Annotated in this window: 218 protein-coding genes, 2 tRNA genes and 1 pseudogene (1 of these 221 running past the window's edge); 81 read left to right on the top strand and 140 right to left on the bottom strand. The window is 54.7% G+C overall.

Annotation, left to right across the window (positions count from 1 at the left end):
• Positions 1 to 19 precede the first annotated feature (19 nt).
• Both VHE34_RS22860 and VHE34_RS22855 read left to right on the top strand, forming a co-directional pair.
• The gene (locus VHE34_RS22860) at positions 20 to 514 is read left to right on the top strand and encodes a DUF3347 domain-containing protein (RefSeq protein WP_325592242.1); all 495 of its coding nucleotides are present in this window, start codon (positions 20 to 22) and stop codon (positions 512 to 514) included.
• A 7-nt stretch (positions 515 to 521) separates the two neighbouring features.
• Complete coding sequence (locus VHE34_RS22855; protein WP_325592240.1) at positions 522 to 2,720, top strand: multicopper oxidase domain-containing protein; 2,199 nt, start codon at positions 522 to 524, stop codon at positions 2,718 to 2,720.
• Here VHE34_RS22855 and VHE34_RS22850 read toward each other — a convergent pair.
• A complete protein-coding gene (locus VHE34_RS22850; protein WP_325592239.1) occupies positions 2,710 to 3,105 on the bottom strand; it encodes a VOC family protein in 396 nt (131 codons plus the stop codon). The genes VHE34_RS22855 and VHE34_RS22850 overlap by 11 nt on opposite strands.
• Positions 3,106 to 3,223: 118 nt before the next feature.
• On the opposite strand from VHE34_RS22850, the gene VHE34_RS22845 reads away from it, so the two are divergent.
• A complete protein-coding gene (locus VHE34_RS22845) occupies positions 3,224 to 3,748 on the top strand; it encodes a DinB family protein (protein WP_325592237.1) in 525 nt (174 codons plus the stop codon).
• A 40-nt stretch (positions 3,749 to 3,788) separates the two neighbouring features.
• On the opposite strand, the gene VHE34_RS22840 is transcribed toward VHE34_RS22845, so the two are convergent.
• Positions 3,789 to 4,949 (bottom strand): exodeoxyribonuclease VII large subunit, encoded by a 1,161-nt coding sequence (locus VHE34_RS22840; protein WP_325592235.1) that lies wholly within the window; start codon positions 4,947 to 4,949, stop codon positions 3,789 to 3,791.
• A gap of 231 nt (positions 4,950 to 5,180) precedes the next feature.
• Here VHE34_RS22840 and VHE34_RS22835 point away from each other — a divergent pair, with 231 nt between their 5' ends.
• From VHE34_RS22835 to VHE34_RS22820, 4 genes are all read left to right on the top strand, one after another.
• Positions 5,181 to 5,921, top strand: coding sequence for an SDR family oxidoreductase (locus VHE34_RS22835; RefSeq protein ID WP_325592233.1), 741 nt, complete (start codon positions 5,181 to 5,183; stop codon positions 5,919 to 5,921).
• Between the two features lie 37 nt (positions 5,922 to 5,958).
• A complete protein-coding gene (locus VHE34_RS22830) occupies positions 5,959 to 6,711 on the top strand; it encodes an SDR family oxidoreductase (protein ID WP_325592231.1) in 753 nt (250 codons plus the stop codon).
• 61 nt (positions 6,712 to 6,772) lie between these two features.
• A complete protein-coding gene (locus VHE34_RS22825) occupies positions 6,773 to 7,936 on the top strand; it encodes a DUF5009 domain-containing protein (RefSeq protein WP_325592229.1) in 1,164 nt (387 codons plus the stop codon).
• Positions 7,937 to 7,975: 39 nt separating this feature from the next.
• On the top strand, positions 7,976 to 8,734 hold the full coding sequence (locus VHE34_RS22820) for an MBL fold metallo-hydrolase (protein ID WP_325592227.1): 759 nt from the start codon (positions 7,976 to 7,978) through the stop codon (positions 8,732 to 8,734).
• 280 nt (positions 8,735 to 9,014) lie between these two features.
• Here VHE34_RS22820 and VHE34_RS22815 read toward each other — a convergent pair whose 3' ends face one another.
• A complete protein-coding gene (locus VHE34_RS22815) occupies positions 9,015 to 9,620 on the bottom strand; it encodes a response regulator transcription factor (RefSeq protein ID WP_325592225.1) in 606 nt (201 codons plus the stop codon).
• 231 nt (positions 9,621 to 9,851) lie between these two features.
• On the opposite strand from VHE34_RS22815, the gene VHE34_RS22810 reads away from it, so the two are divergent.
• Positions 9,852 to 11,171 carry a HAMP domain-containing sensor histidine kinase gene (locus VHE34_RS22810; protein ID WP_325592224.1) on the top strand — a complete coding sequence of 440 codons (1,320 nt, stop codon included), beginning with the start codon at positions 9,852 to 9,854 and terminating at the stop codon, positions 11,169 to 11,171.
• Here the strand turns inward: VHE34_RS22810 and VHE34_RS22805 are convergent.
• From VHE34_RS22805 to VHE34_RS22795, 3 genes are all read right to left on the bottom strand, one after another.
• A complete protein-coding gene (locus VHE34_RS22805) occupies positions 11,151 to 12,368 on the bottom strand; it encodes a terpene synthase family protein (RefSeq protein WP_325592220.1) in 1,218 nt (405 codons plus the stop codon). The genes VHE34_RS22810 and VHE34_RS22805 overlap by 21 nt on opposite strands.
• Positions 12,369 to 12,434: 66 nt before the next feature.
• A complete protein-coding gene (locus tag VHE34_RS22800) occupies positions 12,435 to 12,797 on the bottom strand; it encodes a nuclear transport factor 2 family protein (protein ID WP_325592218.1) in 363 nt (120 codons plus the stop codon).
• A 27-nt stretch (positions 12,798 to 12,824) separates the two neighbouring features.
• On the bottom strand, positions 12,825 to 13,886 hold the full coding sequence (locus VHE34_RS22795; RefSeq protein ID WP_325592217.1) for an AI-2E family transporter: 1,062 nt from the start codon (positions 13,884 to 13,886) through the stop codon (positions 12,825 to 12,827).
• Positions 13,887 to 14,116: 230 nt separating this feature from the next.
• Between VHE34_RS22795 and VHE34_RS22790 the strand changes: the two genes are divergently transcribed.
• On the top strand, positions 14,117 to 15,769 hold the full coding sequence (locus tag VHE34_RS22790; protein ID WP_325592215.1) for a L,D-transpeptidase family protein: 1,653 nt from the start codon (positions 14,117 to 14,119) through the stop codon (positions 15,767 to 15,769).
• Here VHE34_RS22790 and VHE34_RS22785 read toward each other — a convergent pair.
• A complete protein-coding gene (locus VHE34_RS22785) occupies positions 15,766 to 16,506 on the bottom strand; it encodes a murein L,D-transpeptidase catalytic domain family protein (RefSeq protein ID WP_325593077.1) in 741 nt (246 codons plus the stop codon). The genes VHE34_RS22790 and VHE34_RS22785 overlap by 4 nt on opposite strands.
• Before the next feature lie 294 nt (positions 16,507 to 16,800).
• Here VHE34_RS22785 and VHE34_RS22780 point away from each other — a divergent pair, with 294 nt between their 5' ends.
• The 3 genes from VHE34_RS22780 to VHE34_RS22770 all read left to right on the top strand — a co-directional run bounded on the left by VHE34_RS22780 (position 16,801) and on the right by VHE34_RS22770 (position 18,478).
• Positions 16,801 to 17,004, top strand: coding sequence for a CsbD family protein (locus tag VHE34_RS22780; protein ID WP_325592213.1), 204 nt, complete (start codon positions 16,801 to 16,803; stop codon positions 17,002 to 17,004).
• Between the two features lie 177 nt (positions 17,005 to 17,181).
• Entirely contained in the window at positions 17,182 to 17,634 is a 453-nt protein-coding gene (locus VHE34_RS22775) for a carboxymuconolactone decarboxylase family protein (RefSeq protein WP_325592211.1), read from the top strand.
• 10 nt (positions 17,635 to 17,644) lie between these two features.
• Positions 17,645 to 18,478 carry a sigma-70 family RNA polymerase sigma factor gene (locus VHE34_RS22770; RefSeq protein ID WP_325592209.1) on the top strand — a complete coding sequence of 278 codons (834 nt, stop codon included), beginning with the start codon at positions 17,645 to 17,647 and terminating at the stop codon, positions 18,476 to 18,478.
• Between the two features lie 52 nt (positions 18,479 to 18,530).
• Here VHE34_RS22770 and VHE34_RS22765 read toward each other — a convergent pair whose 3' ends face one another.
• The 3 genes from VHE34_RS22765 to VHE34_RS22755 form a co-directional block, all read right to left on the bottom strand.
• Positions 18,531 to 18,746, bottom strand: a complete 216-nt coding sequence (locus VHE34_RS22765) for a hypothetical protein (protein WP_325592207.1) — start codon at positions 18,744 to 18,746, stop codon at positions 18,531 to 18,533.
• A gap of 43 nt (positions 18,747 to 18,789) precedes the next feature.
• Positions 18,790 to 19,350, bottom strand: coding sequence for a CPBP family intramembrane glutamic endopeptidase (locus VHE34_RS22760; RefSeq protein ID WP_325592205.1), 561 nt, complete (start codon positions 19,348 to 19,350; stop codon positions 18,790 to 18,792).
• A 373-nt stretch (positions 19,351 to 19,723) separates the two neighbouring features.
• Positions 19,724 to 20,077 carry a helix-turn-helix domain-containing protein gene (locus VHE34_RS22755; RefSeq protein WP_325592203.1) on the bottom strand — a complete coding sequence of 118 codons (354 nt, stop codon included), beginning with the start codon at positions 20,075 to 20,077 and terminating at the stop codon, positions 19,724 to 19,726.
• A gap of 75 nt (positions 20,078 to 20,152) precedes the next feature.
• Between VHE34_RS22755 and VHE34_RS22750 the strand changes: the two genes are divergently transcribed.
• The 4 genes from VHE34_RS22750 to VHE34_RS22735 all read left to right on the top strand — a co-directional run bounded on the left by VHE34_RS22750 (position 20,153) and on the right by VHE34_RS22735 (position 23,476).
• A complete protein-coding gene (locus VHE34_RS22750) occupies positions 20,153 to 21,037 on the top strand; it encodes an NAD(P)H-binding protein (protein ID WP_325592201.1) in 885 nt (294 codons plus the stop codon).
• Between the two features lie 54 nt (positions 21,038 to 21,091).
• The gene (locus VHE34_RS22745; protein WP_325592199.1) at positions 21,092 to 21,742 is read left to right on the top strand and encodes a DUF6624 domain-containing protein; all 651 of its coding nucleotides are present in this window, start codon (positions 21,092 to 21,094) and stop codon (positions 21,740 to 21,742) included.
• Positions 21,743 to 21,843: 101 nt separating this feature from the next.
• Positions 21,844 to 22,134: a metalloregulator ArsR/SmtB family transcription factor gene (locus VHE34_RS22740; RefSeq protein ID WP_325592197.1), complete on the top strand. Its 291-nt coding sequence runs from the start codon at positions 21,844 to 21,846 to the stop codon at positions 22,132 to 22,134.
• 67 nt (positions 22,135 to 22,201) lie between these two features.
• Positions 22,202 to 23,476 carry an MFS transporter gene (locus tag VHE34_RS22735; RefSeq protein ID WP_325592195.1) on the top strand — a complete coding sequence of 425 codons (1,275 nt, stop codon included), beginning with the start codon at positions 22,202 to 22,204 and terminating at the stop codon, positions 23,474 to 23,476.
• On the opposite strand, the gene VHE34_RS22730 is transcribed toward VHE34_RS22735, so the two are convergent.
• The 5 genes from VHE34_RS22730 to VHE34_RS22715 form a co-directional block, all read right to left on the bottom strand.
• Entirely contained in the window at positions 23,433 to 23,660 is a 228-nt protein-coding gene (locus tag VHE34_RS22730) for a hypothetical protein (RefSeq protein ID WP_325592193.1), read from the bottom strand. The two genes, VHE34_RS22735 and VHE34_RS22730, sit on opposite strands and share 44 nt — an antisense overlap.
• A 121-nt stretch (positions 23,661 to 23,781) precedes the next feature.
• Positions 23,782 to 24,630: an NAD(P)-dependent oxidoreductase gene (locus VHE34_RS22725; protein ID WP_325592192.1), complete on the bottom strand. Its 849-nt coding sequence runs from the start codon at positions 24,628 to 24,630 to the stop codon at positions 23,782 to 23,784.
• An 18-nt stretch (positions 24,631 to 24,648) separates the two neighbouring features.
• Positions 24,649 to 24,906: a hypothetical protein gene (locus tag VHE34_RS22720; protein WP_325592190.1), complete on the bottom strand. Its 258-nt coding sequence runs from the start codon at positions 24,904 to 24,906 to the stop codon at positions 24,649 to 24,651.
• Positions 24,907 to 25,112: 206 nt separating this feature from the next.
• Positions 25,113 to 25,418: a T9SS type A sorting domain-containing protein gene (locus tag VHE34_RS31210; protein WP_414709920.1), complete on the bottom strand. Its 306-nt coding sequence runs from the start codon at positions 25,416 to 25,418 to the stop codon at positions 25,113 to 25,115.
• Positions 25,415 to 25,585 (bottom strand): hypothetical protein, encoded by a 171-nt coding sequence (locus VHE34_RS22715; RefSeq protein ID WP_325592188.1) that lies wholly within the window; start codon positions 25,583 to 25,585, stop codon positions 25,415 to 25,417. Before VHE34_RS22715 ends, VHE34_RS31210 begins: the two co-directional genes overlap by 4 nt.
• Before the next feature lie 58 nt (positions 25,586 to 25,643).
• Between VHE34_RS22715 and VHE34_RS22710 the strand changes: the two genes are divergently transcribed.
• Positions 25,644 to 26,381 (top strand): LuxR C-terminal-related transcriptional regulator, encoded by a 738-nt coding sequence (locus VHE34_RS22710; protein WP_325592187.1) that lies wholly within the window; start codon positions 25,644 to 25,646, stop codon positions 26,379 to 26,381.
• Positions 26,382 to 26,655: 274 nt separating this feature from the next.
• On the opposite strand, the gene VHE34_RS22705 is transcribed toward VHE34_RS22710, so the two are convergent.
• From VHE34_RS22705 to VHE34_RS22675, 7 genes are all read right to left on the bottom strand, one after another.
• Positions 26,656 to 29,862 (bottom strand): efflux RND transporter permease subunit, encoded by a 3,207-nt coding sequence (locus VHE34_RS22705; protein WP_325592185.1) that lies wholly within the window; start codon positions 29,860 to 29,862, stop codon positions 26,656 to 26,658.
• Positions 29,863 to 29,903: 41 nt separating this feature from the next.
• The gene (locus tag VHE34_RS22700; protein WP_325592183.1) at positions 29,904 to 31,004 is read right to left on the bottom strand and encodes an efflux RND transporter periplasmic adaptor subunit; all 1,101 of its coding nucleotides are present in this window, start codon (positions 31,002 to 31,004) and stop codon (positions 29,904 to 29,906) included.
• A 22-nt stretch (positions 31,005 to 31,026) separates the two neighbouring features.
• Positions 31,027 to 32,346, bottom strand: coding sequence for a TolC family protein (locus VHE34_RS22695; RefSeq protein WP_325592181.1), 1,320 nt, complete (start codon positions 32,344 to 32,346; stop codon positions 31,027 to 31,029).
• 104 nt (positions 32,347 to 32,450) lie between these two features.
• A complete protein-coding gene (locus VHE34_RS22690) occupies positions 32,451 to 33,089 on the bottom strand; it encodes a Crp/Fnr family transcriptional regulator (RefSeq protein ID WP_325592179.1) in 639 nt (212 codons plus the stop codon).
• A 31-nt stretch (positions 33,090 to 33,120) separates the two neighbouring features.
• On the bottom strand, positions 33,121 to 33,627 hold the full coding sequence (locus VHE34_RS22685) for a DinB family protein (protein ID WP_325592178.1): 507 nt from the start codon (positions 33,625 to 33,627) through the stop codon (positions 33,121 to 33,123).
• Positions 33,628 to 33,662: 35 nt separating this feature from the next.
• Positions 33,663 to 34,307 carry a DNA-3-methyladenine glycosylase 2 family protein gene (locus VHE34_RS22680; RefSeq protein ID WP_325592175.1) on the bottom strand — a complete coding sequence of 215 codons (645 nt, stop codon included), beginning with the start codon at positions 34,305 to 34,307 and terminating at the stop codon, positions 33,663 to 33,665.
• Between the two features lie 140 nt (positions 34,308 to 34,447).
• Positions 34,448 to 34,518 (bottom strand) — tRNA-Cys (locus VHE34_RS22675).
• A 68-nt stretch (positions 34,519 to 34,586) separates the two neighbouring features.
• Here VHE34_RS22675 and VHE34_RS22670 point away from each other — a divergent pair.
• The 3 genes and pseudogenes from VHE34_RS22670 to VHE34_RS22660 all read left to right on the top strand — a co-directional run.
• Positions 34,587 to 35,744 (top strand): M20 family metallopeptidase, encoded by a 1,158-nt coding sequence (locus tag VHE34_RS22670; protein ID WP_325592173.1) that lies wholly within the window; start codon positions 34,587 to 34,589, stop codon positions 35,742 to 35,744.
• An 88-nt stretch (positions 35,745 to 35,832) separates the two neighbouring features.
• Positions 35,833 to 36,858 (top strand): TonB-dependent siderophore receptor, encoded by a 1,026-nt coding sequence (locus VHE34_RS22665; protein ID WP_325592171.1) that lies wholly within the window; start codon positions 35,833 to 35,835, stop codon positions 36,856 to 36,858.
• Positions 36,859 to 36,937: 79 nt separating this feature from the next.
• Positions 36,938 to 37,999: pseudogene (locus VHE34_RS22660) on the top strand (PepSY-associated TM helix domain-containing protein); the annotation flags it as partial.
• A gap of 14 nt (positions 38,000 to 38,013) precedes the next feature.
• On the opposite strand, the gene VHE34_RS22655 reads toward VHE34_RS22660, so the two are convergent.
• From VHE34_RS22655 to VHE34_RS22640, 4 genes are all read right to left on the bottom strand, one after another.
• A complete protein-coding gene (locus VHE34_RS22655) occupies positions 38,014 to 38,625 on the bottom strand; it encodes a hypothetical protein (RefSeq protein ID WP_325592169.1) in 612 nt (203 codons plus the stop codon).
• Positions 38,612 to 39,148, bottom strand: a complete 537-nt coding sequence (locus VHE34_RS22650) for an NADPH-dependent FMN reductase (RefSeq protein WP_325592167.1) — start codon at positions 39,146 to 39,148, stop codon at positions 38,612 to 38,614. Before VHE34_RS22650 ends, VHE34_RS22655 begins: the two co-directional genes overlap by 14 nt.
• A gap of 62 nt (positions 39,149 to 39,210) precedes the next feature.
• On the bottom strand, positions 39,211 to 39,810 hold the full coding sequence (locus VHE34_RS22645; RefSeq protein ID WP_325592165.1) for an HD domain-containing protein: 600 nt from the start codon (positions 39,808 to 39,810) through the stop codon (positions 39,211 to 39,213).
• Positions 39,811 to 39,945: 135 nt separating this feature from the next.
• Positions 39,946 to 42,414 (bottom strand): ABC transporter permease, encoded by a 2,469-nt coding sequence (locus tag VHE34_RS22640; protein WP_325592163.1) that lies wholly within the window; start codon positions 42,412 to 42,414, stop codon positions 39,946 to 39,948.
• 135 nt (positions 42,415 to 42,549) lie between these two features.
• Here VHE34_RS22640 and VHE34_RS22635 point away from each other — a divergent pair, with 135 nt between their 5' ends.
• Positions 42,550 to 45,033, top strand: coding sequence for a TonB-dependent receptor domain-containing protein (locus tag VHE34_RS22635; RefSeq protein ID WP_325592160.1), 2,484 nt, complete (start codon positions 42,550 to 42,552; stop codon positions 45,031 to 45,033).
• A gap of 18 nt (positions 45,034 to 45,051) precedes the next feature.
• Here VHE34_RS22635 and VHE34_RS22630 read toward each other — a convergent pair whose 3' ends face one another.
• Positions 45,052 to 46,131: a M56 family metallopeptidase gene (locus VHE34_RS22630; protein WP_325592158.1), complete on the bottom strand. Its 1,080-nt coding sequence runs from the start codon at positions 46,129 to 46,131 to the stop codon at positions 45,052 to 45,054.
• On the bottom strand, positions 46,128 to 46,523 hold the full coding sequence (locus tag VHE34_RS22625; protein WP_325592156.1) for a BlaI/MecI/CopY family transcriptional regulator: 396 nt from the start codon (positions 46,521 to 46,523) through the stop codon (positions 46,128 to 46,130). Before VHE34_RS22625 ends, VHE34_RS22630 begins: the two co-directional genes overlap by 4 nt.
• Positions 46,524 to 46,675: 152 nt before the next feature.
• Here VHE34_RS22625 and VHE34_RS22620 point away from each other — a divergent pair, with 152 nt between their 5' ends.
• Positions 46,676 to 47,740, top strand: a complete 1,065-nt coding sequence (locus VHE34_RS22620) for a zinc-dependent alcohol dehydrogenase family protein (RefSeq protein ID WP_325592154.1) — start codon at positions 46,676 to 46,678, stop codon at positions 47,738 to 47,740.
• Here the strand turns inward: VHE34_RS22620 and VHE34_RS22615 are convergent, their stop codons facing one another.
• A complete protein-coding gene (locus tag VHE34_RS22615) occupies positions 47,741 to 50,209 on the bottom strand; it encodes an FtsX-like permease family protein (protein WP_325592152.1) in 2,469 nt (822 codons plus the stop codon).
• Between the two features lie 227 nt (positions 50,210 to 50,436).
• Between VHE34_RS22615 and VHE34_RS22610 the strand changes: the two genes are divergently transcribed.
• Positions 50,437 to 50,778 (top strand): response regulator, encoded by a 342-nt coding sequence (locus VHE34_RS22610; RefSeq protein WP_325592150.1) that lies wholly within the window; start codon positions 50,437 to 50,439, stop codon positions 50,776 to 50,778.
• A 47-nt stretch (positions 50,779 to 50,825) separates the two neighbouring features.
• Here VHE34_RS22610 and VHE34_RS22605 read toward each other — a convergent pair whose 3' ends face one another.
• From VHE34_RS22605 to VHE34_RS22580, 6 genes are all read right to left on the bottom strand, one after another.
• A complete protein-coding gene (locus VHE34_RS22605; protein WP_325592148.1) occupies positions 50,826 to 51,731 on the bottom strand; it encodes a HAMP domain-containing sensor histidine kinase in 906 nt (301 codons plus the stop codon).
• 12 nt (positions 51,732 to 51,743) lie between these two features.
• A complete protein-coding gene (locus VHE34_RS22600) occupies positions 51,744 to 52,427 on the bottom strand; it encodes a response regulator transcription factor (protein ID WP_325592146.1) in 684 nt (227 codons plus the stop codon).
• Between the two features lie 53 nt (positions 52,428 to 52,480).
• The gene (locus tag VHE34_RS22595) at positions 52,481 to 52,852 is read right to left on the bottom strand and encodes a response regulator (RefSeq protein ID WP_325592144.1); all 372 of its coding nucleotides are present in this window, start codon (positions 52,850 to 52,852) and stop codon (positions 52,481 to 52,483) included.
• Between the two features lie 36 nt (positions 52,853 to 52,888).
• Complete coding sequence (locus VHE34_RS22590) at positions 52,889 to 53,161, bottom strand: hypothetical protein (RefSeq protein ID WP_325592142.1); 273 nt, start codon at positions 53,159 to 53,161, stop codon at positions 52,889 to 52,891.
• A 371-nt stretch (positions 53,162 to 53,532) separates the two neighbouring features.
• The gene (locus VHE34_RS22585) at positions 53,533 to 54,279 is read right to left on the bottom strand and encodes a LytTR family DNA-binding domain-containing protein (RefSeq protein ID WP_325592140.1); all 747 of its coding nucleotides are present in this window, start codon (positions 54,277 to 54,279) and stop codon (positions 53,533 to 53,535) included.
• Between the two features lie 15 nt (positions 54,280 to 54,294).
• Complete coding sequence (locus VHE34_RS22580; protein WP_325592138.1) at positions 54,295 to 57,192, bottom strand: sensor histidine kinase; 2,898 nt, start codon at positions 57,190 to 57,192, stop codon at positions 54,295 to 54,297.
• A 464-nt stretch (positions 57,193 to 57,656) separates the two neighbouring features.
• Between VHE34_RS22580 and VHE34_RS22575 the strand changes: the two genes are divergently transcribed.
• The 4 genes from VHE34_RS22575 (at position 57,657) to VHE34_RS22560 (ending at position 60,636) form a co-directional block, all read left to right on the top strand.
• Positions 57,657 to 58,088, top strand: a complete 432-nt coding sequence (locus tag VHE34_RS22575; protein ID WP_325592136.1) for a PepSY-like domain-containing protein — start codon at positions 57,657 to 57,659, stop codon at positions 58,086 to 58,088.
• A gap of 66 nt (positions 58,089 to 58,154) precedes the next feature.
• Positions 58,155 to 58,808 (top strand): hypothetical protein, encoded by a 654-nt coding sequence (locus VHE34_RS22570; RefSeq protein WP_325592134.1) that lies wholly within the window; start codon positions 58,155 to 58,157, stop codon positions 58,806 to 58,808.
• 140 nt (positions 58,809 to 58,948) lie between these two features.
• Complete coding sequence (locus tag VHE34_RS22565; protein WP_325592132.1) at positions 58,949 to 59,719, top strand: SDR family oxidoreductase; 771 nt, start codon at positions 58,949 to 58,951, stop codon at positions 59,717 to 59,719.
• A 44-nt stretch (positions 59,720 to 59,763) separates the two neighbouring features.
• Positions 59,764 to 60,636, top strand: coding sequence for an RNA polymerase sigma factor (locus VHE34_RS22560; protein ID WP_325592130.1), 873 nt, complete (start codon positions 59,764 to 59,766; stop codon positions 60,634 to 60,636).
• A 76-nt stretch (positions 60,637 to 60,712) separates the two neighbouring features.
• Here VHE34_RS22560 and VHE34_RS22555 read toward each other — a convergent pair whose 3' ends face one another.
• Both VHE34_RS22555 and VHE34_RS22550 read right to left on the bottom strand, forming a co-directional pair.
• Positions 60,713 to 61,294, bottom strand: a complete 582-nt coding sequence (locus VHE34_RS22555) for a TIGR00730 family Rossman fold protein (protein ID WP_325592128.1) — start codon at positions 61,292 to 61,294, stop codon at positions 60,713 to 60,715.
• 424 nt (positions 61,295 to 61,718) lie between these two features.
• Positions 61,719 to 62,309, bottom strand: a complete 591-nt coding sequence (locus tag VHE34_RS22550; protein WP_325592126.1) for a Crp/Fnr family transcriptional regulator — start codon at positions 62,307 to 62,309, stop codon at positions 61,719 to 61,721.
• 79 nt (positions 62,310 to 62,388) lie between these two features.
• On the opposite strand from VHE34_RS22550, the gene VHE34_RS22545 reads away from it, so the two are divergent.
• Positions 62,389 to 63,153, top strand: coding sequence for a hypothetical protein (locus VHE34_RS22545; protein ID WP_325592124.1), 765 nt, complete (start codon positions 62,389 to 62,391; stop codon positions 63,151 to 63,153).
• Positions 63,154 to 63,197: 44 nt separating this feature from the next.
• Here VHE34_RS22545 and VHE34_RS22540 read toward each other — a convergent pair whose 3' ends face one another.
• Entirely contained in the window at positions 63,198 to 64,490 is a 1,293-nt protein-coding gene (locus VHE34_RS22540) for a sugar MFS transporter (RefSeq protein ID WP_325592122.1), read from the bottom strand.
• Between the two features lie 125 nt (positions 64,491 to 64,615).
• On the opposite strand from VHE34_RS22540, the gene VHE34_RS22535 reads away from it, so the two are divergent.
• Entirely contained in the window at positions 64,616 to 65,449 is an 834-nt protein-coding gene (locus VHE34_RS22535) for a hypothetical protein (RefSeq protein ID WP_325592120.1), read from the top strand.
• Positions 65,450 to 65,464: 15 nt separating this feature from the next.
• Here VHE34_RS22535 and VHE34_RS22530 read toward each other — a convergent pair whose 3' ends face one another.
• From VHE34_RS22530 to VHE34_RS22490, 9 genes are all read right to left on the bottom strand, one after another.
• Positions 65,465 to 65,629: a DUF1328 family protein gene (locus VHE34_RS22530; RefSeq protein ID WP_325592118.1), complete on the bottom strand. Its 165-nt coding sequence runs from the start codon at positions 65,627 to 65,629 to the stop codon at positions 65,465 to 65,467.
• 29 nt (positions 65,630 to 65,658) lie between these two features.
• Positions 65,659 to 66,129, bottom strand: coding sequence for a hypothetical protein (locus VHE34_RS22525; protein WP_325592116.1), 471 nt, complete (start codon positions 66,127 to 66,129; stop codon positions 65,659 to 65,661).
• Positions 66,130 to 66,146: 17 nt separating this feature from the next.
• Positions 66,147 to 68,366, bottom strand: coding sequence for a peptidase domain-containing ABC transporter (locus tag VHE34_RS22520; RefSeq protein WP_325592114.1), 2,220 nt, complete (start codon positions 68,364 to 68,366; stop codon positions 66,147 to 66,149).
• A gap of 11 nt (positions 68,367 to 68,377) precedes the next feature.
• Positions 68,378 to 69,463, bottom strand: a complete 1,086-nt coding sequence (locus VHE34_RS22515; protein WP_325592112.1) for a glycosyltransferase family 4 protein — start codon at positions 69,461 to 69,463, stop codon at positions 68,378 to 68,380.
• On the bottom strand, positions 69,460 to 70,494 hold the full coding sequence (locus tag VHE34_RS22510; protein ID WP_325592110.1) for a glycosyltransferase family 61 protein: 1,035 nt from the start codon (positions 70,492 to 70,494) through the stop codon (positions 69,460 to 69,462). The genes VHE34_RS22515 and VHE34_RS22510 overlap by 4 nt, the downstream gene beginning before the upstream one ends.
• Before the next feature lie 51 nt (positions 70,495 to 70,545).
• Positions 70,546 to 70,737 carry a hypothetical protein gene (locus tag VHE34_RS22505; RefSeq protein WP_325592108.1) on the bottom strand — a complete coding sequence of 64 codons (192 nt, stop codon included), beginning with the start codon at positions 70,735 to 70,737 and terminating at the stop codon, positions 70,546 to 70,548.
• A 20-nt stretch (positions 70,738 to 70,757) separates the two neighbouring features.
• Positions 70,758 to 71,618, bottom strand: coding sequence for a DUF6625 family protein (locus VHE34_RS22500; protein WP_325592106.1), 861 nt, complete (start codon positions 71,616 to 71,618; stop codon positions 70,758 to 70,760).
• A gap of 10 nt (positions 71,619 to 71,628) precedes the next feature.
• A complete protein-coding gene (locus tag VHE34_RS22495; RefSeq protein ID WP_325592104.1) occupies positions 71,629 to 71,853 on the bottom strand; it encodes a hypothetical protein in 225 nt (74 codons plus the stop codon).
• 80 nt (positions 71,854 to 71,933) lie between these two features.
• Positions 71,934 to 73,541 (bottom strand): vitamin K epoxide reductase family protein, encoded by a 1,608-nt coding sequence (locus tag VHE34_RS22490; RefSeq protein WP_325592102.1) that lies wholly within the window; start codon positions 73,539 to 73,541, stop codon positions 71,934 to 71,936.
• Between the two features lie 149 nt (positions 73,542 to 73,690).
• Here VHE34_RS22490 and VHE34_RS22485 point away from each other — a divergent pair, with 149 nt between their 5' ends.
• Together VHE34_RS22485 and VHE34_RS22480 are read left to right on the top strand one after the other, a co-directional pair.
• Complete coding sequence (locus tag VHE34_RS22485; RefSeq protein ID WP_325592100.1) at positions 73,691 to 73,912, top strand: helix-turn-helix transcriptional regulator; 222 nt, start codon at positions 73,691 to 73,693, stop codon at positions 73,910 to 73,912.
• A gap of 8 nt (positions 73,913 to 73,920) precedes the next feature.
• A complete protein-coding gene (locus VHE34_RS22480) occupies positions 73,921 to 74,436 on the top strand; it encodes a hypothetical protein (protein ID WP_325592098.1) in 516 nt (171 codons plus the stop codon).
• A gap of 37 nt (positions 74,437 to 74,473) precedes the next feature.
• On the opposite strand, the gene VHE34_RS22475 is transcribed toward VHE34_RS22480, so the two are convergent.
• From VHE34_RS22475 to VHE34_RS22450, 6 genes are read right to left on the bottom strand one after another with little or no spacing between them, the layout of a single operon-like run.
• Positions 74,474 to 75,382, bottom strand: a complete 909-nt coding sequence (locus tag VHE34_RS22475) for an ABC transporter ATP-binding protein (RefSeq protein WP_325592096.1) — start codon at positions 75,380 to 75,382, stop codon at positions 74,474 to 74,476.
• 10 nt (positions 75,383 to 75,392) lie between these two features.
• Complete coding sequence (locus VHE34_RS22470; protein WP_325592094.1) at positions 75,393 to 76,715, bottom strand: TolC family protein; 1,323 nt, start codon at positions 76,713 to 76,715, stop codon at positions 75,393 to 75,395.
• 2 nt (positions 76,716 to 76,717) lie between these two features.
• The gene (locus VHE34_RS22465) at positions 76,718 to 77,839 is read right to left on the bottom strand and encodes an ABC transporter permease (RefSeq protein ID WP_325592092.1); all 1,122 of its coding nucleotides are present in this window, start codon (positions 77,837 to 77,839) and stop codon (positions 76,718 to 76,720) included.
• Entirely contained in the window at positions 77,836 to 78,942 is a 1,107-nt protein-coding gene (locus VHE34_RS22460; RefSeq protein ID WP_325592090.1) for an ABC transporter permease, read from the bottom strand. The genes VHE34_RS22465 and VHE34_RS22460 overlap by 4 nt, the downstream gene beginning before the upstream one ends.
• A 2-nt stretch (positions 78,943 to 78,944) precedes the next feature.
• Positions 78,945 to 79,688 carry an ABC transporter ATP-binding protein gene (locus VHE34_RS22455; protein WP_325592088.1) on the bottom strand — a complete coding sequence of 248 codons (744 nt, stop codon included), beginning with the start codon at positions 79,686 to 79,688 and terminating at the stop codon, positions 78,945 to 78,947.
• Positions 79,670 to 80,620 (bottom strand): HlyD family secretion protein, encoded by a 951-nt coding sequence (locus tag VHE34_RS22450; RefSeq protein WP_325592086.1) that lies wholly within the window; start codon positions 80,618 to 80,620, stop codon positions 79,670 to 79,672. Before VHE34_RS22450 ends, VHE34_RS22455 begins: the two co-directional genes overlap by 19 nt.
• 239 nt (positions 80,621 to 80,859) lie before the next feature.
• Between VHE34_RS22450 and VHE34_RS22445 the strand changes: the two genes are divergently transcribed.
• The 4 genes from VHE34_RS22445 (at position 80,860) to VHE34_RS22430 (ending at position 86,362) form a co-directional block, all read left to right on the top strand.
• On the top strand, positions 80,860 to 81,696 hold the full coding sequence (locus VHE34_RS22445; protein ID WP_325592085.1) for a hypothetical protein: 837 nt from the start codon (positions 80,860 to 80,862) through the stop codon (positions 81,694 to 81,696).
• A 467-nt stretch (positions 81,697 to 82,163) separates the two neighbouring features.
• Positions 82,164 to 82,301, top strand: a complete 138-nt coding sequence (locus tag VHE34_RS22440) for a hypothetical protein (RefSeq protein ID WP_325592083.1) — start codon at positions 82,164 to 82,166, stop codon at positions 82,299 to 82,301.
• A gap of 20 nt (positions 82,302 to 82,321) precedes the next feature.
• Entirely contained in the window at positions 82,322 to 84,016 is a 1,695-nt protein-coding gene (gene tnpC / locus VHE34_RS22435) for an IS66 family transposase (RefSeq protein ID WP_325592081.1), read from the top strand.
• A gap of 1,113 nt (positions 84,017 to 85,129) precedes the next feature.
• Positions 85,130 to 86,362 carry an IS256 family transposase gene (locus tag VHE34_RS22430; RefSeq protein WP_325593075.1) on the top strand — a complete coding sequence of 411 codons (1,233 nt, stop codon included), beginning with the start codon at positions 85,130 to 85,132 and terminating at the stop codon, positions 86,360 to 86,362.
• A gap of 453 nt (positions 86,363 to 86,815) precedes the next feature.
• On the opposite strand, the gene VHE34_RS22425 is transcribed toward VHE34_RS22430, so the two are convergent.
• The 14 genes from VHE34_RS22425 to VHE34_RS22360 form a co-directional block, all read right to left on the bottom strand.
• On the bottom strand, positions 86,816 to 87,424 hold the full coding sequence (locus tag VHE34_RS22425) for a hypothetical protein (RefSeq protein WP_325592079.1): 609 nt from the start codon (positions 87,422 to 87,424) through the stop codon (positions 86,816 to 86,818).
• A gap of 93 nt (positions 87,425 to 87,517) precedes the next feature.
• Positions 87,518 to 87,793, bottom strand: coding sequence for a hypothetical protein (locus tag VHE34_RS22420; RefSeq protein ID WP_325592077.1), 276 nt, complete (start codon positions 87,791 to 87,793; stop codon positions 87,518 to 87,520).
• The gene (locus VHE34_RS22415) at positions 87,790 to 88,614 is read right to left on the bottom strand and encodes a DUF4138 domain-containing protein (RefSeq protein WP_325592075.1); all 825 of its coding nucleotides are present in this window, start codon (positions 88,612 to 88,614) and stop codon (positions 87,790 to 87,792) included. Before VHE34_RS22415 ends, VHE34_RS22420 begins: the two co-directional genes overlap by 4 nt.
• Before the next feature lie 11 nt (positions 88,615 to 88,625).
• Complete coding sequence (gene traM, locus VHE34_RS22410; RefSeq protein ID WP_325592073.1) at positions 88,626 to 89,915, bottom strand: conjugative transposon protein TraM; 1,290 nt, start codon at positions 89,913 to 89,915, stop codon at positions 88,626 to 88,628.
• A gap of 5 nt (positions 89,916 to 89,920) precedes the next feature.
• Entirely contained in the window at positions 89,921 to 90,340 is a 420-nt protein-coding gene (locus VHE34_RS22405; RefSeq protein ID WP_325592071.1) for a hypothetical protein, read from the bottom strand.
• Positions 90,330 to 90,959: a conjugative transposon protein TraK gene (gene traK, locus VHE34_RS22400; protein ID WP_325592069.1), complete on the bottom strand. Its 630-nt coding sequence runs from the start codon at positions 90,957 to 90,959 to the stop codon at positions 90,330 to 90,332. The genes VHE34_RS22405 and traK overlap by 11 nt, the downstream gene beginning before the upstream one ends.
• 12 nt (positions 90,960 to 90,971) lie before the next feature.
• Entirely contained in the window at positions 90,972 to 92,000 is a 1,029-nt protein-coding gene (traJ, locus tag VHE34_RS22395) for a conjugative transposon protein TraJ (RefSeq protein WP_325592067.1), read from the bottom strand.
• Between the two features lie 10 nt (positions 92,001 to 92,010).
• Positions 92,011 to 92,637 (bottom strand): TerB family tellurite resistance protein, encoded by a 627-nt coding sequence (locus VHE34_RS22390; RefSeq protein WP_325592065.1) that lies wholly within the window; start codon positions 92,635 to 92,637, stop codon positions 92,011 to 92,013.
• Positions 92,634 to 93,218, bottom strand: a complete 585-nt coding sequence (locus tag VHE34_RS22385; protein WP_325592063.1) for a hypothetical protein — start codon at positions 93,216 to 93,218, stop codon at positions 92,634 to 92,636. The genes VHE34_RS22390 and VHE34_RS22385 overlap by 4 nt, the downstream gene beginning before the upstream one ends.
• On the bottom strand, positions 93,215 to 96,349 hold the full coding sequence (locus tag VHE34_RS22380) for a TraG family conjugative transposon ATPase (RefSeq protein WP_325592061.1): 3,135 nt from the start codon (positions 96,347 to 96,349) through the stop codon (positions 93,215 to 93,217). Before VHE34_RS22380 ends, VHE34_RS22385 begins: the two co-directional genes overlap by 4 nt.
• Positions 96,350 to 96,368: 19 nt before the next feature.
• Positions 96,369 to 96,686, bottom strand: a complete 318-nt coding sequence (locus VHE34_RS22375; RefSeq protein ID WP_325592059.1) for a DUF4133 domain-containing protein — start codon at positions 96,684 to 96,686, stop codon at positions 96,369 to 96,371.
• Positions 96,683 to 97,363 (bottom strand): DUF4134 domain-containing protein, encoded by a 681-nt coding sequence (locus tag VHE34_RS22370; protein WP_325592056.1) that lies wholly within the window; start codon positions 97,361 to 97,363, stop codon positions 96,683 to 96,685. The genes VHE34_RS22375 and VHE34_RS22370 overlap by 4 nt, the downstream gene beginning before the upstream one ends.
• Positions 97,364 to 97,447: 84 nt before the next feature.
• Positions 97,448 to 98,266 carry an RteC domain-containing protein gene (locus VHE34_RS22365; protein WP_325592054.1) on the bottom strand — a complete coding sequence of 273 codons (819 nt, stop codon included), beginning with the start codon at positions 98,264 to 98,266 and terminating at the stop codon, positions 97,448 to 97,450.
• Positions 98,267 to 98,387: 121 nt separating this feature from the next.
• Positions 98,388 to 98,984 carry a Crp/Fnr family transcriptional regulator gene (locus tag VHE34_RS22360; RefSeq protein ID WP_325592051.1) on the bottom strand — a complete coding sequence of 199 codons (597 nt, stop codon included), beginning with the start codon at positions 98,982 to 98,984 and terminating at the stop codon, positions 98,388 to 98,390.
• Positions 98,985 to 99,105: 121 nt separating this feature from the next.
• On the opposite strand from VHE34_RS22360, the gene VHE34_RS22355 reads away from it, so the two are divergent.
• The 5 genes from VHE34_RS22355 to VHE34_RS22335 all read left to right on the top strand — a co-directional run bounded on the left by VHE34_RS22355 (position 99,106) and on the right by VHE34_RS22335 (position 104,473).
• On the top strand, positions 99,106 to 99,450 hold the full coding sequence (locus tag VHE34_RS22355) for a hypothetical protein (RefSeq protein ID WP_325592049.1): 345 nt from the start codon (positions 99,106 to 99,108) through the stop codon (positions 99,448 to 99,450).
• A complete protein-coding gene (locus VHE34_RS22350; protein WP_325592046.1) occupies positions 99,435 to 100,613 on the top strand; it encodes a relaxase/mobilization nuclease domain-containing protein in 1,179 nt (392 codons plus the stop codon). Before VHE34_RS22355 ends, VHE34_RS22350 begins: the two co-directional genes overlap by 16 nt.
• Before the next feature lie 10 nt (positions 100,614 to 100,623).
• Entirely contained in the window at positions 100,624 to 102,648 is a 2,025-nt protein-coding gene (locus tag VHE34_RS22345; RefSeq protein WP_325592044.1) for a YWFCY domain-containing protein, read from the top strand.
• 180 nt (positions 102,649 to 102,828) lie between these two features.
• Entirely contained in the window at positions 102,829 to 103,539 is a 711-nt protein-coding gene (locus tag VHE34_RS22340; protein ID WP_325592042.1) for a hypothetical protein, read from the top strand.
• Positions 103,540 to 103,603: 64 nt separating this feature from the next.
• Positions 103,604 to 104,473, top strand: a complete 870-nt coding sequence (locus tag VHE34_RS22335) for a hypothetical protein (protein WP_325592040.1) — start codon at positions 103,604 to 103,606, stop codon at positions 104,471 to 104,473.
• A gap of 963 nt (positions 104,474 to 105,436) precedes the next feature.
• On the opposite strand, the gene VHE34_RS22330 is transcribed toward VHE34_RS22335, so the two are convergent.
• Positions 105,437 to 105,676 (bottom strand): hypothetical protein, encoded by a 240-nt coding sequence (locus VHE34_RS22330; RefSeq protein ID WP_325592037.1) that lies wholly within the window; start codon positions 105,674 to 105,676, stop codon positions 105,437 to 105,439.
• A gap of 20 nt (positions 105,677 to 105,696) precedes the next feature.
• The gene (locus tag VHE34_RS31205) at positions 105,697 to 105,843 is read right to left on the bottom strand and encodes a hypothetical protein (protein ID WP_414709919.1); all 147 of its coding nucleotides are present in this window, start codon (positions 105,841 to 105,843) and stop codon (positions 105,697 to 105,699) included.
• A gap of 372 nt (positions 105,844 to 106,215) precedes the next feature.
• Here VHE34_RS31205 and VHE34_RS22325 point away from each other — a divergent pair, with 372 nt between their 5' ends.
• The 5 genes from VHE34_RS22325 (at position 106,216) to VHE34_RS22305 (ending at position 111,388) form a co-directional block, all read left to right on the top strand.
• Positions 106,216 to 107,466, top strand: a complete 1,251-nt coding sequence (locus tag VHE34_RS22325) for an SIR2 family protein (protein WP_325592035.1) — start codon at positions 106,216 to 106,218, stop codon at positions 107,464 to 107,466.
• Positions 107,466 to 109,166, top strand: a complete 1,701-nt coding sequence (locus VHE34_RS22320; RefSeq protein WP_325592032.1) for an ATP-binding protein — start codon at positions 107,466 to 107,468, stop codon at positions 109,164 to 109,166. The genes VHE34_RS22325 and VHE34_RS22320 overlap by 1 nt, the downstream gene beginning before the upstream one ends.
• Positions 109,167 to 109,560: 394 nt before the next feature.
• Positions 109,561 to 109,782: a helix-turn-helix transcriptional regulator gene (locus tag VHE34_RS22315; protein WP_325592030.1), complete on the top strand. Its 222-nt coding sequence runs from the start codon at positions 109,561 to 109,563 to the stop codon at positions 109,780 to 109,782.
• A gap of 272 nt (positions 109,783 to 110,054) precedes the next feature.
• A complete protein-coding gene (locus VHE34_RS22310; protein ID WP_325592027.1) occupies positions 110,055 to 110,717 on the top strand; it encodes a PP2C family protein-serine/threonine phosphatase in 663 nt (220 codons plus the stop codon).
• A complete protein-coding gene (locus tag VHE34_RS22305) occupies positions 110,714 to 111,388 on the top strand; it encodes a hypothetical protein (protein WP_325592025.1) in 675 nt (224 codons plus the stop codon). The genes VHE34_RS22310 and VHE34_RS22305 overlap by 4 nt, the downstream gene beginning before the upstream one ends.
• Here VHE34_RS22305 and VHE34_RS22300 read toward each other — a convergent pair.
• From VHE34_RS22300 to VHE34_RS22290, 3 genes are all read right to left on the bottom strand, one after another.
• Positions 111,365 to 112,549, bottom strand: a complete 1,185-nt coding sequence (locus tag VHE34_RS22300) for a hypothetical protein (protein WP_325592023.1) — start codon at positions 112,547 to 112,549, stop codon at positions 111,365 to 111,367. The genes VHE34_RS22305 and VHE34_RS22300 overlap by 24 nt on opposite strands.
• 2 nt (positions 112,550 to 112,551) lie before the next feature.
• Complete coding sequence (locus VHE34_RS22295; RefSeq protein WP_325592021.1) at positions 112,552 to 113,340, bottom strand: serine/threonine protein kinase; 789 nt, start codon at positions 113,338 to 113,340, stop codon at positions 112,552 to 112,554.
• A gap of 328 nt (positions 113,341 to 113,668) precedes the next feature.
• The gene (locus tag VHE34_RS22290; protein ID WP_325592019.1) at positions 113,669 to 114,277 is read right to left on the bottom strand and encodes a phage integrase SAM-like domain-containing protein; all 609 of its coding nucleotides are present in this window, start codon (positions 114,275 to 114,277) and stop codon (positions 113,669 to 113,671) included.
• 409 nt (positions 114,278 to 114,686) lie between these two features.
• Here VHE34_RS22290 and VHE34_RS22285 point away from each other — a divergent pair, with 409 nt between their 5' ends.
• Positions 114,687 to 116,345 (top strand): ABC1 kinase family protein, encoded by a 1,659-nt coding sequence (locus tag VHE34_RS22285; protein ID WP_325592017.1) that lies wholly within the window; start codon positions 114,687 to 114,689, stop codon positions 116,343 to 116,345.
• 273 nt (positions 116,346 to 116,618) lie between these two features.
• Complete coding sequence (locus VHE34_RS22280; RefSeq protein ID WP_325592015.1) at positions 116,619 to 117,146, top strand: hypothetical protein; 528 nt, start codon at positions 116,619 to 116,621, stop codon at positions 117,144 to 117,146.
• A 369-nt stretch (positions 117,147 to 117,515) separates the two neighbouring features.
• On the opposite strand, the gene VHE34_RS22275 is transcribed toward VHE34_RS22280, so the two are convergent.
• Positions 117,516 to 117,908 carry a hypothetical protein gene (locus tag VHE34_RS22275; RefSeq protein ID WP_325592013.1) on the bottom strand — a complete coding sequence of 131 codons (393 nt, stop codon included), beginning with the start codon at positions 117,906 to 117,908 and terminating at the stop codon, positions 117,516 to 117,518.
• An 87-nt stretch (positions 117,909 to 117,995) separates the two neighbouring features.
• On the opposite strand from VHE34_RS22275, the gene VHE34_RS22270 reads away from it, so the two are divergent.
• Both VHE34_RS22270 and VHE34_RS22265 read left to right on the top strand, forming a co-directional pair.
• Positions 117,996 to 119,033, top strand: a complete 1,038-nt coding sequence (locus VHE34_RS22270) for a hypothetical protein (RefSeq protein ID WP_325592010.1) — start codon at positions 117,996 to 117,998, stop codon at positions 119,031 to 119,033.
• A 17-nt stretch (positions 119,034 to 119,050) separates the two neighbouring features.
• Positions 119,051 to 119,554 (top strand): cupin domain-containing protein, encoded by a 504-nt coding sequence (locus VHE34_RS22265; RefSeq protein WP_325592008.1) that lies wholly within the window; start codon positions 119,051 to 119,053, stop codon positions 119,552 to 119,554.
• Here VHE34_RS22265 and VHE34_RS22260 read toward each other — a convergent pair.
• From VHE34_RS22260 to VHE34_RS22250, 3 genes are read right to left on the bottom strand one after another with little or no spacing between them, the layout of a single operon-like run.
• Positions 119,532 to 120,848, bottom strand: coding sequence for a metal-dependent hydrolase family protein (locus VHE34_RS22260; RefSeq protein WP_325592006.1), 1,317 nt, complete (start codon positions 120,846 to 120,848; stop codon positions 119,532 to 119,534). The two genes, VHE34_RS22265 and VHE34_RS22260, sit on opposite strands and share 23 nt — an antisense overlap.
• Complete coding sequence (locus VHE34_RS22255; RefSeq protein WP_325592004.1) at positions 120,838 to 122,295, bottom strand: APC family permease; 1,458 nt, start codon at positions 122,293 to 122,295, stop codon at positions 120,838 to 120,840. The genes VHE34_RS22260 and VHE34_RS22255 overlap by 11 nt, the downstream gene beginning before the upstream one ends.
• Before the next feature lie 11 nt (positions 122,296 to 122,306).
• Complete coding sequence (locus VHE34_RS22250) at positions 122,307 to 123,392, bottom strand: aromatic ring-hydroxylating oxygenase subunit alpha (RefSeq protein WP_325592002.1); 1,086 nt, start codon at positions 123,390 to 123,392, stop codon at positions 122,307 to 122,309.
• Between the two features lie 38 nt (positions 123,393 to 123,430).
• Between VHE34_RS22250 and VHE34_RS22245 the strand changes: the two genes are divergently transcribed.
• Both VHE34_RS22245 and VHE34_RS22240 read left to right on the top strand, forming a co-directional pair.
• A complete protein-coding gene (locus tag VHE34_RS22245) occupies positions 123,431 to 123,919 on the top strand; it encodes a GAF domain-containing protein (protein ID WP_325592000.1) in 489 nt (162 codons plus the stop codon).
• A gap of 38 nt (positions 123,920 to 123,957) precedes the next feature.
• Complete coding sequence (locus VHE34_RS22240) at positions 123,958 to 124,752, top strand: polysaccharide deacetylase family protein (protein WP_325591998.1); 795 nt, start codon at positions 123,958 to 123,960, stop codon at positions 124,750 to 124,752.
• Here VHE34_RS22240 and VHE34_RS22235 read toward each other — a convergent pair.
• The 18 genes from VHE34_RS22235 to VHE34_RS22150 form a co-directional block, all read right to left on the bottom strand.
• Complete coding sequence (locus VHE34_RS22235) at positions 124,733 to 125,599, bottom strand: hypothetical protein (RefSeq protein ID WP_325591996.1); 867 nt, start codon at positions 125,597 to 125,599, stop codon at positions 124,733 to 124,735. The genes VHE34_RS22240 and VHE34_RS22235 overlap by 20 nt on opposite strands.
• Positions 125,600 to 125,700: 101 nt before the next feature.
• The gene (locus tag VHE34_RS22230; RefSeq protein ID WP_325591994.1) at positions 125,701 to 126,876 is read right to left on the bottom strand and encodes an ROK family protein; all 1,176 of its coding nucleotides are present in this window, start codon (positions 126,874 to 126,876) and stop codon (positions 125,701 to 125,703) included.
• A gap of 177 nt (positions 126,877 to 127,053) precedes the next feature.
• Complete coding sequence (locus VHE34_RS22225; protein WP_325591992.1) at positions 127,054 to 128,337, bottom strand: multiheme c-type cytochrome; 1,284 nt, start codon at positions 128,335 to 128,337, stop codon at positions 127,054 to 127,056.
• On the bottom strand, positions 128,298 to 129,593 hold the full coding sequence (locus VHE34_RS22220) for a vanadium-dependent haloperoxidase (protein WP_325591990.1): 1,296 nt from the start codon (positions 129,591 to 129,593) through the stop codon (positions 128,298 to 128,300). The genes VHE34_RS22225 and VHE34_RS22220 overlap by 40 nt, the downstream gene beginning before the upstream one ends.
• The gene (locus VHE34_RS22215) at positions 129,590 to 132,940 is read right to left on the bottom strand and encodes a VCBS repeat-containing protein (RefSeq protein WP_325591988.1); all 3,351 of its coding nucleotides are present in this window, start codon (positions 132,938 to 132,940) and stop codon (positions 129,590 to 129,592) included. The genes VHE34_RS22220 and VHE34_RS22215 overlap by 4 nt, the downstream gene beginning before the upstream one ends.
• The gene (locus tag VHE34_RS22210) at positions 132,937 to 134,265 is read right to left on the bottom strand and encodes a cytochrome c (RefSeq protein ID WP_325591986.1); all 1,329 of its coding nucleotides are present in this window, start codon (positions 134,263 to 134,265) and stop codon (positions 132,937 to 132,939) included. The genes VHE34_RS22215 and VHE34_RS22210 overlap by 4 nt, the downstream gene beginning before the upstream one ends.
• 1 nt (position 134,266) lies before the next feature.
• A complete protein-coding gene (locus tag VHE34_RS22205) occupies positions 134,267 to 134,773 on the bottom strand; it encodes a redoxin domain-containing protein (protein WP_325591984.1) in 507 nt (168 codons plus the stop codon).
• Between the two features lie 77 nt (positions 134,774 to 134,850).
• Positions 134,851 to 136,467, bottom strand: coding sequence for a SusD/RagB family nutrient-binding outer membrane lipoprotein (locus VHE34_RS22200; RefSeq protein ID WP_325591982.1), 1,617 nt, complete (start codon positions 136,465 to 136,467; stop codon positions 134,851 to 134,853).
• Between the two features lie 26 nt (positions 136,468 to 136,493).
• Positions 136,494 to 139,844, bottom strand: a complete 3,351-nt coding sequence (locus tag VHE34_RS22195; RefSeq protein WP_325591980.1) for a SusC/RagA family TonB-linked outer membrane protein — start codon at positions 139,842 to 139,844, stop codon at positions 136,494 to 136,496.
• A gap of 18 nt (positions 139,845 to 139,862) precedes the next feature.
• Positions 139,863 to 141,077: an ROK family protein gene (locus tag VHE34_RS22190; protein ID WP_325591978.1), complete on the bottom strand. Its 1,215-nt coding sequence runs from the start codon at positions 141,075 to 141,077 to the stop codon at positions 139,863 to 139,865.
• A 279-nt stretch (positions 141,078 to 141,356) separates the two neighbouring features.
• Complete coding sequence (locus tag VHE34_RS22185) at positions 141,357 to 142,712, bottom strand: GH1 family beta-glucosidase (RefSeq protein WP_325591976.1); 1,356 nt, start codon at positions 142,710 to 142,712, stop codon at positions 141,357 to 141,359.
• Between the two features lie 68 nt (positions 142,713 to 142,780).
• Positions 142,781 to 143,503: a hypothetical protein gene (locus tag VHE34_RS22180; RefSeq protein ID WP_325591974.1), complete on the bottom strand. Its 723-nt coding sequence runs from the start codon at positions 143,501 to 143,503 to the stop codon at positions 142,781 to 142,783.
• Positions 143,504 to 143,522: 19 nt separating this feature from the next.
• Positions 143,523 to 144,413, bottom strand: coding sequence for a tRNA (adenosine(37)-N6)-dimethylallyltransferase MiaA (miaA, locus tag VHE34_RS22175; RefSeq protein WP_325591972.1), 891 nt, complete (start codon positions 144,411 to 144,413; stop codon positions 143,523 to 143,525).
• Positions 144,414 to 144,418: 5 nt separating this feature from the next.
• Entirely contained in the window at positions 144,419 to 144,994 is a 576-nt protein-coding gene (locus tag VHE34_RS22170) for an IS1096 element passenger TnpR family protein (RefSeq protein WP_325591970.1), read from the bottom strand.
• 37 nt (positions 144,995 to 145,031) lie between these two features.
• The gene (locus VHE34_RS22165) at positions 145,032 to 146,450 is read right to left on the bottom strand and encodes a CCA tRNA nucleotidyltransferase (protein WP_325591968.1); all 1,419 of its coding nucleotides are present in this window, start codon (positions 146,448 to 146,450) and stop codon (positions 145,032 to 145,034) included.
• A 73-nt stretch (positions 146,451 to 146,523) separates the two neighbouring features.
• Positions 146,524 to 147,528, bottom strand: a complete 1,005-nt coding sequence (locus VHE34_RS22160) for a glycosyltransferase family 9 protein (RefSeq protein WP_325591966.1) — start codon at positions 147,526 to 147,528, stop codon at positions 146,524 to 146,526.
• A 63-nt stretch (positions 147,529 to 147,591) separates the two neighbouring features.
• Positions 147,592 to 148,299, bottom strand: a complete 708-nt coding sequence (locus tag VHE34_RS22155) for a hypothetical protein (protein ID WP_325591964.1) — start codon at positions 148,297 to 148,299, stop codon at positions 147,592 to 147,594.
• An 85-nt stretch (positions 148,300 to 148,384) separates the two neighbouring features.
• Positions 148,385 to 148,954: an L-threonylcarbamoyladenylate synthase gene (locus VHE34_RS22150; RefSeq protein WP_325591961.1), complete on the bottom strand. Its 570-nt coding sequence runs from the start codon at positions 148,952 to 148,954 to the stop codon at positions 148,385 to 148,387.
• Between the two features lie 68 nt (positions 148,955 to 149,022).
• Between VHE34_RS22150 and VHE34_RS22145 the strand changes: the two genes are divergently transcribed.
• Both VHE34_RS22145 and VHE34_RS22140 read left to right on the top strand, forming a co-directional pair.
• Positions 149,023 to 149,865: a 2,3,4,5-tetrahydropyridine-2,6-dicarboxylate N-succinyltransferase gene (locus tag VHE34_RS22145; RefSeq protein ID WP_325591959.1), complete on the top strand. Its 843-nt coding sequence runs from the start codon at positions 149,023 to 149,025 to the stop codon at positions 149,863 to 149,865.
• Between the two features lie 8 nt (positions 149,866 to 149,873).
• Positions 149,874 to 150,914 (top strand): DMT family transporter, encoded by a 1,041-nt coding sequence (locus VHE34_RS22140; protein ID WP_325591957.1) that lies wholly within the window; start codon positions 149,874 to 149,876, stop codon positions 150,912 to 150,914.
• Positions 150,915 to 150,942: 28 nt separating this feature from the next.
• On the opposite strand, the gene VHE34_RS22135 is transcribed toward VHE34_RS22140, so the two are convergent.
• The 3 genes from VHE34_RS22135 to VHE34_RS22125 form a co-directional block, all read right to left on the bottom strand.
• The gene (locus tag VHE34_RS22135; protein WP_325591954.1) at positions 150,943 to 151,782 is read right to left on the bottom strand and encodes a hypothetical protein; all 840 of its coding nucleotides are present in this window, start codon (positions 151,780 to 151,782) and stop codon (positions 150,943 to 150,945) included.
• 96 nt (positions 151,783 to 151,878) lie between these two features.
• Positions 151,879 to 152,307 carry an EthD family reductase gene (locus VHE34_RS22130; RefSeq protein WP_325591952.1) on the bottom strand — a complete coding sequence of 143 codons (429 nt, stop codon included), beginning with the start codon at positions 152,305 to 152,307 and terminating at the stop codon, positions 151,879 to 151,881.
• 54 nt (positions 152,308 to 152,361) lie between these two features.
• Positions 152,362 to 153,684 (bottom strand): DEAD/DEAH box helicase, encoded by a 1,323-nt coding sequence (locus tag VHE34_RS22125; protein WP_325591950.1) that lies wholly within the window; start codon positions 153,682 to 153,684, stop codon positions 152,362 to 152,364.
• A gap of 122 nt (positions 153,685 to 153,806) precedes the next feature.
• Here VHE34_RS22125 and VHE34_RS22120 point away from each other — a divergent pair.
• A tRNA-Leu gene (locus VHE34_RS22120) sits at positions 153,807 to 153,888 on the top strand.
• Between the two features lie 202 nt (positions 153,889 to 154,090).
• Here the strand turns inward: VHE34_RS22120 and VHE34_RS22115 are convergent.
• The 4 genes from VHE34_RS22115 to VHE34_RS22100 form a co-directional block, all read right to left on the bottom strand.
• Positions 154,091 to 154,606 carry an alpha-ketoglutarate-dependent dioxygenase AlkB gene (locus VHE34_RS22115; RefSeq protein ID WP_325591948.1) on the bottom strand — a complete coding sequence of 172 codons (516 nt, stop codon included), beginning with the start codon at positions 154,604 to 154,606 and terminating at the stop codon, positions 154,091 to 154,093.
• A 6-nt stretch (positions 154,607 to 154,612) separates the two neighbouring features.
• Entirely contained in the window at positions 154,613 to 155,029 is a 417-nt protein-coding gene (locus VHE34_RS22110) for a putative toxin-antitoxin system toxin component, PIN family (RefSeq protein ID WP_325591945.1), read from the bottom strand.
• Positions 155,029 to 155,241 carry a hypothetical protein gene (locus VHE34_RS22105; protein ID WP_325591943.1) on the bottom strand — a complete coding sequence of 71 codons (213 nt, stop codon included), beginning with the start codon at positions 155,239 to 155,241 and terminating at the stop codon, positions 155,029 to 155,031. Before VHE34_RS22105 ends, VHE34_RS22110 begins: the two co-directional genes overlap by 1 nt.
• A 757-nt stretch (positions 155,242 to 155,998) precedes the next feature.
• Complete coding sequence (locus tag VHE34_RS22100) at positions 155,999 to 157,159, bottom strand: ATP-binding protein (RefSeq protein ID WP_325591940.1); 1,161 nt, start codon at positions 157,157 to 157,159, stop codon at positions 155,999 to 156,001.
• Between the two features lie 393 nt (positions 157,160 to 157,552).
• Here VHE34_RS22100 and VHE34_RS31200 point away from each other — a divergent pair, with 393 nt between their 5' ends.
• Complete coding sequence (locus VHE34_RS31200; protein ID WP_414709918.1) at positions 157,553 to 157,954, top strand: helix-turn-helix transcriptional regulator; 402 nt, start codon at positions 157,553 to 157,555, stop codon at positions 157,952 to 157,954.
• On the opposite strand, the gene VHE34_RS22095 is transcribed toward VHE34_RS31200, so the two are convergent.
• On the bottom strand, positions 157,908 to 158,684 hold the full coding sequence (locus VHE34_RS22095; protein WP_325591938.1) for an HAD-IIA family hydrolase: 777 nt from the start codon (positions 158,682 to 158,684) through the stop codon (positions 157,908 to 157,910). The two genes, VHE34_RS31200 and VHE34_RS22095, sit on opposite strands and share 47 nt — an antisense overlap.
• A 289-nt stretch (positions 158,685 to 158,973) precedes the next feature.
• On the opposite strand from VHE34_RS22095, the gene dinB reads away from it, so the two are divergent.
• From dinB to VHE34_RS22070, 5 genes are all read left to right on the top strand, one after another.
• Positions 158,974 to 160,083, top strand: coding sequence for a DNA polymerase IV (gene dinB / locus VHE34_RS22090; RefSeq protein WP_325591936.1), 1,110 nt, complete (start codon positions 158,974 to 158,976; stop codon positions 160,081 to 160,083).
• Between the two features lie 198 nt (positions 160,084 to 160,281).
• Positions 160,282 to 160,509, top strand: a complete 228-nt coding sequence (locus tag VHE34_RS22085; RefSeq protein WP_325591934.1) for a hypothetical protein — start codon at positions 160,282 to 160,284, stop codon at positions 160,507 to 160,509.
• Positions 160,510 to 160,512: 3 nt separating this feature from the next.
• The gene (locus VHE34_RS22080; protein WP_325591931.1) at positions 160,513 to 161,508 is read left to right on the top strand and encodes an AraC family transcriptional regulator; all 996 of its coding nucleotides are present in this window, start codon (positions 160,513 to 160,515) and stop codon (positions 161,506 to 161,508) included.
• 86 nt (positions 161,509 to 161,594) lie between these two features.
• Positions 161,595 to 162,593 (top strand): L-histidine N(alpha)-methyltransferase, encoded by a 999-nt coding sequence (locus VHE34_RS22075; RefSeq protein WP_325591929.1) that lies wholly within the window; start codon positions 161,595 to 161,597, stop codon positions 162,591 to 162,593.
• Between the two features lie 58 nt (positions 162,594 to 162,651).
• Positions 162,652 to 163,566: an NADP-dependent oxidoreductase gene (locus VHE34_RS22070; protein ID WP_325591927.1), complete on the top strand. Its 915-nt coding sequence runs from the start codon at positions 162,652 to 162,654 to the stop codon at positions 163,564 to 163,566.
• Between the two features lie 70 nt (positions 163,567 to 163,636).
• Here the strand turns inward: VHE34_RS22070 and VHE34_RS22065 are convergent, their stop codons facing one another.
• The 7 genes from VHE34_RS22065 to VHE34_RS22035 form a co-directional block, all read right to left on the bottom strand.
• Complete coding sequence (locus VHE34_RS22065) at positions 163,637 to 163,912, bottom strand: hypothetical protein (RefSeq protein WP_325591925.1); 276 nt, start codon at positions 163,910 to 163,912, stop codon at positions 163,637 to 163,639.
• An 11-nt stretch (positions 163,913 to 163,923) separates the two neighbouring features.
• Positions 163,924 to 165,081 carry an RNA polymerase sigma factor gene (locus VHE34_RS22060; protein ID WP_325591923.1) on the bottom strand — a complete coding sequence of 386 codons (1,158 nt, stop codon included), beginning with the start codon at positions 165,079 to 165,081 and terminating at the stop codon, positions 163,924 to 163,926.
• Between the two features lie 40 nt (positions 165,082 to 165,121).
• Entirely contained in the window at positions 165,122 to 165,505 is a 384-nt protein-coding gene (locus tag VHE34_RS22055) for a YciI family protein (RefSeq protein WP_325591921.1), read from the bottom strand.
• Between the two features lie 11 nt (positions 165,506 to 165,516).
• Complete coding sequence (locus VHE34_RS22050; protein ID WP_325591919.1) at positions 165,517 to 165,930, bottom strand: hypothetical protein; 414 nt, start codon at positions 165,928 to 165,930, stop codon at positions 165,517 to 165,519.
• A gap of 93 nt (positions 165,931 to 166,023) precedes the next feature.
• Complete coding sequence (locus VHE34_RS22045) at positions 166,024 to 166,896, bottom strand: helix-turn-helix domain-containing protein (protein ID WP_325591917.1); 873 nt, start codon at positions 166,894 to 166,896, stop codon at positions 166,024 to 166,026.
• Between the two features lie 5 nt (positions 166,897 to 166,901).
• Positions 166,902 to 167,315, bottom strand: coding sequence for a nuclear transport factor 2 family protein (locus tag VHE34_RS22040; protein WP_325591915.1), 414 nt, complete (start codon positions 167,313 to 167,315; stop codon positions 166,902 to 166,904).
• 74 nt (positions 167,316 to 167,389) lie between these two features.
• Complete coding sequence (locus VHE34_RS22035) at positions 167,390 to 167,926, bottom strand: carboxymuconolactone decarboxylase family protein (protein WP_325591913.1); 537 nt, start codon at positions 167,924 to 167,926, stop codon at positions 167,390 to 167,392.
• 172 nt (positions 167,927 to 168,098) lie between these two features.
• Between VHE34_RS22035 and VHE34_RS22030 the strand changes: the two genes are divergently transcribed.
• Entirely contained in the window at positions 168,099 to 170,108 is a 2,010-nt protein-coding gene (locus VHE34_RS22030; RefSeq protein ID WP_325591911.1) for an FAD-dependent oxidoreductase, read from the top strand.
• A gap of 36 nt (positions 170,109 to 170,144) precedes the next feature.
• On the opposite strand, the gene VHE34_RS22025 is transcribed toward VHE34_RS22030, so the two are convergent.
• The 6 genes from VHE34_RS22025 to VHE34_RS22000 form a co-directional block, all read right to left on the bottom strand.
• Positions 170,145 to 170,708, bottom strand: coding sequence for a group 1 truncated hemoglobin (locus VHE34_RS22025; RefSeq protein WP_325591909.1), 564 nt, complete (start codon positions 170,706 to 170,708; stop codon positions 170,145 to 170,147).
• Between the two features lie 12 nt (positions 170,709 to 170,720).
• Positions 170,721 to 171,104, bottom strand: coding sequence for a hypothetical protein (locus VHE34_RS22020; RefSeq protein ID WP_325591907.1), 384 nt, complete (start codon positions 171,102 to 171,104; stop codon positions 170,721 to 170,723).
• An 11-nt stretch (positions 171,105 to 171,115) separates the two neighbouring features.
• The gene (locus VHE34_RS22015; protein ID WP_325591905.1) at positions 171,116 to 171,259 is read right to left on the bottom strand and encodes a hypothetical protein; all 144 of its coding nucleotides are present in this window, start codon (positions 171,257 to 171,259) and stop codon (positions 171,116 to 171,118) included.
• Positions 171,260 to 171,324: 65 nt separating this feature from the next.
• Entirely contained in the window at positions 171,325 to 172,038 is a 714-nt protein-coding gene (locus tag VHE34_RS22010; protein WP_325591903.1) for an anti-sigma factor, read from the bottom strand.
• Position 172,039: 1 nt separating this feature from the next.
• On the bottom strand, positions 172,040 to 172,582 hold the full coding sequence (locus tag VHE34_RS22005) for an RNA polymerase sigma factor (RefSeq protein ID WP_325591901.1): 543 nt from the start codon (positions 172,580 to 172,582) through the stop codon (positions 172,040 to 172,042).
• A 99-nt stretch (positions 172,583 to 172,681) separates the two neighbouring features.
• Complete coding sequence (locus VHE34_RS22000; RefSeq protein ID WP_325591898.1) at positions 172,682 to 173,770, bottom strand: DUF2911 domain-containing protein; 1,089 nt, start codon at positions 173,768 to 173,770, stop codon at positions 172,682 to 172,684.
• Between the two features lie 111 nt (positions 173,771 to 173,881).
• On the opposite strand from VHE34_RS22000, the gene VHE34_RS21995 reads away from it, so the two are divergent.
• Complete coding sequence (locus tag VHE34_RS21995; protein WP_325591895.1) at positions 173,882 to 174,799, top strand: hydroxypyruvate isomerase family protein; 918 nt, start codon at positions 173,882 to 173,884, stop codon at positions 174,797 to 174,799.
• Here the strand turns inward: VHE34_RS21995 and VHE34_RS21990 are convergent.
• From VHE34_RS21990 to VHE34_RS21980, 3 genes are read right to left on the bottom strand one after another with little or no spacing between them, the layout of a single operon-like run.
• Entirely contained in the window at positions 174,796 to 176,151 is a 1,356-nt protein-coding gene (locus VHE34_RS21990) for a Gfo/Idh/MocA family oxidoreductase (protein WP_325591893.1), read from the bottom strand. The two genes, VHE34_RS21995 and VHE34_RS21990, sit on opposite strands and share 4 nt — an antisense overlap.
• A 30-nt stretch (positions 176,152 to 176,181) precedes the next feature.
• On the bottom strand, positions 176,182 to 177,048 hold the full coding sequence (locus tag VHE34_RS21985; RefSeq protein WP_325591891.1) for a formylglycine-generating enzyme family protein: 867 nt from the start codon (positions 177,046 to 177,048) through the stop codon (positions 176,182 to 176,184).
• Entirely contained in the window at positions 177,017 to 177,961 is a 945-nt protein-coding gene (locus VHE34_RS21980; RefSeq protein ID WP_325591889.1) for an FAD:protein FMN transferase, read from the bottom strand. The genes VHE34_RS21985 and VHE34_RS21980 overlap by 32 nt, the downstream gene beginning before the upstream one ends.
• Positions 177,962 to 178,191: 230 nt before the next feature.
• Between VHE34_RS21980 and VHE34_RS21975 the strand changes: the two genes are divergently transcribed.
• The gene (locus tag VHE34_RS21975; protein ID WP_325591887.1) at positions 178,192 to 179,238 is read left to right on the top strand and encodes a glutamine synthetase beta-grasp domain-containing protein; all 1,047 of its coding nucleotides are present in this window, start codon (positions 178,192 to 178,194) and stop codon (positions 179,236 to 179,238) included.
• A gap of 81 nt (positions 179,239 to 179,319) precedes the next feature.
• Here VHE34_RS21975 and VHE34_RS21970 read toward each other — a convergent pair whose 3' ends face one another.
• Both VHE34_RS21970 and VHE34_RS21965 read right to left on the bottom strand, forming a co-directional pair.
• Positions 179,320 to 179,730, bottom strand: a complete 411-nt coding sequence (locus tag VHE34_RS21970) for a response regulator (protein WP_325591885.1) — start codon at positions 179,728 to 179,730, stop codon at positions 179,320 to 179,322.
• A gap of 118 nt (positions 179,731 to 179,848) precedes the next feature.
• Positions 179,849 to 181,057 carry a PQQ-dependent sugar dehydrogenase gene (locus VHE34_RS21965; protein WP_325591883.1) on the bottom strand — a complete coding sequence of 403 codons (1,209 nt, stop codon included), beginning with the start codon at positions 181,055 to 181,057 and terminating at the stop codon, positions 179,849 to 179,851.
• A 137-nt stretch (positions 181,058 to 181,194) separates the two neighbouring features.
• Between VHE34_RS21965 and VHE34_RS21960 the strand changes: the two genes are divergently transcribed.
• Positions 181,195 to 181,479, top strand: coding sequence for a hypothetical protein (locus VHE34_RS21960; RefSeq protein ID WP_325591880.1), 285 nt, complete (start codon positions 181,195 to 181,197; stop codon positions 181,477 to 181,479).
• Here VHE34_RS21960 and VHE34_RS21955 read toward each other — a convergent pair.
• The 9 genes from VHE34_RS21955 to VHE34_RS21915 form a co-directional block, all read right to left on the bottom strand.
• Complete coding sequence (locus VHE34_RS21955; protein WP_325591878.1) at positions 181,474 to 183,147, bottom strand: GMC family oxidoreductase; 1,674 nt, start codon at positions 183,145 to 183,147, stop codon at positions 181,474 to 181,476. The two genes, VHE34_RS21960 and VHE34_RS21955, sit on opposite strands and share 6 nt — an antisense overlap.
• Before the next feature lie 90 nt (positions 183,148 to 183,237).
• Complete coding sequence (locus VHE34_RS21950; protein ID WP_325591876.1) at positions 183,238 to 183,726, bottom strand: GNAT family N-acetyltransferase; 489 nt, start codon at positions 183,724 to 183,726, stop codon at positions 183,238 to 183,240.
• 52 nt (positions 183,727 to 183,778) lie between these two features.
• Positions 183,779 to 186,895: an error-prone DNA polymerase gene (locus tag VHE34_RS21945; RefSeq protein WP_325591875.1), complete on the bottom strand. Its 3,117-nt coding sequence runs from the start codon at positions 186,893 to 186,895 to the stop codon at positions 183,779 to 183,781.
• A gap of 20 nt (positions 186,896 to 186,915) precedes the next feature.
• Positions 186,916 to 188,454 (bottom strand): DNA polymerase Y family protein, encoded by a 1,539-nt coding sequence (locus VHE34_RS21940; protein ID WP_325591873.1) that lies wholly within the window; start codon positions 188,452 to 188,454, stop codon positions 186,916 to 186,918.
• Positions 188,372 to 189,142: an Error-prone repair protein ImuA gene (locus VHE34_RS21935; protein WP_325591871.1), complete on the bottom strand. Its 771-nt coding sequence runs from the start codon at positions 189,140 to 189,142 to the stop codon at positions 188,372 to 188,374. The genes VHE34_RS21940 and VHE34_RS21935 overlap by 83 nt, the downstream gene beginning before the upstream one ends.
• 368 nt (positions 189,143 to 189,510) lie before the next feature.
• Positions 189,511 to 190,098, bottom strand: coding sequence for a GNAT family N-acetyltransferase (locus VHE34_RS21930; protein ID WP_325591869.1), 588 nt, complete (start codon positions 190,096 to 190,098; stop codon positions 189,511 to 189,513).
• On the bottom strand, positions 190,095 to 192,278 hold the full coding sequence (locus VHE34_RS21925) for an alpha-galactosidase (protein WP_325591867.1): 2,184 nt from the start codon (positions 192,276 to 192,278) through the stop codon (positions 190,095 to 190,097). Before VHE34_RS21925 ends, VHE34_RS21930 begins: the two co-directional genes overlap by 4 nt.
• Before the next feature lie 28 nt (positions 192,279 to 192,306).
• Positions 192,307 to 192,525, bottom strand: a complete 219-nt coding sequence (locus VHE34_RS21920) for a hypothetical protein (RefSeq protein WP_325591865.1) — start codon at positions 192,523 to 192,525, stop codon at positions 192,307 to 192,309.
• Between the two features lie 38 nt (positions 192,526 to 192,563).
• Positions 192,564 to 193,421, bottom strand: a complete 858-nt coding sequence (locus VHE34_RS21915) for a hypothetical protein (protein ID WP_325591863.1) — start codon at positions 193,419 to 193,421, stop codon at positions 192,564 to 192,566.
• Positions 193,422 to 193,486: 65 nt separating this feature from the next.
• Here VHE34_RS21915 and VHE34_RS21910 point away from each other — a divergent pair, with 65 nt between their 5' ends.
• The 4 genes from VHE34_RS21910 (at position 193,487) to VHE34_RS21895 (ending at position 198,685) form a co-directional block, all read left to right on the top strand.
• Positions 193,487 to 194,914 carry an L-serine ammonia-lyase gene (locus tag VHE34_RS21910; protein ID WP_325591862.1) on the top strand — a complete coding sequence of 476 codons (1,428 nt, stop codon included), beginning with the start codon at positions 193,487 to 193,489 and terminating at the stop codon, positions 194,912 to 194,914.
• Positions 194,868 to 195,296, top strand: a complete 429-nt coding sequence (locus VHE34_RS21905; protein ID WP_325591860.1) for an energy transducer TonB — start codon at positions 194,868 to 194,870, stop codon at positions 195,294 to 195,296. Before VHE34_RS21910 ends, VHE34_RS21905 begins: the two co-directional genes overlap by 47 nt.
• A gap of 89 nt (positions 195,297 to 195,385) precedes the next feature.
• Positions 195,386 to 196,222: an alpha/beta fold hydrolase gene (locus VHE34_RS21900; protein WP_325591859.1), complete on the top strand. Its 837-nt coding sequence runs from the start codon at positions 195,386 to 195,388 to the stop codon at positions 196,220 to 196,222.
• A gap of 72 nt (positions 196,223 to 196,294) precedes the next feature.
• Positions 196,295 to 198,685 (top strand): ABC transporter permease, encoded by a 2,391-nt coding sequence (locus VHE34_RS21895; protein ID WP_325591857.1) that lies wholly within the window; start codon positions 196,295 to 196,297, stop codon positions 198,683 to 198,685.
• Between the two features lie 348 nt (positions 198,686 to 199,033).
• Here the strand turns inward: VHE34_RS21895 and mqnE are convergent, their stop codons facing one another.
• On the bottom strand, positions 199,034 to 200,209 hold the full coding sequence (mqnE, locus tag VHE34_RS21890; protein ID WP_325591855.1) for an aminofutalosine synthase MqnE: 1,176 nt from the start codon (positions 200,207 to 200,209) through the stop codon (positions 199,034 to 199,036).
• Positions 200,210 to 200,293: 84 nt separating this feature from the next.
• Here mqnE and VHE34_RS21885 point away from each other — a divergent pair, with 84 nt between their 5' ends.
• From VHE34_RS21885 to VHE34_RS21875, 3 genes are read left to right on the top strand one after another with little or no spacing between them, the layout of a single operon-like run.
• Positions 200,294 to 201,544, top strand: a complete 1,251-nt coding sequence (locus VHE34_RS21885) for a nucleoside permease (RefSeq protein WP_325591854.1) — start codon at positions 200,294 to 200,296, stop codon at positions 201,542 to 201,544.
• 5 nt (positions 201,545 to 201,549) lie between these two features.
• Positions 201,550 to 202,530: a hypothetical protein gene (locus VHE34_RS21880; RefSeq protein ID WP_325591852.1), complete on the top strand. Its 981-nt coding sequence runs from the start codon at positions 201,550 to 201,552 to the stop codon at positions 202,528 to 202,530.
• Positions 202,531 to 202,551: 21 nt separating this feature from the next.
• On the top strand, positions 202,552 to 203,331 hold the full coding sequence (locus VHE34_RS21875) for a hypothetical protein (RefSeq protein WP_325591850.1): 780 nt from the start codon (positions 202,552 to 202,554) through the stop codon (positions 203,329 to 203,331).
• A 45-nt stretch (positions 203,332 to 203,376) separates the two neighbouring features.
• Here the strand turns inward: VHE34_RS21875 and VHE34_RS21870 are convergent, their stop codons facing one another.
• The 4 genes from VHE34_RS21870 to dnaE form a co-directional block, all read right to left on the bottom strand.
• Positions 203,377 to 204,408, bottom strand: a complete 1,032-nt coding sequence (locus VHE34_RS21870) for a hypothetical protein (protein ID WP_325591848.1) — start codon at positions 204,406 to 204,408, stop codon at positions 203,377 to 203,379.
• Between the two features lie 17 nt (positions 204,409 to 204,425).
• Positions 204,426 to 204,740 carry a hypothetical protein gene (locus VHE34_RS21865; protein ID WP_325591846.1) on the bottom strand — a complete coding sequence of 105 codons (315 nt, stop codon included), beginning with the start codon at positions 204,738 to 204,740 and terminating at the stop codon, positions 204,426 to 204,428.
• 117 nt (positions 204,741 to 204,857) lie between these two features.
• Positions 204,858 to 205,175 (bottom strand): thioredoxin, encoded by a 318-nt coding sequence (gene trxA, locus VHE34_RS21860; protein ID WP_325591844.1) that lies wholly within the window; start codon positions 205,173 to 205,175, stop codon positions 204,858 to 204,860.
• Positions 205,176 to 205,295: 120 nt separating this feature from the next.
• Positions 205,296 to 208,934 (bottom strand): DNA polymerase III subunit alpha, encoded by a 3,639-nt coding sequence (dnaE, locus tag VHE34_RS21855; protein ID WP_325591842.1) that lies wholly within the window; start codon positions 208,932 to 208,934, stop codon positions 205,296 to 205,298.
• A 434-nt stretch (positions 208,935 to 209,368) separates the two neighbouring features.
• Here dnaE and VHE34_RS21850 point away from each other — a divergent pair, with 434 nt between their 5' ends.
• The 3 genes from VHE34_RS21850 (at position 209,369) to VHE34_RS21840 (ending at position 213,411) form a co-directional block, all read left to right on the top strand.
• Positions 209,369 to 210,109 carry a C40 family peptidase gene (locus tag VHE34_RS21850; protein ID WP_325591839.1) on the top strand — a complete coding sequence of 247 codons (741 nt, stop codon included), beginning with the start codon at positions 209,369 to 209,371 and terminating at the stop codon, positions 210,107 to 210,109.
• Between the two features lie 12 nt (positions 210,110 to 210,121).
• On the top strand, positions 210,122 to 210,919 hold the full coding sequence (locus VHE34_RS21845; RefSeq protein WP_325591838.1) for an MOSC domain-containing protein: 798 nt from the start codon (positions 210,122 to 210,124) through the stop codon (positions 210,917 to 210,919).
• Between the two features lie 98 nt (positions 210,920 to 211,017).
• Entirely contained in the window at positions 211,018 to 213,411 is a 2,394-nt protein-coding gene (locus VHE34_RS21840; protein WP_325591837.1) for an ABC transporter permease, read from the top strand.
• Positions 213,412 to 213,445: 34 nt separating this feature from the next.
• Here the strand turns inward: VHE34_RS21840 and VHE34_RS21835 are convergent, their stop codons facing one another.
• On the bottom strand, positions 213,446 to 215,239 hold the full coding sequence (locus tag VHE34_RS21835) for a M1 family metallopeptidase (RefSeq protein WP_325591835.1): 1,794 nt from the start codon (positions 215,237 to 215,239) through the stop codon (positions 213,446 to 213,448).
• A gap of 23 nt (positions 215,240 to 215,262) precedes the next feature.
• On the opposite strand from VHE34_RS21835, the gene VHE34_RS21830 reads away from it, so the two are divergent.
• Positions 215,263 to 216,900: an ABC transporter substrate-binding protein gene (locus tag VHE34_RS21830; RefSeq protein WP_325591834.1), complete on the top strand. Its 1,638-nt coding sequence runs from the start codon at positions 215,263 to 215,265 to the stop codon at positions 216,898 to 216,900.
• Between the two features lie 120 nt (positions 216,901 to 217,020).
• Complete coding sequence (locus VHE34_RS21825) at positions 217,021 to 219,492, top strand: ABC transporter permease (protein ID WP_325591833.1); 2,472 nt, start codon at positions 217,021 to 217,023, stop codon at positions 219,490 to 219,492.
• Positions 219,493 to 219,525: 33 nt separating this feature from the next.
• Here the strand turns inward: VHE34_RS21825 and VHE34_RS21820 are convergent, their stop codons facing one another.
• From VHE34_RS21820 to msrA, 3 genes are all read right to left on the bottom strand, one after another.
• Positions 219,526 to 220,131, bottom strand: coding sequence for a hypothetical protein (locus VHE34_RS21820; RefSeq protein WP_325591831.1), 606 nt, complete (start codon positions 220,129 to 220,131; stop codon positions 219,526 to 219,528).
• An 89-nt stretch (positions 220,132 to 220,220) separates the two neighbouring features.
• Positions 220,221 to 222,635 (bottom strand): ABC transporter permease, encoded by a 2,415-nt coding sequence (locus VHE34_RS21815; protein WP_325591830.1) that lies wholly within the window; start codon positions 222,633 to 222,635, stop codon positions 220,221 to 220,223.
• A 26-nt stretch (positions 222,636 to 222,661) separates the two neighbouring features.
• Entirely contained in the window at positions 222,662 to 223,246 is a 585-nt protein-coding gene (gene msrA, locus VHE34_RS21810) for a peptide-methionine (S)-S-oxide reductase MsrA (protein WP_325591828.1), read from the bottom strand.
• An 82-nt stretch (positions 223,247 to 223,328) separates the two neighbouring features.
• Between msrA and VHE34_RS21805 the strand changes: the two genes are divergently transcribed.
• The 3 genes from VHE34_RS21805 to VHE34_RS21795 are packed head-to-tail and all read left to right on the top strand — an operon-like array spanning position 223,329 to position 225,616.
• Positions 223,329 to 223,766, top strand: a complete 438-nt coding sequence (locus tag VHE34_RS21805) for a MarR family winged helix-turn-helix transcriptional regulator (RefSeq protein WP_325591826.1) — start codon at positions 223,329 to 223,331, stop codon at positions 223,764 to 223,766.
• Positions 223,767 to 223,769: 3 nt separating this feature from the next.
• Entirely contained in the window at positions 223,770 to 225,059 is a 1,290-nt protein-coding gene (locus tag VHE34_RS21800) for an MFS transporter (protein ID WP_325591825.1), read from the top strand.
• A complete protein-coding gene (locus VHE34_RS21795; RefSeq protein ID WP_325591823.1) occupies positions 225,035 to 225,616 on the top strand; it encodes an isochorismatase family cysteine hydrolase in 582 nt (193 codons plus the stop codon). Before VHE34_RS21800 ends, VHE34_RS21795 begins: the two co-directional genes overlap by 25 nt.
• Positions 225,617 to 225,618: 2 nt before the next feature.
• On the opposite strand, the gene VHE34_RS21790 is transcribed toward VHE34_RS21795, so the two are convergent.
• On the bottom strand, positions 225,619 to 226,377 hold the full coding sequence (locus VHE34_RS21790; RefSeq protein ID WP_325591822.1) for a hypothetical protein: 759 nt from the start codon (positions 226,375 to 226,377) through the stop codon (positions 225,619 to 225,621).
• Positions 226,378 to 226,453: 76 nt separating this feature from the next.
• Here VHE34_RS21790 and VHE34_RS21785 point away from each other — a divergent pair, with 76 nt between their 5' ends.
• Positions 226,454 to 228,571, top strand: coding sequence for an endonuclease MutS2 (locus VHE34_RS21785; protein ID WP_325591821.1), 2,118 nt, complete (start codon positions 226,454 to 226,456; stop codon positions 228,569 to 228,571).
• Between the two features lie 48 nt (positions 228,572 to 228,619).
• Entirely contained in the window at positions 228,620 to 229,096 is a 477-nt protein-coding gene (locus VHE34_RS21780) for a hypothetical protein (protein WP_325591819.1), read from the top strand.
• A 63-nt stretch (positions 229,097 to 229,159) separates the two neighbouring features.
• On the opposite strand, the gene VHE34_RS21775 is transcribed toward VHE34_RS21780, so the two are convergent.
• On the bottom strand, positions 229,160 to 229,240 hold the final stretch of the coding sequence (locus tag VHE34_RS21775; RefSeq protein ID WP_325591818.1) for an ABC transporter permease. 2,307 nt of this gene lie beyond the right edge of the window; 81 of the gene's 2,388 nt are visible here — the last part of the coding sequence; its start codon lies off the right edge, out of view — the gene reads right to left on this strand; the stop codon is at positions 229,160 to 229,162.

Below are 229,240 nucleotides of genomic sequence, written 5' to 3'. Positions count from 1 at the left end.
TCATTCAATCCATCAAATTATGAAGCACATTATAGCCGTCATCGGCGTCCTCGCAGTGACCTCGCTCTTTGCCCATCTCAATGCCCAAAATATCGTTTTAGGCCCGGTTCTTACCGACTATTATAGCGTCAAGGACGCCCTCGTCGGCAGCGACGCAAAGGCCGCCGCCGAAAAAGCCGGGACCCTCGTCAGGGACATCGACGGCGTCGACATGCACGCCATTCCCGCAAAAGACCATATGGCCTTTATGTCCCTCAAGGACAAGCTGGCCTTCGACGCCCGGCATATTTCCGAATCCACCGACCTGGCGCACCAGCGCGAGCATTTCGCCAGCCTTTCGGCCAATATGGCCAGCCTTGCCAAAAAGGCCAGGCTTTCGGAGCAGCCTGTCTACCAGGAGTACTGTCCCATGAAAAAGTCTTCGTGGCTCAGCAACGACAGCAGTATCAAAAACCCCTATTACGGCAGCAGCATGCTTACCTGCGGGAAGGTAACCGGCACTCTCAAACCCTAAGCTCCGCATGAAATATTGGATCCTTTGCCTCCTGGCGATAGGTGGGTTGTCCGCGCGCGCCCAGATGCGTGACATGCCGATGGCTGCCGGCCGGCGCATGCGTACGCGCGAGCCTTTCCGGCAGATAGACCCTGCGCGGCCGCATACCATCATCTACCATCTTTATATCACCGATTCGACGGTGAACTATACCGGCCGCCGCCAGCCTGCAATCGCCGTCAATGGGTCCCTGCCGGGACCGACCCTGGAGTTCACGGAAGGCGACACCGCCGAGGTCCATATCCATAACAAAACGATGATGGCCACCTCCGTTCACTGGCATGGCCTCATCGTCCCGAACCGCTACGATGGCGTACCTTATCTCACTTCGGCGCCCATCGGGCCGATGAAGACCTATACGGCGGTGTTCCCCATTGTTCAGAACGGCACCTACTGGTATCATTCCCATACGATGCTGCAGGAGCAGATCGGGCTTTATGGGGCGATCGTCATCCATAAACGGCAGTGGACGGAAGAAAAGGAACAAGTCGTCCTCCTGAGTGATTGGACCGACGAGGCACCCTATGAGGTACAACGAAGCCTTCACTATGCGACCGACTGGTACGCCATCCGCAAGGGCAGCGTGCAGGACTATGCGGCCGCGATAAAGGCCGGCCGCGCGCATACAAAGCTTGTCAACGAATGGAAGCGGATGCTGGCCATGGACGTCAGCGATGTCGCCTACGACAAATTCCTGGTCAACGGCAAGCCTGAAGAGACCCAGGCTCACTATACACCGGGCGACAAGGTTCGGCTCCGGATCATCAACGGCAGCTCGTCCACCTATTTCTGGCTTCAATGGGCCGGGGGCAAGATCACCGTCGTCGCCACTGACGGCCAGGATGTGGAACCGGTTGAGGTCGACAGATTGATCGTGGGCGTCTCCGAAACCTACGATGTCGTGGTCACGCTTCCGGCTGACAGCAGCTATGCCTTCCGTGCCACCTCCGAGGACCGCACCGGCTCTGCCACCCTGTGGTTAGGGCAAGGACCCAAAAGATCGCTTCCGCCCCTGAAAAAGCTCGATTACTTCGAAGGCATGCAGATGATGAACGGAATGATGAACGCCAGCGGCGGAATGAAAAAGGGAATGGAAATGAAAATGTCCAACCAGGCTATGGACATGAACGCCGTGATGTACCCCGGCGACCCCGGCACGCCCCTCAATTACGGCATGCTCCGCGCCACAACCAATACCACCCTTCCCGGCGGCGCCCCGGTAAAAGAATATCATTTCAATCTCACGGGCAACATGAACCGCTACACCTGGACCATCAACAATAAAGCCGTCTCCGAGACCGACAAGATACTCATCCGCCACGGGGACAATGTCCGCGTCATCCTGTACAACGGCACGATGATGCGTCATCCCATGCATTTGCACGGTCATTTCTTCCGCGTTCTCAACGGGCAGGGTGGTTATTCACCGCTAAAGAATGTCGTCGATATCCTGCCCATGGAGACAGACACCCTCGAATTCGCGGCCAATTCGGACAGCGGCGGCGACTGGTATTTCCACTGTCATATCCTCTATCATATGATGAGCGGGATGGGCCGCATCTTTCATTATGAGGACTCGCCCCCCAATCCCGAGGTACCCGATGCCGGGAAAGCGATAAAGAAGGTCTATGCCGACGATCGCGAGATCCGCCCTATGGCCCGTGCCGGCCTCGAAAGCAATGGAAGCGACGGCGAAGTCCAACTGTCCAACACCCGTTATCGTTTTCAATCCGAATGGCGCATCGGGACCGATTCGCGCAAAGGCTATGAGACCGAAAGCCATATCGGCCGCTACCTGGGCCAAATGCAATACTGGCTGCCGTACGCCGGCTGGGACTTCCGCTATCGCAGCCACTATACCCTGGAAAAGAACCTCTTCGGTCAGGCCGACACAAAAGACCATCGCAATGTTCTCTGCGCAGGTGTCCAATACACGCTGCCTCTTTTCCTTGTTGCCGATGCCCGCGTCGACAGCCGTGGCAAGTTTCGCTTGCAGCTGGGCCGTGAGGACGTCCCGGTCACCAGCCGTCTGCGGTTTAATTTTATGGTCAATACCGACAGGGAGTATATGGCCGGGTTCCGCTATATTATCACCAAATATATCGGTCTCTCGACCCACTATGACAGCGATATGGGCTGGGGTGGGGGGCTCACATTCAATTATTAGGTTGGATCATATCCCATAAATTCCCATACAGATCCGCAAACACCAGCACCGTGCCGTAGGGCATCCTTGCGGGCTCGCGAACGATCGTCACGCCGGCGGCGATCAACCGCGCGTGATCGCGGGCGATATCATCTGTGTGCAAAAAGAGAAAGACCCGGCCGCCTGTCTGATCGCCTACGCGGCTTAGCTGGGCTTCGCCCGAGGCTTTCGCCAGGAGCAGCTTGCAACCGGCCGCATCGGCGGATGGCGCCACGACCACCCACCGCTTCGTCTCGCTCAGGGGCGTGTCCTCGATCAGCACGAATCCCAATTTATCGACATAAAAATCGATTGCTTCATCATAATCCCTGACGACAAGCGACAGCTGAGCGATCATGCGGTGCATAAAAAGTATTTGAACGCTAAAACTACCGCATTTGTCGCGAATTACCTTTTTATTGTCGGGATCACCCCTCGCACCGGACAGGAAGAAATCCCAATTTTACAAAAGAAAAACAACGATCATGGATACCAGCAAACAAGCACTTGCCCTACAGGCAAAAGAAACCGGCGCCGCCCTCCTCCAGCTCCTCGCTGCTTTTAACGACGAGCATTTGAATACCCAGCCCTCCTACGGTGGGTGGACGGCAGGCCAGGTCGCCGAACACCTTCTCCTCTCCGGCGGTGTTGTCGAAACCATCGCGGGCCACACCGCCCCCACCACCGATCGCCGGCCCGACGCGCACTGTCCCATCATCGCGAGCATCTTTCTCGACTTCAGCACAACGTTGCCGTCCCCGGATTTTATCATTCCCGCCGGCGGCTATTATGACAAACAGGAACTCCTCGGCAAAACAAAGGTCGTGTGGGATAAGATAGGGGAGGGGATACGGCTGCTCGATCTTTCCGTTACCTGCACTGACTTCGAATTCCCGACGATCGGCTATCTCACCCGACTCGAGATGCTGTGGTTCTATGTATGGCATACCCAGCGCCATCTCCACCAATTGAAAAAGATACAGCATGCCGTTGCTGCCGTTCCTGCGTGAACAGGGCCGCGTGCCGTATCCCCGGGGCGCACCGCCGCTCTCACCGGCACCCCCGGCCAACAACCGCGCAAACCACTGCAACGAGGGCAAGGATCACCCAGTATACCAGTTGCCGCCTGCGCCCGGCTATCCGAAGCTTTTCCACCTGGCCGCGCGCGTTGGCTGCCTCGCCGCGGGCGTTGGCCGCTTCTCCCCGCGCCGTATTCAACTGCCCGATCAGCAACTCCAGCTCCCGCTGCTGTAACCCTACCCGCTGCCCGTTCACTTCTTCCAATCCCCGGATCTTCTCTTCCAGTACCTGCACCTGCTTATCGTACTGCGCGCCTAACTGCGTTGTGATGGATTCCACCAGCCGCGCCCTGGAATGCTGCAGTTCCGCCACCGTATCGTTGTATACCCGGTGCAGATACTGCCCCAGCGCCGTGGGCGTGATAAAAGCCTTGTCCGCCACCTTCTGCACGAGCGTCACGTCCTCTTTGTGACCAATCGCCGTCACAAACAACGGTTCCAACTCCAAACAACAGGCCGCCAGATCGGGACTGTTGAACACCTCCATATTCTCCCCGCCGCCGCGCGACAATACCAACACGTCATTCTTCGACCGATCGTTGTACCGTTGCAGCGCCTGCACGATCTCCGCCTCCGCCGATAAATTGATCCGTTCGTAGGACAGATCATAAAATCCGATCGCCTCCTCCAGCGCATGGGTGATATCGCTGTCGATGATCGCCGTCTTCCCGATCAGCACCCGTACCCGTACGCTTGCATCATCAATAATACGCCGCTTCAAAAACCCGTCCACGTCCCCAAAGCCCATTGCCGCCTTTTTCTGCAATACCTCCACCGCCCGGATCTCCCGCTCCGAATACGTATTCACCGTCTGCTGCACCAGTTGCGTCATGACTGCATGCACCTCGATCCTTCCGCCGTTGAGCACCACCCGCTTGGTGATATACCCATGGAACTCGATCGTCTTATTCGGAACAAGCCCGTTTCGCAGCAACGCCGGCACAACCAGCGTCAGCACCGCATCCGTCGTCTCGTCCTTTAACGTATCATAAAAATAGCCGGCATAGGTAACCCCTCTGCCGGCCACATAAATGCCTTTCAGCAAAATGATCTTCTTGGTCGCCGCAGGCGCAAGAACACTGTTGAACAGATGCAGCAGGGAAGCCGGAGTATAAGAAATGTCCTCGGACACGCCATCCATTTTCCTGCTAAAATACTAATTTTATTGGAAGTGATCCGCTAATTTTTTTAACACCCGCTGCTAATCCGCCCGCCGGATCACCTTCAGGAGGATAGCGATGATCGCGATGACCAGCAGGACGTGAACCTGATACTACGAATTATATATCTTTTGCTATAAAACCCGTCTTTTTGGAGGCTCCTGCCCGTCATAGCTTTGTCTCAACAAACAAAACAAACAAGTATGAGCACGTTAAGCCAAAAAGTAGTATTGATCACCGGCGCTTCCGGTGGTATCGGGGCTGAAATTTCCCGCCAGGTAGCAAGGGCGGGAGGCAAGGTCGTCGTTCATTACGCGGGCCGGAAGGAACCCGCAGATCAGTTAGTGGAAGAGATAAAGGCGCTTGGCAGCGAAGCGATCGCCATCCAGGCGGATGTTCGCAGCTCGGCGGAGGTAAAACAACTGTTTGCCACGGCCCTCGCCAAATTTGGGCGCATCGATGCCGTCGTCAACAACGCCGGGATCATGATCAACAAATTCATAAAGGACTTCACCGATGAAGAATTCATCAACCAGGTGAACATCAACTTCACGGGCGCCTTCTTCGTCCTGCGGGAAGCCATGACGAAAGTGGCAGACAACGGCGTCATCCTCAACATCTCGACCAGCGTCAACCGTATTCCGATCCCCACCTATGGCCCTTATGGCGGTATCAAATCCGGCATCGAGCATCTGACCAAGGTAGCCGCCAAGGAAGCCGGCCGCGGTATCCGTGTCAACGCCGTATCCCCCGGCCCCGTCATGACCGAGCTGTATACAAAGGGGAAGGCTCCGGAAACGATCAAGGCCCAGGCGGCGCTCAGCCCGTTCAACCGAATCGGCGAGCCCGGCGATATCGCTCCCGTCGTCGTCTTTTTGCTCACCGATGAGGCCCGCTGGGTCAGCGGCCAGGTGATCCCCGTCAATGGCGACATGGTTTCCTAACTATTCAACACTCACTAACAGTCAAAATCACCCGATCATGAATTCATTAAAAGGTAAAGTAGCCCTTATCACCGGATCTGCCCGCGGACTTGGTAAAGCCATTGCGGAACGTTATGCCGCCCTTGGCGCGGATATCGTCCTCAACTATGCCCGCGACAAGGCCGCCGCGGATGAGACCCTTGCCAATATAAAAGCCATGGGCGTAAAGGTCATCGCCGTACAGGGCGACGTCAGCAAGGTCGCCGAGATCGAAAAGCTCTTCAACGAAGCTCTCGCCGCCTTCGGAAAGGTCGACATCATCGTCGCCAATGCCGGCGTCGAGATGGTGGAAACCCCGGTGACCGAATTCACGGAAGAACAGTTCGATCGCGTCTTCACCATCAACGCCAAAGGTTCCTACTTTACAATGCAGCAGGCCGCCAAACACGTCACGGACAACGGCCGCATCATCTACATCGCCTCCAGCACGACGTCCTTTCCCGTCACGGGCATGGCGGTGTATGGCGGCAGCAAGACGACGCCCCGCTATCTTGTCGACGTGTTGTCCAAAGAGATCGGGCATCGCGGCGTCACCGTCAATTCTATTATTCCGTTTGCGGTCGACCATGCGGGGATCTTTGTCGATCCGGCAGCGTACCCGCGGTTACGCAAACAGCTGCTCGACAGCTGCCCCATGGGCCGGCTTGCCGAGGTCGGGGACGTGGCCAATGCGGCGGAATTCTTTGCCAGCGGGCTTTCGTCCTTTGTTTCCGGCCAGCATCTGCTGGTCAATGGCGGGGCGACCAACTAGCCTTAAAAAAAAGAGGCGCTCTATTTTTGGTTCGGGAGGGCCTCTTTTTTACCTTCAACCGATGAACCCACCGCAGCGCTACTATTCCCTCGACGTCTTCCGCGGCGCCACCGTCGCCTTCATGATCCTCGTCAACAACCAGGCCGGCGCGGCCTACACGCCCCTCGACCATGCTCCCTGGCATGGCCTGACCCCCACGGACCTGGTTTTTCCGTTCTTCCTTTTCGCCGTCGGCAACGCCCTCGCGTTTGTTATGCCGCGCTTCGAAGAAAAGGGTAACGCCTACTTCCTGAAAAAGGTCTTCCGCCGCACCCTGCTCATCTTCCTCATCAACGTCCTGCTCAACTGGTTTCCCTTTATTCGTTGGGAACATGACCACATCGTTTTCAGGACCTGGACGTACACTGCCGACAACGGCACTCTCGTCGGGGTCCGCATCATGGGCGTGCTGGCGCGCATCGCCCTGGCCTATTGCGGCGCCGCCCTTATCGTTTATTACGCCAAATTGCGCGGCGCCTTCTTTATCAGCGGGTGCCTGCTCATTGCTTACTGGGCCCTTTGCCTCTTCCTCGGCGACCCTGCCGATCCGTATAGCCTCAGCGGTTATTTCGGCACCGCCGTCGACAAGGCCATCTTCGGGCCCGAACATATGTACCATGGCGAAGGAGTGGCCTTCGACCCCGAAGGTCTCACCAGTACGATGGCCGCTATCGTGTCCGTCATCCTCGGCTATTTCGCCGGTACCTATATCCGGCTAAAGGGGAAGAGCTACGAGATGCTCTCCCATCTCCTGGTCGCCGCCTTCCTTCTCCTGCTGGCGGGCTACTGTTGGGGCAGCGTCTTTCCGGTGAATAAAAAGATCTGGACCAGCAGTTATACCCTCGTCGCCGCCGGTTGGGCGCTGGCGACCCTATCCCTGCTGATCTACTTCATAGAATTCAGGGAGTCTACCGGGTCCTGGAGCAAATTCTTCGATGTCTTTGGCAAGAACCCCCTTTTCATCTTTATCCTCAGCGGAGCCCTGCCCCGGCTGCAACGCCTGATCCGGATCGACGATGACGGTAAGACGGTGGATCCCCTGGCCTGGTTCTATAACCATTGCTGCAAGCCGCTGGACCTGGGGCATGAAGAGAATGCCTCGCTTCTGTATGCGGTGACTCTCATCGTTATTTACTGGCTCATCGGCCGCATCCTCGACAAGCAAAAGATTTACATCAAGGTCTAGGGCACATTGCGTACTTTTATGCCCTTAAAAAATGCATTTATGAAATCCATTATTTTTGCATCCGCCCTGTCTGTCCTTGTCCTGCAAAATGCCAATGCCCAACGGGTAAGCCCCGACGAAGTCGCCACTTCCCGGGGAACGCTGACCATCCAACCGCTGGTACATGCCAGCTTCGTCCTTGGTCTGAAAGATCTCACCATCTATGTCGATCCTACCGGCGGCGCAAAGAACTACAGCGGTATCAGGCAACCCGATGTCATCCTGGTCACCGATATTCACGGCGATCACTTCGACCCGGCCACGCTTTCAGCCGTCCGCACTGCGAATACCGTCATCATCGCGCCGAAGGCCGTTGCCGATAAGATGCCCGGGGACCTGAAAGCAAAGGTCGTTATCATGAATAATGGAGACAAGAAGACCGAGTCCGGCGTGGGCATCACTGCCATCCCCATGTACAATCTTCCCGAAAGCCCCACGGCGATGCACACCAAGGGCAGGGGCAACGGCTATGTCCTGACCATCGGCGGCAAGAATCTCTACATCTCCGGCGACACGCAGGGCATTCCCGAAATGCGCGCCCTCAAAAACATCGATATCGCCTTCGTTTGTATGAACCTTCCCTATACGATGACCGTTGACGAAGCTGCCGACGCCGTTCTTGCCTTCAAGCCAAAAACGGTGTATCCTTATCACTACCGTGGAAAGGACGGCCTTAGTGACGTCAATGCGTTTAAGACAAAGGTCGAGGCCGGGGATAAGAATATTAAGGTGGTGCAGAAGAACTGGTATCCCGGGTAAACATAAATGAAGAGGCCGTCTGCTTTTGGTGGCAGACGGCCTCTAATTTTTTCCGGCAGGGCCTCAACTTGTGGTCTTCATAAGCCGGATGCTTTTCGATGGATATTGGATATAAACTTTGGTTTTGCTTAACGACTCAAAGATGCGGGGTTTTTGAGGTAATTCATAATATCCAACACGCTATTCCTCAATAGTTCTCTATAGACTTAGCCGCCAGCCCGGGGAAACCCTTACACATCGTAGAAAGACCATATAGGGAGATCGTATTTTTACGATCCGATCAATTCACATTGTGGATACTTGCCAACTCCATCAGTTCGATCACATTGCTCGTCCTCGTGCGCTCGAAGATGCGGGACTTTAAGGTCGATACCGTGCTGACGCTCAGATTCAACGTATCGGCGATTTGCGTCGTTTTCCACCCCTTCAACAGGTAATGCAGCACATCCATCTCCCTGGCCGGCATTCCCGAAAAGGGTAGGGTTTCCTCCTCTTTTACATGCAATGGGACCGGTCGCTGATTGGTGAGGAATTGCCCCATGAGCCGCAGCGTCTCCACCTCATTGGCCTCCTTGGAAACAAAATACCGGATGCGGAACGGCATCAGTGCGCGCTCATAGACTGCTATCGGCTGCATCGAAAAGATCAGGATCTCCAGGTCGGGATACAAATTCCTGATCGCCGGGATCACCTCCAACGTACTGCCATCGCTCAGAAAGATATCCAGGATCAGGTGGGTGTAGGTCTTCGACTGCAACTCTTTCATCAGTTGGTTGCAGGTCCATACTTCCTGTATCCAATCCTTGCCGATATGACACTCTACCAGCAACTTAAGCCCCTTCCGGGTCATACTATGATCGTCGGCTATCAGCAGTTTGTTGGGCATTGTCCTTGTTACTACATACTACCGCCGTAAATCCGATCTAACTATCCGTCCCAAAAGCAATGCATTGATTATCAATAAAAATCCCCGCACTTTCGTGCAGGGATGCGCTAATCAGATGCATTAGCCATTTAAACCTTATCCTATTGAAAGCAAAATAGTGGCATTTTCCAGTTTACTTTGTAGAGATATTTCGACAAAAACCGATTTTTTATTCTGTACTTTTTACGAAATATGCTATCCAGAGTCTGGCGAACACTGAAGTATGCGGGCGCAAAAGGCTTTTCCGAATCCGACATCCACCGCTCGATCTGTATCGGTGTGAACACGATGTGCGTCTCGATCTTCCTGCTCAATCTCGTTGCAGGCCTTCTCTTCTTTTTGCTGACGGGGAAGCTTGTCATCCTCATCGGCGCTTACGCCGAAGCCTTCCTCATGCTGGGCATTGTCGCCCTCAACTATAAGCAGAACTATGTTCCCGCGAACATCCTCTTTTACTTCGTGATCAATCTTGCGACCTTTTATTTCGGTTCCATTCTCGGCGAGCATGCACAGCCGCAGTTGATGTTCCTTTTCATCCTCGGGCTCATCTTTTTTGTATTCGACAGCCTTCTGAGCCGCGTCGTTTGTGTGTGCATCACGCTTCTCCTGCTGACCCTTCTCGAGATCGAATTCCGGCATCCCTTTATCACCCCGATAGCCTTCAGCCCCGGCATCGGACTGCTGACGAGGATTGTCGTCTATGGGGTCATCATCTCGCTGGTGCTGCTCATCTTTTATCTCTACAAAAAGAATGTCCTTCGGTTCCACTCCCGTTCCCGCGAGGCCGAAGCCTCCCGTGACGCGGGCGAGAACCTGCATCATCTCAAGAATAATTTCTTCCAGCATATTTCCCACGATATCCGCGGGGCCTACTTTGGGGTGGGCAGTATCTGCGCGGTCGTCCACGAGAAGGTGACGACGGGCCAGCCTGTGACCCCGCAGGTGGCGGAAAGTCTTTTGCTGGCCTCGCAGAATTACAAATACATGCTCAATCACTTCCTTGAATTCTCGAAATTCAAGATGGGCACGGTCGACGAGATCGAGGACGACTGGATCGATGTCGCTGCCGAGGTGGGGCATATCGTCAAGCTCAATCAATATCTTGCGCTGGAGAAGGATATCCGCGTGGATTTCCATGTCGACGGCTCGTTCCCTTCGAAGTTGTTGACCGATCGCCTGAAGGTCAGCCGTATCTTCTATAACATTTTTGTCAATTCCCTGAAGTTCTCTCCCGCCGGTTCCGCTGTCCGGGTCTGTCTCGGTCTCGATGAGGAGACCTGGGTGTTGAAGGTAATCGATGAGGGCAAAGGCTTCCACCCCGACCAGCTGGCGCGTATCTTCGAGCCTTACGCCACGAGCAAGTCGCCCGAGAACCCCGAAGGCATCGGCCTCGGACTCTATATCACCAATTATTTGACCCGGCTGCTCGGCGGGGTGATCGAGATCCATTCGATACCCGGCGCCGGCGCCACCGTCGAGCTTCGCTTTCCTCTAGACGGCAACCGGGCCTGATAGAGAGGTCTCTTTCCAGATCGATCGCGGCCGTTTGTACCGTTGGGTATCTACCTGCCATAGCCAGCAGGTCTGTACGCATTTCCGGATACCTTCCATGTAACGCAGCAGTCCCGCGCGCAGATCGGGTGTGGCATCCTCGTGCCGGCCCCCGGACTCTGGCGCAAGCACCGGTCCCGCCGGCAGCCGCTCAATCTTCGCCAAAAGATTCGCTGCACCCCGCGCATAATCCGCCAACAGATTCCGCACGATGGCCGTCCCCACCGACATCGCTTCGCGCAGCTCCATCCGGAAATTGTTCAGCACGATGATGGCCAGCAGATTGGAGTCGCTCCGGTTGTCGATGACCTCCTTCTCGAAGGAAAACAGATCGTTCATCAAGGCTCCGATCAGCGACACTGTCGTCCCCAGCTCGCGAAGTTCTCCCGCCAGACCGATCTGCTGAAGCAGCGGCCAGTCGAGGTAATTTCCCTGGCTGTATTCCACCATCGAGACGGTGTGCGGCATTCCCGAGATATCGGCGCGGATGGCGATATACTCTTCGATCCTGGGGATGGTCCCGAGCGAGAGGCAGTCGTAAGACTTGTGCGCCACCGACAGATGTTTCAGATAGAGTGCGAGGAAGGGTTCGAACCAGGAGGCGGGGGAACTGTTTGCCAGCTCGGTCAGCACCTCGAGGTGGGCACGCTCCGCCGGAGTAGCCGGCCCGGCGGCTTGATCCGCAGCCGCCACCGTTTTGGCCGGCCCCCCGGCGGAAGGCATGGTCGTCGGCCAGTCCGTCCGCTCCGTCAGCCGCGCCCGGATCTCGTTCAGCCGTTGCCGCTCCCCGGAGGTCGACCGGTACTCCCGGCCCATCGTGTCGTTCAGATAAAAATCCACCGCATAATTCCGTGCGATCAGCAGGATCTTCTCCGGCGTCGCATCGGGAAAGAGATACAACGCGCAGGTGAGGTAATGTTCCGCATTGGGGAGCAGGATACCGGCCGACCGGCCAAAGCCGATACTGCTTCGCACCAGTTCAGCCGTCTGCGGATGCGGACGGTAGTCCTGGCAGTAAGATTCGAGGCGGAGTTCGTCGGAATTAAAGGATCCAAGAAGGGAAACGCAGGAGTGAGATTCGAGGAGGCGGGTGTATTCTCGTTGAATACGGTCCATGGCAGCATAAATGGCCGCCTGGACGGGTTGTTCAGGTGTCATAATAGATAAGGTTTATTAGCTTGTAAGATAGGAAAAAAAAGCCGCTCGGGGAGCGGCCATAGTCGTTCAATTCGCCAGCAGGGGTCTCGGGTCGAACAGGACTCTCAAAGAGGCGATCTTCCCCTGTCTCAGCTTGTACCAGCTGCAACAAAAGATCTCTTTTTTGTCCCCAATCCGCAGGTTGCTCAATACGCATACGTCAAGCCCCCTGGCAAAGGATTGGAGGACGGAATAGTTCATGTTCATCCCGGGCAGGTCGGCAAAATAGGCGTCGGCGCCGTCCCGTCTGCCCAGAACGCCTTCAAAGGTGAAATTGTCCCATACGAACTCCCTGGCCGTGGCAAAGTCCTTCTCATTGATGGCGCTTAAGAGGTCAAGCACCAGCTGCTCCGCGTCCCGCCTGATCTCGATGTCTGATATATTGGTCATATGCTCCGTTTTATTCAAAGTCCGCAATTATTTTGCCCACGGCCGTTTCCACCTCCCATGGGTCGGTCTCGTCCGCCCAAGCAGGAATCCGAAGGACTGCAGGAATTCCACCTCATCGCATACGATCTTCAGGATGGCCAGGCAGGGGATCGCCACGATCATCCCCGGGATGCCCCAGAGCAGGTCCCCGGCAATCAGCACCACGATGGTGAACAGGGGGCTCAGGTTCACCTGCTCGCGCATGACCAGCGGCGCGACGATGTAGAATTGCGAGGCCTGTATCGTTGCATAGCTGACCAGCACCCAAACGACCATGTGCATGCCGCCCCCTTGCGACAGGGCCATGATGCAGGTCAGCGTCGTCCCGGTGATACTGCCTACAAATGGGATGATCTCCAGCAGGCCGCAGAGGATGGCAAAGAAGACGGCATACCTGACGCCGATGACCGAAAAGGCGACAGAATAGAGGGTACAGAGATAAAGGATGACGATCATCATTCCGAAGATATAGTCCTGTGCCACCTTCACGCTTCGCGTGAGGATCGTCCGGACCTTCTGTTCGTTCTCCGGCTTTACCAGCCGGAGGAAAAACTCTTTGACATGTCCGCGCATGGAAAGCAGCATGACCATATATACGACGGTGAGGATGAGATGCATCACGACGGCAACGATACTCCCCACCACGGTGGTCGTCATTTTCCCCGCGTCTGCGCTGCCGATCAGCGACCACATTCCCTTCGTTCCCCGGACATTGACTCCCCACTGGTCTCTGAGGAAGCCCCTGGCCTGCGCGATCACTTCGCCGATGTTCTGCTGTAGACTGTCATCCGCTGCAAACCGGTGGATATACCAGTTAACCAATAGCACAACCCCTGCGACCAACCCAGCGAAAAGGACGCCGGAGATCAGTGCCGTGAGGAGCCTGGGCACGCCCCGCCGCTCCAGCCAATCGCAGAGGCGCATAAAAACCAGGGCGAGCATTCCCGCCACCGCGAGGGGCATGAACACCAGCCGGGCGATGTATAAGAGTATCGCAGTCAGCAGGATGGCAAGCAGGACCGCGCAATAGTATACCCAGAACCTATTCATTAAGCCATCCCTATCAAATTCCTGTGCCAGCACTCCCCAGGTGGGGAACAATATTCCCGGTATTCGGCTTTCCACGCCCGGGGACCGGACTGGCAATGATTTTGTACCCGGATAGGGTATGAGATATATTCTTTACATCATTGCCACCGTAGAAATTCTTGCATGTATAGCCTGTTTCTATCTTTCGCAGCCTGCATAGTACGGAAGGTCTGTCCTGCAAACAAAAACCGATGAAAAAGATCGTACCCATCTTATTCTTTTTCGCAGGATTCCTTTTCTCCTGCCAGAGCAAACCGAAAGCCCCTCCGGCGGCCGCCCCGGCCGGGGATTCGGGCGTGCCCGGTCCCACGCCGGCCAATCCCCTTGAGAGCGACACCCTCATCGCCCGTAATACCGGCATCGATTCGGCCCATGCCTATAGTGATCTGTATCTGGACACCGCCGAATTGGACCAGTTCATTTCCCTGCAACACCTGAACGACACGCTCGCCCTCGAACTCCACAACTTCTACAACGCCCGCAATTTTCAATATGCCTGGTTCGATCAGGACGGCCTTTCCGAACAGGCCCTGGCCTTCTCCTCGCTCTATCAGTACAGCAAGGATAGCAGCACCGGCCGCAAATGGCTGGACCGGGAACTGGATATTCTGCAGGCCGGCGACACCAGCGGGCAGAAGCTAAATGCCATCGATCCCACCCTGCAACGAACCGAACTGCTCATGACCTGGCGCTTCATGAACTTCCTAAACGATCGTTATCCCGACAAGCGGCAACGACATGCCGCCTATCTTCAGCTTGTCCCGATGGAGAAAAGGGATCCCGTCGAAATGGCCCGGGCCGACATTTCCCAAAGCGGCAGCGGCGTAGCAGGCCCGGGATACCAGGCCCTGGTCCAACGCCTGAAACAATTCCTCGACTGGCAGGAAAAAGGGGGGTGGGGGAGGCTGCCCAAAACTCATAAGGGCTATCGCCCGGGCGAAAGAGGCAGTTTCATTGCGGCAGTAAAAAAGCGCTTACAGTTGACCGGTGAGCTGGCCGCCACCGACACCACCGATGTATTCGATAAGGATTTGGCGGTGGCTGTAAAGGCCTATCAGCGAACTCATGGCCTCAATCCCGATGGGCATATCGGCCCCGAGGTCATAGCATCGCTCAATGTTCCCGTCGAGGCTCGGATAAGACAGATGCTTGTGAACCTCGAACGCATGCGCTGGCAACCGGCCGATTCCACTCGCCGTATCCTCATCGTCAACATCCCCGAATTCCGGTTGCGGGTCCTCGACGGAGGGCGCGCTGCACTGACCATGAACGTCGTCGTTGGAAAAGAGGGCCACAGCACGGTGCTGTTCTCCGGCCGGCTGAACCGGATCATCTTTAATCCGTATTGGAATATCCCGCGCTCCATCGTAAGGAAGGAGATTGTTCCGGCCATGGAAAAGAATAAAGACTATCTCGAAGCACACGATATGGAGGAGACCGGAGAGGAGGACGGCCTTCCGGTGATCCGGCAGCGGCCCGGCGAGAAGAACGAGCTCGGGCGCATCAAGTTCCTCTTCCCCAACAGCTTCAATATCTATCTCCACGACACTCCCCATAAAGATCTCTTCAACCGTACCCGGCGGGCTTATAGTCACGGCTGCATCCGCGTTGCCGATGCGCGCGGGCTGGCGGAATATCTCCTACAGGATATGCCCGATTGGTCAAAAGAAAAGATCGACGAGGTCATTGCCGAAGACAGAGAAAGAGGGGTAGCGCTCAAAGACCCCATACCCGTATTGATCGTGTATTATACCGCCTGGGTGGATGAAGAGGGCAACCTGCAGTTCCGGGAGGATATCTATGGACATGACAGCGCCGTGGCGCAACACCTGTTCCTGCGCTAGGATGAGAAACGGGCGCCGCGGTGCGTAAACCGCTTATTCGGCGCATAGAGGAACAAACAGCTACCGCCTTTGATCTCATCGATGATCGGCTGATTCAGCGCTTCGGGAATGGCCGGACACCCTTCGCTGCGTCCCAGGTAGCCGCATTCCTGGACATGTTCTTCGCTGACATAGTCGGCAGGATGCATGATGATCCGCCGGGAAGAAGCATGATCGTTCCATCCCCGCTCCAACCCTTCCAGTTGCAGCGAGTATCCATGTGCTCCGATGAAGGCATCGCCGGTGAGGTAAAAGCCCAGGCTGCTCATGTAGCTGTTGATCCGGTTGGAGAAGCGCGTCGCCATCAGCGTTCCGGAATTCCGGCCATGCGCGACAAGGGTGTTGAACAAAAGGCGGCCGTTCAGCATGTCGATGACAAAAAGCCGCTTCTGGCTCGAAGGCAGCGAAAAATCGACGATCGACAGCACATCCGCATTGCGGACCACTCCCGTTAGCTGAAGGGATAAAAAGCCCAGCACGGCCTTGTGAAAAGCCTCGCGCGAAAGGGAAAGCCCCTGCAGGTCGAGATTGTCGTACAGGAGATCGAACCGGGCCGAATCGGCCAGCGAAACACCGGTCGTTACATTTTCGATATGATGAGGGATGGAAGCTGTAGGTGCGGGGACAGGGGGGGAATTCTTAAGCGAAGTGAAGCTAAATAACAATAATGCGACAACACCGATACACAATGCTTTCATCACAGGAAGAATTTTAAATTCCTGCAAAGATACCGGCAGGGGTCCGCAAAGGATCACTTAAGCGCTTCTTTATAAAAATTTTAACGCTCATCCGTATCACATCAGAAACCATACCACCGCGCCGTCGGGGGCTGCCCGGCTTACATTCAGGTGGTTAGCGGATACCACAGCTGGGGCGGGTTTTGCACAACGAAAGACCGATCCGGCCAAAATTCAACGGAGCGTCTGCATGGCAAAGGATTTGGGGCATCGTTGATGAGGCCTCAATTATTTAAACACAAAAAAATTGTTGATATGGAACATGGAAATTCAAGCAGCAACTTAAAATTCAAGGGTAACTGGAACGAACTAAAAGGAAAGGTCAAGCAGAAATACGCCAACCTCACCGACAACGATCTGATGTATGAGGAAGGAAAGGAAGACGAACTGCTCGGCCGCCTTCAACAGAAAACCGGAAAAACCAAACAGGAGCTGAAAAATTGGATCGATACCCTATAATAAAGAGGGCCGCGCTGCGGCCCTCTTTATTTCGACCCTTCTTTTTTGCCACGGCTGTTCCCCATAGTGGCTATTCCGGGCCAGTGAATAAACCGGGACCATCGGGACAAAAATATTGAAAAGATGTTGTCACGTTCCGCAGCACCCCCGGGTCTTGTAAATAAAAACAGCAAGACTATGGAACAAAGAATCTCTTTTCAGGATGTCCCCAAGGGATATATGGATGCGCTGCTTGGCCTCGGTAAATACCTTTACAAATCCAGTATCGACGTTAAACTATTGGATCTCATCGCGTATCGCGTCTCCCAAATAAACGGCTGCGCCTATTGCCTCGATATGCATCACAAGGACTCCACCTACCATGGCGAGACCGAACAGCGGCTCCACAGCCTTCCCGCCTGGCGCGAATGTCCTTACTATTCGGAGGCCGAACGTGCCGCGCTGGCGGTAGCCGAAGGTCTTACCACGGAAGCGAATGTCGACGACGCCGAATTTGCCGAACTGGAAAAATACTTTACGAAGGAACAGATTGCCGATCTTGCCTTTGCGATCTCCGCGACGGGCGTCTGGAACAGGCTCAACAAAGCCTTCCGGACTATTCCCGGAGGGTACCAGGTGAATCACGGCTAAAGATCGAAATATGACCAATTATCAAGATATCCTTTTCCCCTATGCATACAATATCCTGGGCTCGGCTGAAGACGCCAGGGACGCGATACAGGACGTTCTCGCCAACTATTACGCCGCGCCGCGGGATGGTATCAATAATGAAAAGGCCTACCTGGTAAAAAGCGTCATCAACAGGGCCATCAATAAAAAACAGCGCCGGAAGCTTGTTCCCCAACCCGAGGAATGGCTTCCGGAGCCGGTGGCCACAGAGTCTGCCGACGCCGATGTCTATCTGAAGGACATTTTGTCTTATTCCCTGCTCGTCCTGCTCGAGCGGCTTAACGCAAAAGAGCGCGCCGTCTTTATCCTGCGCGAGAGCTTCGACTACGATCACCGGGAGATCGCCGGGATCCTCTCGATCTCGGAAGAGAACGCCCGGAAGCTTCTCAGCCGTGCGAAGACAAAGCTCTTCAAGCCCGGCGGCGAAGCCCCCCGCAATCCCGTCCATGACGCGCATGCCAACACCCTGCTCCAAAATTATATCGACGCGATCCGCAACCGTAACCTGCCCCGCCTCGAGGCCCTCCTCAACGAGGACATTGCCTTCTACGCCGACGGCGGAAGGATCAACGTATTCCGTAAGGTCTGCACCGGCGCCGCGGCCGTGGCCGAACTCCTCATCTATGTCTATCACACCTATCAGGGTTCGTCCACGATCAAACCAACCCTTCTCAATCACCAACCGGCCTTCCTCTTTTATAACAAGGATCATCTTGTTTCCTGCGTTGTCTTCGACATCGCCGGGGATCATATTGTCCGCATTAACGCGATCGTCGACCCGGAGAAGCTGAAGAACTTGACTTGACATCACAATTTGTGACATCAAATCTTTGCCGCTATCACCGGATCCCGCCGGCCTACTCATCGTCGCCAGTAGCTTCGGTGCCCTCAAAGGCCCCGGCCGAACCATTGTGCCGGTCGGCCTCGATATCATCCTCGTTGATCACCTGTGCGCTCTTCTCTTCTTCCATTATTTTAGGAGGTTCAGGCTGAGCAAGAACCACCTCGGAGTGCTGCACCGGCGGTGTCCCCGCATACTGGGCGGCCGTTTTTGGTGTTTTTTGCTTTTTCATACCAATAGAGGTCAAAAATCCGTGCCAAACCCCGGCCAGCCGGTCATGTGGGGAATGATTTCCTCTGCCGCCGCAACAACAGCTCTGTCAACAGTAGGGCTCCCGCGAATAAAGCTCCTTCGACCAGCAGGCCGGGCCATGCCGGCGGCGTACCGTGGTTGGCGGCTCCGGCCGAAAAGGACCGCTGTAGAACATTGATCGCGAAGTGAAGTCCCACCGGCACGGCGATGCCCCGCCATCGGGTCGCCGCAAGCGAGAAGACGAAGCTCCAGATAAAGGGGCCCGTCATCACGACCCAAATGTTCCATCCATAGGCGAGGTGAAATAAGGCAAAGGCGAGCGCAACGATCCATTGGGTAACTCTTATTCCGAATGCCTGCTGGAGCCGGATCAGCGGATAGGCCCTGAAGCCCACCTCTTCGGCAACAGACAGGAGCAGCAGGATGAACAGTCCTTCGATGGATTCCCGGTCGAAGGGGTGAAAGACGGGCCGGCCGCCCAGGCAAACCGCGGTCACACCGAGGATGACGCCAAACAACGAGATCCCGAGCCCGATGCCAAGGAAGAACCTGCGCAGGGTGCCTTTCTGCCAAATCAGACCCACATCGGCGAATGAGCGCTTCTCAATCCGTAAAACGACCGCGGTGGTGATGAATGGCGATCTCCCTTTATACGGTAATTTTATATCGTATCTGGAAATAATCCAATAATTCCCTATTTTCGCCCCCCACCTCAACCACATTACCCCCTCTCTATTTCGTTGGAACGATCAAACGACCGCTGATGCGGGACCGGGAATGGATCAACCGCCGTTGCTAACACCTGTTAAAAGCAAGCAGACCTCCATTCCAATACATCATCCGTCCCTGGTTACGCGTAAAGACCAACGTTAGCCCGCCTGAGTCATATTCCCGGTCCCCACGGCGGTGGTAGCGCCCACCGCGCGCTCGAGCGCTGTATCGGCCCCTACAAACCCACTATTGCGCTCTTCTGGCGAGCCCCCAGTCGGCCATCGCATTCAGGATAGGCGTCAGCGTTATTCCGTCCGCCGACAGACGGTATTCCACATGGGGCGGAACTACAGGCTTCACCTCCCGGACTACAAGCCCGTCCGTCTCCAACTGCCGCAAATGCTGGATCAACATTTTCTCCGTAATTCCGGGGACGGCCTTCTTTATCTGCCCGTATCGTTTCATACCATTCATTAATTGATAGAGGATCAAGGGCTTCCATTTGCCCCCGATCTTTTCGAGCGTATAAGTGACCGGGCATGCAGTTAATGCCAGTTGCCTGTTCAGCTGTTGGGTAGAGCTTTCTTTGATCGCTGTCATGATACTTACTTTGGGGTAGGTACTATCGAAATATATAGTAAAGGTATAGCTTTGCCTCAGCAAAACAAAACAAGTATGAAATACATTCTTCTGGGGTCCCTGGGACATATCACCAAACCCCTCGCTCAGCAACTGATAGCAAAAGGTCATCAAGTGACGATCGTCAGCAGCCAGGCTGCAAAGGCAGCGGAGATCACTTCGCTTGGCGCCACACCCGCCATCGGCTCGGTCGAAGACATCGACTTTCTCTCTGCCACCTTTAAAGGCGCGGACGCCGCTTATCTCATGATCCCGCCCAAGCTCGATGCAAATCCCTGGAAGGAGTGGATCGGCGGGGTAGGCCGGAAATACGCCCAGGCGGTGAAAGCTTCGGGGATGAAGAAGCTGGTCTTTCTCAGCAGCATCGGGGCCGATAAACCCGACGGCGTGGGGCCGGTATCCGGCATCCATCTCGCGGAGGAAGCCCTCAAGACCCTCAGCGGGGTAGACGTCCTCTTCCTGCGCCCCGCATACTTCTATTTCAATCTCTTTGCGGTCATAGGGCTGATCAAACAGGCCGGGATCTATGGCAACAACTTTGGTCCCGACCGGAAGATAGTCATGGTTCATCCCCGGGATATCGCTGCTGTGGCGGCGGAAGAATTGCTCCATCTCTCCTTTAAAGGCGTTAGCGTACGGTATATCGCGGGGGACGAGCGCAACAGCAGGGACATCGCTGCCGTCCTTGGCGCCGCCATCGGTAAGCCCGAGTTGCCCTATGTTCCCTTCAGTGATGAAGACACGGAAAAGGGGATGATCGCCGCCGGTCTCCCCGAAGAGGTGGCAAAGAACTATACCGAAATGGGGGTCGCGGCCCGCACGGGGATCATGTTCGAGGATTATCAGAAGCACCGGCCGGCCCTGTCGCCGACGCAGTTGGAGGATTTTGCAAAGGAATTCGCGGCGGTTTATAACAGTTGATAAAAAACGGCCGGCTCCATACGAGCCGGCCGTAACTTTAGGGAAAGAACCTCCATGAGAAAAATTCTTCTCCTGCCGTTTATATTCTTACCGGTCATTCTTTTCGCACAGGGCCAACACACGCTTATGGATACCCTCCGGGCGCAGTTGGAGATCGTCTTCAAGGCCGACCAACAATACCGGCTGCCCCTGGAGGGAATGGCAAAAAAATATGGCTGGAACTCCCACCAGGTAGACAGCCTCTATGAAGGCATGTCTATCCGGGACTCGATCGATCTGGGCATCGTCACCCATATCCTCGACACCTATGGATGGATCGGCACCGATAGCATCGGACCCTCGGGCAGCACTACTCTCTGGGTCGTCATCCAGCACGCTGATCCCGATGTCCAGAAAAAATACCTGCCCATGATGCGCACCGCCGTCGCGCAGGGTAGGGCCCATGCCAACGAACTCGCCTACCTGGAAGATCGGGTAGCCCTCGAAGAAGGCAGAAAACAAACCTATGGCACTCAATTCCAGCTGAATAAGAAGACCAATAAATATATTATCGCGCCCATCGAAGACGAACCCAATGTCGACCGGCGCCGCGCTGCTATCGGCCTCGAGCCGCTGGAGGATTATGCCCGCGACGCCGGCATCGCCTACAAACTACCGGCCTCACCTCCCGCGAAGCCCGCCCAGGGACCCGATAAGAATCCCTGACCGAACGTCGGTGGTTAATGCTATTAATCTGATAATCAATGCAAAATAAAATGTCGGATAAATGACGTTGTCATATCGAAGTTTGTCGATACATTTGCTGCGTGAATTCAAAACTAGATACCAAACGATTGGAGCGCATGTGTAAAGCCCTCGGCGACCCGTATCGCATCAAGATGTTGGAGTACATCCGGCAGAACGCCGATTGGACCCAGTGTACGGCGATCACGGAAAGCTTTAACCTCGCCCAGTCTACCGTATCCCATCACCTGAAACAATTGGTCGACGTCGATCTTCTTCAGTCCGAAAAGGAGGGCCGATGCACCAAGTACCGTATCAATGACGAAGCTTTTGCGGACTATGTCGAGTATCTCAAATGCTTCCAAAAGGCGTGACCTTTTTTTTCGAATAACCAATCGATATATTTCGCTTTATCGAATAATTAAATTAAAAATTAAGATAATGAGACTGATAAAAGAAAAGAACCGTGGGATCGCAACCGTCTTATCGTTCGCGCTTATCCCACTGACCGGACTGGCTACGGATGTTTATCTCCCTTCTCTCCCTTCCATGGCGGCCGATCTGCATGTCAGCGCCGGCGCCATCCAAAGCAGCCTGCTGGTGTTCCTGATCAGCGCGGGCCTGAGCCAACTGTTCGTGGGAAGTATCCTCGATAGCTTTGGCCGCTACAGGATCACCATCGGCGCCCTGCTGCTCTTCTCCCTTGCCAGCTTTGTGATCGCCAACACCGATAGCATCGCTGTATTGTTCGCGATGCGGGCGGTTCACGGGATCACGGTCGCCATCATCGTCGTGTCCAAACGTGCTTATTTCCTGGATACTTTCGATGGTGAAAAATTAAAGAACTACACCAGCCTCTTCTCGATCGTCTGGGCCACGGCGCCGATCGTCGCTCCATTCGTCGGAGGTTATTTACAGACGGCCTTCGGCTGGCATGGCAGCTTTTACTTCCTGGGTTTTTATACGCTTACTGTGCTGGCTCTCGACCTGGTCTTCGGCGGCGAATCGCTGAAACGGTTCAGTCCTTTCCGGCCTGCCGCCATCCTTAACACCTATGGCAGTATGCTTCGGACGAAAGACTACGGCATGGCGCTGGCCATCATCGGCCTCAGCTACAGCCTGCTCATGATCTATGGCATGACCTCGCCGTTCATTATCGAGCATATCTATCACTATAGCCCCATCATCACCGGCTACAGTTCCCTGCTCTCCGGCGTGGCCCTGATGGCCGGCGGTATCATCTCCAAATCCATTATCCACAAACCGCTGGACAGGAAGGTCCCTGTCGCCATGGGCGTGCAGATGCTCGTGGCCGCGGGCATGATCGCCGTGTCGACCCTTTACCTGTCGAATATCTATACCCTGCTCGTCTTTGTGATGTTGCTGAACGTCGGTGCGGGCTTTATCTTCAATAACCTGTTCTCCTATGCCCTCGGCCGTTTCCATGGTCATGGCGGTATCGTGAGCGGTCTTACCGGCGGGACTCTCTTTGTCATCACCTCCATCTTCAGTTATGGCAGCGTAAATGTGTTCTCGATCAGGAATCAGCCGGCCCTGGCGGTCGCCTACCTCGTCTTCGTGCTGCTCGGCGTGATCGCTTTCATGCTGTTCCAGCGGTATCGCTACCGCGGCACCGCAACCCTCGCCGGTAACGAACACGCAGCGGCCGTAACTACCGCTGCCCCGGTTGTTGCCGAAGCAATGTATACTCACTAGGATCGATATCCACCAGCGCATAGTGGTGGATCGCATCGATCTTCATTTCATCGAGGATCGACACCGCGTTCTTGTAGGAAGCGTCCTTTGAAGGTTTCAGGATGACTTGAAAGAATGTGCTGTCGGTCCTTCTTTTTTTATCCAGCAGCACCGTTCGGATCCCGTGGAAATCACTTTCCTGCATGTTGGTTGGATCATCCCCTTCCGGACCCCACGGCCTTTTTTATGGCCGCCGGCGGAGACATCGAGTTGTGCCATAAGTATTGCTTTCCGCTAAGACGCTCCGCCGGCCCCTTTCCATAATCTTATTTGGGCACCGAGTCTTTGGCGATGACCGTCCAGTCATCACCTCCATGCCCCTGCGCAATATATTCGTCCATCTTCCCGGCAATTGCCGGAATGATGGTCAGACTTCCTTTGTCGGCCGCCTCGATCATCAGTCGTGCGTCTTTTCTCGCCATGCTCAACTCCCAGGAAGGGCTGTTGTAACTGCCCGAGGTCATCCGTTTCAGCCGTGCCGGCACCATGCCTGCGGGATTCCAGGTCTCGAATAATTTATAGACTTCGTCCATCGTCACATCGGTGCTTTTTGCGAAGGCAAGCGTGTCCGCGAGGCCGCCGGTAAGGGTGATCAGGAACAGGTTGCCGAGCAGCTTCATCGAGGCCGCTTTTCCGGTCTCCGGCCCGAAATTCAGCACCTTGCCCGTCATCTTGGCCAGGGCAGGCTCTACCCGCGCTACGACGGCCGGGTCGCCCGACACCAGCATCGTCCCCGTGCTCTCCAGGGCGTTGGGCGGGCCCATGAATACCGGGGCATGCACATAGGTAAATCCTTTCTTTGCCCAGGCCTTTGTCCGATCGATCGCGCCCTGCGCCGAAGTGGTGGTATGATCGATGATCGTCGCACCCGCCTTCAGGCCGGGTTCAGCCATCGCCAGCACCTCGTCGACCGAGGCGTCATCTTTTAGGGTGAGATGGATGGTATCCGCGCCTTTTACCGCATCCGCTACCGCGCCAAACGCTTTCGCGCCATATTGTTCCAATGCCGTCGCCTTTGCAGGCGTCCGGTTCCATACCTGCACTTTTTCCCCTTTATTGATCATGGCCCTGACAAAATTGGACCCCAGCAAGCCCATGCCCAGAAATGCTATCATATACTTTTTTGGGTAAAGTTAGGCAAAAGCCCGCATCGCCGCGATCAGCCAATCGCTGAGGCGTTCGCCGGCTGCCAGGACGAGTTCATAGGGACGGTGCCGATCGATGATCCATTTGCCGCGGTCGCAGAAAAAATTGCCGAAGAAGGTTCCGTTCAATACTACCGCATAGCTTTTGGGAAGGCCGTCCTCATGGCGTTCTTTGGACGGCTCGGCCCAGCCGGCGTAGGCGATGCCCAGATGGGAAAATTGAAGCGGTATGGAGGATTTGATCATAATGGCTTTTTGGACTTTCTAATCCAAAAAGCGTTCCATTGGCTCATTCCCTTGCTTTAAGCAGAGCGCATCCTGCAAAATGGGGAACCTATGCCCCAAAAAAGAAATCGCCCTTTGTCTCTAACCATAATTGCCGCTCAAAAAAATGCCTGGACACCGAAAGAAAAGGCGCCAGGCATGTGTTATAGAGGCGAGGGTAAAAATTCTTATTTCGTTTTGATGACTTTTTTGATCGTCGAATTCCCACTTTTATCGGTAATTCTTAAAAAGTATATCCCTGGAGGATAGTTGCCGATATCGATGCGGCTTCCGCTGCCAACATCGGAGAATTGCCGTAGGAGCACCCCCGACGGGTTGAAGAGCGAGACAGCCGTCATTGGGTCCCCGGTGTCATCAGTTATACATATATTATCCCTTGCCGGGATGGGCAAAACGGTGATAGTGTGCACTGATTCGAACGTCACAGTTTTTACGTCGCTGTAGACAGGCTTGCTGTCGTAATCGGATGTCATTTTGATTCGGTAATAGCCGATGCCATTGGCGGGTTCTTGTAATCATAAGTGAAGCTGCCGGGACCATTGTAATCTGCGGAGACCCCGATCGTATCGAGGCTCTGCCACGTATAGCCGTCGCGGCTGAATTGGACATCGAAGTCACAATGCGCGGCTGGTTGTGTCATGTTCCAGTTCAACTTTACGCCCGCGTTGTTTTTTGTCGCGGAAAAATCCTGAAAGTTGTTGGACAAGACAAGACAAACCAGATCATCCGTCGAACAAAGCCGTACGCCATCGAGGATGGCCTGGCTGCTGGGATATACCGCACCGGCCGGCAGCCCTCCGGGATTACCCACAGGCGCCTGGAGATTGGACATCCATGCAGGAGCCGCCGTCGCAACCACATCTTCGAGTGCTCCCGGCCCTGTAAAAGTGATCGGAACATCGACTGTCGCCGCCCCGGAGGTCGGCGCCGAAAAAGTCATCCTGAAGTCGCATACGATGCTGGCGGAGTACGGGTACGATGAAAGAAACCCCATACCTATGGTGCTGGAATACCGGATACAGCATGCCGACGGGGAATGGATATGGATACGGGATACCAAATATTTCATCTCTTTTGGTGAGAAGGGCATCGATAAGATCGTGGGGAAGTTCGAACGAATAGGCCCCGCACAGCTTACAGATGCCTACCTTAGGAAGTGGTTTGAAGACAACAGGTCGTGCACCCGACTGCTGGATTTTGCGCTGGCCAACAAAGTTGCGTCCTCAACCATTTCCCCCAAAACGCCCAGATTGACGAATCGTGAGAAGGAGATACTGCGCCTTATCGGAGACGGTTTTTCGACGAAGATGATCGCCGACAAGCGCAACATCAGCATAAACACAGTTGAGACGCATCGCCGGCGCCTGCTGGCCAAGCTGGAAGTAAGTAACTCAATGCAACTGATCAAGGAAGCCTCCAGAATAATCGGGCTATAGCAGGACCGCTTTGAACACCTGCCGACGTCCCAACAGACGGAGTCCGTGTGCTCTGTGCACCGACATGTTTGCGGATCGGTCGAACGAATGAAGTCGGGATGTCCCCGCGCCGACCAATGATGTAATTGACAAGGAGGCTGCCCCCTTCATACTCCGACCCAGGAAATATCGGAGTACGGTGCACCTGCGGGGGAGCCTCCTTGTCGTACTGAAATAAGCTACCTGGCCAAAGCCGGTCATTCTTCCGGCGCCCTGGTCCCGGCTTTTGCCGGGGCTATTCTACTTGCCTTAGTTTGAGCTTATTGGAACGGGTTAACAGCCGGAAGCAGAGCAGCGGAACTACCAGCAATGTCAGGAACGTGGACGTGATCGTTCCTCCCATCAGCGAAATGGCCAGTCCCTGGAAAATGGGATCAAACAAAATGATCACCGAACCCAACACAACCGCGCCTGCCGTCAATAAGATAGGCGTGGTTCTTACCGCCCCTGCTTCTACGATCGCCTCCTTTAGCGAAAGCCCTTCTTCCAATCGCATGTTCAGGAAATCAACGAGTAAGATCGAATTTCTGACCATTACGCCTGCCAGCGCAATAAAGCCGACCAGGGAAGGAGCCGTAAAATATGCGCCCAGGATCCAGTGGCCAAATACAATTCCGATAAGGGACAGTGGAATGGCAGCGAGCATTATCAACGGCGTTACGAAATTCTGGAACCATCCTACAATAAGCAAATAGATGAAAAATACCGCAACGCCAAAGGCGATCCCCAGGTCACGAAATGCATCAAACGTGATCTGCCATTCTCCGTCCCATTTCACTGTATAATTGTCTTCATTGCCTGGCTGGTGGGTGTATTCCTCGCTGATTGTATAGCCCGCTGGAAGTTGCATCTTCTTTATGCTGTCTGAGATTTGCGTGATAGCGTAAATAGGGCTCTCCGACTGCCCGGCCATGTCGGCGGTGACATATACGACCCGTTTTTGATCTTTTCGGTAGATACTCTTTTCCTTTACTCTTCTGGTAACCGTTACCAGGTCGCCCACCGATATCGTATTTCCCTGTTGACCGACTACCTTCAGACTCCTGAGCTCTTCAAGATTTGACTTGGCGGCATCGCTCAACTGTAACTTGATATTCTCCTGGCTGAATGAAGCGGGCTGGTGCAGTGTTCCCGCCACCTCGCCCGACATGGCCGCATTCAAGTTGGCTACAATCTGACCGGGTGAAACGCCGTAGCGCATCGCCTTGTCTTTGTTTATCTCAAAATGATATTCGCTCTGATCGTCTTCCACGTACCAGTCGATATCCACCACGTCTTTCGTTGCGTGGAAAAGCCGTTTTACCTTCTGAGCGACATCCAACTGTCCAGTATAGTCAGGACCGTAAACCTCCGCCACCAAGGTGGACAGTACCGGAGGACCGGGCGGAAGTTCAACCAGTTTTGCGTTGGCATTGTACTTCCGGGCAATGGATTGGACAGCATCCCTCATTCTTTTGACGATTGCATGGCTTTGTTCTCGTCTGTCTTTCTTATCCGTTAGATTCACCTGGACATCGGCAACATTGTCACCTCTACGTATATCGTAATGACGGATCAAACCATTGAAGCTGATGGGCGCCGCGGTTCCTGCGTAAACCTGGTAATTCCGCACCATCGGTTCATCGGAAACATAAGCAGCTATTTCTTTTGCCGCCGCCAGCGTTTTCTCCAGCGTGGTTCCTTCGGGCATGTCGACGACGACCTGAAATTCGTTCTTATTGTCGAATGGAAGCATCTTCATTACCACAGCCTTTGTATAAAACATTGCCATTGAAGCCAATAAGGCAACCACGGTGCCCAGCATAAAAACCCAGCGCTTCCACCGTTTTTCCAGCAGGGGACCAATTAACGAACGGTATAGCCTAAAGGTCCTGGTTTGCTCCACCGGTTTTGCAACCTCGTGCATTCCCTTTTTTCGGAGGAAGATGCATCCAAGATATGGCGTCAACGTCAGCGCCACCAGCAGGGAGCACAACATGGCAATTGAGGCGCCGACGGGCATTGGTCCCATGTATGGTCCCATTAGCCCCGTTACGAAAGCCATTGGTAATACTGCGGCTATAACCGTGAACGTTGCAAGAATGGTCGGGTTACCGACTTCATTGATGGCAAAAATTGCCGCGTCTTTAAAGGACAGGCGCCTTGCCATAAAATGCCGGTGCATGTTTTCCGCGATGATGATGGAATCGTCCACCACGATCCCGGTGATGAACACCAGTGCAAAAAGGGTGATACGGTTCAGCGTATAGTGCATCAGGTAATAGGCAAACAAGGTCAATGCAAATGTCACCGGGACAGAAAGAAATACGACCAGACCGCCCCTCCACCCCATCGCCAGCATAACAAACAAGGTTACGGCTACAATAGAAATGAATAGATGGAACAATAACCCCGATACCTTTTCCGATGCGGTTTCCCCATAGTTGCGGGTAACCGTCACCTGAAGGTCCGAAGGCAAAAGGTGCTTTTTGAGATGATCGATTTTGGCGAGGATCTCATCGGAAAGCTGCATGGCGTCTGCGCCCTTCTTTTTGGCGATGGTTATCGTAATGGCAGGGTATGTTGCGCCAAACTTCTTCTGTAATGCCGGATCGGCCTTGCCGTATCCGAATTGCACGTACTGGTCGGGCGTTTCAAGCCCTTCCGATACTTTGCCTAACTGCCTGAGGTAGACCGGCTGACCGCCGTTTGTACCGACAATGACATTCGCGACGTCTTCGGCGGTAGTTAAGAAATTCCCGGTTTCCACCGAAAAAGCAGTATCATTCTTTAATAGCGTCCCAGAAAGCAGTTGACTGTTATTTGCCTGCAGATGGTTAGCCACCGCCAGGAAATCGAGATGATTTTCCGCCATTTTTGTCTTATCCAGCACCACTTTCACCTCGCGACTCCGTCCACCGATGATATTGATCGAGGCTACGTCGTTGATCTTCTTAATTTCGGTGGTCAGCGCTTCACCCAACTGTTTCAATTCATAATCGCTATGCTTATCGCTCCAGAGCGTCAATCCAAGAACGGGCACGTCATCGATGGCACGGGCCTTTATCAGAGGCATCGTAACTCCAAGCGGCATCTTATCCATATTTTTCAACAGCTCGTCATACAGCTTCACCATGGATCGCTCGACATCCTGCCCTACATAAAACTGTACGATCAGCATGGCGCGTCCCTGCATGGAAGTTGAATACACATGTTCGACCCCTTTCACATTTGAGACGATCTTTTCCAACGGGGCGGTCAATTTTGTTTCTACCTCCTTCGGTTCAGCGCCCGGGAAACCAACAAATATATCTGCTACCGGAACATCTATCTGAGGCTCTTCTTCCTTTGGAATCAGCACAGTGCTGAATCCTCCGATGACCAAAAAGGCAATCATCAGCAGGATGGTCAGCTTTGAACTGATAAATGCCTGCGCTATTTTTCCGGACAATCCTTGTTTCATAAACTTGTTTGAGTAATTCAATTATTTTGGTTGGCTGGACCTCATGGGGTACTTTCTTTCAATACTACCGGTGTTCCATTGAATAACCTGCCCTCCGCCGAACGGATGAATTTCTCATCTTTGGCAAGGCCGGAAATGACTTCTACTTTATCGCCATAGGTTCTTCCCAGTCGAAGCCATCTAAGCGAGGCGGTGTTTTGCGCGCTGACGGTGTAAAGGCCGGTAAGGTCGTCACGGCTCACAAGAGACGTCAGCGGGACTAAAACCACCCCGTCTTCGGATGGATGCATTGTTTTCCGTTGAATCCGGACGTTGACATACATTCCTGCATAGAGTCCTGTTTCGGCGTAGCCCGGAATACTGATCTTGACGGTATATTGTCCGCCGGTGAATTGGGAGGAGGGATTGAGCTGGATGACCTTTCCAGGGAAGGTCTTTCCGGTCGATTCGACCTGTACGGTAGCGGAATCGTCCAGATGAACGTTGCTGATATCGGATTCCGAAACAGTTGCAGATACCTGCAGAACGCCGGTCTTCTCGACCGTAAGGATTGGCGATCCGGGGTTGGCGATGCTTCCCACCTCGGCCATTTTCTGCGTTACGACGCCCGAAAATGGCGCTGTCAAACGGGCATAGGAAAGAGAGGCCTTTACTTCGCTGGACATTTGTTTGGCTGCATCGAGGCGCGCTTTGGCGGAATTCAATTGCAGCGCCGCCATGTCTGCCTCTTTGGCAGTTGCGCTTTGTTGTTGGTATAATTTGCTGAAACGGACATAATCCTTCTGTGCGGTTTCGTAGGCTGCCTGCGCTTCGTCGATCATGGCCAATGTTTGGGCGTTTTTAGCCCGGATATCCTCATCGCCAATGGTGGCTAGTAATTCGCCCTCCCTGACTTTGTCTCCCACTTTCACATTAATACTGGTGATACGACCCATCACCCTTGTGCTTATATTGGTCGTCACTACCGCCTCTATGTGTCCACTGGCCAGGATTTGATCCCGTCCACCGAAGGCGGCTGTTGCCACCGTGACGGGTACGGGTTTTTCGCCGATTTCGCTCGTTTGCCCTTTTCCACCCGAACAAGAGGTGAGGGCCGCAGTCGCAATGAAGAGAGCCGGAGCCCATAATTTTCCTGTAAGCATATTGATCAATTTGAAAATGGAGTTAATATGTTTTTGTAGTCAAGAATCGTAAGTAGACGGTTGCCAGATTATAATTAAACACCGCTTCCACCGCTGAAAGTTGCTGTTGCGAAAGCTGCGTATGCGCCATAAGTACATCATTTGTCGTCACCAATCCCTGCGCGTATCGGTTTTGCAAAACGCGAAGCGCTTCCGATGCCTGGGCAATTCCCATTTGTTGCTGCCGGAGAGAGAAAACGGCATCCGACAATTGACGTTTGGCATGAGCGAGCTGCGCCTCCGCCTCAGTTTTTGCCTTGTCTAATTGCCTGGCCAGTTTGTCTTTTTCGAGGCTTTGTTGCGCGATCATATTTTTTGTGCCGTTCCCGTTGAAAAGCTTCCAGGATAAATTTATGCCGATGATATAAGAGTTGGAATTGAAACTCAAAAAGGCCTTGTCATTCTGTTGAAATGATCCAAAGGCGTTCAACCTGGGCAGATAGCTGTTTTTAGCGGAACTTATCATTTTGTCATACGCTTCTATCCCTTTTTCCAATGCCCTGAAATCCGGGCGGTCGTCGGTAATTTTCAGGCTATTGATGGGCGGCGCCAATTCCTGCTTGATGGGATCGGTTGTGTAAACCGTTCCTATCGGTTTACCCATCAGTATGCTGAGATGGTCGGACGCATCACGGATGTTGGAGCGGGAATTGTTCAATTGGGTCTCCGCACTCGTTACATGCAGCTCCGCGTTCAACAAGTCCGATCTCTGTATCAGGCCCTGTTCGAAGTAATGCTTGGAAGTTTGATAGATTGCTTTTGATGTGGCATGCGCTTCCTGTAAGACTTTGTCCACATCATATAGCATTTGTAATTGCAAATAGGCCTTTTCCGATTCAAAGGAAAGATATTCCGCAGTCCGTCGGGAGATGAACCGATACATTTCGATCTGTTTTCCGGCGGCCTTTCGCTCATTGATCCTGTCAAGGTTCACGAGCGGTTGCAGGAACTCGATCTTCGCGGAAAAATCGGTTGCCGGCGAAGGGTTATTCAGCAGCTTTGGATTGAAGTCCGCGGCGTCGATTAACCGTTGTTGCAACTTGAATCCGAACGCATTCAATGAGTTATCCGTTGCGACTGCCGCATACGACACCTCCACCTGGGGTAGAAATATTGCATCGGTCCGGCGAAATTTCGCTCTGGCAATCTGTTCATCCAGTTGCGACAACTTAGTCTCGTCGTTGTTTAAAGCAGAGGCGGAGATGGCTTCCTGCAGACTTAGATGCCGGCTGGAATCCTGCGATCTCGATGCATGGCTAATAAAAAAAACAATACATAGCGGTAGTAATCTCTTTTTCTTCATGCTTCTCAATTGAGGCGCAAAAATACCCTTGCGCCGCTTGCGGCGACCGTGACAAAAGTCACGGTCGCGTAATCGTCAGAGAAGAAAAAGGGAAATGAAACCTATCACATATCCAGGTTGATGATCTCTATAAATTGCTTTTTCAGCATCTTGATCATGCCCCTTTCGGCAAGTTTCCTCATTAGTCTTGAGATGACCTCGCGGGAGGTATTCAACTCCCTTGCTATTTCGGCTTTGTTGATGAGAAGCAAATTCTTTTTATGAATTTCCCGTTCGCGTCGCAGGTAATGAAGCAATTTAGCATCCATGTTTCGGAATGCCGTATGGTCGAACGTTGCGAGTAATTTTTCAAAGTCCTTTCTATAGGATTGGATCACAAATTCGTACCAGGTTTTATATTGTTGCATCCAGGGGTTAAGGTTTTCAGGCGGCAGCGCTACAATAGTAGTATCCTTTACAACCTTGCCCATAACTCCACTTTTTTCGGGACGGCCTGTATGAATCATCGAGAAAACGCAACCCTGGCCCGGCTCCAGGTAGTACATAAAATATTCATTGCCTTCTTCGTCCTCGCGATACACCTTTATCAGCCCTTCAACAATCAGCAATATGGACTTAAAATATTGCCCGGTTTTGACGATCTTTTCGCCCTCTGGCAATCTTTTGACGACGGCGTTGGCTTCGATGCTTTTCAGGAGTGCACTTTCAAAAGAAGGAAATGAATCTCGAATTTCGTTATACATATTGGCAAGATAAGCAATACTTTCGAAACTCTCATTGACATAGCTGTTTCACGATGGCAAGATGATGCTCATCATGCTCGGCCACGAAATACGCCAGGTCGATCACCCGCATGGGCTGTTTCAGCCGGGGATGCAGGCTCGTTCGTTGCATATCCAGCGCGTCGATGCGGTCGAGCAGCTCAATCGTTTGCCGGCGTTCCGCGACAAAGCGCGCCAGCAGTTCGTCGATGGGTTCCGCGTTGAACCCCGCCTCCGACGTGGCGGTATTGTTCAGGTCCGCGACCGTCAATGCCAGTTTCTGCTCGAGGATATCCAGGAATCGCGTGCGCCATAAAGGCTCCATGATGAACAAGTGGCCGGCCTGCTCCTTGATGGACCACTTGCCCTCGGGCTTGTCCACCAACGTCTCTTCCCGGACTCCTCTGACGGCCTGCTGCAGGCGCTCCGGCGCGCCGGCAAGCTGGTCGTAGATGGCCTTATACCGTTCGGCGCCGAAGCTGAGGTCGAATGACCGGTCGAACCATTTCGTTGCTCCCATCTGCAAAATATTTTATCGAATATACGACAGCCCTTTCAGACCGGGCCGCCGCCCTTCCGTACGGGCGATGACAGGTAAAAATGCCACAGCAACATCGCCGCGATGGTCCGGTACGGCTTCCACCGGTCGATCACCGGCAACAATTGATCCCGATGCGTCTCCCGCGCAAAACTCTTCAGCCGCTTCAGCGCATTCACCGCTGCCAGGTCGCCCAGCGGAAAGATGTCGGCCCGCTGCAGCACGAAGATGAGGTAGACATCCACCGTCCAGTTGCCGATGCCCTTCAGGGCAGTCAGCCGGGCCCGCACCTCGTTATCGGGAAGGGCTTCCAGCGTCAAAAGATCCAAGTCCCCGCTGATCAACTCTGCCGCCAGGTGTTTTACATAGGCCATCTTCTGGCGGCTGAAATAGCAGGCCCGCCATTCCTCGTCGCTCAACGCCAGCCCCGCCTCCGGCGTCACCTCACCCACCATCTCCTTCAGTTTGTTCAACGCCGCCAATGCCGAAGCCAGCGACACCTGCTGCTCCAGGATGATGTGCACCAGCGTTTCGAATGTATTGGGCCGGTTCCACATCGGCGGATAGCCATGCGCGCCGATGATCCGCGCCAGGTCGGCGTCCTTTTCGGAAAGTGTGTCGCAAAGCGATTGAAAATTATCCCGGGAAAAGGTAATGGACATAAATGGAAAGATACGAACAAACAGGTTCTTGCCACAAAGGTCCCCCGGAGACAGGCGCCGGCAACAAGCAAAAAAAGAGGGCGCATAGAAATGCACCCTCGTCTAACGATTGCTTGCCATATGAAAGATGTGTAACTCTGAGGTCGCGGGCGGATTCGAACCGCCGTAAAAGGTTTTGCAGACCCGTGCCTGGCCACTCGGCCACACGACCGTACTGCAATATTAGGGTGAAAATATTAGTCCACAAAAATAGTAGACTAATATTTTTTAAATTGCTCCATGGATACCTCACTATTCGAGCAGCTCGTCTCTATCCGCCGTCATCTGCACCAGCACCCCGAACTCAGCTTCACCGAGTTCAAAACAGCCGAATTCGTCGAGCAGCAGCTGACCGGGCTGGCGATCCCCCACCAACGCATAGCCCTCACCGGCGTGATCGGGACCCTCGAAAAAGGGGATGGTCCAACCATTATTCTCCGGGCCGACATGGACGCCCTGCCCATCACGGAAGACTCCGGCGTCGCATTCCCGTCAAAACGGGACGGGGTCATGCACGCCTGCGGTCACGATATCCACACCACGATGCTCCTCGGCGCCGCACATCTGCTCCATACAAAAGAATTCAACGGCACTGTCAAATTCGTCTTCCAACCCGCTGAAGAGGGACCCATGCGCAGTCCAGAACCGGGCAAATCCGGCGCGCAGCTGATCATGGAGAGCGGGCAATTGAAAGGGGATGCCGTCCTGGGACTGCACGTCGATCCCCTGTTGCCGGTCGGCACGCTGTCCTATCGCAATGGAGAAGCCCTCGCCAACGTCGGGAATTTCAGCATCCGCATCACCGGCAAAGGGGGCCATCCCGGTTTTATGAAAGAGGTCATCGATCCGATCGCCATTGCCGCCAGACTCATCACCGCCGCCCATGCGCTTGTGGGTCCGCAGCCCGAGGTTCCCGTTTCGGTGATGGCCATCACTTATGTCTCCACCGAAACCAACCCCAGCTTCAACGTCATTCCCAACCAGGTGCTGCTGCAGGGATCGCTGCGGGCCAATCGCATCGCCGATTACAACGATATCATCGGCCGTCTGAACGCCCTGCACCGGCAGCTCGAAGCCGAATACGGTTGCACCATCGAACTCGATTTCAGCGCCTACTATCCGAGCCTGCTGAATGATGAGACGATCCACAAAAAGCTTGCTCCCGTCCATCAACGGATATTCGGCGACGCCAACCTCACCGAGGGCCTGGCCTATCTCGTAGGCGAGGACTTCTCCTTCTATTCCCGCGCCATCCCGGGGCAATTCTACTTCCTCGGGGCAAAGACGGATCAAAACGACCGCTACTTCCTGCATCATCCCAAGGTTACGTTCAACGAGGATTGTATAAAATACGGTTCGAGTTTCCTGGCCGAGAGCGCCCTCCGTTTAATGCATTGAACCGCTTCGCGCACATTTCCCGCTTTCGTAAACGATCTTCCCGATAGCGGGGGGCACCGTCATACGCCATAGGTACCTTGCAGGTGAAATGAAAAGACTGCACCTACTCATCGCTGTAACCATACTGATCAAATACGCCATGGCTCAACCCCCAAAAGACACGGCCGGACGACCAACCGACTCCTTCCGGCGCCTCGACGACATTACGATCATCAGCGGCTATAACAAGTTCAATAAAAAGGAGACCGAAGACGTCGCCCGCCTGCCCCTCAGGAACCTCGAGAATCCGCAGGTCTATACCATTGTCACCAAAGAGATCATGGCTGAACAGCTTGTCGCCGGCTACGCCGACATCTTCAAGAACATTCCCGGCACCGGCGTTCCCATCCTGTACAACCAGGGACGGACGAGCATGCTCTCCCGTGGTTTCCAGACCGACAACCTGATCCGCAACAGCGTTTCGGGATTTGTCTATACCAATATCGACCCGGCGAACCTGGAAAGGGTAGAGGCGATAAAAGGCCCTTCCGGAACGCTCTTCAACAGCACCATGATCTCTTTTGGCGGACTCTTCAACCGGGTCACCAAACGGCCTATCGAGGCTGCTCGCACCGAGATCGGCTACTCCGCCGGCTCGTTCGACCTCAACCGGCTCACCATCGATTGGAATAAGCCGCTGGACGAGGGTAAGACCAGCCTGCTGCGAATCAACGGTGCGATCGGCGCCAGGCAGAGCTTCCAGGATGCGGGCTTTTCGCGCAACGTCATGCTGGCCCCCAGTTTCATCTACAAAGCCAACGACCGGCTCTCCTTCCTCCTCGATGTCGAGGCCACGATGTTCACCGCCACGTCTCCTACCCGGTTCGCGCCGGCGGCAACGGGAAACATCACCAACGTCAAGGCCCTCGGCATCGATTACAAACGGTCTTTTACCAACAACACCCTTGCTTACACCACCCAGCAGCTGAACGTCTTTGGGCAGATCAATTACCGGTTGTCGCCCGATTGGCGTTCGCAGACCAACTACACCCGGACCTATTCCGCCACCCGCGGATATGTGACGCAACTGATCGGTAAGACCGACAGCACTCTGCAGCAAAGCGCCCAGATCTGACCAATGAAAAATATTGGTCCTTCCGGCTCGCACCCCAGGACCCGATGAATGTAATAGCCGATATAACCTTTAGATTCTGATGATGATCAACAAACCCGCCATCCGCACTCTCCATCGCTGGCCCGGCCTTGTCTCCGGGGTCCTTATCGTCATCGTCGCCCTCACGGGATCGGTCCTCACCTTCGAAGAAGAAGGCCGCGACCGGCTATGGCATGACTATTATCACATCGCAAATCCCGGCGCCGAACGGCTCCCGATCGCGCGGCTGGTGGACACTTTTGCCGTTTATTATCCGAAAGTAAAGATCAACAGCATCCGCTTCAAAGAGAACCCCGATGCGGCCTTTGTCTTTTTTACAAAGGAGCGGTATGTCTTTATGGATCCCTACAGGTCCAGGATCATCGGAAGCGTGCCGCTGAACCGGGAGTTCTTTACGGTGGTCCGAAACCTCCATACCGAGCTGCTCTTAGGGTCTGTGGGGAAAGCGATCGTTCATTTCAATACATTGTTCTTCTTCTTTATCCTGCTCAGCGGCCTCGTTCTCTGGTGGCCGAAGAAGTGGCGGTTCGTGAAGAAGGCCGTTGTCATCGGCGCTGCCGGCGGCAACGCCAAACGGCTCAATTTCGATCTTCACCGGGTCCTTGGGTTCTATGCGCTGCCCATCCTGTTGGTCATCTCCTTTACCGGCCTGTTCATGGCATTCGACGCGACGAAGCAGTTGGTTTCCTTCGTCACTCATAGTCCTATTCCGGAAAAGGAGGATGCTCTCGTTGTTCGTAAACCCGCCGATAAGGCAAAAAGGCAATTTACAATTGACCAGGCCTACGCCTACGCGCAAACTACCTATCCCGGCGCCGCCGAAACTTTTGTCACTCCCGCCACAGAAAAGACGCCCATTCGAATCGTCATGCGTTATCCTTTCAACGTTCTGCGGCGCCAAAACACCTTTTACTTCAGCCCCTGGGATGGGACCCTCCTGAAAGCCGATCTCTATACCAGCTATACCGCTTACGATAAAGTGGCCCGCAGCAACTACAACCTCCATACGGGGAAGCTCGGTTTCCCCGGTATCTTTGGCCGGATACTCTATCTCCTGGCTGCGCTCGTCGCTGCCTCTCTGCCGATTACCGGGTTCCTGATGTATTACAACCGGCGTTATGGCAAACGTACTTCGGGTACATACCCGGACCGGAAGGCATTGACTGTCGATGAGGGCGTGAGCACTGTGACCGGCCCCGAATGGGGCGCCACCCCTGGCCGATATCCCGCCGGCGACCAGCGGTAGGCAAGGCCCCCCGATAGCAGCCAGGCGTCACTGTTGAATTCGACGAAGGTCCCGTCCGGCAGCGCCGAAAGCTCTTGTGTAAAAGTAATCTTGATGCCGGAAGGAGAGACCCGCTCGGCGTGCAGCACCGCATCGATGGCCGCGATCGGCGTCTTGTCGTTGAAACCATAGGCAGGGTTCCCGCGGATCCAGGCCTGTTTGAACCGGACCGCATCCTGTCGCCGGCATTCGAAGCAGGGCCGGTGTCCCGCGGCAAAGGCCGTTGCCTCGTCAAAAAAGAACAGTTCCGTCCAAAGGCCCGGCGACATCACCACCCGCCTCCGCCCCTTGAACGACAGCAGACAGGTGATCCACGCCTTCAACCGGAAGGGGCGTACGATCTCGCGGTGGTCGTTATGTAGCAATCCCCGGTTCCCGAGCCAGTGGCCGCGCGCCGGGGTCCGGATGAGATTGCCAAAGGGGTCGACTCTATTTTGAAGCATCGTTTATCGTTTGGATCAACAGGTTCATCATTGTCTTCACCGCTTCCAGGGTCGCGGAGTCCGTGATCTTTCCGTCTCCGCTCACCTTTGTGCGTACAAAGGGGATGAGGAGGTTCAATTGCCCGATATTTCGGGCTTCGATCACGCGAAGCGTCTCAAGGAGGGCTGCATGACCAAAGCGACCATCGGTCGACGCGGTGATCAGCACCGTCGGTTTTTGCGAGAATTCCCCGGAACCGACGGTCCAGTCGATGGCATTCTTCAGCGATCCGGGCACGCCGTGTGCATATTCGGGGGTGCAGATGAGCACTCCATCGGCCGCGGACAGCATGCCGCGAAAGGCAAGCACCTCCGGTGGAGTGCCCGCGTCGGTAAGCCCCGGATCAAAATGCGGCAAGCGGCCGATGCCGTCGTAGGTTTCGATTGTCAACCGATCGCTCACCAGGGTTGCAATGGCCCTGATCAATCCATGATTGGTAGAATGGGAACGGGTGCTACCGGGGATGGCCAAAATGGTTTTCATTACCGTAAATATACGGCGCCGAAGCCTGGTCGCTCCGGGGTTTTTTTTGCCGTCCGGCAAGCTCAGCGCGAACGCAACTGCGCCTCCACCCAGGCAATATTCTCCTGCTTCCCTCTTGCCAGCAATGTTTGACAATAGTCTGTGAAGAACTCATGTCGCTTTAGCATCGCCAGCGTCCGGCTGCTCCAGTCGGCTATCGCCGATCCTTTCCGCAGTTCGATCTCCTTTCGCACCAGCGGATCGGTCTGCCGGAACTGCACCGTGCCCAGGTGATAGGTATCGGCATCGCAGATCGCCTGTTCCATCAGTGTCTGGGGGTGGGGTGGGAGCCGGGTCGCGAGGATACAGGTGGCGATGGGCGTGGTCAGCTCCACCGGAACATGACTTAGGTATTGCTTCATCACGACGACGCCACGCTCTTCATGGCCTTCGATGGCGCCGAACAAATGCCCGATATCGTGGAACCAGGCGGCGGCTACGAGCACGAAGGCGTCGCGTTTGGAGAGGGAATAATAGGCGGCGATCTCGCGGCAATGGGTTACCACACCGAGGGTATGATCGAGGTTATGATAGGGATAATGGGGAACATCCACAGCCTCGTAGGTTTGGGTCACATGTGCGGCGATGGTTTCTTCTATGGTTTTCAGGTCGATGTCCATCATGGGTCAAACATCGAATATGGGTCCTGATCCTGTAGACATACTGAAGGAACCTTGCGGTTGCCGCGAGGCGGCCTGCTCGCACCGCGAACCGACCTGCTCGGACTGCGAACCGGCCTACTCCCTGCGCGAACCGACCTACTCGCTGCGCAAAGCGGCTACCGGGTTTGCCGTTGCTGCCCGGACCGCCTGCAACCCCACCGTCAATAGGGCCAGGGCCAGCGCCGCCGCCCCTGCAGCGCCGAAGATGTACCAGCTGAGTGGCGTCCGGTACTGGAAATCTTCCAACCACCGATGAGAAAAAAGCCAGGCCAGCGGCGTAGCGATAATAAATGCGACTCCCACCAGCAGGGCAAAATCCCGGCTTAGCATGGCGACAATCCGGCGCACACTCGCCCCAAGCACCTTGCGGATACTGATCTCCTTAGTCCGTCGCCGGACGGTAAAAAGTCCAAGTCCGAACAGACCCATACAGGAGATGAACACCGTCACGCCCATGGCCATATTGACGAGCCAGGCCGTCTTTCGTTCCTGGTCGAAAAGCCATGAAATGGATTCGGTAAGAAAGGCCGACCGGAAGGGCCGGTCGGGAAACTGCTGTTTCCAACGGGCCTCGAGTTGGTCCATCACCGCCTTCACGGCCGGCAGGCTCTTTTCACCGGGAGTCAGCCGTATGGCGATATTTTGTTTCCGGTCCGCGATGTTCTCGATCACCACCGGCGGGATCGGTTCGTGAAAACTCGACACGTGAAAATCGGCAACGACTCCCACTACCGGGTAACCTTTTCCCACGCCACCTGGCGGCGCGGGGGTGTACAGCATCCGACCGACAGCATCCGCCGGCTTGCGGCAGCCCATCCGCTGCGTCATCGTGGCGTTGACCACCAATTCGCGCAGGCTATCGCCGGGCAGCATGTTCCGGCCCGCGACCAGCCGCATCCCATAAAAGGGGATATAGTCCTCGTTGCCCATATGCGCACTCACCTCGAGCAATTCATTGCCTGTCGGCAAAAGGGAGAATATATCCATATTTTGCGCAAACCCCATTGGCGGCGTTCCCTGCATCAGCACCTTCTCCACTCCGGGGATATCCTTCAGGGTATTGGCGAACACCTGAAGCTTTGCGGCCGGGTCGTTCCAGTCTGTCAGCGTGAGGACCCTGTCGGTATTGAATCCTTTGTCCGCATGCGTCATGAAGGCCATCTGCTTGCCGATCACCAGCGATCCGATGATAAAGACAAGGGAGATGACGAACTGGAATACGATCAGTCCCCGGCGTAGCCCGCCTTTTCCCGCCTCCGTGGCATTTCCCTTCAGACTTTTTATCGGGTTGTAGGCGGATAAAACCCAGGCAGGGTAGGCTCCAGCCAGGGCGGTCGTCAACATCGTCATTCCCGCCAGGAAGCCGAGCGTCGGCAGGCTCAGCACGTGAAATTGAATACCCTCCGGGACATAGTCGCTGAACAATGCGAGCACCGGGTTCACCAGCAAGATCGCGATCAGCACCGAAACCAGCACTACGATGACGGTCTCCACGCCGAACTGCCAGCGGATGTTCCATCGACGTCCTCCCATCACCCGCCGGACGCCTACTTCCTTTGCCCGGCTCATCGATTGGGCAGTCGACAAGTTGATAAAATTCACCGCCGCGATCAGCAGGATGAACACGGCGACGGCCATCATCGCATACAAGGTCGGCAGATAGGCTTTGCGCCAGCTGTCGCCGTCGTCCCCCCGGTGGAAATCGGGTGTGAAATGGATTGCCGTCAAGGGCTGTAAGTACATGGTCAGCTTCGTACCCGGCCGGCGGAATGTTACATGATGGCGGATATAGGCGGCAAACCGCGCATTCACTTCTTCCGGCCGCACTCCCGGTAATAGCTTTACGAAGGCCATGCTCCGGTGCGGCTGAAGGCTGCTCCAGTCGGCCGCAGGTATCAGGCTCCGCAAGAAGCTATGGGTGGCCGTGGTTACCGAAAGGAAGTCGGTATATCCAAGGTCCGTGTTGCCTTTCCAGTCCTTTACGATCCCTGCCACCTGTACGGGCAGCGAGTCATCATAGATCACCGTCTTGCCGATGATGCGGGCGGCGGGTCCATCGCCGAAGTAAAGCCGCGCCCGGCTCTCGGTCAACACCACCGCATTAGGGCGGTCCAGTGCCGCCGGGGATCCCGCGAGCCATTCATACCGGAACACCTGGAACCAGCCCGGCGTGGTAAAGACCGTGGCATGCGTCCAGGCACCCGGGATGCGGTTGTCAACCGTCTTCGCCGGCCGACCCGGCTGTGGGATAGCGATCTTTCCATCATAGCCATATATGGCGGCGGTGGCGGCAAAACCGGGGATCTGTGTCTCGAAGCCGGCCAGGTCGTCGTAGGGACTGTTCAAAAACCCGCCTTCATTCGGGCCGCGCTGCATGTCCCCCACGATGCGATAAATGCGATCGCCATCCGGATGATCCCGGTCGAACGAAAACTCATACCGCGTGATGAGGAAAAGCACGAGGCACCCGCAGACGCCCAGGGCCAGCCCAAGGACATTTATAAAGGTATAGACCTTATTGCGCGCAATATTGCGCCAGGCGATGCGCCAGTAGTTCTTTATCATACGAACAATTTTCCCAATTATAAAATAATAAGACCTCTCATCCTGTAAAATGTGATCAAACCCCTGTAATATGGGTTCAATTGGCAGGATCATCAGTTTTTGTTCAGAAACCCGGGCTAAATTTGTGGCTTGACCATGAATAAACTCTTCGCGGTATTGCTAACCCTGATCAGTGTTACCGTTGCCCACGCACAAGATGATCGCGCCGAGAACAGCGGCGGCGGCGTTCGCATCACCGGCCGCATTGTCGATTCGGTATCCCATCAACCCTTGCCCTACGCATCCGTCACCCTCTATAAACACAAGGACCCAAAGGCTGCGGGTGGCGTCATGACCAATAACAAGGGGACCTTTTCCCTCGATGGCCTCATGCCCGGCAATTACGCTCTCATTATCGAGATCATCGGCTATGCTCCCCATACCATCGAGCCCATTCTTGTCGAAAAGAAGCCGGTCTCACTGGGTGACATCCGAGTCGGCAAGAAAGCCGTCGATCTCCAGGCTGTTACCGTCACCGCTCCCCGCGGCCTCGTCGAGAACAAGATCGATAAGATGGTCTACAATGTCGAGAAAGACGTCACTTCCCTCGGCGGCGTCGCCACGGACGTCCTCAAAAAAGTGCCCATGGTCTCCGTCGATGTCGACGGCAACGTCGATATCATGGGCAACGGCAATATCCTCTTCCTGATCAACGGCCGGCCTTCGACCATCTTCGGCAACAACCTCGCCGATGCCCTGCAGGCCATTCCCGCCAGCCAGATCAAAAGCATCGAGGTGATCACCAGCCCCGGCGCCAAATACGACGCGGAAGGCACCGGCGGCATCATCAATATCGTTCTGAAGGATAACAAGCTGAACGGCATCAACGGCAACCTCAGTCTCACCGGCGGATCGCGCCTTCAGAACGGCTCATTCAACCTCAACGCCAAACATGGCAATTTCGGGATGAACGCGTTTTTCAGCGGCAACGCCCAGCTTCCTTCCACTACGCGCAATTCTTCCACTCGCCGGTCTTCCGACACGACGGGCACGGATGTCCTCTCGCAGGACGGCAGCAGCCGGTTTCACCGCAACGGCTTCGAATCGGGCCTTGGTTTCGAGTGGACGCCCGACAAACGGAACACCTTCAACGCCAATATCGGCTATGACAATTTCGGCAATCACAACCAGGGTTCCGTTCAACAGGACGAACAAAAATTCCTTCCCGGCGCCAACACTCCGGGGTACCATCTCCCGAGCCTCGTCCGCTCGACCAGCCAGTTCCGGGGCACCTCCGTGGACTGGAACCTCCGGTATAAACGAACCTTTGCCCAGGAAGACCAGGAGCTCGATCTCTCCGTCGACGGCAGCGAGGGGCATAACAGCAGTTCCTATCGCCAGGCGCAGAGCCAGCCGAACGGGGATTCCACCTTTGGCGGATCGCAGGGCAGCAGCGCCGGGCATGACCGGGAAGTGAATTTCCGGCTCGACTATGTACAGCCTTTTGGCGACAAGGTCCGGCTTGAGACCGGCGGGCGTGTGCAGTTGCGACAGATAGCCAGTACCTCGCCCGTTTACACCTTTGACCCGGCGAAGGCCGACTATCCCTACGACAGCAGCCAGTCCAACGCTCTTACGTACAACCGCCACGTCTATGCCGGCTATGCCTCCTTGTCTTTTCCGTTGTTTAATTACCTGGATATAAAAGGAGGTCTGCGTTACGAACGCACCGAGACCGATGCGGGATTTTCCAAGGCGCCGAATACGGTCATTCCCGGTTACAATACCTTTGCCCCGACGATCCTCCTGTCGCATACATTCAAGAACGACCAGCTATTGAAGGTCGGGTACGCAAGGCGGATCCAGCGGCCTAACTACCGCTGGCTGAATCCCTATATCAACGCCAGCGACCCCAAGAATCTGCAGGGCGGCAATCCCTTCCTCCAGCCTGAGATCGCGGACAACTTCAATCTTTCGTACAGTAAATCCTTCGACAAGGGCAGCGCAATCAATGTCGAGCTATTCTATCGGAGGTCTTCTCACGATATCCAGCCTTTTATCCAGTATTATCCCAGCTTTACCCTTGGCGATTCGGTCTATACCGATGTATCCGTGAGCAGACCGATGAACGTCGGCGCGGAGAACAATACCGGGGTCAATATCTATGGCTCGGTCCCGCTGGGGAAGAAACTGAACCTTCGCAGCAACGTCTCGGTCTTCGACCGATACATCACCACCGGGACCCTGGGAGGCAAAGCGGTCAATAGCTTCAACTACCGCATCAACCTCAATGCCTCGTACCAGCTAAGTTCTACATTTGTGCTCGAGTTCTTTGGCAACTTCAACTCTGCGCGGAACGAAGTCCAGGGTCGTTATCCGTCTTTCACGACCTATAATCTCGCCGCCCGTAAACAGTTTTGGAATAAGAAGGCCAGTATCGCCTTTACCACTACCAATCCTTTCAGCTTCTATGTCAACCAGGCCACGGAGGTCACGGGCTCCAATTTTACGCTGAACAGTCTCCGACGCGTTCCGTTCCAGTCCTTCGGGTTGAACTTCACGTATAAGTTCGGGAAACTCGAATTCAAGAAGGACAAGGAGGAGAACAAGGAGCCGAACCAGCCGGATATTGCGCCTTAGGGTGGGGCCGCGACCGGGTCACTGCGACAGGCCGGGCTGCTTCATCTGTTTCTCGGTCTCCTGCAGCTTGCGTTCCATCATCAGTTTGTACTCCATCTGGGACATCCCGGCCGCCGCTGCGGCGTCGGCCCGCTTTTTCATCTCCTCCATCACGGAGCTCCCGATCAGCTTCCGCGTCTTCCAATCCAGTTGCTCCTTCGCCAGCTTGGCGGCGTCGGGATTTGCCGCGTCGCTCGCGTGACCGCCGGGAGTCTTGCTACAGGAAAGTAATACTACTACCGCCAGGAGGACCGGCGCTACGAGCGTCTTGCGCAGGGTGCTGCGCCGGCTCATTCGGGTGTTTTGTAACATAATAAGTCTTCGTTTTATCGGTGATTGAAAAAAACCTTGTACCGGCTGCAGGAACCGTCCCTGGTTTAGGGATTGCAGAAGCATCCGGGCGAAGCCTTCCGTATCGCCTTCCATCCCCGTTGCCGCATCGGCAATGAACTCGTGCACGACGGTCAGTTCGCGCCGGATGATCCAGAAAAAGGGGTTCATCCAGCAAAGGCAGCAGGCCAGCTGTGCGAACAGGCCGTCCCAGCTATGCCGCCCGCGGATATGCGCGATCTCGTGGCGAAGGATCCGCCGGTTCACGGGATCATCGCGGTCGGCATCCCGTTGCCAGAAGAGGTTGTTGAAGAAGGAGAAGGGCGTCCGCGGGTCATCTGTTTCGACAAGCGTATAACCGGGCATCTTCACCGCTTTTGCCCGCGCTTTCAGCCGGTATACCTGAACGATCCGCCACACGCTGAGTCCCAGCAGTGCGCCGCTCGCGGCCGCGGCGGTCCAGCAGGCGATCGTCACGATGGGAAATGCGTTGTTTGCGGCCCTGCCGAGGTCCACGACCCGCCCGAGCGTTCCGGCGAACACCTGTTTGCCCGCAAAGACAGGAGCCGTCCAGTGAAACGGGATGGCCGGTAGCACGAGGCTCAGCGCCAGCGACCCCAACAGGTAAGCGCGATTGTACCCATGCAGCCGCCGGTTGCGCAGCGCGAGATAATACCAGGCGGTCAACAGTCCGCTGACCAGCGCTACCTGTAATAGATAGAGGATCATGATGATTTCTTGTTTTTCTTGATTTGTTGAAGCAGGAGTTCGAGATCCTTCACGGACAGCTTCTTTTCATCCACGAGGAAGGAGACCACGTTGGTAAACGATCCGTCGAAATATCCTGTGGCCACCGATGACAGGGTATCCCGGGAGTAGGCGTCCCTGGAGACCAGCGGATGATAGCGGTGGATGCGCCCGATGTTTTCGATGCGTACGAATCCCTTGTCGACAAGGGTCTTTAGTATCGTCGCCACAGTGTTCTTGTGCGGCTGCGGCGCCGGCATGGCCTCGACGATGTCCATCAGGAGACCGCTTTCCAGCCGCCAGAGGACTTTCATCACCTGCTCCTCGGCTTTGGTGAGGGCCCTGCGGCCGCCTTCGGGTTTTTCCTTTCCCATTGTAAAACTATATTTATAGTTCAAAGCTAAAACTATTTTTATAGTTTTACAAGTTCCGCGGGAAATTTTTTTTTGAAAATGGATTACAGGATGATGCACGATCTTTGCTGCCGGGAAGAGAAAGGATTGCAATAATAAAAAGCGCCGTTGCCATGTCTACTTCAACGATACCGTCGTCCACCGCAGCGTCGGACGCGCCGATGCTCCAGGCCGGGCCCTTGCCCGCCACGATGCGCGCCATGGTCCTGGAGGCCCCGCATCGGCCCCTCATCCTCAAGACGCTGCCCGTTCCGACGCCTTCGACGCAGGAGGTCCTCGTCAAGATCATTGCCTGCGGTGTCTGCCGTACCGATCTACATGTGGTCGACGGCGAGCTTCCCGAGCCCCGGCTGCCGCTGATCCCCGGCCATGAGATAGTCGGGCAGGTCGTCCGTGCCGGCAGTGAGGTGACCACGCTGCGACCCGGCGACCTCGTCGGCATTCCCTGGCTTGCCTACACCTGCGGGCGTTGCAGGTTTTGCCGCAAAGGACAGGAGAACTTGTGTGAAAACGCCCTTTTCACCGGCTATACCCACAATGGCGGTTATGCGGAATATACCCTGGCGTTTGAAGGATACTGTTTCCCGATGCCCGCGGAATATACCAATGCTTCCGGCGCGCCGCTCCTTTGCGCCGGCCTCATCGGTTACCGGTCGTATACCCTGACCGGCGACAACATAAAACATCTGGGTATCTATGGGTTCGGCGCCGCCGCCCATATCCTCATCCAGGTCGCTTTATATGAAGGGCAGAAGGTGTATGCCTTTACCCGGGACGGCGACAAAGAGGCGCAGGACTTCGCCCGCAGTCTGGGCGCCACCTGGGCCGGCGACAGCTCGCAACCCTCGCCCCAACTCCTCGACGCCGCCATCATCTTCGCCCCCGTCGGCGCCCTCATTCCCCAGGCCCTCCGCAGTTGCGACAAGGGCGGCACGGTAGTCTGCGGCGGTATCCATATGAGCGATATCCCTTCCTTCCCCTACGACCTGCTATGGGAAGAACGAATGCTTCGATCTGTCGCCAACCTGACCCGGCAGGATGGTCATGAATTCCTCGATCTTGCGCCGCGGGTTCCGATCCACACTACCACTCAAACCTTCCCGCTCGAGCGGGCCAATGAGGCGCTCGAGGCGTTGCGGTCGGGGAGGATACATGGGGCGGCGGTGCTCGTCCCCTGATCACTCACTCCGCAGCGAACGAACGGGATTCGCCACGGCCGCCCGCACCGTCTGCACACTTACCGTGACCAGTGCAATCGCCAGTGCCGCCACGCCGGCCACTACGAATACCCACCAGGGGATTCCCACGCGGTAGGCGAAGCTCTGCAACCACCGGTTCATCGCCCACCATGCCACCGGGAAAGCCGCCAGTGCGGCGATGCCCACCAATATCGTGAAATCGCGGTTCAGCATTGCGACGATGCCGCCGATGTTCGCGCCGAGCACCTTGCGGATGCCGATCTCTTTGCGACGTTGTTCGGCTGCAAAGGTCACCAGTCCGAATAGCCCGAGACAGGCGATCAGGATCGCAAACACGGCAAAGGTGATGAACACCTGCCCTGTCTGCTGCTCGGCATGATAGAGGTTGTTGAAATCGTTGTCCATAAAAGTATAGCTGAACGGCAGTCCATTGGCCATCGTCTTCCACTTCGCTTCGATCTGCCGCTCCATCTGCGCCGCGGTACCGGGCCGCAACCGGACGGCCAGGCTTCCCCGGTTGTCGGCCAGCTGCATCACCAGCGGACCCACCTTCTGGTGCATCGTGCTATAGTTGAAATCCTTCACGATCCCGATGACATGCAGCATCACGGGCTCCATATTCCGGCCCGGCCGGTACAGTCTCAGCCCCTCGGTCGAAGATCCACCGGCGGCAGACGCGCCGATCGACGGCCCTCCGGTAGAATAGAGTCCCAGCATCTGCGCCGCCGCCTCATTCAGGATGATCGCCGACGAATCGGTCGGGAACTGCTGCGGTGAAAAGTTGCGCCCTTTCACCATCTGCATTGCAAGGGTAGGGATATAGTTCTCGTCGACAAAAAGCGTAGTCATCACCGTTACCCGCTTGGCGTCCATGGAGGGATCGCGGAACCAGCCATTCTGGGAGTAACCCCCGGCAGTAGGCAGGTCGCCGGAGAGGGTCGCATTCTCCACTCCCGACAGCTTTAAAAGGTCCTGCCGGAAGCTCTTGATGGCGTCTCCCGCCTCATAGGCGCCGTGGATCACCAGCACTTGCTCGCGGTTGAATCCCAGGTCGCGGCTGCGGATGTATTGCAGCTGCCGGTAGATGACCAGCGTGGCGATGATCAGGCTGATCGAGATGAAGAACTGGAATACCACCAGGATGCTTCGCAGCCCGCTGCGTGCAAATCCGGAGGCTATCTTACCCTTCAGCACCTGGATCGGTTGGAAGGAGGAAAGGTAGAATGCGGGGTAGCTTCCCGCGATCACGCCTACCAGCAACGCCAGCAGCACCAGCACCGGCAGCAGCCGCATCGAGAACAGACCCGCCGCATGCAAATCCTTGCCTGAAAGGATATTGAACATCGGCAACAATAGCAGTGCAATCCCCAGGGCCAGCGCCAGCGAGATAAAACAGAGAACGACCGACTCGGTGAGAAACTGTGCGACCAGGTGTCCCTTCGTGCTTCCGGCGACCTTGCGGATGCCCACCTCCCTGGCCCGGTTGGCGCTCCGGGCAGTACTCAGGTTCATAAAATTCACGCACGCGATCAGCAATATCAAAAGGGCCACCGCCGAAAACGTGTAGACGAAGGTGATGCTGCCGTTTGCCTCGAACTCATAGGACTTGTTGGAATGCAGGTGGATATCGGTGACCGGCATCATCTCATACTTGAAGTAGTTCCCGCTCCGCCGCATCTCCTCGGTGGAGGTATGCAGCATTTCCTGTAGCTGCCGGCCAAGGTAGGTGTGCACCGTTGCATCGATCCGGCTCTGCATAAAGGCCCGGGTCACCCCCGGCCGTAAAAGGATATAGCTCGTATAGTTATTGCTCAGCCAGTCGTTCTCATCCCCGTGGTTGTAAAAATCCCGCAGCGGCCGGATAAAGCTGAAATGAAAATGCGAAAGCGCGGGCATGTCCTTCATTACCCCAGTCACTTTACAGACCATGTGGTTCTCGAGCTCGAGCGTTTTTCCAACGATATTTGTGCCGCCGAAATAGCGCCGGGCAGCGGATGCGTCGAGCACGATGCTGTTGGGCTCATTCAACGCGGTCATCGCGTCCCCGGCGATCATCGGTACGGGGAACAGCTGGAAGAAAGTGGAGTCGGCAAAGACAAGGCGGTGATCCTGGATGAAGCCGGCCCCTTTTTTCACCATCACATCCGGCTGGTAGTTCGTTCGCACCATCTGTTCTACCTGCGGGTATTCTTTGGCAAGGGTATATGCCAGTGGTCGCGGGGTCGTCACGGCGGAGAACCGGGTATTGTTGAAATAAATATCCGCATCGAGCCGGTAGACCCTGTCCGCCTTGGGGTTCCAGCGGTCGTAGCTGGCTTCATCGATGACATACAGGACGATCAGCAGGCACACCCCCAGACCGGCCGCCAAACCGATGATATTGATTGCCGAATAGCCCTTGCTCTTCCACAGGTTCCGAAGGGCGACTTTTAGATAATTTCTCAGCATTCCAGGCATTTTTACGTGGTTAACGGCCAATTTCTACACAAGCAGCTCCGCACAGGGTAAGATCACGAGGTATTCGTTTCAATAACAACAATTTGCGGAGGATGGCAGCGCCGTCGCCGCTGTCGAAATTAATTTTTCTTCATATAGATGCCGGAGGGTCGGGAAAGGGGGCGTAGCGCATAAATTTACGCCTAAAAAACGGCATGTCCGATCCCCGGAAAATTTTAATGATCGATGATGACCTGGACCACCTTTCGATTTGTAAGCTGATATTGACGAACAGGGGATTTAATGTATTGGTACTCTGGAATACCGATGTGCTGCTGGAGGTGGTAAAGGACTTCCAACCCGACCTGATCTTCATGGATCATCGCATGCCCCGGCGGGATGGCATCCAGGCGACCAGGATGTTGAAAGACAACGAGTCTACAAAAGATATCAAGGTGATCTATTTCTCGGGAGTGGAAAAGGCCCAACAGTACGCCAGGGAGGCCGGCGCCGACGGGTTTCTGCCAAAACCCTTCAACGTGGATACCCTGCTTGCCGCCATCGATAAGTATCTTGCCTAGGGCGCCCGCGGCGGAGCGATCTGCGGAGCGGCCGGCGAAGAGGCCTCTTAGGCCGAAAGCGCCCTCTCAGACTCCTCGTCCGCCAACCCCAGGCTTATCTTCACGCTAAAGCGATGGTTCCCGCTGCTCACCTCGATTCGCCCCGCATGCAGCCGGATGATCTCATTGCACAGCCAGAGACCCAGGCCGGCCCCTTTTTGGATGAGGTCGCTGCGGTAAAAGGCCACCTGCAAATTCTCGGTATTCACCGTTTCGCTCCCGGTGACATTCGTAAACTCCACCGTCAACCCGCCGGCCGTTGCCGACCGCTCCACCTTGCAGGTGATGGCCGTGTCGCGCACCCCATATTTGGCGGCATTCTCCAAAAGATTCAGCAGCACGATCCGGATCTTGTCCTCATCCGCCGTCACGATAAAGTCGGCCGCCTCCTCGTCGAACCGGATGACCGGTTCCAGGTTCTTCTGCCGTAGCAAGGGCAGCAGTTGGTTATACACCTTCACCACCAACACCGACAGATCGAAGGGCCGCCGGTACAGCGAAGGAGAGCCGACCCGCAGCTGGCTCACGACCAGGAATTCGTTGACCACCTCCTGCAGGCGGCTGATCTCTTCCAGCTGGTTGCTCAGCAGCTGCCGGACGCCTTCTTCCAATCCGGGCTTTCGCAGGCCTACCTCGAGTTCCGTCCGAAGGATCGCCAGCGGCGTCTTCAACTCATGCGACGCGCTGCCGAAGAAGTTCTGCTGTTGTTGCAACGACTCGTCGATGCGGCGCTGCAGCGGTCGCATAAGGATTCCGGTAAGGATATACGAGATGATGGCCGAGATTACGGCACTGATAATACCGGTTGCGATCGCCGTCTCCTGAATGCGCCCGTACAACATAAAATTCACCGCGACACTCAGCAGGATGAACACCACGCTAAAGGCCAATGTGATCTTTAATTTGATTCCCATGGAAAGTTACGCCTAGCTTTTGACGACCTCACCTTTCAGGATATATCCCCGCCCGATCACCGTTTGGATCAGGGGTTCCATCGTGTCTTTGTCGATTTTCCTGCGCAGCTGGTACATATGGACTTCCACGATATTGCTCCCCGGATCGAAATTGATATCCCAGATCTTATCCAGTATCTGCGTTTTGGTCACGACCTGGTTGGCGTGGGTCAGCAGGAACTCCAGCAGCGAGAACTCCCGGTTGCTGAGGTTGACCCGAACACCTGCCCGCATCACTTCCCGGGTCAGCAGGTTGAGTTCCAGGTCTCCTACGGATAGCCGGTATCCGGCAGGGCCGATGCTTCGCCGTTGTATCGTCCGGATGCGGGCCAGCATCTCGTCGAAGTCGAATGGCTTCCGCATATAATCCATCGCCCCCAGGTCCAGCGCCTGGATCACCTGTTCGGGATCGCTTAGCGCACTGACCACCAGCACCGGGGTAGGATTGCGGGCCTTCCGCAGGTTGCTGAGGATCTCGAATCCGTTCATATTGGGCAGCATCAGGTCGAGGATGATCAATTCGTAGCCGGCCCCTACCGTCGCCTCCAGCCCTTTGGCGCCATCCGTGAAATGATCGCACACATGACCGGCTTCCGCCAGCCCGTCTCCCAGGAACTGCCCCAGCTTGACCTCATCCTCGATGACCAGTATCTTCATAGTAATTTTAGCGTATGGAAAAAAGGACCGTAAAAATACGTTATCCGTCACTTTCAGAGAAACTGTTCGGTCACCTCCATCAGCCGGTTCAGGACATAAGGCTTCTTCAGCCAGGTATCGGCCCCCGCCGCCCGGGCCAGCGCCTCGATCCGGTCATGCGCCGAAAAATAGACTATCGGGATCCGGCGGTATACGGGGTGTGATTTCAACATCTTCACTGCATCGCTCCCACACACCACCGGCATATCATGATCCATAAAGATCAGATCGGGGCGGAAACGCCTCACCTCTTCGCGGAGCATCTCCAGGCTTTCACAGCCCAGCAGGGGCCGGACTTCATATCCTTTCCTTTGGAAGATAAGATTTACGGCTAAAAGGTGGTCGGCATCGTCGTCTACGATCATTATTTTCTTGAGATGGGCCATGTGGGAATTTCTCTCCGGAAAAAAAAGCGGCGAAACCTATGCCAAACTTGTCACCGCTTCGATTGCCCGGCCAATGGTCGAGCTTAGATTGCTGGGCTGTCCGTTGTCGACGAAAATCCATTCCCCGTTCTCTTTCTTTATGCGGATTGGCGGCAGCAACGAGCCTTCCTCCTGGGATTCCGGCCGGATGTCGGTGACCGTATAGATCCCCGCCCCCGTAGGCTTCACTTCCGCCTTCAAGGGGAACTGCAGGCCGTGATCCTGAACATCGTAGGTGAAAAAGACAGTATATGCTACATTGCCTTCCATGATAGTATTGTAATCTACTAATATGCCAAACCGGGATGCCCCAATCGGCGGGGGCCGATATTTTAACAATTATGGCCTTCTACACCGAAACTATTGCGCAGCGGACAAATCAATGCGCCAATTACACGAACCGGAAAAAGGGAAGGATGGACCCCAATTGATTATCAATTAATTATATGCGTTCGAAAAGTTGGCGCAAACCACCATTGAAAAAAAGCGCTTATTTTAGTCGTATTACTACGAATATCCGGTTGAACGTACTATAGGGGTCTAAAAAAGAAATTTTAACGCTTGCGACAGGTTGTTTTAAGGGTCAAGACCATCTCTTACAGGGTAAGGATGGTCTTATTTGTCTGTAAACCCGGCATTTGTCAGAATCCGAAGCGGCTGAGGAATTCCGCTTTCCGCCGCGCTGATACCTCGATGGTATACATTCCCTCCATTTCCACAAATCCGCCCCTTCCTTTATGATATTTCTTTATGTGTTGGATATTGATGATATGTTTGCTGTGGATGCGTAGAAACGTATCTGGGGGCAGCAGATCCTCGTATTCCCCAATCGTCTTCGTGGAGAGCATTTTTTCCCCATTGGTCATATAGAAATGGGTATAGCCGCCGTTCGCTTCGCACCGGATGATGTCGCTTACCGAAATAAAGCTCAGGCTGTCCGCGTTGGGGATCGCGAGCTTATGGGAAGTCGCCTCGGGACTTCGCAGGTTGAAGATGAGATTTTGCAATTGCCGGTTGAGATTGCGCAGCCGCCGGTGTTCGTTTGCCTTTGCGACGGCAGCTGTCAGTTCGTCGATATTGACCGGCTTGAGGAGGTAATCCAGCGCCGAGTAGCGGAATGCCTTTACCGCATATTCGTTATATGCAGTGACAAAGATGACCTGGAAGGAAACCGGCATCAGCCGGTCCAGGAGGTCGAATCCATTCTCATTGGACAGCTGGATGTCCAGGAATAGCAGTTCAGGTTCCTCCCTCCGGATCAGCACCTCACCGTCGGTGATGCCGGAAGCCGCTCCCACATATTCGAGGTCGGGACAGAACTCATCCAGCATGGCCTTGAGGATCTTGACATTTTTGGGTTCGTCATCGATAAGGGCATAATTTATCATAGTATAACAAGTTTTCTATAACGGGAAGCGGACGATCACCCGGGTGCCTTCGCCGCGGCCGTTCTCCTCGGTAATGTCTTCGATCACCGCAGCGATCGGCTCTTTCATCGTCCGGTTAAGGATATCGATGCGCCGGGCCGTCATTTCCATACCCCTCGACGGGTAAGGATTCGGCTCGCTGCGCTTTAACTGTGCGGCCCGTTCCCGGCCTACGCCGTTATCCTCTACCGTACAGACCAGGTACTTCCCGTCGGACCGGATGCTCACCCGGATAAGACCCTGCCGGTCTTCCCGATGTGCGATGCCATGGAGGATCGCATTCTCGACATAGGGTTGCAGGATCATCGACGGAACCATTTGTGACTGGCGGTCGATGCCGCTGTCGACAAAGATATCATAGTCGAAGGCCTCTTCAAATCTTTGCTTCTCCAGTTCGAGATAGGTGGAAAGATAATTCACTTCGTCCTGTACGGAAATCTCTGCGCGCGCGGAGATATCCAGCGTCTGGCGGATCAGGCGGGAGAAGTGCGTGATATACTCGTTGGCTCCCCGGATATCCTTCTCCAGGACGAAAAGCTGGATGGAATTGAGGCTGTTGAAGATAAAATGCGGGTTCATCCGGCTCCGCAGGGCCATTTGTTCCAGCTCGGCCATCCGGGCGACGGTCCAGGTCTTCTCCGCTTCTTTGCGCTGGATGGCCTTTATGCGGCGTTGGAAGAGCAGCCAGATGGCTCCGGCGATGGTAAGGGCAAAGAGCATGCGCACCCAGATCCATTCCCACCAGGGCTGGTCGATGGAAAAAGGCAATTGCAGGGTGCTGGCGATGGCGCCGGTGGGATTCACTGCGAGGATCTGCAGTTCATATTCGCCGGGCGGCAGGCTGGGGTAGTGGAGAAAGGTCTGGTCCGTGGTTCCCCAGCGGTCGTCGATGCCCAGCAGGCGGTAGCGGTAGCGGATCGCGCTGCCGCCCTGGTAGCTGATGCCGGCATATTCCACCTGCAGGTCGTTGTCATTATAGGGAAGTTTGAAATGCGTCGTGTCCAGCGGCCAGGCGTTGCCCGAGATGCGCAGTCCCGTTATCCGCAGCTTGCACTCGCTGGGCCGGAATACCCTGTCTTCCGGGAACACCGTCATGCCGTCCGGTGTACCGGCATACACCTTACCGCCGTTCACGTAGACGGCGTTGATGGTCGCCGAGCCAAGACCCTGCACGGTGGTGAAGGGCGTGAGCGTGTAGCCGGTGTCGGCCGGCGCGAGTTTATTCAGGCCTTTGTCGGTTCCGATCCAGAGCGAGGTTCCGTAAACAAAAAGACATTTGCAGATATTGCTCGTCAATCCGTCCTCCACGGTCCATCGCCGCACTGTTCTACCGTGTTTCAACAATACCACGCCTTCCCCGAAGGTGCCGGCCCAGAGGCTTCCGTCGGCTGCGGCGGCGACGGCGGAGATCCGATCGTTCAGCAGCGCTTCAGGGTTGGAGGGTTTGTCCGGGGAGATCGCATACAATCCGGTCAACGTTCCGATATAACAACGGTCGCCCAACAGGCAGCCGCAGGTCGACCGGCTTGTCCAGACAGGAGGACCCTGCAGGTCGCCGGTCTTTAGCCGCATCCGGTGGACATCGGTCCCGGAGAACTCCAGCACCGTCGTATCCCCGATCAATTGAAATCCCTTTACCGATCCACGATGCCAAAGCAGCCGGCTTTGTCCGGTCGGCGCGCTGATGGCGAATATCCCCGCGTCGGTTCCGGCGATGATCTCGTTATCGTTCAGGGCCTGGATCGTGGTGATCCTTCCCCGGCTGAAGCGGTCGTCGATCTTCCGGGAAGAAAACGCCTTCTCCCCATCGCGCCGGCTCCAGAGATAGAACCGGTCGGAACCCGCGTACAGCGTATTGCCCGCGCGCAGGATGGAGAATACGGGGAATACCGTGCTGCCTTCGCGGAGGGAATAGCGGGTTACATCGCGGGTGATAAGCCGGTGGATGCCGCCGCCGAGGGTACTGAACCAGAGACCGCCTTCGGGGTCTTCCAGCACGCCGCTGGTCATTTGGCCCGGTAGAAAACTGTCGACGAGCTTCCGTTGGCGGATGTTATAGAGATAGGTGGAGGTATAGGCATTTAATGTCAGGCTGCTGTCATCGATGCGGGAGATATGGAGGAAACCTTTGGGGGCCGGCATTTTGAGGGCCCGGTTCTCGCCTTTGTAGAGGAAGGTAAGGCTGTCCCGGTCCTCATAGATCATCAGTTCGGGCCCGAGGTAGGTCGAGGTATAGTTATTTTCGCCTTCTCCTTTCATGCTGCCCGTTTTTACGAGGGCGTCATGTTCTACCGTTACGACCGGCGTTCCCAGATCGAAATTGAGGATGAACTGGCCTTCCCCTTTTTCATTGAGGCCTACCTGTACCAACCTAAACTGCCTGCCCTGGTAGTGATCGATGGTAGTGATCTTACCCTCCGGGCTGACGATATCTATCCCCCGCATCTCGGCGATGATGAGGTCCCCATGGACATCTTCGGTCACCGAGAACACCTCGCCGTGTATCGTCAGCCGGCTCAGCAAGGAGTCGTTCTGCTGGTTATGGATCTTACCGTTTTGATAATAGCAGAGACTGTTCTTGAACGGCACGATCCACACCCGGTTATGGGAGTCGACGAATAGCTTGATGATCTCGTTGTCCGGCAGGCCGTCGCTGATATAGAAATTGTTGAAATGCGATCCGTCATAGCGGCTTAGACCCGTCTCCGTGCCGAACCAGAGAAAGCCGTCCTTGTCGCGGACCATCCCATATACGGTCGATCCGGCGAGTCCATCGTTGACCGTATAATTCACGTAGCTGTATTCCTGAGCCGTCGCCCGAAGGCAGAGGCCGGTGAGGAAGCCGAGACAGATGAGTATAGGGAACCTTGACAAACGGCGAATTTCGGCGAAAGATAGTGAAAGCCTGCGGGGTTGGGCACAAGAAACCGCCGGGATTCTCACAATAAAACCCGCCGGGTTTGGCAGGTTAATTCATTCAGGGTAAATGCGCACAGGCTCGGGAAAAGGAGCAAGACCATAACAGAATGTTGCTCTGTGCTACAAAGATGCGATCTGTTCCCGGTATCGCATAGGCGCGGGCCTTTCCATTTTCCGCCTTGATCGATTACCTTACCGGCACTTAAGCACATACCCTTATGCGGGCGGCTTTGCGGCGCCGTGTTGCGGGATTTCCCATCCTTGCATAAAAAAAGCCCGGATAGACATCCAGGCCGTTGCTAAAATCCAATATCCTATTAAAAGCCTATAAGATACACTGCAATTGCGGTGCCACGCCATTTTCCCCCAATTCTCTACAGCATTAGGATCTATTTTGGAGGCTGAAAAACATTCCAGCCATGACAATAAAATTCCTGCCGGGCCTTCTGGCCTTCTTTCTCTTCGCGATGCACAGCAGCGCCCAAACACTAAGCGTCGCCGCCGTCCCCGCGGCTGTGAGGGCCGCTCTGGCGAATAAGTATCCGGCTGCCGCCGGCGTCACCTGGGAGAAGGAAAAAGGCAACTATGAAGCAAACTGGGGCGGCCGCTCAAAAGAGGATAATTCCGTTCTCTTCACTCCGGATGGCCGATTTGTTCAACAGGTGGTTGCTATTCCTGCCGGTACGCTTCCTCCTGCCGTTGTGAAATATGTGAAGGAGCACTACCCGGGCTCAAGGATCACGGAAGCCGGAAGGGTGACGGATGCTGCCGGGGAGACGCGCTATGAGGTGGAGGTAAAAGGCAAGGACCTTGTCTTCGATGCTGCGGGCAGGTTCTTCAAAATTGATTAGCCGCCGCCTGCCGTAACCGTCTGGCGCCGCCGAGGGCCGCAATCCGTTTTTTCCTATCTTGCGATCATGCGCAAACCGATGCTCCTTCTTAGCGGCCTCATCCTGTCTCTCGCCGCCCGCACCCAGGTGCAGGTCAGCGAAGAGCCGCGCCATCACAAGGTCCTCGCCAACGAATGGGTCCGCGTTCTCGACGTCCATGTTCCGCCCCACGATACGACGCAGATGCACAAACACTCGACACCCTCCGTCTTCATTGTGCTGAGCAATACCCGCACCGGCTCGCAGGTGCTTGTCGAACCCGGCAAGCCTTCCTTTGCCGATGGGAATATCTGGTTCGAGAGTTTCCAGGATAAGCCGCGCATCCACCGGGTTTGGAATGAGGATACCGTTGAGTTTCATGTGATGGACATCGAGTTGCCGCATGTGCCCGGCTCTTTCGGGAAGGTGGTTGACCCTCCCTTCAGCAAGTTGCTGTTCGATGCAAAACCCGCCCGGGTTTACCGGCTGACACTTCCCGCGGGCCAGCACGAGGCGCTTCCCCGCTCGCAGGCGCCCATCCTCGTGATCAGCCTCTCGGGCCCCGGCGCGAATGGGACCGTCAATCGTCAACCTTTCACCAAAAAAGGCGACTATCTTTTTCTATCGGGCAATAGTCCTGTCGCAATCGCGAATAATAGCCCTACGGACGATCAGCAATTTGCCGTCCTTTATTTGAAATGATGCTTTCCGATGCGAAAACTGCTGCCATTCGCTTTTTTCTCGCCCCTGTAACTTGTCATCCTTGGAGGTCACAAATTGCCATAATTTTTAGTTTTTGTCACAGTTGCGCAAAGGCCGCGTCCAACTGGAAACACATCGTTATGAACAAGAATACCTTCAACGGAAAGTCGGCCCTCATCATCGGGGGATCCAGCGGCATGGGCAAGGCCACGGCGCAATTATTAGCGGATAAAGGCGCAACCGTCATCATCGCCAGCAAAAGCCGGCAAAGCATCGATGCGGCGCTGAAAGAGCCCTGGAGCGATGGCATCACCGGTCTGCAAGTCGACCTGACCAGTGAACCAGCGGTCAGGTCCTTCATCGCAAAACTTGGTGAAGTCGAACGGATCGATTACCTCGTCAATGCCTCCGGTTTCTTTGCCCCCAAGCCCTTCCTGGACACCACCCCCGCGGAATATGACGCCTTCCTCGATATCAATAGGGGCTTCTTTTTTATCACGCAGGCCGTTGCGAAGAAAATGAAAGCGAATGGTGGCGGAGCGATCGTCAACATCGGCTCCTGGTGGGCTACCGCGGCCATGAAAGGCACGCCTACCTCTGCCTATTCGATGGCCAAGGCCGGGCTGCAGGCCCTCACCCAACAGGCGGCGATGGAACTGGCGGCGGATAAGATCCGGGTCAATGCGATAGCGCCCGGGGTCGTCGAGACCGGCGTGCTGGATGAGTTGGCAGGTTCGCCCGAAAAGGCAAAAGAGGTGTACAAGTCGCTGAGCGCTATTCACCCGCTCGGTCGCAATGGCCAGGCTGCCGAGATCGCGGCCGCCGTAGCCTTCCTCCTCTCCGACGAGGCCGCGTGGATCACCGGCGCCATCTGGGCCGTCGATGGTGGGATGGGCGCGGGGAGAAGTTGACCCGCTGCACGCGGGAGAAGCCAGAAATTCCTTAATATAGTAGTATGTATCCTTTCGCAGCGGACTATAACGAGCAAGACGATCTCACCCTCGTCTCCCAGGCCTGCGGTGGCTCGCGCGAAGCCGCCGGACAGCTCGTCCGGCGGCACCAGCGCTTTATCTACAACATCGCCCTCAAACTCGTCCGCGAACCCAATGATGCCGCCGACCTCACCCAGGAAGTCCTCGTCAAGATGGTCACCAAGCTCTCGCAGTATGAGGCCAAAAGCAATTTCCGCACCTGGCTCTACCGCATCGTGATGAACCATTTCCTCAGCGCCCAGCGCCGCCAATCCGAAACTATCAGTTTCGAAGATCTCGGCGCCTTCAACGACACTATCCACAACGACGAAGAAATGACGGCCGATGAACAGGACACCTACAAGGACCACATCATCACCGTCCGTAACAAATGCATGGCCAGCACCCTGCTTTGCCTCAGCCGCGAACAGCGCATCGTCCTCATCCTTGGCGGGGTCTTTAACCTGCGATCCCCCATCGCGGCCCGGCTCCTCGACATGACGCCCGAGAACTTCCGCAAACAGCTCTCGCGCGCCAAACACGATCTCTTTCAATTCATGGATGATAAGTGCGGACTGATCGATCCGGCCAATCCCTGCCGCTGTCACAAGAAAACAAAAGGGTTTATAAAAGAAGGAAAGGTCGATGCGGAGACGGTCCGATTTACCCGCGAAGCCCGCGAGACCATCGGCTCGGTCGTCGCGGAGAAGAATGAAGCCCTCGACCAGCTCATGGAAGGAAAATATCTCCGGCTGTTTACCGGTCAGCCCTATGCCGAAATACCCGAAGAAGAAGATAGTCTGATCCGCTTCCTGTTGATGGATAAAGATATCCAGAACTTATTTGGACTCAACTGATGCCAGCAGGTGATTGAGCACGCCCCGCATGACCATTCCCGCGTCGCGATAAGCCGCGCCGGCTCAACGTGGACGTTCATGTGATCTCTTTGGTGATCCATTTCGGCGTGGCAGGCGCCTGGTAGTTTCGCATCTTCTCCAGCAGCTCTTCGATGGTGTCGGCGAAAAGCAGCATCCGCTGGTTCTCTGCTTTCAGGAATCCCTTGTTGACCATGGTTTCGAGAAGGTCCCGGAGATGGTTATAAAAGCCATCGACGTTCAGTACGCCAACCGGTTTTTTGTGCAGCCCGAGCTGACCCCAGGTGACCATCTCAAATACTTCCTCCATCGTTCCGAAGCCGCCGGGCAGTGTGATGACCCCGTCCGACAGCTCATGCATTTTCGTCTTGCGTTCGTGCATCGTGTCGACGACGATCAGGTCCGTCAGACCTGTATGACCTATCTCTTTCCCCTTCAGGAAGCGGGGCAATACGCCGATCACCTCCCCACCCTCTTCCAACGCCCCGTCGGCCACCGCGCCCATCAGCCCGACCCTCGCACCGCCATAGACAATCCCGATGCCCTGCCGTGCCAGCAGCTTGCCGGTGGCATATGCCTGCGCAGCGAACACCGGGTCGGTTCCCGAACTGGACCCGCAAAAAACAACGATTCTTTTCATACCCTCAAAGTACGGTTAAAATCGGTGGAAAACATCCCCCGGCAGCCCAGATAACAGAAGGGAATCGCCAGCAACAGGTCTGCAGTATGTGCTACCCATTCGATCCGCGGGATGCGACTGGGGATGCGACTGATGGGAAAGGCCAGTGCGCCGAGGCCGATCAGTGCTGCCGTCCAGCCGGGGATCACCCGCTTGCGCGCCAGCTGGATGTTTCTCCCTTAGACCTGACCTTGAACAGCCTGGTTACACCTGATTATCAATGGGTAAGAAAAGTTTCAAAAATGTAGTTACAAAACGACACCCGGCTAGTACTAATTATAACGAGCAGCTAATTCAGGGTTTCATTCTTCATAAGCACGTACAGTTACACGGTTCTTCTAATTTGGATTAAAAGGGTCAAGACCATCACTGGGAAGTGATGGTCTTATTTTTTTGGCTTCACCTTGCGGTTGCGGATCTTGGAGAGGAATTCCGTGGTCATTCCCAGGAAAGAGGCGATCACGTATTGAGGGAGGCGATCGGCCATGAGCGGGTAATTTTCGAGGAAGTAGTGATAGCGTTCCTCCGCGGTATGGGTGAGGTTCATGATGATGCGGCGCTGCATCGAGGCGGTGGATCGTTCGCCGAGGATGCGGAAAAAAGTCTCGAATTTATGATTGGCCGCCTTTAGTTCTTTCTCGTCCTCGTGGCTTATCTGCAGCAGCACGCAGTCTTCCAGCGCGACGACGAACATGCTCGCCGGCTGCTGGAAGATATAGCTGTTGTAGTCGGAGATCCACCATTCCTCGATCGCCAGCTGGATGGTATAGTCTTCTCCTGCATCGCCGACCACATACCCCCGCAACGCTCCCTGGATGACCCACCAGCGGTGCCTGGCCACGAAACCCGGTTGGACGATGAATTGCCGTTTCCTGACCTTCACTTCCTGGAAGGGCGCCATAAAGTCCATTGCCTCCTTTTCTGAAAGCGGAACGAATTTCTTCGCATAGGCGGCGATGCGGTCTTGGGCGGTCATAAGGGATCAAAGATAAAAAAGGTCCAAAATACCGGTAACCTTTTTCCGGCGCCGGAGTATTCACGTGTAAACAGACGCCATGAACAGTAAGATCAACGCCCTGCTCACCGGGGCGGCCATCCTGCTCGCCCTTGCCGGTGCGAAGGCCCAGTCGAGCGGCCAGCTGCCTGACAACAGCTCGAACTACCATATCTTCGACGGCAAGGGCCAGGAGATCCTGAACACCGATTGGAAGGGACATATCTACACGATCACCCGGATGGGGGGCGTGATAACGGGGCTGTGCGTCGACAACAAAAAGATCGATTCCGCCGATCGCTCAAAATATGCTTCCGTGGTCAGCCGCATCCTGAAACAGGTCGAGATCGACGAGGCCCAGGCGGAACGTGACCGTGCCCAGGGAGAGCTCGATCGTCAGCAGGCCGATCGGGACCGGGCCCACGCCGACCGGGATCGGGCCCAGGCCGAAGTCGAACGGCGACAGGCGGCGCGTGACCGGGAGCAGGCGGTTCATGACCAGGAGCAAGCGGTCCGCGACCGGGAACAGGCAGCCCGCGACCGCGAACAAGCCGAAGCAGATCGCCGCCAAGCCGCCGAAGACCGCGAGAACTTCCGCCGCCTCACGGCTTTTCTCGTAGAGAAAAAACTCATCCCCGATGCGGCCGGCCTAAAGTCCCTCTTGCTTACTGATGATGAGCTGATGATTAATGGCAAGAAAGCCGACGAGGCGATCCATAAAGAATTAAAGGAAAAATTCGGCCGCTGGGCCCACCAGGGCCTATCGGTCGGCGATGGGTGCAACTGCAGCGCCTCCGTCCATTTCCACACCGGCTCCAACCCTTAGCCACCGGCAGGACCGCGAACCGGCGCCAGCGCCAGCGTCAACCCCTATGCCACTGCCACACTCACCTGCCGCTTTTGCCGCTTGTGTCCCCAGACAGCATAATAGAGGATATAAAGATAGCAGGGGAACGTGCAGATCAGGAAGGCCAGCTTATTCCCAATGGCGGGGTTACCCTTCAACGCCCCGTATACCGGCGGGATGACGGATGCGCCTGCGATACCCATGATCAGCAAGGCTGCTCCCGTTTTGATATGGCGTCCGAGTCCGTCGATCGCCAGCGGCCAGATGGCGGGCCATACCAGCGCATTGGCAAGCCCCATCAATGCGACAAACGCGATGGCCGTATATCCCGTGGTGAAATAGGCAAGCACCGTCACTACGAGTCCCAGCATCGCCGAGAGGCGCAGACCCATCTCCTGGCTGAATACCTTTGGAATGCAAAAAATACCAACTACGTAGCCGACAAGCATCGCGCTGAGGGTATAGCTGGAAAAATACTTCGTCGCGGCGATCGTCATGCCCTCTGACTGGCCATAGATGGCGATGGCGTCGCCTGCCAATACTTCGACGCCGACATAAAGAAAGAGGCATATCACCCCTAACCACAAGTGCGGATAGTCAAAGATGCTCGTTCGCATCTCCACCGCTTCAACGGTCCCCCCTGCGGCCGGCTGCTCCTGCTCGATCTCCGGCAACCCCAATCGCATCAGCACAAAAGCCAGGAGAAAAAGCGAAATGCCGATGACGGCATACGGGACGATCACCCGGCTCGCGAGCTCACTGAGCAACTGCTCCCGGGTTGCCGCGTCGGTAGTGGTATTCACGTGGTTGCGTATGGCGTCGGTTCCCTGCAAAAGCAGTGATGACAGGATCAGGGGGCTCAGGATACCGCCGCCCTTATTGCAAATACCCATGATGCTGATGCGTTTAGCGCCGCTCTCCATCGGGCCGAGGATACTTACGTAGGGGTTGGAGGCTGTTTGTAAGAGCGATAGCCCGCCGCCCTGTACGAAAAGGGCGAAGAGAAAAAGCGGAAAGCTCCGGGTGTTCGCTGCCGGGATGAAGAGCAGGGCTCCGATGCCCAGGACTGCCAGTCCCCAGGCCATTCCTCGCTTGAATCCCGTGATTTTCAGGATAAAAGAGGCCGGCAACGCCAATACAAAATAGGACATGTAAAAGGCGGAGGTGACAAAAAAGGCTTCGACGTCATTCTTTAGCTGGCACGCGAGCTTTAGGTACGGGATCAAAGTCGAGTTCAGCCAGGTAATGAAACCGAATACGAAGAAAAGGCCCCCAATGATGTAGATGGCGTTTTGGTTCCTGGTGGTTGCAGTCATCCTACAAAATACCCCTTTTTGCCGGTCCGGGCAACGCAAACGATTGTCCAAAAAATAAAATGGCGGTTTGCTGTAACCTTTGGCCTTTTGACGAGTATCCTATTATGGACAAACAACCAAAAACTATGAGCCCGAAACTTGCCCTGGCATTCCTTCTTGCCGCGTCAGCCACCCTCGTCAAAGGCCAGAACAACGCCGCCGACAGCATCCGGGACAGCTACCATATCTTTTTCCCGGCCATGGGAAAGGATATCCTTGCCGCCCATATCGGCGATCATTTCTATAAGATCGTCAATGTTTACAACAAGCCCTCCGAGGTCTATGTCGACTCCAGGCCTGTCGCCGGTGACGAGCTGGCGAAATACAGTGATGTGATCGCGAGGATAAAATCATCCATCAAGGATGATGACGAGGACCGGGAGATGCGGCAGATGGAACGTGAACGGCGGCAGGCCGAACGCGACGAACACGAGACCGCGCGTGAACAGGAGCGTCAGCAGCGCGACCGGGAGCGACAGCAGCGCGACCGGGAGCAACGCGATTTCGAGCGGCAACGCGACCGGGAGCGGCAACAACGCGAGCACGAGCAGCAGCAGCGTGAGCGGGCGCAGGAGAAATATGAGTCCGATGCCGTCTACCGGGAAACAAGCGATAGCGACTGCCGAAGCTGCGACGAAGACTATCAACGGAGCGAAGAGGCGCAGCGGGAGCAATCCGCCGAAGACCGCGCGATGTTGAAGAAGGGCATCCAGGTCCTTGTCGAGGAACATGTCATCGGCAACTCCGGCAACCTCCGGTCGCTTGTCCTCACCGACACCGATATCTCCGTCAACGGCGTGCGCCAGCCGCAGAACATCTATCAACAGATGCGTTCCCGGCTTGGGGACTGGGCCAGCCATGGGTTTTCGTATGGCGCCGCCGGCTCTGCCGACAACTATTCTCTAAGCATCGTCGACTAGGCCGGCGGCGCTACTCTACACGCTGCTCCTTCTTCCGAATAGGAGGGATATGATAAAGAGTACGATAAAGATAAAGAACAACGTCTTGGCGATGGCCGCCGCCCCTGCCGCGATCCCGAAGAATCCAAAGATCCCCGCAATGATCGCAACGATCAGAAAGATAACTGTCCAGCGTAACATAGCTTGTTCGTTTTAAAGGTGAATAATACCTACCGATACCAAAGCCGTGCCACGCCCCACCACCGGTCGAAGAGCCGCTGATGGACAGTTAGTTCGGCGTCGGAAAGCCGATCCTTTGCACCGCGTAACGTCGATCCGCGTTTCAGCCGGAGATGTATCAGGCAGCTATCCTCCGAAGACGAGGTGGAAGAAGAAGGAATGCGGGAAACTAACTCCACACTCCCCATCAGTACTCCCGTGCCCGCTGTATGGATCATCACCTGCTGGCCCGGCAGGAGGGGGCATCCTCCCGCAATCCTCATCTGCCCGTATGGCTGATCATCCCTTATGCTCACCGATAACGATCCGTGAACCACCGCGGGTACACGAACACACCAACTGGCCGCCGCGACGGCCAGGAGCAGGAGGAGAAAAGAAAGACTCCCGTTGCGGATTACCCAAGGCGGCCGGTTGCCGGTCAGTTCATGAATTTCTTCGCTCAAAACAATTCGTTTATTCATCGTCAAAAGTATTATTTTCAATCCCCCAGCTCCAGCTGGTTTCTCACCAATGCATAATACACCCCTCTTGCCTCCACCAGTTCCCGATGCGTTCCTTTCTCCGCAACTCTCCCCTGGTCCAGCACCACGATCTGGTCCGCGTTCTTCACCGTGCTCAGCCGGTGAGCCACGACGACTACGGTCTTGCCGGTAAAGAACGACTCGAGGTTGTGCAGGATGGCTTTTTCATTGATGGCATCCAGGCTGTTCGTCGCTTCGTCAAAAAAGATAAAAGCCGGGTCCCGGTAAACCGCCCGGGCGATCAGGATGCGTTGTTTCTGACCCATGCTGATGCCGGTTCCCTCGGCGCCGATCTTCGTATTGAACCCCAGGGGCAGCGATGCGATCAGCTCGTCCATCTTCGCCACCCCCACTGCATGGCGCAACCGTTCCTTGTCGACGCTCTCCACGCCCACCGCAATATTCCGCTCGATGGTATCGGAAAAAATATAGCTCTCCTGCATTACCACGCCGCAATGGCTCCGCCATAGTTTATGGCTGAGACGGGCAAGAGGCGTATCGTCCAAAACGATGCGGCCCTGTTGCGGCTCATAGAATTTGAGCAGCAATTTCAGCAACGTCGTCTTTCCGCTCCCGCTGACCCCCACAATGGCCGTCGTCTTACCCCGCGGTATCGACACGTCGATGTCCCGTAAAACGGGCTCATTGCCCGCGCCGGGATAGGTAAAGGACACGCTGGAGAACCCGATGCCCGGCCCCTTTCCGCCTGCCAGCTGACGGGTGACCGCCGGCGGCAGTTGCTGCAGATACGAAGCGTCGTCCGGTTCTTCGTCTTCGAGATGGTGGATCTCATTCAACCGTTCCATGCTGATCTTCGCATCCTGCCAGTTCTGCACAAAGCCGATCATCTGTTCGATCGGGCCGTTCAGCTGCCCCACGATATAGGCCACGGCCAGCATCATCCCCAGCGTCATATGACCTTCGATGACCGCCCTGGCGGCGAGAAAAGTGATCAGGATATTCTTTCCCTCGTTGATAAACGAGGCGCCCGACTGCTGCCAGTTCCGGATGGCAAGTCCCTTCTGGCTAAGCCTGAAAAGTATTGCCTGTAATTTCTCCCATTGCCGCCGGACCGGCTTCTCCATGTTATGCAGCCTTATCTCCTGCATCCCCTGCACCAGTTGAATGAGCGCGCTCTGCTCTTTCGAGGCGACGTCAAAATGTTTGTGATCCAATGCCCGCCGGTAACGCAGGAAGGCCGCCGCCCAGGCTGCATAACACGCCGACGAGACAGCGAAGACGGCAAAGATCCGGATGTTGAAAAAGGCGAGCACGACGGAAAAGATCAGCAGGTTGGCAAGGGAAAAGAGGAGATTCACGGAGGAGCCGGTGAGGAAGGTTTCGATCCGCTGGCGATCATTCATCCGCTGCAGGATGTCTCCCGTTCGTTTGCTGTCGAAGAACGACACGGGCAGCGCCATCAGCTTCAACAGGAATTCCGCCATGACCGTTATATTTATTCGGGTGCTGATATGCAGCAGGATCCAGCTTCGAAGCACGTCGGTACCTAGCTTTCCCGCGAACAGGGCCAGCTGGGCCAGCAGGACGATGGTGATAAAATGGAGATCGGAGGTATGGATACCGACGTCCACGACGCTTTGCGTGAGAAAGGGTAGCATCAGCTGCAGGAGGCTGCCGGCGAGGAGCCCGGCGAGCAACTGGAACAACAGCCGCTTATAGGGAAAGAGGTAACGAAAGGCCGATCGCATGGTCCGGCTCCCGGTCACCGGGCCGGCCGAATAAAAGGCCGGTGTTGGCTCCAGCAGCAGCGCGACTCCTTCGCCCTCGCCGTCCCCGGGGGCGTCGCAGATCCAGCCTTGTAGGAATTCTTCCTTCGACAGCGGCATCGTGCCGATACCGGGGTCGGCTATCCGAACCCGACGCCGGCCCGTTCGGTAGAGCACGACAAAATGCACCTGGTTCCAATACAGGATACAAGGCAGCAGCGCCTCCCGGGTTAGGGTGGAATAGGATAACTTCACCGCCCGGGTCCGGAACCCGATGCTCTCGGCGGCCTCGGTAACACCCAGCAGGTTCGTACCCTCCTTACCGATCTGCGACTTTTCCCGCAGCGACTGCAGGGAGATATCCCTGCCATAATACCTGGCGACCATCCGCAGACAGGTCGGGCCGCAGTCCATGGAATCGGGTTGGCGAAAAAAGGGGAAATGGCGCATGAGGATAACATTTATAGAATGATCGAAGCGAGTGGTCCGTAACATTTTTCGGCTGAAAAATGTGTCCGGGCATATTCAATGGCGTTTCGCCCCAATGCCTGCCGCAAGCCTGCATCCCGGATCAGCCGGTCCATTGCCGACAAAAAGGCCGGTGGATCATCTGCCGGCAGAAAGCAGCTTCCGGCTGCGTCCTCCAGTCCGGAGGCGCCATGCGTTGTCGTTACCAGGGGCAGGCCATGGGCCAGGGCTTCGACGTTCTTTATTTTCAGTCCGGCCCCGCATCTCACCGGGTTGATGACAAGGTCGCACTCCCTATACGCCTGTTTTAGATCCTCGACAAACCCGTGGAACCGGACCCCGCCGGCGCCGGCTGTGATGCCGGCCGTCGCCGCAAAAGCCTCGCGGATATTTCCATAAACATTCAACGTCACGGAATGCTGCCTTCGCAGCGGGCCCCAGATCTGACAAAGAAACCAATCGAGCGCTTCCACATTGGGGGGATAAGGACTCGCTACAAACCCGATCTGCCGTACCGATTCCCTCATCGGCGATGGGCTCGCCGCCACGGCATGCGGCGCCAGCACCAGCCGGTCCCGGTGGATATCCCGCGCGACCGACTCCAGCTCGTTTTGCTGGATGAACAGCACATGGTCGTAACACCGGAAAATGTCCAATTCGTCTTCCGGGCTGAGGTCCACGCCGTCATAGGGCACTCCCATCACCCGGAAGCTCCGGATACGGTCCGCTACCAGGTCGTGGGTGTCCAGCAGGGTCACCGTGTGTTCGGGCAGGTATTCCAGGATGCCCGACAGTTCGATGTATTCCACCAGGACAAAGTCATAAAACCTGTCGCGGATAAAATGGCTGAATCGAAGACTATAATCCCGATAGGTCATCGCATCGCCGGCGCCCTCCAGCCCGATCTGCGGAAACCGCTGTCTGACTGTTTCCCTCGCAGCTTCCGATACCGCCCCGGCAAAGAATACGGTGATGCTCACCTTATCCTGCAAAAAGCCGATCAGTTGGCTGATGCGGCTCCGGTGCCCGGAACCGCCGGTCCAAAAATCGACAAAGGTCGCTACCAGTAAGGTTTTCATACGGCCTCACATTTACGGGTGAGCGCGATGAGATTTTGCTCGAAGAGTCTTGGATCGACATGATAATCCCCTTCGAAGTAATCCTCCCGGCCTGCGGTCCCGCAGCTTTGGTGAAAATAGTCGATGTCCAGTGCCTCCGCCATGTACCAAAAAAGACAACTGGGATGATCCAGCTCGTTCGTCCGGTTCTTGTGCAGTTCCAGCACGGCGCCGCCCGGCGGCATGAACAGCAGGTTGGTGAGTCCCGAGCCATGTTCTCCGACCAGCCATCTAACCCGGGAGAAGATCGCCACCTGCTCAAGGAAGGAATGCTTTTCGGGGTAGAAGACCGTAAAGCCGAATTTTTCCAGCAGGGGGAGCAACTCCGCCTCATTCACCACTTTTCTCCGGCTTGCCAGCTTCCGGCTGACATAGAGCCGTTCCACTCCGGGGACCGTGACGCCGGCGGCATGTTCCCGGTAAAATCGATTCACCTGCCGGAGATGACGTCCGTTATAGGAATCGCAGATTGGTTTCAATTGCGGCAGGCAAAGATTGCGCACGAGCAGGCTCTTGCCGTCGGGGATAAAATAGATGTTCTTCAGGTGGAAGGGTTCGAGGGAACCCCGGATGAAGTCCGCGTGCCGGTAGGATTCCGGCAACACCAGGGTCAGGCGATGAAGCTTTTTGCGGACCAGCCAAAGCCGGAAGATGGACTCACAGAGCCAGTGATAGTAATTGAACCAGGGATGGTGGATCGCGAGATAGACCGTGTCGTCGTCCAGGGTGATCAGCCGGCCGGGGTCTTCGGCCGCCTCCTGATAAGAATGGCTCGCCTCCGCCAGGTAATGTTCGTATTGATGAGGGTAGTCGTGATGGCATTCCGGGATCAGCCCGCCGCGGTTGATACAAAACCCCGAATGGGTGATCAGCACGTTCTTGAAATACTTCACCCGCTGCACGGGGTCGGCGTAGGTCCGGTAAGGCGCGTACAGCCCGGTCTCGGCGGCCGTCATATTCAGCGGAACGGGAACGCAAATGAGTTCAGACATGGCGAAAGAATGAGATGAAACGGAAGGAGCCGGGGCTCCTTCCCGGGAAGTCTACAGGTGAGCAACGCATGTGCCCTGTTGGGTGCCTGGCTGAGCATAGCAGTACGGGCATGCCCCGGAACAGTTCGGGTTGTAGTTGGCAACGCAGGGATTTCCGCAGCCCGCGCCGCCGCTGCCGGCCATGATCCGTTTCATCTCGTGCTTGTTAAGCTTCTTCACATTGTTAATGCTGAGCTTTTTCATGATGAGAAAAGTTAAATTGATTAAGAATAGATCCTTGTTGGACTGATAAAAAAGGTTTCCGGCATCCGCCGTGGCAGTCGGGTAGGCCGGTACACCTGTTTCAGTTCGATCAAATGATAGAGCAGGGCCTCGAATTCGTTCTTATAGCTGAGCGTTCCCCTGCTCCAGGTCAGCCGGCCCGGGCGGCCCTCGATGATATGCTGGTCGAAATAGGCGCGGAGATAGCCCTCATCCCCGAGGCGCTGCACCACATGCATCATACTTTCTATCTCGGAAGGGGTCTCCCTCCAGTTCTTTCCCTCCGTAAAGGCATCGTGCCGAAAATTGGTCTCGTCGAAGCAGAAGTGGCGGGGATCGGTGAATACCCGTTGATAGTCCTTGCTCTGCATGAACAGCCTGTTCAGGGCATCGCAGTTGCGGAATAGCAGGAAGCAGCCCGTCAACCAGTCGGCCCGCACGCTGATCAGGTCGTAGGCCAGCATGAGTTCGTCCGATATGAAATTGCGGATATTGCCATAGATGATATCGATATCGGCATGTCCCCAAAAATCATAGGGGGCCAGGATGTCCCGGAAGATGATCCCAAAGGCGGGTTTGAAATCGCAAAGTTTATATCCGTTGTCGATCCTTGCGGCAAGACCCAATCTTTCCGAAGCCAGTAACCGGATCTCCTGCAGGGTCCGGTAGACAAAATGGACATTTGCCGGATGCCGACCCCTATACGCGGCATCGTCGGTGATGATAAAGAAATCCACCGTGGGGTTGTAGCCGCAGGAATACAGGAAATACCGGAAATACCAGGGCAGTGTCCCAAAATAACAGGCGAGGATGGCAAGGCGCATAAAAAGGGGGAAAAGATGGAAGGGACGGATCCCTTCCATCGATGATTGATCAGGCTTGGCAGTAACCCGAAGTTTGCCCGGGGGCTACATAGCAATAGGTGCAAACATAGACGCAGTATCCCGTGTAACCGGCCAGGCAGCCTTTGGCGCAATCGTTCTGACCGCCGCCGCCGCCCGTGCCGCCGCCGCTACCGCCGCCACCGCTGCCGGCCATGATACGTTTCATCTCGAGCTTGCTCAATTTCTTTACATTTTGGATGCTAAGCTTCTTCATAAGTGTAATGTCATAATGGCAAAATAACGCCTACTCTTTTCTAAAGGTTTTCGGCTTCTCCTTCCTTTGCAAAGCAGATCTTACAGAATATTCTTCAGTTCCTGTAATTTGTAGTGAGTGGGCAGTTTGTGGCCGTTGATAAACAAGGTAGGTGTGTAGCGGATGTCGCCGGCATCCACCCAGCCATACATGGCTTCGAGTTTGGGATTTTGGGCTTCGAGACCGTCGTCCAGCGGGTATCGGGCGGCGAAGGCGGCATAATCCTTTCGCGGCATCCCATACCAGTCATCCAGCGCTTTTTGGGTCAGCGCCGCGTCGCCTTTTTCGGCGATGGCCATCAGGTGTCTCGCGGCATTGGCGCTATAGTCGGCCTCCTTGTTCTGGCTGTTGAAGATGATCCGCACCTGGACATCGTAGTTGCGCAGGAGATGTTCCAATTCGGGGTGCGCCCGCGAACAGGGGCCGCAGAAAGGATTGCAGACCTTGACGATGGTCGTGGCCGCGTCTTTGGGCCCGAGCGGGATGCCCAGTTTCTCCCAGCCCGCGGGTATGGCAGGCTGCTGTTGGAGGAGGGCAAAAAAGATATCGGGATTGTATTGCAGCCGCTTGTAGGCCGATGAGATATCGTCGGCGTCTTTTGCCCTTATCAGCAAGGGTTTGATGCCATACCAGCCGGCGACGGCGATTCCCAGGCACAGGCAGGCCACCGCCAGCGGTAAGGGAGTGGAGTAGATCGTAGAGAATGGAATGGGTGACGACCAGAAGGACGGCGTCGCCCAAACCGCTTCCAGTGCGAGGATGGCCTGCACGATCAGGCACAGCGGACACCATTGTTTCAATACCCGCCATTGATAATAGACGCTGAACCCGATATAGGGGACTGCTATCGCGTTGCCAAGGGCCAGCAGGGCCGTCTTTTGAACAAAGGAAAGGCCGCCGGCGAACAACAGGAGGGTAGTGGCGCCAAAATAAAAGAAGCCGATCTCGCCCCAGGCGATGCCCCCGATCCGTGCCGCCTTGCTTGTCAGCACTGCGTCGCAATGGAATTGTTTGCCCGCACTGCAGATGTCCCTGACAAAGGCATTGCTCTTATCGACCTCATAGGCCAGCAGCAGGGTGGTAGTGCCCGCGCCTGCCAGTTTCAGCAGGGTGATGCCGCCGAAGGCGAGGGCCGATCCCGCCGGCAGGTTGATAAAGAAGCCCAGCAGGAGGATCGCTCCGGCCGCGATCGACCAGTAGAGCCGCCGGCGTTTCTTTTGCCGTTCCGCTTTCAGTCTTTCGCCATAACCCGTCTCGCCGCTCTCCGCGTCCGGTTCTGCCGTCCAGACGATCTGCTGATAGCGTTTCAGGAATTCTTCCCTGGAAACCGTCTCGGTCTTCCGGGCGTGACGGAAGCTGACCTTGTCCCTGTCCTTGCCGGTTACCAGCACGAAATCCTTTCCAATGCCGGGGACGTCGGCAAAAGCCACAAATGGCGAGTCGAGTTCGTCGAAGCCTTCTTCGCCAACTTCGAAGGCGCCGTTGGGGATGTGGAACCGGGTGAACGCCTCGCTGAGGCTCAGCAGGCTTGGATAATCCGGATGATTCTCGATCTGTTGGGCGATGCTGGTTGCAGTAACCCGGGTGTTCAATAAGCGGAGATATTCAGCGGCCACTTTTTTGAGCGCAGTGTCGAAACTTTCGGCCATGACCAGGAGGTTTTAATGGTGTCTCTAAAATTGCACCGGAATAAAGTACGAAAACAATCGTAGAAGGTTATAGTTTATAACCCATTTTACCGCAGTCCGGGGTCGTTAACAAAAAAAAAGGGTTAATTTAAGAAGCTAAACTTATCCGTATGTATTCCGGACAAACCATAAAAGTGCTTCGCCTGATGAAAGGCTATAGCCAGCAAGGGATTGCAAGAGAGCTGGGGATCTCACAGCCTGCCTACTCCAAACTCGAGAAACGAAAAACGGTCAACAAAGAGAGTTCAAAAAAGATATTGGCGATCATAAAATGCTCAGCGGATGATGTTCGGTCGGTGCAGGAATTTTTGGTATCTTCCCGTTCCTACTAACATTCACTATGCCGAAAACAATCCTGTCCCGTATCCTGCTGCCCGTTCTCGCAGCCCTTTCCGCATGCCATTCTTCCATAGCGCCCGTTCCCGTCCCGGCAACGGATACCCCGTTGGCCCAACGCCGGGACCTCCCGCTATTCAAGCGAAACCCCGAGACCCGGGCCCACGTCAAAAAGGAGCCCGTTGCCGAATATCGCGTGAAGACCGAGAATACGCTCAATGACCTGTACTTCACCGTGAGGCTCTATGAGACGCCGTTTACGATGAAATACCTGGCGAAGGTCGACTTCGAGGGCCTCACCGGCGAGGACACCATCAGGCTTCCCGATGTCGGCATCCCGCCGCATCCCGTGCTGGAAAAGGGACCGGAAAAATACTCTTGTATCGTCGGGCTGATGGACAACAACAATACCTTTCGGGAGTTGAAGAAGGTGTATGTCACCGGCAAAGGGTCCGAGCTGAAGATCACCACGCTGAAGCATTATGTGGTCACCGAGGGGTACCGGCTGGTGCCGCAGTGAGGAGGACCCTCCGCCAGGTGCAGCAATCAGCAGGCCCTCATTTCATCAGTGCGATAAAACAATCTTCGATGCCCGGCTCCGCGGGATGGATGTCCACCTCCGTAAAATCGCCTTCGCGCAGCAGCGCCTCCAACTCATCCCTCCCCTTGTCCGGTTGCAGGACCACGTGGTAATATTGACCAAAGGGGTAGCAGCTGTCCACGGCGGCGGCGGCCTTCAGGGCAGGCAGCAGCCGGAACGTCTCCCTGGCTTTCACGGCCCATAAGGGCTTTCCGAAATTCCGGCGGATCTGTGCCGGTGTGTCCACGGAGAGAAGGCGGCCATTCTGGAGCAGCGCCACCCGGTCGCAGAGCCCGGCCTCATCCATATACGAGGTCGAGACGAGGATAGTGATACCCTTCCCCTTCAGGCGATGGAGCATTTCCCAAAACTCTTTCCGCGACACAGCATCCACGCCTGTCGTGGGTTCATCGAGGAAGAGCACCAGGGGCTGGTGGATCAGTGCACAGCAAAGGGCCAGCTTTTGTTTCATCCCGCCCGATAGCTGGCCGGCCTTGCGGGTCCGGAAGGGCTCCAGTTGCCGGTAGATATCGTCGATGAGCGAATAGTTGGCTTCGATGCTTACGCCGAAGATGGCCGCGAAAAATCGCAGGTTCTCTTCCACCGACAGGTCCTGGTAGAGGGAGAACCGGCCCGGCATATATCCGACGACCTGCCGGATCGCCCGGTAGTCTTTCACGGTATCCAGTCCGTTGACCCTGGCGCTGCCCGCATCCGGTGTCAGCAGGGTCGTAAGAATGCGGAACAGAGAGGTCTTGCCGGCGCCGTCCGGGCCGATGATGCCGAACACTTCGCCTCTTGCCGCCGAAAAATCCAGGCCGTCCAGCGCTTTGACGATAGTCCCGCGGCTGCGGTAGGTTTTCGTGATTCCCGATACTTCGATCATAACGGAGCGTTTAATCCCCGATCAGGGTCTGATAATTATATTCCGATTGCAACATCTGGATGCGGTGAAGGATGCGGGCCTCCCTGGCCTGGTCTTCGGCGATGACTTGCGTCAGGTAGTCGTGTGCACTGAGAACCCCTTGCTGTAATTGCACCAACGCCGAGTTCTTTATCGCGGTCCGCAGATGGACGATAGGGTCGTCCTGGCGCAGTTGCTGGAGATTGCCGGCGATGAGTAACAGGCTTTGCTCCTGTTGCAAGCCGGTGTTCAGCAGAAAGGTCTCCTTTTGGAGGTCCAATCCACGCCGGCCGATCGCCGAGATCTGCCGCTGCCGTTTCAGGGTATACCATCCGCCGAGGTTCCAGCTGAGCCTTACTCCGCCGATGGCGTATCCCGCAAAATTGTTGTTTAACATATTCAAACCCGGCCGACCGTAGCCGCCTTGGGCAAACAGGATGAATCGCGGCCGCAGCCCGGCTGAGGCGGCCTCGTCCTCCAGGTCATAACTACGTTTTTGGTATTCATACCATTGCAGTTCCGGGCGGCTGATGGAAGTCTGCAGCGCCAGCTCCGGGGGTTCGACAAGCCTTACCGGGGTATCCGGTGGCAGTCCTGTCAGCATCAGCAGCATGTTGTAATATGCCTTCCGGGCGGTGTGCAATGAAGTAAGTGATTGACGTGTCTGCAACAGCTGCGCCTGCAGTTCGTCGACGCCGCGTTGGTAGGCGGTGCCATTGTCCAGCATCGCCTGCATCTTCTCCAGTCCGTTGGCGATATCCTGCTGCAGCAGTGCATTCTGTTTGATCTGCCCGTCGAGCAGCAGCACGCCGAAATACAGTTGGTCCACCCGGTCGAAGACCGCGTGCAGTTCGACGTCGAGTCTTTTTTCCGCTATCTCCGCCGAAACCCGCGCCGCCTCCTGCTGGTTGCGGATCAGTCCGCCGTCGTAGATCACCTGGTCGATCTCTCCATATACTTTGTACTGGTCTTTGCTGTATTGGGGCAGGCTAAGTCCGGCCACCGGCAGTTTTATCGGCAGGCTCGTCACCTCCGACTGCAGGGTCGCCTGGCCGCCGAAGCTCAGCTGCGGCAGGTACCCTCTTGCCGCATTTTGCAGTGTATATTCCCGGGTCTGGCCGATCAGGTCCCGTTGTTTGGAGGAAGGATAGTGCTGCCTGGACAGCCGGTAGGCGTCCCAGATGCCAAGGGTTTCCGGCGTCTGCGCCGTGGCCGGCGACTGCCCTGCCGGCGGCTGTCCTGTAACAGGTGCGGGCCCGAGCGCCATCGCGATGACCAGCGCCGCCAAAAATAGTTTTGTCGATTTTTTTTTCATGATCAGGCCCCTCTCTTTTTATAGTTGATGATTGCCCAGGTATTGAAGAACACCGCAAAGCCAAGAACGGCAGCCAGGTGCGGCAGGATGTCCTTTACGCCGCTGCCTTTCAGCACCACCATCCGGATCACCTGGATAAAATAGCTCACGGGCGTGAACCGCGAGATCCACTGACCCCAGTCCGGCATGCTTTCGACCGGCGTATAGAGTCCGCTCATCAGGTTGAAGATCATTGTTATGAAAAAGGATACCAGCATGGACTGCTGTTGCGTCTGCGCGTACGTGGACATCAGCAGACCCAGCCCAAGCACGGAAAGCAGGTACACACCCGCAAAAAGATAGATCGTGTAATAGTGTCCCAGCGGAACGATGCCGTACACCACGCGGGCGATGGTCAGGCCCAGCGTAAGGATAACCATCGACAGAAGCCAGAAGGGGATCAGCTTTCCCAGGATGAAATGGGTCTTGCGGATCGGGCTCACGTTGATCTGTTCGATCGTCCCCAGCTCGATCTCGCGGACAATGTTGTTGGAGGCGAAGGACGAGCCGATCATTGTCAGTAACATCACCAGGATGCCGGGCACCATAAAGAACCGGTAGTTCATATGTGGATTGAACCAGTCGCTGGATTGGACGTCGATCATGGGGACCGGATTCATCGCGGCTGGTGAGATCCATCGTTGCCGCAGTTCCCCGTTGAAATCCTGGATGATGGTCTGCAGATAGGCTGCCCCCAGGCCGGCCTTGACGCCGTTGATCGCATTGACTGCGATGAGCAGCGTGGCCGAGCCGTCCTTTATCACATCCCGGTCGAAATGCGCGGGTATCTCCAGCACCAGGTCGGCCTTGTCGCGTTCGACGGAGTGAAGCGCGTCCGCAAAAGCCGGGCCGGACGCCGTCAGCCGGAAATACCCGGAGGCGATGATCTTGTGCACCAGTTGCCGTGAATATTCCGAATGATCGTGATCGGTGACGGCCAGGTCGATATTCTTGATCTCGTAGTCCGCTGCCAGCGGCAAGATCAACAGCTGGATCACCGGCATCAGGAACAGTATCCGCCAGATCGCCGGGTCCCGCCGCATCTGGCGAAGCTCTTTCTGCAACAGGAATCGAAGGGTTCTCATTCCAGGCGGTTTTTGAAGTTATGGATGCTGATGCCCAGCAGCACCGTCGTCATCCCTGCCAGCACCAGGGTTTCCTTCCAGACGGTCCCCGGGCCGGTGCCTTTTATCATCACGTCCTTGATGATAATGAAATACCATTTGGCGGGGACGAGGTTGGCGATGACCCGGAGCGGCGCCGGCATATTCTCCACGGGGAAGAGGAAGCCGCTGAAGATCAGCGTCGGCAGGAAGAGGCTCATCATCGAGGTGAACATCGCCGTCTGCTGGGTCCGCGTGGAATTGGAGATCAGGATGCCGATGGACAGGGAGAGCGCCGTGAACAGCATGCTTTCGCCGACCAGCAGCCAAAGGTTGCCTGCGATGGGCACATCCAGCGCAAAGACGCTCAGCAGCAGGATGCTGACGATGTTGACGAAGGAGATGAGCAGGTAGGGGATGGTTTTGGCCAGGATGATCCGGAAAGGCTTTAGCGGCGAGACCAGGATCACTTCCATGGTTCCCATTTCTTTTTCCCGGACGATGGAGATCGAGGTCATCATGGCGCAGACGAGCATCAGCACCATGGCCATTACCCCCGGTACGAAGTTATAGGCGCCTTTCAGCTCGGGGTTGTAGAGCATGCGCAGCTGGGTATGGATCGTATAGGGGAGGGGCTGACCCGAATTCACCCGGGACTGGTAGTCGTTGATGATCGCCATAGCATAGTTGGTCAGGGTGTTTGCGGTGTTGGGGTCGGAGGCATCGGCCAGCAACTGCACCTGTGCGTGATGGGTGTGAAGCAGATCTTCGCGGAAGTTCCGCGGGATCACTATGGCCATGCGGATGCGGCCTTTGCGGAACACGGCCTCTGTTTGGCGGGGGCTGGTGATGCGTTCGCGCAGGTGGAAATACCGGCTCGCTGCAATCTCCTGGGTCAGGGCGATGGACGAGGCGTCCTGCGCTTCATCGAGCACAGCGATGTTGCTGTTCTTGACCTCATTGGTCAGCGCAAACCCGTAGAGTACGATCTGGATCACCGGCATTCCGATGAGTATCAGCAAGGTCCGGCGGTCGCGCCAGATATGATGCCATTCTTTTCCGACAAAAACGAGTAGTTGTTTCATGATCACTCCTTTCTTGTTGCCTTTCGCGCCAGGTGAAGGAACACTTCGTCCATGGAGGACGCCGCATGCTGCTGCATCAGGGCCGCAGGGCTGTCGAGGGCTTCGATCCTGCCGTCGACCATGATCGACACCCGGTTGCAATATTCGGCCTCATCCATATAGTGGGTGGTTACAAAGACCGTGATCCCCCGTTCGGCGGCAGCATAGATCATCCCCCAGAATTCCTTGCGCATGATGGGGTCCACGCCGCCGGTCGGCTCGTCGAGGAAGACGATCGCCGGGTCGTGGACGACGGCGATGGAGAAGGCGAGCTTTTGCTTCCACCCCAGCGGCAGCGACCGGACGAGCCGGTTGGCCTCCGTGGTCATCTGCAACTGTTCGAGCAGGCTTGCCGATTTACTTCGGATGGCGGCGTCGCTGAGCCGGTAGATGCCGCCATAGAATTCGATGTTCTCGCGCACGGTAAGGTCCTCATAGAGGGAGAACTTCTGGCTCATGTAGCCGATGTTGCGTTTGATCAGTTCGGTTTGACGGTAGACGTCAAAGCCGGCAACGGTCGCATCGCCCGAACTGGGCAGGGACAGCCCGCAGAGCATGCGCATGGCGGTGGTCTTTCCCGCCCCGTTTGCGCCGAGGAATCCGAAGATCTCGCCCTTTCGCACGTCGAAGCTGATCGAGTCCACAGCGACAAAGTCGCCGAAATGTTTTGTCAGCCGGTTGGCTGTTATCACTGCTGTGTCTTGCATATGATGTTGCCGTACATGCCGATCTTGAGGTAGCCGTCATTCTTCACGTGGATCTTGACGGCGTAGACGAGGTCGGCCCGTTCTTCCCTGGTCTGGATCGTTTTGGGGGTAAATTCGGCCTTGTCCGAGATCGTGGTGATGAAACCGGGATATTCGCGGTAGTGGCTGGGGCCGTCGTCGGCGAAAACGCGTACCGGTTGGCCGATCCTAAGCCCCGACAGCTGGGTCCCCGTAACATAGACCCGGAGGGTGATGATGGAGAGGTCGGCGATCTTATACAGGGCTTTTCCCGGTGCGGTCACTTCGCCGGCCATGGCGTATTTGGTCAGCACCACGCCGTTGACAGGGTTGCGCACGATGGTCCGGTGAAGCTGGTCGTCCAGTTGGGCGACGGACCGGCGCAGGGGTTTCACTTCACTCATCACCGAGCTGTTCTGCGTGCCTACCGTCGTCTCCTGCACCTTTATCTGTTGTTCGTTGGCGTCGATTTGTTTTTTCAGCAGGTCGATCTGTATATTGTAGTCGTCCAGCTGTTTCGTCGGCGCTGCCTGGGCGCTGATCAGCTTGCGGGTGCGGTTGCGTTCCATTTCGAGGTTGGCCAGTTGGAGCTTTTGGGCGGCGATCTGTTCGCGGATCCATTCGACCTGGGGCCGTACGTCCATCCTTTTTTCGCTCAGCGAGCTGATCGTTGCCTGTACCTGCAGCTTTTGCAACTGCAAGGGGATGCTGTCGATCACGGCGACGGGGCTGTCTTTTGCCAGCACCGAGCCTTCCTCGGGGGTCAGCGTCAGCAGTCTACCTCCCACCTCGGGAGAGACGATGACCTCATCGGCCTCGAAAATGCCTTCCGCATCAAAAGGAAGGTGATTGCCGTTGCAGGCGGCCAGGAGCAGGACTCCGGCGGCCATGAAAAAGCCGGCGCGACTTCTCATACCTGGAAATTTATGCCCGAAGATAGCGGGAGGGCGTCGCCCCGGGGATGACGGGTGTCAAGGAGGGGAATGATTAATTTCAGGAAGCGGGGAATTTCATGGGTCCCTGTAACAAAATCCCCGGTCTGGCCGCAGGTCTGGTGGTCTGCCTGCTCACGGCGAGGACCGATCCGGCGGCGGCGCTGCGGGCGGGGTAGAGGGCGGGTGATACGCAATTAACATTGCGGAGTTGCGCAAATGTGCACCGTTTTTCCACGGTAATTTTTGTCGAATTTTTCTTTGATAATTTGTCGGTGGAGCATTTTAGCGGGCCGATGCTGGAGGAGACGCACTATTATCCGTTCGGGTTGACCATGGCAGGGATAAGTGATAAAGCGATTAAGTCCAATTACGCTGAGAATAAGTATCGATACAACAAGGGTTCGGAACTGCAGAATAAGGAGTTCTCGGTTGGATCAGGGTTGGAGATGTATGAGACACATTTACGAGAGCTTGATGCGCAGTTGGGGAGATGGTGGCAAATTGACTCGAAACCTACCGAATCCGAGAGTCCTTATTCAGCTATGGAAAATAATCCCATCCTTAAGAGTGATTTCTTAGGAGACCGGGCAGATAGTGCGCCCAAACCAGCAAAGGCCACCATTACCCGCGTCGCGTTGGGTCGGCAATTCCAACCTTCAACTCCTGCGATACAAAATTTGAACAAGCAGGCAACGAAAATAAACGCTAAAGAGGAGAATATTCACGCTTCGGGTATAAAATTTACTGCAGCTGTCACCAAGGGTAGCACCTCGGGTCAGATAAAAATTATGGGTATAGGGCTTTCGACAGCTTCAAAAACGAACGAACATGATCTGGCCGGAATTCGTGATAGCAAAGTGGTTGATAATAAGACCGACCCAAGTTATAGAACTGGAGGCGGCGGCGATATTGCTGCGTATGGCTATGAGGGGCAAATCGAAACCCAACGTCCCTTTGATCCAAATGCCTTGCCACAAAATGGGACAAAAACTACGTTGATGCTCAAAAATGCCGTTTATTTCTGCAACAAGTACGCCCAATGCGAATGGCGGTAGTAACTATGTCGGCTCGGATATAGACATTTTTTCATTTAAATTTGCATTGGGCGTTGGATTCGAAGTGTCTCTGAGTATCGGGACCAATAGCCCTGGAATGTATACAATGCCCCTAGTTGCCAATCCAGCGGATAACACTTCCAATGTAATAAATGTGCCGACGCTAAAACGATAAAAATGAAATAAATGTCGCTATATTTTGTTCCATTTATCATTTCGCTTTCAATCTCATTTTTGTCTAAAATCGGCCTCGATTCTAAAATTAGAGAACCTGAGAAAAATAAATCGATATTTTCAATTCTTGCATTTCGAAGCTTCGGCATAGAGGTTTTGTTACCATTAAGCACCAAAAAGGGGGACGAGAAAGAAAAAAAACTTCGAATAAAGGCGAACATTGCTTTGATCGTGTTTTACTGTAGCTTTTTTATCATTATTGCGCTGTCAATGCTTGTCAAATAATTTATAGCTTGTCTGCTCTGTTCGAGCTGCCGACTTCGGGAACGGATTCTGTCGTTACGCTGACAGCACTTCAGCTGAGGCTGGTTTTGGATGGCATCCAGCTGCAATCTATCAAACACCGGCCCCGGTACCGGCTAACGGGGTGATAGTTGAAAAACTTTTCCACATGGCATCAGAAAAGGATAGGGGAAAATCGCCAGGGGAGTGCCTCCACAATGGTTTATATCGCTGTCTTCCGGCGGCAAACCCGGAAAAGTGCAAGGATAAGTCGTTTGCTTTTCGAGATCAAAAAAAGAAGGTCAGTTATTCACATTTTGGGCGGTTCTCAAATGGACTTCCTGTTTGTCTAAACCTACCGGGGATAGTACATTTGCACCGAGTGGATCAGTCAGCATACATAGTAAAACTGGAAGCCCAAAACAAGCTGCTGTTGGAGCAGGTCACCCTGCTGACTTATGAACTGCGGGATATGAAACGAATGCTGTTCGGTCGTAAATCGGAACGCTTCCTGCCACTGCCCCCGACTGCTCAGCTTAATCTGGCTGAACTCATGGCCGAAGCAGTCCCGCCACCGATCATTACCCAGGAAGTGAAGGTGATTAAAAAGCAGGCGACCGAAGTAAAGCCTACCGGCCGTCACGCTCTTCCGGCCCATTTGCCAAAAGTAGATATTGTTCAGGAACCAATGGAGGATACCTCCGGACTAGAAAAGATCGGCGAAGAAATCACCGAACAGTTAGATTATACACCCGGCAAATTGCTGGTACGTCGATATATCCGTCCCAAGTACGCCAAGGTCGTAACAGACGGGACAGGCTATACAGAGGTGATCATTGCCCCTCTTCCTGACTTCCCTATCGAGAAGGGAATACCAGCTCCCGGTCTGCTGGCGCAGATCCTGGTGGACAAGCATGTGGATCATCTGCCGATCTATAGGCAGATCAAACGCTACCAACGGGATGGGGTTAAACTATCGGCGAGCACCATTAGCGGCTGGCTGGATGCAACGGCTGATCTGCTGCAACCATTAGGAAAAGAGCTGATCAAAGTGGTCTTAGGCGGGGACTATGTACAGGCAGACGAGACGCCCTTGCCGGTTCTCAATGGGGAGACCAAAGGTGCCGCCCATACAGGCTATCTATGGGCTTATCATAGCCCTCCGGATCAACTGATCTTTTATGACTTCCAACCGGGACGTGGAAAGGAAGGACCGGTTCATTTACTCAAAGACTATAGCGGCTATCTGCAAACAGACGGACACGGAGTGTATGAACACGCGTCCATAGGAGGCAGAAAAGAAATCACGCTAATGCACTGCATGGCGCATGCCCGCCGGTATTTTGAAAAGGCATTGGATAACGATAAGCCACGGGCGGAACACTTTCTTACGGAACTGCGATTGCTGTATGCGATTGAGCGTAGGGCCAAAGAAGCGGCCATGTCCGCCGGTCAACTCCTGGACCTTCGCCGGCTGGAAGCCCAGCCGGTATTGCACCGGTTGAAAGCCTGGCTGCAGGAAAACTACTCGCAGGTATTGCCCAAGAGTCCTATTGGCAAGGCAATCGCATACAGCCTCCCCAGATGGGATAGATTATCGCTGTATGCAACGGACGGCCGACTACTGATCGACAACAACCCCGTTGAAAATGCCATCCGCCCAGTGGCACTGGGTCGCAAAAACTTCTTGTTCGCCGGTTCAAATGAAGGTGGAAAACGCCTAGCACTATTTTACTCTTTACTGGCAAGCTGCAAAAAACAACAGGTAAATCCCTGGGAGTATCTTAAAGATATTCCAGGACGACTGCCCACAACCAAAACAAGCCAACTAAGGCAAATGCTTCCTGACAGATGGAAGCATTAAAAATAACCAAACCGGTATATTCAAATGAAAAAATTACGCATAGTCCCCTTAATGATTGGTCTTTTGTTTGGAACGTTCAGTTCCGGCTTTTCTCAAAAAATAATATCAAGTGATAATAGCTTTATTGTCGCCATAACTGATATCTATTCTTCTAACCTTATGAATACCAATTCCATTGATTATGAAAATTTGTATTTGATAGTAAATGATCGACCAATAAATATTGACAGCGTACTGTGCAAATTAAGTAAGAAGAACTACGCCAAAATGTCCGCCATACTTGACACCCTTAACCAGCACTGTAAGGTCTATAGTATAGTCAGAGACGAGGATGTATCTAACTCAAAAACGGATACGATAACTAAATATTTAATGGACTGCAACCGTTACAAAACAGCATATTTATTTAGTTTGAATGATGAAATACGAAGAAATGGGCCAATCACTGCATATGTCCTGCAACGCTATTCGAGATTCCAGGCAATTGGATATAGCATTTTGAATAAAAAATGCGATGTTTTCCCTTATGAATGTACTGCGGTAATTAAAAAATTGGATTGACGAGTAACTACGCACTAGTAAATTTTCCTATTGGAGGCGGCAGTCTGCAATAACCTAAACTAAAAAGACGTGATTAGCTGAATGCTTACGTTGGTGTTGCCTTTTGGCAGCCCAATGCCAGAATATTGGAGAAAACTTTTAATCTTATTTGTAGACCGCGTGACGTCCTTAACCTTGCTTTGCCTGAATCTGAACAAAGATCTTAACTCTTGTTGAGCCTTAGGCAAAATGTAAATGCCGTGAAGCATGTGCTTTTCTAAATAGCAGGCAATTGACCGGCTATTCTATCAACTTCGAGGTTCAATGTTCGAACTGTGACAGCCCTGGATTTTTTGTGGACATCAATGCCAACGTAAAACTCCTGACCTTCAAAGTCAATGGAATTTTCGAGATTTGTAGTGGGCATAGCGCTAGGTTTTGAATGTTAACAATTGATCATTTTGTAACCGCTCATTAAAATTAGGCGGAATCCTGTGATTACCGCAAGTACAACCTGCGCTATGCCTTTCTTGCATAGTTACTGTGTCAAAGGTTAAAAAATCAAGACCTTTAATACAGTTTTTTTATGGACAAAAAACCAAATTCGACTACGAAGAGCTCAAGAAAAAGACCCTGGAACAGCTCCGTTCCGGGAAGTCATTATTTGGCAAAGACGGCGCATTTGCCCCATTGTTAAAGGACATTTTAGAAGCAGCCATGGAGGGGGAGCTGGACAATCACCTTGATGAGGAGGAACGAGCTGGTGGTAACCGTAAGAATGGCAAAACCTCCAAAAAGCTTAAAACAGCAGACGGCACCATTGACCTGGAGACTCCCCGCGACCGGTCGGCCAGCTTTGAACCTCAGATCGTCAAAAAGCGGGAAACGATCCTGGCAGAGAGCCTGGAAAGCAAGATCATCGGACTTTACAGTCACGGCATGAGTTTTCGGGACATCTCCGCGCACATCAAAGAAATGTATGATACTGAGATCTCGGCTGCTACCTTGTCGGCCATCACCGACAAAGTCATCCCACTTGTAAAAGAATGGCAAAACCGCCCGCTGGAATCGCTGTATTGCATTGTCTGGCTGGACGCCATGTATTACAAGGTGAAAGAGGAAGGCCGGGTGATCAACCGCTGTGTTTATAATATCCTGGGCATTAATGCGGAGGGTCGCAAGGACTTGTTAGGCATGTACGTGTCAGAAAGTGAAGGGGCTAATTTTTGGCTCGGCGTGCTCACCCATCTTCAGCAGCGAGCAGTAGCCGATATTCTGATCGCCTGTATAGATAACCTGAAGGGCTTTTCAGAGGCGATCGCCACCATATATCCCACTACAGAGGTACAGACTTGCATAGTTCACCAGATCCGCAATTCCATCAGGTATGTAGCCAGTAAGGACCAGAAGTCTTTTATGGCCGATCTAAAGCCCGTTTATCAGGCGACCAGCAAGGATGAAGCAGAGCAGGAACTGGCCATCCTGGAGGATAAATGGGGCAAGAAATATCCGGTCGTCATCGATTCCTGGAAACGAAACTGGGACAAGCTCAGTACCTATTTCCATTATTCTTCCGCCATCCGGAAGCTCATTTATACGACCAATACTATCGAGGGCTTCCATCGCCAGGTCCGGAAGGTCACGAAGACCAAGGGGGCATTCCCTTCTGATATGTCATTGCTAAAGCTGATCTATCTGGCTACCCAGAATATCCAGAGAAAGTGGACTCAGCCCCTGCAGAATTGGGGTTTGACCGTCTCCCAGCTATCAATTAAATTTGGTGATCGGCTGAGATTGAAAATATAACAGCCCTCGTTGACAACTGATGTTTTTTGCACCAGTGGAATATTACCCGGCAGTATCAGAAAAAGCATCACTTCCCAACGAGGTCATACTGATCCTTAAACATGTTGCTTTCAAGCATGAGGCTTAAATCATCAATAGTATTAATTTGCGTTGGCATATGTATTTGGCTCATGTGGCTATCCGGCTCACATGGACACTTGCAATTCCGATCGTATATGATTGAGGATTGGATCGTGGGCTCTATCCTACTAGCATGCTTTGGGATACCATTTGTATTTTTAATAGCTGAGGTAGCACGAGCGCTAAAACGCAGCAAAACAAAATCCTGACACAGTTTATTTTACACTCCCGACAATATCGGCAAAAAATAAATGCTCAGCCTATTTTATCAGCCTCGCAGGTTTTGCCGAGACAACAAGATGAATGCGATTGAAAATATTTTGTTTTAATTATTTACACAGCCTTCGACTTGCTCCATTCAATGTAGTTTGAATGCTCGATGATAGGAATTTGTCCGTCTTCTTCAGGGTCCCGTACTTGACTTTCAAATTCAATGTATGCTAAGTCTTCGGCAAATGACTTTTCACCTAGAATAGTGTCAATCATTTTTAATAAAAGCGGTTTGGAAGATTCGTTTTCTCTGATTTGATCATAATTGGGGACGTAAACCCTAATTCCGATTTCCGTGGATATTTTACTTTCAAGTGGTATAAACCAAATATCTTGTGAATTCAATTCAATATCGCCCCATTTAGAATTGAATTGATCGCGTGTTGGTTGCTTAAAAGCAACAAAAGACCATCCGTTAATACTAGGCGCGTCGCTGACTAATTCTTCGACTTTGGTGAAATAATCTTTGTTCCCCTCAGCTGTAATGACGAGTTCTTGCTCTTCATCTGGAAACCCCCCAATTTCAAAATAGAGCTGGTCGCAATATTTATGCAACTGATCCAATAGGTTGTTGAGTAGTTCTTCTTTAACAGACTCGTCTATTGATGCCAAAAAAGTATAAGCCGTTTGGTTTTTTGTAAACCAATTCCAGAAATTCTTGCTTTCGGTCATATAATCTAGGGGCATTTGGTTTGCCCTTGTAAATTTAAGATAGAATGCTTGTATATCTAGGGCATTCTCCAAATAGGACCGTGGGCGAATCGGTCATTTACCCACAATCCCCACCATCATCCCTTTCGGCCCGCATTTGGACCGGTAGGTAATATATCCCCCCTCCGACAGATCTCTCATCAGCCGGTAGTAAGTCCCCGGCGAGCCGATCTTCGCCTTCTCCATGACCTCGTCCCGGTCGATGACAAACAGATCGGGCCGGCTGCCACCCTTGCAGGCATCCAGCAATACCACATACAGGCAGATATGCAAGGGCCCCATCCGGACATCGCCCCTCACCCGCCTCAGAAACCTGCCCAAACGCCTCATAACTGAGCTATTTTCCTCGCCCGCAACAACTGCCTTCTGCTCACCACCACCCGAACCCGTCGCCCGCCGCCCGCTTCGCGCCATTCGACTACCATCCGCTTGCCCCGCGCCAGCACCAGCGGCCGCAGTGCCACCACCACCGGCATCCGCCGCCCGCCGCCGAGGAAATCGCCGCCGCGCACCATTACCGGATCCACTTCTACGGACTGCACCGCCGCCCGTCGCACCCGGTGGCGATCTTCGACCGTTATCCGCACGCCGTCGCGCTCGAATTCTACCTCCGAGCGGTTCCGCGCCGAGAACACCAGCCACAACAGCGCATCATGGGTGTAGAGGCCTCTCAGGGAAAGCCGGACTCCGCCGTCCGATCCTGCTGCGTGGAGGAATCCTGGCTTCGCCACTATTGCGATGGCATCTGAATCGAGTCGCGCGATGTCTCCTGCCTCGCCGGAAAACCGCACTCGGGGCGGGCCCGAACAAAAGCTGTAGTTGAAAGTGGTCAGGGTATCCGCATACCGCACTACAAAGGAGTAAAAGCGCCCGTCGTTGAGGTATACACTGACATTTGTCGGCCGGACTCCCGCGCGGTTGGCTTTGAGCAACAGCACGTTTTCGGTCTTGCCCATTTTCTTTGCCAGCACATCGCCGCTGCCCAGGTCGACCCGGAAGATCGGAGAGGGGAACAGCAGGTTGGTGGTGAACCGCTCGGTGACGGATAGGGGATAGGCGCCGATGGTGTCGGGCGCCAGGAGTGCAGCCGGCCCTTGTGCGCTGGCGCACAATACCGCGAAACTCAAAACAACAAACAATGACCTTTTCATAACAATGATTTTTAATGTCCTTTAGTTTCATCCTGTAAAAACAACCTATACCCTGCCTTTACCGTCACCCGCACCAGCTGCACTTTGCGGCGGGCAAGGTTGCGCGCCAGCTGGATGCCGGCACTGAGGGCCTGGCCGCCCGGCGTGGCGTCGATGCCCGCGGGGCCCACGCTTCCGGCGACCTCATCGGCCGATTCCCGCGCCGCATCCCGGGTCGCCGATCCGGGGGAATAGATGCCCGCCAACCCATCCTGGTCGAGGACCCGGAGCGCGACGGGGAACACGGCTCCGCCGCTGCGGATGCTGCTGATGTTGACCTGCAACCGATCGTTACTCAGGCGCACCGTTCCATAGAGGGTCGTACCCCTGGCCACCCGTTGGCCGCGGATGACCAGCTCGGTCGCCAGTTCCATCCGCAGGGTTGCACCGCTGACCAGCGTCTGCGTCTCGGGAACGATCGCCTCCATGGCGGTGCCCGTCGGCCGTTCCTCGCCGTCATTGGACTCCAGGTCGTAAAACCGGTTGTGGACAGGCTCGGCCGATTGCATGCCGCCGACCGCTTCTTCTTTTCCAACCGGAACGACCCGGAAGGCTGTGGCCCCGCTATCGGCGCCGGCGACTGGTGGCATTTGCCGCCGCGACGGTTGTTGTACCGCGATCAGTTTGTCCAGCGTATGATTCAATTCCTGCATTTCGGGGCTTCCGGCCGATCCGCTTTCTTTTAACGAGGTCAGCAACCGTTCCATTCGGTCCATGTCCGTGGATCGCGATCGTGGCCACTCGGGGCCTGTGGCGGCTGCTATGCTTTGCCGTTGATCCTCCCATCGCCCCCGACCGGGTGAAGCGTTCAACTTCGCCTTTAGGTCCGCCAGCTGCGCCATCACTTTCCGCTCATTGGAATCTGCCGGAGATGTCCTGGATGCGCCACCTGGTGAAAACAGGCTCCCCGGGCCATCTCTCGTCGTATTCGAGGCGCCACCGATACCCGCGGCCAATCCCCCCGCACTATCCCGCGACGCTAACAGCCCCGCCGCGCCCTTCTCCTGCTGCGCCTTGTGAACGGAATCCATCAACGCCAACTTGTACACCGTGGCCTTATCCACGGGCTTCCCCTCCTTCACGGGCGCCGGCACCTGTGTGTTCAATCCCTCTTTCTTTGCCGTCTCCGCACCCGCGGCGCTTCCCCCTCCGCCGCCCAGCGACCAAAACAGCAACGTCACCAACAACACCATCGGTCCCGGCAGCGCCAGCAGGATCCGCAATCGCCGGTACGACTCTTTTAAAGGCATTTCTTTTTTCATATTGCTTATTTTAATTGTTTCAGGTAGTAGTCTTCCACTTCTTTCGCCGTGTCGAGCAGGCCCGGGTGCGCCCACAGGATGCTGTCATAAATGGCGATTCCGCCGGCCGTCCTCTTTAAACTGTCCATCCACGCCTGCCACCGCTGCACCGCCTCGAGCCCGCGCCGTGCGGCGGCGCGGTTTTCCATCGGGCCAAGGCCCCTACCGGGCGCGAGCGACCCGGAGTCACTTCGTCGCAAGCTCAGCGGCGCCGCCCGGATGGTCCCCGTCACCGGGACGCCATTGCCGCGATGGATCGTTCCCAATGCCATCGCCGTTACCAGGACAACCGCTCCAAAGCCGACTAACCTCCACACCCAAACCGGCCAGGATAGGCGCGCCGCCCGCAACCCCGCAAGCCGCTGAAAAAGCATGTTATTTTTCATAACTCCTGTTTTGTACCCCGAGATCCCGGTTATCCAGGATGGCGAAATTTTCGATCAACATCCCATGCGGGTTATTCTCCGACCGGCTAACCGGTCGCAACCATCCCTCCGTCACCAGCGACCGCGTCGTCACCGTGCTCGTCCGGGTGATCAGCTCGCGGCCGTAAAACCGGAAATGAAACGGGCGGCTCCGCAGATCGAATTCAATGCTGTCGATGACCACCCGCTGGCTGATGTTCCCCGAGACGATGCCATACAGATAGCCCGATTCCCGGAGGTTGTCATACACCTGCTTGCCGCTGCGGTCGGCGAGATACAAGGCTCTTGCGGCATTCGCTGCGATCAGCTTCTCGTCCGGGTCCAGCCCGAATAGCAGCTCGTGGAAGGTGCGGATATGATCCCGCGCTTCGGCGGGCAGGTTCTCGCCGCGGTCCGTGGCGAAGGCCTCCAATACCTTTCCATCCGAAAGGACATATACCCGGTTCTGCAAAGCCAGTGTATAACGGTAGCTTGCCGTTAGCGCCATTCCCGCTGTCAGCACACCGGCCGTAATGCTCAGGACGGTGATGCGCCGCAATTGCCGGAAGGCATGGTCGAGATTCTTGAAGGTTTGAAACATGGTCAGTACGATTTAATTTCCTTTGATCTGTTCCGCTTGCCGCAACGCGGCAGCGCTCGCCGCCCCGCCCGGACCTGCCGCAGTCATCGCGGCCCCGCCCGCCATCTTTACGAGGCGGGTCACTCCATTGCCCAGCACGCCGCTGCCGTCGGCGCGGACGATATAGCCGGCTACCGTCGGCACCGTGAAATAGCCCACGATCGCCAGGATGAGAAAGATGAGATATCCCGCGTCCATGCTGCTGAAATAGGTGCGCCCGCTGGTCTGGATCTGGTTGAGGTCCAACTGTAGCATGTTGACCTGGATGTTCGCCGTCAGCGACCCGAAGATGTTTGCCACCGGCAGCCAAAGGAAGACATGGACATATCGCGCCAGCCAACCGGACAGCGATCCCTGCCAGCCGTCGAACACCGAGAATCCCAGCGCCAGCGGGCCCAGCATCGCCAGCACGATGAGCTGGAAGGTTCGGATCGTATTGACGCACAGCGCCGCCGCTTCGTACAGCAATTGCAACACCTCCGACAACCATTCCTTGATCGAATTCTTGAAATTGTAATAAGCCTTCGCCATCGCGAATTGAAAAGCATTGGTGATGCCCGAGAAGGGACTGATGCTGCCGGCGTTCCCGGAGTAGGCTTCCCAAAGCGCTTCATTTCCTTCGCCGTTGGCGCCGACATACAGCTGATAATCGACGGTTTGCTTCAACGCCGCCTCTTTTGCCATCAGGAGGGTGTCGATGGCCGCGTTGTTGTTCGCATAAACCTTTGCCGTTTCCGTTACGGTCGGTTGCAGGATGCCATTCAACAGGCCGATCGCATAGGGATAGAGAACGATGACCCCGCCGATTGCAAAAGGGCGCAGCAGCGGCCACACCTCTACCGGTTCGTTCTTCGCGATGTGCGCCCAGACCCGGGCGCCGATATACCATAGCGCCGCAAATCCCGCGGTCGCCTGCGCCACGCCCACCAGCGCCCCACATTGCGGCAGCATGTTATTGTACAGCTGCGCCAATACGCCCTGTAAACCCTGTAGTTCGTTCATACAACTGGTTTTAACCGTTTAGTCCATATAGTTGTCGCACCGATTGATAATCGCGGAGATCGACACTTCGCTGGAGCGACACCAGGGTTGCCTGTTGATTGAACGAGGTGAGGAAGGCCTGGCTGCCGGCCATGTCGCGGTAGAGGTCGTCGATGTGGTCCAGCCGTTCGCCGTCGCTGGCCCGGAAGAGCCCATCGGTCAGGACATTGGCCAGGTCGGTAAGGTTCTTCGCCGTTCGATCGAAAAGACCGGCGTAGACATTCCCGATCAGCTCCAGCTCGCCGGCGCTGAAATGCGGGTCCTGCCGGAAGAGGCTCCAGGCCGAATGATATTGGCTGACGATGTTTTCCTGCAGGCGGATGATATCCGCCACGCGGTGGTAGGTTCGTACCGCCGGGCTCACCGCCAGCAGGCCATCGAGGAAGGCCTTGTGGAGGTCGAAGCTGCCATGGCTGAGATCGCTGATGGTTGTATAGCCTTTGGAAAGGATCTGATATCCTTTATACAGATCGCTCAGGATCTGTTTTTCCTGCGTCAGTTTCTGCCAGTCCAGCAGCAGTTGCCGGGCTTCGAAGCTCTGGGCCCTGGCGGGCGCGAAGGAGCTGGTCAGTATGATCAGCCACAATACCGATCTCATAGGTTGGCGATTGATGTGAAGAATTCCGCGTCCGCCCAGTAATTGCGGGCTATCTCATTCAATTCCTTTGCCTCCTCATAAAGGTTTTCCAACTTCTCCAGGCGTTCGGCATCGGTCATCTGCGTCGCTCCGTCCTGCAGGAGCTGTTCGAGCGATTTCGCCCCTGCGACGCAAAGTTCGTCCAGGTCGTCACAAACGGCGTCGACGCTTGCTCTCAAGCGGGGGAAAACGTTTCTAAGCCGCCGGACCGAGTCCCCGATGCTTTGGGTTTCCTCTGTGAGGGAGACAATCTTGCTTACCCGTGGGTCCGCCAGGATGACCATGTTCACATCCCGTAGTGTTGAAAAATGACGCGTGTGAAGATCGAGGTCGGCCTGTTTGTTCCCGGCGATGCGGACCAGGCCCGTCTCATCGACGGCATATCCTTCTTCCAGCGTCTCGTCTTCTTCTTCCAGGGCAAATAGCTGCTCATGCAGGTATTTCAGCTGCGTCTTGTTCTGTTCGAACCATTCGGCAAAAGTCTGTGTCTGACCGGGCAGGGATATTCCCGTGAGTCCCAGTAAAGCGAGTAGTCGTTTCATAATCCATATAGTTTTAGAAGTGATTGAATGTCCTTTTGTGCGCCGCCCCGTTGCAGGCTCAGCAGGGCGTTCTGGTCGGTGAATGTCCGGAGATCGCGATACAACTTGTCCATCTGCGTGCGGGCGTGGTTGATCAACGCCAGCCGTTGCTCGTCCGAAAGTTGGAGCGTGAAGGACTGTACCACGAACTGCAATCCCTCCAGCACCCGCGTACTTTCGCCAAGGACGCCGGAGTACACTGTGGCTGCGTGCGATACCTCCGTCGGCGTGAAGTGTGGGTCCTGGTATACCTTTGCCGTTGCTTGCCGATATAGGGCCAGGATCTGTTCCTGCCGCTGGATGATCTCGGTGATCGCATGGTATTCCGCTACCGCGGTCTTCACTTCCCTGAGTTCTTCGAAGTACTCCGCGTAGAGGGCTTTCAGGTTGGCCACCCAGTCGCCTATTTCGGCCAGTTTCGTCTCGCTCAGCTCGTTCTCTACTACCTTCTGCGCATCCTGGAGGAGTATCGTCGCCGTCTGTTCGCGCTGTATGACCAGGTCGAAGGCGCGGATCACCGTTTTGATCCCTTCTGAGATGATCGAGGTTGGGTCCTGCGCCTGGGATAGGGCGGGGAGCAGCAGCAGGCCGAGGAAGATGAGGGCCTTGCCGGCGGCACCCGTGATCCGGTTCTTCCCCAACGCCTCCACCAGCATCCGGATCCCTTTTTGAACCGAGCCGTATTTCCGGATCGATTCGCGCACCTGCAGCTTTTCCTTCTGGTCGGAAGTATAGACAAAGTATTCTTGCGGCGACACTTCCAGCCGGTAGACCCGCGAATGGGTGGCGCCAAGACAGATCCACAGATCTTTATACCGGCTGCCCGCTTCATGCGCCTTGTTGATACTCAGGACCTCGGCCTTCTGTTTGGCTGTGATCCCCAGCAATTCCTGGATCGCGTCGAATTTGTTTTGGAACTTGCTCTGGTCGAGTAGTATCTTGATGTCTGCATTGTTGATGATGGCGTTCTTTACTATCTCCGAGGAGATTACGTCTTCTACTTCCTGCGTCACCACCACTGCCTTGGCATGAAACTTCCGGACTGTCTTGAACAGGTATTTCAGGTATTCCGCCATGCCTTCCTGGGCGATCGCCTTCCAGGCTTCCTCGATTATTATTGCCTTGCGGACGCCTTTCAGCTTCCGCATTTTGGAGACGAACAACTCCATAATGATCAGCGTCACCACGGGGAAAAGGATCGGATGCGACTTAATATTGTCCAGCTCGAAGACGATGAACCGCTGCTGGAGCAGGTCGAGATTTTCCCGGGCGTTGAGCAGGTAGTCGAATTCGCCGTTCTTATAGTAAGGCCGGAGGACGTAGAGGAAATTGGCGAGGTCGAACTCTTTTTCTTTGATGTTTTCCGACTTCAGCTTTTTGCGGTATTCCGTGTTCAGGAACTCGTAGAACGTATCGAAGCAGGGAAACAGGCCTTCCTCCTTTTCCAGTTTCTCGAAATACAGCTGAAGCGCAGTCGACAGGGCGACATATTCGCTGCGGTTGGGCGATTCGTCCTGCCGTTTCCATAGGGCTACCAGCAGGGTCTTGATGCTTTCCCGTTTCTCCGTGTCCAGGGTTTCGCCCGGCCCAAGGAAGAAGGGGTTGAACCGGATGGGGTTGTCTTCTTCGTAGGTGAAATAGTAGCCACCGTGCAGCTCGCATTGCATCTCGTAGCTATGGCCTACGTCGACTACGACGATATGCACCCCTTGTTCGTAATAATGGCGTAGCAGGTGATTGGTAAAAAAGCTCTTGCCGCCGCCCGACCCGCTGATGACGACCATATTCCCGTTGGCGGTGAGCCCTTTCGCGCGGGGTTCGTCGTCGATGTCCACATGCAGCGGCCGGCCGGTGATGCGGTCGCCCAGTCGCAGACCGAAGGGGCTGGTGCTGGTGCGGTAGTTCGTTTCCTGTTGCATCAGGCAGGCGGCCTGTTCGGCAAAGATGTCGAAGGTTTCGTTCATGGGCAGTTCCGCAGCGTTCCCCGGTATGCCTGCCCACCAGATCGGTAAGGCCCCTACCGACTCGACCCTCGGGCTGGCGCCCATCCGCGCGATCGCCGTGCTGACGAGGTTTTTCATCCGGGGTAGCTCCGCGGCTTCCGTTGTCCAGCAAAGGATATTGAGGTGCGCCCGTACCGGGGTCCATTGCCGCGTGGCTGCCTCCTGCAGGAATTGGGTCGTCGCCTCTTCACTGGCCGCGTTGCCGCGTGAGTGTTTGGCCAGCGATCCCAGCTGCCGGCTCCGGACCTCCAGTCGTTTCATGGTCGCCGCGTTGTCTTCGACGATGATGTATAGATTGGTAATATGGTTGCAGGGCAGGAGAGGACCCAGCCCTGTCGCAAAGCCGATCGAGTATTTGGTATGCTCGGAGCTGTAGGGGTCGTGGTTGATCCGCGGTCCGCACAGGGGCGGCAGGTGTTCGGCGTCCGCCAGCGCGAAAAGCTGGCAATGATTTTCGCCGATCCGTAACCCCTGTTTCCATTCGATGTCGGCTAACATCGGGGTGCCGCCTGTATTGAGATTGCAATATCGTTCGATCCGCCCGATCCGTCCTTTGGCGCTCCAAAGCTCTTCTTCGCCCAGCCGTTCCAGGCGCAGCAGGCCGCTGTCTTCGAGGATATGCGCCATTTGACCGCACTGCCCCAGGAATTCCGCGATGGCGCCGTCGTCCAACGATGCCTGTGGGGGTAGGTCGGGGTATAATAGTCCCGACATCGCGGAAGTCGCCTTTCGTCTCGAGCGGGGACGCAGGGTGAGGAAGAGGTCGGCTGAATGGTCCAGCCAGGGCCGCTCGTTGAAGAAACGTTCGCTTGCCTGCCCCAGCCAGCTCTTCTCCGGCCCCTCTCCCTCCAGGTCCGCCCTGTAGCTCACCTGCGTATACCAATCCTGCTGGTGGATGACCGTTCCCACGGGTAATACCTTTATCGCCCGCACCCAGGATTGGTGCAGGGTTTCATATTCATCCCCGGATAACTGGAATATTTCCGGCTTATGCACGCGGAAGGCCACGGTAAAGTCGCCCTGCCGCGAGAGGATGCATCCATCTTCGACGCCGTATACCGGCAGAAGATCGGTCCAATTGCTTTCCATGGTTTGTTGTTGCGGCCACTCATTGGCCTGTGAAAAATGGTTGCCGGCTACGGCTGCGGATCGACGCCGGCAGTCGTCGTGTCGCCCTTTTCTTCATCAGCCCGTAGGCGCCGTACTTTTGGCTGCGCCGGTACAGTTGCCGGATGAATATCGCTCCCGCGCTGCCGGTTACCACCAGGCAGATCCAGGAAGTGATCCCGCAGAGGTGGAGGAGGACGAACAGGATCAGCAGTCCGATGACTCCGCCACCCAGCCACCAGACGTATTGTGCCTGCAGGCCGCGGAACTCCAGCGGCTTGTTGATCCGCCGGTGGATGGTATAAATAGTGTGGTTCATATCCCGAAGAATGATTTTAGTACTGTGGCTACGAGGACCAGGAAGATGCATCCCGCGAACCAAACGGTCGCCCGGTTATCCGCGTCATGGTCTTTATTGTTCATCGATTTGTACACCTTGTATCCGCCTACAAGCCCGGCCAATGCGCCCGCTGCATACATCAGGTTCACCGCCGGGTCGAAATACGATCGGATCATGGTGTTGGCCTGGTTGATGCCGGTCGCGCCGTCCGCCGTTTGCGCCCATCCGGCGGCGGGTATCAGTAATGCTACCAGCACCAGGCCGGTTATCGCGTTGCCGTTAGCGGCAGAGGTTTCGTTTCCAGGGTCCGCCTTCTTGCCTGGACTCGCCGCCTTACGTGGGCCCGCGTCCTTTCCCTGGATTGCCTCCTTCTCTGGGGCCACCGTCTTCTCCTGGGTTGCGTCCTTCCCTGGAGCCTCTGCCTTACCTGGGGTTGCGTCCTTCGCTGGATCGGCTTCCTTTCCTGCGCCCGGCTCCTTGCCCGCATCAGCCTCCTTTTTCTTCGGTGCTGGTTCCCCCTTGTTCGCCGCGGTCCACAGCCGGCCGGCGAACCGGGTGATCAATCTGAAATTCTTATAACCGACATACCCATAAAAGAAGGCCAGTCCCCCGATCAGGGATATCCCATACATCTTCCAGGAAATAAAGTGTAACATGTGTTTGCATATTTGAGGATACAAATATGCAAATCGAAAAAGGGGATATTTCCATAGTATGACATACTATGGAGAAATAAACTTCTATAAGAGATCTTCCAGGGCCCTCAACAACCGGTTACGCAGATCGTCGATATATTTGATCGGCCCCTTCTTTCTCCGGGCGATCTCTTTCACCGTATTATAATAGTTGCCGGTATCGACCTTCAGATGGTGCTCTACCCAGCCCACGATATCCTGCATCGAAGCCTTCCCCCGGTTGAAGCTCCCCTTTATATAGATGCCGTAGACCAGCTCCACCAGGTCAGTCTGGCTGTCCGTCCATTCCAGCTCCGCTACACCCTCCCCGCCCGGCGCCAACCCGGCCGGTTGCCGTAGCTTGCGCAACTGGTCGTTGAGGTATTGCAGGAGGCGTTCGTTGGCCCAAAGCTGTGAAGCCCAATAACAACCTACACAGAAATCGTCGGCCATGATCACCTCGATGTAGTCCATCTTTCCGTTCTCCCGGGCGTCGCGGATAAAAATGCGGTCGTCCATATGCGATCGGTTCAACTGGTAATACTGGCAGAATTCTCCGTGTTTGGTGAAAAACTGTTCGGTCTTGGCCAGTTCCAGCTTGAACAGCGCCTCCATCCGATCCCGGTTCGAATGCCGTGCCTCCATGCCGATCTCCGTGACCGTTACAAAATACATCAGCCGTCCATAGACCGGCGGCGCCAGTACCTTGAAGTAGTGGATCTCTTCGGCAAGGTTGGTGAAGGGATATTGCCGGATGTTCTGTTTGATGTCCTCCAGCGCATGCCGGATAACGCCGATCGCATGATAGATCTCTAAAAGGTCTTCGGATTCCTGCAAAGCGGCGTTCAGCTCGGCGATTCTGCTTTCGATGTACTTTGTTGCCATAAAACAAGGTTTGAAGTGTTTGATGAAACAAAGCTATACCGCAATGAGTAACCGAACAATAGCCGGGGATCGAAGCGGCACTTATGCGCTATCTGTTACGGATAAGTGATTTCTTTTAGCCTTATTTTTTGGCGTTCCCGGATTTTTTCTTATTTAAATACTCGTTCTTCTTCTTGGTCAGGGTTCGTTCGGCCATCCCGATATAGGATGCGAGGTACCTGTTGGGAACCCGCAGGATCAGGTCCGGGTCCTTGTCCATCAGCGCCTGGTATCTTTCCAGTGCAGACTTCAGTTTCGTATCAAGCGCTCGTTCTTCACTGCGGCAATAATATTCCTGGGTGAGTAGCCGGCCGTGTTCCCGGAATTCGGGGAATAGGGCATAGGTGGCGTGCAATTCGGCATGGCTGATCCCCCAGCACACACAGTCTTCCAGCGCCACATGCGCCTCCATGGCCGCTATTCGCCGGAAAAAGCTCAGCACGGCAATACAGACGTCTCCTTGTTTCATGAACCAGATGGATATCTCCTTGCCCTTATGCCGGTGAAAGCTTCGGACGAGTCCCGATTCGATGAAGAAGATCTGGTCACAGACGGAGCCCAGGGGAAGGATGGTATCGCCTTTTTTGTACTCATGTTTGCGGATAATGCTACGCAGATGGGCTTCGAGCGCGGCCGACATGGGCGCGATCATTTTCAGAAGAGTGATAAGTTGTTCCATGCCTGCAAGATGCGAAAGTTGCCTGCCGCCATTTTGCAGTGAGACATGACCGTTATTCGGTCATCTCATTGCCGGTCCGTTTTGCGCCTTTAACTTTATTCCCGATATAGGAAAAGCAACCATGGCGGGAAATAAATCCAGGACGAGGCATGTTGCGTTTGTTCTTTCACTTGAGGAATATCAGGTGTTGCAGAGGCGGTTTGCGGCCAGCACCAGCCCGGGGTTTTCGGCTTTTCTAAGGGACATCCTGTTTCGCAGGCCTGTTGTATTCCGGTATCACAATGCCGACGCCGATGAATTCCTGGTGATCGCGCTGGAAATAAAGTGCGAGTTGGAAAAAGCGGTCGATTTTTTTATCCATTCTTCAACGTCTTGCCCGGATGAGGGGCTTTCCCTTCTTCTTTCCAAGATCGACGAGCTGAAATTGATCATGCATCAAATTTATCAACAATGGTCATCCACATAGATCGCCCGGTTGGTTTTAGGGGGGCTTTACGCTACAACGAACGAAAGGTAGAGGCAGGCCTGGCGCGTTGTATATATGCCGGGAATTTCATTCTCGATGCTGACCGACTGAGTTTTGGGGATAAGGTTGACCGACTGGGCCATTTGGACCGGCTGCGACCGGACTATCGGAACAGGGCCATTCATGTTTCGCTGGCTTTTCATCCGTCGGACAGGCCGGACAGGGAGAAAATGATCCAGGTCGCCCGGGACTACATTCGGGAGCTGGGCTTTGCCAGCCAGCCCTGGCTGCTTTACGAGCATAGGGATACGCGGGCGCCGCATGCACATATCGTTGCGTCGAGGGTTACGGCCGAGGGGGAGATCCTTTCCACCTACACTGAATTCAACCGTTTGCGAACAAACCTGCGAGAGCTGGAGATAGATCATAGTCTTGTTCCTTCCGAGCGGCGGAGCAGGAACCCGCAGTTGGCCCTTGCGTCGGCGAAGCCCGTAAGACCGGTACATGGCGAGGCTTTGACCCGGGATGCTATCGGCTCAACGCTTGCCTATGTTCTGCCGAATTATAGGTACTCCAACCTGACAGAGCTAAATGCCATCCTTCGTCAATACGGTATCTGGGCCGACAATGGAAAACCCGGCGGCGCTCTTGCCGCTGCCCGCGGGCTAAGCTATCAAATGCTCGATCCCGAGGGCCGTCCAGTCAGCAAAAGGGTAGGAGCGGGGGCGATCGGATTCAATCCCGGCCTGGACTATCTGGAAGGCCGGTTTCGAGACAACGCCCGGATGTTACCTGAAGGCCTCGGTCCCCTGTCTAGCCGGGTTCAGCTGGCCGGCCTCCGAGCGGGTGACGACTGGCATGGGTTTGCGGCGGCGCTTCGCACGGCCGGTATCGAGCCGGTGCCCTTTATGAACAAGCAAGGGCAGGTCTATGACATCGTTTTTGTCGATCATAGCCGGAAAATGGCTGCTTCTGCCGACCGGCTTGGCAATCCGGCGTCGCTGAGACAGCTTTACACGCCCCTGGTGAAGGGGCTCGAGCATCAATACAGGCTGGTGCAGGATATGAATAGCGCCCGGCAGCGGCTGTTGATCCCGCCATCGGACGAGGATGTCCGGACGCTGCATCTTAGGCAGGAAAGGCAACATAGAATTTCACGATAATTTGAAAACGATGTCCTCTTCCGGGTCTCAATTGACAAAGACTTTTTCCCTGTTCCGCAACCTCGGCATGGTCGTCCTGGCGCTGCATATCTATTTGGTCTGTTATGCGGCCTTTGCCGAATGGGGGTTGGCTTCCGGCATTACGGATCGCATCTTTCTCAATTTAAGTCGAAACGGTCTTTTTGCGGATTTTCATAAACCGCGGCTGGCGGCTTTTGCATTGCTGGCTGTCTCCTTCGTTGGCATGGGGGGTGGGTCTGGTGATTCGCGGCGTCCTGTCCGGCCGGCTCGGATTATCGGCTTTCTTGTCGCCGGCGCCGGGCTGTACTTTTTAGCGCCCCGGTTCTTTTATGGTGATTGGTCGCCCCGGGTCACCGCGTTGGGATACATCGGCGCTACCGGCGTCGGGTATTGTCTGTTTTGGTATGGTGGGGGGCTGCTGGCTTCGCTACGGCACAACCCGATTCGCGACGATATCTTCAATTCCCTGAACGAATCCTTCCCGCAGGAACGGCGGCTGCTGGTCGACGAGTGCAGTATCAATCTGCCTACCCGGTACCGGTATGAGGGGCGGATGAAGAAGGGCTGGATCAATATCGATCCGTTTCGCGGGCTGTTGGTGATGGGCTCCAGTGGCAGCGCCAAGACCTGGTGTGTTATCCGATCGATCATCCGTCAGCACCTCGAGAAGGGGTTTGCGATGGTGGTGTATGATTTCAAGTATGACGATCTGAGCCGGCTTACCTGGCATTATTATCGGTTGTATAAGGCCAACTATGAGAAGAAACCCAGGTTCTACGTGATAAATTTCCGCGAGTTGTCGCGAAGTCATCGTTGCAATCCACTGGGGCCGACCATCATCCGCGACATGGCCGACGCCTCCGAAGCCGCCCGCACGATCCTCATGGGGCTGAACCCGGACTTTGTGGAACGGCAAGGTGATTTCTGGATCGAGTCGGCTAACTCTTTCCTTACCGCGCTGATCTGGTATTTGCGGAAGGTCGAAGGCGGGAGGCACTGCACCTTGCCGCACGTGATCGAGCTGTTGCAGGTTGACTATGCCGACCTTTTTTCGATCCTGCGGACAGAGCCCGACATTGCTTCGCATATCAACCCGTTCGTGCTGGCGTATGTCCGTGGGGTAAAGGAAACCCTGGACAACCAGCTGGCTTCGTTGAAGATCGCTCTTTCGCGACTGTCTTCGCCGGCGTTGTACTATGTGATGACGGGTGATGACTTTACGCTGGATATCAATAATCCATTGGCGCCCAAGGTGCTGTGTTTGGGGAGCGATCCGCGGGTATCGACTACGTACGGGGCGGTGATCTCTCTTTACATTACGGCCATCAACCGGCTGGTCAACCGCCGGGGCGGGCTGCGGAGCAGTCATATTTATGATGAGATGCCGACGGTGCGGATCCACCAGCTGAATGAGTTGCTGGCTACGGGAAGGTCCAACCAGGTGGCAGTGACGATGTGTGTGCAGGATGCGAGCCAGTTGCGGCTGCATTATGGACGGGCGCAGGCGGATGTGATCCTTAATCTGCCGGGTAGTATTATTTCGGGGCAGGTTGGCGGGGATACGGCGCGGGTGTTGTCGGAGCGGATCGGGAAGGTGGTGCAGTTGCGGCATTCTGTCCATGAAAGCGCTGCTGGTTCGGGTGGTGCTTCGGGCTTCTTTTCGGGCGGGGCTTCGGGGCCTTCTGTCTCGGTTTCGCATTCGACCAACCTGGATTATGCGGTGCCTGTGTCCCGGATTTCGACGCTTTCGTCCGGGGAATTTGTGGGGTTTGTCGCCGATAATCCGCGGAGGCCGGTTGCCCAAAAAGCCTTCCACTGCCGTATCTTGCCTGACCCAGACCCCGCGGTCCCTCTTGCGCCTCTTCCCCTAGTCCGCCAAGTCACTCCTGGAGACGTTCAGGCACATTTCCTTGCCGTCAAGGCCGACATTGCAGGCCTCGTTTCCAGCCACCTCGCCCTCATGCTTCGAACTCCGGCCTTTACTCCCTTAATCCTCAATTCAGAGCGAGTGTAGCTCTAGCCGAAATATCAGAATTCTAGTTAATTGGGTGTTTTTCACGTTGTTTGTCTAGTCCTAAAATGGTATTTATGCCGAACAAGTAATTTTGATTTCAGCTAAGCGCGGTTACCTCTTCGAAAGCGGCGCCTCGAGGAATCGCGTAGGAGGTTTTTGTTTTAATTAAAATCTTTTTATATGAAAAAAGCGATTACTGCATTGCTTTGCTTGCTAATTCCTTTTCAGCCTTTTGCTACATCCATTGTAATCGCGATCGTGGGCAATTTTATTTATGCTGCCGCTGACTCGAAATCAGTGGTAACTGATCAATATGGTCGCTTGATGAGAGTTGATACAATTAGGAAAATTTTTGTAAAGAAAAATATGGGCTTTGCCATCGCCGGACATTTTGATTCGGTTCTCCGAATGGAGGCGTCCCTTAGCATAAGGGAAGGTCGATCGCCAAAGGTCTGCGGCGATACTTTTGCTGCTCGCATGAAAAAGCAGTATCAATGGGTAATGGAAATGGAAAAGGAAACGGCACCTCCTGAATACCAATATTATCTTCACAACGCCCTCGGAGACGTTGTCTTTTTTCAGGTGAAAAATGCTGTTCCATCGCTCTGTCTTGTCGAAATTGTGATGAATGAACGGAATGGGAAGACGGTAATCTCTCAAAACAGTTATGCGACCCCATTTGTTGCTATAGGCATAGCTGATCATATCATTAGCATTTCACCGCAGGAACATCAGAAAATGAGACGAGCTAGGGAAGGACATTGGGAGCTTTACTGCGCCGATTTAGTACAGGTGGAGTTGTCAAAACACGTAGCGGACATTGGATGTCCTATAAGAACGATGGCGTGGACTTCAAAAGGGATCACTTGGGGGAAAGCGCAGTGTCGATGATTGGTTAATAAATGGCCGCTTAATGCCGAATGATTAATAACCCAGTAATCCAAATATGTGTAAGATGAAGCTTTTTATCAGCATTCTTGTTTTGATTCTATTTCAAGATTGCAATCCAGGGCCTGATAGAGAAAAGGAAATACAGGATTCTCTCCATGCTGATTCGATCGCGGGATATAGACCAGATCCGAAAGGAAAGGCCGATGACAAAATTATCGACGGCGTAATGTTGTACTCGGTGCCGCTGGTAGTTCATCGTAAAGACCACCCAGATAGCAATTATGAAGCCACGGGGTTTCTTGTAAAACTGCGTGATAGGATGTTGCTTGTGAGCAACTATCATGTTTTTATGGCATGTGACACAAGGAGAAAGGAAAGAATACCTGGCATTTATGATTCTATGGGATGTACTTACTTGAGTGCAACTGGGGCGGCTCAGTTTCAGTTAAACGTGCGGACGCTTCAAAAAAGACATCTGCCAATCTATGATTTTGAGAGGGCGGATATTTGGGCAGAAGATGTGACGGCCCTTTTAAAAGCAAAGCCGCCACAATTTTTCTTGGATTCTGTGGCCCTTGAAACTGTTGATACTTTTACAAATCGATCACTTTATCTTTTCGGCAATGTTGACGACGCGAATCCATTTACGAAATTTACGCTGAAGCAGGTTAACAAACCTGGCGATTCTTCATTTCAATCCTATTATAGTGCCGGACACCATTATGTTACAAATAGTTACCTCGCATCTCCCGCGACCCGGGGCGGGGCGTCGGGATCGCCAGTCTTTTTCGTTCGAAAAGATAACAATCGTCCTCAATTCGCAGGCGTGGTCTTAGGACATTCTAATGTGCCGTTTGATGTTACAATGATCGTTACTCCATCCGAAGTAAGAAAAGAAGTCCTTATGGCTCTTTTGCGGCCGACCAATCACTAGGCTGGCCCAGTGTTCTCTTCAAGTCTTTCCGATGAGTACGGACGTTCTGAGCAACATGTAAAACAAAAGGAGAATGCTAATCCTTATTTGCTATCCATGTGACACACAATTTTTTCCGATGGATTTGTGGAGGAATCTCCATTATAATTTATTTATGACTGAGCTTCGGACGGCCAATTTCATAACTTGATGCCATCCTACACTTCAAGGACAAAAGGTCCTCTTAACAAGGACAATCTGGGATTTATCTTCGGAATAGTTGGGCGTAATCCGATCCATTTGCCAATGAACTTAGCATTTTGATTTTCGTTATCGCTAATTTCGACCGCAAAATGGGTTACGTCCGTATTACAATAAGAATGCTCAATGGCCACACACAGTCTGGTGTTCGAAAATTTCCGGAGCCGATGAACCTGGGAGATATCCGGATGCATGCCTGGCATTTGGCTGCGGAGGCATTAGGCCGAAGGAAGATCGAAGACGTGACGGTTTGTGAAGTGCCGGCTGATGACCCTGCCGTCGTCGCTTTGATTTTACACGACGAACGCAATAGCAGACCCACTCAGGCAAGCGCTGGCGAACACCCGTATGTCAAACAGCAGCAGCGTCGACCACCGAGGTAACATATTTGAACTTATTGCCTGCTGCCTTCCCATACGCCTAATGTATTGGATGATTGGGATCGGCAGTGGTTTCCCACTCGTACCTGTCCAATATCTTCTCAAGATAGAGGCCCTTGAATTTATGCGTCCGCAACTTTGCCCCGGTTTCCGGTCCCACCAGGATTATTCCACAATCCAGGAAATAGTCCTCTTAGACATTCAACCTCTTCCTTGTTGAGCTGGCGGCTGTTGTTCCTTTTTCCATCATATAGCGACCAGGAATCCGAAAATTTGCAGATGTAGTACATAACCTCAATTTTTAATCGTCTTACTCCACCACTCCAAAAGCGCCCGGAATGGATCAATAGATATTTTTATTGAATAGCCAGGGTTCGGCGCTTAAAACCGACATAATCCAGTTCCGGGCAATGTTTTTCCAGCTTTTCAAAAAATTACCGCTTTTACTCGTCCACCGCTTTTTTTCATAGAACAGGAAAAAATGCTCGGCTTCCAGGTCGGGCATGCCTTTTTGACCAAAGTAGATTTTAACCTCCTGGATGCTCGGCGGCATGGTGTTGGTGAAAAAAGCTTGTTGTTTCATGAGTAAATAATTTTAGTAAATCAGTTCCTTTTTCGCGCGGGTTTTGTCCCTGGATAATATTCTCTCTTTCTATCAGTCAAAACCCTGTTCAGATCGTCAGCGTCATAATAGATCGGGCCGCCAATTTTTGTATGAGGTAGCGTACCATTACTTCGGAGGTTCTGCAAGGTGCCGGTAGAAATATTCAGCAGCTTCTTGACCTCATAGGATTTCAGCCACCTTTTGGTAGGCAGGGGGGGTATTGCTCTGCATGATGGTTCTTATGGAAAGCAGCAGGTCTTCTTTAAATTCCTGCAAGTTCCCCAGGGTTACGAGTTGATCCCGGTAGGCCCTATTAGCTCGTTGTGACGGCATTTCTTTCGCCTTCTCCATACATCACCATTTCTAAGGCGAATATATATCGGCGGGAAAGCGACATTTCAGAGTGTGTTCCGAGCCTCGGAAAAGTATTCTACAAAGCATTGTCCTTTACATAAAAACATATTAATTTTATACAATTGGCATTATTTTATTTAACCTCAAAATGCTTAACCTATCATATGAATGACAGAAAATATCTTTTTATTCATTCGGCAAGACGAGTTAGTGTCGTAAAAAAAGAAGAACAAATTGAAGAAGTTTTTATCAATGAAGCAAAGCCAATCAACGCTGGAGATTTAAGGCCTCCTGAAGAAATTGCGCACGATCAAAAGCGTCTATATTATAAGGAATTCTTTAAAAAGCAGTTTAAAAACTTTTTAGTATTGTCAGGAGCCGGATCATCAATTGGCATTGGTGAAGGAAAGGGAGGAATGTCAATGTGGAATCTATGGAAACATGCTGAGGAAACTATCGGAAAAGAGAATTTCGACGCATTATGCAAATATGTTGACTGTGCAACGGACAAACCCAACTTAGAAAGCCTATTATCTCTTATTGAGGGGCATATTAAATTCTCACCAAAAAAGAATGGCAACGAAGCACCAAAGGATAAAAACAATCTCCCCAATTTAGAGGAATATAAAGAAACAATACTTGGAATCATAAGAGATCGATGCAGTCTAGCTGCCCCTCGTGATGAAACAAAATTTCCTCACGTTCAATTTTTAAGAAAGATTACTCAGAGAAAAGCTACGCTGCCGAGGATAAAAATTTTCACACTGAACTATGACTTACTATTTGAGCAGGCTGCGAATATAATTGGGGCAGTAGTTTTAGACGGCTTTTCATTTACTACGCCAAGGATATTCAGCGGAAGATATTTTGATTACGATATAGTTCAAAGAGAAAAAAGTCGATTGAAAGATGAAGATAATTTCATATCTAGGCTATTCCACTTGTACAAATTACACGGTTCTCTAAATTGGGAAAAAGAAAAAGATGCTAACGGGAATGGTGTTGATGGAAAAATCGTAATGAATATAAATGCGGCAGAACCTCTTATGGTCTATCCCCGCGAATCAAAATATGAGAATTCTTATGAGCAGCCCTTTTTTGAGATGGTGGCAAGATTTCAACAGAATTTAAGGCTAGATGATTCGGTATTGGTGTGTATTGGCTATAGCTTTGGGGATAAACATATTAATGCAGTTATTACAGAGGCCTTGAATCAAAATCCGGGCTTTCAGCTTGTAATTGTCAATCCGGGCTTTGACGGAGACAACGAAAAATTTCAAATGCTACTAAAGGAGGCTAAAGGCTCCGAAAGGATTTTAATGGTTGATGAGACTTTTGTTGATTTCACTCATTATTTTCCCGAAATTCAAACTTATTATCAAGAACCTGAAACGCAGCCAGTAAACCTATCCTAATGCAAAAAATAAATCCTTTTGAACATCATTATTTTCTAGGATACGTAAGTCAGGTATTACCTCAATTTGTAAAAATTCATTTTCCATCATCTGTACTTTTAAATGGGTTTACGCATTACGGGCAAGATTTTAACGGGGGGCTTATCGGCAGCTTCGTTGTTATAGAGGGAGACAAGGTAGGCTTTCTTGGAAGAATTACGGAGCTTTCGCTTCCAGAATCAGAAAGGCTTTCCTTAAATGAGAAGGCATTTCAGACAAGTGACTTCCATCCAACAGGTAAAATTGAAGTTCTTTTGTCGTTTGATCTATATAATCCGTTCAAAGCGAAAAAGGGGTTAACCGCCTATCCAAATATTGGAGCCAAAATATTTGTAAGTTCAGGTAAATTGGTTCAAAAATACTTATCAAATTTTGGCGTAAAGGAAACTGACACTAATCCCCCAGTTGTCGAACTTGGGCATTTAGTTTCTACTCCGTCAACTTCCGTGTCCGTAAGCTTGCAATCCATTTTTGGCCGTCATTGTGCCGTCGTTGGAACAACAGGGGGAGGTAAAAGCTACACAATTAGTAAATTAATTGAATCGATAATCTCAAAAAAGAATAAGGCAATATTAATTGACGCTACCGGAGAGTACGATGGAAAGTACGAAAACGCCACAACAATTAATATTGGTGACGGTCAGCACGTATTCCATTATACCCAATTGACCATTGATGATATGTTTTTTCTTTTGCGCCCCTCCCCAAAAACACAAACACCAAAATTAATGGAGGCAATGAGATCACTAAAAATTGTCAAAATCAACAATGAAAATAATCTTGAGCACAACGGCAACGTTATACCAGTACAAGATGGGTTACTTAAAAAATCAGGAACACAGAAGAAACCATATGAAGTTTATTATTATAGAAACATCTCTAAAATTGAAGATGGCCTTGCGACTTTTGATTTCATGAAACTTTCAAGGCAATTAAATGAAGAATGCGCATTTGACAATGGTACTTCCTGGGGAAATATTTCACAGACAGATATCTCCTATTGTGTTAGCTTGATGGCAAGAATCAATAATATAGCAAATACCCCGGAATATGACAATATCTTTGGGTTTAAGAAATTAAAAGATGATAAGACTGATATAACTGTTCTATTGGATAAATTTCTCGCCGAAGATAATTCGATGCTTTTGAGAATGAACTTTGGGGATGTTCCATTTGATTTTCAAGTACGGGAAATATTGGCAAACGCAATTGGGAAATATCTGCTAACCAAAGCTCGGGCAAAAACATTTGTAAATAAGCCGGTGATTTTCCTAATGGATGAGGCTCATCAATTTCTAAATAAATCTGTAAGGGATGAGTATTTTGAAGCCAAGCCATTGGACGCATTTGATTCAATTGCGAAAGAATGCAGGAAACATGGTCTATTTCTTTGCCTTGCAACACAAATGCCTAGAGACATTCCCATAGGTACACTAAGTCAAATGGGAACTTTTATTGTCCACCGTTTAATCACCTTTAATGATAAAGAGGCAATTAACAATGCTTGTAGTACTGCTAATAAAAACACACTAGATTTCTTGCCTATTCTTGGCGAAGGCGAGGCGATATTAACAGGGGTCGATTTTCCCATGCCTATTATACTTAAATTTGATGAACCAGAAAATAGACCAAATTCAAAAACACCCGCATTAAGCTCATAAATTTGCATTTTCGATTGATTTAGACATTTATCCAGCTAAATATAATTTTATATGGAGAAGATCATTTATGTGTCGTCAGACGACTTGGCAGGGATAAAAGCAATAAATGAGCTTGCAAATAATTCAGGAGTTACTTCCCGGTTCGTTTCGAAGGTCGCAGTTTCGGTGAACGAGAATAAAGCAAACACGCTGAATGCCTTTATGTGTGTTCGCAAGATATACTAGGAACTGTTAAATATCATTTTCAGCATTTAGAAAATCTGTTTCAACAAAAAATGTATAGAAATTCTATACAAATGTAATTTAATTCTATACAAAATCGATGAAAATTTTTAGAGTTTCGAAACTTTTTTATATTTCTCCTATAAAAATGTACAGAAAAACTTGACAACCAATGACAAAACTTGGTGAATATCTAACCTCTAAATCGGTAAATAAATCTGAAGTTGCGAGGAAGACAGGAATCAGTAAAGCTAGACTTAGTGAACTGACTACAAAACCATCCGCCAGGCTACGGGCAAGCGAACTCTATATGATTGCCTTAGCTATTGGAGTAGAACCAGGTGGCCTCCTTGAATATATCTGTGGGCATTTGCGGAAAAAAGTACAAATCTAATAGTGCTGCTGATTCCCATTCCATAAGCGCAAAATTCAACATTCGACCACACTGATCCCTATTGTGATTAAGCATTTTGTTTTAGGAAAATTACATAGATCCGACAGGTTTTATACAACTGGCGCTGCATTAAACCCTGGTTACTTGTGAGCGCGATTTAAAAAGATAAGGAAAACAATGACCTTTGCCTATTGATGAATTCCTTGAAGGCATTAAATATTTTATCGTAACTTAAATAGACTATTTACCTTTACAAATTTCCGTGAATTAGCATGACTTCAAGTTTACCATACATATTTTCGACGTTAAAAGGTACTAAGCACAAGGAAAACTGGGACGAATTGCTCATTATTGAAGAGGATAAGTTTAGCATTTTTGCCGTCTTCGACGGTGTTAGCAGCGCCAAAGCGGGCAAAGAAGGTCCAGATATTTCGAAACACTATATTCAGGAAAACTATAAAAAGTATTTAAATGGAAATTTCGAAGTTCGCAAATTGATGTTTGATCTGAATCAGCACTTGGTAAACTTAGATTTGGATGAACCTTATTCTACATACTGCTTGGTTATATTTACAAAGGCTAGCAACACATTCTATTATTCTTGGCTTGGGGATTCAAGAATATATTACATAACCAATCAATATATTAGACAGCTTACAGAAGATGATAGTTTTTCAGAAAATATAATTTCGAAATATTTGGGCGATGCAACGCTTCGTCTCTCGGATTTCAGAGAATTCAAAGAAATCAAGGAGTCGGGTCACCTCTTACTCTGTACAGATGGCTTTTACAAAATATTTGAAACCAACAAGCTGGTTTTCTTCGAAACTTTTATAAATAACTCTTCAGCCAACTTAAACAACCTGAATAAACAAATAGATTCTTTAATTAAGGGAAAAAACCTGGACGATTCGACGTTTATATTTTTGAAATGAACTCAATGTTTAAAACCGAGCAACAACTAGTAAACACGTTAAAATTAAATTTTTCAGCGATTTGCCATTGGAATACTGAAAAATATACTACCAAAATATTAGAAGAGGTAAATCTCGGATTTGGAATAGCAGACATGGTTATCACAAAGGTCAAAAGGGGTAACTGTGAAAATACTACAGCACTCAGCTATTTCGATGCCTTCCTATATAAAATAATTAGATCTAACAAGCAAATAACGTTTGAAAAATTAAAGGAATTGACCAAATGTGATACAACAACATTAAACCGCTCATTAAATAAATTAATACATGATAGTTACATAAAAAAAACGGACCATTTAGTAACTCTAAAGAATGCCTATAAAGGAATGGAATCGGATTCGATTGCTATTGAAGCTAAATTAAAGAATTGGAAAAGAGCGTTGGATCAGGCCTACAGATATAAATGGTTTGCAAAAAGAGCTTTCGTTGTACTAGACAGTTTCTATGCGAAGCCTGCAATTGAAAATTTAATCGTATTCAAAAAAATGAATGTTGGTTTGGCTGAAATCAATAAAGAAGGAGTGGTGAAATTACATTTCAGTCCCCTAAAAAACGCACCCATTGATTATACAATGTGGATTCTTTTAAACGAACAGCTAAAGCAATTAACTCTTCGACAAAAGGAATGACTTCCAAGTATCGAGGTGATAATTTCTACTTTCACTAGTTAAATAAATACCCTTCTTTTCTAATTCATGATAGGTTGCAATTGCGTTATCAATTTTTTGAATCATTGCTTTAGTTCTTTCTTTCACATTTTCTATACTTGCCAACTCTTTCAAAATCCTATCGACTGCCAATAGATAATTTTTATGAACCTCTGGTTTCTGATTGCTCCAAGGATATCCATCCTGTAGTATTACGTCTGAAAAAATATTATCAGCATTTCTTATCAGCTCGATTCCTTTTTGCATCCTTATTAAATTGAGCAAAGGTGATTTAATGAAATTAAGTAGCTTTTCAGAAAAATAAAATCCTTTTGACGGGCCTCCGTCATCATTTACTGTAAATCTTTTAATATTGAAATTCCTTAAATTTTCATAGGTCCCTATTGTTATGTAATCGATATCTGTTAAAGCCAAGAATACAGCCGCATCCCAATTTGCATAAGAATAAATAGTTGTAAACTTTTGCTTTTTTAATAGACTCAGTACTGTATACAAGTTATTTAGGTATTTAAAATCAGTGCTGATTTTTTGTATCCCTTCAGGCTTAGATTCACATATGATGTAATATCCGTCAAATATAATGTCGATATCAGTTAAATGATAAAGGAGAAGGTCAATTTTGTTATCATCAATTACCGTATGATGAGTAATTGGCAAAGTCATAAAATAGCGAACTCCCGCCTTTTTATAGGACTTCAGCCAGTGATTTAAAATTTTGACCATCCTAATAAATTGGTCAAGATCATTATTTTCGTAATAGTTAGGAATTATGACGTCTTTAAGACACAAAACTTCAATTTGATACTTTATAGCTCGTTTAATTAGTCCTTCTATCCAAACATTTGTTTGTGATCCGTCGTCATCATTGGCAGCTGGGTGAAAGTCGTATGTGCCTAATTTTCCTTTGTTTATATTTTTAGCTTCTTTTTTTGCGAAAAACTGTAAATCCATCATTGACGTTTCCAAAATTTGTCTGGTATTGTATCCATTTATTTTTTCCACTTCAAAAAATCCATGTGGAAAACTATAAGCGCAAAAAATGAATCCATCTCCAATTGAATTTTGAAAATGTGCATCCAAATTCCATTTTTGAAAATGACCAACAAGCTGTAATACTTCCATAATCAAATCAGGTTTATTAGATCTTCGATACTTTTAGGGCGGTGGGAGGGTTTAAACTTTAGTGCTTCAATCAAAAAATTTGCAAAACCACAATTTGCATTTATCTGAAAACTTTCATCACCAGATTTGAACTTATCAGATATATCTTGCGATGTATGTCCGAAAGGTAATTGTTGATAGAAGAGAAAATACGCAATGATTCCAAGACTAAAAAAATCAGTTCGATAGGAAATCATATCCTTTCTGCCATCGTATTGTTCGGGAGCTGCCCATTTCCAAGTCCCTGGTTGAACACCCGCCGCGGTTATTGAACTCGCACTTAAATCTCTAGCTATTCCAAAGTCAAGAATAACCGGTTTTCCATCGACTCTGATTATTATATTTTCTGGCTTTAAATCCCGATGGACATATCGATCAGTCCAAATAGGGGTCAAAATGTAAAATAGATCCTTTAATAGCGCTTTGACTTTTAAATTGTCGCCAGCAAAACTGCTGACTATATCGCTTAATGTATGCCCTTCGATATACTGTTCAAAAACCACAACCTCGCCTTGATATTCGTCCGTTCCGTAAATTTTGGGAATTCCATCCATCGACTTGTATCTTTCGTAAATTTCCATTTCCCTATCGAATCTCTCGTCCTTTCCACCCTCAAATAACTTCATAACTTGCTTTCCGGAATCGCGTTCTACAAAATACACTCGCTTTTGCCCACCTTTCTTTTCTGTGGCGAAAAAACCCTTGATGCCAAAGTGATCAAGGAATTCCTGTTTTAAGCTGTGAATACCCATGTTACCAAATTATAGACAGACCATCAACCATCCGCTCTTGATATTAATAAAATTGATTGACTATTTGGAAAAAGATTGGAATGCTAAGGTTTCCAAACACTAAATCTGTAAGATTTATGCATGAATTTACAATTCAGCTGGTGAGAGGCTTTTGGCATTTTAGCGATACCATGCGATTTGAAGCTATTTTGCGAAACACTTTATTTTTATAACACATCCGATAAAAGGTTGAATTTTAGCATTTTAAACCATACAAAAATATCTTATGTTCATGTTCTCGAACACAAGCAACTTCCTATTACGAGGATTTCAACAATATAACCATTGCCTAATCAACAATTTGAGAATAACGAGAGTATTCCACTAAGTGTTTGATAGTCCCGTTGTTGGTACACGGGTCACCTTCTTTAAGGGGATTGTTCCGGATATACCACTCGAACCCCGTAATAAACTGATAGGTCAAATCCTTCAAATAAATGTCCCCGGCATCGTATTTCAGGTTCATGTAGTTCCGCAAGTAAATGGCCGTGCTTTTATAATTCTTCATCGTCCCCGGTTCAAGGGTCTTTCCCATCATTTCATTGTGTAGGGCGACCAAGCGGTTCAAGGTCATTTTTTCTTCACCCGCCGCAGTTTTGCCCAAATAGGAGTTTTTCAGCATTTCGGCGGTCAGGTAGTCCCCGGACAGGTTAAGCTGCTGGTAGTGGGAAACTAGCTTGGCCCGGACTTCTTCGAGGTAGGTGTTTAGGTGCTTCAGGGCGGGGGTTTTGGGCCGGGCGGCGCCTTTGTCGGTATTCCAGTCCTTTTTGTCGATGGTCTGTTTCAAGGCCAATTCGCAACGGGTGCGGTTGACAACAATGCGGAGATAAATGGCGTGATTTCCTTTTTGGGCTGGGCGGAGTACGAAATGCAGACCGAAGGTGTTGCTGCTTCTCATCTTGTTATGATTTAAAGTGAATAATGCGGGCCGCGTCTATCGGTGCATTACTCACCCGAGGTGAGTACAAAAGTAACTCACCAAACAGGCGGTTTCCTGCTCACCTCACTGCTCACCTCCGAGATGATATCTGATATACTGAAACGATCTGAAAAACTCACAAAAAAGCCCGCAACACAGTGTGTTACGGGCTTCCGTCTTAAGATAGCTTTAGACCATTGTCGGGAACACAGGATTCGAACCTGCGACCCACGGTCCTAATATAAGGAGTAAACCTTATTGCGGAAATATGAAAAAGTGCGATTTACGGAAACCCCAATTGGATGATCATGATCACTCCATGCCCTGACCGCGGTCAGCGCCAAACGGGTAAAAAAGCCTACCTTCTCGAAAACGGTAAAGAGATGTTATGGAAACGAAAGAAAAAATAGAACGGATGGCCAGGCTGGTGGCCATACTGGTCAGGTACGGTTTTGCCGACGTATTACACAGGCTCAAGAAGAGGATGGATCTTCCCGCACTGCCTGCAAAGATAAAGCGACAGCACCTGGAGGACTATCCATTGTACACCCGGATACGGATGGCGCTGGAAGAGCTTGGACCTACCTACGTAAAATTGGGCCAGTTACTCAGCACGCGGGACGACATTCTTCCACCGGGCCTTGTCAGCGAACTTCAATTGTTACAGGACCGGGTCGGGTCAGTGCCCATCGATATCAAGGCATTGTTCCGCGAGCAGTTTCACACAGAGCTTACGACGATATTCTCATCCTGCGATGAAATTCCGTTTGCCTCGGCCTCCATGTCCCAGCTGTATCATGCGACAATGAAAGACGGGGACCGGAAGATCGCCATCAAAGTAAAACGACCGGGGATAGATTTGGAGGTGCAAACCGACCTGCTGATCATCAAGGACGCAGCCAATGCGCTGGGCGAAAAGGTTGAGTTTTTGAGGGGCCTCCATCTGCCCTCTTTTGTCGCCGGCTTCGAGTATTTCATCCGGCAGGAACTTTCTTTTGTCCACGAAAGGATCAATATGATGCGGTTTGCCGCGAATTTCAGGGACAGCGACGAAGTACACGCCATCCAAAGCATCGACGAGCTTTCCAACGACAGCATTTTGTGTATGGAACTGGTGGAAGGATGCATGAAGATCAACGATGTCAAGGCGATCGTTGAAGCAGGGTTCGATCCCGCGAAAATTGCGATCCGGGGCCTGAACTGCTACCTGGACCAGATCTTTAAGTTCGGGTTCTTTCACGGAGATCCGCACCCGGGGAACATATTCCTCAGGCCCGATGGCAAACTCGTTTTTATCGACTTTGGTAACATGGGGGTGCTGACCGGCGAAGAGCGCGAACGGCTGGAAAAATTATTGATCAGCTTTTCCCGGCAGGATATCCCCGGGTTAACGTCGGCCCTCGAAAAAATGGCGGCACGATGCGATATTCCATCGGAAAGTCACCTGCAGAAGCAGCTGGGGGATTTGGTTGCACTCGTCGATAATACGGCTGTCGCGGCCCTCGACATCAAAATGATCTTTGACAATCTAAAGCAAATACTACGGGATAACAATGTGCAACTGCCGGACTACGCCTATTTGCTTATAAGGGGTATCACATTGCTGGAAGGCACGGGCAAGACGCTGGACCCTCAAATGAACATTGCCCGGGTCATTCAGCCGTATGTCCGCCAGATCATCGATGAAAGACTGAGTATACCCAACATCGTCAAAGAAGTTTACAATAAGGTCATGCAGTCCGGCGAACTGTTGAAACAACTGCCGGAAGACATCCGGGGGCTGTTGACTCGCCTCCGGGACAATAAGTTGGCCGTAAACCATCGGATAGAAGGGTTGGACCGTATCGCGAACAAGGTCGATAAGAGCCTGGACAGGCTCTCCCTATCCATTATCGTGACAGCGCTGTCCGTAGGCTCGGCCATACTTGTTCATGCAAACATGCCACCGAAATTATGGGGCGTGCCGGTACTCGGCCTTGCCGGGTTTTTTATTTCGGCAGTACTGGCGGTACGTGTTGTCTTTTCCATTGCCGCAAAGAGGGATTAGGGCGGAAGGGGCGTTTGCGCTTTTTATCATACTTCAGCCCCTGCTTAACTGATCTTCGCATCCATATCGAAGCTTTGCGGAAAAGAACGATAACGAAATATCCATTGCTCTGCACTATCCTTTGCTTGCTGATCAGCACAATGGAAAACCTCGTCTATTGAATGGCGGACATTTTGCCCTGCCCTGTGGAAAACTCTCCGGCTAAAAGCTGCTTCCGGGATGCGGTTGTATACGACCATTTTTGTACCTTACGTTGACTTAGAAAACCCTCCTATGTCACCCATAAAACCATATCCCTCCCCCCGCGTCCGCCCGGCGGACTTCATCAAATTCCGCGATGACCTCGCCCTCTTGCTCACCGTCTTCACGGCCCGCGAGCTGGCCAGGTGGATGGGCAAAGACAAAGGCAACTTCTCCAAAAAGATAAATGGCGTGGAACCGATCACGCCCAAGTTCCTGAACGACTTTTACCGGGAACTCGGGCCGGCCATCGCGCGGATCAAACAGGGGGCTGCCGGCTACGAGGTTACCGAAGAAATGGCGGAGCCGTCAAAAGAGGAGTCCGCGGTCCTGATCCGCTACCAGGTCAAGTTGGTGGAGCTGATGGCCGGGGTGGAAGAAATGCGGGAAGAGATATTGGAGCTCAAGGTCGGGGGCGACAATATGCGAGTCGAGCTCCGGGAGATTAAGACCGTTCTGCAGCAGCAGGGGGCTACCCTGGCGGAGCATACCGCCGCCATCCACCGGCTCGAGGCAGCCGTCTTCGGCCCCAAGGGGACGGAATTGCCCCAATCGGCCTAACCACGCATCTAACCAGCTTGGGAAATTAAAAAAATTTGAAGATTTTTTAATTCTATTGCAGCAATCCCGGATAAGCTGTTGTCTAAGTTATAGGGACTATTTTTTTCACAAACGGGGAAATCGAGGTTTTACATTTCTATAATTTGTTGATTGTCTGATCGCTACCGCTTCTCTTCCCAAATCTAACCTTATCGATGGCTGTTTTTGCGGGATTGACCCGTAATTGATCCATCGCCCCGGCGCACAAACTCATCACCTACGGAATCCTTCCCTCCTGTTTAGAATATACATCTGCTTGATGTGCAGTAACCATGAACTACCTGCTAAGAGCCCTGGCAACCACCGGGGCTTTATTTTTTGCCATTCGGCCTACCCGGCGGGAGACTCGTCGGGACGGTCCGCCCGGGCATGGGCATCGCCGCCCGCTGCCTGCTCCTGCCGGCTGCCCCGCTCGCGCTCGCGCCGCGCCAGCAATTCCTGGTAGCGCTGCTCGTACTGATCCCACTTATGCCGCTGCCAGAATATCGACGTAAACCCCACGATCAACAGCAATGCGACGAAGAGGACCCGCGGATTGAAATCGGGACTGTTGGCCTCCATGTCGGCATGCTTGTCCCAGCCCGAAAATAGGTTGATCACGATCGGCACCGCAAAAAGCAGCCCGATGGGCACGCCTAACAAGAATTGCCGGACCACCTTCTTTCGCCGCAAGCGGTTCCGCTCCCAATAATCGATAAATGCGGTCTCTTGCTTCGATAACATAGCTATCCCCCTTTATTCCACAAAGTTAGGCCTAAGTTGCAGAAGTTGTTTATCTTTAGACCATCTCGAAATTCAAAATCCGTTGGTTTGAAATTACCTCAACTACTGTCGCAGTTCTTGTACCAGACAAAGAGGATGGATCTTCCCGGCATCGGGACCTTCACCCTTGACGCCTCCGCAGTTATCCCGCAAGAATCCGACCGCGTGGGCCAGGTGCCGGCAACCGGCATCCGCTTCGAAAACGCCAATATTCCCGCCGCCGACGACACCCTCATCACCTTCATCAAGGAACATACCGGCAAGATGAAATCACTCGCCGCGGCAGACCTCGACTTCTATCTCACCACCGGCCGGCAGCTGCTCAATATCGGCAAGCCCTTCTACCTGGAAGGCATCGGCACGCTCCTGAAAAATAAAGAAGGCAGACTCGACTTCACCCCGGGTGAATACCTCGTAACCAAATTGGACGACCTCCATCATCCCGAACGCCGCACCGGCGCCCCGGCCACCGGTTATGACGAGCCACCCCGCGAAGATGTCAAATCCAGCGCCGGCGCCGGCCAAACCCTCCTGCTGGTGGGCATCATCGCCGGCATCGCCATCATCGCCTTCGGCGGCTACTGGCTTTATAAAAGGAATAACTATACGGAACCTTCGGCCGAAAACCGGGCCCGCGTCGTCCCCGAATCCACCGCGACGAAGGGGGACTCTGCTGCCCTCGCCGGTGCAGCCCCCAGCGACAGCACAACGGCCGGTAAAAAAGATACCGCCCTGGCCAACCAACAGGCGAAAGCAGCCAACCCCGCGGACGCCTCCGCGGCCAAGCCGGCGACCCCGGCCCCGGCCACTGCCGCCCTCAACCCGGCGGCCATCCAGCACGATGTCACGCCCGCCGCGGGACAGACGCTCTATCACTTCGTGATCCTGCGTACGGAGAACAAGCATCACGCGCTTCGCCGCTATAATCAATTGCTTGGCTACCAGCTGAATATTCATATGGAGACAAAGGATTCCAGCTTCTTCAAGCTGTACTTCCCCATCGCAGCGACCATCCGCGATACGACGCATATCCGCGACTCGCTCGCCGATGTCTACGAAGCCAAAGTATCCATCGAACAACATTGACGCCCATCCCAACGCCTATGCGCCCAACCCCGTCTTACTGGATCGAAAAACTGGGTCTGACCCCGCATGTCGAAGGCGGCGCCTTCCGGGAGATCTACCGCTCCGAGCTCATCATCCCGCGCAGCTCGCTGCCCCTCTTTTTCCAGGGGCCCCGCAGCGCGTCGACGGGCATCTACTTCCTGCTGGCGCAGGGGCAGTTCTCGGCCTTCCATCGGATTGCCGCCGACGAACAATGGCATTTTTATTACGGCGACCCGCTACTGGTGTATGAAATAACTCACGGGGGGCGGCTGATCGAGCACCGCCTCGGCCAGGACCCGGAGAAAGGAGAGAGCTTTCAGACGGTGGTAAGGGCAGGCAGCTGGTTTGCATCGGCGCCGGCTCCCGGCAGTGAATATTCGCTGGTGGGCTGCACCGTAGCCCCGGGATTCGACTTCGAAGATTTTGAACTGGCGCGGCGGGAACCGCTGACGCAGATGTATCCGCAGCACGCGGCACTTATCGCACGGCTGACGCGCTGAGGCGCGCGGCTGAGGCGTCCGGATAATAAATGATCCCATCCTTCATCACCCAAACCACCTTTCGGATCTGTGTCATGTCGGCCGCCGGGTCGCCCCGGACGACGAGGAGATCGGCGAAGAGACCCGGTTTGATGCGGCCCACGTGGTTGGCGATGCGGAACACGTCGGCGTTGACGGAAGTGGCGCTTCGCAGCACGTCCAGCGGCTTCATCCCATACTCCACCATATCCTCCATCTCCCGTGCATTGGTCCCATGCGTAAAAACCCCTACATCGCCGCCCATGCAAATGGTTACGCCCGCGGCCAGCGCCTGGCGGAAATTCTCTTTTTTGGCGACGATGGATTTGGGATCGGCATCGACTCCCTTTTTCCAGCCGCGATACGATAGAATCGCCTCGCCCGCCGCCAGCGTCGGGCAAAGCGCAATCCCTTTTGCCTTCATCGCGGCAAACAGCTCGGGATTTCCGCCTTCGCCATGCTCGATGGTGTTGACGCCGGCTTCTATCGCCCGGCGCATGCCCTCCGTTGTCGACGAGTGGACGGCGACTTCCCGCCCGCTGCTGGCGGCCACTTCGACGACGGCCTTCAGCTCGTCCACGGTAAACGTGGGTTGGGCGGCGCCGTTCAAGCCCCAGCGATAGTCGGCGTAAACTTTTACCAGGTCGGCGCCGTGGCCGATCTGGTTCCGGGCTTCTTTTGCCACGCCTTCGCGGCCGTCGGCCTCTGCGGCGCCATGCGGCGACTCCACATCGTAGGCCAGCTCTTTAGGTCCATAACTTCCCGTCGCGACGATCGCCCGCGTTGCGCACAACATCCGCGGACCGGGGATCACCTGTTTCTCGATGGCTTGCTTCAGCCCGATATCATCATACCCCGCCCCTTCGGTGCCCAGGTCGCGCGTCGTCGTGAAACCTGCCAGCAGGGTCTCGCGGGCATGTACGACAGCCCGCGCCGTTCGCTCGGCACGCGACTCCTTCAACACCTGGTCGTTCCAGGGCACTTCGTTATAGGGGTGGAGAAAAAGGTGGCTATGCCCTTCGATCAGACCCGGCAGCAACGTTGACCCGTGGAGGTCCACAACGATCGCATCGGCGGGGGCCTTGATGGAAGCGGCCGGCCCCGCGGCCTCGATCATCCGCCCGCGGACCAGCACCTGCCAGCCCTCATGCATCTGCTCGCCGTCGAATACGCGGTCAGGGCGAAGCAAATAGGTGTGGCGGACGGTGTCGGCGGGGAATTGCGCTTGCGTTCCGATCGTGAAGAGGAGGGTGATGAACACCAGACTATTTCGCATTTTTGCGCTTTTGCCGCTGAAAGTACAAATAAAACGGGATACCCGTCGCAGTCAGCAACAGCCCGAACACCGACTGGATCATCGGGCTCTTCCCCGCCCGGAAATTGGCGACATCATTGTATAACGTCGCCAGGAGATAGAACGCCGTAAACAACACGAAGAAACCCTGCAACCACGGATACCCCTTCGCCCGCCAGGGCCGCGGCGCCTCCGGCATCCGCCGCCGCAGCAGGAAGAAACCCACGGCCGTCAGCCCATAGAAGATCCAGCTGAGGAATACGAACATATCGGCCAGCAGGTCGAAGCTGCCGCTGAATACGAAGAGAATGCTGACGACTCCCATGAAGATGACCGCATTCCCCGGCGTGCCGAACCGTGGATGCACCTTCCCCGTCCATGCGAAGAAGCCCCCTTCCTGCGCCGTCTTGAAAACGATGCGCGACGGGGCTAACAGGTTGGCTTGCGCACAACCGAAGGCCGTCAGGACGATCAATGCCGAGACGAGACCCGCCGCGGCATGACCCAATACCGCCTCCATCGCGTCGGCCGCCACCAACGGCGAATGCGCCATCTTTTCCACCGGCAACACGTAGGTATAGGCCAGGGTTGTCAACAGATAAATGGCGATACAGGCCCCGACGCCGATCAGCAGGCTCCGGCTGATATTCTTCTGCGGGTTCTCCAGCTCACCGGCGACCATGTTGATGTTGTACCATCCGTCGTACGAGGAAAAGGCCCCCGAGGTCGCGGCCATGAACGCCACCAGCACCCACCAGCCTTGTGGATGAAATTCCGGGCTGTTCGTGACAAAGTTCGCCACATGCCCCTTCCCCGTGAACAGCAGTCCGCCGATCAGCAGCAGCAGCGCCAGCGTCTTGACCGTCGTGGCCAGCACCTGCAATCCGTTACCCCCGCGGGTGCTGCAATAGTTGACGGCTACCAGCACCGCCAGCAGCCCTGCGGCAACCGACTTGACCCCGATGTCCTGCAAGGGATAGATATCGGCGACAAGGGGGATATGCAGTCGGACCGACAGCTCGGTCGCCGGGTCCAGCCGCGGCAAATGCACGAAGAACCCCAGGTACTGGGCGGCGACAAAGGCCATGGAGGCGATAGCAGTGGTGTTGATGACGATATTGCTGGCCCAGCCGAAGAGGAAGGCGACGAGGTCGCCATAGATCTTTTGCAGATAGACGTAGGGGCCGCCGGTGTCGGGGAACATCGTGCCGAGCTCCGCGTATATCGTTGCGCCGATGATGCTGATCAGCCCCGCGACGATCCATACGAGGAAGAGGAGGGTAGGGGAGCCGAGGCGTTCGGCCATGGAAGCCGGGCGCATGAAGATGCCGGCGCCGATGATGCTGCCGATGACGAGCGAGACGGCCGACCCGAGGCCGAGGGATTTTTTCAGCGTGCCGGGAGCGGGGTTGAGCGGGGTTGGGGGCATAGAAGGATGGATTAGTCGAGGTATTGGGCAATAAGCCGGTGAAAATGATGGGTCCCCTGCTCCCGCGTCACCGAATACCGCCCATGGGCGTAGTACCGCGAGCGGACCCCCTTCTGCACTGATTCGACCACCCCCTCATCCTCCAGCTCCACCGTGTCCAGCCCCGATCCCGCCCCCTTGTTATACCTGGCCTCGTCGGCGACATAGGTCAGGAACGAAACGGTGGTCCCGCTCAGCCCCTGGGGCTTTACGATATTGATGCTCAGCCCCCAGGGATAGAAATTGAACATCAGGTTGGGGAAGATGAAGAAATAATAGGCCGCCACCTTCTTGCCATAGTCCGGCGAATCCGGCGGCAGATCGAAGACGTCCTCGCCGTCTTTTGCGATGCCCAGCTGGAGATTGGCATTGGCGAAGAGCTCGGTCGTATAGTTGCCAAAATCGATGACGGTATTGAGCCCGGCATGGACGAAGGGAATGTGAAAACCTTCGAGGTAGTTCTCGCAGTACAGCGCCCAGTTGGCTTTCACGGTAAAATCCCGCGACAATTCGGGCCGGAACATGTAGCGGTGCAGCGGCAGCCAGGGCAATCGTTTCATGATCTCCCCCCAATAGGCTTCAAACGGTTGCGCGGGGTTCAGCGAACCGAAGAGCCAGGGTCCCCAGGACTTTAGTGGCAACGACTTCAGATCGTCGGCCTCCGTAGGAAAGTCCTGCACCTCTTTGAACTCGGGCATACTCCGGAACCCGCCGTTAAGGTGGAACATCCGGCCGTGGTAGCGGCAGCGCAGTTGGGTCAGTTGGTTGCAGGGTTCGTTGACGACCAGGTTCCCGCGATGGGTGCAGACATTGGAGAGCAGGCGGAAATGGAGGTTATCGTTGACCAGGACGAGGGGCTCGTCGAGGTAATTTTCCAATAGAACGAATGGCTTTGCGTCGCCGGGCTTTGCAATGGAAAAGGTGTCGCCGACGAATTGCCAGGACGGAGCAAACAGTTTTTCTTTTATTTCCTCGTACAAGGCCGGGTCTGTGTAAAGCCCGGTATCGGGGGTCCGCGCCTTCGCAATGTCGGCGTCGATGTTAAATCGTTTTGGCATCACCTAAGATAATCGATTCTTGTCGTAATTTCGCGCTCATGTCAGAAGACTTAGCCATCGTCAGGGGAACCAAGGCGGAACAATACGCCTCCCTTTTGCCCCAGATAAAAGCCCTCATGGAAGGCGAACCCGACGGTACGGCCAACCTCGCCAATGTCGCGGCCGCCCTGAAGGAGCAGTTTGGCTGGCTTTGGGTGGGATTTTATCTCGTGCGTAACGGCGAACTGGTCGTTGGACCCTTCCAGGGACCCGTCGCCTGCACCCGCATCCGTAAGGGGAAAGGGGTATGCGGTACGGCCTGGGCCGAGGCCCGGACGCTGATCGTCCCCGATGTCGAAGCTTTTCCCGGTCATATCGCCTGCAGCAGCCTGTCGCGTAGTGAGATCGTTGTCCCGATCTTTGCGGGGAGGGAAGTGGTTGGCGTATTGGACGTCGACAGCATAGAGCCGGCCGCCTTCGACGAGGTCGACCAGCGCTGGCTGGAAGAAGTTGTCAACGCCATCCCCGGAGTAAACAATAAAATCTAGTTCGCGCCGTTAGCACATAAAATTATCATCATCTAAATATGAAAAAGCATCTCTTCAGTCTTGGATTTGTGGGTTTATTTTTTGCAGCATCGGGAGCGCCCGTCCAGGGCGGGGGCGCAAGCATCCCGCCGCCGTCGGTGATCATGAGCAAGAAGGAAGTGCCGATCCTCTGCTATCACCAGATCCGGGACTGGAAAGCCACCGACTCCAAGGTTTCGAAGGATTATATCATGCCCCCGGGCGATCTCAAGGCCCAGCTCAAGATGCTCCATGACAGCGGCTATCATACCATCCTCCCCGATCAGCTCTACGCCTATTATACAAAGGGCGCTGCGCTGCCCAGCAAGCCCATCATGCTCACCTTCGACGACACCGACGAAGACCAATATACCGTCGCCTGGCCGGAGATGAAGAAATATGGGTTCAAGGGAGTTTTCTTTATCATGACGGTCAGTCTGAACCGTCAGCCTCATTACATGACCGAATCCCAGGTAAAGGAACTCTACGCCGCGGGCAACGTCATCGGCAGTCATACCTGGGACCACCACCGGGTGGACAGATATGCGGGTAAGGATTGGGAAGTGCAGATCGATAAGCCAACGAAGAAGCTGGAAGCGGTCACCGGCGCCCCCATCAGGTATTTTGCCTATCCGTTCGGGATCTGGAAGCGCCCGGTATTGCCTGAGATCCGCAAGAGAGGTTTTTTGATGTCCTTCCAGCTGGCCGATAAGATGGATCCGACCGATCCGCTGATGACCGTTCGCCGGATCATCGTTGGCGGCGGCTGGAGCCTCAAGACCTTCAGCACCGCGATCAACCGGGATTTCCATTAGGCTTACGGCCGGCGAGGCGGACGAGGTTGAACCCGATATAGTAGCAGAGCATGATCGGCACCGCAGGGATCATAAAAGGATAATACGGAAAGCCCGAAAAGGGCGCCGAACCGGGATATAACGGGTAACCCAGCACTGCAACCAACGCCACGAGGCTGATCGCGATGTACGCGACGGCTGCCGGACGGCTGAATACACGCAATTTCTTTAGTGCGCTTGCAAACATCGCAATGGCGAAATAGGTAAGCGCGATCTCGCAGATCGTGATGACCCACACCTGCAGGCTGGCGGCTATGAACCAGTCGATAGACTTCGGCGTGCCGCTCTGTATCCTCACCTTATACGCTTCCAACGCGAAGCTGTGCCAGTACGAGGTCACAACGAGAAAAAGCGGCAGGGCGATAAGAAGGGCCGTATGTCCCAGGGAAGAATATACCTTTTCGCCACGGTCGTCCAGCCATCTTTTTATCAGCGACCAGCCGAGGACCATGATGATGCCTGCGGCCAGCAGCGCGTCAAACCTGATCTTCTGTTCGAGCGTCGTAGCCACCCATTCCTCCCGGGTCTCCGGTGGCGGACCGATGCCGAACAGGATCGCAAGGATGCCGGCCGGCAGCACTAGCAGGCATCCCGCCACCGCCAGGTGACGGCTCTCCGGTTCGCCGCGAAAGGCCCCGGCACTGAGAACGCGAAGGGCAAGGAACATCACGATAAGATTCAGTATCCAAACCGGCACGTAGATGCGGTAGCTGATATGACCGGTGACAAAGGCCAGAACAAAGGTTACAATGGGAACCAGGCAAAGATAGACGTAGCTTAGCCGGTGTGCGAAGGAAGGTCTTGGCATTTATTAGGTGTTTAACGGTTAAGGGAATCAAATCTAATAAAAATGGTCTTTGCCGGGAGGGATTTTTATTGCGCCGGCGGCATTTGTACCAAACGCCGCATCTACACCGGCAACGCGGCCGAATAACAGCCTTCCACAACGAGTGCGGCGGCGCCGATCAGCTCCGCATCATTTCCCAGGGTCGAGATCTCGATCTGCGTATTCGCAGCGAGACGTGGGATGCAGTGTTCATTCAGGGCCTGCTGGATGGGGGCCTGCCAGATCTTGCCGGCGGTTGCGCCCCGCCCGCTGAGGACGATCGTCTCGGGATTGAGGAGATGGATGAGAATGGCGATGCCCCTGCCGATGGTATAACCGGCCTCCGACAGGAGACCGACGGCAAACTTGTCACCGGCTTTGGCGGCCGCAAGAATGGCCTGGGCAGCCCTGTCGGGGTCCTTTGCCGGCAATTGCGTACTGAGGGAGGTAAGGCTGCCGTTGCGGATCCCTTCTTCCGCTTTTGCGATCAGCTCCAGCAGCGACGCTTCGGTCTCGAGGCAGCCGCTTTTACCGCAACTGCATAATTTGTTATTGGAATAGATCGGCAGGTGGCTGAACTCGCCGGCAAATCCATTGTGTCCCCGGAAATACTCCCCGTTGAGGATCATGCCGAGCCCGACTCCCCAACCCAGGTTGATCACCAGTACGTTGCTGGATCTACGCGCGATGCCGAACCGGAACTCTGCCAAGGCGATGAGCCGGGAATCGTTCTCGATAAAAGTCTGGATGCCGGTGTGCTCGGTAAGATATCGGGCGATGCCTTTCCCGGGCGTGTCGAGGAAGCTGTAGTTAATGCCTTCGCGGGAGTCCACGAAACCCGGCATCCCGATGCCGATGCCGGCGATGTGCGTACTCGCGATGCCGGACTCCAGGATGAATTCCCTGATCAGGGCGGCAAGCCGTTCAGGGGTGCTGTCTTTGGCGGTCTGCGGAAATGCGAACTTCGCGACCGGTGTCACCTGCTTCCGGTGCATATCCATCATGACGATGCGGGTAAAGTACTGGTCCATGGCCACGCTGACGATGTAGAAGGATTCGGGGCGCAGGGAATAGCTTTGTGCGCGACGGCCGCCTGTCGACGGGGCATAGCCGGTAGGCGTCACATATTTCTCTTCGACCAGCTGGCCCAACATCTTCGTTGCAAGGGGCAGGCTGGTGCTGGTTCGATCGCTGATATCCAGACAGGATAAGTTTCCGGCAAAATAGAGTTCTTTAATGATCTTTCTTTTGTAGATCATGCTTTTTTCGCTCATAGGAGGTGGCCCGTTCTCATGGACCGCGTAAAATTACCCTTTTCCTATGAGCATTGTTCAGACGAATGAAGGATTATTGGTGAACGTGTCGATTTTAGCTTTTTTAGTGGAACTTTTGTTCGTTTTCGTACAGTTGTTGTTCGATTTCGAACGGGTTTTTGCTCACTTGCGCGCAGGAATCAGTAGATCCATGTATCCTTTTGCCGCGTCGGGGTAGATGGCGACGCGATGCGTGCGCACCAGGTCGTGTACGAGCCGGGCTTCGCCGGACAATTGAAGCGTGATGGCGTTGGAGGGAAGGGCCGGCATATGACAATCGATGCAATTGGCCGTGAGGCCCTTTGCGATCACAGGAGGAAAGGAACAAGTGTGCCCAGCGCCGCCGTTGCCGGCGCTTGCTCCGCCGGCGTTATGACAGGTGATACAGCGTTGTGAATATATCTCCATTTTCCCATGTTCGTTGCTGTGAGGGCTGTGGCAGGATGAGCAATCGAGCTGAGCGGACATCCGGAAGCATTTGCTGGCCGTGAGCAGACCGTACTGGTTACCGTGAACGTCGAGCGTTGCCGTTGCCGCCGAGTCGTATCTTGCCGTGGAAAAATTGTCGAGGGTATCGCCCGACCTGAAAGTGAACGGCGGCATCCGCTCGTTCCGGAATCCCGAGTGGCAAAGCGCGCAGGCGTCGAGCCGTTGCTGCCGACTGAGATGCCGGGTGTTGATGATATATCTGCCGGTGCGGTCGGTGGGATGGGCGGTCTGCCAGGCGACATGTTGCGCGCCGGGTCCATGACATCGTTCGCAATCGATGCCATAGAGAATGCTGGCGCTGTCGAACACGGTGCTCAGGCCCTCCAGCTCGGCCGTTTTGGCGTTGGTGCCATGGCATTCCATACACTGCCCGTGCACCTGCTTACCGAAATAGACGATATTCTGCGGATAGCCGGGACTGTTGCACCAGCTGTCGAGCGGGACAAAGTAGGAAACGGGCAGCTGGAACAGGCGGTTCCCGTCCCAATACAGATAGGTCTGGCCTTTGCGGCCCGAACCGATGACGATCCCGAAGGCTTCACTTTCGACGGGTTTGCCGTTCAGCAGGAAGGTCTGGTAGAAGCGGCCCGCCTTTTTTTCCATCTGCACTTCCATGTGGTCGTTCAGTACATACCGGCTTTTGTCGCCTTTGAAGGAACCCTTTATGGAGGCGGCGCTTGCGGGCCGGGAGTCGAGGTAATGTGCGGTGTGGATATGGTCGGCGTAGATGGCGCCGTGACAGGTCCGGCAGGCTGCCGATCCGATGAATGTGGAGGTGTCGCCGGAGGCTGCGGAGCGTTGCGGGGCGGTCGTTGGTTTCCAGCGCGCGCTGATGAGCACGATCGCGGGGATCAGCAGAAGCGTGAGATAGTATTTCTTTAATTCGATCGTCTTAGTTTGATTTTCTGGAGGACCCATTCGCCGATCTGCCGGCCGGATACCTGGCCTGCTACAATGGCGGCCCGGTAGTGGATACCCCCATAAAGCCGGGAGATGGCGGCCTCCTCCGCGGCCTGCCGGAAAGATACAAAATGTTTTTCGGGCAGCCCCCATGGCAGCTCGGTGTCGTCGTTAAAAGCGCATTCCGCGCCGAAAATGGGCGTCAGCACCGTTGCCGAGACCGTGGAGACGATGCTATGGCCGCTGGTGTACTCGGGGAAGGGCGGGGTCTGGAGGATGGGATGCCAGCCTTCATCGATATAGGAGTTGATATAGGTCTCGGGGCGAACGACATTACTGCGATATTTCTCATCCCAGCAGCTGATAAAGGCGTCGAAGATGCCGATCGAGGTGAGGGTGTAGGCGGCGGCCGTCTCGATCATATCGCTGTGACGTTGACGGGACACCGTGGTGACGATGGCGATCCAATGCCCACCGGGCGAGATCTTCTTGGTGGCAAAACTGAGATGACCCTCCGTCGTAACGGCGAAGGGATTGCAGTCCCAGAAATTGGCGATGTCTTTCTGTTCGGCCGACAGGGTGTTGACGGTATGGTACACATCGGCGGCGGCCCGGTAGAAAAGGCTGGCGGTATCGGTGCTGAAGGGTGGCGCCGTCGGCGGCCGGAATTGATCGGCGCTGTCGAGGGTGACGGGGCGGATCTTATTCCAATAGGGTTCCACGGCCGCCATATAGACGGGGGGCGTGGGGATCCATTTGTCTTTTTGCCGGGAGATGCGATAGCGGGGCAGACGGCGCGTCTCTTTGTACCGATCGGTTTCGGCCCAGGCGATGATGGATGCGGCGACTTGCCGGCCATAATCCAGGGAGGCGTTATAGAGGGTGACGTCGGGGATGGTTTTGCGCAGGGAGCCGAGGATCGCATGGATGGAATCCTGCATGGCGGAGTCCGAGAAGACGAGTTTCCTGCCCACCGACAGGAAGGCGTAGACGGCTGCGACGGGAAAGGAGATCGTCTTTTTGGGAGGGGCGATGTCGGGGAAGCCCTTCACCTGGCCGTATAGCGAGGCGTATTGTTGCGGTTTTGCTTTGACGAGGGTTTCGTAGGCGGCGATATTTGTATAGAGATAAATGCGGCTGGCGACGGGTGGGGAGAAGATGTCGTGCACCATGATGTCCGTGACCGCGGCCTCGGCGCGGCGGAGGGGTTCGGCGTTGTCCTGGGCGGAAGCGGCGGCAGTGACCAATAGATTTATAAGGAGGATGAGTTTCATTGGTTATTGACTTTTATGACCTGCGCGGCATCGTTATTCTTTGCGATGATGATCCATTTTTCCCCATTTGGTCCCTTCACTTCGACCATGCTGCGGACATCGCCGCCGATATAGCAGCCGCTGACCGCAGGATCGATGGGTTGGAAGGACGGACCCGGTCCTTTCAGGAACATCCCGAGGCTCGCGTCACCGCGTCCGAGCTGGGTGCGCCAGGGAAAGAAATTGCCTGCCACCAGCAGATCCTTTTTTCCGTCGCCGTCGAGGTCGTCGTTGATGGCCCCGGAGACGCGGGAGAATTGCGCGGCCGGCGGCAGAGGACTAAAGGTGAAATGACCATCGCCTTTGTTGTAGAGAATGCCGGAGGCCAGTTGGTTGCAGTGCAGGATCTTTGCCGCGGCGAGTCTTTCTTTCGGGAAGATGTCTTCCATGGTCGCGTCGGCGTAGGCTTTGTAGCTGTTGAATTTCTTTCGTAGCGATACAATCTGATCCAGCAATTCATCCCGCGACGCCATGGGATAGCTCTTTCCCTGGATATAATAGCAGAGGATGGGATCCAGGGAGCCGTTGTCGTCGAAGTCGGCGACATACAGCGAAAGGGGTTGCTTGGCAGAAGCCCGGAATTGGTTGTTCAGCCCGCAGTTGCCGAGGATGAAGTCGGTGCGGCCATCCCCGTCCACATCGGCGGCGGTGATCGAAGACCACATCCCGTCAAGGCCGATGAGTCCTGCCGCGGCGGAGGCATCGGTCAATTTTCCTTTGTCGTTGTGGAAGAGCTTTGGCGCCATCCAGTCGCCGGCGACGAGCAGCGAGGGGTATTGGGCGTCGTCGAGCGCCGACCAGGCCGCCGCCGTTACCATGCCCGGCAGGCGGAGGCCAGGGCAGACGGCATCGGTCACATCGGTGAATTTGACGATGCCGTCGTGGGAGTCGTTGCGCAACAGATAGCTTTTTGAGGGAAGCGGGAAGGAGCCGGGGGCGCCGCGGCCGCCGATAAAGAGATCGGTCCGGCCGTCATGGTTGAAGTCCCCGGCGGCGATGGCAAATTTGCTGCTGTTCATCACCGGGAGGGCTCCTACCGGCGCCTTTGTGAAATGGCCCTTGCCGTCGTTGAGGTAGAGATTGTCCTGGTAGCCTTCGGAGGAATCGGCGTATTCGTTGCCGCCGCTGACGATGTACAGGTCGGGGACACCGTCGCCATTTGCGTCGAAGAAGAGGGCGTTTACCTGCTCGTCAACCGTGTCCGTCGCCCAGGGTTGGGAGGGCGCCCGTTGGAAATGACCGTCTTTTGCCCGGAGGAACAATTGCCCGCCCTGGCCGATGGCGCCGCCGAAGAAAACGTCATCCAGCCCGTCGCCATTGACATCCGCTTTCGCCAGCGCGGGGCCTTCTTTTGACAACTGGTAGGGTAAGAGGGGTTCGTCTTTGAAGTCGATGAATTCGTTCTCTTTGTGATGGAAGGTGATACCGGCGGCGGTGGTGATGTCGGTAAAGAGTTTTGCCGGTGCGGAAGGGGTTGGTTTGGCTGTTGTATTTTCTTCGTGAAGATTTAGCGTTTGATCGGGTGTTGGGTTGTTTATGACGGAGACGCTATCGTCCGGCCAGGTGATAATCAACTGCAGGATCGACTGGGTTTTGGGGAAGCCGAAGAAGAGCTCGGGCGGCTGGCTGGATTGATAACCGCGGATGGGATAGAGTTCCGCGAATTGAGTGGCGCCATTGGCGGTGGTGAGGGTTGCCTTTGCGCCGTAGGCCTTTGTGTTGCCGCCTTTGCCGGTGAGTCGCAGGCGGAGGTAGTGATTGCCCGCCAATTGGCTTTCATTGTTGCGATACACCATTACCGGCTCGTTGTTGTTACAAACGACCAGGTCGAGGTCTCCATCGTTATCCAGGTCGGCATAGGCAGCCGCGTTGGACACCGCAGGCGTCGAAAGTCCCCAATCCCTGGAAACATTGGTGAAGCTGAGGTCGCCATTATTTCGAAACAGATAATTGCTGAGCTTGTTGGCGGGCATCTTCCGCACCAGGTCGATCGTCCTGAAGTTTTGATCGCCCCGCCTGGCCGCTGCGATCTTTGCATCGGGCACGGCATACTTGAGAAAATCGAGATCGGTGAAATCGCGCAGGTAGCCGTTGGAAACAAACAGGTCCTTCCAGCCATCGTTGTCGAAGTCCGCCAGCAAGGGCGACCAGGACCAGTCCGTATTGGAAACGCCCGCCAGTTGGCCGATCTCCGAGAAGCGAAGATGACCCTCGTCGTCCAGCCCTTCATTCAGGTGCAGCATGTTCCGCATCTGCTGGTGGTAGTATCCGCTGTCCAGCAGGAGGTGGTAGGTGTCGTATTCGTCGGGGCCTTTGAGCAGCTTCTGCCGGTGATTGTCTTCGGGCAGCATGTCAAGGGTGAGCACATCGGGCCGGCCGTCGTTATTGTAGTCGGCGATATCGCTGCCCATGGAGTATTTGGAGATATGGGTGAACGACCGTTCGAGCGACTCCGTGAAAGTGCCGTCGTGGTTATTGAGATAAAAGCAGTCCCGCTCCGTATAGTCGCTGGTGGTATAGATATCCGGCCAGCCGTCGCCATTGACGTCGCTCACCGTCACGCTGAGGCCAAAGTTCAGCGGGTTGTTGATGATCCCGGCTTTAAAGGTCACGTCCGTGAAATGGATTTGGCCGGCGGCGTCCCTGTCCTGGCGAAAGAGGCGGTTGCCGAAGTGCATGTCCGGTGTCGCGCGGGTCTTGCGGGTATTGAGATAGGGGTTGTAGGTGTGGTTGGAATGGTTGAGGAGGAACATATCGAGATCGCCATCCTTGTCATAGTCGAAAAACACGGCCTGCGTGGATTGGGTTCCCGGGGCATCGAGCCCGTATTCCTTTGCCATTTCCTTGTAGACAGGGATCCCATCCTTTATCCCCTGGCAGATATACAGTTCGTTGCAAAGCTTTGTCGAATCATCGTATTTGCCGGAGTGGCATACGTAGATGTCCATCCACCCGTCGCCGTTCACATCGGCCATGCTGACGCCGGTACACCAGGCGCCGTTACCGGACACATGGGCCTGGCGCGTGACGTCTTCGAATTTAAGATTGCCTTTGTTCAGATACAGTTTGCAGGGGCCGGTATTGCTTGAGAAGAAGATGTCGTCGAGCCCGTCATTGTTAAGGTCGGCGATGCCGACGCCCGCGCCGTTGTACAGGTATTCATAGCGCATGACATTGAGCGAGTCGTCCTCTTCGATCTTGTTCAGGAAGGAAATACCGGTCTGCTTTTCGCTCATCCGCGTAAACAAGGGCTGCGCGTGCATCCGCACCGCACTCAGACATACGATTATGATCAGTGCCGGTCTCATTGCAGATCGATATTTTCGTCTCCCGGCCGGTAAGGCAGGAAGATCATCATCAGTGTCATCATTTCATCGGTGGTCCGCATGTCTCCATAAGAGAAGATGTTTCGTGGCGGGCTGAAAGGGTTGAAGGGATTGTCGGCGGTATTGTCATAGGTGCATTCCAGGTGGATCACCGAGCCCCTGGGTATCTTCACCAGCTTGGGGAACCGGTAGATCTCCTGCCAGCGGAAATCCCAGCGGGGGATGTGGACGAGCCGGATGGTATCGCCGCCATTGGGGGGAATGGCATAGGCCAGGTATTCCTTCCCGATCAGGTGCATGTGCGGCCATACGTACAGGATCGACTGGTCGTCGGTGGGATTGGTCACCTCGAGCGTGAATTTTTGCACTTTCCCCGCCTTTATATAAAAGATGGGTTCGATCTGTTTTTCCCCGATGCCGCCGGATCCGAAGCTGACCACCTTCACCCTCCGCTGTACCGGCGTATTCTTGAAGAAAAGGTTGACGCCCAGCATGACGGACTCGTCAACCGCCGAAGGCGCGAAGTGGACGGTGAGGAGGATCACCCCGCGGCGGGGCATCACCCAGCCGATATCTTTGGGATAGGATTCATAGCTGGTGCCGGGGATCCAGCCGCCATAGTAGGTGATCGTCTTGCGATAGGGTTGGTATTGATCGAATTTCCGGCGGTCGTCCTCGGTCAGGTTGAGCTGCGCGTCGGTGCGGTAGAGATCGATGGTGGTGTCGGGCACGGAATGGATGGCGTAGTTGGCGTGGTGGATCAGCTTTTTGTTATTGCAGTAGAGCTCGATGGCTTCGACGTTGGCCGAGTCCTTCAGCTCGAAGGGTATCTTGAAGATGATATAGCGTTCGATGTTGTCGCCCGTTACGTGAAAGCTATCCTTTGCTTTCAGGACGAGGTCGGGTTGGCGGAAATAGCTGGTGCCGGGGATGGCGGCTTCCTTCAGCCGGGCCGTGTCGGGGCCGTCGCCGCGGGGGGCCTTGTTGTCGATCCATTGGATCAGCAGGGCTTTTTCTTTGTCGGTCAGCGACCGGTCGTTGGCAAAATGGACGTAGTTGTTGTCGGCCTTCCAGGGCGGCATATAGCCTTTTTGCAACACGTCGCGGATAAAGGATGTTCTTTTGGCTACGTCGGCATAGGTGATCAGGGAAAAGGGACCTGTCTGCCCGGGTTTGTGGCAGGTAGCGCATTTGGTGCGGATGATGGGGGCTACGTCGGCAAAGGTCGGGCCCGAAGATTGTGCGAGGGACGGCAGGGGTCCGGTAAGGGCCAGGAGGAGGGCGATATTCCGAAAGATTCGTTTCATGTCAGTAATCGTTGATCAGGCAGCCTACGGGTTTGTTATAGGGTACCCGGACCCGTTGGTGCGCCAGCGACTGATCGATGGCGTCCTGCAGGTAAAAGACGGTCGGCCGGGCGCTTTGCATGCCCAGGTCTTTTATCCAGTTGTCGATGGAGCCGTGGTAGAGTACTTTCTTATCCGGGCCGAGCAGGAACGCTTCGGGCGTGACGGTCGCTTTTAAAGACGTGGATTGGGACTTGGCCGAATCGATGGAGATGGGAAAGGCGATGTGATATTTTTGCATGAATGCGCCGACGTCGGCGGCGGAATACGCTTTTCCCGGCACGACGCCGGTGAATTGCACCTTCCCGGCGTATTTTTTGACCAGCTGGTTCAGCGGCAGGGAATAGTTTTGGCAAAGCGGGCATTCGGGGGAAAGAAAGATGACGACCCGTAAGGGGGTGGGGGCCGGCTGGGCCCATGCTCCGGACAATACGAATGTAAACGCTGCAAATAAAAGCCATTTCTTCATGGAGCCCGATTTTGGTTCTTAAAATTAAAAAACTCCGGGCTGTCAACAGCCCGGAGTCCGATCTATTTTAATGTCGACTAAGGCATGTCCCACCAGACGCGACCGCTGAAGTCGTTGGGGCCGGTGCCCCAGTTGCCGTCGGAGGTCATGTTCTTGAAGGCGGCCTGTTGATTGTCATAGTTGCGGTCTGTCGGAAGCAGTACGGAGATAGCCGCGCGCCGGGGCAGCGCTATCGGTGTGCCGCTGGTGGACAGTGCTTCCCACGCGATGGTTGAGGTCGTGCTCGGCAGACCCGTCCGTTTCCACCAGGCCCAGGCCTCGCTGGGTTGACGGAAGAAGTCGAGATAGGCCTGGCAAACGATCTGGTCCAACCCCGTTGCCGGGTTGTACGCGACCTTGGGTTGCGCCAGGTAGGTCGTAATGTCGCCGGCAGCGATCTTATTATACCCTGCGATCCCGGCGGCCACCGCACGTTGGTCGTAGTAGGTGATGGAAGCCGTAACGCCCTTGTTGTACCAGGTGGCGGCATCGTCGCCGGTTATGCCTCTGTTGCCAAGCTCCGCGCGGATAAAGCAATACTCGGCGTAGGTCAGCAGGGGGAAGAAGGCAATACCGGTGCCCGCACCGTTGCCGTCGTTTTCGTCATAGTTCGGCGCAAACAGCCGGTGCTGCAGCTGCGAGTAGACGCTATCGGAGTGGAGGAAGTTGTTGGTGTTGGCGGCGACATCGTCGGGGCTGGTAGGGGCGCCGACAAACGTCATGGTCTTAAGCGCCGGACGGTAGAACATCTTCAACCGCGGATCGCCCGTCGTGTTCATGAAATCGATGACGGGTTTGGCCGCGCAGAATCCCACCGGGTTATAGTTACCGGCGCCATTGGCATATCCGGGGCCCGCATACAGCGCCCAGCTGTCGTCTGTCGAAGCCATCTGTGTCGCATCGGCCAGGACTTCCGTCACTATCGACTTCATCTTGGCCGGGTCGCGCTTCATCAGGCGCATCGCCATTTTGAGCCGGACGGCGTTGCCGATCTTCGCCCATTGGGTAGCTTCCTGTACAGGGTCACTGATACCATTGGGGAAGAAGGGGTCTTTGGCATTGATCGGAACCTGGGTGGCCGCCTGTGGCGTCTCCAGCACTTTCACGGCCGCCTTTATCTGCGCATCCAGGGTGTCGAACAGCGTAGCCTGGCGATCGTAAGCCGGGGTAAGCGTTCCGCCATAACGCGCCTCGAAGGCTTGCGTGTAAGGAATATCGCCGTTGATATCCGATACATAGAACGCGTAATAGGCTTTGAAGATAGCGGCGATGTTCTGCTGATACACCCGCTTAGCCGCGTCGCCCGGTTTCATCTGGGCGATCAGGTGGGGAATGTCGGACAGGTAGGTGCCTACCCGGCCATAGAAGATCTTGCTATACCGTTCGTTGAAATTGCCGGTCACGCGGGCGAACCCGGGGGTATTGCCGGCGGGGCTTGTGGTATACTGTAACCAGTTGTTCTCGGAGCGGTATACGTCATAAAAATACTCGAAATCGTCCTGGCAACCCGCGGCCGCCGCGAGGAACTGGTCAGCCGGGTCTACGGAATACAGCGTAGTGGGGTTCAGGTTGGTCTCGACGAAGGCGGACTTCTTACAGGCCCCCAGCGCCAGACAGGCTATTGAAATCGATACAATATATTTTCTCTTGTTCATAAATTCAATTTTCGTGTTGTTAGACGTTAGAAACCAGCTTTGACACTGAATCCAAGGCTGCGGGTGTAGGGCAGACCGCCGTATTCGGCGAACCCTGCGGAATTGTTGTTATAGAAACCCTCGGGGTTGATGCCATCCTTCGCTGTCTTGTACAGGTAGCCGAGGTTACGCCCGGTGACGGCTACGCGCAGCGAGCTGAACTTCACTTTCTTGTAGATGCTCGAAGGCAGGTCATAACCAACCGTCACTTCCCTGACCGCGATCCAGGAGTTGTCGAAGGTGGAATATTCCCGGATACCGCTGGACCACTGGCTGAGGTTGCCATAGTAGGCATAGGCGGGTACGGGGGTCACCAGCTTCGCATTATAGGCGTCTTTATAGGTCATGCCACCGACGTCGGTGCCGTTGATCATAATACCGTCGGCAAATACCCCGTCGGGGATGATGCCGTCGTTGTGCGACACACCGGATCCGTCCGTATAGGCGATACCGCCCGATGCGGCGTCGCGGCCTTTCAGGGAGTTCTTGAAGTCGCCGCCCGCTGAACCATACTGGTGGCTGGCGGAAGCCATGAGGCCGCCGTACTTTGCGTCTATCTGGACACTCAGATTGAAGGCTTTATAGCGGAAGGACTGCGTCGTGCTCCCCAGCCAGTTCTCCATGATGGTGCCCAAAGTTTTGGTGGAGCCGTCATAGTCCTGGCTGCGCAGGAAGGAATAATATCCGCCGGTCGTTCCATAGGGGGCGAGGCCCAATACTTTCTTGCCGTTGGCGGCCGCGTTCTTTCCGTTATAGATGGCATAGCCATACCCCGTTTGAACGGTGCCATAGTCCTTTCCGGCTATTGCCACCGCCTGTTCGTCCGCGCCGAAGGCCAGTTCCAACTGGTAGGATTTGACGCCGGGATAGAGGCTGATCACCTTGTTCCGGTTGCGGGTGAAATTGATGGTGGAATTCCAGGTGAAGTCCCTAAGCTGGACCGGGGTGGCCGTCATCAATATTTCGATGCCCTGGTTCTGGATATTCCCCGCGTTGATCGCCTGCGAACTTGCGCCGCTTTCGACCGGGGTGTTGAGATTCAGGATCTGGTTGAAGGAATTCTTTTTGTACCAGGCCACATCGAAGCCCAGGCGGTTGTGGAAGAAGCGGATATCGGCGCCGAATTCCAGTTCGCGGGCGCGTTCTGCGATCAGGTTCGCGTTGCCGAGGTTGGAGCCCTGGAAGGTGAACAGCTGCTGGTTCGAATTGCCGGTGTTGTTGAAGGTGCCGTTGGGCGAGTAGAAACCGGCCGTGTTGGTATAATAGGCCTGAGGGTAGGAACCCGACCAACCCAGGCTGGCCCGCAGCTTACCAAAGGACAGGATGGAATTCGAATTCTTGAAGGTTGGCAGCTCCGTGAACGTCCAGGCCAGGCCAACCGCCGGATAGGTCGCGTAATCCTTGCCGTGACCATCCCGGTAGGTGAGGGAAGAGACCCAGTCGTTACGGACGGTAAAATTGGCCGTCAGCATATTCTTCCAGGTCAGGTCGCCCATCACATAGACAGCGTCATTGCGGTAATCCGAGTAGGGCGCGTCCGTGTTGTTCACCTCGATAGAGGGCGGGCTGACGGAATTGGAGATGGTATAGAGCCCTGGAGCCAGCAGGCCGCCATTGGTGTTCAGCTTGATCCGCTGGCCGCCGAGCCGGCGGTAGGTTTCACCCCCTGCGGAGGCATTCAGATTGAAATCCTCGCCGAAGTCCTTTGTATAGTTCAACAATCCCTGGATGCGGATATTGTTGTAGCTACCCTTTGTCAGCGTATAGCTGCCGCCGGAGAAGTTCTTCCCGCTGCCGTTCACGTCTTCTTCCATATAGAAATTGTACGTATTGACATTGCTGCGGACCAGGGCGCTAAGACCGGGTGCGAGCTTGACGGTCAGGTCGAGGTTGGCCAGCAGGTTGTTCTCATGCTGGGTGCTGTTGTCCTGGTACCAGTTCCACATCGTGTGTGCGAGATAATAGGGGTCGCCGGTGGGGCCGGTCTTTTGACCGCCGTTGATGGTATCGATGTAGTTGTGCTGCCACCAGGCGATCGGTGCATTACGCGGCATAAAATACGTGAATGCAAACAGCGGGCTGAAGTTACCCCCCTGCCAGATCGGGTTCTTGATCGTGGAGATGGTATAGCTTACGCTGGCATCCAGGCTGATGGCGCTGCCGATCTTGTGGGTGGCCCGCAGCGAGAAGGCGTCGCGCTGCAGCTTGTTGTTCGGCATGATGCTGTTGTTTTGCAGATCGGATACCGAGAAACGATAGGTGCTGCCTTCGTTGCCGCCTTCGATGGCGAGGTTGGTATTGATGTACTTGCCGGTCTGGAAGAAGTCGAGCGGCTTGTTGGGTACCCAGGGCACCATGCGGCCGTCGATGTCCTTCACGGTGTGACCGTCAAATTTCGGCCCGAAGGACTGGTTGGCGTCCGGGGTATAGTAGATGCTGGCGTTGAGCGGGTCGACGATATCGTTACCCTGGGCGTCCTTATCGAACGTGGGCTTGATGCCGCCGCCATAGGTGTTCTGATAGTCGGGAAGCTTGTACGCGTGATCGAAGGATTCGGTATGCGTGAAGCTGATCCCAAGGTCCTTGCGGGCCCGGCCCTTCTTGGTGGTGATCAGCAGGACACCGTTGAGACCCCTGCTGCCATACAGCGCCGTCGCCGCAGAACCTTTCAGTACATCGATGCTTTCGTAGTCATCGGGGTTGAGGTCCTTGATGATATTGCCGAAGTCCCGGTTTTGGCCCCAGGAGTCGGCCCCGGTGGTACCGGGCTCGATGAGGATACCGTCGATGACCACCAGCGGCTGCGTATTCGAGCTCAAGCTGGCGTTACCACGGATACGGATCTTGGCGCTGGAAGAAGGACCGCCTGTCCCCTGCCCGACAAACACCCCGGCGACCTTACCCTGGAGGGCGTCGACGAAGTTGGCGTTATTCGCGCGGGTGATCTCGTCCCCCTTGATCTCGGTAACGGAGTAAGGGACCTTTCTCAGGTTGGTCCGCTGACCGAAACCCGTCACGACTACTTCGCTGAGACTCTTGGGGTCAGTGTGCATCGCTACTGTAACGTTGCTGCCGGTGACTTCCACCTGCTGGGCCAGGTAGCCGATGCCCGAAAAAACGAGTTGTGCGCCCCTTGGTGCGCTAAGCTTAAAATTGCCGAGGGCATCGGTTGAAGTGCCCGATTTGGCGCCTTTGACCATAACACTGATTCCGGAGAGGGGATTTCCAACACTGTCCCTGACGACGCCGGCTACTGGTATCCGGTCCTGGCCAAGCAGTGCTGCGCTCCACATGCAGGATAGCATGAACAGGAGCCAATGAGCCTTAAACTTTCTCATTTACGTTGTAGTTTTGATTTAAGAAAATGCAGTTTTTATCGTTTCTTTCTTTATAGATCCTTTTATAGAATGGTCCATGACCAGCGCCGCAGCCCCGATGAGTTCCGCATCCAACCCCAGTTCGGACACCTCGATGGTCGTACTGGCCGAAAGCCTGGGTATGCAATGCTCGTTCAGGGCCTGCTGCAGGGGTATCTGCCAGATCTTCCCGGCGATCGACCCTCTTCCGCTGAGCACGATCGTCTCCGGGTTCAGCAGGTGGATAAGGATGGCGACGCCTCTGCCGATATGATAGGCGGCCTGGGACAGGAGTTCCACAGCGAATTTGTCGCCCTTTTCCGCCGCCTTGGTTACCGCCATCGATGCCTGGTCGAGATTGTCCGTCAGTTGTTTTTCCTGCAGCAGGGTAACCCGGCGGTTGCGGATGCCTTCCTTTGCTTTTTCCACGACGACCATGAGGGAAGCTTCCGTTTCGAGGCAGCCCATCTTACCGCAGCTGCACAGTTTGTCGTTGGTGAACAGCGGCAAATGGCTGAATTCCCCGGCGAACCCGTTGTATCCCCGGAACAGTTCGCCATTGAGGATCAGGCCGAGGCCGATGCCCCAGCCGAGGTTGACTATCATCGCGCTTTTCTTATGACGAGCCATTCCGAACTTCAGCTCGGCGAGCGCGATGACGCTCGAATCGTTCTCGATGTATGCCGGTAAGCCGAGCTTCTCCGTAATATATTGGGTGATGCTGGTCTCGCCGTTGCCAAGAAAGGAGTAGTTGAGGCCTTTCCGGGAGTCGATGAAACCCGGCATACCGATGCCGATGCCGGCTATCTTTTCCTTGTTGATCCCCGATTGTTGGATGTGTGCATCCAATATTTCGGCGAGGGTTTCGAGGGCGCGGGGGTTTTTGGTAAGGTGGAGTTCGATCTTTTCGGGTACGCTAACCGGCCGGCGATGCATGTCCATAATGACGATGCGGGTGAACAACTGGTCCATGGCGACGGCTACCGTATACATCCGGTCCGGCCGGAGGGAGTACATCTGTGGACGCCGGCCGCCGGTGGAAGGGGCATAGCCTGTTTCAGTGATATCGTTATCCCTTATCAATTCATTAAGCATTTTTGTCGTAAGTGGGAGGCTGGTCTTGATAAGGGTGCTGAGATCGGAACAGGATAAGGCGGTGGAGAAGTATAGCTCTTTGATAATCTTTTCCTTATATAGCAAGTTTTTCTCGCGCATGGACAACAGTCAGTGTGTAGTTCCGGTTAAAATGAAACTAAAGTTAATAAACTTTTATAAAAAAGTTAAAAAGAGGATAAGATTTTTATTAAAGATATATTGACATAAATAAATACGACCCTCTTCGTATTAAAAATATTTGATTTGGGAGAGAAAATTTCCGGGTTCGACCCGGAAAATCGGGGTTTGGGAAGGTTGGCATCCGCGCGGCGAGGGCCAACCCGATACAAAGTTTGCGCGTGGAGTGATTGCGCCGGCTGCCTTTCCCCGGGCGCCGATTTATTTTTGGAGGAAATCCCGGAACCAGTAGCCGCTGCTCTTGATGGTCCTGAGCTGCGTCGCAAAATCGACGTGGATGAGTCCAAAGCGGGCGTCATAACCCGCCGCCCATTCGAAGTTATCCATCAACGTCCAGGCAAAGAAACCCTTGATGTTGACGCCTTCCTTTTTTGCCCGCAGCATCGCCAGCAGGTAACCCTGGTAATAGTCTATCCGCGCCGGGTCGTCCACGGCGCCATTGACCAGGACATCCTTAAACGCGGCGCCGCTTTCGCTTACGATGATCTCTTTGACGCCGCCATAGAGCCAGAAGCGCTTCAGGATGCGATAAAAGCTGTCCGGGTTTATCTCCCAGCCCATCGCGGTGCAGGGCACTTTCCGTGTCGAGGCCTTCACCTCGGAGGCCTGTACGATCGGGATCAGCGGGTTGTACCGGACGACGATGGGGAAATAGTTCTGGATGCCGATGAAGTCGAAGTTGAACGTCATCCGCTCGGTATACTTCCAGCTGCGGTTATGCAACTCCAGCTTCTCGAGAAACTTGAAGTCTTCGCGTGGATAGCCGCGGCCGAGGGCCGGCTCGATGAACAGCCGGTTCATCAGGATGTCCAGCCGTTTGGCGGCCTGGATGTCTTCCGGATTGTGGGTATAAGGAACGACTTCGGAGCAGGAAAAGGTGGTGCCGATATGGGCGCCGGGCACCAGTTGGCGGAGAAGCCGGCCGCCTTCGGCCTGGGCCAGCGCGGCATGGTGGATGGCGGGCAGGAAATTGGAGAGACCCGTCCGGCCCGGGGCGTGCTTGCCCAGCATATAGCCGAGGCTCGTAAAGCCGAATGGTTCGTTCAACACGATCCAATCCTTCACCTTGTCGCCATATTCCTCGGCGCAAAGCGTGACGAACCGGCTGAACCATTTGAGCATGAAATGGCTTGTCCAGCCGCCCTCTTTCTCCAGGGCCGTCGGCATATCCCAGTGGTACAGCGTCACATAAGGCCGGAGTCCCAGCTTCAGGCATTCGTCGATCACCCGGTGGTAGAAGGCAATACCCTCGCGGTTCACCCGGCCCATGCCTTCCGGCAATACCCGCGCCCAGGAAATGGAGAATCGGAAGACCGAAAAGCCCAACGCCCTGGTCAGCAGGAGGTCCCCCTTATAACGATGGTAGAAGTCACACGCGATAGCCGGCTTGCCGCCGCCTTTGATCTTCCCCTGCCGCCGGGAGAAGCTGTCCCAGATGGAGGGTCCTTTGCCGTAACTGTTCCAGGCCCCTTCGTTCTGCGCCGCGGCCATTGCCACGCCCCATTGAAAGTCCTCACCGAATTCCCTGGCTGTGAGTTTGTGCAGTTGGTTGACCAATCCTTGGACAATTTCGCGCAATATTCGGACGAAACCGTATTAACTCAATATTACTATTGGGTTAAATCTCACGATCTTTTTGCGGCGTTATAGGCAGTAACCACCTGGGTAAAATCGTCGGCCGACTTTCCTTTCAGGTGATGGTCATGGATATACTGGGTCAGCATGGGCTTCTGATCCTGCAACTGGTTTAACAGGTCGTCCCAGTTCCTGACGGCAGTCAGTTTTCCGTTGCGGTGAAGCCAGTAGGCATCGATGCTGAGGATATCCTGGTCGGTGGTGGCGGTGCCGTAGGAGGGGGTCTCGTGGATCTTTTTCTTTATCTGGCGGCAAAGGGTCGTCTCATCGTTCACCAGCACCTGGAACCATACTTTCTCCAGGGACTTGTCGGGGGGCGTCAGCTCCAAGCCCCAGATGAAATAATAGTTGGCGCCGTTGGTGCTATCGGTGAGGATGATGCGCCGGACGGGAGAGGTGGCGACGTTTTCCCTGCCGTCGGCGCCGAGGAAATTGATCTCATTGTCGAGGAGATTGATGCGCACTGCATTGCAGCGATAGCGGCCGCCGCCGTCATCGAAAAGGACTGCCTTCATGAATTGTTCCTTGAAGAACGGCGTGCCGGCCGTCACGCGGACAAACTTCAGCCCGGTATACAGTTGCCCCATTACGGCGGAGCTGGCGCTATAGTCAGTGGCTCCTGCGCCGTCGGTACTGTTGACGTCGATGACCCGTTGCGCTTTTGAACTCGTGAGTAACCCCGCGAGGATGACAGTGGCGAGAATGCGATACATGCAATGAATATACAAAATTTTAGATCAGGGATTCGAGCCGATCCGTAGGAGCGGTCCAACGGACGGACAGATCGCGGCGGAACCAGGTCAGCTGCCGTTTGGCATATTGCCGGGTGTTGGTCTTGATGGCCGCCACGGCTTCCGCGAGGCTGATCTTTCCGTCGAGATGGTCGAACAGTTCCTTATACCCAACAGTCTGCAATGCGTTGTGATGGCGGTAGGGGAGGAGCGCTTTGGCCTCTTCCAGCAGGCCCGCTGCCATCATTGCGTCCACCCGGTCATGGATGCGCTGGTGCAGCTCTTCCTTTGGCAGCTGGAGACCGATCGTTTGGATATCGAAGGGCCGCCGGCGGGGCTCGCGGGTGCGGAAGGACAGAATGGATTGACCCGTGGACATCCGCACCTCGAGTGCGCGCATGACCCGCTGGGGATTTTGCAGCTCGCCCGACGCATAAAAGGCCGGATCGTACTTCTTTATCTGTTCCTGTAGCCAGCCGAGTCCATGTTCTTCATAATCATGGCGGATCTGGCTGCGGATCGTTTGGTCGACCGGTGGGATACTATCCAGCCCGTCGGTAAAGGCCCGGATATAGAGACCCGTCCCACCGACCATCACGGCCACCGGCGAGCTCCGGAAGATCTCTTCCGTCCAGCCCAGGGCCAGCTCTTCGAAAGTAGCCGCGTTGACCTCGGCTTCGATACTATGGGAATTGATGAAATAGTGATGGACCGCGTCCAGTTCCGCGGGGGAAGGTTTGGCGACCCCGATATTGAGTTCCCGGTAGCACTGCCGGGAGTCTGCGGAGATTATCTTTGTCCTGAGTAGTTTGGCCAGCCTGACCGCAGCGGCCGTCTTCCCGACGGCCGTCGGCCCCACGAGGATGATGACCGTTGGTGTTGTCGGTGGCATGGGATTTATAGTTCTTCTTCACCGGCGGCGCCTTCTTCTTCACCCTCGCCTTCGCCTTCTTCCGACTCGGATTCCGCTTCGCCCTCTTCCCCAAAACCTTCCGTCCCCTTGGTCAGATCGTATTTTTCTTCGATCTCGGTCAGCTTGTCGCCGACAAGCCCCTTCGTGCCATATTGCGAGGGGGCGATGCCTTCGGCCTTGATGACGACCGGATAGTCGCCTTTGCCGCCTTCTTCCTTCGAGACATTGATCAGCTCGACAAGGAAGCTCCAGTTCTTCACAAAATCGTAGACATAGATGAATTTCTGATTCGGATCGCGGATCTCCGAACCGATCGGCGTAGCCTCCATCAGGAGGGGATCCACTTTGTAAGGCCGGTCATATTTTTCGAGCGAGATCTCACGACCCCGCTGCCAATGGTCATTGCTTCGGAAGAACGTCGCCTGGTGTTTATTGTCAAATTCATATGCCTTCAGGATCACCTGGTGCAGCTGCAAAAAGGATTGCGTGTGCCGAACCGCCACGTCCCGGTAAATGCTATCGTCTTCTTCGAAATACACCCTGAATTTCAATACTGCCATGGCTACAATGCTATTTTGGATTCACAAGATACACAAATTATTTGACCGCGGTTAACTGCAGCTCGGCCGCCTTTTGCATCATAAAAGCGTAGGCCGATTCGTAGTTATTATCGATGATCCCTTCGAGAATGGCTTCCCGGATGGCATTCTTCAGATCACCCACGGTGCGGCCGGGCGGAAGGCCAAACTTCTCCATGATCATCTCGCCCGTTATCGGCGGCTGCCAGTTGCGGATATGGTCCTTCTCTTCGACGTCTTTGAGCCGCTTGCGGACGAGTTCGAAGTTGTCCAGGAAGCGTTTGACCTTTTGTTTGTTCTTGCTCGTGATATCCGCTTCGCAAAGCGTCATCAGGTCGTCGATATCGTCGCCCGCGTCGAACAGCAGGCGGCGGATGGCCGAGTCCGTAATATTCTCCTTTGTCAGGCTGATGGGGCGGAGATGCAGTTCCACCAGCTTGCGGACATAGCGCATCTTCTCGTTCTGGGGAAGTTTCAGTTTTGTAAATATCTTCGGGACCATCCGGCCCCCCACCACCTCGTGGCCATGAAAGGTCCAGCCCTGGTCCTTCTCGAATTTCCTGGTGGCGGGCTTGCCGATATCGTGGAGGATGGCGGCCCAGCGCAGCCAGAGGTCGTTGGTATTCCTGCTGATATTGTCCAGCACCTGCAAGGTATGATAGAAGTTATCCTTGTGGCCGAGCCCGTCGATGTATTCCGCGCCGGCGAGGTCCACCATGGCGGGGAAGATGATCTTGAGCAGGCCCGTCTTATACAGGAGGTCGAAGCCGATCGAGGGTTTTGGGCTGAGGATGATCTTGTTGATCTCGTCGGTGATCCGTTCCTGCGAGACGATCGTGATCCGCGGCGCGTCTTCGGTGATGGCATTTACCGTCGCTTCCGCGATGGTAAAATTCAGCTGCGTCGCGAACCGGATGGCCCGGAGCATCCGCAGCGGATCGTCACTAAAGGTCCGCAGCGGGTCCAGCGGCGTGCGGATACACTTCGCGTCGAGATCCTTGAGCCCTTCGAACGGATCTATCAGCTTGCCATAGTCCCCGGCATTGAGACTTATCGCCATGGCATTGATCGTGAAATCTCTCCTTAACTGATCGTCTTCCAAAGTGCCTGGTTCGACCTCCGGATTCCGGGATTCGGCCCGATAGCTTTCCTTCCGGGCGCCTACGAACTCTATTTCCCAGTCCTCGTATTTTATCTGCGCCGTTCCGAAATTCTTGAAATACGACACCGAGGGCTTTGGTTTGAGGGATTCTGCGACTTTATGCGCCAGGGCGATGCCATCGCCTACGCAGACGATATCGGCGTCTTTTGTTTGGCGTTGGATCAGCTTGTCCCGGACGAAGCCGCCAATGAGGTAAGCCGGGGTTCCGAGGGTAGCGGCTGCCCGGGCGATCTTTTCGAAGACGAATAATTCCTTTTCTGTGCAGTTGATATCCATGACTAATCCTTCGAAGGTATCAAAATGTGCGCAAGATGCGCTGTTCGAAATGTAGCGCATCTTCCGCAAAGCGTTACTGTCCTGACGGGACCCTACCCGTCAGGGGTTCCAGAAGTTGCTGGTCCTGAATTTTGTAAGCGCAATTAAAGTGCCCACGGGGACAGGCCTTATACCCATGGAGCCCGCAGGGGCGGCAATCCAGGGGCTCCTGGATCTCAACGATATGCCGGTTGTCGCTCAACGGCCCGAACCCAAAGGCCGGGATCGTGCTGCAATATACCGCCGTCACCGGCGCATTCACGGCCGACGCGAAATGCATCGGAGCGCTATCGTTGACATAGTTCATCACGGCGTCCTTTTGCAGCGCGGCGGATTGAAGGAAGCTGAGCTGTCCCGAGAGATCGATCACCAGGGGGGATGGGTTACCGGCGAAGATGTCCTGGCACAGTTCCCGGTCCGAGGGGGCGCCGAGCAGGTAGACGGTGATCTCCGTCGGGAGATGTCTGATGAAACTCGCCCATTTCTCCTTCGGGTATTGCTTGGTGAACCAGACAGAGGCGGGTGAGATGGTGATATAGGGTTTGCCCTTGTATTTTGCGACCTTTTCCTCGTCGGCCTTCGTGGGATAGAGGCGGGGTTTTGCGGGTCTTTCGCCGGTGAAAGCGGCGATCAGCGCCTGGTTCCGGTCGATCTCATGCTTATCGCCAATGATATGTGGGATCCGGCGCGTAAAAAACCGGCTGAGCGGGTTCTTGTCAAAGCCGATCGTTTCCTTTGCGCCGGAGAAGGCGGTGAGCAGGCCGGTCGCGGCAAATCTTTGCACATTGATCACCTTGTCGTATCGTTCGCGGCGGATGCGCCGCGTCATCCGGAATAGATTGGTCAGTTTATTCTGTTTCTTGTCCCAGATCAGCACCTCGTGCAGGTAAGGATGACCGGTAAGGAGCGCCTCATTGCCCTTACGCACCAGGAAATCGATCTGCGCCCCGGGACAATCGGCGTGAAGCCGTTCGATCAGCGCCGTCGCCAGCACGACATCGCCGATAAAGGCCGTTTGTATGACCAGGAATTTTTGCACGGGGGCAAAGGTAGGGGCTTTTTGAAGACGATGGCGCCCGGGATCCTGCCTTGTTTTCGTGCATCAGCCGGCTTTCGGAAGCCGGTTAAGCCGTTGATTTTCCCTCGTGAGAATGAATTCCAATGGGGATCTATCGCGAAACTCCCTTACCTTGAAATTTGTCCCGTATCGCCTGTTGATGAATTTCACCAGGAAATAGGGCTCGGGATTGGGAGAAAGGTAACCCGGCACGGGAATTTCCACCGTATCCCCCGGCACAAGAAGCAGCATGTGGACGATTGCGTTGTAAGATACCTGGATACTATCGGTGACCACGTGATATTTTGCACAAACGGCAACCGGGCCTTCCTTCGCGAGTACGCCCCACATCGCACCCCTTAGCGGCATAAAATCATATCTCGCGGTGTCGCGCCGGTTGTTGGAATGAGAGGAGATGTACGCGATGGAATCCATCCCGACAATAACGACGTCACTGCGCATATTCTTGCCGAATGGCAGGATGGCGACCCGCTGTGTTTTCCTGGATACATCGAAACCCTTCTCATCGATGTAGCCGCGAAGGGTATCGCCATTGGTTTTGACAAGGTATCCGCTTCTGACCGGAATTTGTCTTTCGATGCCGAATGCGGCGTACACTTCATTCAATCCGGTGTGGGCGGGGGCGTCCCGGGCTTCCTGTTTTTGTTGGGCGGTGGCGGTAATAGCGCCGGCAGTACCGGCGAGGAAGAACAGCAGTGCGGCCCGGAGAATCGGGGAAAGGAAATTTTTCATACTCCAAATTACGGGAAGGGTACGCCGATGTCAAGGCCATAGGGCAATTGCCGCGGGAGTTAACGCATAATTAATATGGTCGCCCTCAGGGCCGGATAATGGTGGGGCTACCGCCGGGCTCCCAGCGGACTATCGCCGAGGGCTCCCGGGGCGTCTCGTCATCCCGCCGGTATTCGACGACATAGTCGACGCCTGACTTGATCCGCGCGTCGATGTCCCTGAAGAAGGCCGGCGGCGCATCGCCGGAAATATTTGCGGACGTGGATACGATGGGTTTGCGGAATCGCTTGATCAAATGCCTGCAAAAATCGTCATTAACGATGCGGATGGCGATCGTTCCGTCCTGGTTGACGAGGTTGGGTGCAAAGCCCAGGGCGCCCTCATAAATCACTGTGGTGGGCTTTTTTACGGTGGCTAGAAAGTCGAAGATGCGCAGGTCGGGTTGACTCGTATATTTTACGATATCCCGTTTGTCGGCCATCAGCACGATCAAACTTTTGGCTGCTTCGCGCTGTTTGAGTTGGTATACCCTGGCGACCGCATCGGGGTTGGTGGCGTCGCAGCCGATGCCCCAGATGGTGTCGGTGGGGTAGAGGATGAGACCACCTGCCTGGAGGATGGGCAGTGACCGGTCGATATCTTGTTCGAAGTTCATGGCAGAAGGTGCGAAAATAGGTGTAAATTTGCATCCTCAAAAATGTCAAAACCGTCAATAACGCCAAAATGGAATTGAAACAATCGATCGCGGAAGCCTGGGGCAACCGGGAATTATTAAAAGACAGCAAGTATTCCGATGCGGTCCGCGCCGTGATCGAGGAGGTGGATAAGGGGCGGCTTCGCGTGGCGAATCCCGCGGGAGCGGCCAATGGCGCGCCGGCAAAAGACGGCGGCGGCTGGACGGTCAACGAATGGGTAAAGCAGGCGATATTGATGTATTTCGGTATACAACAAATGCAGACCTGGGATCTCGCCCCTTTCGAGTTCTACGATAAGATGTTGTTGAAGAAGGATTATAAATCCCTGGGTGTCCGCGCCGTTCCTCATGCGGTGGCCCGCTACGGAGCCTTCCTGGCGCGTAATGTAGTATTGATGCCCAGCTACGTCAACATCGGCGCTTACGTCGATGAAGGCACGATGGTGGACACCTGGGCCACCGTCGGCAGCTGTGCGCAGATCGGTAAAGGCGTGCACCTCAGCGGGGGTGTCGGCATCGGTGGCGTGCTCGAGCCGTTGCAGGCCGCGCCCGTGATCATCGAAGACGGCGCCTTCCTCGGCAGCCGCAGCATCGTCGTCGAAGGTGTGATCGTAGAGAAGGAAGCCGTTCTCGGCGCCAATGTCGTACTGACCCAGTCGACGAAGATCATCGACGTCAGCGGTTCTTCGCCGGTGGAGTACAAGGGCCGGGTCCCCGCGCGGAGCGTGGTCATCCCGGGTAGTTATATGAAGAAATTCCCCGCCGGCGAGTATGGCGTCAGCTGTGCCCTGATCATCGGTCAGCGGAAGCCCAGTACCGATCTCAAGACCAGTCTCAACGACGCCTTGCGGGATTTTAATGTTGCGGTATAGTCTGGCGCATGGGACCTTTTGGAAAATATAAGGCCCCGCGCCAGACGGCTAACGATGGGCCTTCGGCCAACGGGCCTGTGGCCCGTTTGGGTATGAGTAACCGGCGGCTTACCGGGTTCCTGATATCTTTCTCGGGAGCCATCATCTTCAGTACAAAAGCGATCCTCGTCAAGCTGGCGCTCCGCCACGAGCACACCGACGGGCTGACATTGCTGATGCTCCGGATGCTGCTCTCCTTACCTTTTTATCTCCTGGCTGCCTTTTGGGGCAGCCGGAAGGCGGGCAACGTGGCGATGACCCGGCGGCAGTGGTGTTATGTGATCCTGTTGGGATTGCTGGGCTATTACGTCAGCAGTTTCTTCGATTTCATCGGGCTGCAGTACATATCCGCCGGCCTCGAGCGGCTGATCCTCTTTTTATATCCGAGCTTCTCGGTGGTGATCAATGCTCTCGTCTTCCGCCAGAAGATGAGCAAGGCGCAGACCGGGGCGCTGGCCCTTACCTACGTGGGCATTGGCATCGCCTATTTCGGCGAGTTGAAGATCGATACCGGGAATCCTAATTTCTATTGGGGCAGCTTCCTGATCTTTCTTTGCGCCATCACCTATGGCTGTTATCTCTCCGGCACCGGGCGCATGGTCGGCGTCGTCGGCGCTTCGAAGTTCACGACGTATAGCATGTTATCCGCCACCGGTGCGATCCTCTTTCATTATTTTCTCCGCCAGGCCCTCCGCGGCGAGCCGCTGCTGCCCCTGGCCGCGGGCCCCGGTCTGTGGACGTATGGAATATTGCTGGCGCTGGTGGCGACGGTGATCCCCTCCTTTATGTTGTCGGCCGGGATGAAGATCATCGGCGCCAACAATGCGGCGATTGTGACGAGCGTCGGGCCGGTGTCGACGATCCTCCAGGCGCATTTTCTGTTGGGCGACCCCATTTTTGCCGAGCAGGTCGTCGGCACGGTGCTGGTGATCATCGGCGTGTTGATCATCGGGTGGAGGGGACGCGCCGTCGAAGCGGAAGCCGAAGTCGAAGCCGAGGCGAAGCATTAGGGCCGTATATTTGGGTTCGTCCCAAAATCTATTTCCAGCGAACCGGTATCATCTCGATCCCATCCGCCGTTCCGCCATTGTAGTACAGCGTTTTCCCATCCCGTGAGATCGATGGTCCCCAGAGCATGCCTGCTTTAGCAGCGTCATTTACGGCCGGCCCCAGCTTTTCTCCCGGCGACCAACCCTGACCGTTGCGGTAACTGATATAGAGTGCGCTGTCGCTGGAAAATAATATATACCGCTCATCGGGGGCAATATAAGGATCATAGGTAGGTTCGTTTCCGTTCAATAGCAGCTTTTGCGGCTTTTCGTAGTGGTCGCCCGCCCATCGGCAGAGATAGGCGTGCATGCCCTTATCGCCATTCCTGTCCCGTGAGCAAAAGCAGATCGTTCCGGAAGCGCTGATCGATGGTCCGTAGTTGACAAATCCAAATTCATTGACAGGTGAATCCAGGTGCCTGGGCTCCGACCAGTTTCCTCCGGCCGTCTGTTGCGACATCCAAAGATGGTTACCTTTTTTCGTGCTTCCGTCCGCAGCAATGTAGGTGCGGTTAGATACAAATAAGAGTCCCTTTCCGTCGGGTGTAAGGGTGGGGTCCCAGTCCTTGTCTTTCCCGGTAAAAGAAATGGGTATTGGTTTGGTCCAATGGGCTCCGACCCTTTTAGCGATGCAAATAGTCCCATTGTTGGCGATGTACACCGTCTTTCCGTCCGGCGCAAAGGTCGGCGTGGACTCCGCATTGGGGGTGCCTGCGCTGTCTTGCATAAACACGGTGGATTTGGCGCCTTCAACGATGACAAGCCTGGCCTGGCCGATACTCCGGCCAACGACAAGGATACAGAATACGACGAGTAGAATGTTTCTCATAGGCTGAAACTAACCTAATTCGTTGTTTTCCATATGCGCTTTTCAACGAGTCCGGCAAAATTTTTAACGGATGACCGCCGGGGGCCCCGTCATCCGTCATTTCACTACTTCGCTAACGAATATCACGGGTGCAACATTGGTATAATTCGCGAAGTCCGCCCTTATCTTCTCTAAATTCGGAGCGATTGCGGCCTGGTACTCACTAAGACTTTTCACATAGAATGTCCCGATCGCCATATATGGTAACGGTTGATTGGGAATACCGCTCGCGATCCCTTTTTCGATGGTGTACTTCACCAGATTTGACCCGAGAAAACCCGCGACCATCGGCATGTGCCTGGACTCATAATATTCTATATTGAAGGTCTTGCCTTCTGCAAAGGGATACATGATGGATATCTTGATCAACCCCTTTTCATCGGCAGTCGAATGGTTGGTTTCGGCTTTGCCGGGTGTGGGTCCCTGGCCAAACGCGACAAAGCATCCGGTTAGAAGAATTAGCGATAGGAGTAGCCTGAATTTCATGGTGTTTTTTATTAAATGTATCAGAATTCAGGCATATTGATAACACGATTCGGCCTACTTAGCGATGTCGATCTTCAATTTCTTATTCTTCAGTTTCTGATCTTTGATCAGCTGCAGGGTGTGCGACACCTTCGACTTGCGGATCGCCACAAAGGAGTGAAAGTCTTTTACTTCGATCAGGCCGATATCGTCCTTCTTCAACTGCCCTTTCTGCGTAAAGAAACCCACGATATCGACTTTGTTGACCTTGTCTTTTTTGCCGGCGGCGATGAACAGGGTCGACCATTTTGGTTTTTCCGGCAGCGTGGCCGTGGGCGGCAGTTCGATGGTGGGAGGCGTGCCGGGGATGAAAGCGGGCAGCGTCTCGTCGGGGCCGAGGATGATCACGGCCGTGCCGCTGGCTTCCATACGGGCCGTACGGCCGTTTCGATGGGTAAAGGCCTCGATGGTGTGTGGCAGATGGTAGTGAATGATGTAGCGGATGTTGGGGACGTCCAGTCCGCGGGCGGCCAGGTCGGTAGTGACGAGGACGTCGGAAGTGCCGTTGCGGAATTTGGCCAGGGCGCTGTCCCGTTCGTTTTGTTCCAATGCGCCGTGGTAGAAGACATTGACGATGCCTTTTTCTTTTAACAGGGCGCTGGTGCGTTCCACCGATTCGCGGTGGTTGCAGAAGATGACGGCGCTGCGGCTGCCGATCCAGCAGAGGAGGCGGAACAGGGTGTCTATTTTGTCCTGGTCGGGGCTGTGGACCAGTTCGAGGCTAAGGCGCTGGGCCGGCTCGCCGGTAAGGAAATTCAGTGTCTCAGCGTTTCGAAGGCCTACGAAATCGGGGATGGCTTCGGCGGGTGTCGCCGAGGTGAGGATCCGTTTCTGGAGTCCGCGCAGCGTGCCGATGATATAGGACATCTCTTCATCGAAGCCCAATTCGAGGGATTTATCGAATTCATCCAGCACGAGTGTTTTGATGCCGGCCGTGTGGATATTCCCCCGCCGCAGATGGTCGGCCAGCCGGCCCGGGGTGCCGATGATCAGTGCCGGCGCTTCGATGAGATTGTTCTCTTCCGTTTCGCGGAGATGACCGCCATAGCAGCAGGTGACCTTGAGCCCTGTGCCCATCGTTTTGACAACCTGCTCGATCTGGATCGCCAGTTCGCGCGAGGGGACGACGATGAGGGCCTGGGTGGCGGCCACCCCATCTTCCATACGCGCCAGTACCGGCAGCAGGAAGCCCAGCGTCTTGCCCGAGCCGGTGGCCGCCAGCAGGATCAGGTCTCCGTCTTGCTGCCCGGCGTCCAGCGCAGCCCGTTGCAATTCGTTCAATTCATCGATCCGCAGGCGGCCGAGCATTTCCTTTATCGTCTCCAGTGTCAGTATCATGGCGCAAAAGTACAGGATGCTCAGCGCCCGGCCGCAAGAAAAAAAACCCCATTTTTTTGTGGTCCTTTCATCTTTCCGTATATTTGCACCCCCGAACAGGGAACCGGGTTTTCCCGGTTGATGCCCAGGTGGCGAAATTGGTAGACGCACTGTTTTCAGGTAGCAGCGCCGTAAGGTGTGCTGGTTCGAATCCAGTCCTGGGCACAAGCGCCCCGACGTTAGTCGGGGTTTTTTGTGTTTGGTAGCGATGCGAGCTACGCTCGCGTGAGCGGACAAACACAAAAAACCGGCGCCGCCAGGCGCCGAGGGGCGCTTGGGTACGCCCCTCGCGGGAGTATCTGGATCAGCGGAGCTAATCCAGTCCTGGGCACTTCGACCACTCAACCCGCGCGTTAGCGCGGGTTGTTTATTTAATTCGTCGAAATGTCAAACTCATCCTGCCGTTCTCGGTATCGGCCTTGGGAATGGAATGTTGCCAAAGCTTCTGCACCTCTTGTGACATGTAGATAAGACTTCCAGAGGGCAAGTCATAATTCTTTATTTTCGAGGTATCAGCTATATTGCGAAATCTCAATGAACGCATCTCTCCAAGTGAAATAATGGCAACCCCAGTCCCCGCTTCGAGGATGTCCGTCTGATCAGAGTGAAAACCCATGCTGGATTTTCCATTCGGATAAAAATTAATCAAGCAATTGTTGGGAGTAAAACCGAGTATGCCTTCTATTCTTTTATTCATATACTCGAGTTCGGGCAAGAAAGCTTGAAATGGGTATTCCATTTGAGAATAATTATACGCTTTCCCAAAACTCGCCGTCTTACGGGCGATCATACTTTCGTTCCAGTTCACGGAAGACTGTAAAAAATCATAAAGAATCTCAGGTTCAACTACGAACGCTTCTATAAAGGTTATTCCTGTGATCATATGGGGTTAAGATGCCATCAGCTCCATAAATTTCTCCAGCGTAATTACATTTATCTTTGGAAATGGGATGCTGCCGAGGATGTTGAAATGTTTATCATTTGTGACCAGGTAGTGTACGTTACCTGCAAAAGCACAGTCCGAGAATTTGTTGTCGTCGTTATCACTGCTAATGAGAAATAATTGATAATGGATATCGGTTTTTTTGACATTGGGTAATAAAGCCAGTGCTCCAAGGACCAGTTCAGCGGTCTCCTTTGAAAAAATGTCGGTAATCTTCTCCTCGTATTCCAACAATATATCATTAGACACCCATAACTCAAAGTCACCGTCGTGTAACTTATCAAGGACGATGGCAAAAGAAGATCGTCGGGATATTGAGCGCAACAGCGCATTGGTATCCAGCACGACTTTTAGCACGGGCATTATTTGCTTTGGAGGATTTTCTCTAATTGATCGTCCGTGTAGCCCTTTTCCTGCCAGATAGCGTCAGCCTTATCCCTGGCTTTATCAAGTAGGAATTTGGCCATGACCTTCTTCAATTCCAGCAAATGGCTTTCCGGAATTTCCGCTGAAAACAATTTGAGCAACTCAGCCTGAACGTTGCTCAATGGAGGGTGTACCGATGGATTAGTCATATCGTATAAAGTTACGAATAATAGCGAGGGTTGGCAATTGTTATACATTAACAGAAAATGAGCTTCCAAAAAGTGATTAAAAATCAATTAGATAGAGAACTAATAAGGGCTTTCGACAGACGGGTGGCCACTAACACGGAAATTGTTCGACCCGGCAGGCAACAGGCACGGAAACCGGATGAGCAGTGCGCCTTCATTTTTGGCCCATATCCGTCTTTTTGGGTTATTATCAATCTGATTATCAACAGCTTGGGAATCTAGTCCTGTGCACCCAAAAAGGCCTTGATAATCAAATGGTTATGGAGATCTTTTTTATTTGCCCCTTCTAATATACTGCCAATCAGGTCGCTACAACCCCTTTAAGTCGGCACACAAACGGCACACACCTCAAAAGCAGCATAAAAAAAGCATGTTCTTAGCGGCTCCGCGTGAGTTGGAACCTACCCTCTTATATATCCTATAAATGCATTCATTCACCATGTCGCCGTCTATCAAGAACATCTGCCAATCTTTTGAAAACCGGGCGTGCGCTATCAATATTTGTGACCAGTCTTAAATAAGCCAATTGACTCTTTTAATAAGATATCGTGATTTACTTGCTGGGTTCTTTTTGGCTGGATCATGGACCTATAATGGGTATCTACTTCTTTGAAATTATGCTGAATTGGCCTTCATTGCAGGCTACACTAGCGGCGGTGCCGCCTACGGAATTGGTCGGAAGGAGTTGGATGATGTGGATTTTCTTTACTAATTCCATCTAAGCAATCTTATTCAATTCCTTCCAATTAATTATTTCTGTTTCTTGTTGCGGAAAAGACGTTTCTCCCGTATAAATAAGGAATGACTGCGTGGTTCCCGGCTGTATTTTTCTCCAATATTCGATTCCCTTTAAAAAACTTTGGTTATAAGTGGCACTAGCCTTAATTTCTATCGGGACAGCCCCGGTTGCCCTGTCAAGCAATATATCGATCTCATTCCCCGTTCTATCCCGCCAAAAATAAAAATTGCTGCGCAGCCCTCTGTTAAGACGTTGTTTCAACAATTCCAATAGAACAAAGTTCTCAAATAGTGCACCTCGCAAGGGATGATTCGCCAGCTGCACTTGGTTTTCAATTTCTAAAAGAGAACAGCACAGCCCTGTGTCATAAAAGTACAGTTTAGGCATCTGCAATAAACGCTTACCTAAATTATTGTAGAATGGTTTTAACGTAGTAGCAATGAAACTGGTTTCCAATATGCCCAACCAGGAGACCACTGTTTTTTGATCTATGCCACAATCATTGCCTATCGATGCATAATTTATGATTTGCCCAACGCGTGTAGCGCATACTTTTAGGAAACGCTGGAATATGCCAAGGTCATTAATATTTTTTATTTGCCTGACATCCCTTTCGACATAGGTCAAAATATAGTTGGGATAATAATCCACAGGCTCAATAACCTTGTCATATAAGCGTGGGTATCCACCATGAAATATTAAAAAATCAAGCGAACTATCCTTCCATTCTGTCGTTCGTAACTCATGGTAGCTGAATGGCAATAAATGAATAAAAGCTATCCGGCCAGCAAGGCTTTGAGTAATATTTTCGAGAAGGAGAAAATTTTGCGAACCTGTAAGTATAAATAGTCCGGTTTTTGAGGTACGTTCATCAATGATGCCTTGCAGATAGGAAAACAAATGCGGCACCCGCTGAATTTCATCAAACACGGCGCCTTCGGAATATTTAGAAAGAAATGCGCGGGGATCTGTAGAGGCGGCTAGCAAGGTATCCTGGTTCTCAAAGCTTACATAAGGTTTGTCACTAAACAAGGTTTTGGCTAAAGTTGTCTTACCGCTTTGCCTTGGACCTAACAAGCCAATAGCAGGAAATTTTTCCGCCAGTTCCAAAATTTTGCTTGCCGCATCCCTTTGAATCATTTCGCAAAGATAATCGCCGTATTTGACAAATATGGAATTTGATTACGGATTTGACAAAATATTTGCAAGAGATTGTTTATAAATAAATTACAACTCAAAGTTGGCAAATTAATGGCAAGTTGTAATAGGTTGACTTGGAGGCGTTGCCAATTTCAAACTAATCCAGAAGGAAGTTTCGTGACGGGCCGATTAAGATAGATTGTAAACCTTCGCGGAGCATCGCACGTGCCTGCGACAAATAGCGATCTACAATGCTAAGCCTCAGCCCGCATATTCTGACGACTTCCAGGGGTGGGTATCCGTCGATTACATTCAGGTTGAAAACCAGGCGGTGCTTGCACGGAAAGGTTTCAAATACTTCGTGACACCCGGATCGCCCGGGCGTTTGCAGCGATGGCAGCGGATCCAGGTGGGAATCATACGGTAAAGAGTCTTGCCAGGATAGCCCTGATGAGCCGATCGGCTTTCATGAGCACCTTCGCCAAAACCCTTGGAAAGACGCCGATGGCCGCGCTTCGGGATCTTCGCATGCGCCATGCCGCTCAGCTACTGAAATACTCTTGTCTTGATGTTGAACAGGTATCCCGGCAATCGGGCTACGTAAGCAGAGCCGGTTTCACCAGGGCATTTAAGGAGGCCTTTGATAAATTTCCAACCGAATATCGCGCCGCAACAGAGGAATCGACAAATGCGACAGACTTGCAGCCTGATCCGATGACCCGCCGTTACATTACCGGAAAAAATGGGATTACTTCCACCATTTCAACGGGAAGACGATCTCATCTACGGAACTGACCACCAAATCCGGCTTGAACGCATATCGGCCCAGGTGCTCTTTCTTGGAAATGCCCGACAAGACGAGGATCGTCCGATACCCCAGTTGTATCCCGCCCTGGATATCCGTATCCATGGTATCCCCGATTACGGTCGTGCCTTCCGTCTGCAGACCGAGGACTTTTCTGGCGGCCCGGAACATCACCGGGCTCGGCTTGCCGATACTGAACGCCCGCCTCCCGGTTGCCTCCTCGATCATGGCAGCCACTGCAGTGATGCCCAGGTTGTTCCAGCCCGGCTTGCGGGGGGACGGGTCTCTGTTTGTGATAATGAATTTGGCGCCTCCGAGGATCATGTTCACTGCCCGGTGTACCATTTCGAGGGTGAAGTTCCGCCCTTCGCCAAGGACCACGAACTCCGGATCGGTCTCTACCAGGGTGAGGCCGCTTTCGTGCAGGCTCGTCAGCAGTCCTCCCTCGCCCAATACATAGACGGTTCCATTCGGCGCGTGCGTGGCGAGGAAGGTCCCCGTTGCAGTCGCGCTTGTATACACATGCTTTTCAGTAACCTCGATCCCGAGCCGCTTCAGCTTGCGCACCACCTCCAGTGGCGTCCGCTGACTATTGTTGGTCATAAAAGTGAACGGAATGTCTTCCGCCAACAATCGTCCAATGAATTTATCCGCGCCTGAGATCAATTCGTCACCGGCATACACTACGCCGTCCATGTCGATCAGCAACCCGTGTTTCATATCGTATTATTTTTTTGCCGGGAGAAATCTTCCCACATATAAAGATACCGAATAATTAAGTTGTCACCCCCAGCCGGTTGTCATCCGGGCCAAGCGTCCCAAATTCGTAGAATCCGTCGCCTGGGGAGCGGACAGGGAAAGGCATTTTTCACCTATACGAGACCGAAGGATCCGCAGGATACCCATACATATGTCCGAGGCGAACTGGTATGCGGTTTTTTTAAGGCGGTATGTGGTCGGTCCCGATCCCTTGCCGGGCCGGTCGAAATGAGTAATTTTGGCCGTTGATATGCAGCGAAAGATCATTCACATCGATATGGATGCATTCTATGCGTCGGTTGAGCAACGGGATCACCCGGAGTATCGGGGAAAGCCGATCGCGGTGGGTGGGTTGCCGGAGGGCCGGGGTGGGGTGGTGGCGACGGCCAGCTATGAGGCGCGCAAATTTGGAGTGCGCAGCGCCATGCCGTCGAAGAAGGCGCTGGAATTGTGCCCACAGATCATTTTTGTAGTGCCGCGATTCGATATATACCAGCAGGTTTCGGGGCAGATCCGGGAAATATTCGCGCGATATACCGACCTGATCGAGCCCCTTTCGCTGGACGAAGCGTTCCTGGACGTTACCGAAGACAAGCAGAAGATCGCTTCGGCGATCGATATTGCCACCGCGATTCGCAACACGATCCGGACGGAACTGAACCTGACGGCATCGGCGGGGATATCCATCAATAAATTCCTGGCAAAGATCGCCAGCGATATGAAGAAGCCGGATGGCCAGACCTTCATCGGACCCTCCCGGGTCGAGCGGTTTATGGAAGAATTGCCCGTAGAGAAGTTCTTTGGTGTAGGAAAGGTGACGGCGGCCAAAATGCATGCACTGGGACTCTTTACCGGCGCGGACATAAAGAAAAAAGAGAAAGCCGAGCTGGTGCGGCATTTTGGGAAGGCCGGGCATTTCTATTATCACATCGCCAGGGGAATCGACGACCGGCCGGTACAACCGGACCGGGAATTGAAATCGCTGGCGGCGGAGGATACCTTTCCCGCGGACCTTACCCGCCTCGAAGAAATGATCCCCGAACTTCAAAGTCTTGCGGAAACGGTTACGCATCGTCTCGCGCAGAATGAAGTCAAAGGCCGAACCGTCACCGTCAAGATCAAATACGCGGATTTCCGGCAGATCACGCGAAGCCGTACGCTCGCGCGGGCGACGGATGATGGGGCAGCGATCCTGCAGACCGCTACGGAGCTGCTGGCGGCATCGGGGTTGGAAGACGTGCGGATCCGGTTGCTGGGGATCGCGATCAGTAATTTCGAAGGAGGAGATGGCCCCGAAGACACCCCGGGACCCGATGATACAGGCAGCAGCCAGCTGAAACTATTCTACGACCAGCTTTGATTCCGTTAGGGTCCGGGCTTCGAAGATCGCGAGAAGCCGTTCCTGCGGATCGGTGGCCTCATCAATACGTGCCGTCAGCCTATTATACCATCGTCCAGAACGCAAATCTATCAAATCTAGACAATGTTGTCTAGATTGTTTTGGACAATATTTTCAACTGCACTGAATATCGTACCTTTTGTATCCAAATCCTGCAATATGTGGATCCTTCAAAAACAAGTATCGCTTGGTGGATTGTCCGTCTACGCTTATTTTTCGGAAACCTCGGAAGCAGAGGTAAACCGCGATCTTTCGGCTGCAAAGGCATTTGAGACGGAAGCGGCCGCTCTTCAGTTCCGGGATGACAACGCGCTGAAAGGATGGTCCCCGGTGAAGTATAGCGACCCCAGTGCACGGGCTTTACAGCCCTGGGAACTGGAGAAATAGAAAATGAAGACGACAAACGATCCTACAAACAATTTGTCGGTCCGCGACCTGGAGATACTCATCGGCAACCTCGACGTGGAATTTGTGTGGCTGTCGCATTGCCTGGTCAGCACCGGTTACCGACTCGATTTGGGCGGAATCAATTTTCCCGGCATTCACTATAATATTCATGGGAATGGCCGGCTGGTCATCCGGGGCCGGCATTCGGTCGATCTTGAACCGCACACCCTTGTCATTGTGCCGCCGAACAGCCCATTTACCATTGAAGCGCCGGGCGACCGGCAGAGGCCGGAAGACCTCCAAACGGTAAGCGCGATGGGTGTCGTGGAAAAGAAGAACGAGGTCTACCAGTTCATCGCCGGCGATGCGCTCGACGCCCGAATAAACCTCGTTTGTGGCTTTTTCCGGGCGTCGTATGGCCAAACCACCGATCTGTTTGCAGAATTGGATGCGCCGATTATCGAAAAGTTCGGACCGGAGGCACAGATCGGTTCAAGACTTCGTTCGGCTGTAGCGGAATTCCTCAGCCACGAAGTGGGGTCGGACGCGATGAGTGCCGCCTTGCTCAAGCAGGTGATCATCTTATTGCTTCGCCGCTCGCTGGTCTGCAGCGGCGTCTGGATGGAACGCTTCCAACTCCTTCGTGATCCGAGGATCGCGCGGGTATTTGCGGCCATGGTTGCCGATCCCGGAGCCGATCACTCCCTGAAAAGTCTCGCCGCAATAGCGCTTATGAGCCGCTCCGCCTTTGTGAGCACCTTCGGAGAGATCGTGGGAAAGACGCCGATGGCCACCTTGCGCGACCTCCGGATGCGGCATGCGGCGCAGCTGCTGAAATACTCCCACCTTGATATCGACCAGGTCTCGCAGCAGTCGGGTTACGAAAGCAAAACAAGCTTTACCCGGGCATTCCGGGAGGCATACGGCAAGCTTCCCAACGAGTATCGGGCGGAATTCGCAGATGCCAATCCATGGAATGGCGATTGCCCCGGCAAATGACCGAAAGTCCGCAATTCGATGCACAGAGTCCAAACCTGCGCAGGCCCTTGTTTGCCGTGCCAAAGAGGGGCTAACTTGCAGCCTCAATGTGTGAAGAACAACCTATACTCCATACACCGGATTGGAATCGTTTGACGGTCGATACGGAGCGTTTCCGGCGGGAGGTCCTGGCGGGGCTTTCATTGCCTCAAAAGTCGCTGCCTTCCAAATATTTCTACGATGAGCGGGGAGATATTTTGTACAATGACATCATGGATACCGGTGAGTATTACCTCGGCCGAAGCGAGATAGAGATCTTCGCTGACCGGACGGGGGAGCTCACAAGGGCTATCCTGGAGCGACATGATCGGTTTTCGCTGGTCGAGCTGGGGCCGGGGGACGTGCGAAAATCGATCTACCTGATATCCGCACTTTATTTGGATCGGGTGAAGTTCACTTACGTACCCATTGATATTTCGCCCAACGTCATTTCCTTTCTGTCTTCCTCGCTGCCGGAAAGTCTGCCCGGACTTCCGGTACAACCGATGAACGGGGAGTATCTCGAAATGCTATGGGCATTCAGTGAAAGGGATCCCGCGATGCCGAAGGTGCTGCTTTGCCTGGGAGGCAATGTCGCCAATATGCCGCCCGCGGAGACCCGGAAATTCTGCAGCCAGCTGCGCGGATGCCTTAATCCCGGCGATATGGCGATCATGGGCTTCGATCTGAAAAAGAATCCGCACCTGATCCGTGCGGCGTATAATGACAGGGCGGGGATCACCGCCGCGTTTAATCTAAATTTGCTGACGAGGATCAACCGCGAGCTGGGCGCCGACTTCGAGACGCGAAAATTTTCGCACTATTGCCACTATGACCCGGAACGCGGATGCTGCAAAAGCTACCTCGTCTGCCTGGAGGCGATGGACGTGCGCATTGGTGATAGGGTCATCCATTTTGACAAGGACGAATGCATCCGGATGGAGACATCGCAGAAGTATTCAGTACCGGAGATAAACCGGCTGGCCGAATCCGCCGGGTTTTCCGTTGTTGGCAATATATACGATGGGAAAAAATGGTTCGCCGATTCGATCTGGGTAGCGGAATAAAGTGCCGTACCGGTCGAGAAGTAAATAAGAAATGAATTTTAACATCAAAAGGACTATTATGAAAGCGATCATTGTGAAAGATCAGGCCGCGGGGAAAGCCGGGCTGAAACTGGTGGACCGGCCCACGCCGCAGGCGGCGATAAATGACGTCGTCGTTCAAATTTATGCGTCTGCTTTTATCGGAACGGAATTGGAGTGGCCGTCGACCTGGACTGATCGGCTCAACCGCGATCGGACGCCATCCATCCCCGGGCACGACGTGGCGGGGGTGGTTACCGCCGTCGGCTATGGCACGACGGGCCTGTCGGTAGGCCAACGGGTCTTCGGCCTCGCGGATTGGTATCGCGACGGCACCCTCGCCGAGTTCGTGGCCATCGAGGCTCGCAACCTGGCCCCGCTGCCGGGTGATGTCGACTTCACGGTAGGGGCAAGCCTGCCGATCTCGGGACTGACCGCATGGCAAGGGCTGTTCCAGCACGGCCGTCTCCAGGCCGGTCAGACCGTGCTGGCGCATGGAGCGGCGGGCGCAGTCGGGTCGGTCGTCGTTCAGCTCGCACGGGAAGCCGGCGCCTACGTCATCGGCACCGGGCGCGCCGCCGACCGTCAGAAAGCCCTCGAATTCGGCGCGAATGCCTTCGTCGACCTGGACAACGATGCGTTGGAAGATGTCGGCCGGGTCGACCTCGTGTTCGACGTCATCGGTGGAGCTATCGGGAAGCGGTCCGCGGCCCTGATCCGACCCGGGGGAGTCCTGGTATCCGTCGTCGGGCCTGTCGAAGCGAAGCCTGCCAACGGCCTGGCAGTCGACTTCGTTGTCGAGGCCGATCGGGGCCAGCTGAATGAGATAGTCCAACGGGTGCGCGATGGAAGGCTGAAGACCAATATCAGCAATATCATCACACTCGATGACGCCGTCGCCGCCTTCCAATCGAACAAGCGGGTCACGGGAAAAACCATAGTCCGCATATTATGATTCGGAAAAAGCAGGTAACACGGCTGTTTGCAAAGGATATAACGGGCAGCTATCCGCCAGCGGATCGGGGTTAATGATGCGTCGTATTCCTAACCCGGAAATCCCGCCAGTTAAAGTACCCGAGGAATTGAACCATCGTATTGAGCGTATTGGTACGGGGAATGTTCGAATAGCGAACTTTCCCCCAAATTCTCTTCAGCGTCACATGGCTCAGCGCGATCCCCGTCTGATCGAATATCATCTCGCTCAACTCCAGGAAATCCTGGTTGTTCCAAAGATCGCTGTCGCCCCAGCCCGTCTTTTCCTCGTACAGCCGCTTAAGCTGCAGGATCAAACTTTGGTCCATAACTCTGGTTTTCAATTTTTCAACAACATCTTTCTCACAACGTCTTTTTCCGCCTGAAAGGAAGTAAGGGAAAGGGCGGTATTCAAATAAAGATCACTCTTATCCAGGTCCCCTTCCAATAGATACAATTTTCCCAACGCGGCATGCAATAAAAAATACTGTTCGAGGAATGTCTTGCGTAATCCCTCCAACACCTCAAAGGCCAACGTCTTTTGGCCGCCATAGTAAAGGGCAATGGCGTAGTTGAGCGAGATAAAGGGATTGGGCTTGCCTTCCAACAATTTGTTGTACAACTGGATGATCGCCCCCCAATCGGTATCCGCAAAACTTTTTGCATGGCTATGGATATAGGCGATCGCCGCCTCGTAATGATAGGAAGAAATTTCTCCGGGGACCTGCGACCGGGTGAAGTAATAATGGCCAAGTGCGATCAGGTCGCTGTCCCATAAGGCTCTGTCCTGCTCTTCGAGATCCAGCAATTCGCCTGCCGTTGTAAGCCGCGCACCCAGCCTTGCCGCATTGAACAACAGCAACGAATACAATGCGGCCGTCTCTGCATTGCAAATGTGATTGTCCAGCAAAGACTTTGTCATTATCAGGCTCTCTTCGCACAGGTCCTCCCGGATCATCTCCTGACCGCTTCCCGCCCGGTAGCCTTCATTGAATACCAAATAAATGATCTTGTGTACGGCCGGCAATCGCGCTTTCAATTGCTGGGCCGTTAGTTCTTTCCGAAAAAGGTTCTCCATCCGGATCAGGCTTTTCGCCCGCAACAGGACCTTATCGATCCCGTCGGTGGTCATACCCAACGCCCTGGCCAGTGATTCCCCCCGGATGTTGGCTACATATTTTAAAGTGATCACCACCTGCATCTTCGAAGATAGCCGGGGATGTGCGCAGGCGAAGAGCAGGAACATCTTCCGATCGTCGAAAGGATCCTCATTGGGCTCCGCCATTTCATCGATCGCCTGTTCTTCGCCGAAGGGGTTTTGAAAGGATTTATTCCTTTTAAGGAAATTGAGGGCATTGTTCCGGCTTACTTTGTAGATCCATCCGGCGGGATTATCCGGTATCCCGGAATGCTTCCAGGTGGAAAGCGCCGAATAAAAAGCGTCCTGCACCAGGTCTTCTGCGGTCTCTAGGTCCAGTTCCCTTGAAAACTGAAGCATGGCGGTGACCATTTTTCCAAAATGGGATTTGTATAATTTGTCAATGGCCTGTTCTTCCTTCATCGCCAAATTCTCTTATATCTTTCACGCCCATCAGGGGACGGACCTCGATGGCCATCTCGCCGGTGTGCACAAAGCGGCAGGTTTGCGCCAGGGATACGGCATTGGGCAGATCGGTGGCCTCCATGAACATAATGCCGCTGATCCCTTCCTTCGCCTCGATAAAGGGGCCGTCGGAAAGCACCTGGCCTTTGTTCACATAGCTCCCGGAGATGCGAAGCGCGTCGCCGGATACGTAATTGCCCGTTTCGATGAGGGTCTTCACCCATTTATCCATTTCGCGAATGGCATGGTACCGCTCTTCTTCGTTCCACTGCTTGAGCTTGCTTAGGTCCTCGCGGATGATGAATAGGAATTTTTCCATACGGTTTTGTTTTATTTGGCATTCGTGGGATAACCCGCCCCCGAGCCGCCGAAGAAGCATTCGATGGATTTTATTTTACCACTACTAAAGGTATAATATTCTGCGTTCCGGATGATCTTATTGTCGGTGGTAGTGATGTTATAGAGCGCGAAGGCGTGGTCACCCTGCTGGACGATGGAAACGAAATCGACCTTTTTAATGAATTTTGACTGCGGCCAGCATTTTTGCTTGTAAACGGCGAGGGGGATGTGATCGTCGGGGGCGGGGCTGGTAAAGGTAAACCCGTCGGCAAGCAGGCCGGAAGTGATGGTCCAATCCTTCTTTTCGTACCCCGAAAAATAGGTTCGGATGACGTTGGACGCATTTTGGGCTTCTGCGGCTGCCGAAAGGCCGGACAACAGCAGGGCAAGGAAAACCGGTTTCATATGCAGTTTTATTTGAAGACAACCGGAAACCGATTTTCCGTACAGAATGGACAATTATTTTCTGGAAAGATTTAGCCCTTTGACTATCAATATTTAAGGATTTTTTGCAAACCCCACCGTCTGCCTGTACACCTGCGGCGACACATCTGCCTGTTTTTTAAAGAACCTGCTGAAATAATATTCGTCCTCAAAACCCAGCGAAAAGGCGATCTCCTTGACGGTCTTGTCCGTCAGGTAGAGCTCACGCTTTGCCTCGATGATGATCCGCTCGGCGATGAGCCCGGAGATGGTCTTATTAAAGTGCCTCTTTGCCGTCTTTCCCAACGCCTTTGGCGTCACATGCAGCATCGCGGCGTAGTCCGTAACGGTATGCTTGGTCCGGAAGTGGCTTTCGATCAGCTCTTTCAGGGCGTTCAGCCGGCGGGGCGCGTCGGGATCGCTTTCTGCCGGCAGCGGATGTTGCAGGGCCTTTACCCTCGAGGCGGTTATGAGGAAGAGTTTCAAATACGCCAACAGTGTGTCCTGCTGCGCCAGATCCTTTGTCTGCAATTCGGTCCTTATTTGCCCTATCAGGTTGTCCAATACCAGCGCCGTCGGCTCATCGACTGCGAGAGATGGCGGCTGGTAGATGTTGTTGAACAAAACCCCGTTGCAGGCCACATCCTTGTGATGGCGGTGGATGCAAAAGAAGTCGGAATGAAAATGGAGGGCGACCCCGCTGATCTCCTTTTCCGGGAAAAAGATAAACGGCTGGTAGGGCGTAAAGGCAAAGAGCGTCCCCGGTGCGAAGGAATAATTCGAGAGATCGGCTCTTACCGTGCCCGAACCCTGCTTTATCCAAATGAGGGAGTAATAGTTCAGCCGTTGCAAAACGTCGTAAGGGTTCTCGTTGTCAATGGCGGAGACCCTTAGATGGAGGTTGTGCGTTTGCGGATGAACCAGGGTAAGGGATCTTTCCGGTGCCATGGGTCCTACTTGATCCTCCGTTCTTTTTCCTCTATGGGAAGATCGTTGATGCTGGCGAATCTTTTCCGCATGAGCCCGTTCTCATCGAATTCCCACATCTCATTACCGTAACTGCGGTACCACTGGCCTTCCGCATCATGCCATTCGTATTCAAACCGGACCGCCATCCGGTTCTCGCGGAATCCCCACAGCTCCTTTTTCAGGCGGTAATCCAGCTCCTTCGCCCATTTCCGTTGTAAGAATTGCTTTACTTCCTCCCTGCCATTGATGAATTCGGTGCGGTTTCGCCACTCCGTGTCGACTGTATAGGCCAGCGCTACCTTTTGAGGATCTTTTGTGTTCCAGGCGTCTTCGGCCATCTGCACTTTTTGCAATGCCGTCTCGAGTGTAAACGGTGGGAAAGGCGGTTTCTGTTCCATATAGGAGTTATTGAGATGTAATTCAGGAACCGAAGATAACCCGATTTAACGGATTATCCCCGGTTGTCCGTTGGCTACAATGCCGGCGCTGCCGGGAAGTCAACAGGAATTTTCGTGATGTTATGGACATAGTTCATGACCACTTTGTCGGCGATGGCCACGACGACGTCGATCATGCTCCCTTTGGTATAGCCTGCCGCAAAGAAGGCCGCCAGAACGTCGTCGTCGATGCGGCCCCGGTGATCGGCAACGGCCCTGGTGAATTTTACGAGGGCATCCAGCCTTGGATCGAACGGCGCGGACCCTTTCCTGATCTCCAGCGTCTGTTCTTCGGTCAGCCCGTTCATTTTTCCCAGCAGGGTATGGGCCGCCAGGCAGTATTGGCAGTTGTTGGTCTGGCTTACCACAAGATTGACGACTTCCTTTTCCTTTTTGGAAAGCGAGGTCTTGCCGTTCTGCAAGGCCAGGTAATTGCCGAGGGCCGTATCGCTATAGGCTATTGTGGCGTACAAATTGGGCACCATCCCCACTGCGCTTTTCAGCTGGTCAAAGAGGACCTGGTTGCCGGCCGAGACTTCTTCCCGCGTTGGAACTTTGAATTGCACTTTCATTTTCTTGATGTTTTGACTTTGTTTTCGATTCTGAAAATGCAAAGTTGCGCCGAAAGGGTGGCGGAGGAAATAGAGAAAAGGCGCTTTGCCATGGATAATTTGCCCAAAGCATCCCGCCCACTGCAAATCTATGCGCCTTTAGGGTTAACTTTAAGAATAAGATAGATTTCGAATGAACCAAGTCTCCCTGCTCGTTTTACTCTTCTCCGGACTTGTATCCGCCGCCGCTCCGCATCGTCCCTTGTTCGCCGCTCCGCATCGTCCCTCGCCCCCCGAGTCCGCCGACATCTGCATTTACGGCGGCACGTCCGCCGGCGTCATCGCGGCCTGCGCGGCCAAACGCGCCGGCAAGTCGGTGATCCTGCTCGAGCCCGGAGGCAGGGCAGGGGGCCTTACCACCGGTGGCCTTGGCTATACCGATATCGGCAACAAATACGCCATCAGCGGTATGGCCCGGGATTTCTATCGCCGCGTCGGCGCCCGTTACGGCCGCTTCGAGAGCTGGGTCTTCGAGCCGCATGTAGCCCTCGAGGTTTTTCACTCCTATCTGCGGGAGGCAGGCATACAAGTTCGATATCACCGCCGCCTGGTCTCCGTCAAAAAAGACGGCAACCGCATCCACAGTATCACCGTAGAAGATTCCCGGCAACCCGGCGCCGGAGGATACAAGACCATCGTCGCAAAAGAGTTCATCGACTGTTCGTATGAGGGGGACATGCTGGCAAAGGCCGGCGTCCGCTATTTCGTCGGCCGGGAGGCCAACAGCGTCTATAATGAGACCTATAACGGTTCGCAGCGGCGGGACAAGCACCAGTTCCCTGACGGCGTCGATCCCTATAAAATACCCGGCGACCCCGCCAGCGGCGTCCTCTGGGGTATCCATCAGGGCCCTCCCGATACTCCCGGCGCGGGGGACTCTCGAGTGCAATCCTACAATTTCCGCATCTGCCTGACCAACGATCCAGCCAACCGCATCCCGATCACCGCCCCTGCGGACTACGACCCCGGGCGCTACGAACTCCTCCTCCGCCTGCTGGCCAAGCGACCGGTAAGGGATCTCAACGGGATCATGAAGATCGACCTTATGCCCAACCGCAAGACCGATATCAACAACAACGGCGGTTTCTCGACGGACATGATCGGTATGAACTATGATTATCCGGATGGCGATTACCGGCGTCGCGAGGCGATCGTGAAAGCCCACGAAAGCTATACAAAAGGGTTCCTCTATTTTGTAGGCCACGACCCAAGGATGCCCGAGTCGCTCCGCTCGGAGATGCTGCAATGGGGTTATCCAAAGGATGAGTATCCGGAAAGCGGTCACTGGACCCCGCAGCTATATGTCCGGGAAGCCCGGCGCATGGTCGGGGCGTATGTCATGACCCAGGCCAACTGCGAAGGCCGGGCCGCCGTAGACGATGGTATCGGCATGGCGGCGTACACTATGGACTCCCACAATTGCCGCCGCGAGATAGTCGACGGCATGGTAAAGAACGAAGGCGATGTACAGATCGGCGGTTTCGGCCCGTATCCCGTCTCGTATCGGGCCATCGTCCCAAAGAAAGGAGAATGCAGCAACCTGCTGGTCCCGGTTTGCCTTTCGGCGAGCCATATCGCCTATGGGTCCATCCGGATGGAGCCGGTTTTCATGGTCCTCGGTCAGTCTGCCGCCATCGCCGCCTCCCAGGCGATCGACACCCGTACCGCGGTACAGGATATCGACGTGAAAAGATTACAACGGCAGTTGCGCGATCATCCGCTTGCCGACAACAGCACTCCGGAGATCCTCGTGGATAACGATGATACCGATGGGATCATGAAGCATGGCGCCTGGACCCGCGTGACAACGGGCGGCTACGGTGCTTCCCTGTTCGTCCACCCGAAGGAAGACAAAAGCGAAGCAAGCGTCACCTTCCGCCCGACGATCGTCAAGCCGGGGTTCTATCGCATCTATTGCTACCAGTCCGGGCTAGCCGGCGTCACGCCCGTCGTTGTCAACGGTGTAAAGCAGACCCTGCGTGCCCCTGCCGGCAATGCCGAACAGCAGAGCTCGGGGGAATGGGTGTCTCTTGGCCGGTACATGCTAACGAAAGGCGATAAAAATACGGTGATGATCACCACATCCGGTGCAACCGGGGATGTGGCCGCGGACGCCGTGCTGTTCGTGCCGGATTTCAAGTAGCCGTCCATAGAGGCCGCGGGGCGTATGCCCCACGGATCATTGTTGTACCACCTGTGACCGCAGCGACTCTACCAGCTTTGCCACGCTGGTCAATGCCGGGGTATTGGCGGGTACGCCGGCTTTCGCGGCGCCGGCGACGAGATCGACCTCGAAGGCGTTGAAGTCGCTGTTGTCGGCTTTGCCGTTCATCCGCGGGTTCTGCGCGGGATCGTGCGCCGCTATCATTGATTTCCCGGTGTAAGTGTAATCCTTGGCGCCGGTGGCGACGGCCACAAAATCGGTCAGGTTCTTGCTCAATGTCTGAAAGCCGCTCAAATTGCCGGAGCCGACCTCTGACAACAAGGTCGTAAAATGGCCGTTGATAGCCGTGTCACCGGCGATGACGAATATCGCGCTGTCGACGATGTTCCGGATGAGGAGACGGCCTTTCTCGATCATCTGTCCCGTGTTGGCGGGATCGGCGACTTTCGCGGCGCCGCCGAGGGAATCATACAGGGTCGGCCTTGCCGGAGACGAATTCTTCTTGCAGGATGCGAGCAATGTCGCCGTCGCGAGGACCGCGCTAAAAAGGAGGAATACATTGATAATTTTCTTGTACATGACTGTGTTTTTTTAAAAACCCGCCGGGCAGCCGCCCCTTAATTCCTTTTTGGTGGGCACATAACGGGTGGCGTGCGGGTAATGGAGGGTGGTGATGAAGCGGCCGGTGATTGCATCGCTATTCGCCTTCAGGGGCGAATAGGTAAAGACGACAATGCTTGTCGAAGCATTGCAAAGCACGTGATCCACTCCCTGCTGCCGGTAAAGCCAGTTGGTGATCGAGTCCGCCTGTCCTCGCGTCAGGGGTTGATGGATATCGATCCGGGCCATTATCCGCGTGCGGGTGTCGATCCCCGGCTTCCTCACCAGGTAGATATGGACGGCCAAAACGGCGATCAAAACCATCACGGTTAAGGCTGTCCACTTCATCGTCCGTTTAATAATGGATGTTTTCATGATGATCGATCTTAACCGTTTATCCAACGTGTCCATGCAGGGTCGAACTTATACCATTTTGAGGCTGTGTTTGTGCCGGCGGCGTAGGAGATCCCCGTGTGCGCAGCAAAGAGCACAAAGCCGCAAACAATGGATTTCGTCATTGTCTTGTTCATTTTTTTTTGATTTTGATTATTACAGGTACGCGGGAATTTACCGGAAAGTTTGGGTCTCGCTTTTTTTATGAGCGTACGTTCCCGAGCACCACCATTTCGCTAAGAGTAGGAGTGGGGCTACCACCTGTTTTTTCAAGAGTGATCGCGAACGCCTGCGCTTTTTGTACGCTTTTTAGCCGGCGTATCCCGGAGATGTTTTCCAGCAGGCCTGCATCGACGGGCTTGCCGTCGACCAAGGCCCAGAGTTGGTATTGTTTGCCTGCCGGCGCCTTGGGAAGGCGGACGGCATCGAGGTAGACGAACTTGTCGGTCGCGTCCCAATAAAGAGTTGCGCCGGCATTTTCTTTTCCGGCAACACCCAGCAGCGGGACTTTCAGGACCGAAGGATTGCTGATAAGGGTATATTCGGCAACCGCCTGTATATAGTTGCGGTGCAAATAGTAGTTGTATACGAGGCTAGTCACCAGGAGCAACACCGACGCCGCAGCGAGCGCCTTATATCTATTGAGAGCGCGCAGCCGGTGGATGGAGGGCGGCGAAGCCGGTTCTGCCGGCTCTGTCTTAATCATTTGCAGCAAGTTTGTCCGGATGCGGGTCGGGGCCGGTACTGCCTGGGCGCGGGCCCGCTCCAGCAGCCGGTTCTCGGCTGCTTCGACGGCTGCGGCGATCTCCGGATGTTCAATCCTGAGGCGTTGCAGTTCCGCGATGTCTTCCTCATCGGCGAGGCCGAGTACATAGCTTTCGATTGCTCCCCCTTGTATGTATTCCTGTATATTCAATTTAGGTGGTGATCAATTTTCTTAGCTGAGTTAATGCTGCTCTAAGTCTTGTTTTTACGGTACCAAGGGGTATGCCGAGCATCGTTGCTATCTCGGCCTGGGTATAGCCCTGAAAATACGACATGTCAACCAGTACTTTATGCTCTTCTTTCAGCACGCTCACCGATGTTCTGAGGTCCGGATCGATGCCCGACGGCAAAGGGTTATCCGCGAGCCGATCGTGGTCGGCCGTCAATGGGTTGTTCGACCTGGTTCTTTGCCATTCCTTCCGCCGGGTTACGTCGATCGCCGCATTCCTGGCCACATTGTGCATCCAGGTAAAAAGCCTTCCCCTGGACGCATCGTACTGGTCGATATGCCGCCAAATCTTGATAAACACTTCCTGTAAGATGTCGCCCGCGAGGCTGCGGTCGTTTATAATCGTGAGAATGACCCCGTTAAGTGAATCGGCATAGTTGTCGTACAGGTATACGAACGCAGCCGCGTCATGCTGCCTAAGTCGTTGAATGAGTTGCTCTTCTGAATATAATCCCGGGTCTTTCAATTGAACTTTTGAAGAATAGATCTTGAATATCTACGCAAACGGGAACGGAAAGGTTTGCCCGGTGAAAAATTCCCTGAGCGGATGAGCCAGGCTCAAAATCTACATCGCTCCCAGTTGTTTCAGATATTTCTCCGAGTTCTGCCGGGTCGCGTCTGGCGGATTGAGGCTGAGGGACCGTTTGAAATTGAGGATGGCGTTCTTTTTATCTCCCTTCGTTGCATACGCCTCGCCGAGGCTGTCGAAGGTATTGGCGCTTTTGGGATGCTTTTGCGTGTTGAGGATAAAGACCTCGATGGCGCGGTCGTACAGTTTATCATTCAACAGCTGGTACCCAAACTGGTTAAGGTCGTTCTCCGTGCCGACGGCGACGGCTTCGTGCATCAGGCTGTCGGATTGTGCCTCCTTGCCCATCGCCTTGAGCAGTTTGGACTTGGTCGAGAGCGTATTGAAATTGGGGTTGATCAGGACGGCGCGGTCGATCCAGGCCATTGCCTGGTCATAGTTGGTCTTGTTGGCCAACGCGTAGTTTGCGGCGCTGGCATAGCCCTGCCAGTTGAAACCCACGGGGCCTTTCAGCTCTTCGACGGCATTGGCCATCACGATCGCATCGACGTCGAACTCGATCCTCACCGGGAACTGCTTCTTCTCCCAGTTGAGGTCCAGCTCAGCGGACGTCTTTGTCAGGTTTTGAAAGTCATAGGTAAGCATTTCGGTCATCGGAACCTCGTTCAGCTTGATCTTCGCCCGGAAAAGGTCATGCTCGGGCATATACCAGAAGCTGCCCCAGGAGCGACTGTCCTTCGACAGGATCACCTCGCCGGTGTTATCCTGGTTGACGACGAAGAACAGCCCATATTCCCCGGCGGGAACCGCTTGACCCTCGATCTTCGCAGGATGCGAGAGCCGGATGACGGTATTCTCGTTGGCTCCCGCACGCCACGGGGCGTCGTTGCCGGCGCCAAAGCCTTGTTTGTTATACCCATAAGGCACGAGCGTGCCCCAGATGGCACGGCCTTTGACGGAGGGGCGGGAATAGCTGACCGTCACCGTGGAGATGCCGATGGTTTGCGACACCGTCGCGGCAGGACTCGGGGTCCGGGGCGTCGTGATATTCTGGGCATGGGAGGTGAGGAGGAGCAGGAGGAGGGGCAGGCCCAGGAAGGGCCTACGGGCGGTTGATGACAGCATAGCAGATAGTTTGTTATAAGATACGAATTCCTGATTGCCGCCGGAGATAAGATTGCCGAGACTGGGATTATTAATGCTGAAAGAAGAGAATATAATCCCTAAATTCATACCATGAAAAGAAAGACATTCCTCCAAAACTCCCTATTGACCGGTGCCTCCCTGCTTACCGCCGGCGCCGCCTCTGCCGCCGTATCCAATACCGCCGACCCCGCCGACGGCCCCTTCCATCTCAATTATGGCATCCATGACGGCATGTTCAGGAACAGCGCCGGCAACGACTTCATCGATCAGATCAAATTTGCCTATGACAAAGGCTTCCGCGCCATTGAAGACAATGGGATGATGCGGCGCCCGCCGGAAGAACAACAGAAGATCGGCGATGCGCTGGCCAAATTGGGTATGTCGATGGGCGTCTTTGTGCTGGACAAAGGCGGCAACGGGGCCAATACCCTGGCTGCGGGCAAACCCGAATACCTGGAGATCTTCCTGAAGGGTTGCCGCCAGGCCGTGGAAGTCTCCAAGCGTTGTAACGGCAAGCTCACCACTGTCGTGCCCGGTGATTTCGAACGGCATCTGCCCATCGGCATCCAGACCGGCAATGTCATCGAAGCCTTGCGCAAGGGCACCGAGATCCTCGAGCCCCATGGCATCGTGATGGTCCTCGAAGCCTTGAGCGACACTCCCGATCTGATGCTGCGCCACTCGGACCAGACCTACGCCATCTGCAAGGCCGTCAACAGCCCCTCCTGCAAGATCCTCTTCGACATGTATCATATGCAGCGCAATGAAGGCAACGTCATCCACAATATCGACCTGTGCTGGAGTGAGATCGCCTATTTTCAAATCGGCAATGTCCCCGGGCGGAATGAACCCACCACCGGGGAAATGGATTACAAAGGCATCTTCAAACACATCTACAACAAGGGCTACAAGGGCATCCTGGGAATGGAACACGGCCTCTCGCTCCCGGGTAAGGAGGGAGAGACCGCGTTGATAAAGGCCTATCGGGAGAGTGACAGCTTTGCTTAGAACGGCTTGAACTGCCCGGGCACCGCTACGGGGTACATCCCGTTGGCGTCCGGTGTCACCGGCGGAGTGGCGTCGAATGCATATACCGCGGGATGAATATCCATGCCGCTCTTCAACGCCGCATCCCACTGCATCTGCTGGCCGGAATAGGTGGCCAGCCGGCCGAGGATGGACGTCATCGAACTCTTCGCCCCGCGTTCGGCGTCCCAGAACTTGTATTCGCCCTTCGCAATGGCCGCGAAAAGTTCGTCGTGTTCGTTCTGGTAGGGTTGGTTCTCCATTTTCTTATCGAATTGATAGAGGGTATTGCCTTTCGTATCCGTGATCCGCGCCTCGTCACAAAAAACTTTCCCCTTGGTTCCGATCAGCATCTCATCCACCTTGCTCATCGTGCCTTTCTGATGCCGGCATTGGCTGTTCAGCACGACGCCGTTGGCATAGTGGAACTCGACAAAATGGTGGTCGAAGATCTGGCCATAGTCCTTGCCCTTTCTCACTTCGCGGCCGCCCATGCCCTGCGCGCTGACGGGATATGCTTCGAGCGCCCAGTTGATGACGTCGAGGTTGTGGATATGCTGCTCGACGATATGATCGCCGCAGAGCCAGACGAAATAATACCAGTTGCGCATTTGGTATTCCATCTCCGTCCAGCCCGGCTGGCGGGGATGAACCCAGACCCCATCGTTGTTCCACCAGGCCTGGGCGCTGACGATATCGCCGATGATCCCGTCATGAACGCGTTTCATCAGCTCGCGATAAGACGTTTGATACCGCCGCTGAAGCCCGACGACGACGTTCAGCTTTTTCTTCTTCGCGATCTCGGCGGCAGCCAGCACCCTGGCGATACCCGCGGGATCGGTAGCGACGGGTTTCTCCATAAATATCTGCTTGCCCTGGTTCACGGCTTCCTCGAAATGGATCGGCCGGAATCCCGGCGGGGTCGCCAGGATGACGACGTCGGCAAGCGCCATCGCTTTTTTATAGGCGTCGAAACCGACAAACTTGTTTTCTTCTTTTACCTGCACCCGGCCTTTTTTATCTTCGAGTGCTTCGAGGATGTTCTTGTAGCTGCCGTCGAGGCGGTCCCGGAAGGCGTCGGCCATGGCCACCAGCTGCACGTTTTGTTTTGTGCTGAGGGCCTGCACAGCTGCGCCGGTGCCGCGACCGCCGCAGCCGATAAGGGCGATCTTAATGGTGTCATCCGCGCCGGAGAAGAGGTTGGCGCGGGAAAGGAGCGGCGCTGCCAGCACGCCCGCGGCGGCCAGCGTGGACGCTTTCATAAAGTCGCGCCGGCTGGTGTTGGTGGACGTGTCACGCCCGCCGTTGTTGGAGGAGGAATGTTCCTGATTCATGTTAACTGCAATTTAAAATGAATAAAAAGTTTATAGATAGCGGTTATAGAATTCCTCGGCTGCGGCGGCGTCGGGCTGCTTCACCGGCCGGACGATCCGGAACCCGATAAACGGCGCATCCGTATTCCACCATTTACTGCGCGGGATCTGCGGATCGCGGGCATTCCATTTCCTGTCGGAGAGGAGCCGGGCGGAAGGCTGCAGGGCCGCGGCGGCATCGCGATAGCAACCGCCTTTGAGGATCAGCGGCCATTTGGTCCCCGGCGTCTCGGCATCGAGCGTCCATTCGGCCACGTTACCCAGCATATCATAGAGTCCCCAGGCGTTGGGCTTTAGCTGTTTGACCGCATGATACCGGTTATTGCTGTTGGCTGCAAACCAGCCGTAGGACGGCAGGGAATCCGCGGCCGGGCCAAAAGGGTAGGGGGTTGAGGTCCCCGCGCGGCAGGCGTAGTCCCATTCCGCTTCCGTCGGCAGCCGGTAGAAGACGCCTGTGCGTTTATACAGCCATTTGCAATACATCATCGCCGCATACCTGCTCATGCTGTTGGCTGGAAAACCGCCTTGTTTTCCCATTCCAAGGGTAAAATCGACATAGGGTGGGCTCGGCCGGGTAATGCCGTCGGGCGTCGGCCCATGGTCCTGCGATTCGTCCTGGAAAAGAATGTATTCTTCGTAGGTGGTCTCGTGTTCTTCCATCCAGAACGAGTCAACGGCTCCTTTCCCGGCGATGGGGATCATCGTGAACCGCACTTGAGATTGTGGGATGGTTTGCTCGAAGGTCGTAAAGGTTTGCGCCCGGGCTGTCGCGGACAAAAACAGCAAAGCACTCGAAAGCAGCAAACCGGTCAGAACGGAGATAAGATCAACGCGGGGAGAATGGGTCAGCAGTCGCATCAGGTAGCAGGTATTGCTTAAAGGTAACGGAACTTTTCTGAATAACCCGGCCTCGTTTCATTTCGGTGACGAGAAGTGCGGCGCCGGGCAAATGCTTTAGTAGTTTTAGCGACCGGCGCCAGGAGAGGATGCTGCAGGCCGTAGCCAGCCAGTCGGCGGTCGTGCCGTCGGCGGCAATGGCCGTCACGTTTCGGCGGCGGGTGAGGCCGATACCGGTACGCGGATCGATGATATGCGAATACCGTTTCCCATGCCATTCGAGGTATTGGTAGATGTCGCCGGAGGTGGCGACGGACGTCTTGTCGAGCGAGAGATAGATGGACAGGAGACGTTCTTTTTCGCCGGGGGCGTTGATGCCGATGATCCAGCCGGTCTGGCCCGCCGGCGGCGGGCCGGTAACTATTTTACCGCCTGCATTGACCATTGCCTTTTCGAAACCTGCCTGTTGCAGCTGCCGCAGGGCGGCCGCTGCCACAAAACCCTTTCCCAATCCGCCGACGTCCAGTTGCATCCCGGGAATATCGAGCCAAACGGATGTTTGCATAGTGTCGAGATGCAGATGCCGATAGCCGCAATGGCCCATGGCAATGGCAATATCGGTCTCTGTCGGCGGTACGCCCGTCTTTCGGGCCCTTCGCCAAAGCCGTACTACGGGTCCTATCGTTATATCATATCCGCCGGCCGTCATGGCCGCGGCCTCTTGTGCGCGCCGGAGGATATCGAACAGCGGCGCCGAAACGGCGACATACCGTCCCTGGCCACTCGTTGCGCTAAGCCGGTTGATCTCGCTGCTGTCGATGTAATCGCTCAGGATGGAGTTGAGGGTGTCGGCAAGCCGGAAGGCCGCGGCGGCTGCCCGTGCCGCAGCCAATGAATCGTCCGTTGCCAGAGTGACCGTAAAAGGAGACCCCATTTCAGGTTGGGTGAATGTGTATTTTTTTTGTGAAAAAGCAGGCGGACAGGCGAAAAACAAGCAAACGGTTAAAAAAATGAATAAAATACGCATTAAATTATATTTCATGTAGTAAATGGCTTGGGAAATGTGCAATTTTGCAAACTTTTCCGGGATATATATTATATAGTAACAAAGTTATATTTGTTAAGTAAAGCCACCTTATTATCTTTGTGTTAAACGAATTCACTATGGCGACAGCAAAATTAGAATACATCTGGCTTGATGGGTATCAACCCATCCAAAGTTTACGCAGCAAGACAAAGATCGAAAGAAAATTCTCCGGCAAGCTGGAAGATTGCCCCATGTGGTGTTTTGACGGCTCTTCCACCGAGCAGGCCCCGGGCGGCTCTTCGGACTGCCTGCTGAAGCCCGTCTTCCTCGCGAAGGATCCGCAGCGCCGCGACGGCTGGCTTGTAATGTGCGAAGTACTCAGCCCCGACGGCACTCCCCATCCCAGCAACGGCCGCGCCCTCATCCAGGACGATGATAATGATTTCTGGTTCGGCTTTGAACAGGAATACTTCCTGTGGAACCCCGAAACCGACAAACCGCTGGGCTTCCCTGAAGGCGGTTATCCCAGACCGCAAGGTCCGTACTATTGCTCCGTCGGCGCGCGCAACGCCTACGGCCGCGACATGGTGGAAGAACATCTCGACGCCTGCCTCGACGCGGGCCTCAATATCGAAGGCATCAACTCGGAAGTAGCCACCGGCCAATGGGAATTCCAGGTGTTCGCCAAGGGCGCCAAAGAAGCCGGCGACCAGGTCTGGGTCGCCCGGTACCTGCTCGAACGCATCGGCGAAAAATACGGTATCGCCATCAATTGGCATTGCAAACCGCTCGGCAACCTCGACTGGAACGGCAGCGGCATGCACGCCAATTTCTCCAATTCCCTGCTGCGCACTTGCGGCAGCAGCGAAGTCTATGTAAAGGTCTGTGAGGCTTTCCGCCCTGTAATAAAGGAACATATCGAGGTCTACGGCCCCGATAACCACCTCCGGCTTACCGGCAAGCACGAGACGGCGGCGATCAACGAATTCAAATTCGGCGTATCCGACCGCGGCGCCTCCATCCGCATTCCTATCGGCACGGTGGAAAGAGGCTGGAAAGGCTGGCTGGAAGACCGGCGGCCCAATTCGGCGGCAGACCCGTACAAGGTCGCTGCGCGGATCGTAACGACCGTAAAAGCGGCTGAAGCGCAAATGGCCGAAATGATCGAGGCCAATGTCGCATAAGCAATTTGAACGCCGAATATATACAAAAGCCCCCGGTTATGGGGGCTTTTGCAGCTTTATGGATGTAGGGCTATTAATAGATCAGACTATACTTAATTCAGCCTTCAGCAGGTCGTCGATCTGGTGAACGACGGCCTCCAGCTCGGGGGCCGCGGTTGGCTGCTGCAGGTAGGTCTTCACTCCCAGCGAGCGGCATTCTTCCGCTTCTTTCGGTTGGCCGCCCCGGCTCCAGACGAGGATGGGAATGCCCTGGTAGCGGGCCTCGGACATCAACTCACGGAGAAGATCGGGCGCTTTTGCATCCGGCAGGTCGTACTTGACAAGGATCATGGAGGGGAGATCATCCCAGCTCCGGCTGGCGAGGTAGTCGAGGAAGGTGCGGCCATTCTCCACCGTCTTTACTTCGGCATAGGCTACGAGTCTGTCCAACTCCTGCACAAAATTTCCGCAGAGGGTACAGTCGTCCTCCGCTAAAAGGATATAAGGTAACATGATTAGCTCTTAGTGAATTTAAGGGTAAATAATATCAATTAATATAAAGGTAATAATTTCTTAACATTGCGGCAAATTATTTTAGCAAAACCGCCTGTTGCCCCAAAAATTCCCTAATTTACTGTTTTTCAATCCGGTAGATGTCCCCGTCATCCGTGATGGCAAAGAGCATATTATTCATATAGGCGATATCTCTAAACCGTTGGTTCTTGTCTGTCAATAGCCGCTCTTCACCCACCACCCGGTTGTTGCGAATGATCAGCCGGTCTATCTGCTGTCCGCTGAGGCAGGCCAGGAACAGGTTGTCCTTCCATTCCGGAATAGCGGTCCCATTGTAAAAACAGATGCCGCAGGGCGAAACGACAGGATCCCAGTAGTATACAGGTTGCTCCATTCCCAGCTTCTGTTGAATGCCGTCCCCCACCTTGTCGCCCGAATATTCGAGACCGTACGTGATCACCGGCCAGCCGTAGTTCTTGCCGGGCCGGATCCAGTTCACTTCGTCCCCGCCATGCGGTCCGAACTCCGCCTCCCATAGTTCGCCCGTTGCCGGGTCGATATCCAGTCCGTCGGGGTTGCGATGGCCTAATGAATAGATCTCCGGCCTGGCGCCTGCCCGCCCTTCGAAGGGATTACCCGTCACCGGCTTGCCGGCCGTCGTGATCCGGATGATCTTCCCCAGGTAGGTGTCCAGGTCCTGCGCATGCACCCGGTTTTCTGGGGCGAATTTTTCGCCGAGGCTTACGAACAGGTCGCCCTTCTTGTCGAATACCAGCCGGGAGCCGAATTGTAAATTGCCCTTTGTCGCCGGCGTCGCCCGGAAAATAACGGTCACATTGTCGACCTTTCCCGCGGCTACGTCCAGTTTCCCTTTGGCCACGGCAGTCAACGTACCGCCGTCGGCCTTCTCCGCATAGCTCCAGTAGATGATCTTGTTGCTGCCGAACCGGGGGTCGAAGGCGACGTCCAGCAGTCCGCCCTGCCCCGCGTAGACCACCTCGGGTAAACCAGTGATCTTCTTCACCAGCGCGCCATTGTTGTCATGGATTTCCATCGTTCCCGATTTCAGCGTCACCATCAGCCGCCCGTCGGGCATCGCCACGATGGCGAAAGGATTACCCAGCCTCTTGGCTATTTTCACCACCTTGTATGGCGTCTTCGTTCGCGCGCCGGCGACCCGGGTCTGCCCGGCGAATGCCGGTTTATAATTCGCGAACCCCGGTTTGGTCTCCACCGGCGGCAGTCCTTCCTGGTAACCGATGGCAAGGGCGGCCGAAACAAAAATTGCCGCAATGACGGTGAAGAAAAGTGCAGCTTTTTTCCGCATATAATAGTCTTTAAAAAATTGAATATAAATTTACGGCTCCTGTAGGGAAAAAATGTCCGTTGTGCTGTCAGTATTTCAGCAGAGTGAGAAAACGGCATTTACTTTGATTGGCATCTTTTACTCCAAATACCCAACATATGAGCACCGTCACCTACTCCATTCGTTTCGAGTTCCCGGTAGATGCGGCGCGGCTGAACGTCATCCTCGAAGCCGATGTCCAGGAGCATCACTCGGAAACGTACTACGTAGTCAGCAATTTTCGAATGCCGGGGCACGGGACTCGCCCGACGCTTCCGCCCATTAAAATTCGCCAGGAAAAAGAGAGTTGGGTCCATACCGACAGCGGTCAGGCTACAGACCTGAGCAGCGCTGTCGGCAAGGCAATCGAGGCGAGGGCAAAGGATAGCCCTACCGAACTATAAGTTCCCTTTCTTCAGCTCGTTCACCGCATGATCCGCGGCGCGGGCCGTAAAAGCCATGTAGGTTAATGAAGGGTTTTGGCAGGCCGCCGAGGTCATAAAGGAACCGTCGGTGACAAATACGTTTGGCGCATCCCACACCTGGTTCCATTTATTCAGTACCGAGGTCTTCGGATCGCGGCCCATCCGCGCCGTGCCCATTTCGTGGATACCGCGGCCCAGGTAGGGATTGTCGTCACCGCCCTTGACGTCTTTGACACCCAGGGCCTCGCAGATCTCCATCGCGTCGTTGAGCATATCCTTGCGCATCTTCAGCTCGTTCTCTTTCAGCTCGCAGTCGATGGAAAGTACGTTCAGGCCCCATTTGTCTTTCTTCGTCTTATCAAGCGTCACCTTATTCTCATGATAGGGGAGGGTCTCGCCAAAGCCACCCATGCCGAAATTCCAGGCGCCGGGTTCGCTCATCGCCTCCTTGAGTTTTGCGCCGATGTCGAATTCGGCGATGTCTACACCGCGGCCGCGGTCGGCGCCGCCCTGGTAGCCAAAGCCGCGGAGATAGTCGCGCTTGTCGCCAAAGAAGTTCCGGAAACGGGGGATATAGATACCGTTGGCCCGGCGCCCGTAGGTGTATTTGTCTAAGTAGCCTTCCACGCGACCACCGGCATAGACGCCGAGGTGGTGGTCCATTACGTTATGTCCCAGTTCGCCGCTGCTGCTGCCCAGCCCGTCCGGCCAGACGTCGGTCGCCGAGTTCATGAGTATCCACGCGCTGTTGAGCGTCGACGCATTCAGGAAAACGATCTTCGCCTTGTACGTATAGGTCTTCATCGTTTGGGCGTCCAGCACCTCCACTCCCGTGGCCCGCTTTTTATCCTTGTCGTAAAGGATCTGCGTTACGATCGACCAGGGCCGAAGCGTAAGATTGCCTGTGGCCATCGCCGCCGGCAGGGTCACCGACTGCGTACTGAAATAGCCGCCAAAGGGACAGCCAAACCAGCACTTGTCGCGGTACTGGCACTGCCTGCCGTTCAACGGCACCGTAGCATGAGCGCAACGCCCGATGATTATCTTCCGTTTCCCCCCGAAATGCTTTTTGATCTCCCTGGCAAAATCCTTCTCCACGCAGGTCATGTCCATCGGCGGCAGGAACTGGCTGTCCGGCAGTTCCGGCAGTCCCTCCTTCGATCCGCTGACCCCCACAAACTTTTCGACATGATCATACCAGGGTTCGATATCCTTATAGCGGACGGGCCAATCGACGCCGATGCCCTGTTTGGCGTTCTCTTCAAAATACCAGTCGCTCCAGCGATACGACTGCCGGCCCCATAAAAGACTTCTTCCACCTACGTGATAACCGCGGAACCAGTCGAATCGCTTGACCTCCGTATACGGGCTGTCTTTGTCGCTTGCCCACCAGGACAGGTTCCGTTCGTTCAACGGGTAGTCCCGCTTCAGCACGGGATAGTTCCTGATCATCTCCTGGGTTCGCTCGCCATGGTGCGGATAATCCCAGGCTTCCTTGTTGGCTTCCGTGTAGTCCTTGATGTGCTCGATGTTCATGCCGCGCTCGAGCATGATCGTTTTCAGTCCCTTCTCGGTCAGCTCCTTGGCGGCCATGCCGCCGCTGATGCCCGAGCCGATGACGATAGCGTCGAATTCGTTGTTGTCCATATCGCAAAGCAAATTTGACCGGTAATTTACAGCGTCCGGTGAGACCAAAAAAAACTAATTTCCTTTTCGGATCGTTTCTTCGCCGCGCGGTTATACCCCTACCGTCTTGCTCCGCCGTTCCAGCAGTACCGTATCCCGCCACCGGTTCTGCATCTTACCGATCTTCTCGCGCACTCCGACCTCCCGGAACCCTGACCGTTCGTGCAGCCGGATGCTGGCGATATTCTCCGGGAAGATGCCCGCCTGCAGCATCCAGATGCCTTTGGCCTCGCTTTCCGTGATCAGGGCTTGCAGCAGGGCGGTGCCCACGCATTGCCCGCGATATTTCGCGTCGATATAGATGCTTACCTCTGCGACCCCGGCATAGACCCAGCGGGTCGATACCTGGCTCAGCGCGACCCAGCCGATCACGCGTTCTCCATCCAGGGCCACCAGGCGGCATTGCGCCAAATGGCCGGCGTTCCACTCGTCCCATTCCGGGGAGGTGGTTTGAAAGCTGGCGTTGCCCGTGGCGAGCCCCGCTTCATAGATGGCCTTTACGGTCGGCCAGTGGTCAGGTAGAAGGTCTGTGATGGTCATTGGAGTTGAATTCGCGGGGAAAATTAGGAAATTGGCAGTATCCGCGTTCACGTTAACGGAAATTTCTTGCGTTCCCAAAGAGACTCGCCTGCTGAAACAAAGAAGAAAGATTGTGACAGGCCTTTACCAGTACATGGATGACTTCTCCCTCCACCTGCAACCTCCCTTCCACCATCAGTAATGTCGATTGCAGAATAGGTTTGCGATACGCTTCGAAAACCTTGGGGAATACGACCAGGTTCGCGTCGCCCGTCTCATCTTCGATGGTGATGAACAGTACTCCCTTTGCCGTTCCCGGATGTTGCCGCACCCGGACCCGTCCCGCCACTTTTACCGCCTGGCCGTCGCGGCCGGCGCGAAGCCGGTCGATGGGCCGGATGCCGAGGTGATCGAGGGTTGAACGGAAAAAGCTCACCGGGTGCGCCTTCAGCGACAGCGCCGTTGCCGCGTAATCGGCGGTAACCTGCTCGGGCAGCGGCATGGTGGGTAATGGGATGTTGCCTTCCTGTTCGCTCTCCGAAGGCTGGCCGGCGAACACGCCGATCGGGTGATCTTTCAGGGCCGATACTTCCCATAAGGCCCGCCGCCGGTCCAATCCCAGGGACCCAAATGCGTCAGCATTCGCGAGGCGTTCCAGCGCCGTCACGCTCACCCCGGCGTCGAGCAGCTCGTTGACCGATCGGTAGGGTTTCCCTTTCAGCAACGGGGCCACTTCAGCCTCTCCTAACCCCCTGACCTGCCTGAATCCCAGCCGCATCGCACAAACGCCGTCAACCTTTTCTTCCAGGGTGTTATCCCATTGCGAGAAATTCACATCGATCGGCCGAACCGGCACTCCATGTCTTTTCGCATCCGTCACGAGTTGATCTGCGTGATAGAACCCCATCGGCTGGCTATTCAGCAACGCACAGCTAAAGACATCGTGCAGCCGCCGCTTCAGCCAGGCCGAGATATAGGCCAGCAGCGCAAAGCTCACTGCATGGCTCTCGGGGAACCCATAGCTGCCAAACCCCTCCAATTGTTTGAAGATGCGGTTTGCATAGTCTTCGCTGTATCCTTTTGCGACCATCCCGGTCACAAGTTTCTCGCGGTGGCGGCTGATCATTCCATGCGCCTTGAAGGTCGCCATGCTTCTTCTTAGCTGGTCCGCTTCCGCGGCGCTATATCCCGCCGCGACGATCGCGATCTTCATCGCCTGTTCCTGGAAGAGGGGTACCCCCAGCGTCCGGCCCAGTATCTCTTCCAGCTCTTTGGACGGGAACTCCACCGGTTCTTCTTTATTCCTTCGGCGCAGATAGGGATGCACCATATCGCCCTGTATCGGTCCCGGCCGGACGATCGCCACCTCGATCACCAGGTCATAGAAGCATTCCGGCCGCAGCCGGGGCAGCATTGCCTGCTGGGCCCGGCTTTCGATCTGGAATACCCCGATGGTATCTGCATGGCTGATCATCTCGTACACCGCCGGGTCGTCCTGTGGGATATTGGCCAGCGTCAGCTCCATTCCATGGTGTTCGCGTGCCAATGCAAACGCTTTGCGGATACAAGTCAGCATCCCCAGCGCCAGCACATCTACTTTGATGATACCTAACGCATCGATATCGTCCTTGTTCCATTCGATATTGGTACGGTCTTCCATTCGCGCATTCAGCAGCGGGCACAGGTCGGCCAGTTTCTTCTGGGTGATCACAAAGCCGCCGGTATGCTGTCCCAGCTGTCGCGGGAAGCCCATCAGCTGCGTGGTCAGCGCAAGCACCTGCCGCAGCATTGGGTCGCTCGCGTTCAATCCCGCCTCTTCGAATCCTTTTCCTTCCAGCCAGCGGTCGCCCGTCTCCGAGCGGGCTTTGGAAAGATGATCCAGCATGTCCCGGCTCAGGCCCATTGCTTTGCCCACATCCCGCACTGCGCCTTTATAGTGCAGCTGCGTCACCGTTGCGACGATCGCCGCCCGGTCGCGGCCATACTTCCGGTAGACGTATTGGATGACCTCTTCGCGGCGTTCGTGCTCGAAGTCCACATCGATATCCGGCGGTTCGTTGCGGGCCGCCGACATGAACCGTTCGAAGAGCAGATCGAATTTGGTGGGATTGACAAAGGTGATCTGCAGGCAATAGCAGATTGTGGAGTTCGCCGCCGAACCGCGGCCCTGGTAAAGAATTTTCTGTTGTCTTGCAAAGCGGCACAGATCGTATACTGTCAGGAAAAACGGCGCATAGTTGCGTTCTTCGATGAAGGCCAGCTCGTGCCGGATGGCCTGGCTCACCTTTTGGGGTATGTCCTCGCCATAATAGCTTCGGGCGCCTTCCCAGGCCAGGTGGGTCAGCTCTTCCTGCGGCGTGCGGCCGTTTGTCGTCAGCTCTTCGGGATAGACGTATTGAAGTGAGTCCAGCGAGAACTGACAGGCTTCAGCCAGTTCCAGTGTCTTTTTGACGGCGTCCGGGTAGTGCCGGAACAGGCGGTGCATTTCTTCGATGGGCTTGAGGTAGCGTTCGGCGTTTTCGAACAGCCGGAAGCCGGCGTTATGGATGGTGCATTTTTCGCGGATGCAGGTCAGCACGTCCTGTAGCGGCCGCCGGCCGGGCGCATGAAAATAGATGTCGTTCGTGGCCAGCAGCGGCGTCTCCAGCCGTTTTCCCAGTTCCGCGAGGCGGTACAGCTGCTTTGCATCGTCTCCGCGGTACCCGCGCGACGCCCCAAGATAGAGATCGCGGCCGAATGCTTCCCTGTATTCTTCGATGGCGGCCGCAAAATCCCTCTTTAACGTATATCGTTCATCCAGCAACGGGCCCGGGGCCACGACGAACTTTATTCCTTTTGCTGCTTCATACACATCGTGCTTATAGAGGGAGCACTGGCCTTTTTCCGCTCGCAGGTTTCCCGTGGTCAGCAGCCCCGAGAGGCGTGCATAGGCTTGTGTGTCGGTGGGGTAGGCCAGCAGGGCCGGGCCGTCGAGCAGTTCGAGGCGGCAGGCGGGGATAAGCCTGAGTTCACGGGCTTTGGCCGGGATGGGCGTGTTGTGGCAGGCTTTGGCGGCGACATGGGCGCGGACGATGCCCGCCAGCGTGTTGCGGTCGGTGATGGCAAGGGCGCTATAGCCCAGCTCCGCGGCACGGTTCACCAGCTCTTCCGGGTGTGAGGCGCCGCGGAGGAAGCTGAAGTTGGAGGTCATTTGTAATTCGGCGTATTCCATCAAGCAAAGAATCCGTGGATGAACCACTGTGGCGAATGATCGTCGCGATAATGGCCGCTGCGGAACAGCCAGTATCTTCCCCCTGATTCGTCCTCTACGGTGTAGTAGTCGCGGTGGGGGCCGGCGTCCGTCCACCATTCCCGTTCGATGCGTTCCGGTCCGTCTGCCTTTGCTGTCTTGTGGAGGACGCCTTTGTAGCGGAAGAGCATGGGCGGATAGTCGGGTATCGGCGCCGTCACCTGGATGGGTTCGGGGTGGGGGAGCAGTTGTATGGGCCGGGGGCGGTCTGTCGGCCAGGACGTCGATGGCGTTTCCCGGAGATCAGTCGATTCCCGGAACGACCTTTCCGGCCAATATCTTTCTTCCGGCAGATAGCGGTGGATCACTCCGGCGCCGAATTTGCCGGTGAGTCTGTCGAGTAAGGCGGCGAGGCCGTTGTCTTCGAGTCCCGCGGATCCCGACCAAAGGGTGGTCTGCGCCGGGGCGGCGTCTTCTACTTTCGGCGCTTCGAGGATAAACAGTTCGATCCCCAATGCCGGCTCGATGGTGGCCAGCCGGATCTCGAAAAGCGCGAACAGGTGATTCGCCTGGTGGGTCGCTCGTGTCGTGCTGATCTCGATGGACTCCATTTTCCCATCCACCCGGTACCCTTTGAACACCGCGGTTCGCAGGCCTTTACCTTCCTGTTGAAGCCGCTCGCAGAGCTGGTTCAGCAGGCGTTGCAACGCGATCTCGATCCCCGTCCGCGTTTGGATGGGTTCCAGACAGGGCAGGCGCTCCGTAAAGGCCTCCACGGGGCAGATCGGCTCCAGGGATTCTTCGGCGTGACCCAGCGCCTGGTCAAGACGATGCAGCAGCTGAGCTCCAAAGCGGCGCCGGAGTGCGCCTCGCGGCATCGATATGAATTGGTCGATCCGTGCAAGACCCAGTTGTTGCAGGCGTTCGGTTGTCGCCGCTTCGATGCGTAATGCCTGGCAGGGTAGGGGGCCGAGTGCGGCTGCCTGGCCGTTTGCCGCAATGATCGGGTATCCCTTGCCGTAACGTGCTACCGCCCACGCGGCGAGCATCGTGTCCGCCATCGCGCCCTGCACGTGGTAGCCGATCGCGCGTAAGCGTTTTAGTATCTGCTTCAGGTAGGGCTCTTCGCCGCCCCAGAGGTGGGGGCAGCCACTGACATCGAGAATGAGACCGTCCGGCCTCTCCGCGCCACCCGATCCTCCGACGCCATCGGCTCCGTCAACCGCCGTCACGGGGGCGAACCGGATACACCATTCCCCAAGTCCCCGCAGCAGCCGCATTTCGCGCCCCGCCTTATCTTCCATCACAACCAGCTCCGGCAGCAGCGCCCGGGAATCGGCGACCACCATGCCCGGGAAGAGCCCTTCCTTTTCCGCCTCGGGGCTCGCCGCCGTGATCACCACCCGGTTATGGTCTTTGGCCGAGAGCACGACGGGTTTACCCCGCAGCTCCGGCTTGCGAATAACCAACCAGTCTGTTTTGAGATGCGGGAAGTAGAGGGAGACAAATCGTTTGTTCATGATCGGTAATTTTGAAACCTGTTTCATTATTCCATTCGGCGATCCACTCGCCGGGCCGGCCGTTACGGACCTTCAGCAATTCCACTTTCCAGCGGGGGAACCCCACACCCGGCATTTCCCCTTCCGGTTCACTCGCCAGCAGGCCGACCCTCCACCGCGCCACCGCCGCTACGGTCCCCAGGTTCCTCGGCTGATGCCGTACCAGGAACCCCGTCACCCGGCTTTTCTCTACGGCCAACTGCAGCTTGCGCGAAGCGGTAAAGTCCAGGTCGCGGATCTCCCCGACGACGGCCGCCAGGCCTTCGCACTTCAAGGCTTCCTCCATCGCCCAGATCGCATCCTTCTCCCGGGCCAGGTCCACAAAAACGATCTTGTCCGGATCGACCCCGAAGCGTTTCAACGCCGGGGGAAACACCGTCCTTCGGGTGCCGATCCAAATACCCACCCCGCCATCCCGCATCAGCGGCGCCAGCAACGCCGCCACGAACCCACCCGTCGCCGCCCAATCTTCGGGCGAGGCGCTGATCAGCTCGTGCACCGCCCCCGCCGGGAATTCGCCCCGGGGGAAAGCGGCCGCCACCGGCCCAAGGCCCATATCCACGCGGGCTCCCGCCGTTGGTGGCCGGAACCCCTGCAAGGGAAGCAATTCCTCCTGCAGCCGGCGGATAAGTTCTCGCTTCGCGATCATAAATAAAGGGTGTGTTTCCAGAACAAAAATACTAAATAAATTAGCATATTCCAACCCGATCCTCCCAAAAAATTTCTGCTTATTTTTGGCAATAAGACTATATATTTATAGTTTTAATTCTATATGAGCGCTAAAAAGAAGGCCTGTGGCCTCCATTATATTTGAACGCTTGCGACAGGTTGTTTAAGGGTCAAGACCATCACCTACAGGGTAGGGGTGGTCTTTTTTTTATCACAGCGGGGTTCGTTATCTTTCTCCCAGGAGGCGCTTATTCTTTTGCGATCGGCTATCGGCCGGCTTTGGAATCGGTCAGAGACTGGCCTTGCCCGTCTTGAGATCAACCGGCACGGATACGTGTTCAAGCGCGATCAGCCAGTGGCCACCGATGTTCCGATAGCCATCGGTAACCCGGACCGTCCGGTCGACCGGCTGACCTTTGATGCATCATCGGATGCGGCCGCCATCGAACCAGGGACTAGCTGATTGGCCAATACCACCGAGGTTTCGATCTGCCGCAGGGGAATTTTCCAATAGTTCCGCAGGAGTCTTTCTTTCTCTTCATAAGAAACCAGGGTGAAACCATGTTTTTGATAGAAATGGATCGCCCAGGTTGCGTCCGCCCAGGTACCGATCAATATTGGTTTTGTCGTCAGTTTGGCGAGATGACTCAATAATTTTCCGCCGATACCTTTATTTCTGGCAGTCGTTCGGACATAGGCATGCCTGATCAGCGTCACATCCGCTTTATTCTGGATTCCCATGACACCAATGATTGTGTCGTCTTCACGGTAACACCAAAATCGTACGCCGTCGGCAATTTGTTCCCGGAGTTCGCTCTCGGGCATGTAGGGTTCGTGCCACCTGTCTTCGGGAATAATTCCTTTGTAGGCAATGGCTGCATCGTTGATGATGGCCCAAATGTCTTGAAAGTCCGATTGCTTGCTTAGTTCGATCATCCCGGGATTGTTTTCAATTGGAGAACCACGCTGGATCGATCCGCATGAACCTGTGGATCAAGCCCTACCTTCATGAGGTAGTCGCCGGAATACAGCTTCCCGTCCTCGCGGCCCGCCGGGGCGCCCGGATACCGGTTCACCTCCTGCACCCGGTATTGTCTTGCAGGGTCCAACCCTTTTAATCTCACAGGCAGCTTATTACCGGCATCATACCGGTTGTTGACGAGATAGTTGAATAGCACCGCCGAAGAGCGTGCGGAGTCGACATACAGGATGGACGCGCAGTCGGCCTTATACGGATCGGCGAGGCGATACACATCACCCTGCCAGATGACCGGCTTGATCTCGTTGTAAAGTTTCAAAGCGCCCTGGCAAAAGGCCAGGTCGGTGGCCGGTAATTTGCCGACGGGGATGTCGAAACCCAGTTTCCCCATCATTGCGACGTCGATGCGGAATTTCAAAGGCTGATGGCCCCAGTTGGTGACGTGATTGGCGCTGGCGATGGCCGGATAGAAATAGGAATATTCCCATTGGATAAAGACCCGTTCCAGCGGATCGGTATTGTCGCTCGGCCAGTATTCGGTAAAATAGCTCAGAGCCCCATAGTCGACGCGACCGCCGCCGCCCGAACAGAGCATCATCGGAACGGTGGGATATTTCGCCCGGATGCGGTCGAGCACATGGTAGAGCCCGCGGACATAGTCGACATAGAATTGGGATTGACGATCTTTCAGATACACCGAATACGCATTATAGATAACGGCATTGCAATCCCATTTCAGATAAGCCAGGCCGGGATTCTTGATGAACAGCGAGTCGATGATGTTATAGACGAAGTCCTGCACCGCCGGGTTGGCCAGATCGAGCACGAGCTGGTTGCGATAATATTTCTCTTCGCGCGCGGGTTGTTTGACGACCCAATCCGGGTGCCGGAAATACAGCTCGCTCCTGGGGTTTACCATCTCGGGCTCCACCCAGATGCCGAATTTCACGCCGTCCTGCTGCGCTTCCTTTACGAGAGCTTTGATGCCATTGGGTAGTTTGCGGCGGTTCTCCTGCCAGTCCCCGAGACCGGCATGATCGTCATTCCGGGGATATTTATTGCCAAACCAGCCGTCATCGAGCAGGAAGAGATCGACCCCAAGGTTTTTCGCGCCTTTTATGAGTCCGCGGAGGGTGTCTTCGTTGAAGCCGAAATAGGTGGATTCCCAGTTGTTGAGCAGGGTCAACCGGTTCCCCCGGCCGTCTACGATCTTGTAGTCCCGGGCCCAGCGGTGCATCCGGCGGCTGGCGTCGCCCTTGCCGGTGGAAGAGAACGTATATACAAACGCCGGGGTGGTAAAAGTCTCATTCGGTGACAAAACATAGGGGGAAGCATAATTGTTGATGCCGGCGATGATGCGCAGCTGGTCGTTGGGATCCACTTCGAGATCGATCCGAAAATTGCCGCTCCATTCCACGGAGCCATAAAGAACGCTGCCTTCGTCCTCGCCGGCCGGCTTGTCGAGGGAGACCATGAATACGGACGGCCCGAACAGGTCGGCGCGGGTCCCCAGCTTCGTGTCGATCGTCTTTATACCATGCGTAAGCCGGGTCTCCTCCGGCTGCATCTCTCTTGCCCAATCGCCGTGGTATTGCCTGAGCCAGTAACTGCCGGCCCGCAGGCAGAGATTCGCGGAGGCGTATTTATCCAGTACGATATTGCCTTTTTCATGATTGACGATGCGGCTCCACTGTTCGACGACATCCTCGTTGGCGAAGACTTTATAGAATAAGGTGACTTCGACGGCGTAGACCGGATCTTTCAGGGTGATCGTGGTGAGCGAGACATTGTTTTTTTCCACGCTCGTACTATGACTGACATAGCGCAGGTCGAGCGACCGGTTGCCATCGGCGTGCGTGATGGCGATGGCCGGTTCGGCCAGGCTGGTCGATCCCGCGGGCGTATAGGCAGAAGAAAGAATGTCTTCGGCGTTGCGGTAGGAGGCGCCGGTTTGCCCATAGTCTTTTGTGTCGGCCAGGCGCTCGCCCATATAGCTGGTCAGGAGGCGCCCGGAAGCGTCGGTGTGCAGCACGAGGGCATTATGAGCCGTGAGGATGGGGATGGTCGTTTGGGTGGCGGCTGCGAGCGGTGCAAGGAAAATGGCGAGGATCGTCGCCCGGTGGAGATAGCGGTTCATGCGACGAATATAATCGAATTTGGCCGGATCAGGAGCCTCGGCGGTTGCCGCTTACCAGCAGAACGATCCCTCCCAGGACCAGGATGCCGCCCGCATACGGTGGCCAGTTGACCGTATGTTGCTTGTCTGCCGAGACGTGGACCGGACCTGCGTCGATGACCTTTTCCCGCCGCGTATAGGAAAAGCCGGTATAGATAAGCATCAGGATGCCGAGAACGAGCAAAACAATCCCCAGGGTTCTTTTCATGACGTTTACTGTGAGTATTTGCTAAAGTCATGCCACGGCTATGGACGATTCCTCAGCAAAAGCGCGAAATCATCGGGATTATTGATGATCACATTATGCTCCCGCGGGCTATGCACGAATAATATTCGATTGTTCCTGATCACCGCACTATCCGTCGACACCTCTTCCGACAGTCCGAAAGGCACCTTATCCCGCCGCAGTTGCAACATCATCGAATCACTCATCTTGTCCGGTCCATAACCGGTATTGGTAAACCAATGAACAAAATGATGGTCGCCGGCTTCTGCCCATTGGGTGAACGTGTTCATCCGGCCGTAAAGGGCGTCGAACAGAAATACTTCATCCACCGGCTGCTGTCCATGCTCCAATATGTCCGCTATGACGGAATAAGCTCCGCTATGACCGGCCAGTACGACATGGCCTGCGACGGCGTTGGCCGGTACGGCCTTGTTTCGTTTTAGTTCACTCAAAATGTCCGCGACCAACAGCTTGAACATGCCGTCCTGTCGCATCTTTCCGCCATAACTATCCGCCGCATTCTTCGCCGCCTCCGGCAGTACCAGCACGGCGTCGCGTCCCGAAGCTGTGAATTGCCGGGCCAGGCCATAGAATTGGAGAGCCGTATCGATGTTATTGTGCCAGCCGTGGAACCAGACGACCAGGTCGACGGTTGGCCCTGCATGCAGGCCTTTCGGGATCACCAATAACACGGAGCTGTCATCATAATGTCCCGCCCGCGGCAGCTGCTTACCGTCGCCGTCGAGGTGTCCCCGATCCCTGGCCGTGTCGGGAAAGCAATTGTGCGATGAGGTAAAATGCAGGATTTTGCAGGCCTCCTGGGCCCTAAGCCCCGCCAGGACAGCAGTGCTCAATAGTATTGTCAGCAACACTTTCATAGGTGTTGAATATACACAATAAATGTCCTTAAAAAACGTCATACCTTCGCAAAAAGTCACCATTCTTGCCACACGAATCCATCTCCGTCTTCGACATGTTCAAAATAGGTGTCGGCCCCTCCAGCTCTCATACCCTTGGACCCTGGCGCGCCGCCCAGCGGTTCACCGATTCTATAAAAGCCGCCCATGGCCTTGACAAGCTTCAGTCATTAAAAGTCCTCCTCTATGGCTCTTTGGCCAAGACAGGCAAAGGCCACGGCACGGATATCGCCATCCAGCTCGGCCTTGCCGGCGAAGACCCCGTCACCTTCGATCCCGGCAATATCGATACCGCCATCGAAGAGATCAACACGCTGAAACAACTGAGGGTCCGCCGGGAGAAGTTTATCACTTTCGATCCTGCGTTGGATATTACCTTCCTCTACCGCGAGACCTTACCCTATCACCCCAACGCCATGACCTTTCTCGCCGAGTGGTCCGATGGGCATCAACGTGCCGAGACCTGGTACTCCATCGGCGGCGGATTCGTAAAAAAGGAAGGCGAGGACAATGCCGCGGGCACAGCCGTTCAACTGCCTTTCCCCATCGATACCAATAACGATCTCCTCCATTGGTGTCGAAAGACCGGTCTCAGCATCTCCGAGGTCGTGATGGAGAATGAAGCCGCCTGGCGCCCCGAGGCCGAGACAAAGGCCGGCGTGCACAAGATCTGGACGGTGATGCGGGATTGCATCTATCGGGGCTGTCACGCCGAAGGCGTGCTCCCCGGCGGTTTGAATGTCAAACGCCGCGCCGCCGATCTCAATCGCAAGCTCATCGGCGCTAATATCTATCATGACTATGACGGCTGGATAGAAGCCATCCGCAAGGGCGGCAACAGCTTTAAATATACCCTCGACTGGGTCTCCTGCTTCGCCCTCGCGGTAAACGAAGAGAATGCTTCGTTCGGCCGGGTTGTCACCGCTCCGACCAATGGCGCCGCCGGGGTCATCCCCGCGGTGTTGCAATACTATATCGCCTTCTGCGACGGCTACAAGGAGGACAAGATCCTGCAATTCATCTTCACCGCCTCCGAGATCGGCAGCATCTTCAAGAAAGGCGCGACCATCTCCGCAGCGATGGGCGGCTGCCAGGCCGAGATCGGCGTCAGCTCCGCCATGGCCGCGGCCGCGCTTACCGAATGCGTCGGCGGCTCCCAGCGGCAGGCCATGATGGCCGCCGAGATCGCCATGGAGCATCACCTCGGGCTCACCTGCGATCCCATCGGCGGCCTCGTCCAGATCCCCTGCATCGAGCGCAATACGATGGGCGCGATAAAAGCCATCACCGCCTCGCAGTTGGCGCTTCAAAGCACCCCCGACTTCGCGAAGGTCTCCCTCGATGCGGTCATCAGCACGATGTGGAATACGGCCCAGGATATGAACAGTAAGTATAAAGAGACCTCGGATGGCGGACTCGCGGTGCAGATACCGCTGGGGCTTAGCGAATGTTAGCTTTTATGGATTTACCTGGGTTATGCATCTGTTAAATATGAGATCTTTTTTGTCGGGCCTTTTTGTCTGTTTTACGCTAATTACTACCGGGCAACATCACCTGGATACCTGTGGTCAGGTATTTAGTATAAAATATCCCAAAAAGGCGGAACAAATGAAGACATCCGGTACGGTGATAGTTGAGGTGACCGTCAATGACGATGGCACGATGTCCAATGCAGTTGTCATCCAAAGCGTGGGCTATGGCTGTGATGAAGAAGCCCTCCTGGCGGTGAAGCGAATGATGGACAAGCGAAATAAATGTATCCTGAGGTATAGATGGTCGGGCGAAACGAAGAGAACGCTTAAGTTCCCATTCACATTCAAGGCCCCCGAGGATTAATATCATCCGCTCGTCAGGATCTGATCTGGTTAAAAAATGCAATTCTGCATCTGTTCTGGATGTTCGCCTGACGTTAATTTTGTCCCACTATGCCTACAAAACAGATTCGCGGGATTGCCCTCGCCTATGACGATTTCGGACCTGCCGGGACCAGACCCCTCGTCTTCATCCACGGCCACCCCTTCAACCGCAGCATGTGGGCCGGGCAAGTGGCCCACTTACAAAACGACTTTCGCCTCATCCTTCCTGATCTCCGCGGTTATGGCGGTAGCGGCGTCACCACTCCGCGCGTTCTCCTCGATGAAATGGCCCTCGACATCATCCACCTACTTGACGAGTTGAACATCACCAACGCGACTTTCATCGGCTTGTCGATGGGCGGCCAGATCGTCCTCGACCTCTGGCGTCTCATCCCACATCGCTTCAACGGAATGGTCATCGTCGACTCCGACGCAAGAGCCGAGACCTCCGAGTCGGCCGCCCGCCGGCTTGCAACGGCCGAAGAGATCATCAAGGTCGGCATGGTCAGGCACACCGATGAAACGATCCACAGATACATCGCAAAGGCGTCCATGGACAACCCCAATGTCTATGAGCCGCTGTATAAAATGATGAGCACCACCAACCCCGAGGGAGCCGCCGCCGCACACAGGGGGAGGGCTATCCGCCGCGACCACACCGACATTCTGAAGAACATCGCTGTCCCGGCGCTTATCGTCGCCGGCTCCGAAGACTTCTTTACGCCGACGCCTATCGCAAAGCTTATGAGCGACAATATCCCGGGCGCGCAATTGGCCGTAATCGACGGCGCCGGCCATCTCCCCAATATGGAGGCGACCCAGGAATTTAACCGGCGGCTGGAACAATTTCTTTCGGACAGTGCTTGTATCAAAACCGCACAAAAATATCCCCTGGCGGAAAGATAATTGGTTGATACGCAGTGTTCAGTAAATCCGGCACCTCTTTCGCGCCGGGAATGGTAACCAACGATCTTTACCATGTTCCGCAATTATTTTCTCACTGCGTGGCGCAATCTCCAACGCAACAAAGCTTATAGCGCCCTCAACATATCAGGCCTGTCTATCGGCATGGCCGTCGCACTCATCATCGGCCTTTGGGTCGACTATCAATACTCCTACGATCGCTTCGTTCCTGATCACGACCTTGTCGCCCAGGTACACCTGCGCTTCGTCCGCAATGGGGATGCTGACCAGATGAGCGCCACGCCTTACGGCCTGTCCGACGAGCTGCGCAAAGAGATCCCTGGCATACAATACACCGCCCATACCGACTGGATGGGCGATCATGACCTGCTGGTCGGAGAGAAGAAGGTCTTTATTTCCGGCGCCCAGGCCGAAGCCGATTTCTTCAAGATCTTTCCCTATCCGGTCGTAAAAGGGTCGCTCGCCGGCGCACTGGATGAGCCTTATTCCATCGTCCTTACCGAGACCACGGCCCGATCGCTTTTTGGGGATGCCGATGCGATCGGCAAGCCGGTCCGTTTCGACAACGAGAACAATCTCATCGTAAAAGCCGTCATCGCCGATCTGCCGGCCAATTCCACCTTCGGCTTTCACTACGTCGTTCCCTTCAGCTATTATACCCTTGCGAGGGACTGGGTGGACAAGGCCGCCCGATCGGGTAACTGGGACAATAAAGCCTTTCAGACCTTTGTGAAGTTCCAGCCGAATATCAATGTCAAACAACTGGAACCGAAGCTGACGGCGCTGGTGAAAAAATACAGTCCCGACGACTATCGGGTGGCAAAGACCGAGATCTTCTTCCATCCCATGACCGCCTGGCATCTCTATTCTGATTTCAAGAACGGAGTGCAGGAGGGCGGCTTCATCGATTATGTGCGGCTCTTCAGCGTGGTCGGCGTTCTGGTCCTGCTTATCGCCTGCATCAACTTTATGAACCTGGCGACGGCCCGCAGCGAGAAACGCGCCCGGGAGGTCGGCGTCCGCAAGGCCATCGGGTCGCAGCGCCGCGACCTGATCATCCAGTTTCTCATCGAGTCTCTCGTCATCACTACCTTTGCAGCCGGTGTGTGCCTGGTCCTCGTCCAGCTGGCGATCCCGGCTTTCAACCATCTTACCGCCAGCAGTATCCGGGTGCCCTACGAAAGCCCTTTCTTCTGGTCACTTGTCGCGGGGTATGTGCTGGTCACCGGCCTGCTGGCCGGGAGCCGTCCCGCGCTATACCTCAGCTCCTTTCGACCTGTAAGCGTCTTGAAAAGCACTTTTCGAGCGGGACGCAACGCGGCGCTGCCGCGAAAGCTGCTCGTCGTGCTGCAGTTCACCTGCAGCGTGGCCCTTATTATCAGCACTCTTCTCATTTACAGGCAAGTGCAGTATGTAAAGGACCGGCCCACGGGTTATAACGCCGACCGCCTCGTGCTTATCGACGCCGAAGACCGGACCATGACCCGCAATTACCCGGCGCTTCGCAACGAACTCCTTGCCAGCGGTCTTGTATCTTCCGTAACCATGTCCTCCAGTCCCGTCACCCAAATTTGGTCGTGGGCCGGGATAAAATCGTGGAGCGGTCAAAACCCCGGTGAAACCCTCGGTCTTGCCGAGATCGATATCAGCGACGACTATTTCAAGACCATGGGCATGCAGTTCACGGCCGGGCATGGCTTTTCGGGAAATCTCGCCGCCGACAGCCTCAACGTCATTCTCAATGAGGCCGCGGTCAAACGCATGCGCTACAAAGAACCGATCGGTCAGGTCATCAATCTCTACGACCAGGACCGGAAGATAAAGGTCATCGGCGTGGCAAAGGACGCTCTTATGCTGAGCCCCTTCGATCCCGCCGAACCGACAATGTTTGTGTTCGATCCCAACGCTGGTCACATCGCCTTCCGGCTTGCTCCCAACGTGGGTGTCCACGCCGCCATGGAAAAAATCGGCGGCATCTTCAATCGCTACAACCCCGCCTATCCTTTCCTCTTTCATTTTGCCGATGACAGCTATGCGCAGAAGTTCAACCTCGAGGTGCTGGTCGGTTCGCTCGCGGGCCTCTTCGCCGGCCTGGCCATCTTTATATCCTGCCTGGGATTGTTTGGGTTGGCGGCCTATATGGCCGAACAGCGGACGCGGGAGATCGGCATCCGCAAGGTGCTGGGGGCGTCTGTCGCGCAACTATGGCTTCTGCTGACAAAGGACTTCATCGTGCTGGTAGCCATCAGCTGCATCGTCGCGACCCCGGTAGCGCTTTATTTTATGCATAACTGGCTGGACAAATACAAATATCATATCGACATCGGCCCCGGCATCTTCCTGCTTGCGGCAGCCGTCGCCCTGGTGATCACGATCCTGACCATCAGTTTCCAGGCGATCCGCGGTGCGACGGCTAACCCGACGCGGAGTTTGCGATCGGAGTGAACCGGCGCCGAAACCCGCCAAATTCGCGTCTACCAATAAATGTTTTTCATTGAAATAAACTCACAGATAATCAGTTCGTTCTCCGATTCGAGAAATACGATGACGTATTTCTTCTTATAGGGAACGCATTTGTATCCCACTTTCTGATCAGCTTTTTGCTATGGGCCCGCGCTTCTTTCAGCGTGAGAGTCTTCTCGGGTTTGGTTTTTAACGCCGCCTTTTTTTGAAGGGCCTGGAAATTTTCCATGGGAACGACGACATATGATTTATTCTCAATTACGAGCGTAGTCATTTCTTTGAAATTTAATCTAATATACAAACAATGCCGAAGATTTCATAGCCGGCGCCCTAATTTAAACTCGGATCCTGCATCATCTGATCCAGGTCATCATCCTTATAATTCCGGATCTCATGATACAATGTATCGCGCTCTACCGGCTCGCGGCCGACCTGCCGGATGAGGCTGACCAGTTGCGCCGTCGATAAACTGGGCGTCTGCTCCTCGCTCCCGGCCATGGAATAGATCTTCGTCGTATCATCGATCGTCCCATCCAGATCGTTCACGCCGAATGCCAGCGACAGCTGCGCATTCTGCCGGCCCAGCATCGGCCAGTAGGCCTTCAGATGCGGGAAATTATCCATGTACAACCGCGCCACTGCGTATAGTTTCATGTCTTCCACCACCGGGGATTCCGGAACATGGCTCATGTCGTTGTCCTTGTTGCGAAACTTCAGCGGGATAAAGGTGTTGAACCCACGGGTCCTGTCCTGCAGCTCGCGCAGCCGGTTCATGTGATCTATCCGGTGTGCATAGGTCTCGATATGTCCGTACAGCATCGTCGCATTCGTATGCATCCCTTCGCGATGGGCCGCCTCGTGAATAGCCAGCCAGCCATCCGCATCCACTTTGTCCGCGCAGATCACGTTGCGCACGTCCGGGTGGAAAATTTCCGCGCCACCGCCCGGCATCGAGTCCAGGCCGGCGGCATGCATCCGCCGCATTCCTTCTTCGACGGACACCTTGGCCTTCCGGAACATATAGTCCAGCTCCACCGCCGTGAATCCCTTGATATGGAGGTCCGGCCGGTGCGCCTTGATCTTCGTCAGCAATTCCATAAAGAACTCCATATTCATCTTCGGGTGGACGCCGCCGACGATATGTACTTCGGTCACCGGTTTGCCGTCGTAACTGCGCACGATATCCAGCATCTGCTGCTGCGTTAGTTCCCAACCTTCATCCCGGTGAGAATACACCCGGGAGTAAGAACAAAAGTTGCAGGTAAACACACACACATTTGTCGGTTCGATATGGAAATTCCGATTGAAATAGGTCTTGTTCCCGTGCAGCCGCTCGCGGACCCCATTGGCCAGCGCCCCCAGGAAGGGTAGGGAGCCTTTCTCGAACAGCAGGATACCCTCTTGCGGGGTGATCCGCTCCCCTGCATTGATCTTTTCGCCGATCCGTTGCAGGTCCCTGTCCGTCGTTTTCAACAAAAAATCCGATCCGGATGTCATTGTATTCATCCCGCAAAAATACTGTATCTTCCGGGTTTGTACGAATCATAAATTTGTACGGATCATAAAATTGTACGGGTCAAAAATATAGACATGGGTATCAAACTCCGCCTCACCGTAATGAACTTCCTCGAATTCTTCGTCTGGGGCGCCTGGCTTATCTCACTCGGCGGGTATATGTTCAATGCCCTCCACTTTACGGGCACGCAGATAGGCGCTATCTACGGTACCATGGGTATCGCCTCTATCTTCACTCCCGCGCTCTTTGGGATCGTCGCCGACCGATGGATCAACGCCGAGCGGGTTCTGGGTATCTGCCATGTCGTCGGCGCCGCCAGCCTGCTCTGGGCTTCCACCCTGCACGATTTCAATACCTTTTACCTCGCCATGCTCCTCAACTCGGCGTTCTTCATGCCGACGATCGCGCTGAACAACACCGTATCGTATATCATCCTCGAAAAGCGGGACTTCAATATCGTCAAGGATTTTCCACCCATCCGCGTATGGGGAACCGTAGGCTTTGTCTGCGCGATGTGGTTGGTCGATCTTTCGGGTAGCGGCCTGCAGCCTGCCCAGCTGTACATCAGCGCCGGCGCCGGTATCTTCCTCGGCATCTATGCCTTCACCATGCCGCCCTGTGCGCCGGTACCCAATATGACCAAGCGCAGTTTTGCCTCCTCCCTCGGTCTCGATGCCTTTGTGCTCTTCAAGAACAGGAAGATGCTCATCTTTTTCGTCTATTCCATGCTGCTCGGTTTTGCGCTGCAGATCAGTAACGCGTTCGCCGATGGATTTATCAACGATTTTGCAAAGGTCCCCGAGTATGCCCAATCCTTTGGCGTGCGCCACTCGGTGCTGCTCATCTCTATTTCGCAGATCTCGGAGACCCTCTTCATTCTGACGATCCCGTTCTTCCTGCGGAGATTCGGCATCAAACAGGTCATCATCATGAGCATCTTCGCCTGGGTCTTCCGGTTCGGATTGTTTGGCTTCGGTAACCCGGGTGCAGGGCTGCCCCTGTTGGTGCTGTCTATGATCGTTTATGGGATGGCTTTTGACTTCTTCAACATCTCCGGGTCGCTCTTCGTCGAACGCGAGGCCGATATCAAGATCCGCGCCAGTGCGCAGGGGCTCTTCATGCTGATGACCAACGGCTTTGGCGCATGGATCGGCACTTATATCAGCGGCCGGGTGGTCGATCATTACACCACCAATGGCATCCGCGACTGGCACAGCATCTGGATCAGCTTTGCCGCCTATGCGCTTGTGCTGGGTATCACCTTTCCGCTGGTCTTCCGGTATAAACACGATCCGGCCACAGCCACCACCGCCTTTCAACACTAAATGCCATGAAAATTCCTGCCTTTATCCTCGCCCTGCTGGTCGCGCATTGCGCGGTTGCCCAATCCGACACCGCCAACTGCCCGCGTACCGACCTCTCCAATGGCCCGCTCCACGCGCGCTTTTACCTGCCCGACCCCGTAAAGGGGTTCTACCGCTCCACCCGTTTCGACTGGTCCGGCGTCATCTATGCCCTCGACTATAAAGGCCATTCGCTGTTCGGCAAATGGAACAGCCGCTACGACCCGACGCTCAACGACGCCATCATGGGTCCCGTGGAATCCTTTACCCCGACCGGCTATGACCAGGCCCGGCCCGGCGGCGCCTTCCTCGAGCCCGGCGTCGGTATCCTTACCCGGCCCGATACCGCCCGTTATTCCCCCTTCCGTTATTACCCGATCGTCAATACCGGCTACTGGAACATCACAAAGGCTCCCGGCGCCATCGCTTTCCGGCAGGACCTCAACGCCGCCGGGTATTCGTACGTGTATATCAAGACGATCACCCTCGACGCCAATAATGCCAGTATGACGATCACTCATACCCTCAAGAACACGGGCGCCCAGGCCATCGAGTCCGACATCTACAACCATAACTTCTTTGTCTTCGATACTCTCGACACCGGTCCCGGACGGGTCCTGAAACTGCGCTGGACACCCGTCGCCACTCCTTCAGACCCCGCGATGTTCGATACCCTCGCCGCGGTACAGGGCGACTCCATCATCATAAAAGAGCCGTTCGCGCCAAGACGCTCCTTCTATACGATCCTCACAGGCTACAGGAATGACGCCGCCGACTACGATCTCCGGCTGGAAGAACGGCGAGGGAAAATAGGCGTCCGCATTCGCGGCGACCGTCCGCTGGTAAAGCTCGCCTATTGGGCCTCCCTGAAAACGGCCTGTCCCGAGCCTTTCATTCATATAAAGGCAGGGCCAGGCGAGACCACCACCTGGGTCCTCACGTATGATTTCTATACCCTGAATCCGTAATTTTCGGTATATTAGTGCACCATGAGACATCTGCTTCCGATATTGGCCCTGGCCTTCGCCGTCGATGCAAAGGCTCAATCCTCGCCGGAAGCCATGTCCATAGACAACGCCATCCAAACGCTGAGCAGCGCGGCCGGCAGAAGGATCAACAATGGCGAAAGCTTTGTCAATTATCATGGGGACCGCGAACCGCCCAAAGGGTCCCGCCTCCTTTTCGACCCCTGGACCCGGGGCTTTGTCATCGGCGTTTACGACACCGTATTGAAAGATCCCAATCTTTTCCTCAACTACGACAAGATCACCCACAACCTGTATCTCACTTTCGATGGCAAGACGATTGTAAAGGTGGAGACCGGACAGGCCCGTGAACTTCATTTCGTGGAAGATGGGATACAAACCGTGCTTACCCGGGTCGACGGGATCGATCCGGATGTCTTCTTCCAGCGGCTCAGCGACTCCGCCGGCGGATCCCACTATGTACTCTACCGGCTCCTTAAGACGCAGTTCCGCCGGGCCGACTATCATACCGATGGCCTTGTCTCCTATGGCAATAACTACGACGAATATGTCGACAGTTACGAGTATTTTATCGTCATGCCGGGGGGCCGGGAATTCGCCCCGGTAGAATTGAAAAGCAGGTCTCTCCGGCAAGTCCTCGGCCCCCGGGCGGCGGCTAACTGCAAGAAAAAGATCGACGAAGCATCCCTCGTCGATGTTGTCAACCGGCTCAACCTCGATCGATCGGCGGCTACCGGTAATGCGGCATATCTGCGTCCGCAAACCTCTTCTCCGTCTCGTTAAAGTCGTTCACCGCCGCCGTTCTTGCACCCCTACAATAGAGAATCGTCACGAATACCGCAACACCGCCACCATCTCGCCCCCGGCAGGCATTTTTTCACGGTCTTCGACATACGCCTGACCTCCGTGGAGTATGGTCTGCACCACCAATTGGTTAGTCAGGCAGTCGTCTCCCGGCTGCTCTTCCGTGTGGATCACCGGCTCTGCGGGCGCGGACGCATATTTGCCCCATAATGAAGTCCCCTTCGCGAGGAATAACTGCGCCACCCGGCCTTCGAAGGCCGCCCGGATCACATCCTGTGGAAAGCTGGTCACCGGCGCCGTTCCCTTGTCCAGATGATTGCGCACCGTGTCCCGCCATTGCGCCTCGAAATAATCCTGCATTTTCTCATGTGCGCGTGTCGTCAGCTCCGACAGTGGAACCCGGTCGAAATTGCCGGACAGCTCGGCTTTTATCACATTAGGATATTTCGTCACGTCACGAAATATTCTTAGTTCATAATCCACTCCTGCGAGCAACAAGGGGATTGGTTGTGTAGCCAGGCCTGCGGCCTGTAAAGTTCGGTCTACTTCCTGGAAATACCCTTCGATACCGGGTTGGGTCACGTCGTCCGTGCCGAGGGGCATCCCGGGGATCTTCACCTGCTGGAGATTGTATCCGCTACCCCGGTACAGTTGCGCCCGGTGTTTGCTCAGTGTCAGTACAAAATATTCGTCTTCCCCGCTGATCATCGGCTTCAGGGGCGCGAGGATAAAGGAGGTGTGTACATGCACTTCGTTGCCCGGATCGTAGGGCAACTCCACGAGCGCATGACAATCCGGCGCCAGAAACAGCGCCAGGCCCTTCGGCTCACGGCGCCAGAATGCGGCGTCGTTCACCAGCCATACTGCCGGCACGAGGATCTTGTCGATGACTTCGACGATGCCTAACTGCTCCATCTGCCGGCGAGCGTCCCGCAGGGCATTCTTCAGGGGCAGACCGTCCTGCCAGCCCGGGCCGCCCAGGTATATCGACACGCATACGTCCGCCGGGTATTTTGCAAGCTCGACGAACTTGTCCCGCAGATGTTTGGGTTCCATCGTCGAGATCTGTTGCGTCAGTCCTCCTGACCCGTCTCCGGCTCATTTCCTTTCCGCCCGATCACCCCGGTCCGTGACCAGGGCTCCTCGCCGATTACCTCTCCTTTTTCGTCCTTCAGTTCGCGGCCCGTCCGCCCGTGTTTCGGCTCGTCCTGCTGCTGCTCGTCCCGGGGTATCTCTTTGTCCCTTTTCTTATTTCTATTCCGGTTGAGGTGACTGATGTGCTCGTCACCGGCGAGTTCATCTTTCAATTCCTTATTCGTCTCTTCCTTGCGCGTATCGGAGGGTTTCCCCTTCGGCGGGTGATACTTCCCATGGATATCTTTTGGCATAACGAAAATTTCCTAAAATCGCCACAAAAAAAGGGCCACAGGCCCTTTGGCCGAAGGCCCATCATAAAATAAAAACCCGTGCAAAGCACGGGTCCGATAAAATGTACAAAAGGTATTTTACAGATGCGATTCGATTTTCTTTACAAAATTCGATTTGGGTTGAGCGCCAACCAGCTTATCGACAACCTTACCGCCTTTGATGAACAGGATGGCAGGAATGCTTGTGATGCCGTAATTGATCGACAGCTGAGGGTTATGGTCGACATTTACCTTGCCCACATTGATCTTCCCATCATACTCCTTGGACAGTTCCTCGATCACCGGCCCGATCGCGCGACAGGGACCACACCATTCAGCCCAAAAGTCCACAATGGTCAACTTGTCGGAGGAGATCACCTTGTCCTGGAAGTTTGTATCTGTTAATTCTAAAGCCATAATTGAGAGTTTTTTATGTTTTGTGATTATTTTACTATTGCAAATGTCCGCTTAATTATCGACTTCGTTGGTCATTTTCCCGACATTCATTCCAAGACGGCGGAGCCGCCACAAGGACAATTATGTCGTGACAACCTGTACCTCCACTTCCGGCGTCTTTTCCAGAAAAGCAGACATTTCGTCATTCATCTCAAAACCCTGGCCCATACTGAACAAACTCACCCGGGCATGTGATTTGGACTCTACGATGTTGAATTTCAACCCCGATTTCCCCGGATACTTCTTCACATTCCCTTCCATGAACCGTACCAGCTCCTCGTTGACAAACCGCGCTTCCACATCCACGATCACCTGCTTGGTTAGTATCGGCTTAATGCTTTCCAGCAGCATCATCTTCTCGATCTTGAACTCGAACTGGTTGGTATTGAACCTCGGCTTGAAGCTTCCCGTCAAAAACAGGTTCTTGCCCTTCTCGAGGTAGTTGCTACAGCGCGCATAGTCTTCGCTCCAGAGCATGAATTCCGCCTTACCGGTATAGTCCTCGATCGTCAGCACCCCGAACTGCTTCCCATTTTTGCTCACCCGGTGCTGTGCATCTACGACAAGCCCCGCCAGCCGGTAGGTCTTTCCGGGGTTGGCCTGCAGGCCGATCGCGTCCTTTATCTCGTTGTATTCTCCCAGTTGGGTGATGCCGTAGTGGGTGATCTCGAACTTGAAATGGTCCAGCGGATGACCGCTCATGAACATCCCCGTTACATCTTTCTCGTGGTCGAGGAGTTCCGTCAGCGACCAGGGCTCGCAGGGCGGGATCTTCGGCACGGCGATCTCGGGCATCGTCAGCTCGCCAAAAAGGCTGTTACTGGTTTGGTTGGCGTTGGTTTGATAGACGTTGCCGAATTTGATGATCTTCTCCAGGCCCGTCGTCGTATCCCCTTGCGGGATATTGAAATACTGCGCCCGGTGCAGCTCTTTGAAACAGTCGAAGGCTCCTGCGTAGGCCAGGTTTTCCAGCGTCTTTTTGTTCACCGTCCGCTGGTTGATCCGCTTGATCATATCGAAGATGGACGTGAAGTTGCCGCCCTTTTGCCGTTCGCTGATGATCCCTTCCACTGCCGCCTCGCCGACGCCTTTCAGGCCGCCGAGACCCACGCGGATCTCGCCGTTCCGGTTCACCGAGAAACCTTGTTTCGATTCGTTTATATCCGGTCCCAGTACTTTCAATCCCATCCGCTTGCATTCTTCCATAAAGAAGGTGATCTTTTCGATGCTGCCCGCATGGTTCAGCACGGCCGCCATGTATTCGGAAGGGTAGTGGGCCTTCAGATAGGCCGTTTGATAGGCTACGAACGCATAGCAGGTGCTGTGGGATTTGTTGAAGGCGTATTGAGCGAAGGCTTCCCAGTCCGTCCAGATCTTCTCCAGGGTCTGTGCGGCAAAGCCCTTCGCTGCGGCGCCCTTTACGAACTGGCTCTTCATCTTGTCGAGGATCGACTTTTGTTTCTTACCCATCGCCTTTCGCAGCACGTCCGCATCGCCCTTGCTGAATCCCGCCAGCTTCTGCGCCAGCAGCATCACCTGTTCCTGGTAGACGGTGATCCCGTAGGTGTCTCCCAGGAATTCCTCCATCTCCGGCAGGTCGAAAACGATCGGCTCGCGCCCGTGTTTCCGGTCGATGTAGTTGGGGATATAGGCGATGGGGCCGGGCCGGTACAGCGCGTTCATCGCGATCAGGTCGTCGAATTTATCCGGCTTGAGGTCTTTCAGGTATTTCTGCATCCCGGGCGACTCGAACTGGAACGTCCCGATCGTCTCGCCTTTTTGATACAGTTCGTAGGTTTTCGCATCGTCCAGCGGCACGTCGTCGATGACAATATCCACCCCATGGTTCTCTTTGATCAGTTCCAGCGCCGTCTTCAGGATGTTCAGGGTCCGCAGACCCAGGAAGTCCATTTTGATAACCCCGGCCTCTTCGATCACGCTTCCTTCGATCTGGGTCACCAGCAGGTCCGAGTCCTTTGCCGTACACACGGGCAGGATCGTCATCAGGTCGTCCGGCGCGATGATGATGCCTGCCGCGTGCAGGCCCGTATTGCGGACGGACCCTTCCAGCCGCTCGGCTTCATGCAGCACCTTGCTGCGAATATCATCGCCGTTATAGATATCTCTTAATAGCTTTACGTTTTGTAATTCATCGGGGCCGACGCCGTCCTTCTCTTCCAGCGATTTCTCGCCTTCCTTCGGTGTCATCGGCGCATGCAGCACCCGCTTCAGTTCGATCCCCGGCCGTTCGGGCACCAGCTTGGCCAGGGCGTTCGATTCGGGGAGGGGCAGGTCCAGCGCCCGCGCAACGTCTTTGATGCTCATCTTGGCGGCCATCGTACCATAGGTGACTATCTGCGCCACCTGGTTCTTGCCATACTTTCCTACGACGTAATCGATGACCCTGCCGCGGCCTTCATCGTCGAAGTCCGTATCGATATCGGGCATCGACTTACGATCGGGGTTCAGGAACCGTTCGAACAGGAGTTTGTATTTGATGGGGTCGATATTGGTGATCCCGATACAGTAGGCGACGACCGACCCTGCTGCACTTCCGCGGCCCGGGCCGATGAAGACTCCCATATCCCGTCCTGCCTTGATAAAATCGGATACGATGAGAAAGTAGCCGGCGAAACCCATCGTCTTGATCGTGAACAATTCGAAGTCCAGCCGCTCCTGGATCTCGGCGTTCAGATCGGCGTATCGCAGCTTCGCCCCTTCGAAGGTCAGGTATTTCAGGTATTCCCACTGGTCGAGGTTGCTGTCGTTGTGTATCTGGAACTCTTTGGGAATGGGGAAGGCCGGAAGGAGGATGTCCTTCTTCAGGTTCAGCACTTCGACCCGGTCCACGATCATATTGGTATTGTCGATGGATTCCGGGACGTCGCTGAACAGCGTCTTCATTTCCCCGGTTGTCTTGAAATAAAATTGATCGTTGGGGAATTTGAACCGCCGGTTCTTCGTGTTCAGGTCGTCGTTGACGATGTCGTCGTAACCCGGCGTCGACTGTTTTTCCCCCGTATTGATACACAGCAGTATGTCGTGGGCGTTCGCGTCGTCCTTATCGGTGTAGTGGCTATCGTTGGTCGCGATCACCGGCACGCTGAACTTTTTGGCAAATCCCAGCAGCACCTGGTTGATCTTTTGCTGTTCGGGGATGTTGTGGCGTTGCAGTTCGATGAAATAGTCTTCGCCGAAGAGGTCCAGCCACCATTTGAACTCCTGTTCGGCCTTTTCTTCGGACTCGTGCAGGATGGTTTGCGGCACATAGGCCCCGATACAGCAGGTGGTGGCGATCAGGCCTTCGTGATGTTTTAGGATCAGTTCCTTGTCGATGCGGGGATACTTGCTGTAGAGTCCTTCGGTGTAGCCCAGCGAGGTCAGCTTGATCAGGTTCTGGTAGCCTTGTTTATTCTTTGCCAGCAGGATCTGATGGTAGCGTTCGTCCCGCTGCTCTTTGGTAAATGTTTTTTTGAATCTGTCTGCCACCACGTAGAACTCACAACCCACGATCGGCTTCACCTTCAGTGTGCCATCGTCGTTCTTGTGTTTATAGGCTTCCGACACGAATTCAAAGGCTCCGAACATATTGCCGTGGTCGGTGATGGCGAGTGCGGGCATGCCGTCTTTGATCGCCTTCCTGTAAAGGCTCTGGATCGATGCCGCCCCGTCCAGCAGCGAAAATTGCGTATGGGTATGAAGATGGGAGAATTTGCTCATAGGACCTGCAATTAACTAACAAAAACCGACAAAAATCGTTCACTCCCAGGTGGGTATGTCACAATCTTTCCACAGGTTAAACGACCCCGAAAACCTCTTCCGGATCGAGCTCGAATCCGGGTAGGATAGGAGTCGTGAGAACATTTTCGTCAAACAAGGGACGCGCACCTTCGTAACGGCCATCGGGATTGAGGATATAGAATAGCCAAAATCTTTAGGAAAGCGGGCGCCCGCATCCAATTCCCGGCAGGCCCCGGGCGGTATTCATCCCAACCCGATCGGATTTGGCAATATTTTTGTTATTTTCTCTATCTTTGCCCATGCCAATATCCTCGGTTTCGGCCTCAAAGGTTTCCACAAAATATAAACCTCTCGGCCTCAACCACTAAAGATGGGCCTTCGGCCAGCTCGCCGATGGCTCGCTCTGGAACAATATGTTGAAAAATCTCGCCTACATAACCATTCTTGCGTGCCTTGCCACCAGCTGCAGCGTCTTCAGGCCCGCGGCCAGCAAGCCCGCTCCTGGTGTCGTCGCCGAGGGCAATCCCAATGGGGTTCAATTTCTTAGCAATGTCTCGGTGAAACCCGATACCCGCAAGGACAATAGCCGCAGCGCAATCACCGAGATGAACACGAACTTGGGCAACGTGCCCGAACCAGGCGCCGATGCCAAAGCTATCGAGACTTACCCGGCGCTCAAATTCAAGTATGCTATCCTGGAAAACTGCTCCGTGGAGGATCTCGACAATCCCAAACTGTTGAGTTTCATGGATTACTGGTACGGCACCCCCTATCATTACGGCGGTACCACCCGGGAGGGTATCGACTGTTCGGCCTTTGCATTCCTGTTGATGTCGTCGGTATATGGCGTAGCCACGCTGCCCCGGACTTCGAAAGAACAATACGAGGCCAGCCGGCATATCCGCCGGAACGAGCTCCAGGAAGGCGACCTGGTCTTCTTCCACACTCTTGGCAAACGCCGGGCTGTGACCCATGTCGGCGTCTACCTCCGCAATAATAAATTTGTCCATGCTTCCGTCTCGGGTGTCATGATCAGCGACATGAACGACGGCTACTATGACCGCCACTTCGTCGGCGCCGGCCGTGTGCTCGATCCGGCCCAGGCCGACGCCGGCACCCAGGCCAGTGTCGGGAGCCGGTCCGCCGGACTGTAGTATCTTTGCCGGATGCTGCGCGTTTCTCAATTAAATATTTATCCCGTCAAATCATTGGGTGGTATCTCCGTAGACTCCGCCCGCATTACCGACCGCGGCCTCCAACACGATCGCCGGTGGATGCTCATCGACCCCCATGGCGTACAGATCACTCAACGGGAAGTCCCCGCCTTGGCGCTGCTTCAACCCGCCATCACCTCAACCGGTCTGACCATCCTCCATCGCCCCACGCAAACAAGGCTCGATATCCCCTTCGAACCCGCTACACGGGAATTCGTAAAAGTGCAATGCTGGGATGACACCGTCACCGCGCAATTCGTCGGCCCCGAAGCCGACGAATGGTTCAGCGAACGATTAAAAGTCAACTGCCGGCTGGTCCACATGCCTGAATCGACAAAAAGACAAACCGACCTGAAATACACCGCGGCCGGCCACTATACTTCCTTCGCCGACGGCTATCCCTTTTTATTAATAGGCGAAGCCAGCCTCGAAGAGCTCAACAGCCGCCTCGATCGCCCTCTACCGATGAACCGCTTCCGGCCCAATATCGTGTTCACCGGCGGCGAGCCCTTTGAAGAAGACCGGCTACACGAATTCACCATCGGCAATATCCGCTTCAGCGGCGTCAAACTTTGCGCCCGCTGCGTGATGACCACGATCGATCAAACCACTGCAGAAAAAGGGAAAGAACCGCTTCGCACCCTGGCCCGGTACCGGGCAGAGGGCCACAAGATACTCTTCGGTCAAAATCTCATCCACCACGACCTTGGGGAGATCGCCGTCGGCGACGAGCTTATCCCGATACACTAGCGGTATCGAAATCGTACACTCCGACTCGAGACAAGTCCAGTAAGATGCTGAGCCTCAGGTATTCCCAAAACAGGCACTAAGTATGTGGAACCAATCGCATGGTAAAGAACTACTTCAAAATAGCCCTGCGATACTTCCGGAAGAACCGGGTTTTCGCCGTCCTCAACCTGGGTGGCCTCACCATCAGCTTTACTGCCTGCCTGCTGATCTTCTTTTGGGTGTCCCATGAGTTCAGCTACGATAAAGCCGGCGCCAACGCCGACCGTGTCTACCGGGTTGCGCTAACGCTCCGCGCCAACGGCCAACCCGACAAGGACTTCGCGGTCACGGCCGGGCCGCTCGCGCCGGTGCTCGTCAAGGACATCCCCGAAGTAGAAAAGGCGGTTCGTTTCGAGGCCTATGGCACGACGCTGGGCTACAACGGGCAACACTTTTTTACCAATCAGTTCCTGTTCACCGATTCGACCTTTCTCGAGGTCTTTGGTTACCCGATGGTAAAAGGCGATGCCCACACGGCCCTCGACGGTGCGAATTCGATCGTGATAACGGAGAGCGCGGCAAAGAAATATTTCGGGTCGGCCGACCCTATCGGCAAGATGGTCACCTGTAATGACTCGATCCTGCTGAAGGTTACCGGCGTCATGAAGGACCTCCCGGCCACGACCCACTTCAACGTCGAGGTCCTCTGCTCGATCAATGTCCTGTTGAAGTACCATATAGATGGCGTCGACCAATGGTGGAACGACGATTACTACACCTATGTCCTGCTGAAAGACCCCCGGTCGGCGGCCGAGGTGAATGGAAAGATCAGGAATATCATGGACAAATACAATGCGAAGGAGAATAAGGAGATGGGGATCCGCGGCCTGCACTATCTGCAACCCCTTCGCGATATCCATCTGCGCAGCGATCTCAATGACGAGATCAACCCGGGAGGCAGTATAGCCGCCCTTCGCATCTTTATCGGCATCGCCGTGTTCTTGCTGGCGGTCGCCTGTATCAATTACATCAACCTGACGACGGCCACATCCTTCAAGAGAGCCAAAGAGATCGGCATTCGAAAGGTTGCCGGCGCCGAACGGCAACAGTTGGTCGGCCAGTTTCTCAGTGAATCCATCCTGCTCACGATCCTGGCTTTGGTCCTTGCCATCGGCATTGCCATCACTGTGCTGCCGGTGTTCAATGAGCTGGCGGGAACGCAGATCTCGGCCGGAACCTACCTGACGGCGCCGGTCATCCTGTTGGTCGCCGGTTTCGTTGCCGTCCTTGGCATCTTCGCCGGGCTCTATCCTGCGATGTATCTTTCAGGGGTGCAACTCGTAAAGGTCTTCAAGCAGGGCAGGGGAGGCCGTGGCGGACTTTCGTTACGGAAGGTGTTGGTCGTCTTTCAATTCACCCTCTCCGCGATCCTCATCGTGGCTACCATCGTTTGCTGGCAGCAATTGCACTTCATGCAGACGAGGAATCTCGGCTTCGACCAGCAACAGGTGGTGGCTGTACCGCTGCGCACGGAAAAGCAGGCCCGTTCCGCGCAATTGCTGAAGCAGGAGATGAAAAAGACGCCGCAACTGGCCGAGACGACCGCGTCTTCGAAGATACCCGGTCTGCAATTGAATAATATCGTTACGTTGCCCGAAGGCGTTCCTGCCGATCGCCAGCAGTCCATGTTCACGCTCGTCGTCGACTTCGATTTCTTCGACACTTACAAATTGAAAATGGCTTCGGGCCGCGCTTTCTCGAAGGAATATCCCACGGACTCCTCCGCTTTCATTTTGAATGAGGCGGCCGTAAAAGAGATTGGCTGGACGCCGCAAAATGCCGTCGGGAAAGGCTTCGAATGGGGATTGGGGAAAAAGGGGAAGGTTATCGGCGTCGTAAAGGATTTTCACTTCCGGTCCCTGCAGCAGAAGATCGCGCCGATGGTCATCCACATCCTGTCCGTACGAAGTGGTTGGTATGGCTTCCTCTCGGTACGCATCAACACCGGCAACGACAAGGCGGCGCTTCGCAGCATGGAGGCAGCCTGGCATACCGTGCTGCCGAATGATCCTTTTGAATACCGGTTTGTAAATGAGGCCTACAATAAACAATATGAAGCCGAACAGCGGCTGGGCCGCCTATCGATCGTATTTTCGCTGCTGACGATCTTCATCTCCTGCCTTGGGCTGTTCGGGCTGGTCATGGTAGCGGTTGCTCAGCGCACCAAAGAGATCGGTGTTCGCAAGGTGCTGGGAGCGTCAGCCACCGGCATTGCCGCGCTGCTTTCCACCGACTTCCTCAAATTGGTGGGGATATCGATCGTTATTTCGATGCCGATCGCTTATTACTTCATGGACCGATGGCTCGCCGACTTCGCCTATCGGACGACGATGCAATGGTGGGTTTTCGCGATTGCGGCATTGGCGGTCGTACTGATTGCGCTTACGACCATCGCTGTTCAGGCGGCCCGGGCTGCTTTGGTGAATCCCGTCGAATCACTGCGTAGCGAATGATGGGAGGCCTTCGGCCAGCCGGCCTGTGAGCGTCTCAATTCTGCTTGCGAACGACGATATAAAAATTCCGGTCGACGCTGAAATTCCCGTCGCCGCCGGAACCGTTGCCTGTTGCCCCGACCGTCAGGATCCCCGGGCCGGGACCGCGCGGATTCGGCCGGCCACCCGTTGCCTGGGCCGGCGCCGCCAAGGCCTTCATATCCAGCTGCGGCGTCTCCAGCACCTGTCCACCCGTGCCGGCCTTCATCGTCTGCCAGTCATCGGTTGGGTATATCCACTGCGCAGGCAGCCCGCCCACATAGACCTTCACCGGCATATTAAAGCCTTTTACGCAATTGCCCCAGCGATAGCTGATCACGTCCCCGCTGGACTGGTAGGACAGAACGGGGATCTTCGTCGTCCGCAGGTACTGGTCGAATACTTTCGACAGGTCGCGATGCGCGTAGGAAGAGATATAATTTTCTATCTCCTGCGTCGTCACCGTCTTGTGATAAAAGGCCGACTGCAATCCATGCAGCATGCCGCGAAACGCCGAGTCGCCGACAATCTGGCGGATCATGTGCAGCATATTCCCGCCCTTGTAATACATGTCCCCGGAACCTTCTTTATTGACGCCGTAGACGCCGATTATGGGGTTGTCGTTCGTGACGTTCTTCCGCGTCCCGATGCAATACTCATTGCCCGCTTCGACACCGTACAGGTAGGTCGTGTACAGGGTCTCCGAATAGTTCGTGAATCCCTCGTGCACCCACATGTCTGCCGCGTCTTTGTCGGTGATGTTGTTGCCGAACCATTCGTGGCCGCTCTCGTGGACGATGATGAAATCCCATTTCAGTCCCCAGCCCGTGCCCGAAAGATCGCGGCCCAGGTAGCCGTTCGCGAAGTGGTTGCCATAGGCGATGTTGGACTGGTGTTCCATGCCGAGATGGGGCGCCTCCACCAGTTTATAACCGTCTTCATAGAAAGGGTAGGGGCCCATCCAGTATTCGAAGGCCCGCAGCATCGTGTCGGCTTGTTTGAATTGGGGTTTCGCCTTTTCCAGGTTATAGTCCAGCACCCAGAAGCTGCAGTCGAGCTTTCCTTTTGCGCCGTCGAAGACGCTGGTCCAATTGACGTACTTCCCGATGTAGGGGATGATATCGTAGGAGTTGATGGGATCCGTCACGACCCAGGTATAGGTCGTGGTGCCGTTGCCGTTGGGGTGTTTTTCGCGCAGCCGGCCGTTGCCGATGCCCATGAGGCTGTCGGGGCAGACGATGTGCATCACCACTCCGCTGTCCGGCTCGTCGGACAGATGATCCTTACACGGCAGCCAGCTGCTGAGGCCAAGGCCTTCGTCGGCTACCGTCATCCAGGGCCGGCCGTGTTCGTCCTTGTTCCAGATCCATCCTCCCCCCCAGGGCGGCCGCACCGCCACTTTGGGTACACCCTGGTATTGCAATACGATGGTTTCGACGCTTCCCGCCTTCACCGTTTTGGGGAACTCCAGGTGAAAGACATTTCCTTCACGGGTATACTTCAGCGGTCGTTTCTTCCAGGTCGCCCCGGTCAGCTGCATCGGCTCCTGCAGGTCGATCTGCATCGTCCGGCCGTCGCTTGTTGCCGCAAAGGTGATCGCATTCGTCCCCTTCAGGGACTTGGTGTCGAAGCTGGGTTCCACCTGCAGCTCATACTTCAGCAGATCCCACCAGGCCCGTTCCGGTCCGATGCTGCCTCGCAGGCTGTCGGCGTGCGAGTAGGCTTCTTTCTCCGGCGTCAGCAGTTGGGCGTGGCCGGACAGCAATGAGAAAAAGCAAAGGAAAATTACAAGCGTGAAAAGGCGACTCATGAGTTATTTTTATATTTGAGGCAATGAAGGTAAAGATTCCGATCCATTTCGCCCTTGCTACGCTCTTCTTTAGTATCGCCTCCTGCCGTACCTCCGCCTCGCATTCCGGGAAGACCGTCTTCGCCTACAACGAAAGCGACGGCATCGCCACGCTCGATCCCGCCGGGGCAAAGAACCGGTCGATACAATGGGCCATTCATCAACTTTATAATACGTTGGTGGAGACCGACGATCATCTGAATTTTGTCCCTGCCCTGGCGCGTTCCTGGGAGGTGTCGGCAGACCGGAAACAGTGGACATTTCACCTTCGTAACGACGTTTTTTTCCATGATGACCCTTGTTTTCCCGGCGGGCATGGCCGCCGGCTCGTGGCGCCGGATATCGTTTATAGCTTCAATCGCATCCTCGACCCCGTCACCGCCAGCAGCGGCGCCTGGATCTTCCATGATCGAATCGATACGACGGCCGCGTTCAGCGCCCCCAACGATACCACCTTCGTTTTGCGTCTCCTCCGCCCCTTCAACCCCATCCTCGGCCTTCTCAGCATGCAATATTGCTCCGCCGTGCCTCATGAGGCCGTCGAAAAATATGGCAAGGACTTCCGCAGCCATCCCGTCGGCACCGGGCCTTTCCGGTTCAAATCCTGGGAGGAGAACCAAACGCTCCTATTGGTAAAGAATGAGAAGTATTACGAACAAGACAGCGCCGGGCAGCGCCTGCCGTATCTCGACGCCGTCAAGATCACCTTCAACGATGAGGCCGCCACCGAGTTCCTGCAGTTTGTACAAGGGCAGCTCGATTTCGTCAACAACATCGATCCCAGCTTCAAAGACGAAGTGCTGAATAAAAAAGGGCAGCTGAAAAAGGACTGGCGGGATAAGATCGAGCTGTCCGTCGTACCGCAGCTCAATACCGAATATCTCGGTATCCTCGTCGACAGTACGAATGATCTTGTAAGGTCTTCGCCAATGAGGCTGCGGCAGGTCCGCCAGGCGATAAACCTGGGGTTCGACCGCCGCAAGATGATGCTCTATCTTCGCAATTCCCTCGGTCTTCCCGCGGAAAGCGGCTTCGTTCCGGCCGGTCTTCCTTCCTTTGACAGCACGGCGGTGCATGGTTATCACTATGACCCCGATCGTGCAAGGGCGCTGCTTGCCGCTGCCGGCTATCCCGGGGGAAAGGGGTTGCCGCCGATCCGGCTCCTGACCATACCCATCTATGGCGACTTTGCCACTTTTATCGCCCGCCAGCTCGAAGACATCGGCATTCACGTCAATATCGAGATCGTCCAGAAGTCCCTCCTGCTCGAAGAGACGGCGCAGTCGAAGGCCCTCTTCTTTCGCGGCAGCTGGATCGCCGACTATCCCGACGCCGAGAACTACCTGAGCGTGTTCTATTCGAAGAATCCCGCGCCGCCCAACTATACCCGTTATAACGATCCGGTATTCGATCGTCTTTACGAGGCGTCGCTGCAGGAGACCAACGACAGCCTCCGTTACCGGCTCTACCGCCAGATGGATCAGCGGGTGATCGATGCCGCCCCCGTTGTTCCCCTATGGTATGACGTTGTGGTCCATTTGATCAACCCGCGGGTACATGGACTGGTCCCGAACGGCCTCAACATGCTCGAGCTCCGGCGGGTGCGCATCGCGGGTCGCTAAGCCGAACACCCATTGTATCACAAGCGCACAGCCGTAAACCCGCCGCAAAACCCAACCACCTGTCCCTCAAACAAAAGCAAACCCGGCACCATTATAGCAGAGAACATCCAAACCCATCCCATGCTCCGAAGCTACTTCACCATCGCCTGGCGCATCATCACCCGCAACCGGCTTTATGCCCTCATCAGCACCATCAGCCTTGCCCTGGGCATCTGTGGGTGTATCGTCATCTGGCTGGTCGCGGGATACGAGCTCAGCTTCGACAAATTCCATCCCAACGGCGCCCGCATCTACCGCGTTGGCGGCGGCGGCAAAACCTCTCCCGATAAGGATCACGAAGTGCTCCCGCCCATACCCGAGGTGATCCGCCGGAGCATCCCGGGCCTGGAATGCGTGAGCACCTCCTTCCGGTTCTTCCAAAACCGCTTTACCGGGGTTCCCAATGGCGACAAACCGCCGACGCAATTCGACGCCCAGATTCCCGGCAGGGACCGGCCTGCCACTATTATCGCCGACAGCAATTATTTCAACATCTTCCAATACCAATGGCTGGCCGGCAGCCCGGCCGCTTCCCTCAGTCAACCCTTTCGGGTGGTCCTCACCGAGAGCCGGGCGCGGCTGTATTTTGGTCCTGCGACCCCGCAATCTTATATCGGCAAGGAGCTGATCTACCAGGATTCGCTCCATGTCTTTGTCTCAGGCATTGTCCGCGACTGGGCCGGCAACACCGATTTCCCTTATACCGACTTCGTATCCTTTCCGACCATTGCCGCCAGCTTCCTGAAGGAAGTGCGTCATATGGATGATTGGATCCCGCATGGCGGCATGGGCAAATGGTACTGGCCCACCTGTTTCGTCAAGCTCGCCAAAGGCACGAAGCCGGAGCAGGTAGAAGCTCAGCTGCGGGCGATCGGCAGGCGGGTGGTGCTGCGCGAGACACCTACCTCGAAGACCTTCCTGCAGATGCAGCTTCAACCCCTCGCCGATATTCACTTCAACAGCGAATATCGGGGCGACGGAATCCGTAAGGCGCATTTACCGACCTTATACGCGATGATGGCCATCGCCGTCTTTATCCTGCTATTGGGCGCCGTGAACTTTATCAATCTCTCGACAGCCCAGTCCCTCCAGCGTGCAAAGGAGATCGGCGTGCGTAAGGTGATGGGTGGCGGCCGGACCAGCCTGATGGGACAATTCTTAATAGAGACCGGCATCATCACCTTCGCCGCTGTCGTCGGCGCGGCCCTGCTGGTCAATCCCGCCATGCGCCTGTTCTCGGACTATGTCCCTGATGGAGTACATTTCCATCCCTTCTCACCTTTTAACCTTTCCTTCCTGGTCGCTATAACTGTCATCACCACTCTTTTCGCAGGCTTTTATCCGGCGAAGGTACTTTCCGGCTATGCCCCGGTACTGACCCTTAAAGGTGGGGGCGTCTCAAAAGGCGGTGAAAAATATTGGCTGCGAAAGGCGCTGATCGTTTTTCAATTCACCATCTCGCTCGTCTTCATCGTCACGTCCCTGCTGATGGGTAACCAGATCAGGTATATGCTAAAGACCGACTATGGATTTACAAGCGACGCCGTCGTCACGGTGTCCATCGCCAACTTGCTCGATTCAAAAGAAAGGGTCAGGATACTGGCAGAGCAGTACCGCCGGCTCCCCGGAATAGTCGCAGTGGTCAGAGAGGGTAACCCGCCGGCCGGCTGGGGCGCCTTTGGCACGACGCTCGAATATAAAGGCAAGAACGATATCCCGCTCAATGCCGACGTAGATGCCGGCGACGAGAATTTTATTCCGTTTTACGGGATGCATCTCGTTGCAGGCCGCAATATCCGCCATAGCGATAGCCTCTTGGAATGGGTTATCAATGAAACGGCCGCAAAAGGTCTGGGCTTCGCCTCGCCGCGGGACGCGATCGGCAAACCGCTGTACTGGGGTCAAAAACCCTATCCCATTGTGGGCGTAGTAGCCGACTTTCATGAAAGCTCGTTCAAGGACCCGATCCGTCCCGCAGCCATCGGCAACATCTCCTCATTCGAGGGCGACCTGGGGGTCAGGCTGGCCAGCATGGGAAGGGATGCGGCGCAGGTGAAAGCCACCCTCGAAGCCATGGAAAAGGCATTCAAGGAACTTTATCCCAGCGATCGCTTCAGCTATGCCTTCTGGGACGAATTGATCGCCGAAATGTATGAAACGGAACAAAAAACGGCGGCGCTTATCGACGCCGTCATGGTACTCGCGATCACCATCTCCTGCATGGGGCTCTTCGGTCTTGCGCTGTTCACGGCCCGCCGAAAAGCTGCCGAGATCTCCATCCGCAAGGTCCTCGGCGCCTCCATGACCGACATCACGGCTATGCTCAACCGGGGCTTTCTTGTCCTCGTTTTGCTGGCCCTCGTGATCGCGTCACCCATCGCCTGGTTTCTCACCAACCGCTGGTTACAGGAATTTGCTTACCGGCCGCCTTTTGCGTGGTGGGTCTTTCCCCTTGCCGGTGCGGGCGCGATCCTCATCGCCTTGCTGACCGTCACGGTCCAATCGATCCGGGCAGCGATGGCCAACCCCATAAAACATTTACGGAGCGAATAATTGCGGCCGCACCCAGGGACGCCGCACGGCGGATCATTTACGGATCACATCCAGGATCTCTCCCGCGTGCAGCAACACCGAGAGGTTCTCGCGTGAATACATTGTCGGCTCTGCCGCATAGCCATAGGACCCCGACTCCAGCTTGCTCAGTCCGGATGGATTGTCCACCGTATACAGCAAGGGTAGCACGGCCACACTGTCGGGCCGAACCTCGGCAATTTTATAGAGTGTGAATACGCTCGGGCTTTTCTTCACCTCGAGGATATCCCCCGCCTGCGGCGCCTTTAGCCGTTGGCTCACCTGCGCATCATGCCTTCCGCTCGAGATAGTCCCATTGACGATCAGCAAGCCGATGAGTGCAACGCCGATGAAGGTCCATATCGGGGTTTTTGTGCGAGACTTCACGTTGTCAAAGGCCACCTGCAGCGAGGGTGGCATCTCTTTCAGTTTCAGAACCTGCTTGCAATGCGTACATTGGCTGGCGCCGGTCTTGGTGATGGGGAAAAAGGGGATCCGGAAGATATGGGCATATCGCTGGAATACATACATGTCGACGGAATTGTTGCTTTGACAGTCAGGGCAGGGATCGGCAATGGTCTCTTTTGCCAATTGTTTGGCCCGGCTTCCATAAATGATCATAGTCAGGAGTTTGGATTCGTTAGGTCAATTCGGTGGCGAATATAATGTAAATCGTTGGCGTATTCTCTCTGTTTCGCCCAGGGCGAAAATCACTCGCTACGCAAAGATTTCGACGGATTCATCAGCGCTGCGCGCACCGCTTGCCCGCTTACCGTCGCCAGGGTCACGACCAATACGCCTATTCCTGTGGCGGCAAACAGCCACCAGGGGATGCCCGCGTGAAAGACATAGCCTTCCAGCCACCGGTGCATAAAATAATATCCCAGCGGCCCGCCGATCGCGAAGGATAGCGCTGTCAGCAGGAGGAATTCGCGCGACAGCAATGCCCAGATATGCCCGACCGATCCGCCGAGCACCCGGCGAACGCCGATCTCTTTCTTCCGCTGCCCGGCCGTAAAGGACGCCATTCCAAAAATGCCGAGCGCACTGATAAACAGCGCAAAGCCGGCAAAGAAGGCAGCGATCGTCCCGATCCTCGTCTCGGCCGCAAATTTCTTCGCATACTCTTCATCGGGAAACTGGTAATCGAACGGTTCCGTCGGCACTGCCCGCTGAAAGGCGCCGCGGATGAGCGGCAGCGCGGCGCTAAGCGCCACCCCCGGCCTTGTCCGGATAAAAAAGTATACCCGGTCGTAATCCTGCCAGTAAGTATAGATCGCCTGCTGGACGCGATCATAGGGCGAGTTCACCACCATGTCGTGGACGACTCCGATGACTGTGAAGACACGGCCGTCGGCGCGCTTGATTTGTTCGCCGATGGGATTTTTTAAACCTGTGAACTTCACAGCGGCTTCATTGATCACCGCCGCCGAAGAGTCTGTCGCCAGGTCGCGGGAGAAATCCCGGCCCGCAACGAATTTCCAGCCCAATGTCTTTCCGTATTCCGGTGACACCCCGATCGATGCAAAATCACCTTGGACAGCAGGGTTCTTGCCCCGCCAGGAATAGCCTGACCAGAGATCCCAGATCACCGAGGTCGAGCTGGACGCGAACGCCGTCTCTGCCACGACGCCCGTCTGCAGCAACTCCTGCCGGACCGTTTCGGCATGACCGGCAAATCCCGGCGTCTGGATCGACATGGATAGTAACCCGCCCTGGTCGTAGCCTACCGGGCGGTCTTTTGCAAACTGGATCTGGCGATGGACCACCAGGGTGCCGATGATGAGCATCACCGAGACCGTGAATTGCAGCGACACGAGCACCCGGCGCGGCGCTCCCGCCCACCGGCCGGCCTTGAACGCGCCTTTCAGTACGGCCACCGGCCGGAACGAGGACAGATAAATGGCCGGGTAGCTGCCCGCCAGCAGCGCTGTGAACAGGGTGAAGCCGAGGCCGGAGGCCCATACTAACGGCGTGCTCCAGCCAATCGTGATCCGCTTGTCCGCAAGGGCATTGAAGAAGGGTAGGGCGGCCATGACCAGTATCGAGGCGACAACAAACGCCGCAAGCGCCATGGCCAGCGATTCACAATAGAATTGCACCATCAGTTGTCCCCGCATCCCGCCGATCGCCTTCCGGATCCCCACCTCCCGCGCCCGGCGCTCGCTGCGCGCCGTCGCCAGGTTCATGAAATTGATACAGGCCAGCAGCAGGACAAAGAACCCGATGGTGCCGAACAGCCAGACGAATTCGATATTGCCGCGGGTGGTATGGGTATTGCCGCCTGCGGTAACGCCGTTGCCGAAGCCGCTGTACAGATGCCATCGCGACATCGGGTGCAGAAAGACCTGCGGGTGATAGGCCGCCCCCAGCGGGTTGTCCTTCATTTTATCGAGCGTGCTGTTGCGCAGGCTTGCCGATAGCCGGTCCACATCGACTCCATCCCGCAGCAGTACGAACAGTTCCACGAAATCATACGTCCAGTTGTTCCGGACCTCTTTTATCCAGGGATTGGCGTTGGCAAACAGCGCAAAAGGCGCGACGAACAGCACATCGTTGAAATAGGAATGATGGGGTACATCGGCATAGACACCCTTTACGCGGACGACCATATTCACGTCGATGGACATCGTCTTTCCGACGGGGTCGGTATCCCCGAACATCGCTTTTGCCGCCGACTCCGATAGCAGGATCGAATTTGGGTCATCCAATCCTCCATTGCCTTTAATAAACCTCAGTCCCATCACCTCTGCCGCGCCCGGCTCCATAAATCGCCCTTTCTGCCGCAACTTCTTCTCACCCGAAGCCAGCACATACTCCTGCGTCCACCATCCCGCTACCACGCGGGTAAAGTTGCTGCCGTAGGTAGTTCGCAGTTCGCTCGCGAGGGGTAGCGGCATACTGCGATTCGCCGAGACGACCCCATTCGTCGTCTGGTTCTGCATAACCCGGGCAATATGTTGGTAATGCGGATTCTCTTTTTCGTAGCTCAGCTCGTCCCGGATCCAAAGCCCGATCAGCATTGCAATCGCCATCCCGATGGCCAGACCCGTGATGTGGATAAAGGAGTGCGTCCGGTCGCGGAGGAGGGCGCGGAAGGCGACGATAAGGTGGTTCTTAAACATCCCTAAATATAAAAAAAGCCCCGCTTTTAGCGGGGTGTGGTATCGTTCTTCTTCAATTTATCCTTAAACACCTTCTCGAATTTCTCGACCTTTGGCCGGATCACGAGGTAGCAGTACGGTTGGGAGCCGTGCTCGTTGTAATAATTCTGATGATAATCCTCGGCGGGATAGAAGGTGCTCGCCGCGGTGATCTCCGTCACGATCGGTTGGGGGTATGCCCCTTCCTTGTTCAGCTTCGCCTTGTAATCCTCCGCCTTCCGGCGTTGTTCCTCCGTATGGTAGAAGATGGCGCTGCGGTATTGTGTGCCGACGTCATTTCCCTGGCGGTTCAGCTGCGTCGGATCATGCGACTCCCAAAACACTTCCAGCAGTTGGTCAAACGTGATCACCGAAGGATCGTACACCACCTGGAGACATTCAGCATGTCCCGTCGTTCCCGCGCAGACCTCTTCATAGGTGGGGTTGGCCACCGTTCCACCCATATAGCCCGAGATTACCCGGATCACGCCTTTTAATTCCTGGAAGACCGCCTCCGTACACCAAAAGCAACCGGTGCCAAAGGTCGCGATCTCCGTTTTTGCCCCTGCGGGGGTATTTTCAGTCCTGTTCATGGTTGTGCAATATACCACCTTGGGACATTAAAATATTGTTAAGCTACTTTGTTAAGTAAATTAATAAGTTTACTTTCGCATTATGAATCCAACTCCACTGGACGCCGAACTGGCGGCCGGACTCCGCACGACAGTAAGCCGGCTGATCAAGCTTCTCCGGCGTGAGACACGCAACGACGCCCAACTCTCTCTCACCGAACGGGCGACTCTCGGCCTGCTATACCCCGACAACCGGCTTGCGCCCTCGGACATCGCCCGGACAGAAAAGGTCACCACCCAATCCATGTCACAGGTGATCAACCATCTCGCCGAACTGAACTATATCCACCGGAACCCTTCCGATGAAGACAAACGCAAGGTGCTGCTCTCCCTGACCACGGCCGGGCGTGAATATGTGGAGCAGTTGCGAAGGGATAAGCAGGAATGGCTGGCCGGCGCCTTGCAGCAAAGGACGAATCCGCAGGAAAAAGCCACCCTTGCCGAAGCCTTAAAAATTATTGACAAACTCATTGACGAATAGATCATGTTGAAGTTCCCTGTTTTCCGCGCCATGAGGAGCCGCAACTACCGGCTCTACTTCTATGGCCAATCCGTCTCGCTGATCGGCACGTGGATGCAGCGTACGGCAGTCAGCTGGGTCGTCTATACCCTGACCCATTCCAGCTTCATGCTCGGACTTTCCCTTTTTTGCACCCAATTCCCGTCCTTCCTCCTGTCGGCCGCCGGCGGGGTGGTATCCGATCGCTACCATCGCTTCCGTGTCCTGCTGGTCACACAGATCGCATCGGGCGTTCAATCATTGCTTTTCGCGGGTCTCATCTTCGCCGGCTGGTACAACGTCTGGACGATACTCGGGTTCGGCGTCGTCCTCGGCATGATCAACGCCTTCGACGTTCCGGCCCGCCAGGCCATGGTCTATGATATGGTGGACGACAAGGAGAATCTTCCCAATGCCCTTGCCCTCAACTCCTCGATGGTGAACCTGGCCCGGCTCATCGGGCCGGCCATCGCCGGTTTTATCCTGCATAAATTCGGCTACGGCCTGTGCTTCGCGCTCAATGCCGCCAGCTTTGTCGCCGTCATCATCTCCCTCCTTCGGATGCGACTGCCGGCGTATCAACGCGGGGCCCGCACCAGGAATGCCTTTGGCGATCTGAAAGAAGGGTTCCGGTATCTTCGGAACACCCCTTCCGTCGCCAGCGTCATCCTCCTGCTCGCGACCATGAGTCTCTTTGTCATCCCCTTTGCTACCGTCCTGCCGATCTATGCAAAGGATATCTTCCATGGCAATGCCGCCACTTTCGGCGTCATCGACAGCTTCATCGGCCTGGGAGCCATCACCGGCGCCCTCTACCTGGCCACCCGGACGAAAAGCACGGAGGCGAGCCGGAAAAAGATCCTGCGCACCAATACCATCATCTTCGGCATCGGCCTCCTCTGTTTCGCCTATACGCGATGGTTTCCGCTGGCGATGGTCTTTGCCGTCGTCTCCGGCTTCGGGATGATGGCCCAGACGACGATCACCAACACGATCATCCAGACGACCGTCGCGCCGGAAATGCGCGGCCGTGTCATCAGCTACTTCGCGATGTCCTATTTCGGGATGATGCCGGTCGGCAGCCTGCTCGTGGGCGCCGTGTCCCAATATGCGGGCGCTCCCAATACGGTCTTCGCCGAAGGCTGTATCGCCCTCGTTGTCGTAGCCGTTTTCTGGAAATACCTTACGGCCGCCAAATCGCGGTCCGCCGCTAACACCGCCACTGTCAAGTCAATCAATACCGATACATCATGGAAAAGAACAGCAAGGCTTTAAGAACCGCACTTTTGATCATGGACATCCAGCCGGCTACGATGGCGATGATGGGCGATGCTGCGGCCGGGCTCTCCGCTACCCTGAAGAAGGCCATCGCCGCCGCCCGCAGGAACGATATCCTCGTGCTCTTCGTCGTCGTCGGATTCCGCAAGGGCTTTCCCGAGCTTACCGCGCATACAAGCAATATCTCCTTTGTCGCGCTCAGGGGAAGCGGCGTGGCCGGGCTCGAGAATCCCACCGTCGACCCTTCCGTCGACCCCCAACCCGATGACATCGTCATCACCAAACGCCGTGTCAGCGCCTTCGCCGGCAGCGACCTCGAGGTCATCCTCCGCGGCCACCACGTCGATCACCTTGTTCTTACCGGTATTGCCACGAGTGGCGTTGTATTGTCGACCGTCCGCGAGGCTGCCGACAAGGACTACCGTCTTTCCGTCCTTGCCGACGCCTGCGCCGACCGCGATCCGGAAGTTCATGCGGTGCTGTTGAATAAGGTGTTTCCCCGCCAGGCGGAAGTGCTCACTGTGGACAAGTTCGTCGCCGGGTTGGGAGGCTGAGGTTACAGTCCAAGATATTTCATCACCTGGTTATAATCGCCGGCGTCGACCTTGTCGCGTTTCATGGCCGTACTTATCGCTCCGCTGACGGCCACTATCTTGTACTTGTGCGTCGGGATCACATCGGAACTCAGCGTCGTGGGCGCAGCCCCGGAGCCGTTTTGCGAATAGAAGAAATGCAGCCGCACCTTGCCGGGCATGGTCTCGTACACATAGTTGTAATAAAAAGCGCTTCCGAAGGAGAGGAAGCTGTAGGGGAGGGGCGACCATTGATTTTGATCGTTCGCGTTCGGCGCGACATAGACCATCACCATCCCGGAATCGAGCATCCCCTGGGTGATCTTGCTAAAGTTGACGTCGTGATACCGCGTGAAGTAGGTAACGGTTCCGTTATTGCTGTTGGAATAGGTGTACCCCGAGTTCCACAGCCAATCGGCGTTCGCCAGGCTGAACGTGTCCGTAAACACGTTGGCATTGCCCTGGGGACCCTGTGGCCCCCCGGGTCCCTGCGGCCCCGTTGCGCCCGTCGCCCCGGTAGATCCCTGGGGACCGGCCGGTCCCGTCTTCGAACAGGCGGCCACGGTAAATACAAGGGCCACAAAGAAATAATAAATTCCCTTTTGCATATAAACAGGATTGTTGATGACCAAGGAGCGGATGATACGAACCGGCAAATTCAGGTAGGGCAGGGCATTGGTGGAATGCCACAAACCTATGGCATTGAACCGCACCGGGCAATAGCACAAAGTGGGTATTTTCACACCTCCCTGTTTTGCCGTACCTTTGCCGTTCAAAAATGATCCCGGCAGGCTGTTACTGCGGCCGGTCCATCGAGACATGAAGATATTTCCCGATTCAGCCCTGGTACAGTTGGAATTCAACAAGGTACGAGACCTTTTGACGGAGCATTGCAACACTGAATATGCCCGTGCAAAGGCCCAGGAGCTCCGTATCCATACCCGTCGTGAATTCATCGAGCTCGAACTCCGCCAGTCCCATGAGTTCAAGCTTCTCCTGCAAAACGGCCAGTACTTTCCCAACGACAACACCCTTAACCTGGCCCGCGAGCTGAAGCTCCTCGGCATCCCCGGCGCCATCCTCGGCGGCGAACAATTCCTGCTCATCCGCCGCCTGGCCGAAGGAATGGACTCCATCTTCCGCTGGTTCGACGCCGAACGCCGGATCGCCTACCCGTCACTGGCCAGGGTCATCGAGCACACGCATTATGAAAAGGCCATCGTAAAGGCTATCGACGAAATAATAGACGAAAGCGGCACCGTCCGGGATAACGCCTCCCCCGAACTCGCGGAGATTCGTCTGAGCCTGTACCGCAAACGCAACGAACTGCGCCGCGTATTCGACCGCATCCTCGCCAAACTCGGCAAGGCCGGCTATGTCGCCGACATCGAAGAGTCGTTCCTCAATGGCCGCCGCGTCGTGGCCATCTTCGCCGAGCACAAACGCCAGGTCAAGGGCATCCTCCATGGCGAGAGCGACACGCGCCGCACCTCCTTCGTCGAGCCTGAAGAAACCATCGAGCTGAACAACGAGGTCTTCTCCCTCGAGCACTCCGAGAGCAAGGAGGTCAACCGTATCCTGCGCGATCTCACTGCGCGGCTCTCCGGTTATGCTCCCCTGTTACAGGTCTGGCACGATATCCTCGGCGAATTCGATTTCATCCGCGCCAAGGCCCGCCTCGCCGGCGATATGAACGGCAATTTCCCCCAACTGCTGGACAGGTCGCACGTAGGGCTGAAACAAGCCTTTCACCCCCTCCTGCTGTTGTACAATCGCAAGCAGAACAAACCGACCATCCCCACCCATATCACGCTTAACGAAAAGGAGCGGCTCCTCGTCATCTCCGGCCCCAATGCCGGCGGGAAGACCGTAACGCTGAAGACCGTCGGCCTGCTGCAGCTGATGCTGCAAAGCGGGCTCCTCGTTCCCGTTCATCCGGACAGCGAGATGGGTATCTTCAAACAGCTGATGATCCATATCGGGGATACCCAAAGCCTCGAGTTCGAACTCAGCACGTACAGCAGCCACCTGAAGAACATGAAATATTTCATGGAGAATGCCAACGGGCGGACCCTCTTTTTTATTGACGAATTGGGCAGCGGCAGCGACCCCAATCTCGGCGGCGCCTTTGCGGAAGTCATCCTCGAGGAGCTGGTCCGCAAGCATTCCTTTGGAATCGTCACCACCCACTATCTCAACCTCAAGGTCATGGCCGGTAAGACGCCCGGCATCATCAACGGCGCCATGGCCTTCGACGAACAAAACCTCCTGCCGCTCTATAAGCTGGCCATCGGTAAGCCCGGCAGCAGCTATACCTTCTCTATCGCCGAACGCATCGGTCTCGAGCCGCGGCTCATCCAGCGCGCCCGCACCCTCGTCGACGAGGATCATTTCCGTCTCGACAAGCTGCTCAACGCCACCGAGCAGGACCTCGCCGCGTTGGAGAAGAAAGAGAAGGACCTGAATCGTCTGATGAAGGAGAATGAGAAGCTCAAGAAGGAAATGGAGGCGCTGATCCATCGCGAACGGCATGACCAGCAGGTCGAGCTGCTGAAACATCAGAACCGTATCACCGAGGAACGCATCGCTTATCTCAAAGAGATGGAACGCAAGCTTCGCCAGATCGTCTTCGACTGGCGCAAGGCGGAGGACAAGAACGAGGTGATCAAGCAGATGCAGGCGTTGCTGTTCAAACAGAAGGAAAAGCAGGTGAACGAGAAGGTCCGGAAGAAATTCGACGCCAAATACACCGAGGTGGGCGGCAGCGTCGGGTTGGGCAATAAGGTCATGATGAAGAAGAACCACCAGGTCGGCACTGTCCGCGAGATCCGCGGCAAAAAAGCCGTTGTCCAGGTGGGGCTGATCCCTATCACCGTCGACCTCGCCGACCTCACGGTCGTCCAGGACCGGCCGCAGGAAGAATCTTCCACTACATGATTTTTGGCACTATCTTTGGCTTAAATCCCACACTTAAATCTCAAACGTATGAAAAAGCTCCTTTTGGCGGGCGCCGTCTTTTGCGGTATCGCGCTTGCCAATCCCGCCCAGGCCCAGATCCATTTTTCCGTCAATATCGGCATTCAGCCTTCCTGGGGTCCCACGGGTTACGATCACGTCGAATACTATTATATTCCCGACATCCAGGCGTATTACTATGTCCCCGATCATCAGTTCGTCTATCAGCGTGAAGGCCGCTGGATCTTTTCCCGCGACCTGCCTGCCCGCTACCGCGACTTCGATCTGTATCACAGCCATAAGGTAGTCATCAACGATCCGCAACCGTATATGCACTTCGAGGAACACCGCAGGATGTATGACCACTTCCGCGGCGAACGGGACCGCCAGGAGTTCATCCGCGGCAGTCACGACAACCGCTACGCCGAACACTGGCATGATCAGCATGAGGCGAATGAAGAATGGCGTCACCATGACAATGGCCGCCACAACGGCGATCGCCACTAAAATAACGGCCTACTATTCAGCGGCCCCGGTGCACCAAAGAAATTGGCCCGGGGCCGCAATATTTTATTCACTTCTCAACGCCCGCGTTGGATTCTCCAACGCCGCCCGAACGGCCTGCACCCCGATGGTTACGAAGACGATGAC

The organism is Puia sp., from assembly GCF_035546395.1.
In the GTDB taxonomy this organism is placed as follows: domain Bacteria; phylum Bacteroidota; class Bacteroidia; order Chitinophagales; family Chitinophagaceae; genus Puia.
Note: the sequence above shows the minus strand (reverse complement) of the source record. Positions and strands in the feature narration are given on the sequence as shown.

Bases quoted from the DNA above. Each gene is read 5' to 3' on its own strand.
- VHE34_RS22860 (WP_325592242.1), top strand. From the start codon at position 20: ATGAAGCACATTATAGCCGTCATCGGCGTCCTCGCAGTGACCTCGCTC.
- VHE34_RS22855 (WP_325592240.1), top strand. From the start codon at position 522: ATGAAATATTGGATCCTTTGCCTCCTGGCGATAGGTGGGTTGTCCGCG.
- VHE34_RS22850 (WP_325592239.1), bottom strand. From the start codon at position 3,105: ATGCACCGCATGATCGCTCAGCTGTCGCTTGTCGTCAGGGATTATGAT.
- VHE34_RS22845 (WP_325592237.1), top strand. From the start codon at position 3,224: ATGGATACCAGCAAACAAGCACTTGCCCTACAGGCAAAAGAAACCGGC.
- VHE34_RS22835 (WP_325592233.1), top strand. From the start codon at position 5,181: ATGAGCACGTTAAGCCAAAAAGTAGTATTGATCACCGGCGCTTCCGGT.
- VHE34_RS22830 (WP_325592231.1), top strand. From the start codon at position 5,959: ATGAATTCATTAAAAGGTAAAGTAGCCCTTATCACCGGATCTGCCCGC.
- VHE34_RS22825 (WP_325592229.1), top strand. From the start codon at position 6,773: ATGAACCCACCGCAGCGCTACTATTCCCTCGACGTCTTCCGCGGCGCC.
- VHE34_RS22820 (WP_325592227.1), top strand. From the start codon at position 7,976: ATGAAATCCATTATTTTTGCATCCGCCCTGTCTGTCCTTGTCCTGCAA.
- VHE34_RS22815 (WP_325592225.1), bottom strand. From the start codon at position 9,620: ATGCCCAACAAACTGCTGATAGCCGACGATCATAGTATGACCCGGAAG.
- VHE34_RS22810 (WP_325592224.1), top strand. From the start codon at position 9,852: ATGCTATCCAGAGTCTGGCGAACACTGAAGTATGCGGGCGCAAAAGGC.
- VHE34_RS22805 (WP_325592220.1), bottom strand. From the start codon at position 12,368: ATGACACCTGAACAACCCGTCCAGGCGGCCATTTATGCTGCCATGGAC.
- VHE34_RS22800 (WP_325592218.1), bottom strand. From the start codon at position 12,797: ATGACCAATATATCAGACATCGAGATCAGGCGGGACGCGGAGCAGCTG.
- VHE34_RS22795 (WP_325592217.1), bottom strand. From the start codon at position 13,886: ATGAATAGGTTCTGGGTATACTATTGCGCGGTCCTGCTTGCCATCCTG.
- VHE34_RS22790 (WP_325592215.1), top strand. From the start codon at position 14,117: ATGAAAAAGATCGTACCCATCTTATTCTTTTTCGCAGGATTCCTTTTC.
- VHE34_RS22785 (WP_325593077.1), bottom strand. From the start codon at position 16,506: ATGAAAGCATTGTGTATCGGTGTTGTCGCATTATTGTTATTTAGCTTC.
- VHE34_RS22780 (WP_325592213.1), top strand. From the start codon at position 16,801: ATGGAACATGGAAATTCAAGCAGCAACTTAAAATTCAAGGGTAACTGG.
- VHE34_RS22775 (WP_325592211.1), top strand. From the start codon at position 17,182: ATGGAACAAAGAATCTCTTTTCAGGATGTCCCCAAGGGATATATGGAT.
- VHE34_RS22770 (WP_325592209.1), top strand. From the start codon at position 17,645: ATGACCAATTATCAAGATATCCTTTTCCCCTATGCATACAATATCCTG.
- VHE34_RS22765 (WP_325592207.1), bottom strand. From the start codon at position 18,746: ATGAAAAAGCAAAAAACACCAAAAACGGCCGCCCAGTATGCGGGGACA.
- VHE34_RS22755 (WP_325592203.1), bottom strand. From the start codon at position 20,077: ATGACAGCGATCAAAGAAAGCTCTACCCAACAGCTGAACAGGCAACTG.
- VHE34_RS22750 (WP_325592201.1), top strand. From the start codon at position 20,153: ATGAAATACATTCTTCTGGGGTCCCTGGGACATATCACCAAACCCCTC.
- VHE34_RS22745 (WP_325592199.1), top strand. From the start codon at position 21,092: ATGAGAAAAATTCTTCTCCTGCCGTTTATATTCTTACCGGTCATTCTT.
- VHE34_RS22735 (WP_325592195.1), top strand. From the start codon at position 22,202: ATGAGACTGATAAAAGAAAAGAACCGTGGGATCGCAACCGTCTTATCG.
- VHE34_RS22730 (WP_325592193.1), bottom strand. From the start codon at position 23,660: ATGCAGGAAAGTGATTTCCACGGGATCCGAACGGTGCTGCTGGATAAA.
- VHE34_RS22725 (WP_325592192.1), bottom strand. From the start codon at position 24,630: ATGATAGCATTTCTGGGCATGGGCTTGCTGGGGTCCAATTTTGTCAGG.
- VHE34_RS22720 (WP_325592190.1), bottom strand. From the start codon at position 24,906: ATGATCAAATCCTCCATACCGCTTCAATTTTCCCATCTGGGCATCGCC.
- VHE34_RS31210 (WP_414709920.1), bottom strand. From the start codon at position 25,418: ATGACATCCGATTACGACAGCAAGCCTGTCTACAGCGACGTAAAAACT.
- VHE34_RS22715 (WP_325592188.1), bottom strand. From the start codon at position 25,585: ATGACACAACCAGCCGCGCATTGTGACTTCGATGTCCAATTCAGCCGC.
- VHE34_RS22705 (WP_325592185.1), bottom strand. From the start codon at position 29,862: ATGAAACAAGGATTGTCCGGAAAAATAGCGCAGGCATTTATCAGTTCA.
- VHE34_RS22700 (WP_325592183.1), bottom strand. From the start codon at position 31,004: ATGCTTACAGGAAAATTATGGGCTCCGGCTCTCTTCATTGCGACTGCG.
- VHE34_RS22695 (WP_325592181.1), bottom strand. From the start codon at position 32,346: ATGAAGAAAAAGAGATTACTACCGCTATGTATTGTTTTTTTTATTAGC.
- VHE34_RS22690 (WP_325592179.1), bottom strand. From the start codon at position 33,089: ATGTATAACGAAATTCGAGATTCATTTCCTTCTTTTGAAAGTGCACTC.
- VHE34_RS22685 (WP_325592178.1), bottom strand. From the start codon at position 33,627: ATGGGAGCAACGAAATGGTTCGACCGGTCATTCGACCTCAGCTTCGGC.
- VHE34_RS22680 (WP_325592175.1), bottom strand. From the start codon at position 34,307: ATGTCCATTACCTTTTCCCGGGATAATTTTCAATCGCTTTGCGACACA.
- VHE34_RS22670 (WP_325592173.1), top strand. From the start codon at position 34,587: ATGGATACCTCACTATTCGAGCAGCTCGTCTCTATCCGCCGTCATCTG.
- VHE34_RS22665 (WP_325592171.1), top strand. From the start codon at position 35,833: ATGAAAAGACTGCACCTACTCATCGCTGTAACCATACTGATCAAATAC.
- VHE34_RS22655 (WP_325592169.1), bottom strand. From the start codon at position 38,625: ATGCTTCAAAATAGAGTCGACCCCTTTGGCAATCTCATCCGGACCCCG.
- VHE34_RS22650 (WP_325592167.1), bottom strand. From the start codon at position 39,148: ATGAAAACCATTTTGGCCATCCCCGGTAGCACCCGTTCCCATTCTACC.
- VHE34_RS22645 (WP_325592165.1), bottom strand. From the start codon at position 39,810: ATGATGGACATCGACCTGAAAACCATAGAAGAAACCATCGCCGCACAT.
- VHE34_RS22640 (WP_325592163.1), bottom strand. From the start codon at position 42,414: ATGATAAAGAACTACTGGCGCATCGCCTGGCGCAATATTGCGCGCAAT.
- VHE34_RS22635 (WP_325592160.1), top strand. From the start codon at position 42,550: ATGAATAAACTCTTCGCGGTATTGCTAACCCTGATCAGTGTTACCGTT.
- VHE34_RS22630 (WP_325592158.1), bottom strand. From the start codon at position 46,131: ATGATCCTCTATCTATTACAGGTAGCGCTGGTCAGCGGACTGTTGACC.
- VHE34_RS22625 (WP_325592156.1), bottom strand. From the start codon at position 46,523: ATGGGAAAGGAAAAACCCGAAGGCGGCCGCAGGGCCCTCACCAAAGCC.
- VHE34_RS22620 (WP_325592154.1), top strand. From the start codon at position 46,676: ATGTCTACTTCAACGATACCGTCGTCCACCGCAGCGTCGGACGCGCCG.
- VHE34_RS22615 (WP_325592152.1), bottom strand. From the start codon at position 50,209: ATGCTGAGAAATTATCTAAAAGTCGCCCTTCGGAACCTGTGGAAGAGC.
- VHE34_RS22610 (WP_325592150.1), top strand. From the start codon at position 50,437: ATGATCGATGATGACCTGGACCACCTTTCGATTTGTAAGCTGATATTG.
- VHE34_RS22605 (WP_325592148.1), bottom strand. From the start codon at position 51,731: ATGGGAATCAAATTAAAGATCACATTGGCCTTTAGCGTGGTGTTCATC.
- VHE34_RS22600 (WP_325592146.1), bottom strand. From the start codon at position 52,427: ATGAAGATACTGGTCATCGAGGATGAGGTCAAGCTGGGGCAGTTCCTG.
- VHE34_RS22595 (WP_325592144.1), bottom strand. From the start codon at position 52,852: ATGGCCCATCTCAAGAAAATAATGATCGTAGACGACGATGCCGACCAC.
- VHE34_RS22590 (WP_325592142.1), bottom strand. From the start codon at position 53,161: ATGGAAGGCAATGTAGCATATACTGTCTTTTTCACCTACGATGTTCAG.
- VHE34_RS22585 (WP_325592140.1), bottom strand. From the start codon at position 54,279: ATGATAAATTATGCCCTTATCGATGACGAACCCAAAAATGTCAAGATC.
- VHE34_RS22575 (WP_325592136.1), top strand. From the start codon at position 57,657: ATGACAATAAAATTCCTGCCGGGCCTTCTGGCCTTCTTTCTCTTCGCG.
- VHE34_RS22570 (WP_325592134.1), top strand. From the start codon at position 58,155: ATGCGCAAACCGATGCTCCTTCTTAGCGGCCTCATCCTGTCTCTCGCC.
- VHE34_RS22565 (WP_325592132.1), top strand. From the start codon at position 58,949: ATGAACAAGAATACCTTCAACGGAAAGTCGGCCCTCATCATCGGGGGA.
- VHE34_RS22560 (WP_325592130.1), top strand. From the start codon at position 59,764: ATGTATCCTTTCGCAGCGGACTATAACGAGCAAGACGATCTCACCCTC.
- VHE34_RS22555 (WP_325592128.1), bottom strand. From the start codon at position 61,294: ATGAAAAGAATCGTTGTTTTTTGCGGGTCCAGTTCGGGAACCGACCCG.
- VHE34_RS22550 (WP_325592126.1), bottom strand. From the start codon at position 62,309: ATGACCGCCCAAGACCGCATCGCCGCCTATGCGAAGAAATTCGTTCCG.
- VHE34_RS22545 (WP_325592124.1), top strand. From the start codon at position 62,389: ATGAACAGTAAGATCAACGCCCTGCTCACCGGGGCGGCCATCCTGCTC.
- VHE34_RS22540 (WP_325592122.1), bottom strand. From the start codon at position 64,490: ATGACTGCAACCACCAGGAACCAAAACGCCATCTACATCATTGGGGGC.
- VHE34_RS22535 (WP_325592120.1), top strand. From the start codon at position 64,616: ATGAGCCCGAAACTTGCCCTGGCATTCCTTCTTGCCGCGTCAGCCACC.
- VHE34_RS22530 (WP_325592118.1), bottom strand. From the start codon at position 65,629: ATGTTACGCTGGACAGTTATCTTTCTGATCGTTGCGATCATTGCGGGG.
- VHE34_RS22525 (WP_325592116.1), bottom strand. From the start codon at position 66,129: ATGAATAAACGAATTGTTTTGAGCGAAGAAATTCATGAACTGACCGGC.
- VHE34_RS22520 (WP_325592114.1), bottom strand. From the start codon at position 68,366: ATGCGCCATTTCCCCTTTTTTCGCCAACCCGATTCCATGGACTGCGGC.
- VHE34_RS22515 (WP_325592112.1), bottom strand. From the start codon at position 69,463: ATGAAAACCTTACTGGTAGCGACCTTTGTCGATTTTTGGACCGGCGGT.
- VHE34_RS22510 (WP_325592110.1), bottom strand. From the start codon at position 70,494: ATGTCTGAACTCATTTGCGTTCCCGTTCCGCTGAATATGACGGCCGCC.
- VHE34_RS22505 (WP_325592108.1), bottom strand. From the start codon at position 70,737: ATGAAAAAGCTCAGCATTAACAATGTGAAGAAGCTTAACAAGCACGAG.
- VHE34_RS22500 (WP_325592106.1), bottom strand. From the start codon at position 71,618: ATGGAAGGGATCCGTCCCTTCCATCTTTTCCCCCTTTTTATGCGCCTT.
- VHE34_RS22495 (WP_325592104.1), bottom strand. From the start codon at position 71,853: ATGAAGAAGCTTAGCATCCAAAATGTAAAGAAATTGAGCAAGCTCGAG.
- VHE34_RS22490 (WP_325592102.1), bottom strand. From the start codon at position 73,541: ATGGCCGAAAGTTTCGACACTGCGCTCAAAAAAGTGGCCGCTGAATAT.
- VHE34_RS22485 (WP_325592100.1), top strand. From the start codon at position 73,691: ATGTATTCCGGACAAACCATAAAAGTGCTTCGCCTGATGAAAGGCTAT.
- VHE34_RS22480 (WP_325592098.1), top strand. From the start codon at position 73,921: ATGCCGAAAACAATCCTGTCCCGTATCCTGCTGCCCGTTCTCGCAGCC.
- VHE34_RS22475 (WP_325592096.1), bottom strand. From the start codon at position 75,382: ATGATCGAAGTATCGGGAATCACGAAAACCTACCGCAGCCGCGGGACT.
- VHE34_RS22470 (WP_325592094.1), bottom strand. From the start codon at position 76,715: ATGAAAAAAAAATCGACAAAACTATTTTTGGCGGCGCTGGTCATCGCG.
- VHE34_RS22465 (WP_325592092.1), bottom strand. From the start codon at position 77,839: ATGAGAACCCTTCGATTCCTGTTGCAGAAAGAGCTTCGCCAGATGCGG.
- VHE34_RS22460 (WP_325592090.1), bottom strand. From the start codon at position 78,942: ATGAAACAACTACTCGTTTTTGTCGGAAAAGAATGGCATCATATCTGG.
- VHE34_RS22455 (WP_325592088.1), bottom strand. From the start codon at position 79,688: ATGCAAGACACAGCAGTGATAACAGCCAACCGGCTGACAAAACATTTC.
- VHE34_RS22450 (WP_325592086.1), bottom strand. From the start codon at position 80,620: ATGAGAAGTCGCGCCGGCTTTTTCATGGCCGCCGGAGTCCTGCTCCTG.
- tnpC (WP_325592081.1), top strand. From the start codon at position 82,322: ATGGCATCAGAAAAGGATAGGGGAAAATCGCCAGGGGAGTGCCTCCAC.
- VHE34_RS22425 (WP_325592079.1), bottom strand. From the start codon at position 87,424: ATGACCGAAAGCAAGAATTTCTGGAATTGGTTTACAAAAAACCAAACG.
- VHE34_RS22420 (WP_325592077.1), bottom strand. From the start codon at position 87,793: ATGAGGCGTTTGGGCAGGTTTCTGAGGCGGGTGAGGGGCGATGTCCGG.
- VHE34_RS22415 (WP_325592075.1), bottom strand. From the start codon at position 88,614: ATGAAAAGGTCATTGTTTGTTGTTTTGAGTTTCGCGGTATTGTGCGCC.
- traM (WP_325592073.1), bottom strand. From the start codon at position 89,915: ATGAAAAAAGAAATGCCTTTAAAAGAGTCGTACCGGCGATTGCGGATC.
- VHE34_RS22405 (WP_325592071.1), bottom strand. From the start codon at position 90,340: ATGAAAAATAACATGCTTTTTCAGCGGCTTGCGGGGTTGCGGGCGGCG.
- traK (WP_325592069.1), bottom strand. From the start codon at position 90,959: ATGTTTCAAACCTTCAAGAATCTCGACCATGCCTTCCGGCAATTGCGG.
- traJ (WP_325592067.1), bottom strand. From the start codon at position 92,000: ATGAACGAACTACAGGGTTTACAGGGCGTATTGGCGCAGCTGTACAAT.
- VHE34_RS22390 (WP_325592065.1), bottom strand. From the start codon at position 92,637: ATGAGATCGGTATTGTGGCTGATCATACTGACCAGCTCCTTCGCGCCC.
- VHE34_RS22385 (WP_325592063.1), bottom strand. From the start codon at position 93,218: ATGAAACGACTACTCGCTTTACTGGGACTCACGGGAATATCCCTGCCC.
- VHE34_RS22380 (WP_325592061.1), bottom strand. From the start codon at position 96,349: ATGGAAAGCAATTGGACCGATCTTCTGCCGGTATACGGCGTCGAAGAT.
- VHE34_RS22375 (WP_325592059.1), bottom strand. From the start codon at position 96,686: ATGAACCACACTATTTATACCATCCACCGGCGGATCAACAAGCCGCTG.
- VHE34_RS22370 (WP_325592056.1), bottom strand. From the start codon at position 97,363: ATGTTACACTTTATTTCCTGGAAGATGTATGGGATATCCCTGATCGGG.
- VHE34_RS22365 (WP_325592054.1), bottom strand. From the start codon at position 98,266: ATGGCAACAAAGTACATCGAAAGCAGAATCGCCGAGCTGAACGCCGCT.
- VHE34_RS22360 (WP_325592051.1), bottom strand. From the start codon at position 98,984: ATGGAACAACTTATCACTCTTCTGAAAATGATCGCGCCCATGTCGGCC.
- VHE34_RS22355 (WP_325592049.1), top strand. From the start codon at position 99,106: ATGGCGGGAAATAAATCCAGGACGAGGCATGTTGCGTTTGTTCTTTCA.
- VHE34_RS22350 (WP_325592046.1), top strand. From the start codon at position 99,435: ATGGTCATCCACATAGATCGCCCGGTTGGTTTTAGGGGGGCTTTACGC.
- VHE34_RS22345 (WP_325592044.1), top strand. From the start codon at position 100,624: ATGTCCTCTTCCGGGTCTCAATTGACAAAGACTTTTTCCCTGTTCCGC.
- VHE34_RS22340 (WP_325592042.1), top strand. From the start codon at position 102,829: ATGAAAAAAGCGATTACTGCATTGCTTTGCTTGCTAATTCCTTTTCAG.
- VHE34_RS22335 (WP_325592040.1), top strand. From the start codon at position 103,604: ATGAAGCTTTTTATCAGCATTCTTGTTTTGATTCTATTTCAAGATTGC.
- VHE34_RS22330 (WP_325592037.1), bottom strand. From the start codon at position 105,676: ATGAAACAACAAGCTTTTTTCACCAACACCATGCCGCCGAGCATCCAG.
- VHE34_RS22325 (WP_325592035.1), top strand. From the start codon at position 106,216: ATGAATGACAGAAAATATCTTTTTATTCATTCGGCAAGACGAGTTAGT.
- VHE34_RS22320 (WP_325592032.1), top strand. From the start codon at position 107,466: ATGCAAAAAATAAATCCTTTTGAACATCATTATTTTCTAGGATACGTA.
- VHE34_RS22315 (WP_325592030.1), top strand. From the start codon at position 109,561: ATGACAAAACTTGGTGAATATCTAACCTCTAAATCGGTAAATAAATCT.
- VHE34_RS22310 (WP_325592027.1), top strand. From the start codon at position 110,055: ATGACTTCAAGTTTACCATACATATTTTCGACGTTAAAAGGTACTAAG.
- VHE34_RS22305 (WP_325592025.1), top strand. From the start codon at position 110,714: ATGAACTCAATGTTTAAAACCGAGCAACAACTAGTAAACACGTTAAAA.
- VHE34_RS22300 (WP_325592023.1), bottom strand. From the start codon at position 112,549: ATGGAAGTATTACAGCTTGTTGGTCATTTTCAAAAATGGAATTTGGAT.
- VHE34_RS22295 (WP_325592021.1), bottom strand. From the start codon at position 113,340: ATGGGTATTCACAGCTTAAAACAGGAATTCCTTGATCACTTTGGCATC.
- VHE34_RS22290 (WP_325592019.1), bottom strand. From the start codon at position 114,277: ATGAGAAGCAGCAACACCTTCGGTCTGCATTTCGTACTCCGCCCAGCC.
- VHE34_RS22285 (WP_325592017.1), top strand. From the start codon at position 114,687: ATGGAAACGAAAGAAAAAATAGAACGGATGGCCAGGCTGGTGGCCATA.
- VHE34_RS22280 (WP_325592015.1), top strand. From the start codon at position 116,619: ATGTCACCCATAAAACCATATCCCTCCCCCCGCGTCCGCCCGGCGGAC.
- VHE34_RS22275 (WP_325592013.1), bottom strand. From the start codon at position 117,908: ATGTTATCGAAGCAAGAGACCGCATTTATCGATTATTGGGAGCGGAAC.
- VHE34_RS22265 (WP_325592008.1), top strand. From the start codon at position 119,051: ATGCGCCCAACCCCGTCTTACTGGATCGAAAAACTGGGTCTGACCCCG.
- VHE34_RS22260 (WP_325592006.1), bottom strand. From the start codon at position 120,848: ATGCGAAATAGTCTGGTGTTCATCACCCTCCTCTTCACGATCGGAACG.
- VHE34_RS22255 (WP_325592004.1), bottom strand. From the start codon at position 122,295: ATGCCCCCAACCCCGCTCAACCCCGCTCCCGGCACGCTGAAAAAATCC.
- VHE34_RS22250 (WP_325592002.1), bottom strand. From the start codon at position 123,392: ATGCCAAAACGATTTAACATCGACGCCGACATTGCGAAGGCGCGGACC.
- VHE34_RS22245 (WP_325592000.1), top strand. From the start codon at position 123,431: ATGTCAGAAGACTTAGCCATCGTCAGGGGAACCAAGGCGGAACAATAC.
- VHE34_RS22240 (WP_325591998.1), top strand. From the start codon at position 123,958: ATGAAAAAGCATCTCTTCAGTCTTGGATTTGTGGGTTTATTTTTTGCA.
- VHE34_RS22235 (WP_325591996.1), bottom strand. From the start codon at position 125,599: ATGCCAAGACCTTCCTTCGCACACCGGCTAAGCTACGTCTATCTTTGC.
- VHE34_RS22230 (WP_325591994.1), bottom strand. From the start codon at position 126,876: ATGATCTACAAAAGAAAGATCATTAAAGAACTCTATTTTGCCGGAAAC.
- VHE34_RS22225 (WP_325591992.1), bottom strand. From the start codon at position 128,337: ATGGGTCCTCCAGAAAATCAAACTAAGACGATCGAATTAAAGAAATAC.
- VHE34_RS22220 (WP_325591990.1), bottom strand. From the start codon at position 129,593: ATGAAACTCATCCTCCTTATAAATCTATTGGTCACTGCCGCCGCTTCC.
- VHE34_RS22215 (WP_325591988.1), bottom strand. From the start codon at position 132,940: ATGAGACCGGCACTGATCATAATCGTATGTCTGAGTGCGGTGCGGATG.
- VHE34_RS22210 (WP_325591986.1), bottom strand. From the start codon at position 134,265: ATGAAACGAATCTTTCGGAATATCGCCCTCCTCCTGGCCCTTACCGGA.
- VHE34_RS22205 (WP_325591984.1), bottom strand. From the start codon at position 134,773: ATGAAGAAATGGCTTTTATTTGCAGCGTTTACATTCGTATTGTCCGGA.
- VHE34_RS22200 (WP_325591982.1), bottom strand. From the start codon at position 136,467: ATGAACAAGAGAAAATATATTGTATCGATTTCAATAGCCTGTCTGGCG.
- VHE34_RS22195 (WP_325591980.1), bottom strand. From the start codon at position 139,844: ATGAGAAAGTTTAAGGCTCATTGGCTCCTGTTCATGCTATCCTGCATG.
- VHE34_RS22190 (WP_325591978.1), bottom strand. From the start codon at position 141,077: ATGCGCGAGAAAAACTTGCTATATAAGGAAAAGATTATCAAAGAGCTA.
- VHE34_RS22180 (WP_325591974.1), bottom strand. From the start codon at position 143,503: ATGTATCGCATTCTCGCCACTGTCATCCTCGCGGGGTTACTCACGAGT.
- miaA (WP_325591972.1), bottom strand. From the start codon at position 144,413: ATGCCACCGACAACACCAACGGTCATCATCCTCGTGGGGCCGACGGCC.
- VHE34_RS22170 (WP_325591970.1), bottom strand. From the start codon at position 144,994: ATGGCAGTATTGAAATTCAGGGTGTATTTCGAAGAAGACGATAGCATT.
- VHE34_RS22165 (WP_325591968.1), bottom strand. From the start codon at position 146,450: ATGGATATCAACTGCACAGAAAAGGAATTATTCGTCTTCGAAAAGATC.
- VHE34_RS22155 (WP_325591964.1), bottom strand. From the start codon at position 148,299: ATGAAAAATTTCCTTTCCCCGATTCTCCGGGCCGCACTGCTGTTCTTC.
- VHE34_RS22150 (WP_325591961.1), bottom strand. From the start codon at position 148,954: ATGAACTTCGAACAAGATATCGACCGGTCACTGCCCATCCTCCAGGCA.
- VHE34_RS22145 (WP_325591959.1), top strand. From the start codon at position 149,023: ATGGAATTGAAACAATCGATCGCGGAAGCCTGGGGCAACCGGGAATTA.
- VHE34_RS22140 (WP_325591957.1), top strand. From the start codon at position 149,874: ATGGGACCTTTTGGAAAATATAAGGCCCCGCGCCAGACGGCTAACGAT.
- VHE34_RS22135 (WP_325591954.1), bottom strand. From the start codon at position 151,782: ATGAGAAACATTCTACTCGTCGTATTCTGTATCCTTGTCGTTGGCCGG.
- VHE34_RS22130 (WP_325591952.1), bottom strand. From the start codon at position 152,307: ATGAAATTCAGGCTACTCCTATCGCTAATTCTTCTAACCGGATGCTTT.
- VHE34_RS22125 (WP_325591950.1), bottom strand. From the start codon at position 153,684: ATGATACTGACACTGGAGACGATAAAGGAAATGCTCGGCCGCCTGCGG.
- VHE34_RS22115 (WP_325591948.1), bottom strand. From the start codon at position 154,606: ATGATCACAGGAATAACCTTTATAGAAGCGTTCGTAGTTGAACCTGAG.
- VHE34_RS22110 (WP_325591945.1), bottom strand. From the start codon at position 155,029: ATGCCCGTGCTAAAAGTCGTGCTGGATACCAATGCGCTGTTGCGCTCA.
- VHE34_RS22105 (WP_325591943.1), bottom strand. From the start codon at position 155,241: ATGACTAATCCATCGGTACACCCTCCATTGAGCAACGTTCAGGCTGAG.
- VHE34_RS22100 (WP_325591940.1), bottom strand. From the start codon at position 157,159: ATGATTCAAAGGGATGCGGCAAGCAAAATTTTGGAACTGGCGGAAAAA.
- VHE34_RS31200 (WP_414709918.1), top strand. From the start codon at position 157,553: ATGGCAGCGGATCCAGGTGGGAATCATACGGTAAAGAGTCTTGCCAGG.
- VHE34_RS22095 (WP_325591938.1), bottom strand. From the start codon at position 158,684: ATGAAACACGGGTTGCTGATCGACATGGACGGCGTAGTGTATGCCGGT.
- dinB (WP_325591936.1), top strand. From the start codon at position 158,974: ATGCAGCGAAAGATCATTCACATCGATATGGATGCATTCTATGCGTCG.
- VHE34_RS22085 (WP_325591934.1), top strand. From the start codon at position 160,282: ATGTGGATCCTTCAAAAACAAGTATCGCTTGGTGGATTGTCCGTCTAC.
- VHE34_RS22080 (WP_325591931.1), top strand. From the start codon at position 160,513: ATGAAGACGACAAACGATCCTACAAACAATTTGTCGGTCCGCGACCTG.
- VHE34_RS22075 (WP_325591929.1), top strand. From the start codon at position 161,595: ATGTGTGAAGAACAACCTATACTCCATACACCGGATTGGAATCGTTTG.
- VHE34_RS22070 (WP_325591927.1), top strand. From the start codon at position 162,652: ATGAAAGCGATCATTGTGAAAGATCAGGCCGCGGGGAAAGCCGGGCTG.
- VHE34_RS22065 (WP_325591925.1), bottom strand. From the start codon at position 163,912: ATGGACCAAAGTTTGATCCTGCAGCTTAAGCGGCTGTACGAGGAAAAG.
- VHE34_RS22060 (WP_325591923.1), bottom strand. From the start codon at position 165,081: ATGCTTCAGTTTTCAAGGGAACTGGACCTAGAGACCGCAGAAGACCTG.
- VHE34_RS22055 (WP_325591921.1), bottom strand. From the start codon at position 165,505: ATGGAAAAATTCCTATTCATCATCCGCGAGGACCTAAGCAAGCTCAAG.
- VHE34_RS22050 (WP_325591919.1), bottom strand. From the start codon at position 165,930: ATGAAACCGGTTTTCCTTGCCCTGCTGTTGTCCGGCCTTTCGGCAGCC.
- VHE34_RS22045 (WP_325591917.1), bottom strand. From the start codon at position 166,896: ATGGCACCGGAAAGATCCCTTACCCTGGTTCATCCGCAAACGCACAAC.
- VHE34_RS22040 (WP_325591915.1), bottom strand. From the start codon at position 167,315: ATGGAACAGAAACCGCCTTTCCCACCGTTTACACTCGAGACGGCATTG.
- VHE34_RS22035 (WP_325591913.1), bottom strand. From the start codon at position 167,926: ATGAAAGTGCAATTCAAAGTTCCAACGCGGGAAGAAGTCTCGGCCGGC.
- VHE34_RS22030 (WP_325591911.1), top strand. From the start codon at position 168,099: ATGAACCAAGTCTCCCTGCTCGTTTTACTCTTCTCCGGACTTGTATCC.
- VHE34_RS22025 (WP_325591909.1), bottom strand. From the start codon at position 170,708: ATGTACAAGAAAATTATCAATGTATTCCTCCTTTTTAGCGCGGTCCTC.
- VHE34_RS22020 (WP_325591907.1), bottom strand. From the start codon at position 171,104: ATGAAAACATCCATTATTAAACGGACGATGAAGTGGACAGCCTTAACC.
- VHE34_RS22015 (WP_325591905.1), bottom strand. From the start codon at position 171,259: ATGAACAAGACAATGACGAAATCCATTGTTTGCGGCTTTGTGCTCTTT.
- VHE34_RS22000 (WP_325591898.1), bottom strand. From the start codon at position 173,770: ATGCTGTCATCAACCGCCCGTAGGCCCTTCCTGGGCCTGCCCCTCCTC.
- VHE34_RS21995 (WP_325591895.1), top strand. From the start codon at position 173,882: ATGAAAAGAAAGACATTCCTCCAAAACTCCCTATTGACCGGTGCCTCC.
- VHE34_RS21990 (WP_325591893.1), bottom strand. From the start codon at position 176,151: ATGAATCAGGAACATTCCTCCTCCAACAACGGCGGGCGTGACACGTCC.
- VHE34_RS21985 (WP_325591891.1), bottom strand. From the start codon at position 177,048: ATGCGACTGCTGACCCATTCTCCCCGCGTTGATCTTATCTCCGTTCTG.
- VHE34_RS21980 (WP_325591889.1), bottom strand. From the start codon at position 177,961: ATGGGGTCTCCTTTTACGGTCACTCTGGCAACGGACGATTCATTGGCT.
- VHE34_RS21975 (WP_325591887.1), top strand. From the start codon at position 178,192: ATGGCGACAGCAAAATTAGAATACATCTGGCTTGATGGGTATCAACCC.
- VHE34_RS21970 (WP_325591885.1), bottom strand. From the start codon at position 179,730: ATGTTACCTTATATCCTTTTAGCGGAGGACGACTGTACCCTCTGCGGA.
- VHE34_RS21965 (WP_325591883.1), bottom strand. From the start codon at position 181,057: ATGCGGAAAAAAGCTGCACTTTTCTTCACCGTCATTGCGGCAATTTTT.
- VHE34_RS21960 (WP_325591880.1), top strand. From the start codon at position 181,195: ATGAGCACCGTCACCTACTCCATTCGTTTCGAGTTCCCGGTAGATGCG.
- VHE34_RS21955 (WP_325591878.1), bottom strand. From the start codon at position 183,147: ATGGACAACAACGAATTCGACGCTATCGTCATCGGCTCGGGCATCAGC.
- VHE34_RS21950 (WP_325591876.1), bottom strand. From the start codon at position 183,726: ATGACCATCACAGACCTTCTACCTGACCACTGGCCGACCGTAAAGGCC.
- VHE34_RS21945 (WP_325591875.1), bottom strand. From the start codon at position 186,895: ATGACCTCCAACTTCAGCTTCCTCCGCGGCGCCTCACACCCGGAAGAG.
- VHE34_RS21940 (WP_325591873.1), bottom strand. From the start codon at position 188,454: ATGAACAAACGATTTGTCTCCCTCTACTTCCCGCATCTCAAAACAGAC.
- VHE34_RS21935 (WP_325591871.1), bottom strand. From the start codon at position 189,142: ATGATCGCGAAGCGAGAACTTATCCGCCGGCTGCAGGAGGAATTGCTT.
- VHE34_RS21930 (WP_325591869.1), bottom strand. From the start codon at position 190,098: ATGATCGAACTAAGCAAGCAATCGGACTTTCAAGACATTTGGGCCATC.
- VHE34_RS21925 (WP_325591867.1), bottom strand. From the start codon at position 192,278: ATGAACCGCTATCTCCACCGGGCGACGATCCTCGCCATTTTCCTTGCA.
- VHE34_RS21920 (WP_325591865.1), bottom strand. From the start codon at position 192,525: ATGAAAAGAACCCTGGGGATTGTTTTGCTCGTTCTCGGCATCCTGATG.
- VHE34_RS21915 (WP_325591863.1), bottom strand. From the start codon at position 193,421: ATGAAAGTGTTGCTGACAATACTATTGAGCACTGCTGTCCTGGCGGGG.
- VHE34_RS21905 (WP_325591860.1), top strand. From the start codon at position 194,868: ATGGCGGACTCGCGGTGCAGATACCGCTGGGGCTTAGCGAATGTTAGC.
- VHE34_RS21900 (WP_325591859.1), top strand. From the start codon at position 195,386: ATGCCTACAAAACAGATTCGCGGGATTGCCCTCGCCTATGACGATTTC.
- VHE34_RS21895 (WP_325591857.1), top strand. From the start codon at position 196,295: ATGTTCCGCAATTATTTTCTCACTGCGTGGCGCAATCTCCAACGCAAC.
- mqnE (WP_325591855.1), bottom strand. From the start codon at position 200,209: ATGAATACAATGACATCCGGATCGGATTTTTTGTTGAAAACGACGGAC.
- VHE34_RS21885 (WP_325591854.1), top strand. From the start codon at position 200,294: ATGGGTATCAAACTCCGCCTCACCGTAATGAACTTCCTCGAATTCTTC.
- VHE34_RS21880 (WP_325591852.1), top strand. From the start codon at position 201,550: ATGAAAATTCCTGCCTTTATCCTCGCCCTGCTGGTCGCGCATTGCGCG.
- VHE34_RS21875 (WP_325591850.1), top strand. From the start codon at position 202,552: ATGAGACATCTGCTTCCGATATTGGCCCTGGCCTTCGCCGTCGATGCA.
- VHE34_RS21870 (WP_325591848.1), bottom strand. From the start codon at position 204,408: ATGGAACCCAAACATCTGCGGGACAAGTTCGTCGAGCTTGCAAAATAC.
- VHE34_RS21865 (WP_325591846.1), bottom strand. From the start codon at position 204,740: ATGCCAAAAGATATCCATGGGAAGTATCACCCGCCGAAGGGGAAACCC.
- trxA (WP_325591844.1), bottom strand. From the start codon at position 205,175: ATGGCTTTAGAATTAACAGATACAAACTTCCAGGACAAGGTGATCTCC.
- dnaE (WP_325591842.1), bottom strand. From the start codon at position 208,934: ATGAGCAAATTCTCCCATCTTCATACCCATACGCAATTTTCGCTGCTG.
- VHE34_RS21850 (WP_325591839.1), top strand. From the start codon at position 209,369: ATGTTGAAAAATCTCGCCTACATAACCATTCTTGCGTGCCTTGCCACC.
- VHE34_RS21845 (WP_325591838.1), top strand. From the start codon at position 210,122: ATGCTGCGCGTTTCTCAATTAAATATTTATCCCGTCAAATCATTGGGT.
- VHE34_RS21840 (WP_325591837.1), top strand. From the start codon at position 211,018: ATGGTAAAGAACTACTTCAAAATAGCCCTGCGATACTTCCGGAAGAAC.
- VHE34_RS21835 (WP_325591835.1), bottom strand. From the start codon at position 215,239: ATGAGTCGCCTTTTCACGCTTGTAATTTTCCTTTGCTTTTTCTCATTG.
- VHE34_RS21830 (WP_325591834.1), top strand. From the start codon at position 215,263: ATGAAGGTAAAGATTCCGATCCATTTCGCCCTTGCTACGCTCTTCTTT.
- VHE34_RS21825 (WP_325591833.1), top strand. From the start codon at position 217,021: ATGCTCCGAAGCTACTTCACCATCGCCTGGCGCATCATCACCCGCAAC.
- VHE34_RS21820 (WP_325591831.1), bottom strand. From the start codon at position 220,131: ATGATCATTTATGGAAGCCGGGCCAAACAATTGGCAAAAGAGACCATT.
- VHE34_RS21815 (WP_325591830.1), bottom strand. From the start codon at position 222,635: ATGTTTAAGAACCACCTTATCGTCGCCTTCCGCGCCCTCCTCCGCGAC.
- msrA (WP_325591828.1), bottom strand. From the start codon at position 223,246: ATGAACAGGACTGAAAATACCCCCGCAGGGGCAAAAACGGAGATCGCG.
- VHE34_RS21805 (WP_325591826.1), top strand. From the start codon at position 223,329: ATGAATCCAACTCCACTGGACGCCGAACTGGCGGCCGGACTCCGCACG.
- VHE34_RS21800 (WP_325591825.1), top strand. From the start codon at position 223,770: ATGTTGAAGTTCCCTGTTTTCCGCGCCATGAGGAGCCGCAACTACCGG.
- VHE34_RS21795 (WP_325591823.1), top strand. From the start codon at position 225,035: ATGGAAAAGAACAGCAAGGCTTTAAGAACCGCACTTTTGATCATGGAC.
- VHE34_RS21785 (WP_325591821.1), top strand. From the start codon at position 226,454: ATGAAGATATTTCCCGATTCAGCCCTGGTACAGTTGGAATTCAACAAG.
- VHE34_RS21780 (WP_325591819.1), top strand. From the start codon at position 228,620: ATGAAAAAGCTCCTTTTGGCGGGCGCCGTCTTTTGCGGTATCGCGCTT.